A 230,686-nucleotide genomic window follows, 5' to 3' on the forward strand; every position below is an offset into this window, starting at 1 on the left:
GCCCGAAATCCACGGTTTCCTTGTCCAAATCAGCCAATAACTCATGGGCAATCTTACGAAGGCGGATCTCGGTATACCGCATTGCAGCAGCGTTATCACCGTCTACAGAGCCAAAGTTACCCTGTCCGTCAACCAGCATATAGCGCAGAGAGAAGTCCTGAGCCATACGAACAATCGTGTCATACACCGCAGAATCGCCATGTGGATGGTATTTACCGATCACATCGCCAACTATACGGGCAGATTTTTTGTAAGCACGGTTCCAATCGTTGTTTAATTCATACATCGCGAATAAAACACGTCTGTGCACCGGTTTGAGTCCGTCACGCACGTCTGGCAGGGCTCTGCCGACAATGACGCTCATTGCGTAGTCCAAATAGGACCGCCGCATTTCGTCTTCGAGGGATATTGGTAGTGTTTCTTTAGCGGCTTGTTCCATTTAGAAATAATATCATTTTGATGACTGATAGCCCCTATGCTAATATTCTGTCAGTTTGTACGAAATTGAGATGTGTCGCTTTGCGGTTTTTGCTTCAAAGTAGGGCGAATTACATTTAAGTTTGACTTTAATTAAAAAAGAGATTTTTGAGGACTAAAAATGAACAAAACCCTAAAAGTGTTGTTAGCTTCTGTTGTTACTGTTTCTGCTTCTGCAGCAATGGCTTCTGATAACTGGGAAAACAGCGCTGGTTTGAGCTGGAAAAACGGCGACGGCGCATTGTGCTGGCGTGATAGCAACTGGACACCTGCTACTGCAGCTCCTGGTTGCGATGGCTACTTGACAAAGAAAGCTGCTCCTAAGTCAGGCGTTAGCCAAAGCAAAATCACTTTGCAAGCTGACACACTCTATGACTTCAACAAGTCTGACTTGAAGCCAGAAGGCAAAGCAACTTTAGACAAAATCGCTAAAGACTTAAGCAAGATCAAATTAGAAGTAATTATTGCTGTTGGTAACACTGATAGCGTTGGTACTGATGCTTACAACATGGCTCTCGGCCAGCGTCGTGCTCAGTCAGTTAAAGCTTACTTAGTAAGCAAAGGTGTTGACGGTAGCCGTATTTACACAGAATCAAAAGGCAAGAGCAATCCAGTTGCATCAAATGCAACTGCTGAAGGCCGCGCTAAGAACCGCCGCACCGACATCGAAGTTGTTGGTACAGCTGCAGTTAAGTAATCCTTTTTACTTGTAAAAAAGCCCGGTTCTGCCGGGCTTTTTTATTTCCGCTATATTCGTAATTCCTTTATCTCCGGCATATTTTGTGCCCCTCACCCTATGAACGTCGATCAATCCGAAATCGCTAAATTCAGCGCCCTAGCCCATCGCTGGTGGGACCCTGAGAGTGAATTTAAGCCCCTGCATGCAATTAACCCATTGCGCCTGAACTGGATTAAGACCTTTGTTGACCTTAAGGGTAAGAAGGTGCTGGACGTGGGATGTGGCGGCGGCATTCTTGCTGAGTCAATTGCACAGTCTGGGGCCGATACTTGCGGGATTGATTTGTCTGAAAAAGCCCTGAAAGTCGCTGAATTGCATGCGCTCGAGGTAGGCGCCACCCTCCAATACCGCTCCATTTCTGCGGAAGCACTAGCTGAAGAAGAGCCAGAGCAGTATGACGTTGTGACCTGCATGGAGATGCTAGAACATGTGCCAAATCCTGCCTCAGTGGTTCGAGCTTGTGCGAAACTCTGCAAACCTGGCGGCGCCCTCTTTTTTAGCACCTTGAATCGCAGCCCTAAGTCCTACCTATTTGCCATTATTGGCGCGGAATACATCCTCCGACTTCTGCCAAAGGGTACCCACGAATACGCTAAATTCATCAAACCATCTGAATTAGTCGCATTTACTCGCCAAACAGGTTTAGAAATGATCGCAATGAAGGGGATGAGCTATAACCCTCTCACTCAGGTCTACAGCCTTGGTGATGACGTTGATGTGAACTATATGATTGCGGTGCGTAAATGAGTGGCGGGTTAGCAAGTCCTTACAAAGGTGTATTTTTTGATCTGGATGGCACCCTTGCGGACACAGCACCAGACCTCGTTGCGGCAGCCAACCAGCTTCTCATCGCCCGAAACCTTCCTCCTAAGCCATACGAAGTTTTACGCCCCTGCGCCTCTGCTGGAGCCCGCGGCTTGATTGGGGGCGCATTTGGAATTGAGCCAGAGCATCCAGACTTTATTCCGCTGCGAGATGAATTTTTCAGCAATTATGAAAAAGCGCTCTTGGTCAATAGCGTCATTTTTGAAGGTGTTGACCACCTCTTAGACCAATTGGATGAAGCAAAGCTCCCTTGGGGCATTGTGACCAACAAAAGTGAACGCTTTACTCACCCCCTGACAGACCTCATGGGGCTTCGTCAACGAGCAGTCTCTACGGTTTGTGGTGACACTACCCCTCACTCAAAACCCCACCCAGAACCCATTCTTCATGCAGCCAGAATCGCCAATATCGACCCCAGCAAGTCAGTCTATGTTGGCGATGACATCCGGGACATCATTGCGGGTAAAGCTGCAGGCATGATGACCATCGCAGCAGCCTACGGCTATTGCGGCTGTGAAGAACCTCCAGAAGCTTGGGGCGCAGATTATCTTGTACGCCACCCAAAAGAATTACTCCAAATCATCTTCCCGCAGTAGGGCTAAATTAACAATCTGCAAGATATCCAACAATTTAAGACTAAGAGCCTTAAAATAGACATACCAATGCATGAACTCCGGGGTCGACATGGTTTCGACGTGGATTACAAAGCATCAAGGGCATACCGAGGACCCGTTATCTCGTAAATCAATGGGAATGTAATAACTGCAAACGACGAACGTTTCGCACTAGCCGCTTAATTGCGGTTGCCCCTGAACTGATTCTCTCTTGGGTCAGCTAGCGCAAGCTAGGTCAGGGTCATTTACAAGAGATAAGATCATTTCATGTCACGGGGAATGGTTCGAAAACTTAGTGAATCGCCAGCGTGGAACATGTCAGTCTGTGACTAGCTAGCTAAATTAAATGATATGACTAAGTATGTAGAACTTGTTGTAGAGGATTTGCGGACGCGGGTTCGATTCCCGCCGACTCCACCAATTAGCAGTAAATTGATTTACTCAACAGTCAAACGCCACCTTCACAGGTGGCGTTTTTCTTTTAACGCTTTGGTGTTTTACCCACCATCTTTGCTGCTCTCAAGAAATCAAAGTCCACACCTTTGTCTGCTTGCGTGACTGTATCTAAGAATAGTTTTAGATAGCCACGCTCTGCAGTGGGCTCGACTACTGGATTGTCTTTTGCGCGCTGAGCTAATTCTTCTTCTGAGACTAACAAACTGATCTCGCGATTTTTCACACTCAAACGAATGCGGTCACCATTCTCTACATACGCTAGTGGCCCACCAACTGCTGCTTCTGGAGTCGCGTGCAAGACGATCGTTCCAAATGCAGTGCCACTCATACGGCCATCAGAAATACGCACAATATCTTTTACACCAGCACGCGCAAGCTTCATCGGAATCGGTATGTATCCCGCTTCAGGCATACCTGGTGCACCTTTAGGGCCAATATTCTTCAGCACCAAAATATCATCTGCAGTGACATCTAAATCAGGGCTATCAATTCGGTTGGCAAGATCCTCAGAATTCTCAAAGACAACTGCTCTACCCTCATGCTCCATCAATTTTTCGTGAGCAGCCGACTGTTTGATGATGGCGCCACCAGGCGCTAAATTGCCGTGTAATACAGCAATACTGCCGCGTGGATAAATTGGATTACTAAATGGGCGCACTACATCTTGCTTAAAACTCGGTGGGGCGGCATCAATTTCTTCGCCCAATGTTCGACCCGTTACCGTCATAGCATTCAGCTTCAGTAAAGGCTTTAGCTCGCGCAGCAAAGTAGCCATACCACCAGCATCATGGAAGTTTTCCATGTAGTGGTCACCTGATGGTTTGAGATCTACCAGCACTGGCGTCTCATCACCCATCTTATCGAGCGCATCTAGATCAATCTCTAGCCCCATACGGCCAGCGATAGCTGCTAAGTGAACGATGCCATTTGTTGATCCACCAATTGCTAACAACACACGCATCGCGTTTTCAAATGCATCGGCGGTTAATATCTTGTCAATCGTTAAACCATCTTTCGCCATCTGAACAGCACGTGTACCAGTCTCTTCTGCAATCCGAATGCGATCAGCTGTGACGGCTGGGGGTGAAGCACCACCTGGCACGGTCATCCCTAAGGCCTCAGATATACAAGCCATGGTGCTAGCGGTACCCATTACAGAGCAAGTCCCCACACTAGCCACCAATTGGTCATTCACCTCATCTTTTTCAACTTCATCAATTTCACCGGCACGGAATTTCCCCCAATAGCGACGACAGTCCGTACAGGCACCCACACGCTCACTACGATGTGAACCCGTTAACATTGAACCGGTAATCAACTGAATTGCTGGCAAGCCTGCAGAGGCTGCACCCATCATTTGAGCGGGCACAGTCTTATCGCAACCTCCAATCATGACCACGGCATCCATCGGTTGAGCCCGGAGCATCTCTTCCGTATCCATCGACATGAGGTTACGCAAATACATACTGGTTGGTGCGGCAAAACTTTCATGAATGGAGATGGTTGGGAAGTCCATTGGCAATCCACCAGCGAGCATAACGCCCCGCTTCACAGCCTCAATCAATTGCGGCATGTTTCCATGACAAGGGTTGTATGCACTTCCAGTATTGATAATGCCGATGACGGGCCGATCTAAAGCGCTATTGGTATACCCGGCACCTTTAATAAATGCCTTACGTAGGAATAAAGAGAAGCCTTTATCGCCATAACTTGTTAAACCCTTACGCAAACCACTTTCGGGAGCTTGATTTTTGTCTTTATTGTTATTGTTTGTCATGGGTAAATGTCTCTTATTCGGCACAATATTTTTATATCGCAAATATACTAAACTTTGTCTTAATTAATCTTTTAAGTTTAAAAAACTACAGTCAAAGCAAATATAAGGGTATCCATGTCAACCATCCAGCCATTCCATCTTGCCTTTCCAGTTAATGACTTAGCGGCAGCTCGCAGTTTTTACGGTAATACCTTAGGCTGCCCGGAAGGGCGCAGTTCAGATGAGTGGATTGATTTTGATTTCTTTGGACATCAACTCGTTGCTCATCTTGCCCCTGAAGAATGCGGCCATGCAAGCTCAAATGAGGTTGACGGACATCAAGTTCCAGTAAAACATTTTGGGGTTGTTCTCACAATGCCAGATTGGCATGCATTGGCTGACAAATTAACTCATAGCGGCATCAAGTTCATCATTGAACCGCAGATTCGCTTTAAGGGAATGGTAGGCGAACAGGCCACCATGTTCTTTTTAGATCCTGCTGGCAATGCCCTTGAATTCAAAGCATTTGAAGATCCAAGCCAGCTATTTGCTAAATAATTGACTTGGATGATTGGGCTATCAATTTTTAAAAGAATTGGTAGCTCATTCCCGCCTGAAAGTTTAAGGGCGCACCAACAAATATCCCATCTGGGCTTCTACTGGAAATATAACGTCGATTCAATAGATTGTTGACCACCCCAAAGATTTTCAAAGATTTATTTACCTGATAGTTTGCACTCCAATTCACAGTGGTGATTGAGGGAATCTCACCCAATGTGCCAATCGTATTTTGAGCTACAGTATTGGCGGAATCTGCGTATTGGGATGATAGGTAATTTAGACTCAGCAATGTTTTGAAATCATTTTTCTGATAATTAACCCCTAGGTTTGAAACCAGTTTGGCAGTATATGGAATGCGATTTCCATCGGCGCCCATAGAAGAATTTCCGACAAACTTTGCGACAGGAATATAAGTCAGATTTCCATTGAGACCCCATCCTGAAGCTAGCTGATATCCCAAAGCCAACTCTGTACCTTGATGCAAACTCTTGCCACCATTTGCTTTCGAAATGCCTGATGCAAGACTTTGATTCACAATTTGATTACTAAAATTCATACTAAAGACAGCTGCGTCATATGTGAAGCCGCCATTCTTACCACGCAATCCGAATTCAATATTGGTAGAGCGCTCTGGATCTAATTGCTGATCTACACCCTTTTCACTAATGGCAGTTGCAAGCTGTGCTGGAGCAAATCCCTTGTAAATACTGGAATAAATCTGCAGCTCAGGTGCAATCTGCCAAGTTGCTCCAATTTGAGGAACGGATTCAAGGTTTTTGGTACTTCCAGATGCATTTGTGATGATGTTATTTCTGCTTTGTCGATAACTCTCTAGTCGCAGTCCAGGAATAATTGCGAAATTTTTGCTCAACAGAAAACGATTCTGAAGATACATCGCCGTTGAGTTAGCCTTATTGTCCTCGTGACCCAGAACGGTGCCTGACTTATCGAAACTAGTAGAGCCCACCATTTGATTGATTTGTGACTCAGTATGAAGGCGTATTCCAAACTCAAGCTCATTATCAATCCCCATGGCATTAAAGGATTGGTTTAAACGAGAGTCTACCCCCAACATTTGAAACTCACGGTTACGCCCGAACATACAGTTGCTTAAGCCATTGCAATTGTTGAAGACAGTTTGATCAGCATTTCGGGTGCTAATACTTTGCCGCCAATAATCACGATCCAATCTACTCCAATAGACTAATGTATTTAGCTTGGTGTCGGGACCAATCTCCCAAGAGTGGTTTAGATCAACTGCATTACGCTGAGTAATAAAATAATCGTTCGGCGCTGGATTTCCTGAATGCTTCCCAAGGTATTGATTCGGTCTTAAGCCCACGTATGAAGTATTGATATTGTTGTCGTAGTGGGTGTACTTCAGACTAAGCCACTGATCTTGATTAATCGCTATCCCACCCTTAAACAAGATGTCGTACATCTTGTAGCCGTTTGCCTGATAGCCATCAGATTCTGATTTGATGATGTTGATCCCCGCAACCGCGCCATTCGATTCAGACTTACCACCCGCCTCTATCTGAGCCAATCGATAGCCATAATTTCCAGCCTTGCCAGATAACTTAAAGCCGTGTTCAGGGGTCTTAGTGAGATAGTTAATGACACCACCAATATTTGAAGGGCCATATTGAAGTCCTGATGCACCTTTGAGCACCTCTATTCCGCTCATGCGGTCTACGGGTGGGCTGTAATAAGATGCACTTGAAATAAATAGACTTGGATGAATTGGTGCCCCATCCTCCAAGAGCAATACTTTTTGGCTGCGACTGGGATTTAAACCCCGAATTCCAATATTTGGTATGGAGCCAAGCCCGCCCTCGTCCCCACGAATATTGACAGCTGGAACGGTCTTGAGGGCATCTTGTAGTGATAAGGGCTGAAGTATCTCTAATTGTTGTTGATTGATTACATCAACCGTGCCCGGAATCTTTGAGCGTGCACCTTCTTCTCGCCCCACAATATCCATTCGCGGTAACTCCACATCTTGAGCATAAGCACTCATCATCAATGTTCCTCCACACGCCAATAGGGCGCTTGAGGCCAATGCCATTCCTTGTTGCTTCATATGCAATCTCCAGAGATATAAACAAAAAATCGCTGGCTACTTGCATATTAAAAATACGTTTGCTGGCTAAAAAGATGTACTTCTTTACTTAGTCAAAATTAATTTTCCAAGTTTAGTAATGCTTAAAACATATCGTTGACCATCATGCACAATGACAACCGATTTATCTTTCCCAAGTAAGCTTCCACTTGATATCACTTTGCCCCAATGAGAGTCGTAACTAGAAACTAATTTAGCAATATCACCCATGTGTGAGCTCATCTCATGACTCCAATTGAAAGTGGATCGGTAGTTGATAACACTTAGATCCATTTTCTGATGCCTCACTCAGAGCCGAAAATCTCCAAGCTTTAACTGCTTCGATAGCTGACCGATCTAAGTTTTGATATCCCGAGCTTTGAGTAAGTCGCACACTCTCGACAAAGCCACGAGATCCAACACATAGCTGGAGATGAACAGCCCCCTGCTCACCCATCCGTCGACTCGCAAGCGGGTAATGCGGCTTTGGGTTAAAAAATTGACTTCTTCCTGCAAGCCCATGATCACCATGCTTTAAGGCTGACCCATTAGCAGCATCTTCTTGCATATCACTCTTGCCTGTATTTGAGCTAGGGACAGCAGCGATGTGATGATGGGATTGAAGTGGGTTGGTAGTTAATTGAGTTTTCGCTTGAGACCTATGCTCGCCACTTCTTAGACTAATCACAATAGTCTCTTCGTTGTGAGAATTCACAGCCCCTAATGAGTTATTCAAAACCCAGATCGCTAAACCTGCATGTACTGCAATAACGAAAAAGACAAATGGGAAATATATTTCAACGCTGGATTTCTGAGTCTTCAAAACAATACCTTTACTCACATCGATACATTTGTATTAGATGATAATTATTCTCATTTATTTTATGTAATAGCGATAGCATTAACAACCCTTGTGAGCAAGGGGATGAATACTGTAGGGGTATTAGAAGTTTATGAAAGTAATAAAAATTACTTAACTGCTAGGCGCCAAAGAGAAGTAGTTTCGGCAGATCTTGCAAAGTACAGAAGATCAGATTGATCAAAAGGCTTATGGTGCTTTGGCTTAGTATCAATACGACTAATTACCTTAAGCCCTCCTGCCTCAATCCACTCCAGTAATTCTGTTCTAGTCCTTAATCCGAGATGTTCGGCTAAGTCAGACAAAATTAACCAGCCCTCTCCATCAGGTAGCAAATGGTTTTTTAGTTCGCCCAAAAACCCTTTCAGCATTTGGCTCTCAGGATCATAAACAGCATGTTCCAAGGTGGAGCTCGGTCTTGCAGGTATCCATGGAGGATTGCAAACTATCAAAGATGCTTTCTCTTGCGGAAATAAATTAGCCTTGATGATTTGGATGCTGGAATCCAAACTCAATCGCTTAATGTTTTCTTTAGCACAAGCAAGCGCTCGCGCATCTTGATCGGTGGCAATAATCTTTTGTACACCTCGCATCGCTAAGATGACTGACAACACGCCAGTCCCTACGCCGACATCAAAAGCGATAGACTCTTTATCGAGTAATTTAGGCAACGGAGCGCTACAAACTAACTCGAGATACTCCCCGCGTATCGGTGAGAAAACCCCATAATGGGGATATATAAAAATAGGTTCACCTTCCTCATCAGCGAGAACAGGTACACCATTTTTACGCCACTCATGTGCACTGATTACCCCCAAGAGTTCCCGCAAGGAAATCACATAGGATTCAGTAGTTGGGCCATAGGCCTCAAGGCAAGCTAGCGAAACATCGGGCGCTCTTCGTAATGGAATGGCGTGATCAGAGTTGCATTGAATTAGCAACATGCCGAGGATTCGAGCTCTTTGTGACTGAATCAAACGATGCTTGTTAAATAGATCAATTGCGGTTGAAGATTGATCTACTCTCTTGCCAGCGCGTTTGGATTTCTTGGAAGGTTTATCAATGCGCCTTACCAAGGCTTGTAACAACTGACGGGCGTTTTGGAAGTCGCCACGCCAAAGGAGGGCTGTACCCTCACAAGCTAGACCATAGGCGTGATCCGCAGTGAGGGTGTCATCGGCAATGACCACTCGTTTATGCGCAGAAATACCATTCTCAGAATGCCAGGTCGCTGAACATGTCTGACCATTCTCTTCCCAATGAATGGAGTTGCTCTGGCTCATGACTTACTCAGGAGGATGCTCCTCAGGATTGACATCCAAGGCAATTAAAAATCGAGACACCATATTGTAGGCCGCCACTACAGTCACAAGCTCAACAGTATCGGTATTACCAAGAGTAGCTTGCAAACGCTTCATCAGATCGCTATCAACCTGAATATTGCGAGTCATCTGAAACGTCAGCTCTACCGCATCGTTTTCAAGAGCAGAGAACAAGGCTGTTGGGAAGTTGGGTTGACCAATTAAACGCAGCGCCTTTACTTGCTCCTCAGTACCGCCTGCTTTGATAAATGGAGGGGCATGATGAAAGAACTCGTACTCAGCACCATTGAGAACAGCTACCCCACACATTGCAAGCTCACGTAGCTTTGGATCCAAGGAGAGGTTATTGCGTATCTCGCCAACAAAATGATTCCAACCCTCAGCAATAGGAGTGCTGTGTAACAGCATGCGGTCTAAATTAATGAACTGGCCACCTCGACGCTGGCGAATCGCGGCAACTAGCTCGGCTGGCTCTGCCAAATCCATAGGCTGGTAAGGAATTAAACGTTCAGACATGGGTGCTTTTCAGATTTTTATAGGATTGGGTATGTAGGATCGTAGATTATCACTCGAATACCATCTTCCTCGATAATGTCGATATCAACACAAAATATTTGCCATGAAACCGATTCTGAACATAGCCGCCTACTTATTTGTCAGTCTAGACAATCTGGTTGAATTGCGCGCCAAAATTCTTGAGGAGTGCAACGCCCGGCAACTGAAAGGAACCATCCTCTTAACAGCGGAAGGTATCAATATGTTTTTGGCTGGTAGCGAACCAGAGTTACGGGGCTTTTTGGATTGGCTTAGATTGGATCCACGTTTCAAATTACTAGAATCAAAAGATAGCTGGTCAGAAACACAGCCATTCAAAAAAATGTTGGTCAAAATCAAGAATGAAATCATTCGGATGAATCACCCAGCGATTCGTCCAGAAGAGGGTCGCGCAAATTTCATTACACCGAAAAAATTACAAGAATGGCTCGATCGCGGAACGGATGACTTAGGTCGCCCTGTAGTCATGGTGGACACGCGCAATGCATTCGAAGTTGAGTATGGGACTTTTGAAAACGCGCTGCATTTCAATATCGAGAAATTTACAGAATTTCCAGCGGCAATTACCGCACATAAAGATGCGCTAGCTGATAAAACATTGGTGAGCTTTTGTACTGGCGGAATTCGCTGTGAAAAATCCGGCCTCTACATGCGCGAGATTGGTATGGAGCATAGCTATCAGCTAGAGGGCGGCATCCTGAAGTATTTCGAAGAAGTTGGCTCAGCCCACTACACCGGGAGCTGCTTTGTATTTGATGAGAGAGAGGCTCTAGAGCCCAACCTGGACTCCATCCCACTAGAGCGCTCTATTCGGAAAAAACAAACTAGCTAAATATTAAAAACTTAGTCGGATTTACCCACCAAAGTCATGTGCTCAACAAAGGGAGGTTTTGCAAAGAATGGGCCGACAATCGCTCGCCAATCAGCAAATGCATCTGAGCCACGAAAATCTACCGTATGGTTTTCTAGGGTATCCCAGTAAATCAACAATAAGTAACGCGCTGGATTCTCAATAGTGCGGTTTACCTTAAATCCTCGAAATCCTTTGGCTTTGGAAATCACGGTATTGACGCCACGCAAAATGGCCTCTTCAAACTCGGCAGCCTTACTAGGATCAATTTGTATATCGCAGTGCTCCAAAATCATGGGTATTCCTTTATCAAAATCAATAAAGATAGATAGTAAACTCAAACAGCACAATTAATAACGATTCTAGAGACATGGCCAATTTACCCAATGTTGTCATTCTTGGTGACTATGAGCGCGCCCTACGTCGCTTCTCCAATTGGAGCAAAGTGGACCGGGACTGCCATATCGCCATTCACCATGAACCACTTCATGATGAAGCCCTATATGAAGCAGTTAAAGATGCGGATGTGATTGTGTTGGTGAGGGATCGCATCCCTTTTAACGAAGCGTTAATTGCGCGCCTTCCAAAGCTGAAGTTATTCCTCTTTACGGGCAAGCGTAACGGCACTTTAGATACGTCTGCCTTGATATCACGCAATATTCCGATTGCTTGCACACCAGGAGGGCCATCCAAAGAAACTACCACCGAGCTAACTTGGGCTTTAATTCTGGGTGCTTCAAAACACTTAGTGCGCCAAAATAGCTTATTGCACTCTGGTGGCTGGCGCGATGAACTCTCTGTTCTCCCAATATTGTCTGGCGAGCGTCTTGGAATGATCGGTTTAGGCTCAATCGGCAGTGCTGTTGCGAAAGTGGGACGAGCTTTTGGGATGGAGATTGTCACTTGGAGTCCCAATATGACAACTGAACGCGCTGCAGCCCAAAATGCCAAGTCCGTCAGTCTAGAGGAGCTTCTGAAAACATCCAAGGTTGTTAGCCTGCATCTCGTAGCCGGACCAAAAACGAAGGGCTTACTTGGCGCCGAAGAATTGGCGATGATGCGGTCCGATGCGCTGCTCGTGAATACCTCACGTTCTGCCCTCATTCAGACACAGGCCCTGCAAGATGCGCTAGCCGCTGGTCGGCCTGGTCAAGCAGCGATTGATGTCTTTGACATGGAACCACTGCCCACAAATGATGCCCTGAGAAACACACCCAATTTACTCACTACGCCCCACCTAGGATTTGTGGCTGAGCCTGTTTTTACAATGTTCTCCAAGGGGATTATCGATACCTTGGAGGCATGGCTCGAGCAAAGGCCACTACCGCATCTATTTGAACCTTAATCATTCTTTGAAGACACTGACTCCGACAGAATTATTTATCAGCTTCAGCAAAATCGGCATGTCTGGTTTTGGTGGTGTCCTGCCATGGGCACGACGTACATTGGTTGAGCAAGACAAAATTCTGACGTCTGAAGAGTTCAGCTCCATCCTAGGTATCTGCCAAATTGTTCCCGGCCCCAATATTGTTAACCTAGCAGTGTGCATTGGCTCACGCTTTGGTGGAGCCAAGGGTGCTTTTGCAGCGGTTGCAGGCCTGACATTGGGGCCAATTTGTATCGTTATGCTGCTGGCGCTCTTGTATACACACTATAGCTATTTGGAATCAGCTCAAGGAGCTCTCCGAGGAATATCTGCCGTTGGGGTTGGGTTAATCGCTTCTACAGGCATCAAGATGTTGCGTGATGAGCTACGCTTTCCGGCAATGCTCTTGGTAGTGCTTGTGACTGTCATTGCTGCCAGCTATTACCAACTGGGTCTTGGCTGGGTAGTGCTGATTGCATCACCGCTTGCTTGGATTTTGGCGCAAAAGAAAGCTCGCAAACTATGAGTATTTTGCTAAGCCTGTTTCTCAAACTGTCTGCTTTTTCACTGATAGCCTTTGGTGGAGTAAATGCGCTGCTACCTAGCTTACTCAATTTATCGGTTTACCAAGAGCATTGGATTGACCTTCAAACTTTTGCTGATTATTTCGCAATTGCTCAAGCTGCTCCAGGGCCGAACTTCATGACAGTCACACTAATTGGATGGCATGTCTATGGAGTTTTAGGCGCCTTGATCGCAACTATTGCCATTTCGTGGCCATCCTCTATCTTGGTTTATCACTTGCAGCGCCTTATCTTGGGTATGAAGGATGTGCACAAAAAGAAATCTATTCAATATGCTGCGGCAGCGCTTGCTATTGGTTTAGTTCTTTCTTCGGCATGGCAAATTGCGCTACAAATTAATCACAGCTACGCGGCATATGCACTCACACTCATCACCATTGGGGTTACTGTTTTTACTCGCTGGCACCCTTTATATCTCATCGGGCTCGGTGCAATCTTAGGCATCCTGGGACTTGTTTAACAGCTCCCTACCAATTAGTCCGGGTTTATTCGAGAAGATTACTTCAGTGCCTGGTAGGTCAAGATACCTAGTAAGGTTAAGGCGAGCGAGCCAAACAAATTTAAAAGTGCAGTACCCAAAGCCCATGTCATTTCACCGCGCTGCATAAAGCCAACAACTTCAGCAGAAAAACTGGAGAAGGTGGTGAGGCCACCCAAGAAACCGGTGATGATGAATAACTTCCATTCAGGGGATAGGCTGGGGTTATTACCAAAAAAAGCTACCGCAATACCAATCAAATAGCCGCCAACCATATTGGAGATAAAAGTTCCCAAAGGAAGTGTCGCTGCAAGACTCACTGTTGCAAGATTAAATCCCGCTCTTAGCAAAGCTCCAAGACCCGCACCACAGAAGATTGCAAGAATAGATGGCCACATATTAGATATTTATTGAATTGAAAAAGTCAGCATGCCAATGGAACCCATTTCAACGCCATCCACCAATACTTTAGGCGTCTCATCGTGTTCTTGCAAGGCAAGGATGTACAAGGCGGGCCAGTAATGTTCCGGAGTCGGAATAGACAAATGAGCAGAGTCGCCAAATTGCTCCCAATCAATCAAAGTCGCATGGTGACTAGCTCTCATCTCTGAAACGAAGAAATCATTGAACTCTCTAGCCCATGGATAGGGTGTTACGTCCTCCCCCCAATCAATGGTGCGCAAGTTATGCACAACATTGCCACTCGCCAAAATCAGAATATTCTCATCACGCAAAGGGCGTAACTTCTTAGCGAGTTCGTAGTGCTGACTCGCAGACATTGAACCATCTAGACTGAGCTGAACTACAGGAACATCAGCATCGGGATAAAGGTATTTGAGAACAGACCATGCACCGTGATCAATGCCCCACTCATTCTCTTCAAGAACAACAGGAACATCTAGTAATTCTTTAACGCGATCAGCCAATGCGGGACTGCCTGGTGCTGGATATTGAATATCAAACAAGGCTTGCGGAAATCCATCAAAGTCGTGAATCGTTTTAGGCTTAGGCATTGCAGTAACCCAGACTCCCCGGGTTAGCCAATGAGCCGAGATGACTAAGATCGCATCTGGGCGTTTAAGCGATTTACCAAGACTGGCCCAAACTGCTGTGTAGCGATTAGGCTCAATAGCGTACATCGGACTGCCATGGCCAGCAAATACTGCAGGTTGGCGATGGCTAGTCATTAATGCAGATTAGCCGAATACGTAACCAGTATGAGCTGCAACTAAAGCAAACAAAATAGCCAAGCTAGTAGCGGCTGCCAACATCACGATCAAAGTGATGATTTTTTTATTGACTTCGTCTTTCGACTCTTTATGCCATTCGTTCATGCTAAATCCCCATTAAACACATTAATCAGTGCTGCAATTATCCACTATCGGCCGCGGCCAGCCTTACGCATCATGCCTTTTCCGCCGCCAAAGCCTGCTTGAGGCCTTCCGCCAGGACCAGATGGGCCTTTTGGGGCTGGTGGACGGGCTACCGGCTTTGCTACCACAGGCTTAGCTGGGGTCTTTGATTCTGGTTTTTTATCTTCAGTCACTTTTCACTCCTATCGATATCATATTGCCATGATTACTGACTATTCTATCCAAGCTATCGCCATTAATGCGATTCCTTTGATTTTCGCCATCACCATCCATGAGGCGGCGCATGGCTATGCAGCCCGCTATTTTGGTGACAATACTGCGTATATGCTGGGCAGAGTCAGCCTAAACCCCATTAAGCATATTGATCCAGTGGGTACCATCCTAATCCCCTTAATGTTAATTTTGGCAAGTTCACCATTATTGATTGGCTACGCCAAGCCAGTGCCAGTCAACTTTGGGCGCTTACGGAACCCCCGAATTGACTCCATATGGGTGGCTTTAGCAGGACCGGGCTCAAACTTCGCTCAAGCCCTAATTTGGGCTATTTTATGGATTTCTCTCATTGGATTCGGGGTTGATGAACGGTTCTTGTTGGGAATGTCACAAGCCGGTATTACCTGGAATCTGGTTCTCCTAGTATTCAACTTATTCCCCCTGCCACCTTTGGATGGGGGCCGTATCCTATCTAGCCTTTTGCCGGCACGCCAATCTATTGCCTTGGGCAAGCTGGAGCCCTGGGGCTTCTTCATTGTTCTCGGGCTTGTATTCACTGGCATCATTGGTAGTTTTTGGATGGAACCATTGATCGCCTTCTTCAAGTCCATCCTCTACTTTGTGACACTGCCCGTGCAGATGCTTTTCTAGAATTTCTGTCGGCAAAACCCAGCATTCCGGAGTATTCTGGATATACGTATTTTCAGCGCCACTTTTAAAGAAATGATTGGAGTCTCTAATGAAACTGAAACACATTGTCTTTGCTACCCTTGTACCAACACTATTGGTTAGCGGAATTGCCTATGCGCAGTTCAAAAAACCAGAAGATGCCATTAAATATCGCCAGAGCGCGTTTACCGTGATGGCCAATTCTTTTGGAAAAATTGGCGCAGTAGTGAAAGGTGAAGCACCATTTAATAAAGATGAAGTGGTCAAGAATGCAGCGGTTGTTGCCATGCTCTCCACTTTGCCATGGCAAGCATTTAGTCCAGGCACTGAGGGTGGCAATGCGCTTCCAGGGGTTTGGTCAGACAACGCTAAATTCAAAGCTGCTGGAGAAAAAATGCAGCTTGCCGTAGCCAACCTGAACACTGCAGCACAGTCAGGCGATCAAGAAGCCATCAAGAAGGCCTTTGGTGCAGCTGGTGCCACCTGCAAAGGTTGCCATGATGACTTTAAGAAAAAGTAATCAGCTCTTAATGAAGTAAACCAGAATTACCGCAATCAGGCTCAGCAGCAATAAAGCCAAGCCGCGTTGCAGACCTCCATCCTTGGAGGCTTGACCCAAGTCAGATGGCAGATAGTTTGCCTGATCGCTTGGGTCAATTTCTTTATCGCCCACCAACATGGGTTTGATTAAATTCTCGCCTTTGAATTTTTGGTAATACACAATCGCACAAAGATGGAGTGCGATCAATATGATGAGGATGTTTTCATTTAAGTAATGAATTGAGGTGAGCAACTGAACCGTTTCATTCGAAACATATTTTGCAAACGGTCCCTCAAAGGCAATATCGTCATTTGCAAATAGACCCGTCACAGCCTGAAGACCAACTGAAAAAAGTAATCCCAGAACTGATAGGGCGCCCAGAGGATTATGACCAAGACCAGCCTTGGTTTTACCTAATAGATAATTAATTAGCCCTTTAGGACTTGGAACAAAATGAATGAAGCGGGCATGGTATGAACCAATCAAGCCCCAGCAGATTCGAAAAATAATTAAGCTTAGAACACAGTAGCCGACTAAGGCATGGAAGTCCATAGCATTACCGCCAATCTTCACGGTAATAAAGCTCAGAACAATACAAATGACTAAGAGCCAGTGAAACAGGCGAATCGGCAAATCCCAAACACGGATGATCTTTTTCATCCTTGCAGAATAAATCAATGCAAGAGCTTGTCCTGGAATTTATTTAATCTCGGGCAAATCCTTTTGGATAATCTTTAATCCTTCCCGCAAGGCTTCTTGGTAACGCTCTCGCTCTGCTTTCATGGTTTCTGCAGTCCAGGAATAGAAACCCTCGCCGGTCTTCATACCCAACTTACCGCTGGCGATGCGATCACTTAAGCATTTCGCAATATCAGGGGAATTGTTCAGGGTTGGATAGATCGTTGCTCCACCTGCACCGTGGACATCAAGCCCCGCATGGTCTCTCTGCATTGCAGGGCCTGCCGCGATGTAACGAAAGCCAAAGCCAAAGCGGACAGCCTTATCGATGTCTTCCAAGCTGGCGATGCCGGCATCGACCATAGCAAAAGCTTCGCGCGATAACGCATGCTGCAAGCGGTTAGCCAGAAAACCTGGCAAATCTTTTTTGACGGTAACGGGAACCATGCCACAAGCCGTCATCAAACGAGAAAGGCTCTCGCCAACCATGGGAGAAGTCTTTTCCCCATAAACCACCTCCACGCAAGGCACTAAATGGGCTGGCATGAAGAAATGCAAACCAATCATCCTTGCAGCCGTCTTCAATCCTCTTGAGATGTCACTGATTGGAAAGCTAGTGCTATTGCTTGCTAAGACTGCTTCTGGTTTTGCGTATTGCTCCAGCTTAGCAAATAACTCTTGCTTAATATCCAAGCGCTCAGGAACGCACTCAATCACCAAATCAATCTCGGACCAATCTATTTCCTCCAATGAGCCAGCAGTCGTTAGCAAATGGAGACGATGCTCATAACCCAGATCTATCATGGTGTTGGCAAAGTAGTCTGGCAAAAGTGCTCGACGCTCTGTAGTAGGCTCCAGCACCTGAACAGCACAACCCCCGCGTGCGCATACGGCTGCTACATCAGCGCCCATAGTGCCGCCACCAACGATGACGACCTTTGTTTCAGACGGGGCAAACAACATCTTTAATTCTCCTTTGGGGGGCAAGATAAGGATTACAAATCCTCTTACAATGCTTTCATTATTCCAATAAAAAAGTAAGTGAGACATGATCCCAGTCAATTCAGTACTGCAGGTCGGACAATTTCCTGAGGTAATGCAAACGGCAATTGACCAGCGCATTACCCCGGTGCGCTATCCGGACCTCAGCTCCAATATTCCACCAGGCTCTTACGAGAGCATTTTGATTCGCTCAAACACTCAACTACCTGTGGAATTACTCGAAAAACTCCCCCTATTGAAGATGGTGGCTACTTGTGGAGTGGGCTACGACAATCTCCCCCTAGACTACCTCAAGGCCAAGGGAATCAAAGCCAGCAATACCCCTGGCGTTTTAAATGATGCCGTTTGTGAGCTAGCCGTGGGCATGCTGTTTGGTCTATTGCGACGCATACCCCAAGCACATGAATTTGTTAAAAGTGCAGCCTGGTCCAAAGGTTTATTTACGGTTACCACTACTCTTGCCGGTAAGTGTGTCGGCATTGCGGGAATGGGTCGCATCGGACAAGACCTGGCTAAACGCCTAGAGGCATTCAAAGTCAAGATTGCCTACACTGGCCCAAGCCGCAAAGAAGTTCCTTATGAGTACTTTCCCGATATCCGATCTTTAGCAAAGGCATCCGATGTTCTTTTCTTGGCCTGCCCTGCTACCCCAGAAACAGAAAAAATGGTGAACGCTGAAGTCTTATCAGCCTTAGACTCTAAAGGCTATCTCATCAATATCGCACGTGGAAGCGTGGTGGATGAGGCCGCACTTTTAGTTGCACTGCAGCAAAATATCATTGCTGGTGCAGCGCTCGATGTATTTGAAAATGAACCAAATCCAAACATCGGGTTTCTAAATCTTGATAATGTCTTATTAACACCGCATATTGGAAGCGCCACTTCTGAAACGCGACAATTGATGACAAATTTAGCAATAGATAATTTAGAAGCTTTCTATAATAAAAAATCACTTCTGACAGAAGTAAAAAATTAAAACGGAGCAAGTATGACAATTTCCCTACACCCTTCCACACTACCTGCAGTGCTTTCGCCTGTATTAACTCCATTTAAGGAAGACGGTAGTCCCGATGCACAAAAATTACTGAAGCAATGCCAATGGCTTGAGGCTAATGGCGTTGGTCAAGCGATCTTCGGCACAAACTCTGAAGCCAACTCCATGTCTGCTCGCCAAAAGATGGCGACCTTGACAACACTGGTAGAGGGCGGCTTAAACCCAGCACACATGATGCCTGGTACGGGCGCCACATCTATTGATGCCACGGTCAATATGACTCGTCATGCCCTTGACCACAAGTGTGCCGGCGTATTGATGCTGCCACCGTTCTACTACAAAGATATTACTGATGATGGTCTCTTTGCTTACTTCTCAGAAGTGATTCAAAAGGTGGGTAATGCAGCATTGCAAATTTACATTTACAACATCCCACCAGTCACCAAAATCAATTTAAGCCTTTCCTTGTTGGAGCGCTTGACAAAAGAGTATCCAAAAACTGTTGTGGGTATGAAAGATAGCTCTGGTGATTGGGCCTACACAGAATCTGTTATTAAGCTGTTAGCGCCATCAGGCTTCCGTGTTTACGCCGGTAGTGAAATCTTCCTCATGCGCGCCCTTCGTGCTGGCGGAGTAGGCTGTATCTCAGCAACTGCTAACGTAAACCCTAGGGCTATTGCTGAATTAGCAGCCCATTGGAGAGAATCTGACGCAGATCAACGTCAAGCCACCTTAGATCAAGTACGCTCGGTATTTGCTCAGTATCAAATGATTGCCGGTATGAAAACTGCAGTTGCCCATTTCAGCAAAGACCCAGAGTGGTTACGCGTACGCCCACCACTTATGCAACTCAGCGCGGACCAGCAAGCAAAGCTACTAAGCGAACTACAAAAAATTAATTTCAGCATGCCAGGCCTTTAATTACATAGATGTAAAACAGGAGACAAAAATGAAGCTTATTAAAGTAATTGCAGTATCTTTTACCATGCTGTTCGGTGCCGCACAAGCACAGAACCTATCAATTGCAACCGGTGGTACTGGTGGCGTTTACTACCCTATGGGCGGTGGCTTAGCCTCAGTCTTATCCAAGCATGTACCAGGAATGTCAGCAACTGCTGAAGTGACAGGTGGCTCGGTTGATAATTTAAAACTCGTTGGCACTGGCAAACCTTATATTGGCTTCTCAATGGCTGATGCTGCTAAAGATGCTAAAGATGGTGAGGATAAATTCAAGGGCAAGCCAGTAGATTTGCGCAACTTGCTGATACTGTATCCAAACCTTATGCACGTTGTGACAGTAGAATCCACTGGCATCAAATCTATGAAGGACCTCAAAGGTAAGCGCGTAAGCACAGGCTCACCAGGTAGCGCAACCGAAGTGATGGCTTTCCGCCTTCTCGAAGCTGCTGGCTTAGATAAAGACAAAGATGTCAAGCGTGAGCGTTTGAGCGTTGCAGAATCTGTCAATGCTGTAAAAGACCGCAAGATTGATGCCTTCTTTTGGGTAGGTGGCTTACCAACTGCTGCTGTTACCGATTTAGCAAACAGCCCTGGCATGAAAATTGTCATGGTGGACACTGCTGCTGAAGTCCCTGCTATGAATAAAAAATATGGCAATCTGTATTTCCCATCCGACATTACAAAGCAAACTTATAGCGGCATGGAAAAAGACAATAAGGTTGCAGCGGTTGCCAATCTCTTAGTTGTGAATGCCTCTATGTCTGATGCAGAGGCCTACAAAATTGTTAAAGCTATTTTTGATAACCAGCTTGAACTTGTCCGCTCACATGCTGAGTACAGAAATATCAAGTTAGAGAACCAAAAAGCAAATGCCTCACCGATTGCTTATCATCCAGGCGCTTTAAAGTACTTCAAAGAAAAAAATATCAAAGTAAATTAAACCTAATTTATTTTGAGAACAGGAGTGCCCATCGGCACTCCTGAGTTTTTTGATAGATTCGTAGTTAGCAAAAATTAAAAAAGCTGTATAGAAAAAATAGGTAGAGACATGACACAAGCCGCAATCGATAATGAAACCCAAGAAAAATTAGATGCCTTCATTAAGCAGGAAGAGGGCGACTCTAATGACTACAAAGGTCTATTAGCTAAATTCATCACACTAGTGGCAGTTGGCATGTCTTTGTTTCATCTGTACGCAGCCTATTCGATTGTTCCAACGCATCAACTCAGGGTCATTCACGTTGCCCTAGTCCTGTTTTTGTTGTTCTTAAGCTTTCCTATCGCAGCACGTTTTAAAAATAAACTGATGTTGTGGGATGTTTTATTTGCCATAGGCTCAGTTGCTATCGCTTATTACATTCTGGCTGGCGGCGACGAACTGATGGACAGAAACACTGACCCAAACTCCACCGATGTCATGATTGGTATTGCCCTTATCCTACTCATCCTTGAGGGTGTGAGAAGGACTAATGGGATGGTACTCGTTACAGTTACGGTGCTTTTCTTGCTTTACGCCTTCTATGGCAACTATCTTCCTGCCCCATGGACCCATAAAGGTTATGACTTAGATCGACTAGTGGGTTATATGTTTATGAGCCTGGAAGGCATCTACGGCACAGCAGTCGACGTTTCTGCAACCTTGATTATTCTTTTCACCATCTTTGGTGCATTTTTGCAATTTACTGGCGCAGGAAAATTCTTCATTGATTTCTCTTTTGCTGCGATGGGTGGAAAATCATCTGGCGTAGGTAGAACAATCGTCTTATCCTCGTTCCTAATGGGTGGCCCATCAGGCTCTGGCGTTGCAACTACCGTCACTGTCGGCTCGGTAGCTGCCCCCATGCTGGAAAAAGTTGGTTACGAGAAGAATGCAGCTGGCGGTCTTTTGGCTGCTGGAGGTTTGGGAGCAATTATTTCCCCTCCTGTACTTGGTGCTGCAGCATTCTTGATTGCGGATTTTCTAAAGATTTCCTATTTAGACGTGTTGCTCATGGCAACCATTCCCACAATTTTGTTCTACCTTGGCTTATTTGTCATGGTTGAAATTGACGTACGTAAGTACGGCATGAAAAATATTCATTTTGCCTCCGCAGAAAGCGCTTGGCAGTTAACCAAAAAATATTGGTTTCATTTTTTCTCTTTAATTTCTATTGTTGTTTTTATGATGTTTGGCTTCTCGCCAGTGATGTCAGTCTTTTGGGCTACCATTGTTTCCGCTTTTTCTAGCATGCTACGAGAAGATACGGCAATCATTCCCTGGGCCTGGTTTAAAGGTAAAGAACCTATACTTTCCGGTCTTTATGAATCTAATTTAGTTAAAGCACTCTCATCCGGCTCTACAGGCGTAATAGCGATTGCAGCTACGTGTGCTGGTGCAGGCCTGATTGTTGGCACCGTAACGCTGACTGGCCTTGGTCTCAAATTTAGCTCTATCGTCATTCAATACGCCGGCGGATCATTGCTACTAACAGCTATCTTTACAGCATTAATTGTCTGGATCGTTGGTCTCGCAGTGCCGGTAACCGCTTCTTATATTATTTGCGCCGTGATCGCTGCACCCGCACTCATTAACTTAGGTGTACCCGCATTTGCTGCACATATGTTTATCTTTTATTACGCCGTGCTCTCTGAGGTGTCACCCCCAACAGCCTTATCTCCATTTGCGGCAGCTGCAATTTGTAAAGGTAATCCGTATAAAACTACATTACAAACCTGGAAATACGTTGCACCAGCAATCTTGGTGCCGTTCATGTTTGTCCTTGATAAATCAGGCATAAGTTTGCTTCTAATGGGATCCACCAGTGCTTTAGAGCAGGCTGACTGGATGCAAATTGCATGGATTTCATTTACTGCCGTAGTTGGCATTATTTGTTTAGCCGGCGGCTTGCAAGGTTGGTTTATTGAGAAAACTAAAGTATTTGAACGCGTCATCATGGTGATCTCCGGGGTGGCTTTAGCCTATCCTTCAACGGAGGCAGATCTTATTGGTTTTATTGGGTTCGCCTTGGTACTGATCACCCAACTCTTTACTCACTACAAACTCAATCCCAAATCTACCTGAATATATTTAAGTAGTTCAAGATCATAAAAAATCCCGCATCATGTGCGGGATTTTTTATTTCTTAACGAGCTACTGATTACGTTAAGCAATCTTGGTCCAGGCAACTTTACCGGCATATTTTTTAATCGCGGCTTCATCAAACTCAAAACCTAATCCTGGGGTTTTATGCAGAATCAAATCGCCATTCTTAAAGGTCAGCTGTTTGTTAATCAATCTACGGAAGTTTAAGACCTGATCATCTAAGAAGAACTCCACAAAACGCGCATTTGGGGTTGCGGCTACTAATGGTGCATGCAAATCATGCATCCAGTGTGGGCAAACAATTACACCTTTTAAATCAGCATAAGCTGAAATACGTCGCCACTCGGTAATGCCGCCACACACTGCTGCATCTGATTGCAGAATAGCTGCACCACCAGCGTCAATCAACTCCCTAAAACGCCAGCGTCCAGCCTCCATCTCGCCGGTAGCAACGTTGATCTTGGTTTGGCGTGCGAGCGCCGCATGTAAGTCAATCGCATCCGGTGAAAATGGCTCCTCAATCCAATATGGGTTGTAAGCCTCAAAGCGGCGAATGTATTCCAAGGCAGTTGGCAGATCACGCCAAGCATTATTAGCATCCAAGGTCAGCAAAACATCGTCTCCTACAGCCTTACGAGCAGCCTTAACACGCGCCTCTTCTTCTCTTGGGGATAGACGTCCCACCTTCATTTTGACGGCCTTAAAACCCTGTTTAACGTAAGACTCCATCTCCTTACCCAGCTTGGCAGGTGTTTTACCGTCTAAATAATAGCCACCACTGGCATAGGCTGGTACACGGTCATCTACAACTGAGCCTAAGTAATGGTGAAGAGGTAGTTTCGCGGCACGGGCGTTTAAGTCCCAAAGTGCGGTATCCAAGATAGAAATGCCGCGCATGACTGCGCCAGCGCGCCCTTGCAAAATAGACTCGTTATACATATCCATCCACAGCCCTTCGCTGCGATGACTATTTTGACCAATCAATTTTGGGGCCAGCAATTGCTCTACTGCAATCTTGGCAATATCTCCGCCCGCACTACCAACGTAGCAAAAGCCAATACCCTCATTACCATCCTTGCCACGTACCTTGACTAAGCAATAGTGGCGCTCTGAAACTGTGCGCGTAGAAAAAGAGGTGACCTTATCTAGAGGCACCGCTACTGCGGCTACTGATACTGACTCAATAATTGGCATGAGGGCTCCTGTATTCAAAAAATTATTGTAGCCATAATTAGAGATGTATGACGGCCCATAAATGAGGAATAATGAGTCGCTAATTAACAGGCATCATTTACAAATTTGGGAAAGTTATGAGTAAAGTCATTGTGATAGGCACAGGTACCATGGGCGTGGGTATTGCTGCTGGCTTTCTGGCATTTGGTGCCAACACGATTTTGCTGGGCAGGGATCTTGAGAAAGCAAAGCTGAGTCTCTCCAAGGTGGAGGAATGCACCGACTCCATTAATCCGGCATGGCGAGAAAGCGGCGCGCAACTCATTGCTGGCACTATCGCAGACTGGTCGGGTTGGGAGAACACCGATCTCATTATCGAAACCATCTCTGAGCGCCTAGAGCTGAAAAAGGCAATGTTTAGCGAGCTTGATCAGCGTGTACCGCCTAGCATTCCAATTGGTAGTAATAGCTCAGGCTTTCCTATAAGCGATATTGCGCAAGGCCTTCCAACAAGCTACCGCATGTTCAATACCCATTACTTCATGCCCGCCCATATCGTTCCTTTGGTGGAGGTGGTGTTGGGTGCAACATCAGATCCTCAAATGGCAGAGCAGATTTGCAGCCTCTATCGCGCCCATGGCAAAAAACCGGTATTGGTCAAGCGTGATATCCCAGGATTTCTAGCTAACCGAATTCAGCATGCCTTAATGCGCGAAGCACTCTCTCTGGTGCAAGAGGGAATCGCCTCGCCAGATGATGTTGATACTGCGGTGCGCTACAGTTTTGGCTTTCGTTACGCAGCAGTTGGACCAATGACTCAAAAAGAAATCTCTGGATGGGAAGGTATGGCACTAGCTGCAGAGGTAATCTACCCCTCCCTCTCTAACATTAATGCGCCCCCTGCTTGCGTCATGGATCTAGTGAGCAGTGGAAAAACTGGCATGGCTAAGGGCGCAGGCTTCAGAGAATGGTCACCAGAAGAAGCGAGAGAAATGAAGCAAGTCTATGAAATGCGCCTCAAAGCAGCATTTGAAGTATTAAAAATAGCCCCAGAAGTTAATTAAACTCATATTGTTGCAGCACAGCATGCTTCAAGTACGCTGATCTACCGCAACAATATTGGATAATTGGTAAGTGAAGAAAAAAGTCTGTGAATGGACCCTGCTTTTAAAAAGGGTAATTAAAGTAACTGGATTTGCCCTAGTTGGGTTTATTCAACTGCCAGGGGTGGAGCTCGTCTCTAGCGCTCTAGCGCAAACTACGACTCAAAATAGTAAAGCTAACAAAGCACCTCAAGTAAAGCAAAAGCCTGTAGTGCAAAAGAGTAAGCAGGCTGGGCTTCAAGTGAAGAATGGCTCTATAACTCAGTCCTCAAACAGCATGAGTTTAAATCCTGAGTTATTCAAACGAATTGAGGGGACAACTAATAATCAAGATGTAGCGAACCTAGATTACCGAATCCAACGTGGTTGCTTGCGGCGCAGCTATAACGAAGAAAATCTCCCGGCTAATTTAGGTATAGACGATCGTAACTTGAATGATTTTTTTAAATCGCAAACTCAAGGTTTTTTTGATCGAATGCGCGGCAATTGCATTCCGTATGCTCTCGCCCTTGGTAGTCGCAACCGCTTTGAATCACTCAGCATCATGAATGGCCCTGTACAAGATGCCAAGACAGAGATTTGGACTTTTACACCCTCGGCGGCTGGTAGCTTTTTGATTCAACAAGACTACCTCAGAGATGAGTCCAAACGTTTTACAGAGATTCAATTACCACTCAGCGATGTTTTGTATGATCCTAAAAAGGTGGGTGATAAATTGCCAGTTGAACTGGTTTGGGAATTGAACTCGGTCATCAAGCAAATTTATCCAGAAGAAAATAATGCGCTTGAAAATACCAACAGCGTTGTTCGCCTGATTGTGGACTTTGGCGATAAAGAGCGCTGGGCGCAAATTTGGGCCGCAGAAATTATTGACCCCGCAAGCGGCGAAGTCTTCTCAAGCGCATTTTGGGTTGAGAGAAATGATATCCCGGGTGGTTTTTATACCGCCAGCGGGGAATCTATTGAGCGCACGTTTTGGACTAATCCCTTAAGCTATCGACGTATCTCCAGAGGAGTCGGTAGCGTGCGAGCATCCAGCAAGAAAGCCCCACCGTCCAAGAGTGGTGCTCCTGCAGCAGCACCTAAACAGCGCTATCGAACGCATATGGGTATTGATTATTCAGCGCCGACTGGCACACCAGTTTTTAGTGTAGCTACAGGCAAGGTAGTTCATCTAGGCTATAGCGGTGCGTTTGGCAACCTCATCATCATCGAGCATCCTGGAAACTATCGCACCTACTATGCGCATTTAAGTGGATACAACGTTGAGTTAGAAGTGGGCAATGATGTCCGACGTGGTTTAGAGATTGGCTATGTTGGATCAACTGGCCGCTCTACTGGACCTCACCTACATTTTGAATTAAGAAAAGATGGGGTCTATGTAGACCCCTATGCTACGAAAACACAATTAGATTTATGGAACATGCGCGATAGCGATAGCGGCTTACTCACTAGAGAAATTCTCTTGCTTGGAACGCCCGTAGTAAATTAATTTATTGAATTTATTTGATGCTATTGATATCAGCCAATAACTAACACTGGCAACTTGGAGTGCACAATCACCTCATGTGTTTCGCTACCCAATAGAACACTCTTAATACCAGTGCGTTTATGGGATGCCATAACGATGACATCGGCCTTGGCTTTCTTAGCCCCATCCAAAATACCTTCGGATAGATTGCTATTAGCAATATGCAGGGTATTAACCTTCATACCAGCGCCCAACGCAACTGCGGACTTTTTCAGAATATCTGCAGCAAATGCATCACATACCTTTTTATGATCCTTGAGAGAGATGCCATACCCCATAGTGCTATCGGAATACACCATCGGCGGCATTGGATCGGATACATAAATCAATGTCACAGCAGCCTTATCCGCCTTAGCAAGCTCAGCCACTCTTTTTAATGCCTTTTTGCTGACATCCGAACCATCAACTGGTACTAATAAGTGCTTGAACATATTAACTCCTGTTAAATTAAGCCTCGATAGCCTTCATTCCATCATAATCCTGAATACTCTCGTATAAAAGCATAAAAAGGAAACTGAATTGCTCAAGTATTTAGCGGTGTACTTTTCATTTCTACTGTCATTCGTCATCATTGATTTCATTTGGCTTCTTGGCATCGCCAAAAATCTCTACCGCGATGACATGGGCTCACTCATGGCCAGCGAACCGAAGTTATTAGCTGGGCTTGGCTTCTACATACTTTATGCACTTGGTGCATCGATTTTTGTCATCCTGCCAGCAATTTCAAAACAGTCGTGGTTATATGCAGTGCAATATGGCGCCCTATTTGGTTTCTTTTGCTATATGACTTACGATCTCACCAACCTTGCGGTCATCCGTGACTTCCCTATGCGACTGGCATTTGTGGATATCGCTTGGGGTTCTGCGGTGACCGCGGTATCTGCAGGCCTAGCCTACTGGCTTGGTAGTAAGATAGCCTAAAGATCTTTTTCCCATGAATCTCTTTCACCCCAAACTACTCGATTCCTTTAAGGGCTATAACGCTGCCCTTTTTAGCAAAGACATATTGGCGGGCATCACAGTCGGTGTAGTTGCATTACCTTTAGCAATGGCCTTTGCAATCGCCAGTGGACTCAAACCAGAAGCGGGCATTTTTACAGCAATTATTGCCGGTGGACTGATTTCTTTATTGGGTGGTAGCCGCGTGCAAATTGGTGGGCCAGCGGGCGCCTTTATCGTCATTGTTTACGGCATTGTGGAGCATTACGGTCTGGCTAATTTACTCTTGGCAACTGCCATGTCTGGAGTGTTCTTATTTTTGATGGGGCTCTTTCGACTTGGAACTTTAATTCGCTTTATTCCAGTTGCCGTCATTATTGGATTCACTAATGGCATTGCTGTCTTGATTGGCCTTTCTCAAGTTAAAGAGTTTTTTGGACTACAAATTGCGAAGATGCCTGCGGAATTTTTTCAAGCAGTCCAAGCTTTGTATGCTGCCGCCGATACAGTAAATCCCGTTGCTCTCATGCTATCTATGGGCAGTCTGGCTCTTTTAATTGCCTGGAGAACTTTTCAGAAACGCCTTGGCTATCTTAGCCATATCCCGGCAACAGTCATTGCGATGGCCGTTGCTACTATTATCACGAGCTTATTTAATCTGCCGGTCGATACTATTGGCAGTCGTTTTGGCGGCATTCCATCGGGGCTGCCCAGCTTTGAATGGATCCCAGTTAGCTGGAGTACTGCACAGTTTGTCATTGCGCCTGCTATCACGCTGGCCGTACTTGGAGCCATTGAATCACTCCTGTGCGCACGTATTGCCGATGGGCTCATTCATGATCGCCATGAATCCAACCAGGAACTAATGGCGCAGGGCGTAGCAAATCTAGTTACCCCATTCTTTGGCGGAATGCCTGCAACAGGAACTATTGCAAGAACAGTTACCAATATACAGAGTGGCGCCAGCACACCAATTGCTGGCATAGTTCATGCCCTTACATTGCTGGTGATCGTGTTATTCGGAGCTCCACTTGCAACCAATATTCCCTTAGCCAGTCTAGCTGCCATTCTTATGTTTGTTGCTTGGAACATGGGTGAGTGGAGAAAGTTTGCTGATCTCAAGCAATTCCGCATGCCCTACCGCTTAACAATGTTGAGCGTCTTTTTCCTAACAATCATCTTGGATCTCACCGTTGCAATCCAGGTAGGCCTCTTATTGGCATTCATTACTTTCATTTATAGAATTTCAAGTCTCTCTCGTTATGAAGCTGCAAGTGCAATTGATTTTCCAGAGCTTCAAACACATCACGGGAAAATTGCTGTTTTCAGAATCTATGGCGCCATCTTTTTTGGAGCGGTCAAGCTTCTAGAAAATATCGAGAAGGAATTGCCTTCAAAAGCTTTGGTGCTTGATATGAAGAACGTGATCTATATCGACGTTTCTGGAATGGATGCTCTGCTTGAGCTTGAGAGTGTGTGCAAATCCAAAGGTATCAAGCTTGTGATTTGTGGTCTAGCACATCAACCATATGATATGGCAGTACGCGGAGGTCTATGTGATAGAGTGCCTCAGGATTGCATCCAACCAGATCTGCAGCAGGGCATCAGCACCGCAATAAGTCAGTCAAATTAGCTGATACAAAAACCGCCTTTTAGTAAATCGTCAGACAAATACCAGGCACGATAAAGACCAAAGATTCCCGCAGACAATAGCAGTCCTGCAGCAATATATCTCACCCAAACATATTGACCAAACTGAGTCAAAGTAGCCGAGAATTTAGAAATCAATAAGAGATTAGGTAAGGTACCCAATCCAAATGCCAGCATGAGTGCGGCACCCGTTAGGACATCTCCCGACAAAAAAGCTAGAGGCAAAACACTATAGACCAAGCCGCAGGGAACTAAACCCCACACCATTCCACTAAACCAGCGGGATGAACGTCCCGTGAAACCCCCTAAATATTTGGCCCAATAACTAGCCATCCGTGCACCAAGCCACTTGCCGACCAATAGAGGGCTATTCGATCTCTGACGCAAAAGACGCAAGCCCATCACTAGCAAAATCATGGAAGTCAAAGCAAACAATGGTCTCTGAATAGGCACTACGTTTTGCTGCCACAGTACTGCGCCTACCCACCCCGCGACAGCACCTAGCAAAACATAAGTCGTCAAACGCCCAAGATGCATGATGAGTTGAAGATGAAAGAGTTCAGACTTGCTTTGCAATGGGATACATACCCCCTGAGTGCCACCCTGGCGCTCAATTGCCGCAGCTATACCGCCGCACATTAAGGCGCAATGCCATCCACTGACTAAAGCCCCCAAAAATACTGCCAGCAACAAGCTAGTAGTCAGCATTTAAGCATCCAGTGCTGTAGAGAAATATTGAAATTACACATTATCCGAGTAGAATAAACTGAACTGGTAACTTGATCCAATATGAATTACACCAACTCAGATGTCCCTAGTAGCAAATGCTCAGTCTGTGTACTGGGTCAGTTTTGTCTGCCAGTCGGAATCAGTCCGAGCGATATTGCCAAGATTGATACGCTCGTCAAAGAACGCGTCCACCTGCAAAAGGGTGAAAGCCTCTACCGTCACGGAGACCCACTCTCTGCGGTATACAGTGTCCGCTTTGGAACCCTCAAAACTGAATATGGCCTCGAAGATGGACGTCAACAAGTAATCGGCTTTCATCTTCCAGGCGAAATCTTGGGGCTTGATGGTATTGGTGAAGGTAGCTATCAATCTGAGGCCATTGCCCTAGAAGAGAGCGAAGTCTGCATCATTCGCTATGAAGCATTTGAGGACTTAGCACGCCAAATTCCAGTACTGCAAAAGCAGTTCCACCGCATTCTGAGCCGTGAACTCACGCAAGATCAACGTCACCTACTCTCGCTCGGCAGCTTGCGCGCTGAAGAGCGCTTAGCGGCATTCCTATTGAATCTTTCTCAACGCCTTGCCGCTCGCGGTTATCAAAACAATGAATTTGATTTACGCATGAGTCGCGTAGAAATTGGTAGTTACTTGGGAATTCAGATTGAAACTGTTAGCCGCATGCTCTCACGCTTTGCTGAATCCGGTTTGATTCAAATTAAGCAACGTCATATCAAGCTGATCGATATGGATGGGCTTTACGAATTGGCTGGCATCCCTAACCCTGAACGCGTACTTCAACTCAAGCCAATTAGCGCTTAAGTGATGGGTTTAAATCAAGCCTTGATCTGACTCTTTACTAGTGTCCTCGCTGATGCCCGGCAGAATATAGGCAGTTAAAGCGCTGGAGAATGAGCAAAATATCCAGATAATAAAAAATCCAATGGTGTAAATGCCCTCATCTGAAATATTGGGATGATGACCAAAGAATAAAAGTTCAGAGGGATGAACAATACTGAAGAGCAAGCCTTCAGCCAGGATTGAGACCAAAAATGATGGCCACATAATCCAAATGAATAGGCGGTACTTCATTTGCGATCCTGATCTACTTTAAGCTGCTCAACCTTGAGTCCACGCTTGACTACGCCATCACGAACCGGCTTATCTGAGTAAAGGTTTATCGCCAAATAAATAGTAATCACACAACCAATAGCCGCGACAGCAGGACCGCTAATGAGTAGCCATGGCCAGAGCTGTTTAAACCAAGGCTTATTTTTTTCGTGTTCTGACATATTCATCCTCTCCATCTTTCGCTATCTAGCTTAACGGGGAACAATAAAGCTTGATTTTTCATCACGCTTCCTGGCAATCAATTCACCACCTGACATCTCGTGACCAATTACATCAAAATGAATTGGGTAATTACCAGGCTCATGCGCACCAACCGTAGTGCTTACTTTAACCGGAATCAGCATATTGCTGGCAGGACCCACCTCAATTTCAGTAATAACTTGCCCTTGGGAATTGAGGATTTTTAAATCATCTAGACCCGTCGCCCTCACCTGAACATTCATATTATTTTCTGAGGCGTTCATGATTTGGATGCGGTAGATATTCTCAATTCGAACCCCATCAACCTCCCGAGCCAGTGCACCACGGTCCCGCATCACGTCAACCCGCAATGGATTTCGGGTAAGCAAAGAAATCAAGAAAGCACTAGTAAGCACTGTAATGAAGGCGGTATAAATCAACACGCGGGGACGCAAGATGTGACGTATCGCACTTTGATTGGTCTCTTTATCCTCAATGGCTCGCTCTGTTGTATACCGGATTAAGCCTTTTGGATAATCCACCTTCTCCATCACTTGATCACAAGCATCAATACAAGCCCCGCAACCAATGCACATGTACTGCAGGCCATCACGGATATCAATACCAGTTGGGCAGACTTGTACGCAAATACTGCAATCCACACAATCACCTAAGCCCAAGGTCGCATGATCAGCTGACTTACTCCGGCTACCTCTTGGCTCGCCACGCACTTTATCGTAGGTCACCAGGAAAGTGTCTTTATCCACCATCACACTTTGAAAGCGTGCATACGGGCACATATATTTACAGACTTGCTCGCGCATGAAGCCGGCATTACCCCAAGTTGCAAAGCTATAAAAACATAGCCAGAAGGTTTGCCATGGGCCAAGCGAAAAATGCAGAATAGCAGTACCTAAGGTTTCAATTGGGGTGAAGTAGCCAATAAAGGTAAAGCCAGTCCAGAAGGCGATTAGGAGCCATAAGAAATGCTTCGTGATCTTGAGGCGCCACTTGCGAATACTCCAAGGCCACTCCTCTCCATCCAAACGAATACGCGCGAATCGGTCGCCTTCGACCTTGCGCTCGATCCACATAAAGATTTCGGTATAGACGGTTTGTGGACAAGCGTAACCACAAAACAATCGACCCGCAATCGCCGTAAATAAAAAGAGAGCTAAAGCAGAAAGAATTAATAGGAGTGTGAGATAGATCACATCCTGTGGCCATAACACGAGGCCAAAGATATAGAATTTACGCTGAATTAAATCAAAGAGTACTGCTTGGCGATCATTCCAACTAATCCATGGAAGGCCATAAAACAGGAGTTGAGTGGCAACAACCAGAATGATGCGCCAGCGGGCGAATAGCCCAGTAACAGATCGTGGGTAAATCTTTCGCCGGACCTCATAAAGAGATTCCTCAATTACATCTATAGGAATAGGCTTCCCAACCGGCGAATTATTTGTCACTGATTACTTAGCTGCTGCAGTCTTATTATTAGATAAACCCCAAACATAAGCCGTCAAGAGATGGATCTTTTCCGGGCTCAACACCTTATCTTGCGAAGGCATCATCGCCATACGGCCCTTAGTGATAGTCTCAACTATCGCTGCCTCTGAACCACCATATAACCAGGTTTTATCAGTCAAGTTAGGGGCACCTAAAACAATATTACCTTTGCCATCCGCACCGTGACAGGCTACGCAATTCGCTTTAAATACTTCTGCGCCGCGAGCAGCTTTCAAATCGTCTGATGGCAAACCTGAAAGGCTACGCACATAGTTAGCTACATCCACGATTTGCTTACTATCAAGCTGTGGAAATGGAGGCATTACACCAGCGCGACCATTAATCAATGTAGTTTTGATATTTTCTGGAGATCCACCATAGAGCCAGTCGCCGTCAGTTAAATTCGGGAAGCCTTTTGCACCGCCTGCATCCGAACCATGGCACTGAGCGCAAGAATTCAAGAACAAACGTTGACCCATCTCTCGCGCTTTTGGATCGGCAGCAACTTGCTCAATATCCATCTTCACGTATTTGGCGTAGACCGGCTTTAATTCATCATTGGCTTCTGTCATAGAGCTCATCAGAGCACCATCAGTTGTGTAACCAACAACACCTGGAAATGAGCCTAAACCTGGGAATAGAACCAAGTAACCCAGCGCAAAGAAGCAAGATAACAAGAACATCCAAGCCCACCAGCGTGGCAGTGGATTATTGAGCTCGCGTAAGTTGCCATCCCAAACATGGCCAGTATCCGCTACTGCGCCATCTTCCGTATGGATTACTTTAGCTTTGCGCTGCGAAGCTAGCAGCCAGATACACCAAACAATACCGACTAATGAAACAAGCGCGATGTAATTACTCCAACCGCTATTAAAAAAGTCACTCATGATTTGTCCTTACTAAATTCATCTGGAAGATCAAATGGAAGTTCTGCCGACTCTTCATTGGCAGACTTTCTGCCAGGCGACCACGCCCACCAAACAATCCCAACGAAGAAGACAAGTCCAATTACTGTTGAAAATGCGGAGAGATAGGCTGTGATCTGTTCCATTTGATTTATATAGTTTTAAATTAATAACCTTGGTGATTACTTCGCCACCACTTCATCAACCATGATGTAGCGACGATTGACACCCAAACCTTGTAGGTAAGCAATCAAAGCATCTTCTTCGGTCTTGCCTTCCAACTCTTTAGGAGCTTCTGCAATCATTTCATCGGTGTAAGGAACACCCAAACGACGCATTGCAACCATATGAGATTGAATTGAGGAGGCATCAGCAGCATTTTTCTGCAACCAAGGATATCCAGGCATGTTGGACTCAGGAACCACATCACGCGGATTGCGCAGGTGAATACGATGCCAATCATCAGAATAGCGAGCACCAACACGAGCTAAATCAGGACCGGTACGCTTACTACCCCACAAGAATGGATGATCAAATACTGACTCACCAGCTAAAGAATAAGGACCGTAACGCTCGACTTCAGAACGCAGTGTACGAATCTGTTGTGAGTGGCAACCAACACAACCTTCACGTTGATATACGTCACGGCCAGCTAAACGCAATGCTGTATATGGTGCTACGCCAGGACTTGGTTCAGTTGTGGTGTGCTGAAAGAACAATGGGACAATTTGTACCAAGCCAGCAATCGAAACCACAATAATCGTGGCAACAATTAACCAACCAACATTTTTCTCAAGTGTTCCGTGGGAAAAGAATTTATTTTCGTTAGACATTTTTCTTCCCCTTAGTGAGCAGTTGCAGATGTTTGTGGAATTGGGGCATTCACGAATGTTTTACCAATCACTGTCTTGTACACGTTGTATGCCATCAAGAACATGCCACTCAAGTAACAGAGACCGCCCAATAAACGAATCACGTAGAAAGGATAGGTTGCTTTGACAGACTCAACGAAGCTATATGTCAATGTTCCATCTGGCTCAAACGCTCTCCACATTAAACCTTGCATTACCCCCGCAATCCACATCGCAGCGATGTACAGAACAACACCGATCGTAGCGATCCAGAAATGCACTTCAATTAAGCGCGTGCTGTACATATCCTTTTGACCAACTAAACGTGGAATCAGATAGTACAGAGAGCCGATCGTAATCATGGCAACCCAACCGAGAGCGCCTGAGTGAACGTGGCCAATAGTCCAGTCGGTGTAATGGGACAAGCTATTCACAGTCTTGATCGACATCATTGAGCCTTCAAACGTAGACATACCGTAGAAAGACAATGCCACTACCAAGAATTTTAAGATTGGATCAGTGCGCAATTTAAACCAAGCACCAGACAAAGTCATGATGCCGTTAATCATGCCGCCCCATGATGGAGCCAACAAAATAATGGAGAACACGGTTCCCAGTGACTGAGTCCAGTCTGGCAAGGAAGTATGTTGCAAGTGATGAGGACCCGCCCACATGTATGTAAAGTTCAAAGCCCAGAAGTGAACGATGGATAAACGATATGAGTAGATTGGACGCTCAGCTTGCTTAGGGATGAAGTAGTACATCATGCCTAAGAAGCTGGTGGTAAGGAAGAAGCCAACCGCATTGTGGCCATACCACCACTGAACCATGGCATCTTGTACACCAGCATATGCTGAATAGGATTTCCATAAACTTGCTGGCATTTCTAAGTTATTAAAAATATGCAGAATCGCAATGGTCAGAATGTAAGCACCAAAGAACCAATTGGAAACATAAATATGTTTTGTTTTGCGCTTCATGATGGTGCCAAAGAACACCACTGCATAAGCAACCCAAACTAATGTAATGAGTACGTCGATTGGCCACTCTAATTCAGCGTATTCCTTTGAGGTTGAATAGCCCAAAGGCAATGTAATGGCAGCTAAAACAATAACCAGTTGCCAACCCCAGAAAGTGAATGCAGCTAGCTTGTCACAAAAAAGTCGCGCCTGACAGGTGCGCTGCACAATGTAATAAGACGTTGCAAATAGAGCTGATCCACCGAATGCGAAAATTACCGCATTGGTATGCAAAGGACGTAAACGACCATAGCTTAACCAAGGGATATTGAGTGTGATATCAGGCCAAATGAGCTGCGCAGCGAGGATAACCCCCACGAGCATGCCCACAATTCCCCAAAGTACCGTAACGATGGCAAATTGGCTGACAACCTTGTAATTGAAGGTATCTTGATTGCTCCCCACGGTAATTCCCATGGTCTCTCCTTTTTTTGTGACCAAACAGCGACATAATTCAAATAGACTGTGGTCATTATCAAAGTAAGGGCGAGGGGGTGTTTTGATCTATGTCAAAAAGGATGCCTGCATTTACGATGCGTAGAAACTTCTGTATCGGGGCGTAATTGCTAACTAGCTAATAAATATGGATTTTTTAGCTAGTGATCACTAACATTTTTGGATTTAGGTGTATCGTCATCCATCAAAATCGCCTCACCTGGCCCCTCTAGGTCATCAAACTGACCTGCTTTCACAGACCAGAAGAAAATCCAGGCCAAAAGACCAATTAAGAGCAACGAAATGGGGATTAAGAGAAAAAGACTTTCCATCCCTCTAGTCTAGGCCTTTCTGAGCCGCCAGGCATTTAATGTAACTGCCAAAGAGGATAGAGACATGCCGATGCCTGCAATCCAAGGATTGACCCAACCCATCATGGCGGCTGGAATAGCCAAGAGGTTGTAAACCAAGGCCCAAATCAAGTTTTCTTTAATGATCATCTGGGTTTTATCTGCCAGCAATAGAGACTTGGCTAAGGGAGCTAGGGAACTTGCCGTCAAAATCGCATCCGCTCCCGCACTAACGAGCGGCGCCCCCGCCCCAACCGCAATCGAGACATCTGCTTTTGCTAATAGAGGTGCATCGTTAATGCCATCGCCAATCGCCCAAACAAAATGGCCTTCTTTTTGCAAACGCTCAATGTAGTGATATTTATCTTCTGGTGAGCAAGCGCCTTGGAAGCGATCAATCCCAACGTGATGAGCCCACCATGACACTGTTGAAGGATCATCTCCAGAAACCAAATGCACAGTGATCTTGCGAGATTTTGCAGCGACCAATAATTTCTCGAGCCCCGCTCTCGGTGTATCTAAGAATAAAAAGCTTGCTATCAATCCTTTGTCATCAGCCAGATGCACTTGTCCATATTGCCCTTCTTGCGCAATCTGTTGAGCACCTACCCATGCTGCACTTCCCAATCGATATAAACCTGAGCTCAAGCCTTTACCCAATTGATTGGTAACGGGCTCAGGCAAGTTTTTCAGTGGGCAATTTTCAGATTCAGCTGCACGCAATAAAGAAAGTGCTAAAGGATGTTTTTGACCAGCTTCCAATGCTGCAGCAATACCAAGTACATCTGCTCTAGAAAATTCTGAGCGAGCAATAAGCACCTCTTTTAATTCTGGCTGCCCCATGGTGAGGGTGCCAGTCTTGTCCAATACCAAGTCAGTAGCCTTGACTAAGCCTTCTAGGACATGGCCGCGCACAATTAATAAACCCAACTTGGTTACGGCACCTTGGGCTGCAGCCATGGCTGTTGGGACAGCAAGAGATAAAGCACATGGACAACTAGCAACGAGAACTGAAACTAAAACTGTCCAAGCTCTGCTGGGATCGACATACCACCAAATGGCTGAAGACAGAAATGCCACAATCAATAAGAAACCAACAAAATATCCAGCCCACTTTTCTGCCAGACTCACCATGAGGGGCTTAGCTTGTAGCGCTTGATCCAGTAATGAAGCAATGCCAGCAATACGAGTAGATTGACCAACTGCATCAATTCTCATAAGCATAGGATTCAGAATGTTATGCGTACCAGCATATACACGATCACCAATCTTTTTATCAATTGGCTTTGATTCGCCAGTCAGCAGTGACTCATCTAAAGCGCTCTCACACTCAATCAAAATACCATCTGCTGGGACCACATCACCAGGTGGAACACGAAGAACCTCACCAGGGTTGCAATTAATAACCGGAACAATCTCTACTTGCTGAGATGCGGGATAGTTCGGCACCCTCTCACAAGTTGCGGGCAACTGTTTTGCTAAAGCCTCCGCCCCACCCTGCGCATCTTGACGAGCCAACAACTCCACATAACGTGCCGCCAAGATAAAGGCAACAAACATGGTGATGGAGTCAAAGTAGCCTTGGCCTGAGCCAGTAGCAAGGTTCACGGTACCAGCAGAAAATGCTAGAGCTAAAGCTAGGGCAATAGGAACATCCATACCCAACATATGCGTCTGACGAAATGAGGCAACACTTCGCCATGCAGCCTGAAAAATCGGACCAGCTGAATACACCATCACTGGAACAGTGAGAGCCCAACTAGTCCAACCCAGTAAGAGGTCATACTCAGCGGTAATATCACTATCACCAACGTATGTTGGCCAGGCATACATCATGACTTGCATCATGCCCAATAAAGCAACTCCAAGTCTCGTCAGCAGTTGACGACGTTCTTTCTTGGATTTTTCAATTGACAGTGAAGGCTCGAATGGCCACGCCTCGTAACCAATACGCTCCACTTCAAATAGCAAACGCGCTAGGCTAGTTTGCCCAGGAGAAAACTCTGCCTTGACCTTTTGACTTACGTAATTAATCTGCACATCTTTCACACCAGGAATACGCCTGAGATGTTGCTCACATAACCACACACAAGCAGCACAGCGAATCTTCTCAAGTCGTAAAGTGGTTTCTAGATTACCCTCCTCACCACTTGGCCGAGTATATCTGCCAAGCAAAGAAGGATCATCGTAAGGAGCTAGGTTGTCAGGAATTTCATTTGAAGCAAGGTAAGCAGCAGGCTTATCACTTGACTGTGCACGACGTGCATAGAACACCTCCAAACCTTCACCATGAATAGTTTGCGCAATTGCCATGCAACCAGCGCAACAAAATTTTCTATTGACGCCACCTAAGTCAAGTTCATAAGAGTCACTTGGAAGAATAAAACTTCCACAGTGATAGCAGCTATTGCTTGGCATGCTAGCGCTCATGAATGCATCATTAATTGCGAGCGGGAGACTTGCTTACCCAGCCATTACGGCGTTCATATAGAACAAATAGAACACCCCAGATCACTATGGCGAAATATGCCCAGACCCAAGCAATTTGTGAGCTACGAGAGCCTGTTAAATCAAGTACAAATCCAAAAATCGCCGGGCCTAATAGACCGCCGCCAAAACCCATTAAAGAATGGAGACCCATTGCAGCGCCTTTAATATTTTCTTGCGCGCTCACCACCAAACCCGCAGTTAAAGTGGCGGAGTCAGCCATAATAAAAATTGCGTGTCCCGTTGCCAATGCAATAATTAACCACCAAGATTGTCCGGTTGATAAAGCCAGCGCCATGCCAAATGCTGCACTAGTCAGCATGACAATGAAAATCCATTTTTGACGCCCTATTCTTAAGGCAATCTCATTTCCAGTAATGGATGCCGGAACACCAAAAAAATTAATGACACCAGCAAGGGTGGTAGCGGTTAAGAGAAAAGAGTCGCCAGTCGTGATTGCACAGAAAGCAAAAAAGGCAACCAACCAACTACGAGAAGCAAATAGTTCGATCGAATGCACTGTGTAACCAAAAATAAATCCTGAAGCTGTTTTATCTTGCAAAACTAAGCGCCATTTGTCCACTGGAAAAATGTCGTGCAATCGAATATGAATAGGGCCATGCCATTTTTCATGAGTCAGCGCAGGAATAAATATCAGCACAATCAATAATGCGGTAAATGGGCCTAAGGCGATGATTCCGAAAACATAGCGCCAGCCCAAACCATCCAAGATCCAGCCTGAGCAAAGATATGAAAAGCCAGTACCAATGCCAAAGAAAGCCGTATAGAAAGCAATATGACGACTCAATTCTCCGGTCTTAATGCGATCAGAAAGAATCTTTAAGCCAGGCATATAGGTACCCGCTAAACCAGCCCCATTAATCGCCATAAAGATCAGGGCAGTCAAAAAGTTATCAGCAAGGATGCCCATGCCAAGCAATCCACTTGTAGCCAAAAGACCACCTACAAGATAGACTTTTTTTGCATCGACACGATCTGTCAGGGCTGTTGCCAACGGCACCATCAGCATATAGCCAAAGAAAAAAGCGCTCGCAATTAAACCCGACTGCAAATTACTGAGATGCCATTCGTCTTGCAATGTTGTTAACACGACAGCGTAGCAAGCAAAACCAAGCAGCGCGCAGGTTTGCGCCATGAGCATGAAAGGGGTGTAACCGGTAGGTTTAAAGCGCATAGGACTTACTGCTGACTACGACCTGGTGAATCCTGAAAACCATTCGAGCGAAAGGTGAGCACCAAAGTATCTCTGTAGCCGTGAGGCCCTAAGGGCTGAATCGGGGTGGACTCATGAATCATACGTTCATCATTCATCAACAATAAAGACCAAGGTTCAGAAAGTGTAAATCTCAAACCGGCAGAACCATTTGCATCAAAAATGCGAGTCTCACCACCCTTAATACCAACTCGATTGAGCAAAAAGACAGCTACAAAATCCACGCCATCACGATGCGCACCTTCGGGAGTTGGGCGACCAATTCCATCAGTCGTATCAATCCGAAATTGATGCGCCTCAACAAACCAAGTATTCACCTGCTTTACGCCGCTTAATACGTTGGCCAGCCCCAGCAAAAGAGATTGCCAGGCAGGATTGTTAGTAAGCTGAGCCTGCGAGGGTTCAAACCAGCGCTCGATGCCGCCATGCAAGGCGTTGTAGTCAACTGACTGCCAATGGGCACGATGCGGCACTATGGTCAGACTTTCACCCCTCATCTCGAAACTTGAATGGCGTCGAAAGCGGTAGCGCCCCCCATCCTTTAGATACGGATCGCGTGGCAAACCTTCCCAAAACTGGTTCAGGCCTAAGAGCTGTTCTAGATCCACATGCGCTATTTTGGCCACATCCTGTGCGGATAGCACTGCATAACCCTGATCTCGCAAAGATTGAGGTAATTCCTTAACGGGAGTCAGCGGGGGTAAAAGGCTTGAGAGAGTCATGGGCTTATTTTAGGCTTTTAGCAAACAACTTAGGAATGCAAATTCAAACGACCACGTACCTCTCCTACATGCCCCTTTAAGTCATATAACTCTTTTGCGTCCAGCATAGAAACCTTGATATTGCCCACCCTTCTCTCAATATCCTCCAATTCCTTAAAGTTCTTTTCTTTCAAGTCTGGATTAGCAGCGTTTTTCTCTATCAACTTCAGCTCTTCATAAACTCTAGATAGCTTGAGTCGTAATAACAAATTCTTGGCCGCAGGAATATAGGTAAACAAGGGAATAAAAATCACCAACAGCGGGATGACGATTTTTGCGAACCTCCCAATCCATACCGCAGTCCAGAAAGGTAAATGGCGATGTAATAAAGACGGTCCGTCTTTTAGATAGATTTCTGCATCCACATGCAAAGGAAAATCAAGACCGGTGCCCGATGGAAACTCTCCCGGCTTTTGTAGATAGGCATAGGATTTCAGAATATCGTAAGTATCGCCAAGTAATAATGTCACCAAAGCAGGGCTAATACCTTCCTTGCCTACCAAGGTAGCTGTTGCCGCCAACACCTGAATATCTTGACGAGGCAAGTCATACGCAATACTGACCATCCCACGTGGCACCGTTACCTTAGAAAGAAATGGAAATAAATGAACATAAGCTTCGGCCTGTTCAAAACTCATTAAGCGAATGCCGGGCGTTTCATAAAAACTTTTAAGTAAAGGTGCTTCGGCAGCGCTCACTAAAAAAATAGCGTCTAACTCCCCTTTTTTAAATTTTTCCAACGCTTCCAACGGCTTGAGCTTTTCCGTGTGAATATCTTTCATACTTAATCCGCTTGCCTCGAGCAATTGCGAGGCTAAACTTAAAGTACCACTTCCCTCATTGCCGATGGAAACGCGCTTACCTTTCAGCTGACTCAATAAGCCCAAGCGCCCAGATTCATTCGGAAAGCTAGCCTCTCGATACCAAACCCATACAGGCTCATAAAACACTCCTGCAATCGAGACCAGTTTGGGATGCTTGGATAAGTCTGCGACTCCACCTTGAACCATTGCAAAATCGACACCTGAATGCGGATCATTCAATAAGGCCAAGTTATCACTTGTGCCGCCAGTCGTTCTCAAGCGCAGAGAAATTCCTTCCTCCGTAAGCTCTTTCTGAAGTCTTTCACCAAATTGCTGATACAGACCAGTAGGCAAGCCCGTTGCCAACTGGATGGACCTGGGCGGTGGGGGCACCAAAACCCATAAGGTAGCAAAAAGTATCGCCACCAGAACTAAAAAGGCTATGCCAAATGCGATAGGGTTGTAGATATTTTTGCGTATGAAGTCCATAAGAATTCTTCTTGTTTTTGCCATTATGCCCCTAGCCCATAGATCAAGAGCGGAATGAATTCATCCCGAATCATTTAGGATAAGATGAATGTTTTCAAAGAACCCTTAGGATCGAAATGAACTCAAACCTCAATAAGGTAGCCCTGGTTACGGGAGCTGGAACGGGTATCGGCAAGGCAGCTGCAAAAGCACTGCTTAATGGCGGCTTTCAAGTTGTCTTAACCGGTAGAAACCTTGAGAAACTGAATAAAGCCATTCAAGATATTGGCGGAAATAGCCAAAACTGCTTAGCTCTTGCCTGCGACGTGGGTAGACCAGAACAAGTAAAGCAGTTATTTTCAGAGATCCAAAAACATTTTGGCCGCATTGATGTGCTCTTTAATAATGCGGGTATGGGTGCTCCAGCAATCCCGATGGAAGAGATCAGCTACGAACAATGGATGAACGTGGTCAATGCCAATCTTTGCGGGGCTTTTCTTTGCTCACAAGAAGCAATTCGCATGATGAAGGCGCAGTCACCTCAAGGTGGACGCATTATTAACAATGGCTCCATCTCAGCACATGCACCCCGCCCGATGTCTGCTCCTTATTCATCTACTAAGCATGCCATCACTGGATTAACCAAGTCCATTGCATTAGATGGTCGTCCTTTCAACATCACCTGTGGTCAAATCGATATTGGTAATGCCGGTACTGAAATGACCATCCCTATGGCCGCCGGAATTTTGCAAGCCGATGGCTCAAAGAAGGCTGAGCCATTAATGGATGTGGATCATGTTGGGCAAGCAGTACTACATATGGCTCAACTACCTCCAGAGAGCAATATTCTGACGATGACCATCATGGCAAGCAATATGCCATTTGTTGGTCGAGGTTAATTAAGGTCTAACTTGATCGACCATCAAGCGGGCATCTGTCGTGCCCACTTTGATGGTTTGCGCAGAAGAAATCAAATCGCCAGATTCTGGCATTGCCATACCCGTTTTGGAAATACGCACCTCAACTGATACCTCAGGTAATTGAGAGATCAAGGCATTTGGGCTCATTGCCAAAGCATCATTTAAAACAAAACTCACCGGGAATGTAGTCACCGGGGTTTTGAGAACTGCGACTGGCATACGCTCACCAGGCTTACGAGCAATCACCATCAAAGTATCACCCGCTTTAACTTTAGATTGAAGCGCGGAAGATATTCCTACTCGCCCACTCACACCACGATTATTAATCGCTGGTGTAGTAGCTGGTGATAACCCACCTTTGCTACGTGCCTCCGCAATAGAGCCTGCAATCGCTCTCGCCTCATCTGTTTCAGGGGGTAATTGCTTTTCTAGCTTTTCCCAAGATTGCACAGCGGCTTTGTAGTTTTGCGCATTAAAGGCTGCAGTTCCAGAAAGCCACAAGGCCAATAGATTGTTTGGATCTAGCGCCAAAGCTTTGTTAATCAATTGCTGTGGTTTACCAGCAAAATTACCATTTGCATTTGCCGCCAATACATCAGCATAGTCAGCCAACAACTGTGGATCAGCATCCACAAAAGAGCCTGCACGAGCATAAGCTTTTGCGGCCTCAGCATTCTGACCCAAAATTCGGTAGGAGCGTGCCAGCATAGCCCAGCCCTTTAAATTATCAGGCTCCTTCTCCATCTTGGCAGCAAACTCAGTAACCATCTTTTCAACAGCTTCTTGAGTCATTGGCTGCTCAGCACTCTTTTCGGCAATTCGAGCAGCATCACCAAGATAGAAATAAAAACCTGCTGAAAGCAATACTACAAAAAGACAAATTCCAACAATAGTTTTCTTTGGGGAACCCAATACAGCGAGATCATCCGCCTCGTCCGTATCTTGAAAAAGGCGCTGACGCATTTCTGCATGAGCTTGCTCGTAACTATCAGCATCAACCGTGCCCGCCAAACGATCAGCCTCGAGCTTATCGAGCTCCTCGCGATAAATAGCAGCATTCATCTGACGACGAGAGGTCTCAGATTCTTTAGCTGGGAAAAATAATGGGCGAAGCAATAACACCAAGACCAAGATCAACAAAAGGAGGGCGGGTATTAAAAAACTAGTCATGTGCATTTTCTGTTGAACTGGATTTTGCATCCCGAAGTAGTGCATCAATACGACGATTGTCCTCTGCGGATAACGTAGTACTTGGCACTCTTTGATTTCTGCGGCGTAAATACACTGCTAGGCCAATAATCCCAACAAGCAAAATCACAAAAGGGCCTATCCATAAAATCCAAGTGATTGGCTTTACGGGTGGGCGATATAAGACAAAGTCGCCATAGCGCTCCACCATAAACTCCCGAATTTGTTTATCGGTTTTACCTTCACCAATCAAAATCCGAATTTCTTTACGCAAATCATTTGCCAAATCAGATCGTGATCCCGCAAGGGATTCATTCTGGCAAACCAGACAACGCATTTCTTCTGAAATTGCAATCAAGCGCTGCTCAGTGACCGGATCATCTGCGAGCGGAGTGGCGTCTTTAGCTAAAGCAACATTCATCGCACAAGCAATCGCAATACTTGTAAGACTAGCTAGGATCAGCTTACGCAACATCACTTAAGCTCACCCAATAGAGGAATAATCTTCTTATTCAATAGTTCCATTGTGATTGGGCCGATATGTTTGAACCGAATCACCCCAGCTTTATCAATGACATATGTCTCTGGAACACCGTATACACCATAGTCAATACCAACGCGACCGTTCGCATCAAAGGCAGATAAAACATAAGGATTGCCTTGGCGAGCAAGCATCGCCATCGCATCCTCACGCTTGTCTTTGTAATCCAAGCCAACAATCGGCGCGACACCCAACTTACCTAGCTCAACCAAAACGGGATGCTCTTCACGACAAGCAACACACCAAGAAGCCCATACGTTCAAAATCCAGGGCTGACCTTTCATGCTGTCTGGTGAAAAGGTTTTTTGAGGATCAGCTAATTGAGGGAGTTCAAAAGCGGGAGCTTGCTTGCCAATTAGTGGCGAAGGTATTTCATGTGGATCGCGATTCAAGCCTATCGCTAAAAATCCAACCAAAATTACAAACAAGAAAAGTGGAATTAAAAACTTGGCTTTCATACTGCTGCCTTACGTAATTTCATACGATAGCGCTTATCTGACATTGCCAAAACGCCACCCAGAGCCATCAATAGACAGCCGCCCCAAATCCAATCAACAAATGGCTTGTAATAGACGCGAACAGCCCATGCCTTATCTTCCAACTCTTCACCCAATGAGACATAAATATCTCGAGTCAGGCCAACATCAATTGCAGCCTCAGTCATTGGCATAGTGGAAGAGAAGTAGCTACGTTTTTCTGGGTACATCGTAGCTTCCAACTTCCCATTACGAGAAAGCAAGAAGGTACCTTGCATTGCGTTGTAGTTTGGGCCAGGCACAGCAGAGACGCTTTGAAGTTGAATTTGGTAACCACCAACGCTAACACTTTCACCGGGAAGCATACGTACGTCCTTTTCTTCTTGGTAAGTACCCACCATGGTGACGCCAATGACGAACACTGCTATACCTAAATGCGCTAACTGCATGCCAATAAAGGAGCGGGTAGGCTTACCTGCTTTAGCTTGACGAATGATCTGCAAAACACCTGAGGCAATGACCCAGAATGCCAGTAAGAAACCAAGGCTACTGAGCCAGGTAAATTCACCCATGATGAAGGGAATCAAAGCGGCAGCAATCACTGCCACTAGAGTTGCAATCCATAAGCGCTTAATGACATCCACGAGATTGGAGTTCTTCCAATTGGTCCAGGGCCCAATTCCCATTAAGACCAACAAAGGAATCATGATGGGTACAAATACACTATTAAAGTATGGAGGGCCTACTGAGATCTTTCCCAGGTGGAGAGCATCAATCAGCAAGGGATAGAGCGTACCCAAGAGCACCGATGCGGCCGATACCACCAAGAAAACATTGCCGAGCAAAATAAAGGTTTCGCGTGAGGTGAAACTGAACTTACCACCAAGCGTACTCTTGGGAGCACGCCAAGCGTAGAGGGTTAAAGAAGACCCCACTACCAACACCAAGAAAATCAAAATAAAGATGCCGCGCTTAGGATCAGTCGCAAATGCATGCACTGAAGTCAGCACTCCAGAACGCACTAAGAATGTTCCGAGAAGTGAAAGTGAGAAAGCCGTAATTGCCAAGAGCACTGTCCAACTCTTAAATCCACCACGCTTCTCAGTAACCGCAAGCGAATGTAACAAAGCAGTACCAACTAACCAGGGAATGAATGAGGCATTTTCAACAGGATCCCAGAACCACCAACCACCCCAACCCAATTCGTAATAAGCCCACCAAGAGCCTAGCGCAATACCCAGAGTTAAAAATACCCAGGCAGCGGTTGTCCAAGGACGTGACCAGCGCGCCCAAGCAGCATCAAGGCGACCAGATAATAAAGAAGCAATTGCAAATGCAAATGCTACTGAAAAGCCAACATAACCCATATACAACATGGGCGGATGAAATACTAATCCCGGATCCTGTAAGAGTGGATTGAGAGATCGTCCATCCTGAGCAGCTGGCAATAATCGCTCAAAGGGGTTAGAAGTTAAGAGCACAAATAAGAGCAGTCCTGTGATGACTAAGCCCAAGACACCAATGACACGGGCCACCATAAACTCATCCAAGGCTTTGGAAAGTTGGGCCACCAAGAATGTCCAAGTCGATAGCAAGAAAACCCACAACAATAGAGAGCCTTCGTGACCACCCCAGACCGCACCCAAACGGTAGATGACTGGCATTTGTGAGTTGGAATGATCTGCAACATAGAGCACAGAAAAATCATTCGTATAAAAGCTCCACGCTAAGATGACGAAGGCAATAGCGAGCAATAAGAAAACAGTTTGCGCAGCTGGCCTGGCCAACAAAATCCATTCACGGCGACTTTGATGCGCGCCGACCAATGGAAGAATTCCCTGAAGAATGGCAACACATAAAGCCAGGATTAACGCGTAATGCCCAAACTCAGGAATCATTGTTTATTTCCATTTTTTTGAGCCTGATCCAAGGCATGCTTGGCCTCTGGTGGCATGTAGTTCTCATCATGCTTAGCCAGCACTTCGCTAGCAACAAATTGTCCATCCGGATTTAAGCGACCTTGGATAACTGCACCCTTACCTTCTTTAAACAAATCCGGAAGAATGCCTGTATAGGCAACAGGAATATCTTTCGCCATATCGGTAATTACAAAGTGGACAGTCAAACCATCTCGCTTCACTGATCCATCTTTGACCATGCCGCCAATCCGAAAGACTTGACCAGCCGGTGACTTACCAGCAGCAACTTCGCTGGGGGTAACATACAAAGCGATATTGCTATTGAGCGCATTCAAAATCAATGTTGCTGCGATGCCAATAGCAATGAGTGCGCCAACAATAATGGCGGCCCGTTTATGTCTTGGTTTCACTTACCACCCTTTTGATCAAACTGCTCTGCCATCACTTCACGCTGAAGTCTTCGCACAATCACTCTGTGTCGCGCCCGAACAGCCAGGGGCTCAAGCAAGAGTACCAAGGCACAAACGCCAAAGCTACTCCATACATAGAGCGCATAACCACCCATTGCAAAGAATTCCGCCGGACTATTCCACATCAATGCTTTACCTCGTTTAATTGCTTAACCCAGTCAGTATGGGCCTCGCGCTCCAAAATGATGGCACGCACACGCATTAACCCTACTGCGATTGAGTACATCCAGAAGCATAAAGCCATTAATAACATTCCCCACAACATGGTCTGGGCCATGGCCGGAGCCTTAGTTAAGGAAACAGAGGCACCTTGATGCAAGGTATTCCACCATTTCACTGAAAAATAAATGATGGGGACGTTTACTACGCCAACTAAAGCCAAAATTGCCCCTGCTTTATCGGCACGGCGAACATTATCAATCGATGCTTGTAGGGCAATAAATCCAAGATATAAAAAGAGCAGAATTAACTCAGAAGTTAAGCGTGCATCCCATACCCACCATGCGCCCCACATAGGCCTACCCCAGAAGGCTCCAGTCCATAGAGATAAAAAAGCCATCCAAGCACCAATTGGTGCAAGCGCCTGAGCCATCATGGCCGACAGACGCGCATTAAATATCAAACCTAATCCAGCCCAGGCAGCCATCACTAAGTAGATAAACATCGACATCCAAGAGGCAGGTACGTGAACAAAAATAATGCGATAACCCTGACCTTGAACAGCGTCTACCGGCGCCACAAAAAAACTGACCCACAATCCAGCAAGACCAAAAATGACTGTTAACACCCAAAACCAAGGGATCATTTTTCCAGCAAGCGGATAAAAGGTACTCGGGCTCGAGAATTTGAACCAGTTAATAATGCGACTAGAGGATGGATTATTTACATTACTCATTCGATAGCAATCTTTACTGCAATAGCACTGACCCAAGGTGTAAATGCTAATGCCAAAATCAATAAGGCGCCCAATAGGGAGAAATGCCCCGTAATATCGAGCCCTACGCTGCTGGCGTACACAGCACCAGCACCAAAAATCAATACGGGAATATACAGCGGCAAAATCAGCAGGCTCATTAAAACACTGCCACCCCTTACCCCTAGAGTTAAAGCCGCCCCAATCGAACCCACTAAAGATAAAACCGGCGTTCCCAACAATAAAGATGCCATTAAGACCTGCAAAGACTGAGCATCTAAATCAAACTGAATGCCAATCACCGGCGCCAGCAAGACTAAAGGCAGTCCGCATACCAACCAATGGGCAAGCACTTTGCCAAACACCGCTACTGTAAAGGAATTCGGGGATAAGACCAATTGCTCTAGAGTGCCATCCGCGTAGTCAGCTGCGAACATCCGCTGCAAGCCAAGCAATGTGGAAAGCAAGGCAGCAACCCAAATAACGCCGGGTGCAATTTTTCTTAGTAAAGCAGTATCGGCACCGATTCCTAATGGGAAGAGGCTAGTCACTATGACAAAGAAAAATAACGCCGTTAAGACCTCGCTCTTGCGACGCATCACCAGCAATAGATCACGATGAACGATGGCTACAAAGGCATTCATAGATCCAACACTCGCAGATTCGGAATAGATAAGGGTTGATGACTTGTCAGGACTACCAAACCGTTACCCTCAAGATGCTCTGCTATCAAGCCTAGCAACTCTTGGGTCGCATGAGTATCTAGAGCATTAAAAGGTTCGTCCAAAATCCAGACTTGTGCCCGTCGCGTCACCATGCGAGCCATCAAGACACGCTTTTTTTGACCTGCAGACAAGCAATTGACAGGCAGATCTTCGCGCCCTTTCAGGCCAAATCGCCATAGGGAGGTAAAAGCATCTTGATCAGAAAGCAAGATGTCATCAATCGCTGCAAACAAGCGCAAATTTTCAAGGGCGCTGAGATCTTCTTTCAAGGCATCGCGATGGCCTAAAAATAAGAGCTTGCCGTGATACTCCGATGCCGCTTCTTTGATGGAATTGCCATTCCATAAGATGTCACCAGACTCAGGGGAAGCTAATCCCGTCAGTAAACGCAAAAGGCTCGTCTTCCCAACCCCATTCTCACCCCGAATATGGAGACACTGACCGGCAAGGACCTGTAAATTCAATTGTGAAAACAGCGTCCGCTCGCCTCGCACGCAAGTAATCCCCCTAGCCTCAAGAGCTGCATTTGGAGATGCTGGGAAGGAAGAATAAGTGGCTGTCATCGGAAGAAATGGCTTGAATCAAACCACCCTAGGCATTGTCCAAGAGCCACTAGGGGCTGTCAAACAACCTAAAACAGTCATCAGAGAATAAATCTCTTTCAATTCAATCGCTTAGCCAATTATAGAGGCTATTCCAGCAGAATGATCTGAGCCAAACACCTGGGTTTGTCTATGGCAAGCGCCTTATTTCCAAAAAATAGGCAGTTTTTGGAGTCCAGAACCCTGAATCAGCATAGACTTTTTCTGAATGCTTCCTTGGTAGGAGGCCTCAATCTGATACTGACCTGCAGTCAAATTAATCAAGATATAGGGTCCATCGGCCTGCGCATCAAAAATCACTTGATTCATAGCATTCAAAATTTTGATCTTTGCACCAAAAATCCAAACGCCACGACCATTCTCTAATTGCGATAACTCTAACAATAAAGGCCACTGCTTTGACTCCGTCAAAATCGCCTGAGATTCTTCCTCACCAACCCCGCCAGAGATATAAGAGATTCCTTGGGAATATTGAGTATCTGGTACCTGCGCAAATACCATTGAAGAAAACGTGAGACATGCTGCAGAAAGAATCAGTCGGGCATTGAATTTCATGTGAGCCTTATTTGATTAGCGTAAGTGTGTACTTCATTCTACAGTCAAGTACATCACTCAAGTAAGTTGAAGTGTAAGTAAAAAAGCCCCGCACAAGCGGGGCTTTTCAGCAAACTACTTTAATACAACTCATGTTCGGTAACCCACATTAAGGGATCATGATGATTGCACCTGAAACTTTTCTTCCTTCGGCTGCTTTATGTGCTTCAGCAGCTTGTTCAAGTGTGAACTTAGCACCAATTTGCACCTTCACTCGACCTTGTGCAATCGCATCAAACACTGCACGAGCATTTTCTTGAAGCAGCTCTGGAGTAGCGTTATGTGGAAATACAGAAGGTCTAGTTAAAAAGAGGCAACCTTTCTTATTCAGAATCTCCGGCTGAATCTCTGGGGCTGGGCCTGAGGCAGCACCAAATAAAGCAACCATGCCAAATGGTGCAGCACAATCGAGCGATCCCAGGAATGTCGTTTTAGCAACGGAGTCATAAACCACATTGGCTTTACGCCCACCTGTTGCCTTGAGTACTTCTTCCACCCAATTAGGGTTTGAATAATCCACCACAGCATCGCATCCCGCTTCCTTAGCTGCTGAAAACTTGGCTTGAGATCCAACAGTTCCAACCACAAAAGCACCTAATGATTTTGCCCAGCCAGCCAAGATTTGACCAACACCACCGGCAGCAGCGTGCACTAGCACGACATCGCCAGATTTCACCTGATATGTTTTCTGAATTAAGTACTGTGCAGTCATTGCCTTAAAGAACACGGCTGCAGCGACTTCATCGGATACATTGTCTGGCACTGAGACCAACTTATCTGCGGCGACATTACGTGCACTCGCATAAGCGCCAATACCAGCATTGATATACATGACACGATCACCGATTTTAAATCGAGTGACGCCTTCACCAAGCGCCTCAACTACACCAACTGCTTCATGCCCCAAACCTGTTGGCAGCTCGAGTGGGTAATAACCAGAGCGCTGATAGACATCAATAAAGTTAAAACCAATCGCAGTTTGACGAAGCTGAACTTCCCCTTTTCCTGGAGCTGGAAGCTCTTTATCAATTAACTGAATCACATCAGCATTGCCGAGTTCTGAAAGATTAACAATTCGAGCAGTTGTCACAAGTCACCTTATTATTTTTATAGAAAAATTTATCTTACTGCAACAGCAGAAGAGACAAGCTCTTCATCCTCAACAACAGCCCAAGTGCTATCACCGAGCTTTTTGACGGCCATAGAATAAGTCCAAGAATCAGGAATACCGCAACTCCATTGATCTGGACCATTCTGAATCAATACATTGGCACCAATGCGACTATCAAAATACAAATGATATGTTTTGCCATGCAGGGGATTGAAACTGAATTTGGCACTATGAACCATCTCAGTAGCATCCAATCGTGCTTGCAGCGAGCGCGCTTGCTTCATTAATACTTCAGCCTGCTCCATAATGCGATCGTATTCAAGCTTGGCATTTTGACGAGCCACATTGACTGCCCTGTCTTTTTCTTCCAAGACTTTAATCGGCGCAAATACGGGCGCGCCCACCTCCATGGGATATTCAATGCCAGCATGCCGTGCTGGATCGGTGTCTTCTATTCTCATGGCTTTTTAACCTACTGATTTATATGGCGAAAGTGTGACACAAATTCACAAAACGCGTTGTAGCAGCCGACAAGCAGGACAAACACCTAGAGGGAGTTCAAATCCCCCAAAAGTGCTTTGGCATGTATCTGGATGGCCTGCTGATCAGCTTCGCTAATGCGGGATAAGTTGGCGGTCATCAATCGGGTACGCGGACTTGCCTCAAACTGTTGACGATGCTTTATCAAGAAATTCCAATAGAGATTGGTCATCGGGCAAGCACCTTCCCCAAATCGGACATCGGGCTTGTACTGGCAAGATCCGCAATAGTTACTCATTCTCTTAATGTAGGCACCGCTGGCAATATAAGGCTTGCTAGTGAAACGACCACCACTCGCGAATAAGGCCATGCCCGCCGTATTGGGGAGTTCTACCCATTCAATCGCATCAATATAAATAGCCAGATACCAATCACACACCTCTTTTGGCAGAATTTCTGCAAGCAAGGCAAAGTTACCAGTCACCATGAGTCGCTGAATATGATGGGCATAGCCATACTGCAAGGTCTGCCCAATCGCCTCTTGCATACACTTCATATTCGTTTTGCCAGTCCAATACCAGGCAGGCAATGCATTCTGGTGATCATAAAAGTTATCAAGTGCCATTTGCGGCATATCAAGGTAGTACATGCCGCGCACAAATTCTCGCCAACCTAGAATCTGGCGAATGAAACCCTCTACTGTTGCAAGCTCTAAGTTGTGCTTTTTCCAAGCAAGCAAAACGGCATCAATGACCTCTCTCGGATTGAGCAACTTTAAATTCAGTGAACTCGACAACAGCGAGTGCCAACCAAAAGGCGTATCTGTCCACATCGCATCTTCATAGATACCGAAGGTCGCTAAGCGGTGCTCTACAAACCCCTCGAGTGCTTGAAGCGCTTGTTGGCGCGTAACCGGCCATTGAAAGTTGGCCAACGACCCAGGGTGATCTGAGTAGCGCTCCTCTACCTCAATCAATACAGCTTTAGTAATTGCATCCGGCTCAAATAATTCTGGAGGCGGAATAAGGCCCGGGCCCTTCTTGGGAAAGGGTTTGCGATTATCTCGATCGAAGTTCCACTGCCCACCTTCTGGATTACCTTCTTTATCAACCAGGATGTTGTGGGTCTTGCGCATGAGTCGATAGAAATACTCCAAACGCAATTCTTTTTTGCCTGCAACCCAGTTAGAAAATTCATGACGTGAGCAATAGAAATGGGGGTCTTCCTGCATTTCTAATTCAATACCTAATTCAGAGGCTAATGTTTCAATCTCACACTTAAGTCGATATTCCCCAGGCTCAAGACAAACTAAATGAGTGCAGTTATCTTTTTTCAGAATTTCCCGCAATGTGTCAGCAATCGATTTAGGAGATTGCTTGATATATTGAAGCGGTATATCAAGCCCTTCTAGATGCTGAGCAAAGTGGCGCATTGCCGATAAAAATAATGCAATTTTTGCCTTATGAGACCAAACATATTGAGCCTCATCCGCAGACTCAATCATGACTACCTGATCAGCCTGAGGATTGAGATTTTTTAATACTGAGCTATTGATGTCTAGCTGATCACCCAGAATAAGAACGAGCTTTTTCAAATCTCCATCCTTACCAATTGCTCAGCTTAGCGCTTGTAAAAGCTCAGGGTAACCTCACCAAGATCAATTCCAAACTTACTCATCTTGGCTTTATTCAGCATGACCTTTGGCGTTACAAGATACATCCAATCGTTAAATTGCACGTGATAAATCGTGCCGTCTACTGGCAATGCCAATGTGTAAGCCCAGTTAAGGGCATTACCCGCTGATTCACCCAGCGCCTCACCCACCACATCATCTGCCCTGCCAATATATTTACCTGGGGAAGTTTCAGTCAAAGTCCAGATACGCTTTTGCTTCGTGCCATCGGAATATTCAAAGCTTTCATCGAGAGTGCCCACTTTTTTACCATCAACGACTTTCCACTGCGCTACCAAGAGGACAGTAAACCGTTTTTTCACTTCACCACTACGATCGGTAAAGATTCCATAGGCATCTATCGTGCCGTTGAAGTATTCACTCAGATCTAAGTTGGGCTTCTCGTTAGCGTACTGCGTTACTGAAGGCGAAGAACAGCCAAATAGACCGAATGCAATCAAGCAAACACCCAAACACTTTGAAACGAAATGGATCTTGCGCATTAACATGCTCCTGAAATGAGTGGTGGCGGGCAGCCCTGCCCTAAGAGCTCAGCCCTGAGTTTTGGGACGCTTGTTTTTGAATCTAACCAAATACCAAAAAAGGCTTTTGCAAAATCGGCACCCTGAATTTGCGATATCTTCCTGCCCTCATAAAAGAAGCTGGTTCCCTGCTTAGGAATATAGACAGCAGCAATAGTCTGGCCAGGCTCCACGTTGGGGAGGATGCCTGCTAGCTCTTTACCCCAAGATGTTGCTTGGGCATCGGCAACACCCAAGCTTTTCATTTCATCAGCTGTACGGTTGGCGATCGCCTCACCCGAGAATGCCCTCTGATACTTCAGCTCGAGTGCGAACTCCTGAGAATCCTTAGCGGTACCACGATATAGATTGGCATCATAAACATGAAAGCCCCAAAAGTTCAGTCTGCCTAGCCCCTGCAATTGGGCTTGACCCATCATACTTTTAATGTGCGGTGGCTCTTTAGCAAAACTCATTGGGGCGGCCATAGCCAGGGTTAAGGTGATGACTAATACGCGAGAGAGTTTCATATCCTTATGCCTTTCTATTCACCAGTCGTAAAGCAAGTGGTCCCAGTAGTGCTGAGATGGCATGGCGATGCCTTGCGAAGAATCGATAGCCCAAATTCCAAATCGGTTTGAGTGTTGGCCTAGAAAATAGCCATGCCAATTTAGGAAGATTGGCCCGGCTATAGGCCGCTGAAAATACTTCAACCCCTTGGATCAGCTCACCATCATCATATTGAGCGCACATAGAAGCCAAAGCTTGGTCGCAAGAAACACCTACATGATCAGGGGCATATTTGTCAGAATTAATATCCACGAAGCTGAGCAAACCTGCTTGATTACGTCCAGAAAGAAACTGGATTTCTGCCTGACATAAGGGACAAAGGCCATCATAGAACATGGTCAGCTTTTTCATGATGCCGATTTTTGCTTGTACTGGGTTGCGCAGTAAGCGCGGTTAACCAATTTACTGCGTAGAGCAACATGCTTAGTTGCCCTGCCAGTTACCCGCTTACGCCACAATTCAAAGGAGTTGCGTTTCAGCTGTTTTCTCATCAAGGCGATCACTTGGGGCTCGGAATACCCGAAAGTAGATTTAATAGCATCAAAAGGCGTGCGATCCTCCCAGGCCATCTCAATCAACCTTGAGAGGTCTGCTTCTGAAAGCGTTTGGGGCAGTCGAGTCGTCATCGAGCAAGTTTAAGACTTATTCAATAAACTGGCTGAGACCCCATTCATTTACCCTATTCATGTCATTAATTCCCAATTCCTTCCGTGCACTCGTGATTGGCTCCTCTGGAACCATCGGCTCTGCCTTCATGGAATTGCTGGAACAGCATCCCGCATGCACGAAAGTAATAGGCATACATCGAAACTCTGTCAATCCAATTGATTATCAAGATCTCAACACCGTTGAAGACGCAGCAAAAGCCCTTTCAGGAGAGGCGCCCTTTCAGCTGATCATCAATACCATCGGCATATTGCACTCAGCTGATTGGATGCCAGAAAAGAAACTAGATGATCTCAATGCCGAGCAATTGCAGCTATTGATGCAAATGAATGCTATCGGGCCTGGATTGACAATCAAATACTTTTCAAAGTTACTGGATCCAGCCAACTCGGTCATGGCAACACTCTCTGCCAAAGTGGGCAGCATTGAAGACAATCGTCTCGGTGGCTGGTATAGCTACCGCGCCTCTAAGGCAGCACTCAATATGCTGATCAAGACAGCATCGATTGAATTTGCTAGAACCAAACCCAACACTGCACTTGTGGCACTGCATCCAGGGACCGTGAATTCTCGCTTATCAAAACCCTTTAAGGGAGAGCAAATTGGTAGACCTCCTTTAGATGCTGCCAACGATATGCTCAATGTTCTTTTCTCGCTCAGCAAAGAAGATTCAGGCAGTTTTATTACTTACTCTGGCGAGAGACTACCCTGGTAACTCAGAACACCTAATGAGCTATTTCTCCCACATTTTTCTCGCAATACTCATGCTTGTCGGGGTGCAAACATCTCTCTTCGCGCAAACTGAGTTCGCTAAGGCTATGCAAGATGGTCAACATGTCTTACTTATGCGTCATGCTGATGCGCCGGGGTTTGGTGATCCCCAGGGTTACCAGCTAAGCCAATGTTCTACGCAACGCAATCTGGGTGAGCGTGGCAAGAAGCAGGCTAAAGCTACTGGGGATTGGTTGACCAAACAGGGCATCACTAAAGCACAGGTCTACAGCAGTCCCTGGTGCCGCTGCTTTGATACTGCAAGCCTACTCAATAAGGGTGAGGTTAAAAAGGAGGCGGCACTCGGGTCCTTCTTTGATGATATGAGCCAAGCTCAAAAGCAGACTGAGGCTTTAATGAAGCTCATTCAGCTGGAGCGCATTCAACATCCAAAAGCACCAATCATCATGGTCACCCATCATGTCAATATTGAATCCTTCACGGGCCAAGTTCTTAATTCGGGTGACATGATCTTGGTCAAAGTAGATTCTTCAGGCAGAGCACTATCGCATACGCGATATCCAAGCCCATAACCTCTTTTTGTTAACAAACTTCACGCAATCGAAAGCATCCATCATGACTGACTTACCTCTGAATGTTTTAGGGCAACCACTAGTTGCCTGCTCTTTTGATCCTTTGACAGGGTTTTTTAGAGATGGTTGCTGCAAAACAAATGAACAAGATCTCGGCAGTCATTTGGTCTGTGCAATTGTCAGCAATGACTTTTTGCAATTTAGTCTTAAGCGCGGTAATGATTTGATCACCCCAAGACCGGAATACCAGTTTCCAGGCTTAATTGCGGGCGATCAGTGGTGTCTTTGCCTGAACCGCTGGATCGAAGCTCTAGAAGCCAACTGTGCGCCGATGATTAAACTGGAAAGTACCCACATCAAAGCTTTGGAGAAAGTCTCTCTAGAAGTGCTAGAGCAATACGCAGCGGTGGAACAGCTATAACACTCTACTAGGACGATAGCCAAAGCTTGCGGTAGATTTCTTTTGGATCGTGGTCTTGAGTTTGCTTAGCCACATTGAAGGGTCTACCTCCTCTAGGATCAGTGCCGCGCCCAGCTATATAGAGCCAATTACCTTGATTGCTATAGACGTCATAGTCGATTAGTTGAGACTCAAACCAAGCAGCACCTGCGCGCCAATCACCCTGCATGTCGTATATCCAGTAGCCAGCCACAATCTGGCGCATCCGATTGGATAGGTAACCACTCTGATAAAGCTCACGCATGCCAGCATCCACCAACTCAGAACCAGTATTGCCAAAGCGCCATTGCTCAAAACTAGCCTGGGGCGATGGCTTTACAGCGAGCCCCGTTAAGCCGCTGGCGCGATACAGGTTTTGACCATACTTGAAGTGAATAAAGCGAAAATAATCTCGCCAGAGTAATTCAAACCAAAGCCAATAAGTGCCATCATTAGCACCATAGCGATTTTCATAATCACTTAATTGCGCCGCTATCTCACGTGCCGAAATGCAACCCAGGGCAAGCCATGCTGAAAACTTACTGGAGTAATCCATACCAATCAGTTGATTGCGGGTCTCTTTATAACTATCTGGCAAACGCCGCTCTAAGTATTGCTTCAGATGGGTCTGTGCATGACTAGCTCCTCCCACAAAATATGGGTGTGCAACTGCTTGAGTTCTAGAGGGTGATATTGGGTGCTGAGGTAAAAGCCTTGGTAGTAAAGGAATCTTCTTGGGCGCATTGATGGGCTGTGCAAACTTGAGCTGTGCTCGCTCGACCTCGCGTCTAAATATCGTAAATACATCGGGCATGTTTTCTAATGCAAATGGCAAGGCTTGCGGCTCCAACATACTTGATTGCCAGAACTCCTTAACCTCAACTGCCTGCTCTTGCAAAATTCGTACTTGCTCTATTTCCTCGGGCGCTGCAATTTGCTCGCAATAAATTGCTGTTGCAGCAGTATCCTGAACTAGCTGCAACAATACCTCTGTCGACTTGCCAGCCAACTCGAATAGATCTGATCCCTGAGCTTGTAGCTGCGCCCTTAAGTCATCCAATGAGGCTCGCAAGAAGGCTTTTCGATGCAGTCCTTGCCTCTCAAAACCATAAACCATGTCTTGCTCTTTTGAATCATGGATGTACACCGGCAAAAGATAATCTGCATTTGAGCAAGCTTGCGCAAATGCTGGGTTATCCGCCAATCGCAAGTCATTTCGAAACCAGTAAATCAAGGTGCGCATCGATTACACCTCCGCCTTACTGCTGGACTTTTTGGAGCGACAGGCATCAGAGCAATATTTGACCTCATCCCAATTTTTAGCCCACGACTTACGCCACGTCATCTCCTTACCGCAGACCAGACAGGTCTTACTGGGCAAAAATGATTTATTCCCCTTAAATCCTGCTTTTTCAGATCGAGCCATACCTACCTATAGAAAAACGAATAGACTATTCGACACACGTAAAAGTCAAATGAAAACAAGATTGCTTTGAAAGCTTTTTATACCGACCACTATGTTTTACCACTTCCACCGGGACACCGCTTTCCGATGGAAAAGTACAGCCAGTTGCGCGACCTCGTTACACAACTAGAGGGCATAGAGCTCGTAGAGGCACCCGCCGTTACCGATACACAAATTCTGTATGCGCACGACCCTAGCTATCTCATGAAAGTCATTGCGGGGGATTTAAGCACAAAGGAGCAACAGGAGATTGGCTTTCCTTGGAGCGAAAAAATGGTGGAGCGATCACGCCGTTCTGCTGGTGCTACTGTGGCAGCCGCAAAGGCGGCACTAGATGAAGGTTTAGCAGTAAATCTAGCGGGTGGAACGCACCACGCCTATCGGAATATGGGCAGTGGATTTTGCGTTTTTAATGACTCCGCGATTGCAGCGAGAGCCTTACAAAAAGAAGTGAACTCAACACTTAAAGTAGCCATCGTAGATTTAGACGTTCACCAAGGAAACGGCACGGCATCCATTCTTCAACATGACAAATCCATTTTTACGCTATCAATTCATGGTGAAAATAATTTCCCATTCACTAAAGAGCAGAGTGATTTAGATATTGGCCTGCCCAATGGATGTAAAGATGAGGATTACCTCAAAGCTTTGGATCAGGGATTAGAGATGCTAGATACATTTATACCTGACTTCATTATTTATCTAGCTGGTGCAGATCCCCACGAAGGCGATAGACTGGGAAAGTTAGACATCAGTAAAGTGGGCATGCGCCAAAGAGATGAGCGTGTCTTTAAATATGGTGCAGACCGCCAGATCCCAATTGCCTTCTCAATGGCAGGTGGCTATGGAAAAGAGATTTGCACTACCGTAGACATTCATTTCCAGACCATTCAAACCGCACTTCAATTTACTACTGCTTCTTAGGTAAATTATTAATAGTCTTGACATCATTAAGCTGTTGATCAACAAGATACAGTGTTCCGCCATAGTTGGCTTGCAAGTCGTAGCCTTTAAGTCCAACCGTATAAATTGTGATGTAAGGATTAAATGAGCGGATAGTACCGCCAGATCCAGCAGAAAAGTTTGCATCCACATCCATGCCGCCACGCTGTCCATCAATTGAGGTCAACAAAAACTGATTGATTGCATCCGTATTCTTAAAAAGAATAATCTGGTACTGATCTTGATATCCTGCGCCAATCCCTTCGCCGGTTTTCATGGCTTGCATAAAGATAGGCTCTGAACGACGCTTATCAAATAAAACGCCCTCACCCCTAGCGACCACCAATAACACCACATTGACATTGGTAGTGTTAAAGACTGCGTATCCCGGAGAGGTCTCTATATCCTTCCTGATTGCGGGATTTTGCTTAATGAGAGCAGCCAAACCCACCTTAGACATTGCAAGCGTCGCCTCTCTTTTCTGCACAATCTCTTGAGCAGTTAAAGGCTTTCCATCCGCACCTGTCGACTGACAGCCAGATAGCATCACTAAGCTAAACACCATGCATAAGACTGGGAATATTGATGAAGGTTGGGTCATAGCAGCCTAAGAAAGGTTCGGTATTGAAAAATAAGGTCTGAAAGACACATCTTATAGGTTTAGATCAGTTTTATAAAAGATCTAGAAATGCACATTAGAATCCTCGAATTATGTTTAGGATTAAAAATCTCTTCCTGCTAATGGCTTTTGGGCCAGGCTTAGTATGGGCGATTGATTTACAGCCTAACGATATTGTTGCCCCTCTCCCTAATAAGAACTACATCACGGTCAGTTATCTTAATACCGAGAACAATACGCTTTATAAAAATGGTGCCGCGGAAGCGGGTAGTCCAGTCATTGATACCCAAAGCGCGATTTTTCGTGGCACTAGAACCTATGACATGGGTAACCTTCCCGCAGCAAGTTTTATTCAACTTCCATATGGAAGCATTAACCCAAAGGGTTCACTAGCCAACCAAGCAAGCGATACGGGTGTTGGTGATCTCACGTTTGCCACTGCTATTTGGCCGTACTCCAATAGGTCAACTCGAACGTATTTTGGATTGGCAGCCTATCTCATTAGCCCGACTGGGAGTTACTCTAGTCAAAGGTCTTTTAATGTAGGCGAGAATCGATTTAGGACTGATTTACAGATGGGCTTTCAGACACCGATCACCTCCAATGTAGATGGCATGATTGCAGTCGACACAATGTGGTTCGGTGGCAATAGTCAGTGCGGCTTAGCATGCACGAGAAGCCTAACTACCACTGCTTCATTAAACCAAAAGCCACTCACCACTACTCAGCTGGGGCCCATTTATCGCATTAACCAAATCTTTACCGTAGCAGCCTCTTACTTTTATGTTGCTGGTGGTGCAACCTCAATTAATAACAGCTATCAAAATAATGTGGTGAATACCCAAAGATTTTTGCTAAGCGGTCAGGCGCACACGCCTATTGGCAGATTCTCCCTGCAATACGGCAGAGATATGGAAATCAAAAATGGGTTTGTACAAACTCGAGTGCTTGCAGTAAGACTTGCGAAAGAGTTTTAACGCTATCTTGCTGGCGGTAATGGGGAGCCACAAGAAGAGCAATAATGATCCTCACGGCCATATCCATCGCGCATACAAACCAAACAGGCGCGATCTCTATTTCCTCGATGCGGCCTTTTTGTATAAGACATTTCTGCTGTAACAATTCCGGTTGGCACTGCTAGGGTTCCCCAGCCCATTAGCATCATGAGCGAGGCAATCAACTTGCCTAAATCCGTTTGCGGGGTGATATCTCCAAAACCTACCGTGGTCATTGTTGTGATCGCCCAATAGATCGAAACTGGGATGCTCGTAAAGCCGTGGACTGGCCCCTCAACCACATACATCAATGTGCCCATGACCATCACCACCATGAGAACAACAGACAGAAAGACCAAAATTTTTCTTCTGCTAGCTGCCATTGCATCAGCTAGATGCTGATATTCAGACATGTATTGAGTCAGCTTAAAGATTCGGAAGACCCTAATGAGGCGCAAAATTCTGACATCAATTAAGGCATGCAACTCTGGGAAGATTAAAGCCAAATAGGTTGGCACAACGGCAAGAAGATCGATGATGCCAAAAAAACTGGTGATGTATTTAATACGATTCGGGGCGCAGTAGATTCTGACAAGATATTCCACTGTAAAAAGACCAGTAAACACCCACTCAAAAAAGGAGAGTTCGGTATGGAAGTTTTTCGATACCGACTCAATGCTATCCAATACAACCACTAGCAGGGAAAGTAATATGGCGAAAATTAATACCTGATCAAATCGAAGCCCCAAAGGAGTATTCGACTCAAAGACAATCTTTCTCAGCTTTTCTTTGAAGGATATCTGTCTAGGCATTTTTGTCTATTCCACCCTATTTGTTTTATATACAGTCCAATACTTTTGCATCTCAATAAAGAGAAATGAAGCGGACCAGGTAATCAGGGTGAAGCCTGTTAGCGCCTCTACTCCGGTCAAATAACGTAAGTAGCCTTGTGCCACGATCTCACCATAGCCCAATGTCGTAAAGGTAACAAAGGACAGGTAGGCACAATCTAACAAGATCCCATGGCCGGAAAGCTCGCCAACAAGTCCACCCATGACGGGGAACTGCAAGGTAAAGAAATAGCCAAAAGCAAACAGCCAAATCTCCACTATATGTGCCATGAAGATAGCGCCAACGCCTATTAAGACCCGAAAACGCGGCGCAATATGGGCAATCTTGGGAAGCAGCTTATCAAGCTGAAAAAGGGCCTCGTAATGCAAGAGGATCGCAATAAGTGCCAGAGATCCATTAATGATGAAGGCAGTGATGAGCAACATCGTTAAATTATCCCCCATTTTCAGGGGGATAAAAACATCAACCAGTAATAACGGTATCGCCTTTTAGAGCATCTACTTTAGCAAAGTACTTTTTAGCGTAAGCCAATAATTGCCCATCAGTAGGATGGTCTACGGTTTCAATGCCAACTACCTTTTCGGCAATGGTGTGATCGTGCTTAGTAGCATGCTTCATCAAATCCAATTTTGCAGAGCCAGGGCCCACAATCAAAATCTCTTTAGATTCCATGACCGCTTGGATTACTTCATGTAAGTAATGCTGATCCGGTTCAGCACGTGCGCCACTGACAGAGCCACTTTTGTGATGAACGTTCTTATGAGTAGATCTAGTTTTAATGACCTCACTCTCACTCGCAGTGGGGTTGAAATAAATAACGTGCGCTTCTTGATGATCGATCCAAATTACTGAGTGATTAAATGACATACTTTCTCTTTCTAATTAAAACAACAAAATATTAAATGCAGTAGATCAGGAATACTTAATCTAGAATTAAGTCATGACTAAACACATGTACTGCACCATCTACAGCGTGACCAGCTAGAATTTTATTTTCCGCAATCGATAAGAGCTTTAGCTGATGATTCTGGAATAAACGCAAAGAATCCTTTTCTACTCCATCTACATCCAAATCTTGCAGCGCTTCAAAGCTAAAAACACATTGCATTGGCTTAGCGTCAAGCAATGCTGGAAATGCCACATTGCCATTCTCTAATAGGCTGGCAGGGCCAATAAACTCAAGCTTCATTATAAGACTCACTTTATTTAGATATATACAAATCGCTTTCTTATTGTGGTCTTATTTAGTGCGGAAGTGTTGATATATATCAAAGATCTATCTATTGCACTCAGAAAGGGTCAAATTTTTTTGTAATAGAAAATTCTGCGCCGTTCTAGGAAGATGAATTTCATGGGATTTACTGAGCTGGGCAGATTGGCGCAATAAATCCTCGGACGATTTCTGTAATGAATCCCCTTTACAGACAAAGAGAATTTGATTCATTCGATCATCCTCCATAACTGCGATCACCACATAAATCCGTGAAGTAAATTGCCTGCTATATCTTTAGCGTAAATTTGCTTTAATCAAGCTGATAATGTCGTCATAGTAATGACGAAGCTTTTGCCAAAGCATTTGGACTAATCTCAATAGACTCATGCCCTCATACTAATCGGCATTGGCAAAGTCGCTCAGTCTGCGGCTAAACCCCCTCACTTTAAAGCCCAGCAAAAATAGATAACTTAAGCTACATTGCCTAGAGAATCCATCCAGAAAGCCCTGTATGCCATCAAAAGCATTTGTAGAAATAAAGGATCTAGTGCTAAATACCCAGATAGGGACTTATGCTACTGGAGCGGTAGTTCCAGATCGGCACCTATTGGATCTCATCCTGGCAATTGATCCTCAGCTTGTCATGATAGCTAATGATGTCATGACAAGCGTCTTTGACTATGATCCACTTGTTTTACAAATAGACCAGCTTGCACAGGACGGTCATTACGAAACCCAAGAACGCTTAATGACTAGAATTGTCGAGGCTTGTGCAAAATATCCGCAAATTCAGTCCGTGACGATGACTCTACGCAAGACTCCTGTTAGGCAAGGCTCAGGCGTCCTTGGGATACGCCTAGAAGTTGATACTCAAACCCTTGATCAAATGAGATCAAAAATCTAGGAAGCCTCTTCAACTTCCTCAATAAGATGGTCATACTTTAAGAAGTTTTCACGATGTCTTCTGTAATAGAGCAGACCTTCTTTGAGGCTAGAAACACTAGCACCCTGCTCTAACATTTTTTCCCATAGATTCCAGTCTTCTTGGGCATGCACTCCATCAGCGTATCTACGCTTGTATCCAATTTTTTGAGCTAACTCAGTGCGATACATCATGGAGCCATGATGCTTGCCTTCTCGATCCCAATACAAGTCACCTTGATAGGGAATGGTTTCACCAGGCACTCGATCATGAATCTCTTCCTTGAGCTCACCGGTGACCACGATGTCATAGGTCACAATATCAGAGCTCGCCTGGGACAATAGCTCGATTGCATCTGAACGTAGCCAATTATCAGCACCAACAAACAAAGCATATTCCGTATCAATTCGAGATAACAGATCATGAAAATTATCGACCGTACCTAAGTTTTGTGGCCTGAAGATATATTCAACCCCAGGATAGAAATTTGGCAAGTGCGTGCAATCATGAGCACCATCATCAGCAAAAATAATGCGGCTAGGTGCCACTGTTTGTGAGAGTAAAGACTCAATGCAGTGGGCTGCAAGGTGGCCATACTGATAGGAGCGATAACGACTGTAATCATAGTGCTGGCATTAGAGCACGGATAGAAGTCATTTGCATTTTGAGAGCAAAAAAATGCCAATCCTAGGATTGGCACTCTTAACCTTAAATGCTTTTGAAATTAATTCATCGGCCTTGGTTTTTTAGTCTCTGAAACTGGAATAACCTTACCACCCAATACAGTGGCATGTACGGCAACGTCTTTAATCTTGATTGCGGGAATTGTCTGTGGATCGGAATCTAAGATGGCAAAGTCAGCAAACTTACCTGCTTCTATTGAACCCACCTTACTCTCCACTCCAAGAGTGTAAGCAGCATTGATGGTGATCATCTTCATTGCATCTGAAGCCGTTACCGCATCAGCTGGCGCCCAGACCTTGCCATCGCTATAAACGTCCCTACGGGTAACCGCGGTCCATGCTTCTTTTAATGGTGCAGGTGCTGATACAGGCGCATCAGAGTGGATAGATGTCACAATGCCACTACGCACTAAAGCACCAAGACGCGTTGCGTAGGATGCGCGATCAACACCTAACATTGGATACTCTAATTGGGCACGCTCTGAGATATAGGACATATTGGCACTTACAACTGCGCCTAATGTCTTAATCTTCATCACCATGGCAGTCGATGGAATGCCAAAATGATTAATGGTGTACCGGTGATCAAAGCGTGGCTTTGAATCTAACAGCAATTGCAATGAATTAATTGAATGGGCATTACCGACATCCCCGTTGCTATGAATGTGAATATGAAAGCCCGCATCCCACCATGGTTTCATTGCACCAGCAAACTCTTTGGCCGACTGATAGTTAGTTGAACCTATTGTGCCGTTTGTATAACCGGGGCTTTCCATCCGCATAGTCTCAGGCAAATAACCCCCATCGCTATAAAACTTCACACCTTGGAAAATGAGGCGATCATTATCTTGCTGAGAGAGATTCTGAGCCTCAGTAATTGCCTTATCACCATACTTTTGAATGAATGGCTCTGCATAAACAACTGGGACAAGGCGTAATGCGGTATTAGGTGATTGGGTATATGCCTTGGAAATCTTGGTTTCCATGTCAATATTCATGGTTCCAAACGCCAAATCTCCCGATGTCGTAATACCAGCCTGCTGCATCAAGTCATTGATGTACATAAAGTCGTTTGGAATCTCATGCGGCTTCAAGATATCCTTGCCTGCAATCTTCAGAATAAATTGCATGGCTGGAATCTCTAAAAATTGACCGTTTAATTGACCATCTTTATCCAAGCCGACGCCTTTAACATTCTTCACCATGTCTGGCGTAATTCCGTAATGTTTGATCATGGCTGTATTGACGTACATGTCATGGCCAGAGATGTCCCACACGATGATAGGCCTTGAAGTGGAAGCTTGGTCTAAAAGCTGGCGATCAGGCAGCTTACCCATTGCCACTACGTCATAACCCCAAGTCAGCAAAATCTCCTTGGGATCCTTAATAGCATCCGAATACTTCTTTAACTGCGCCATTGCAGCCGGCAGGGTTGGCACACCAGCAAATGGAGTGCCCCATGGATTAGGCATGGGTGACGGAGTTAACAGCGGCCTATTAAACAGAAGACCCGCAAGCAAAGGATGTGCGTGCGGCTCAACAAATCCTGGATACATGACCTTATTAGCAAATTGACGATCAATCCTTGTTGGGTACTTATCAGTCCAAGGCTTCATATCTTCTAATGAACCCACTGACAGAATGCGTCCATCAGATACAGCAACTGCAGTGGCATTTGGAATCGAGGGATCCATCGTCACAATTTTCTTTGCCACGAAAACAGTGATCTCACTCACCTTAGGTGTTGATGGTGGGTCAATTAATTGAACAGCTGAAGCAAGGCCTGAAACAAGCCCTAGTGCACATAAATAAATAATTTTTGATTTTAGATTCATAAAAACTCCATCAGATTCTTCATCTCAAATGAGATAAATTACCGCTCATTTAAACAAAAAGAAACACCCGCATCAGCGAGTGTCCCCCTTTACAAACTGTCTTGATTAAGACTTACTTAAGGCTTACCTGCTTACCATCAACCCAAGTTTCCTTGACCTTGATATTACGAATTTCTGCAGGCGGTGTCTTACGTGGATTCTTCTCCAATATCACTAAGTCAGCCTGCTTGCCGACTTCTAAACTACCTACAATATTGTCAGCAAAGATTTGATATGCGGCATCGATCGTAATTGCTCGCATCGCATCGTCAACAGTAACAGCTTGAGTTGGTCCAAGCACTTTCTGCGGAGGCAGTTGCCATAAGCGCGTTACCTCTTCGCTCACATAGTTCAAAGGGCCGACATTGGAAACCGGTGAGTCGCTATGAAGCGTAAATTTACCACCCGCACGCTTAAAGTCTCCTGCTGGGTCAATTCGCTCGGCACGCTCTGAGCCAATGATGTGATCATTAAATGCCGCACCCCAATAATTGACATGACCAATAGTAAAGCTTGGTATCACGCCTAATTTCACTGACTTTGTAACGTGATCTAGACGATTAACCGTGAAATGCTCAATACGCAAACGACGCTCTTGCGGCTTAGGATTACCCGCCAATAATTTAGCGTAGCTATTTAAAGCCTGATCAATCGCCTTATCACCATTTGAGTGGGAAGAAATTTGCCAACCTTGATCAAAGTATGACTTCATAGATGCCTGTATATCAGCATCCTTATAGTTGAGTGAGCCACTCCACTTGCTATCTTTGGGATAACTATAGGGCTGATTGAGTGCAGCAGTTAAACCCTGGGTAGAGCCATCGGTAATATATTTAATACCAATGAAGCGTAGCTTATCGTCACCCTCATTTGGCTTAATAGCCTTATATCCAGGAGGCAAAGTTTCACTAAATAAGTATCCACGGACTCGAATTGGCGATGCGTTCTTTGCAAAAATTGCTTTATAGATTGCGATCTCTTTATCAACACCAAAATTACCACCAACACTCATCTCGGAGGCAGTAGTCACCCCTGTTGATGCCATCTTCTTCATGGTGCCTTGGATAGCAGCAAACAATTGCTCTTCTGTTGGGTTTGGCATTTTGGCCATAAACGGTAAATAGGTTGGTGGCTCTACTAACTTACCAGTGAGCTGACCCTTTGCATCTTTTACATAAATACCGCCGCCAGCAGGATTTGGAGTTTTATTGGTAACGCCAGCAAGCTCTAAAGCCTTGTGATTCACGTAGCCGATATGTCCAGATTGATTGACGATAAAAATAGGAACAGTAGTTGATACCTTATCCAAATCATCAGCAGTGAGTTCCGCCATAAATGGGCTTGTACGTGATGGATCAACACCAAAACCAAATAACCAACCACCAGCAGGAACATTCTTTAATCCTGCCTTCATTTTTTGAATTAGGGTTTCTTTAGTGTCATAAGGCAAAGTGAAGTTACTTAAATTTAATCCTAAGCCTTCAAATACTGCAGTCACCATGATGTGCACATGAGGCTCTACAAATCCTGGCATCAGAGTTTGGCCTTGCAGATCAATGACCTTAGTATTGCTGGCCTGCCACTCCTTGGTAACTGCATCCTTAGTCCCAACAGCAACAATCTTGCCATTCTGGACAGCTAATGCTTGAACTTCTTCGTTCTTCGCATTAACAGTGACGATTGGACCACCATAAAAGATGGTGTCAGCATTGCCTTTGGCAAAGGCAAGAGCGCACTGAGCCATCAATAATGTGGCCAGTAATTTTGGTGCAAATTTCATATTAAATTCCTAATTTAAGTGGAAATTACTTCAGAATAACCACAGTAGCTGTTGCTCTTGCACCCCAGCCTGATGGGCCGCCTGGAGTATTGCTAACGTAGTACATCGGGCCCGCTCCAAAGGAGAAAGGTACACCGTCAATTACAAACAGTTTAGAAACGCCAGCGTAGAGCGGATTGGATGTACGGCGCACATCATAGTTATATTGCGCCTCCATATTAGCGGTATAGGTCCAAGCTGTTTTAGTCGTATACGCAACAAAAGGTTGCCCATACAGATTATTTTGCGTACCAAAAGCAGGATTACCACCGACGCTCCATGATTGATAACCCAGCAAGCCGTAAGTCCAAGGACCATCGCGATTGAGCACGACACCAGTCACACCAGCAGCAGTTTGTTGCGAACCAAATCTACCGCTATTACCTGATGGTGACTGAGCGTACGGACCAATACCCCAAATCCAAGAGGAGTTGGTATTGGGCGCATAAAATGATTCGAGCGTCACACTGGCAATACCGTATCCAGAATAGGACTGTCCTGGAGCATATTGAACACTAGTCTCTCTCACGCCCGCTACGATCGGTCGAACAATAAAAATATCGCCACCACCTAAATTAAATGGCATTACTGGTTGAAACAGCAAAGTTTGCTCTGAACCACCTTGATTGAGGCCAACACCACGGTTGAACTCGTACTGCAATGGCACGGAGATCATATTCGCAATAGGGTTAGCTAACTTCTTCGCAATATCAACAGTATCGATATCTTTTTTAGGTGCAGCTAACACTCCCGATTTCTCTGCTGCTGCAGTCCCAGCACGCGCTGGAATTTCCTGGGCAAATACTGGAGTCGCAAAAGCAACTGCCAATAATGCAGTGATGATAGTTTTTGAATAGTGGTTCATAGAATGGTTTTATAAAATTAGAATTTAAAGGTCACAGCAATTTGTGGTCCCAACATGGTAGTTTTTTGCAAAACACCACCAGCCTTCATGTCGTAATAAAGCGCGCGATAAGTTAAGGAAGCGTCAATCAGGCTGTTGAAGGTTTTTCCCACGCCAGCCATCGCCTGCCACGTAAGGTTAGTAGTGCCGCCGCCGCTTCCAATATCACCATAAAACGGCACATACCAAGTAGAGTCGGCAATTCGATAACGGCCTTTAGCTCCGATAATAGGATCTACTGTCGACGTCGTCTTGGAGACGGTCTCCTTATATGGAGTGTTGTCGAGATTTGCATTCAAAGTAGCCGTGGCGTAGATGGCACGAACACCGAGCAAAGCATCAACATAAGCATCTTTAGTATTTGCTACTGTGTAGGTAGCTGCCCCCGTCAGCAATGTCTGCTGCAGAGTAACCTTGCCCGCAACTGTATCCGAGCCATCAGGTGTAACTACGGGAACATTGCCCGATTTTTGCAAAGTGGCAGAAACCAAATCTCCCATGACGCCCCATTTACCCTGATGCGCTTCAGCTGCAATCATGCCACCTGATTTTAGGTTGCCGAGGACATTACTGGTTGTAAAGTCCGCTGACTTAGCAAGCCCGTTATCTAAGCCCATAGTTCCCTTGATGCCAGAGCCCCATAGATAAGGCGTTATTTCAAAACGCCATGCATCAGCTACCTTAGGAATTGGACTGAGATCATCAGCCGCGTAAGATGAGCCAATAGACGCAAACAATCCACATGCTGCAATCAATGTTGAAAGGATTTTCTTATTCATAAAAATTATTAATTAGGTTAAAAATGAAGTTGGTATAGGGACTAGGTTGAGGCTCAAATGACTGCCCTATATTCTAAAGGATGGATTCAAATCAAATACGCATAAAGATTATGGTAAATCCCTAGGAGTTCCTACAAAGTAGTATGCATATGAATAATAGCCAGCAACCATCACCTCGGAGCCCCAGAATGACTTTCTTGGCACCTATCCCTGCTTGGATGAATTATGATCAATCGAGGAATTCTGACCTTTAGAATCACCTTGGTTAGTTTGTTGAAGATTCAATGCAAATCTCTAAAAGGCTTAAGTGAAGCAAATATAAGGGAAGTGGCTCAAAATCCCTCATCCGCAACAAAGGTTTGCTGAAGAATGCAATTTTCATGCGCCAAGAAAAGGCTACAAAAGCGAAACGTAACCAGCAATAAGATTGACGTGTGCGCTCTCAATATTAGAAATTAAAAGACACTTTTGCATAGCTTGACCAATCATATTGCCTATAAGTTTCAACCACCTGCTTGCTTGCTCCAATAGCCACAACCCAGTGCTTTGTAAGTCTATGGGTCACCATGGCATCGATAGGTACAAACCAACCTCCGCCAGCAGAGTTATAAACCATGCCATTCTCATCCCAAAAACGCAACATTGTGTTGGGGCCTAACTGAAAACCGATAGTTGGGAACATTTGAAGACTTCTCTGAAGTGCAGGCTGACTGGGATTGGTAATGATGCTGTTATTTTTACTATCAAATCCATACATATAACGAATCAGCGGTGAAAAATCTGTCACATGCAATTTACTATCTACTTCTGGTATAAATGACCAACCCAATTGAGGTCCAACCGCCCATTGACCATTATTTCCAAAAGGAAAGATAACGCGGCCACCAACTAAGGCGCCTAGTGGTTTTAGAAAGCGTCTATCTTGCCCCCAGATCGTTACCATCGTATTGCCGGAACTATATTGGCCGGAGTTATTTTCAGAGCTAATTGAGTTGAAATTGGCTACATAAGCAGTATCCAGACGAATGCGGCCTCGCCAGTCACCGACTTCAAGCGGATTGTAGTAACGCAACTTCAAAGTATTCTGATAGTTATCGCTACCTTGATAATTATGGTACCCCCAAAATTCCAATACCCTGCTATTCGTTAACTGCTGGGAATCATTATCGAATTTAGATATGGGAACGAGTAAGGTTTCAGCGTGAGCAACTGAAACAAACAAACTAAAGAGAAGTGATAGAAAAAATTTCATTACAAAAAAGTGGTACTAAATCTAACTTACTGACTGGTCTTGAATTTCCATCGTTCGGAGTTCTTTTAAATTCTAGAGGCTAAGATAATTTTTTACTGCAATCAACTGGCTATGAAGCATACTTGCTGGAAGTGAAAGTTAGGCTTGCAAACCATTAAGGCATTTGAATTCTTGTTTACCCTCGAAATGATTGAGTCATGTGGGATCCTGTTCCAGAACCATCTTTATATCACTCAAAGTTATCTTAGGTAATGCATGTTAGGAAAATTCTGCATTCTTAACATGGCTTGACTAAAAATATACAAGAGCTAATTTACCCCTAAGAGATGTCCTGTTTTCACAAAAATTGTGCAGCCTTCTTTACTAAAAGGTTGATGCAAGCTCATATGGGGGCTGCGAATCCATGAGCCAGCTGGATAGCGTCCATGCTCATCCTCAAATACGCCATCCACTACAAAAATCTCTTCGCCGCCATAATGCTTGTGTGGGTTGAAGTAAGTTTGAGGCGCCCACCTAACCAATGTAGAGCCCGCACCCTGTCTCATCAGCGGCATTACGGTTAAACCAGGCACCATCCCTTGAAACCATGGTGCAGAATGGGTATCGACAATCTCACGCTCGATCTGCTCAGGCCCCAAGTGTCGTAACTTGACAAAAAGAGTGCAGCCTTTCTCGCTAAAAGGCGCATGAGACGAGCCAGGAGGATTCATGATATAGGTGCCGGCTGGATAGTTGCCAGTCTCATCACTAAGCACCCCATCTAACACCAAGATCTCTTCTCCAAATTCATGGGTATGGGTTGGGAACTTCGCACCAGCTTCGTATCTAACGATCGAAGTAGCTCTCGCCACTTCATCACCCTGACGATCAAGCATGCGCCTCTCAATGCCTACGGAAGGACTTGAAATCCACGGTAGGTCCTGGTGATTCAGCACTACACGCTTACTGTAGTCAGAATGAATGTCCATATAAATCTTTTCAGTAATAAATTGTTAGATACAAGAATAACAATGGATTGAAATTGTTGCTCAAAAGAAAAACCACCCGAAGGTGGTTTTCTTACTGTAGATAATGACTAAACCTACTTTTGAGGGCAACCATTTGCCAATGGTTTTCCAGCAATACGATCCTTGACCCAGTCAAGATACATCGGGGCTGAAACCCCAGGAGTCGTAAAGTGTGTTTGCTCTCCTGGCAGCTGAATTCTTCCTACATTTGCCCCCATACCGCACATTTGCTTCTGATAAAGCTCATGCATGATTGGAGGGACTGCAGTATCTTTTGTACCCCAATAAATCACAACAGGTGCAGTAGGTTTTACCGGCTTGACACTGCCATCAACAAATGCCTTGACCCATGCCAAGGAGTTGCTGGGTTCTGGCTTCAAGAGAGTTTTATAGTTATCTCCATAAGCATAGCTAAAGGTATCTGCCAGTACATGCATACATTTGTTTCGAGATAATTTATCTACAACTTTTACACCCTCATCTGTCAGTACATCGGATAGCTTTAGATCAGGAAAAGCTGCCTGCGTACCCCAAAGTCCCATCATATAGTGGGCGAATAGAAATACATTTGGGACATTAGCTTGAGTAAAGCCATTCATGAGCTTTTTCGCACCTGCCTCATCAGCTGGCACATTTGGAAGCATGGCTGCTACATCTTCTGGTGCCAACGCAACAAATCCTAGATATTGCAGGTTATCTGCTGCAGTACCTTGAAGTGCCTGGTAATCTGGCAAGCTTGCGGCAGCAATAGTAGCGCCACCACCCTGCGACCATCCATAAACTACGGTCTTCTTACCTGCGCCAACTTCTTTCATGGAGCTGGCAGCTCTTGCAGAGTTAATAACATCTCTACCATTTGTTTGTGCCACAGCATATTGATGCTTACCTCCACCACCCAAACCTTGATAGTCGGTAGCAACGACAACATATCCTTGATTGATGAACTCTTGACCATTTGGAATTCCGTAATCAGTCCAAGAGTTCCCACCCATTAGAAAATATTCATTTAAAGCGGCTGTTGGATCAATGATTTGGGATGGTCCGCAATTTTGCGCTGAACCTGTTGTGCCATGTGCCCAAGCCAATATAGGTCTTCCTTCTTTTGGGCTTGGTCCAACAGGTGCGATGATGGTCCCTGTAGCAATCGTTTTACGGCCCGCCACATCAGATGAGATATAAGCAATCTTCCAAGCCTGCGCACCTTTTAAAGATGTTGCAATTTTCTCTTTAGAGATGACTTGACCCAACTTACCTTCAGGCGCCATTTTCATGACAGAGGCATAAAAAGGCGGCATTGGTGGATCAGCATAAACAGCAGTGGAGAAGATGCCAAGAGCAGCGCTAATTGCTATAACTGAAAGACGTGAAATTTTTTTCATGATCTAGAGAAATAAAAAGGGTATAAGTTCAATATTAAACGACAACTTTACATACTAAATTAGGGGCGAACATACAGATCTTTACCATGCTTAATCGTCTTCACAATCTGAATATCTTTAATCTCCATTGGATCTACTTTCAAGGGATTACGATCAAGCAGCACCATGTCAGCAAGCTTTCCAGCGGTGATGCTACCCTTTGATCCCTCTTCCTTGTATTGATAGGCAGGTACAGAGGTAAATGCACGGAGAGCAAGGTAAGGGTCGATACGCTGATCAGGGCCCAAAACTCCTCCGCCATAGATATTGCGGTTCACAGCGGTCCCAATCGTAAATAAGGCGCTTGGGCCAGATGATGGGGTGTCATTATGAATACCAAATTGCATCCCTTTTGTATGAGCCAAATTGAGTGGCACCATATTACTAGCCCTCTCATCGCCTAGAATTTTTCTATACACATCCCCATACATCCAAATGTGATTAGGCATAAATTGAGGAAGAATTTTCTTAGTTTTGTATTGATCTAATTGATCATCACGGATAAAAAATGAGTGTGAAATTACTGTTCTGCGATCTTCAGTAATTCCCGCCTCTTGAATTGCTTTGGAAATCCCGGCAAGAGTCATATCAATTCCAGCATCGCCATTGGAATAGCCGTAATACTGAATATTCTTTTCGTAGGCTAGCTTTGCATAACGATCAACTAAAGCTTGGGTAGCAACAGCCATACCACGCCAATCTTTTGGGAACCCGGTAGTGTCTGCATAGGGTTTTGTGAAATACGCCAAACGTAATTGAGGTGCTCCATCAGTAGACACCAAGATTCCAGCAACCTTAAAGCCGCCATCGCCTCTTGTGTAAACACCAAATGGGTATTTTTGGTTTGTTGCTAGTAACTGATCAACCACATCGTAAGTTGGTAGCGCAATCAGATCCAGGCTAATCACATTACGATCAACTGCTTGACGCATATTGCGAATATCCTCAAGTGTAGTTTCATAGCTCTGTGCAGTGGTAAATCCATTTGAGGCGTAAATCTTTTCAGCCCTGCGATATGTTTCCATCATCAAGTCTTGGGAATACTTACCAAATACCTTCGCAGTTGCACTTATATTAGGACTGCCAATCAATTCGCCAGTTAGTTTTCCTGTTTTTGGATCAACAGGAATCATCCCTTGCACAACTTTGGTGGATTTAGTAATGCCTAATTTTTTCAAGCCTGCCGAATTCACAATCCCCGTCAAGGTGGAAATGTTATTAACAAATACTGGTTGATTAGGAAATGCTGTGTCTAATTGCGCAATAGTCAAAGGGCCATCAGTTAAAAAAGCATCCGCATACTCGGCCCCAATGATCCAACCATTAAATGGGCGAGCCTCAGCCTTCAATCGACCTATTAACTCTTGGGTTGTATGAGGAGGCTTCTTAGAAAAATAACCCAGATTTACACCCAGAGTATTTTGAGCAATTAAAGTAAAGTGACCCCAAGCATCTATAAAACCAGGAATTAAGGTTTGACCTTTTAAATCCTGAATATCTGGATTTGCACCAGCTTCATTTAAAGCATCTTTCATACTGCCTGTGTAGGTAATCTTCTTACCCTTCACCACCACCGCCTCAACATACTGCGGCTTATCACCCTCCATAGTCAGGATGTCACCATTGAAATACACGCTTGCACCACCAGCAAATACTTGAGCAGTCATTAATAGCAAGAAAGCGGATAGGGATATATTCAGGGTTTTCATGATTGAATCACTTATTAATGGATAGGGAGTTCAGTGGGGCAAGATTGCGAAAGGCAAAGCTAACTAAAAAATGGATAACTTCATTATTACAAAAAAGATAGGTCCAACCCAATAAAAAACCACCCGAAGGTGGTTTAGTGCAGAAGTTTATTTTAAGAACTCTGCCGTCAAGTCATTTTGAGGGTATGGCAGCTTATCAACCAGCCAAGTCTTCGTCTTTCCGGACTTAAATACTTCATTCAGATTAATCTCAATAAAGTTTGTACGATTTGCATAGTTTGCAATTTTCATACGATTATTCTTTAAGTCTTTGATATTGACCCACTGAGTGTAATCAGAGGCAACCTGTTTACCATCTGTTGACCGAGCAACACCAATAGGAATATCGACGTTATTCAAGACGTGATCGGCAGCTTGCATTGCATCAACGCTATTGCTTGGCTGATACATAAATTGCTTCAAATAAGTTGCCCTCACAAAGCGAGATGGTGGAGTGTAATCTGCTGGCAAACCTAATAAGCCGCCCCCCTGACCCAGTTCAGTAACGTTGGTATTGCCCACTGTTACAGATGCTGTTGCAGTAGATGTAAGTGATAGGTAGTTACGGACATTGTTCAGGTGCCAGTCATAGGTAGGTGCATTGGTAAGCACTCCAGCAACATTATTGTGGATCATCATTTGACCCTTCACAAATTCAACAACAATACTGTCACCGCCACGGTCTGTTAACACCAGGTGCAACCAAGGTGGAGTTGGCAAGCCTTTGACTTCACTTGGGTCAAACCACACTTTGTATTTAGGAAGTTCGTTTCGTAACTCTTTAACTGAGCCAAACATTCCTAAAATAAAGCCCCCCAAGTTCAATATAGAAACATAATTCTTATCTTGCGGAGTAACGGTTTGATATTCAGTAAAGCCAGGTAAAAAATTGCCGCTAATGGCAAGACCTGCTTCATTTTGACCCTCAAGATATGCTGGGGGACCTGCTAAGACTCCAGGGGCAATTGCAGCAAATGCATATTTACTAGATAGGTTTGTTGCGGGCAACTTTAGTGATGATGGTGCACTTAGATTGATGGTGGTGCCTTTTGGATTTGCCGTGAGCTGCCACTTCATATCAAAAGCCCACTCCATCGTTCTACCCGCAACAACAGAGCCATCTTTTGCAACGATATTGACAGCAGTACATGCATTACTCGCGAATGGGGCGAGCGCCAAAGTTGCTGAAACTGAAGCAGCCACTATTTTTGTAATCATTTTTTGCTTCACTGAATCTCCTTGGAACAGATTAAATTGAATATGAAAAGCATAACATCTATAAAAGGCTTGATCTAGCCAATCCTAAAAAAGCTCTGCTTTGGGACCGAATGGGCTAAAGGCGCCTCAAAGTAACTCTTGAGGAATGCTGGACACCAAGTCATTTTTAGCTTTTATTACAATGTAATATGTTTTTTTGAGCAAACCACCATAAACTGGAGCTGATAATGCCCTCTAATAATTACTTACGCTTTTTAAATGCTAAATTGATGCGGGGCATTTTTTTAACGATAGCTACTGCTTTCATTTCTCTGAGCCTCAGTCTTACAGTACATGCCCAAGAAAAGCCAGAAATTAAATATGCTCCAGTAAATGGTGTGAAATTAGCCTATTACCTCAAAGGCAAGGGTGATCCCATGATTTTGATTATGGGTTATGCCGGCACTTTGAGCGCATGGGACCCCGCGCTTCTTGATGAACTAGCAAAGAATAACCAGTTAATCATTTTTGATAATCGTGGTGCCGGACTATCTACCGATACCAAAGAAAATAACACCACTATTCCGCAAATGGCCGATGATGCCGCTGGTTTAGTCAAAGCTCTAGGCTTTAAAAAGGTCAACGTCTTTTCATGGTCAATGGGCGCTCGCATTGGACAGCAATTTGTCATCAGACACCCAGAGCTAGTTAATAAGGTTATTCTGTTGGCGCCAAATCCGGGTGGAAAATATCAGATTGCCATTAATAAAAAAGTGGGTGAGGAGTTGAATAACCCAAGTCTTTCTCCGATGGAGAATTTCGAGTTGCTATTCCCAATGACGCCAGAAGGTAAAGCAGCTGCTAAGGCTGTGTATGAGAGATGGGCAGCAGCGAGAGCCGCAGGTACCATCCCTGATGATTTTGTAGTATCCAAAGAAACTAAGGCGCGCCAAGTTCGCGCTCGCATAACCCTTTGGAATGCAGACAATCAGAACTACAAAGATCTCAAAAATATTAAAGTTCCGGTGCTAGTTGCAGATGGCCGCGAGGACATCATCGATAACCCTCAAAATTCAGTTGTGATCGCCAATCAAATCCCTTTTGCTTGGCTAGCTTTTTATGAAGGCGGACATGCATTTTTATTCCAAAGCTACAAGAAACTATCCGAAACAGTAAATGTATTTCTGCAAAAAGACTAACTAGTAAAGCCTTTATCAGCAAACTTAAAAGCCACTCATTGAGTGGCTTTTTTATACTTTTGCAAATTCTAAGCTGCCATCCAAAAGCGCTTCATTTCCGGAAGATCTTGCATGCCTCGCTCATACCCATACTTGATAGCAGGCTCCATAATTTCTGGGTCTACAACGCTCATGGTTTTTCTACCTGGCAACATACCAACAACCACCAACTTTGTCTTTGTGCCTCCCGCCTCTAGATCTTTTACTTCTTGCAAAATCGTATTAGGTAAGTGATTTAAACGCAGACCTTCTTTTTCTTGTTGAATCGTATCTGCTAAAGCTACAACGAGGGCTCTTCTTGACCCAGCCACAATATCGCAATGCGTTTCTGTTGAACCAATACTTCCGTCCATGCAAACACGATCTTTAACCCAAGTTGGGCCAGTAACTCCAGGTGCAGAGGCACTGGCAGCACATGCATCAATCACAGATACCCCCGAATCTGGAGCAACAACTAAACGCTCAGCGGTGTAGCAATCAATAGTAGTGATATACATTTTTTTCGGGATAGTTTTCATATCCCCTAGAAACACTTTAATGTTTGTTTGAAACTTATCAGATGGAATGGATCTTGCGGCCATCGCAGCATGACCAATTGCCTGGATGGTATCGGGATTACCATCCTTTGCGCTAAGACCCATCTTCATTACCCGCTCCTGGCTGGGTGAGAATTTTTTGGTTGGCACTAACTTAGCCATGATCTTTGGGTAGTCAGCTAATAAATTAAATTCTGCAGAAAATAGATCTAGACGGCTACCCAATAAAGCGCTACCTAACACTGCACCTGCCGAGGTGCCCACAACGATATCAGCCAAGCGAAGATCAATGCCATTTGCTAGCATGGCATGAAAATAGCCAACTAGAAATGAACTCATATATTCAGAGCCACCGCCTAAAACGATTGCCCTATCCTTACCTTTTCCTGGAGGATTTTTATAGGGTATGGGATGCGCTAGACCATCATTCCAACTAGAGGTCGTTTTCTGAATTTCTTTAGCCTCTAATGCCCTCACCTCGGCTATTGCTTTCTTAGATAAGTTTGAGGATTTTGAAAATGCCTGTGTGCTTGTGACAGCTGCAACCCCTGCGGCAGAGGATTTTAAGAAATTGCGTCGAGAAGGTTGATTCATAGTAGCCCAGTTAATGGTTATCCCAGTGACTATCTTTATATCAAAACTTTCTAATGCCTAGCAATCCTAAGCTTTGGAGAACATCCACATCTTGATTTGATACTTTGCAGCATAAATAGAAAAACGACTTAGGAACTTCTCCCTAAGTCGTTAATGTTGTTGGCGGGCCCACCTGGACTTGAACCTATGACCAAAGTTTTTTGAAACAACCATCTAACAATTCATTGCTCCAAAGTAATTTTTAGAGGAGTAAGTGTTACTTTAAGTAACGCCAAGAATAAAACCCTAGAATTGGCACTCATTAGCAATTCCAAATAGAAGGTTACTGCTGCTCAATTTGAGCCGTAGCGGCAATCTTTTGATATCGAGAAATCTCTTCCTTGACATACTTATTAAATTCTTCAGCAGAAATTACCTTGGGGTCAATGCCCACTTTAGAGTATGCCTCTCGTACTTCAGGGTCCTGCAAGGCTTTGGCAATATCACCATTAATTTTATTCACCACAACAGCTGGAGTTCCGTTCGGAGCCCACAATCCAAACCATAAACTCATATCAAAATTAGGAAACCCTTGCTCAGCAATTGTGGGGATCTCAGGCGCAGCAGAAGATCGAGATTTGCTCGCAATACCAAGAGCCAGTAATCTTCCACCTTTAATTTGACCCAAAGCAGTACTTAACGAAGCCATGCAAAATGCAATCCTTCCTGACATTACCTCTTGTATAGCTTCAGGACCGCCTTTTAATGGGATATGGTTCATTTTTATCCCAGCAGCTTGAATAAAATATTCAGCAGCAAAGTGGGTGGAACTTCCCACCCCCACGGAGGCAAAGGGAATCTCACCAGGCTTTGCCCTGGCTGCGGACACAATATCTTTAATAGATTTATATGGGCCATCTGGCGATGTCACTAAAACATATGGCGTATCGCCTAAATAGCTAACATTCACAGGGGGCTTACTATATTCGTAAGGTAACTTCTTATAAGTTGCAGGGTTGGTTGCAAAAGTTACAGATTGAAAGAGTAGTGTTTGACCATTTGCTTCTGCATTAACAACTGCTGCCGTACCTATTAAGCCGCCAGCACCAGGTTTATTTTCAACTACTACTGGTTGCTGCCAGACTTTAGTCAAATACTTAGCAATGATTCTAGCTGCTGTATCAGCTCCCGATCCGGGAGTTAAAGGAACTACCAACTTAACCGGTCCAGAAGGAAAAGTTTGAGCATTTACTTGAGTCAAACTCATCACCATGCAGATAATGAAAGTAATTAACTTATTCACCGTTTTCACTCCTGATCTTGTATTGAATTTCTTAGGATGCCAATATTTTCTATTTCAATTTCACAGATATCACCGGGTTTCATAAAAACAGGTGGTGTTCTTGCGTAGCCCACTCCTGCAGGTGTTCCGGTAATAACTACATCACCAGGTTCTAGTGTCATACATTCAGTAATGAGCACAATGGTTTCAGCAACATCCCACAGAAAGTCTTTAGTGTTTGCATTTTGCATTACCGATCCGTTTAACCGGGATTGAATCTGAAGGCCGTGTGCGCCCTTAGGCAACTCATCTGGCGTTACTAACCATGGGCCAAATCCACCGGTCTGATCAAAGTTTTTGCCAATAGTCCATTGGGTGGTTTTACGCTGATAGTCGCGCATACTGCCGTCATTAAAAATGCTATAGCCAGCTATGCAGTCAAGGGCATTTTCTCTATTTAAATTACGCGCTCTTTTACCCACCACAAATGCTAGCTCTGCCTCGTAATCCAATTTATCAGAAACCCTGGGTCGGATTAGAGGGGCCTCATGAGAGGCAAGCGAGCTAGGGCCACGCAGGAAAAAGCTTGGGTATTCTGGACGAGCGTTACCGCCCTCCTTTGCATGATCAGCATAGTTCAGCCCCATGCAAATAATCTTCCCTGGTCGATCAATCAAAATATCAAACTGGATATCAGAGAGATTTCTAATGACAGCATTGGGATTTAAAAGCGCCCCTTTAGCCAACCCTAGATCCGGGTCTATTGCAATCAAACTACCTAAGTCCGCTGGGATACTGGCATCGGTTGCGCATAAATCTATAAATTCATTTGAGTCTTTTTTGCGGAGGACTCCAACGCTTTTTTTATTGCTCTGATCGCGGTAACTAAATAATCTCATAGCTTCTTTCTAAATTACTCTTTCTTAAGCCCTGCAGATTGAACAACCGGCCTTAAGCTAACAAGCTCTTTAGCAATAAATGAAGTTGCTGCAACGCCAGTGATATTACTAATTGGTTGAATCGATATTGAATTTAATTTATCGAGTAATTCAGGATTTTTTAAGGCCTTAGTTGTCGCCAAAATTAAAGTGTTAGTAATATCAGGCGATAAACCCTGGGGTGCAGAGACAATATTCCATAAAGCAGCTTGGAAATCTTTTAAACCAGTCACTTCGTTAACAGTTGGTATATCAGGAATCAAAGGAGATCTTTTAGAGGCAGCTATTGCAACGATCTTTAGCTTTCCAGCTCTATGTTGATTGATTAATGACCCCAATGTGTCAACCGTCATATTTACTTGGTTACCTATCAAGGCGGGAATAGATTGGGCGCTACCTCTAAATGGTATGTGCTGAATATCTAAACCCCCTAATTCATATTTCAATCTTTCACCAACAATATGCAAATAAGTTCCCTCTCCTGCTGATCCATATTGCAACTTGCCTGGGTTGATGCGCGCATATTCAACCAACTCTTTAAAACCCCCTTTAGTCGCCGGGCTAACCGCAAATACAATCGGCGCATCACCCACTACTGCAATTTGTGTAAAGTCCTTAATGGAGTCATACTGAGGCTTAGCATTAATGAGGTTATATAGAACATGGGTTGAAGCTGTACCAAATAGCAATGTATATCCATCTGGTGCACTATTTTTTACTTCTAAACTTCCAATGGCGCCACTTGCCCCACTTTTGTTGTCAACAACTACAGGCTTTCCTAATTGCGTTGATAAGGCCTGCGCATACTGCCGAGCAAATTGATCTGTTGGGCCACCTGCAGGAAAAGGTACAACCAATCGAATTGGCTTAACGGGGTAGTTATTTGACTGTTGAGCATGAGCTGAGATAAAACCAGCGCACAAAGTCAAAATAAATAAGATAAATTTAAACAGTTTCATGATTAAACCTCACAGTTGATTTTCATTCCAGTTATCGGCAGCTGCCGGCGGCTCAGGCACAAAGCCTGCTAATTTAATTGCCTCAATAGCGCAATACTCATCTTTATCTGAGGCATCTCCACTAATACCAACGGCGCCAATTGCAATTCCTTGTTTATTCACTATCAATACACCCCCAGGCGTTGGAATAAATCTTCCGTCTGATGCCGCTGAGAGCGCCGATTGAAAGGTCGGTCGATTTGCCAATCTATCTCGAATTTGCCGAGTAGCCATACCCATGCCCAACGAACCCCAAGCCTTGCCAATAGCAATGTCATGTCTCAATATGCCGCAACCATCTTCTCGCTTGAAGGCAACAACATTCCCACCAGAGTCAAGAACGGCAACTGCTAAAGGTAGCAATCCATTAGTTGCCCTCAACTTTAGGGCATGAGTAATTATTTGATCTGCATCACTCAACGCTAAGCTTGAATGTACTGAAATAAGCTTTTCAGCCACGATTGCCACCCCCTATTAATATCGATATTTTTATATTATCATAATAATATCGATATTTTTAAGATTGCAAACTTCGTGATAACCCCAACAAAAAAGGCTTCCTATATCAACGCCATGCAAGGAATAACTCGCGCCAGCGCGGTCTATGACCGACTGAAGGCTGATATCTTGCAGGGTCGCTTCGCTGCCGATCAAAAGCTCAAAATTGAAGAGTTATCAAGCCTTTACGAAACAGGAGCAAGTCCGCTACGTGAGGCATTGAATAGACTTTCAGCAGAAGGTCTCGTTTCAAGAAGCGATCAACGAGGTTTTAATGTTGCACCCCTGCGATGGGAAGAGCTTGATACGCTAACAGAAACGAGGTGCTTTATTGAAGGGAGAGCACTAGAAGAATCAATTGCTCATCGCACCGAAGAGTGGGAAGACAAGTTAGTTCTATTAATTCATAAGCTCTCAAAGAAACCAAGATCATCTGAAACTGATCAACATAGCGCCAATCCAGAATGGGAGCTACTTCATAAGGAGTTTCACAAAACATTACTAGAAAACGCACCTTCCAGATGGATTAAGGAATTTAGTGAAACGCTTGGAACTGAAAGTTATCGCTATAGACAGGTTGCGGCCAGTAAAAACTTTGGAGAACGCGACCACCATGCAGAACATGTAGGAATATTTAAAGCGGCTATTAGTGGTGATATTGATTTAGCAAAGAAATTACTCTTTGAGCACTACAGAAAAACTTCAACCTTAACTGGACGTGGCGCAAGAAGCCTCAAACTCATCAAGTAATAACTACCTTCTATGCACACCATAATCTACAAATAGTTTATTGCTACAACGGCAGACCACAATCTATTGAGATTACATTGAAAGTGTGCAGTAATTGCCCACACACTCTTTAGCAAGTCTAGCGTTACTTAAAGTAACGCTCAAATGACCAAACACCACCTTTAGCCTCAAAAGCTAGCTTTTTGTGACGTTTAGGTTAACTTTAGGTTCTCTGGTTATGAGAGCAGAAGCCCATGATAGAGCCACATAAACAGGGGGTCTGCGGGTGATCAGTGTCGGTGTGTAAGCAAATGTGTAAGCAAATTCGTGGATTTAAAAGAAGCGGTCCCTCACTCTTTGGTTTTGAAAACCAAAGAATTTTGGAGCAACCATCTAACACTTCGTTGCTCCATAGTTCTTTTTTGGAATTTGATAAGCGTTACTTAAAGTAACGATTACTTTTCTGGAGGACAGCTAACGACCCCAAGTAGGCTCTCGTAGATAGCGGTCTTTGTCATGGAAGTAGTCACTCAACGCTAATCTGACTAATTTATAGGCTGCAGAGCGATATTCGATTTCTTGTATTTTTCAATCAAATGGCGAGCGCCAATTAAGAGCAAGTGGATAACTACGATACCCAAATAAAGTTCGCCTAAGGCTTCATGTGAATTTTCCATAACTTTTCTTGTTAACTTGCCTCCAATTTCTTCGTAAGCAGCAATCCCAGCAAGAATCATTGGTGGAACGAGGGCATACATTGAGAGGATGATTAAGCCCATCAGCGCCCCATACCATCGTTGCCACTTTAGTAGCCTTTTTATTTCTAAATTTTTGATATCAAAATAAATTGATTTTCCTAGAGTAGCCCTTCTCCAAATGGCTACAAGGGATATGCTATTGGGAAATAGTCCGAGAACAATTCTGATGAGAAAAATAATCCCGAAGCCATAACCGCAATAGACATGAACAATTCGATAGGTTTCACTGTCTGAAGTAAGGTATGCAATCAGAAATGTTAAGGCGCCTGATGTATGGAGTAATTGCTTTAATGTTTTCATCATATTTTTACTTTGGTATTCGAACTTCGTCATCGTCAAAATTGCCCTGTTCGGCATTTTTGTGGCAGGCATTGCAATTTGAAGGGCTCTTAATGGCTGGCGATAAAAACTCCCTAGAACTAATTTTTCTATGCTTCTTTTCAAACCAGCCTGACTTTGTAATTCTGTTATCAGGCGGCGCCTCTTTGACTCGCTTATAGGTGCCAGCATTACTGTTAAGCCAAGAAGCAATTTGCATCATTTCCTGCTGACTTATTGAAGCATCTGTGCCATAGTGCTTTTGCAGCCCATTCATGATTTCTGTCCAAGATTCTTTGGGCAGTAATGCAGGGGCGTAGGACATATGACAACTGGCGCATTCTTGCTTATAGATTAGCGGGACATTGACTGGCATCAAATTCTTGCTACCAGCATTGACAGTTTGAGCAACCATTCCAATTATTAGGTAAATCAGTGCGGTAAATAGAGGCACCGTAATTAAGTGTTTCATTGGTAGTCCTTTATTTTTTTAAACTTATTAGGTAAGCCAAAACATCTGCTTTTTCTTGGGGCTGGCACTCACGACCTAAAACATCGTTGCAATTTCTCCGAAACCATTTATCACTTTTGGCTTGGTCTATGAATGCATCGGGATTGGACGAGGGAGCAAGAGGGTCAATTGGCTTATTGGTAGAGGCATGCTTACCCTGATTGATTGGCGGGTTTCCGTGGCATGATGAGCATGACCATTCTTTACCATGCGTAGAAGTAAAGAAAACCCTTCCTTTTTCACTATTGCCTGAGGAGCCAGCCTTATCTGACCAATACTGCATTTGTTTGACTGCAGTAGTGTCGCCTGCATTGGCTATGCCAAATATAGCCATCAAAATTAAGGCAATAAGTAGGTTGTTATTAGTCTTCATCCCAATCCTTTTAATGTTCATGGGGTGAGTATGAAATAACCCTGCTTTATGGAATCTGAAAGGCTTATTCATCTGCCATTCAGAATTGCCACCCTACAATATCAATATGAGTTCCATTTCTCGGTCATTAGTTCTAGCCCTATGTTTTTTGTTTGCCATCCCTGCCATGGCAGGGGATGACCACGATAAGGCTAGGAAGGCATTAGAAAGTGGGCAAGTTCTACCACTTCAACAAATTCTTCAAAAAATATCAAAAGACTACCCCGCTCAAGTTATCGAAGTTGAATTAGAGCGAAAGAGTAATGGCTGGATATATGAAATCAAGCAACTTAGTGCAGATGGCTCTATTTCCAAGTTGGAAGTGGACGCTAAAACTGGAATTGTTCTCAAGCAGAAATCAAAAAAATAATACTTATGCGGATATTAGTAGTCGAGGATGAGCCAACACTTTGCAAGCAGTTATCTACTGCGCTTCGTGAGCAGGGGTATGCCGTTGATGTTGCAAGCAATGGTGAAGATGCTTTGCATTTGGGTTTAGAAGAGTCTTTTGATGCCGCAATCTTAGATTTGGGTTTACCAAAGTTGGATGGCGCTTCTGTATTGAAAGGTTGGCGAACTGCTGGCAAGAAGCTGCCTGTGATTATTTTGACTGCTAGGGATAACTGGAGCGATAAGGTATCTGGAATTGATGCTGGTGCTGACGACTACCTAACAAAGCCGTTTCATATGGAGGAATTGCTTGCAAGGCTGCGAAGTGTTATCAGGCGGTCTACTGGGCACTCAACTTCGGTCTTGTCTGTTAATGGTTTATCACTGGATACCCGAAGCGGAAAAGTAACCATTGAGGGTAAGCAAATCAGCCTAACGAGTCATGAATTTCGATTGCTTTCTTATTTGATGCATCACCCAAATGAGGTTGTTGATAAGGCGACCTTGGGGGAGCATATATATCCATATAACGAAGACCCCGACTCCAACACCATTGAAGTCTTTATTGGGCGACTAAGAAAAAAAATACCCGATGGGGTTATTGAGACAGTTAGAGGTCTTGGGTATCGACTAAATCATGATTCTTAATTCTATTCGCTTAAGAATTACAGTTGCTTCGCTGGCGGCTATAGCCATTGCCATCTTTGCGGCAAATATTCTGATTGCCAATTTATTCAAAGAACATGCAGTAAAACAATTTGAATCCACGATGCGGGTTCAGTTGAATCAGATTGCAAGCCTAGTTGCGGTTGACCAAAAGTCTGGACGGATTGCATTGACTTCCCAGCCTAGCGAGCCAAGATGGTCTGCACCGCTATCAGGGTATTACTGGCAAATCAATCTTCCTGATGGTCAACTTCTCAGGTCTCGTTCGCTGTGGGACTCAACACTGAATGTAAGTCAGAAAGAAACTGCGGGCGCAAGTAACTTTTATTACATTAATGACTTAAGTAATCAGCATTTACTGGCGTTGACAAAAAGTCTGTCAATCGATGGTGCTTCAATAAAATTTTTACTTACTGTTGCATCCGATACCAAGGAATTAGATGATGCAATTCTAGCCTTTCAATCAAGCATTCAAGGGTATTTGTTAATTTTGGCAATTGTGCTTTTGGCAATTTTATTTTTACAAATTACCTTTGGGCTTTCACCCTTGGGGGCGCTGAAAAAGGCATTACATAAATTTCATATTGGTGAAGCCGATAAGGTCAATGGAGTTTTTCCAGTGGAATTTAACCCATTGGTTGCTGAACTAAATGCTGTAATCGAGAAGAATTCGAGCATAGTAACAAGAGCCAAAACACAGGCTGGTAACTTGGCTCATGCGATGAAAACACCAATTGCCGTAATTTCAAATGCGCTCGAAGATAAAAATATCAGCGATGAATCTTTCAAGACATTGGTAAAAGAGCAAATTAGTAATGCAAAAGAGCAGATTGATTGGAATCTTGCAAAGGCAAGGGCGGCAACTGCTTCAAAGAACCCAAGGTTAAAAACCCAAGTTGTGCCGGTAATTGAATCAATTGTGGCTGTGATGCATAAGGTCTATGCCGAAAAAGACTTAAGGATAGAAGTTCAAAATCCTACCGCCTCTTCATCAATATTTAATGGAGAAGAGCATGACCTTCAGGAAATTGTAGGAAATCTTTTAGACAATGCTTGTAAGTGGGCAAAAACTAGGGTGGATATTTCCACAGCCTCATATAGGGATGGACTGCAGATTGTTGTTGAGGATGATGGCTTCGGAGTGAATCCCGCAGATTACGGCAAAGTGCTAAGAAGAGGGTTTAGGGTCGATGAATTGACTCAAGGGTCTGGGCTTGGATTGGCGATAGTTGACGATTTGGTATCGATATATGACGGTAGCATCGAATTGGGTCAGTCTAGCCTTGGCGGTCTGAGGGTGCAGGTTCGACTCGGGTAGCCGCACTATTTGGCATAGTCGTTCACTATCTTGCCAATTGACTTACTAAAACCTAAGGTCTATACGACCGCTATTGGCTGATAGCAGCCCCTAAGAGCACAATCATTCAATATCCCCAAAAAGTGTGTAGTAATCGCCTATACACTTTCGAGCATGCCCAGCGTTACTTTAAGTAACGCTCAAATGACCGAACCTAACCTTTAGCCTCAAAAGCTGGCTTTTTTTGATGTTTAGGTCCTGCTTAGGTTCTCTGGTTATGAGAGCAGACATCCAAAGAAAACCATTAGGATTTCAAGAGCTTACGTCTCCTGTTTATCGGTGTGTGAGTATTTGTGTGACTAGATTAAACAGATCACAAGAAATATTAATTCAGTCATTGGCATTCAAAACCAAAGGATTTTTGGAGCAACCATCTAACACCTCGTTTCTCCAAAGTTCTTTTTTTGAAGATTGATAAGCGTTTCTTTAAGCAACACTTAAGAGGCATGACTCTTGGAGAGAAATCAAAATCCGTTAGCCAATTTCTAAAAAAATTACTGTCACATTGTGTTGAAGAGGTAGCCATGATGACTCTTCGAATTATTCACCCTAACAACTTCGGCACATCGCATGTTTATTAACTACGCTTTGAAAGTCGATTCAGAAAAATGAGTCCCAACACAGGACCTGGCAGCAATAGCCAGGTGATGTATTGATTCATAAATGGCAAGACTACGGTACTGATTTGAATTGAGATCATCGTTATCGTAAAGCCAACTGCATTTTGAATAGTAAGTGCAGTACCGACAATCTCGGGCGGGCATGCTTGTGCTGATAGCGCTGAAAATTGTGGCGAATCAGCGACGACACTCATTCCCCAAATAGCCCAAAAGAGAATTTGTGCCCATAACGGTAATCCAGAAATCCACGGATACAGTAGACAACAAATGCCCGATAGCGCCAAAGCTGTTGAGGCAACTTTCACCCCCCCAATAGATTTGCTAAGTTGCCCTCCAAGAAAGCAGCCAATTGCACCAATCCCGATTACAGAGAATGCTAGCCCCGATAAATGAATGGGATTTTGAATTGAATAGGTGCTAGCAATCAGAAATGGTACAAGTGCCCAGAATGCATAGAGCTCCCACATGTGACCGAAATATCCCAAAGCAGATCGACGATATTCTGAAATTGCAAAGAGTTCACGAAAGCCGCTTAGCTTGACTCGTGAAGCACCACCTAATTTAAGGTGGGGGCCATCTCCGAGCCAGAAAATCATCACCATTGCAACCAGAGCAAAGAAGGAAGATAAAAGAATAACCTCTTGCCAAGGCCAATCGACACCGAAGTAACGAGTAGCATGCGGAATTGCTGTTCCCAGCGTTAGCATTCCGACCAATTGCGCAATGCGCGAGCTCGCTTTTTGGGGGTCCCAGGTCATTATGAGCTTCATACCAATTGGATAGATTCCGGCCAAACAAATTCCAACTAAAAAGCGTAAGCAAGAACCTACAAAAATACTGTCAGCCCAGACAGCAAATGCAGCGTTAAACAATGCCCCAAGTAGAGCGCATGCAGCAAAAAGATGGCTAGGCTTGTACCGATCTGCCATCCCACTTAAGGCAAAGACCAAAGTACCTGACACAAAACCGAGTTGCACAGCATTGGTAAGGATGCCTATGCCTGCAAGATTGGTGTTCCACGAATCTATTAAATTGTCAGCCACTCCATTGATGGAAAACCACAAAGAGGTACCCATCAACTCCGCAATCACTATCAATAGTGAGGCTAAATTAGGACTTATGGGTCGAGAAGTTGTCGTATTAGTCAAATGAGGATAAAAAAATTAGGGGTAGTCGAAGCACCTTCATTATGTTACGGCCTAATTCCCAATACTAAAAATCATTTGAGGCCTAAATCTCTCCTCGACCCGACGAATATTGAGAACATGAGCATCAAGCATCGCTTGTAGCTGTGAGCGAATATGCAGCTCTTGAATTCTTGGAATTAATTTTTCTAGACGTCGTGCTACCCATCCCTGCCCTCGATTCAAAAAAAGCAAGCGTTCCTTGAGATCTTCAATGGAGATCGCTTTTTCATAAAATTCACCCGTGGCAGTTGATGGCGAAAAACCGAGTGATCCAATAATTCCGAGCAACATCTTGCACCAGCGCACTTCATCGTGTTGAATATCGGTGACTAACGGAGCTAATTCGTGACTCTTTATTTGATTGGCTGTTTCCAAGGTTACTCGAGCGCCAGCCCTTTCCGCCTCAAGCAATTCATTTAGGGCAGCAATCAGTTCATCGCCGCTAATTGGATTTAATGCTGATAAATCATGCATATGTTGACCTCTTGTGAATGGGGTGCTTATTTACTGGCGATATCTCATGTATTTGTGACCATTCTAGGGCGATTTGCTCATACTGCATATGAAAACAGCCAAACTTACCAAAATTGGGGGAGTGTCATGGCCCGGGGCGGAATCGACCAGGGAAAAGGGTTCTTGACTCTAGCTCTGGACTGTCGTTTAAAACGACACGAATTGATAATGATTTAATTCTCTTTTCTATCTGATTGCTTTTTCAATTAACCGATTAAGGCGAATTAATTGCTTAAAGTCCTCAACCACTGATGGCGCCAAGTTTGAAGATGTGAATTTTGTGTTACTGAGTGTCTTTACAACTAAGAAGTTTTTGAGCATAAGCCAATCCATATCCGGATGGTTTGGATCGAAACCGCGTGGAGGTCGAGAGGCTACGTTCTCACGAGAAAAATTTGTTTTAAAGCGTGACTTGAAAGCTAGATCGGCAAATAAGGCATGGAAAGGCCGAGCGTCTTTTGCTATTGCTTCCCTCATCTTTTTCAATTGGGGGCCAGATGGCATAAAGAGCCCACCGGCGACAACTACCCCCATGTATGGCGGGATATTGTGAAGAATGCCAAAGAATAAGTGTGGGTTTCTTTCAAAGCGAGACTCAGAAGGTTTCGCAATCGAAATAGATAACCAGCTTTTATAGCAGGTACTGCCACGCACAATCTTATTGGCATTCTTTTTAATCCTACCAATTCCTTTTGTAGGAAAGTGATAGTCTGGCACGCTACTTTGCAGCGCAGTCTTAAGTCGCTCGGCTAAATCAATAAAAGGCTGCCTTACGAGTGTTTCGTAGCTTTCTTGATTTTTATCGAGCCAAGTTGGATCTGTTTGTTTACCAGCCTCAGTCATGAAAGGAAGAGTCTGCTTTGAAAATTTAATGCTCATAGCTTTTCCAATCTTGTATTGAATTAATCTAAATAAAACATGTTTCTCTTATTAGCTTCATTCTACTTAAAGGGGGCAGGTAATACGTGGAAGACACCAACCAACACAGAAACAAAAAAACCACCCGAAGGTGGTTTATAGAATCTTGGTGGCCTGGGGCGGAATCGAACCACCGACACAAGGATTTTCGACCCTCTGCTCTACCGTCCGCTATTGGCCGCTTTAAGCGTGGCTTGTTACAGCTGCGCTGTCGGTTTCAGGAAGAAATCAATTGCCAACGCAACCACTGGCGGCTCGATGCGGTGTGGGCCTTTGAATTCCAAGGAGGTTACGTCATAACCTGCGGCCTTAAGTTTGGCTACGTGAGGACGGGCACTAGTTTCAATTGGCAGCTGCTCATCTTCCAAACCGTGGGCGATGAAGATGCGGGGTGTACCATTTTGCTGAAAGACTGACATAAATCCTGCGGAAAATGCGATCACGTGGCTAACGACGTCGCCGTTGGTCACGCCTACTGAAAGCGCATAGCTGCCTCCGTCTGAAAACCCAGCAAACCCCAGGCGGCATGGATCGATAGAAAAACGTGACGCCACTTCGTGTAATGCTTTGTCTAGCCGCTCTAGGTCTGGGCCGTTACCACCCACGACCAAGTCCCAAGTCGGGAACTGAGACTGCGGCAGCAGAAGCAAAAAGTCATGCTGACACGCATGGTCGATCACGAATGGCAGCACCTTGTCGGCGCTGCCACCGGCGCCATGAAACATCACCAGCAGAGGAGCTGGAACTCCAGGCTGCAGGCCGTCCGGCACGATCAATACGGCATCGCGCTCGCTAGCAATACCCAGGTCGTGACGACCAGCGGGCAAGGCTTGCTTATCGGGTACAGTGCCGGATCGAAAACTAAGCCGGCCCAGCAGCGAATCTCCCAGGAAAGATGTGTCAAACATTGCCATCCTCGACGGTTTTACCGATGCTGCGGAAAGCCGCGCACTGAGCAAAGGCTTCCTCACTAAGCAATAAATTCCTACCCTTGCAAAACTTGAGTGTCAGTTTGAGTAACTCCTTAATATCGCGGCCACTGGCAGCTGCGTAGGTTATTACCAAGCGCTCAACTAGGTCGTCGGGCAGTTCGGTGTTGAACTGCTGCGCTAGCGATTTCCATAGTTGTTTCGCCTGCTCTTGTGTCGGTGTCTCAAACTGAATGATGGCGATGCAGCGCGACAAGACAGCGTCATCAATGTCGGCTACGCGGTTGGTAGTCATGAACAGTAAACCATTGAAGTACTCAAGGGTACGCAAAAACTCAGCGACGATGGCGTTGTGCTGCAGATCGTTATCGCGGCGGCGAATGTAGACGTCGGCCTCGTCGAGCAACAGCACCGAGTCCCAGCGCGCAGCGCGCCGCAGGATTTTCGACAGGTTGGCTTCTACTGAGCTTGCCGTCACGCCGAGTTGACCAGAATGTACGCGGTATAGTGGTTTCTGGACAACCTCGGCATAGACCTCTGCTGTCAGCGTCTTGCCTAAGCCAGGCGCGCCTTTGCACAGAATGGTTGTGCCGCCCGACTTACCCTCGACGATGTCCTCCATTAGGAAGTTACGATCAGCGGTCAAGATATCAATCAGCTCGCGATGAGCATGCGGCAGAACCAGCTTGTCACGCAATTCTGGCTTGTAACGATACGACTCAACATTTTGCACATGTACCCATACGCTGCGGTGGTAATCTAAGTGAAATAGGTGTAGATAGCAATGCTGGGGAATTCGTTCAAAACCCTCGCTGATACCGCTGCTGCGCCAGAAGCTTGCATCGGCCGTGGTATCAAAGTGGCGTTCCAGCAGCTCTTCGTCATTAACGCAGCGAGCCGTTGTGCCTACCTGCAGCCGCATACATTCGAGTTGTGGACGAGGCCCTTCGCTGGACATCCAGACGGCGCCAGAAACAGTAAACTGCGCACCAAACTTCGGCTGCATCTGCATGAAACGCTTTAAGTGCGTCTCGTATTCGTTTTTGAATTCCGCACATTCTTTGAAGTAACCATAACCTGTCATCAATTCGGGAATCGTGCAATCCAGAATATCTTCAGCATAAAAGGTGATGCTGTTGGTCATGCCAGTACGCCTTAGCCTCGGATCGGTAACCGGCCCCCGTTCTGCAGCCTGCAAGGTATTAGCCAGAAGGCCGATGATGACATAAGCCGCACTATCGACAGGCTGCACAAAGCGCATGGAATGGACCAGCCAGGGCAGCAACACACCATCCTTGCCGAGCTTATAGAGCCAGCCATCTATCATGTCACGCGACAGCCAAGCGATCAGACCAGGGATCAGATGCTCCAAGCTAGGAATTTTTCGGGCAGCTGGCGCGGCGTGGATATTGTCCAGCGCCAACATTTGGAACATTAACCCACGCTCGTTGGCCGTTCGGCACAGGCTGTAGAGTGTGTTAAGTGAGGCGGCATCGAAAAGGTGGCTGGGCACCACACGTTTGCCTCGGGAAAGGCCGTACTCGCTCAGCCGCTTAGCAAGCAGTGAATCTTCATTGATCGTTCCAAGTAGCTCATTGGCCAGGGTTTCTGGTATTTCGAATTCCATGCGCTCTTTTTACTCCATTTACTAAATCATAAAAAGCTAGGTCTGAAACATGCTTGACTGCAGTCAATGCGAGCCAAAATAGGGTTCATTTTGGGTGCGGTGTGTGCCCGAAGATGACTTACCCCCACCCTACTCAGCTTAAGAGGTCACAGAAAAGGATATAAGGAATTCTATCTGTCGAAATGAAACTTAACCGTTACTTAAAGTAACGCTCAAAAAAATACCGACCCGAAGGTTGGTATTTTCATTTCTGGTGGGCCCACCAGGACTTGAACCTGGGACCAAAGGATTATGAGTCCTCTGCTCTAACCAACTGAGCTATGGGCCCGTTAATCTTTACATGCTGTTTTGCACTACTTAACTACTTCAAAACCACACTAAAACCGCATTTACTACACACCATGAAAAATGCCTTGGTGTGTAAGCGGTGTGTAGTGAATTTACACCGCCTAATTCACCACTAACCTCTTGAATCTATTGAGGTCTTTGTTACAAGACCCCTAGGGCTTCTTTCTTATGAGTCCTCTGCTCTAACCAACTGAGCTATGGGCCCTATACCTTCATTGTAATTGAAGGGTCAGTCTAACCTCATATCTAAGGGGTGGAATTGCGTTTACATCACGGTTAGATATACATTATTATATGTATATCTAAAGGAGCCATTGATCATGATCGTTTCCAAATGGGGCAATAGCCTAGCTATTCGACTGCCTTCCCAAGTGGTGGATTATTTGAAACTTAAAGAAGGTGATGACATTGAGGTTCATGTCACCGATAAAAAGCATTTTCAAATTAAGAAGAAACCATCTCTGCAAGAGAGGATTGAGGGTCTGAGAAAATTCCGTGGGCGTATGCCTGCTGATTTTCACTTTGATAGATCCGAACTGAATGAACGCTAAGAAAATATTTTTTGATACAAATACCCTGCTTTACCTGCTGTCATCGGATAACAAAAAAGCGGATTGGGTAAGCAAAAATCTACAACAGCACAATGTGATTAGCGTTCAAGTGCTAAATGAATTTACTTCGGCCAGCCTCAGAAAAATTAAAATATCCAACACTGAGCTAGATGAGTTTTTAGATTTATTTACATCGACATTTCAGGTGAGATCTCTAGATATGGATACCTTCGAGACCGGACTAATGGTTTCTAGACGATATGGGTATCAACACTATGATTCAATGATTATTGCTGCAGCATTGCAAGCTGGTTGCGAAAGGCTCTACTCAGAGGATATGCAGCACCGACAGGTAATCGATAAAAGACTACAAATCGTGAACCCTTTTGTGTAAAGGATTCACGATATTAGGCGTTGCAAAATCAATCTTCTTCGAGGAAGGTCTTGAGTTTGTCGCTGCGGCTTGGATGACGCATCTTTCTCAAGGCCTTGGCTTCAATCTGGCGAATACGCTCACGCGTCACGTCAAACTGTTTACCAACTTCTTCAAGAGTATGGTCTGTGCTCATCTCAACACCAAAGCGCATACGCAATACTTTTGCTTCACGTGGTGTTAATGAATCCAATACATCCTTAACCACATCACGCATAGAGTCATGCAATGCTGCTTCAGCCGGAGCTAATGTATTGCCATCCTCAATAAAGTCACCCAAATGAGAATCTTCATCGTCACCAATTGGTGTTTCCATGGAGATTGGCTCTTTGGCAATCTTCATAATCTTGCGAATCTTGTCCTCAGGAATTTCCATCTTGAGAGCCAAGGTTGCAGCATCTGGCTCATGACCAGTTTCTTGTAAGATCTGACGGCTAATACGGTTCATCTTGTTGATTGTCTCAATCATATGAACTGGGATACGGATCGTACGAGCTTGGTCAGCGATCGAACGAGTAATCGCCTGACGGATCCACCAAGTTGCATAAGTAGAGAACTTATAACCACGACGGTATTCAAACTTATCTACCGCCTTCATCAAACCGATATTGCCTTCCTGAATCAAATCCAAGAACTGCAAACCACGGTTGGTGTATTTCTTAGCAATCGAGATAACCAAGCGTAAGTTGGCTACAGTCATTTCACGCTTCGCTTCACGTGCACGCTTTTCGCCGGCGATCATTTGCTTGTTCACTTCTTTTAATTCTGGAAGTGGCAATACAACACGAGTCTGAATATCAATTAACTTCTGTTGAAGCTCCTGAATCGCTGGAACGTTTCGCTGCAGCAATGCTGTGTATGGTTTGTTTTCTTTGAGTAGCTTATTAACCCACTCTAAGTTCATTGACATCTTCGGGAAGTCTTTTAATACATCACCACGATTGACGCCAACCTTATCTACTAACAAACTCACAATACCGCGCTCGAGTTTCCAAACTTGGTCTACTTGTGAACGCATGGTGTCGCACAACTTCTCAACACTCTTGGCAGTTAAACGGAAACCAAGCAACTCACCGCGAATAGCTTCTTGCGCCTTGATGTAGGCCGGGCAGTTATAACCCTCTTTATCAAAAGCACGACGCATCTTGTCGGCTTGGGTGCGAACAATTGCAAACTTCTCTAACGAAATTTGTTTCAATTCTTCCAATTGCTTAGCGTTAGCTGTAGCTGCACCGCCGCCACCGCCACCACCTTCATCATCGCCACCATCCTCATCACCTTCTTCAGCATCTGGGTCAACTTCTGGCTCTTCTGGTCCAAGCTTGATATCTTCAGCATTAGGATCAACCAATCCATCAACGAACTGATCAATCTCCATCTCGCCACTAGCAATCTTGTCTACGTTCACCAAGATCTCGCCGATTGTGACTGGACAAGCAGCCAATGCCATCACCATGTCTTTTAGACCGGCCTCAATCTTTTTCGCGATGACGATCTCGCCTTCACGGGTCAAGAGGTCAACGGTACCCATTTCGCGCATATACATGCGCACTGGATCGGTTGTACGCCCGAACTCTGAATCAACAGTAGCTAAAGCAGCTTCCGCCTCTTCCTCCGCTTCTTCCTCAGAAGTGGTTGCTGAAGCGTTCTCATTTAAGAGCAGTGTCTCAGCATCTGGAGCCTGCTCATAAACAGTAATGTTGATATCGTTTAATAAGCTGATCAGAGTTTCTAATGCATCAGCATCAGACAATTCATCTGACATTACGTCATTCATTTCGCCATGAGTTAAATAACCCTTGGACTTACCCATCTTGATCAATGTCTTCAGGCGGGTACGACGAAGTTCTTGTTGCTCTTCAGAGCCCAGTTGTTGTGCTGCGAATTCTTTTAAGAGAGCCTTCTCTTTTGCTTTTCGCTCACGCGCCTTTTGGCGATCAGTCAGTACTGGCTCAGCACCTTCTGCAGGCGCATCCGCTTTTGGCTTGCGCCCTTTTTTAACTTCCTCAGTTACTACTACCTCAACTTCAATGTCCTTGGCTTTTTTACCCTTAGCTTCTTTAACTTCTTTTGCTGGCTTCACTGCCTTTACCGCCTCAACTTTAGGGGCAGCAGCTTTACCTTTTTTTGGCGCCTCAACTTTTGCTGGAGCTTTTACAGGTGTCTTAGCAACAGGTTTTGCTGGCGCCTTGCTTGGCTTAGCTGCGGCTTTTGCAGGAGCCTTTACTGGTTTCGCAGGTGCTTTGGCCACTGGCTTAACTGGAGCCTTGGCTTTCGGTGCTGGCTTGACAGCCTTAGCGGGAGCTTTCACGGGTTTAGCAGGTGCTTTTGCTACCGGCTTAGCTGGAGCCTTCGCTTTCGGTGCTGGTTTTGCTGGTGCTTTAACTGGCTTAGCTACCACTTTGACTGGCTTGGCAGGTGCCTTTGCTTTGGCAACTGGTTTAGCCGGAGTCTTAGCTTTTGCTGCTGGCTTAGCTGCTACCTTCGCTGGCTTGGCAGCTGGTTTAGCTGGTTTTTTCTTAATGTTTGGCATTTATTAGCACTTACTCACGTTACTGATGATTGATCTCGACTGCTTAAAAACAGTCTCGCTGTCCACTTGCCCCAAATTTCTTCAAAATAAAGCGCAAGTGGCTGAATTAAATCGGTTTTTTTCTGGGAATAGAGGATTATAGTCGATTGTGACTTTTTTACCCTCAATAAGAGTAAAAATTTGGGGGTAATTTCGGGTTTTCTGAGCTTAAATCAGAAAATTCTTAGGAGAACTTCAATCTTTCGCCCAACTCGCGATATCGAGCCCGATCTTGCTCAGTAGCAGTGCTGCCAGCAATCTTTTGAGCGATTTCCGTCATTTCTGATTTGAGGTGGGTAAGCTCAAGCTTTTTGAACGCTCCTTCGAGATCCGCAACCGCTCCTTCGAGATCCAAATCTGAGCCCATTACCCGCTTTCTCAATACCTCGTAGAGCGGGGCTAACTCACTTCGGGATAATTGCTCCTGAAATAAAGCGAATGCGCCAGCACCTACTACGGGTGGCTTGCCATTCTCGCCAGGAATCAACTCAATCTGGTCGCATTGAGCCAATAAATCCTTCATAAGCTCCAATGCTTTTGCTGAACGCAATTCTGAGGCCTGCAAAGCCAGAGCCCTCTTGTTGGCATCTAAGGCTTTTCCCAAATGTGGGAACTGAATCAAAACGCGCAACATCTGCTCTGCTAAATCCGTAGGGGCTTGAGGAGGTGGAATATTTTGTATTGGGGCTCTTTTTGCTGAACCTTTAGATGCTTGCCAAGGTGCGCCTTGTGTCCTGTTGCCACTATTGGATTGCACAAAGTTTGGTGCGCGTTGATTCGTTGTTGCATAAGTACCTTGCTGCACTGGTGCAGGCGCAACCGTCAATCCACAGAAAGACTCCAACTCAGCGGCTGTTGAATTTGTTCGAATGGCTAACTCGCGCAAAATTTGTGTACGTAGCGCAATTGGAGGCATCGATAGCAACAAAGGCTTTGCAGCATGGTGGGTTTGCGCCCTACCCTCAGGCGTTGTCAACTCATGGTCTTGACTTGCAATTTTGAAGAAGAAGCTCGAAATCGACATGGCTTCTTTAATGATCTTTTCAAAGGCAGGCGCACCATAGGCGCGGACATAACTGTCAGGATCATGCTCCGTCGGTAAAAATAAGAAACGAATCTCTTTGTCATCAGACATCAATGGCAGACATGCTTCCAATGCGCGCTGTGCAGCACGCTGACCAGCAGAGTCGCCATCAAATGAAAACACAACGCGATCAGTTTGACGTAACAACATGCGCACGTGATTAGCAGTACAGGCCGTGCCTAATGTCGCCACTGCATTAGGGAAGCCCAACTGCGCCAGCGCCACGACATCCATGTAGCCCTCGCATACAAGAACATATTCTTGAGAGCGGATGGCTTGCCTTGCTTCAAATAATCCATAGAGCGTATTACCTTTAGAGAACAAAGGCGTCTCTGGAGAATTTAAATACTTCGGCTCACCTTGATCCAAGATTCGCCCACCAAAGCCAATGGTCTGACCTTTGGGATTACGAATCGGGAACATGATGCGATCACGGAAGCGATCATAGCGTTTAGCTGTTTGCTTATTTTCCGTCTGCTCACTCTGAATAAGCAAGCCACCCTCAAGTAAAGTCTTCGCCACTTCATCATTGGCATAGGTACCAAAGACTGCCTCAAGCCCTTGCCAACCATCTGGCGCATAACCCAAGGCATAACGTTTAGCAATCTCACCAGTAAGACCGCGCCCCTTGAGATACTCGACTGCACGTGGTGCCACTTTGAGTTGTTGGCGATACCAATCAGCAGCTGCGCTCATAACCTCACTTAATGCCATGGTCTGCTGTTGGCGTGCAACATCATTCGCTGTGCGCTCCTCACGCGGGACATCTAATCCTGCAGAACGCGCTAAGTCTTCAATGGCATCTACATAGCCAAGACCGGAATACTCCATGAGAAAACTAATGGCAGAGCCATGAGCTCCACAACCAAAGCAGTGATAGAACTGCTTGGTAGGTGATACAGAAAAAGAAGGAGATTTCTCAGAATGAAAGGGACACAAACCTTGATAGTTCGCGCCCGCTTTTTTTAACTTCACGTGCTGCCCAACCACATCCACGATGTCGACCCGATTCAATAAATCGGCAATGAAGGATTGGGGTATCAGAGCCATCAGTAGTGGGTGAGGCTTTTAAAGTATTTAGTCTTAACTTATCTTCAACTTACTTAGCCAGCGCAGCTTTAACTAAACCAGAAACTTTACCCATATCGGCTTTACCTGCCAATTGGCCTTTGAGAACGCCAATCACTTTGCCCATATCTTGTGGACCAGCAGCGCCTGTCGAAGCAACTGCCGCAGCTACCGCTGCCTCTACTTCCGCATCAGATAATTGTGCTGGCAAGTAGTCTTGGAGAATAGTCATCTCTGCTGCCTCAATAGCGACCAAATCATCACGATTGGCTTTTTCAAATTGAGAGATAGAGTCTTTGCGCTGCTTAATCATTTTCTCAACAGTAGCAATCACGCTCGCGTCATCCATCATAATGCGATCATCTACTTCACGCTGTTTGATGGCCGCCAATAAAAGACGAATTGTTCCAAGGCGCGCCACTTCTTTTGCACGCATTGCATTTTTCATATCTTCAGTGATTTGATCTTTCAGACTCATGGCATTTTTCCCGGTATTGAATATCTAATAAATTGCTGCTGATTCAAAAGCAAAAACCCGCTGCGTTTCACCGTCAGCGGGTTTCAAAGCCTCTCGGTGAGGAGAGCTTTTAAATTCGATTAGTAAAGCTTTTTAGGCAACATCTGGCTGCGAATACGCTTGTAATGGCGTTTAGCAGCAGCGGCCTTTTTACGCTTACGTTCAGCCGTTGGCTTCTCGTAGAACTCGCGGGCACGCAAGTCTGTCAAAAGACCATTTTTTTCAATGGTGCGCTTGAAACGGCGCAATGCCACTTCAAAAGGTTCGTTCTCACGGAGGCGGACTGTAGTCATACTTGTTTAACTCGTATATGCTCGAAAAATATCGAAAAAATTAACTGAAACGCGATTCTAGCACGACCAAGCAAAAAAATGATTGTTTTAGGCATAGAAACTTCTTGCGATGAGACCGGGGTAGCCATATACGACACCGCCCCCTGGGAAAATCATGCTCCAGCCCATCAGGGCATCCTAGGGCAGGCTTTGCACTCCCAAATTGCCATGCACCGTGACTATGGGGGCGTTGTCCCAGAATTGGCCTCCAGGGACCATATCAGGCGGGTTTTACCCCTCTTAGATGATGCTTTGCATGAATCTGGCCTCAAATTAAAGGATATCGACGCCGTCGCCTATACCCAAGGCCCGGGCTTGGCTGGAGCCCTACTCGTAGGCAGCGCCTTTGCCAAATCCTTAGCCCAAGGCCTTAATTTGCCATCGATTGGGGTGCATCACTTAGAAGGGCACCTACTTTCCCCACTTTTAGGGGTTTCTGTGCCGAAATTTCCCTTTATTGCCCTCCTAGTCTCTGGTGGACATACCCAGCTAATGCTGGTGAGTGGGGTTGGTAAGTACCAACTTCTGGGTGAAACCTTGGATGATGCAGCCGGCGAAGCCTTTGATAAAACTGCCAAATTGCTCGGCTTAGATTACCCAGGCGGAGCCGCCATCTCGAAGTTGGCAGAAAAAGGGCAATCTGGGCGATTTGATCTGCCCAAACCAATGTTGCACTCAGGGGATTTAGATTTTTCCTTCTCGGGACTCAAAACAGCGGTTTTGAACCAGGTGAAAAAATTTGAGGCATTAGGCATTTCTGATTCAGATGAAATTGCGACATTCCATGCGGATCTTGCACGAAGCTTTGTCGATTCTTTGGTGGCGGTGCTGGTCAGCAAATCCGAGAAAGCACTTAAGCAATGTGGCTGCAAGCATTTGGTGCTGGCCGGTGGAGTGGGTGCCAATTTGCAGTTGCGCGCAGCGCTCAATGCTAGCGCCAAGAAGAATCGATTTGAAGTGCACTACCCACCAGTTGATCTCTGTACTGATAACGGTGTGATGATTGCATTTGCTGGAGCACTCCGCATGTTGGCAGAAAATAATGGTTCAACTACTTCAGGCGCATTTGATATCAAACCCCGCTGGGATTTGGCGAGCAATAATCTCGCTTAAGTAAATCTCGTTTTAGTGCTGCTTACTTAGTCAGGCTAATTTTGGCGTAAGCGCTGTGATTGTGAATCGACTCAAAATTCTCAGCCTCAACCACTAAAGACAAAATACGCTCGTCATCTTTGAGTTGGCCAGCTACATCACGCACCAAGTCTTCTACAAACTTTGGATTGTCATAAGCGCGCTCAGTAACCCACTTCTCGTCAGGACGCTTGAGCAAGCCCCATAACTCGCTTGAAGCCTGGCTCTCAGCGGCTGCAACCAAATCTTCGACCGTCATCCTGGTCTGCGGATCAAGCTCTACTGACATGGTTACGTGTGAGCGCTGATTGTGCGCCCCATATTCAGAAATCTCTTTTGAGCAAGGGCACAAACTCATCACTGGAACTAAGGCGCGAAGGTTTAACTCAACGTCAATTGCACCAGAAGTATTTTGCTTAGCCTTAGCAGTCCAAGTCACTTCGTAATCCATCAAGCTTTCTACACCAGATACGGGTGCAGCTTTTTTAACGAAGTGCGTGTAGGTAAATTGAATACGGCCTTCTGTTGCATTTAGCAGGGGCAACATCTCACGCACCATAGCTACTACAGATGCACTATCAATTGGTTCATTGTGTTTTTGTAAGAGCGCAATGAAGCGGGACATGTGGGTGCCCTTCACGTGCGCAGGCAAAGCCACATCCATCTCAAAATTACCAACAGCTGGCATCACACCTGTCTGAGTACGGATGCTTAATGGATGACGCAATCCCCGAATACCCACCTGCTCAATTGGTAAAGCACGCTCATCATGCGAGGACTGAATATCCGGCATGGTTTGCGGTTTGAGAAAGGCGGTGTTGATGTCGTTCATGACTCTATTTTCAGGCAAAAATGACTTATTTGCCTGCAGCAACAGGATTTGCAATAGTTTTAACTGGAAAACGTAAGGAAATAGCCTTTGCAATCCCCTCGGAGTCCAGGCCACATTTACTCATCAGGAGTTTGTAATCGCCATGTTCCACGAATTCATCTGGAAGACCTAGTTGCAATAGGGGCTTGTTAATACCCATAGCTGAAAGAGCCTCTAAACATGCACTGCCAGCACCGCCCTGAATCACACCATCCTCAATCGTCACAAAGTAATCATGGTCTTGAGCCAAAGATTTGAGGAGCTCAAGATCTAATGGTTTTACAAAACGCATATTGGCAACCGAGGCATCGATTTTTTCAGCAACTTCGAGCGCTGGATAAAGCAAAGTACCAAAAGCCAAAATCGCAATGCGCTGACCAGCAGGTGCATTGGACTTACGGCGTAACTCACCTTTGCCTAATGGCACGGTACGCAATTCTTTTGAAGGAATCGTTCCTACACCAGCACCACGTGGGTAACGCACTGCGCTTGGGTGCGACTGATGAAATGCGGTAGTCAATAAATCACGGCACTCCGCTTCATCTGCCGGCGTCAAAACCAACATATTCGGAATACAGCGCAAGAATGGAATGTCATACGCACCAGCATGCGTTGCGCCATCTGCACCAACTAAACCTGCACGATCTAATGCAAACAATACTGGCAAATCCTGAATAGCAACATCATGAATGAGTTGGTCGTATGCGCGCTGCAAGAATGTTGAATAGATTGCAACAACTGGCTTCATACCTTCGCATGCCATACCAGCAGCAAAAGTCACTGCATGCTGTTCGGCAATACCAACATCGTAGTAGCGCTTGGGGAAATTTTGTTCAAATTCAACGAGTCCGGAGCCTTCACGCATTGCAGGTGTGATGCCAATTAACAATGGATCAGCATGCGCCATATCGCAAAGCCATTCACCAAAGATTTGAGTAAAGGTTTTTTGAGATGAGGTAGCAGACTTCTTAACACCCTCTTCTGGATTGAATTTACTAGGTCCGTGATACAGAACTGGGTCTGCTTCAGCCAATTCGTAACCTTGACCCTTGCGCGTTACGACATGCAAGAACTGTGGGCCACGGCCTTCAAGCGCCAAACGGCGTACGTTTTGCAGCATCGGAATAAGCGCATCTAAATCGTGACCATCAATTGGCCCAAAGTAGTTAAAGCCAAATTCTTGAAAAATGGTTGATGGCGAGACCATACCCTTGGCATGATCTTCTAAACGTTTTGCAAACTCACGCAAAGGAGGAGCAATCGATAAAACGCTATCAATACCTTTTTTGGTTGCAGAGTAAATATTGCCACTCAGCAATCTTGCGAGGTGTCGATTGAGCGCGCCCACTGCTGGCGAGATCGACATATCGTTGTCATTCAGAATCACCACCAATGGCAAGTCGTCATACACACCCGCATTATTCATAGCCTCAAATGCCATACCGCCTGTCATCGCGCTATCACCAATCACTGCAACGGCAACTTGTTTCTCACCCTTGGTCTGGAAAGCACGCGCCATACCCATCGCTGCAGAAATACTTGTAGAGGAGTGGCCAGTGCCAAAGGCATCGTATTCACTTTCAGCGCGACGTGGAAAACCAGATAAGCCATCAAACTGACGCAAGGTATTCATGCGTTCCCGACGACCAGTCAAGATTTTGTGTGGATAACTTTGATGACCTACATCCCACACCACGCGATCGGCGGGCGTATCAAACACATAGTGCAGCGCGATTGATAACTCGACTGTTCCCAAATTCGAGGAAAGGTGTCCCCCTGTTTTAGAAACGGAATCCAAAACAAACTGACGCAACTCATCTGCGAGTGCAGGAAGCTGCTCTCGGGGAAGTTTTTTTAAATCTGCAGGGGAGTGAATGGAATTTAAAGTCATCAAATCTCAGTAATCTTATTTGCCTCTATTAACCACTAATAGAGCCAAATCTTTTAGGGCTTGGGCTTTAGGGCCAAAACTCTCTAAGCTAGCAATTGCTGTTTCTTGCAAATCTTTTGCTGCTTTCTGTGCATAGTCTAAACCCATCAAGGTCACATAGGTTGGCTTGTCATTAGCGGCGTCTTTTCCAGCGGTTTTACCCAAGGTTTGACTATCTGCAGTGGCATCGAGCACATCATCCACGATTTGAAAGGCTAAACCTAAAGCTTGGGCGTAATTTTGCAGATGCTGCATTTGGGCTGAATTAAGTTTGGCAGCAATACCACCCATCTGCACCGAACAAGAAAGCAGCGCTCCTGTTTTCATCGCATGCATTTGCTTTAAGCCTGCGAGATCCAATTTCTTTCCCACACTGTCCAGGTCGATTGCTTGCCCGCCTGCCATACCGCGCGAACCAGAGGCGCTTGCTAATGCGCTAATCATGGCTAAGCGAATGTCGGCGTCGCACTGTGCGTTTGCTAGCACCTCAAATGCGCGAGTCTGCAATGCATCGCCAACTAACAAAGCAGTCGCCTCATCATAGGCCTTATGTACTGTAGGTCGGCCACGACGCAAATCATCATCGTCCATACAAGGCAAGTCGTCGTGCACCAAGGAATAAGCATGAATGCATTCAATTGCTACTGCAGCAGCATCCAATGCATTTGGATTTGCTTCATCACTCAAGGCACCAGCGGCATAAACCAATAAAGGACGAATACGTTTACCGCCACCTTGAGCGGCATAACGCATGGCTTCATGCAAACGCACGGGATTGGTATTGGCGGCATCAAGCAAGTTCTCTAAAGCCGATTCAGTTCGTTGCCCGTGAGCACGAACCCAATCCTCGAATGAAAGCACCTTGTTCATAGAGCTCAAATCTCAGCCTAACTTACGCTTCGAATACCCGAACTTGCTGCTCAACTTGAGCGAGCATGGCCTGGCAGTGTTTTAGGAGTGCTGCACCACGTTGGTAGGCCAAAAGCGTCTCCTCCAGGGAGAATTTGCCAGATTCCATGTCAGAAATGAGCTTTTCCAGCTCCTTTACAGCCTGCTCGTAACGCAAGTTAGGGTCGATTTGAACCTCAAGACCGGGTTTCTGACCCTCAGATTTCTTTGCTGGCATTGGCTTATTTCCTTCAAATTTCTTGCAGATATAGCCCTACATATTAAAGCGAGACAGGGGTCAGATGGGTATAATCCCCTCCTTCCTTTCCAATATCGATCCGTCGATGGTTGGATTGGTTATTCCGCTTAGCTTCGGCTGACGTTTTCGGGGGTGGGGAGAATGACTAATCTGGCTACCGCGCAGCAGCTTGCGCCGTCCAATTTACAACTGCCGGTTTCGGCTTATTTTGACGTTGAGCTCTATCAACGTGAAATTGAACTGCTTTTTAAGCAGGGGCCAGGCTATGTTGGTCACGAACTCATGGTTCCTGAAGTTGGTTCCTACCAAACCTTGACCTCAGAAAATGAAGGTCGACTCTTGGTTCGCAATCAAGAAGGTATTGAACTCCTATCAAATGTCTGCCGTCATCGCCAAGCACTCATGCTCAATGGCAAAGGCAAGGCGGACAATATTGTTTGCCCATTGCATCGCTGGACCTACGATTTAAATGGTCAACTCATGGGCGCACCCCATTTTGAAGATAAGCCTTGTCTTAATCTAGGCAAATCCCCTCTGCAAAATTGGCAAGGGCTCTTATTTGAAGGTCCACGCGATGTTCGTGCCGATCTTGCCAAACTCGGTGTTGCCGATGATCTCAAGTTTGAGGGTTACGTTCTGGATCATGTTGAAGTCCATGAATGTAATTACAACTGGAAGACTTTTATAGAGGTCTATCTCGAGGACTATCACGTTGTTCCATTTCACCCAGGCTTGGGTAAGTTTGTTTCTTGCGAAGATCTGCGTTGGGAATTCGGTGACTGGCACAGCGTACAAACTGTTGGTATTCACAAGAACCTTGAGAAACCTGGATCACCGGTTTATCAAAAGTGGCATGAAGCAGTTCTACGCCACCACGAGGGCAAAACACCTCGCCATGGCGCTATCTGGCTGACCTACTATCCCAATGTGATGGTCGAGTGGTACCCAGGTGTTCTCTGCGTTTCCACCTTGCACCCTATGGGTCCAAATAAAACTCGGAACGTGGTTGAGTTCTATTACCCGGAAGAGATCGCCCTCTTTGAGCGCGAGTTTGTAGAGGCGGAGCGTGCAGCCTATATGGAAACCTGCATTGAAGATGATGAAATTGCAGAACGTATGGATGCCGGTCGCGCCGCCCTACTAGCCCGCGGTCAAAATGAAGTAGGTCCATACCAAAGCCCCATGGAAGACGGCATGCAACATTTCCACGAATGGTACCGTCGCGCCATGAGTTACGAAGGCGCATAATTCAGTAACACCCATCCCGCTCTCAATAGGAAGCCATCATGACGCCTCTCATTACTGCAAATCAGTTAGAAGAAATCATTAACAGCGGTGAAAATGTATTGCTCTGTGATTGCCGCTTTGATTTAGTGGATCCCTTAGCAGGCCGCAAATCCTATCTTGAGGGTCATATTCCTGGCGCGCTCTATGTCGATCTAGACCACGATCTATCCGGTGAAAAAACGGGCAAGAATGGTCGTCATCCGCTACCTAGCCCTGAGGCTTGGGCGCAAACTAAATCACGCTTGGGTATTGACTCAAACACTCTAGTAGTTGCATACGATAATCAAGGCTCTGTATATGCCAGTCGCTTATGGTGGATGCTCAAAGCCACTGGCCATGCCAACGTGCAAGTATTAGATGGTGGCCTAGATGCTTGGAATGGCCCGATTGGCACAATGCCTCGCGAAGCAAAATCAACATCAACGCCAGTGCCTGCAATGCCTTATGTTGGCCTAGTAACAGTAGAGGAAGTTGTTCACAATCTCAAAGCCAAAAATAATATAGTTGTGGACGCTCGCGCAAATGATCGCTTCCATGGTCAAAATGAAACCTTAGATCCTGTTGGCGGGCACATCCCCAACGCGATTAATTATTGCTTCAGAGAAAATCTTTCCAAAAAAAGCTTCAAGGCACCAGAACAACTATTCAAAGACTTTCATGATCTCTTGGGCTCAACTAAAGCATCTGAAGTCATTCATCAATGCGGCTCTGGAGTAACCGCCTGTCATAACCTGTTGGCTATGGAAGTCGCCGGCCTCAAAGGCTCACGTCTGTATGCAGGTAGTTGGAGCGAGTGGTGCGCCGACCCAAGCAGGCCAGTCGCACTCTAATGCAGTAGCGAGAGCAAGATTACAAAGCCAACGCCGCAAGCAATCAAAATCGTTTGACGTAAAGACTCCGCCCAGTGTGGGCGGCGATGCATTTGTGGAATGAGATCACTCACTGCAATGTAAATAAAACTACTTGCGGCAATCACGAGCAAGTAAGGCATTGCCGCATTTACTCTTTCCAAAAAGAAATACGCTAATACCCCACCCACCACTGCAGATAAACCACAAATCAGGTTGTATATGAGTGCGCGCGTGCGTGTGAATCCTGCATTGAGCAATACGATGAAATCCCCAATTTCCTGCGGGATCTCGTGAGCAATAATGGCAATCGCAGTAAAGATGCCGACTTGGTAATCGGCCATAAATGCAGCAGCAATCAAAACACCGTCAACAAAATTATGTAATCCATCGCCCACCAAAATCATCCAACCGCTGCGACCCGCAACCTCTGCATCGTGTCCATGGTGGTGACCATGACCATCTCCTTCGTGATGATGGCTATGACGCAGTAAAGCGATTTTCTCAAGCAAGAAAAAGCCCAAGAGACCTGCAAGCAAAGTAGCAAATAGCAACTTGGCATCCACGCCCGGCATCGTAAATGCCTCAGGTAATGAATGCAGCAAGGCAGTAGCCAGCAAAATACCTACCGACACACTGACCATGCTGTGAACCATCTTTGACAGAAATGACAAAGAAAAGCTTGCCGCAACAAGAACGCTAGCGGCTCCCGCTAGCGCTGTTACCAGCACAATGCTTTGCAGTACTGACATGAAAATTAAGCAACCCCGTTTTGTTTAAACCAGGCAATACATTTTTCCCAGCCATCCTTCGCTGGACCTTCGCGATATAAAGCGCGATAGTCCGCATGGAAGCCATGAGGTGCATCTGGATAGACTTCAAAACGGGAGGCTTTAGCAGCTGGATTTTTCGGGGCTGCTGCTGCAAGCGCTTGACGCATCTGCTCAACAGTTTCGAGTGAGATGCCCGCATCAGCTCCGCCATATAAACCTAAGACTGGAGCCTTCAAGTCAGCAGCAATATCAACTGGGTGGCGAGGATTGCCTTCAGTTTTTTCACCAACTAAACGGCCATACCAAGCTACACCAGCCTTGACCTGAGGCAACGTAGCTGAGAGCCAAGTAATACGACCACCCCAACAAAAACCTGTGACGCCAACTTTTTTCACATCACCACCGTTTTTGCCAGCCCATTGAATGGCTGCCTGTAAATCATTTAAGACTTGAGAATCTGGAGTCTTGGCAACAATATTGCTCATGATCTCGGCAGTAGTTCCATAGGTATTAGGATCGCCTGCTCGGATAAAGAATTCTGGGGCAATCGCCATATAACCTAATTTAGCAAAACGTCTAGTAACGTCAGCAATGTATTCATGTACACCAAAGATTTCACTTGCAACGATCACAATCGGCAAATTACCTTTAGCTTTTTCTGGACGAGAAACATAAGCTGGCATCTGAAAGCTTCCGACTGGAATCATTTGCTCACCCGCTTTAATGCCCTTGAAATCCGTTTCGATTGCTTGTGCCATCACAGGCTCTGAGGCGGCTACAAAACCAATTCCCATCGTGGTTGCTGTAATGGCAGAGGCTTTCATGAAACCTCTTCTGTCGCTAGCAATTACTTTTGAATCTAAATCTTTTTTTGCAGTCATTTTTTGTCTCCTCACCTGTAATTAATGTGCTTCTTCCCAATTATCGCCAATCCCAATACCCACCACCAAAGGAACCTTCAGTTCAGCCACCTTACACATCAAATCAGGTAGCTTTGCCTGCAAGAGCTCGAGCTCATCTAAGGGTACGTCAAATACTAATTCATCGTGCACCTGAAGCAACATACGGGTCTTGAGACCCTCTTTTTCTAGCCAATTCTCAACCGCCACCATGGCCAATTTAATCAGATCAGCCGCAGTGCCTTGCATGGGGGCATTAATTGCAGCCCGCTCCGCACCCTGACGACGAGGACCATTCGAACCCTTAATCTCCGGCAGCCATAGGCGTCTGCCAAAGACTGTCTCGACATAGCCATTCTCTCTAGCCTCCAAACGAGTGCGTTCCATATATTGAGCCACCCCTGGATAGCGATCAAAGTATTTGGCAATGTAATTCTGAGCTGCCGAGCGCTCAATACCCAAGTTACCCGCTAAACCAAAAGCACTCATACCGTAGATCAGGCCAAAGTTAATGACCTTGGCATAGCGACGCTGCTCTGAATTGACGCTTTCCAGTGGCACACCAAAAATCTCAGCGGCAGTTGCTTGGTGCACGTCTTTACCGGCAGCAAATGCAGCTAACAGATTTTCATCTTCAGCAATATGCGCCATGATGCGCAATTCAATTTGAGAGTAGTCGGCAGAGAGAAGTTTGCAACCTTCAGCCGGAATAAATGCCTCACGAATACGGCGCCCCTCCTCTGTGCGAACAGGGATATTTTGCAAGTTTGGATCGCTTGAAGCCAAGCGTCCTGTTACTGCGGTCGCTTGAGAAAAACTCGTGTGCACGCGACCGGTTTTAGGATCAGCCATGCGTGGCAGTTTCTCAATATAGGTCGACATTAACTTAGCAAGACTGCGGTAGTCCAAAATACGCGCAGGCAAAGGATAGTCTTCAGCCAACTTTTGTAAAACCTCTTCATCAGTTGATGGTGCGCCCGATGGTGTCTTCTTAATTACAGGAAGCTCTAGCTGTCCAAACAAAATTTCTGCGATCTGTTTGGGGGACTGAATATTGAATGGTTGCCCAGCCAGCTTATGAATCTCTCCCTCCAAGGCAAGCAAACGCTTGCCGACCTCTTGGCCTTGCTGAGATAACAGCGCCGAATCAATCCGAATGCCATTGCGCTCCATGATGCCAAGCACACGCATGGCTGGCATCTCAATGTTTTCATAAACGTAAAGAAGGCCTGGGCTTGCCTGGATTTGAGGCCACAGTGCGTGGTGTAAACGCAAGGTAATGTCCGCATCTTCTGCCGCATAGTCTGTAGCGATCTTCAGATCCACTTGATCAAAACCAATCTGATGCACGCCCTTACCGCATACCTCTTCATACTTAATGGTCTTCATGCCGAGGTGTCGCTCGGCTAAGTTATCCATGTTGTGCGGCATATGTGATTCAAGCACATAAGACTCCAGCATGGTGTCAAATGCAATGCCCTGCAAAGTAATCTTGTAGTTCGCAAATATATGGCTGTCGTACTTGAGGTTTTGACCTACCTTCAAATGCAAAGCGCTTTCCAACCATGGCTTCAGGCGCGCTAAGACTAATTCACGGCTGAGTTGAGCCTCCCCATTACTGTGCGCAACTGGGATATAGCAGGCCTCTCCAGAGGTGACACAAAGCGAGATACCGACAATCTCAGCTGCTAGTGCATCCAAGCTAGTAGTTTCTGTGTCGACAGCTGTTAGCTCTGCGTCTTCAATTTTTTTAATCCAGCGGTCTAGTGCAACCTCATCCACCACACACTCATAGTGTTTGGCAATAGCGCCTTGCAGATCCATTGTTTCTTGCGATAAGGCAGTTGTTGCCTCTGTAGCAGTAGGGCCAAACTTCTTGGTGTCAGCTTTTACATTTTCCTCTGAAGAATTTTTGATGGGGCTGCCAGCTAAATCAAAACCACCGCCAGCTTCAGGGGCTACTCCACCCAACTGCTTCTCCACATCACGCAACCAAGTTTTAAATGCGTAACGCTCAAATAACTCTCGCAAAAGCGGTGCATCCTCTGATTTTGCGTGCAAGTCATCCAAGCCTGGAAGATGGGGGGATAAATCGCAATCCGTTTTCACGGTAATTAACTGTCGTGCTTGTGGAAGCCACTCCAAACTATTGCGCAAGTTCTCGCCTACAACACCCTTCACTTGATCGGCATTTGCCATCAAGTTGTCCAGGTCACCAAACTCGGCTAACCATTTGTTGGCTGTTTTAGGTCCCGCCTTCGGAACACCAGGTACGTTGTCAACGGTATCCCCAATAATCGACAGGTAATCCACGATGCGCTCTGGAGGTACGCCGAATTTTTCAATAACCCCATCGATATCCAACTTCTCATTGGTCATCGTATTAATCAAGGTAACCGAGGAATTCACTAACTGAGCCAAATCTTTGTCGCCGGTAGAAATAATGGTTTCCCAGCCAGCTTGGGTGGCTTGGCAAGCTAAGGTACCAATCACATCATCAGCCTCAACCCCAGAAACCATCAGTACTGGCCAGCCCAAAGCCTTCACCATCGCATGGATCGGCTCAATTTGTTTAACTAAATCTTCAGGCATGGGGGAGCGGTGCGCCTTGTACTCAGAGTACATTTCATCCCGGAAAGTCTTACCTTTGGCGTCAAAAACACAGGCAATATGGTCAGCCTTGAGTTCCGAGCGCGCTCGGCGCATCATATTGACCATCCCATAGATTGCCCCTGTTGGGTCACCCGCCCCATTTCTGAGGTCTGGCATGGCATGAAAGGCGCGATAGAGGTAGCTAGAACCGTCTACCAACAAGAGTCTATGTTTAGTCATACCGCAATCGTACAATCTAGTTGCTAACTGCCTACAGATCAGGTTCAAATCCTCCTGAAAAGAGGCCAATAAAGGTGAAAAATGATGCAAGCTCTAACTAACTTACTCCACTCTTCTGTGAGCCAACCCCTTGTTCTAACAAGCTTTTTAGTGGCTCTTGCCTCTTTCGGCTTAAATTCAGCGCATGCTCAAAATAATTCTCAGGCACTGAGCCCATCAGAGCTTCAACGCATCAATAACCAGCCATTAGCTCCAGCCGTCAGCGCATCTGAAGTAACGAATGCACCTGAAGGTCGCAAACCGAGCTTTCAGCATAAAGAGGCTACTGGCACTGAAATTACGGAATATAAAGACACAAACGCACCTACTCAGGTGGATGTAAAGACACGCTATACCAGCTATGAAATGGCGCCTCCAGCAACCGTTATGCCAGGCGTACCAAAAGAAACTGATCTCATTAGCGTTCCGAGCGTCAAAATTCCTTTTTAGTCATTGACGCTCTGCACCTCACCATTCGCATCTTTCACTTTTAGTCATGGCTGTTTTCACACCTGTTGAATTAAGCGATATCTCACATTGGATCGCAAGCGATTTTGATATTGGCCGAGCAGTCGATATTCGCGGCATTCATGGTGGCATCGAGAACTCCAATTTTTTTCTCGACACTGAAAAGAACGGCAAGAAACAGGAGTACGTTCTCACTATTTTTGAAAGACTGTCAGCAGCCCAGTTGCCGTATTACTTAGAGTTGATGCGTCACTTGGCAAACAAAGGCATTCCCGTGCCCAAGCCACTCGAGAATAAACAAGGACAGATTCTATTTACCCTTAAAGATAAGCCTGCAGCGATTGTGAGTAAGCTTCCAGGGATCTCTAGACTCGCTCCTGAAGTAAGGCATTGCGCTCTGGTTGGTGAAAATTTAGCCAAGATGCATTTAGCAGGTAGTGACTTCAAGCACACCCAAGAAAATCTTCGCAGCCTGTCTTGGTGGAAAAAAACGGTTCCTCTGGTACTCACCCACTTGAGCGATTCTCAAAAAGAATCACTCACAACCGAACTCGCTACTCAAGAAAAATTCTTTGCCTCTGAGGCATATACTTCGCTGCCGCAGGGGGCAAGCCACTGCGATCTGTTTAGAGATAACGTACTATTCGACCCCCAAGGTGCTGGCGATAGCTCTCAAGATCAGCTAGGCGGTTTCTTCGACTTTTATTTCGCTGGAACAGATAAGTGGTTATTTGATTTAGCGGTTACAGTAAACGATTGGTGCCTCGCCGAAAATAAACAGGATTTAGATTCTGCTCGCTTCATGGCGCTAATGGATGCCTATCAATCTGTTCGACCACTTACCGACAGCGAGAAAGCAAGTTGGCCACTAATGGTGCGTGCTGCAGCTCTGCGGTTTTGGATTTCTCGCTTGTGGGATTTTTACTTGCCGCGTGATGCGCAAATGCTGACCCCACATGACCCTCGTCATTTTGAAAATATTCTCTTAAGTCGCAAAGCAATATGAAACTAAATTCTGTCTCTCCAAAAGAAGGCTATACCTGGATCCGTCAAGGTATTTGGCTTTTTAAACAAAATCCATTGGGCTTTTTAACTTTGATTTTTCTGTATGTCTTTGTAGCGCAATTAGCTGTTCTCGTGCCAGTGATTGGTGTTTTTGCCGTTTTATTACTCACACCCACCTTATCTGTTGGCTTTATGACCGCCTGTCGCTTAGCCATTCAAAAAGAACGCATTCGTCCAACAGTCTATGTGACTGCCCTGCAATCCACCCCCTTAATTCGAAAACGTATTCTTCAGTTAGGCTTGGTGTACGCAGCGCTCATTCTGATGTTGAGCTTTATCTTAGGGATGCTGGTGGATTTTGACGTACTGATCCCACTCATGACAAATGAAAAACCCATTACACCCGAAGCGCTCAACCAGATTTATTTGATTCTCTTTTTTGGCAGCCTACTCTATGTACCAGTTGCAATGCTCATGTGGTTCTCTCCCGTGCTTGTTGCTTGGGCTGACATGCCAGTAGCTCAGGCACTCTTTTCTAGTGCCATTGCATGCTGGACAAATCGCGGTGCATTCTTTTTATATATCGCAATTTGGGGTGCGATCCTGGTTGCCATTCCATTGACCATTGGCTCTATTCTGGATGCACTAGATTTTGGTCAAGCCGCATCATTCATCATCGCCCCCATTTCCATGGCGGGACTAACTGTAATGCATTGCTCTTTCTTTGCAACCTGGAAAGCCTGCTTTGCTGAAAAAGAATCGGCAAGCTTGATTGCGTAACTACTGACTTAGCTACTGATTTAGTCTATTGCAGCAAGCTTAGCAATACTGAGCTGTAGCCATTTCACACCATGGCGCTTGAAGTTCACTTGAGCACGCGCATCAGCATCATTACCCTCCAAGCCCGTCACCCTACCCTCGCCAAATTTGGTATGGAAAACATTCTGACCAATCGTAAATGGGTAATTGCCACGTGGTGGTGAGGCCATTCTGGTCACTGAGGTTGAAGCAGAGCCTACTCGCCCAATTTGTCTTGCAGGTCTCTCACGCTCATTACTACTGTCAAAGAAATCATTCGATCCAAACTCACGTTGACGCGTGTAGCCATCTTGCCAAGTAGACCCTGAACGACCACCATTACCACTGGTGGCTCCGCCCCAGCGAGCATCTTTTACTTTTGGAGTGAGCCACTTCAAGGAATCGGATGGCAATTCTTCCAAGAAGCGGGAAGGCATGTTGTAGCGCACCTGACCATGCAACATTCGTGACTGTGTATGCGAAAGATAGAGACGCTCTTTTGCTCGAGTAATTGCGACATACATCAAGCGACGCTCTTCCTCTAAACCATTCTGCTCATTAATACTGTTCTCGTGCGGGAATAAACCTTCTTCTAAGCCCGTAATAAATACGGAGGTGAACTCCAAACCTTTAGCCGAGTGGACTGTCATGAGCTGAACGGCGTCTTGACCAGCCTGAGCCTGGTTGTCACCAGCCTCGAGAGAGGCGTGTGAGAGGAATGCTGCCAATGGAGATATCTCCACCGTACCAGGCGCGTTTTCACCTGGCAGCGTAGCAGCAGTAGCATCCTGCCCATAACCCTCTTCCGCAATAAATGCGGTTGCAGCGTTAATGAGTTCTTGTAAGTTTTCTACGCGGTCTTGGCCTTCACGCTCAGAGAGATAGTGCTGAATCAATCCGCTGTTCTGAATCACAAACTCCACTGTCTCTGGCAAAGTGTTGTGACGAGTAGCTTCACGCATATGATCAACCAATCGCACAAAACCACCCAATGAGGCGCCCGCCTTACCATCCAATGTTGATGCTGCTAAATATAAAGAACTATTTTGTGCGCGAGCTGCATCTTGCACGGCCTCAATCGATCTTGCCCCAATGCCACGTGTTGGGAAATTCACTACACGCGAGAAAGAGGTATCGTCATTTGGATTTTCTAGTAGGCGTAAATACGCTAAAGCATGTTTAATTTCAGCGCGCTCAAAGAAGCGTAGCCCACCGTACACGCGGTACGGAATTGCTGCGGAGAATAGAGCATGCTCGATGATGCGTGACTGAGCATTGCTGCGATAGAGCAAAGCAATTTCAGTACGCTTGATACCGCTATTTACTAGCGCTTTGATTTCGTCTACGAGCCAAGCAGCTTCTGCATGATCACTTGGAGCATCATAGATGCGGACTGGCTCACCATGACCAGCATCGGTGCGCAGATTTTTACCCAGACGATCCGTATTGTTGGAAATAAGATAGTTGGCCGTATCTAAGATATGGCCATGCGAGCGATAGTTTTGCTCAAGCTTCACCATCATTGGGTGGTATTGCTTTTCATACAAACGCATATTCTCGACGTCTGCACCCCGGAAGGCATAAATACTTTGATCGTCATCACCCACCGCGAAGACTGCACTACTTCCCATGCCGCTCACATTTACACGGCTAGCGTCGTGACCAGAGAGCAATTTAAGCCAAGCGTATTGCAGTGCGTTGGTATCTTGAAACTCATCAATCAAGATATGACGGAAACGCTCTTGATAGTGGGTGCGAATGGCTTCGTTATGTTTTAGTAATTCATAGCTACGCAATAAGAGTTCAGCAAAGTCGACCACACCCTCACGCTGACACTGCTCATCGTAAGCTGCATACAACTGAGCCATCTTAGCCTGGAAGTCATCACCTACAGATAACTCTTTAGCGCGCTGACCACGCTCTTTTGCGTGCGCAATGAAATACTGCAACTGCTTAGGGGGGTATTTCTCATCATCGACCTTTAAACCCTTCAAAAGGCGCTTAATTGCGGAAAGCTGATCTTGAGTGTCCAAAATCTGAAAAGTGGACGGCAAACCCGCTTCTTTGTGATGGGCGCGCAATAAACGGTTGCAAAGACCGTGGAAAGTGCCAATCCACATACCCCGGGTATTGATGGGCAGCATGGCACTTAAGCGCAACATCATCTCTTTAGCAGCCTTATTGGTGAAGGTCACTGCGAGCACACCAATGGGTGATACCTGCCCGGTTTGGATCAACCAAGCTATACGGGTCGTGAGGACGCGGGTTTTTCCACTACCGGCACCAGCCAAAATCAGGGCCGACTGGGCTTGGCCATTTGAATTGACAGGCGGGAGGGTCACTGCCTCGCGTTGTTCTGGATTAAGGTTTGCGAGCAAGTCTGAGTACATCGCCCCAATTATAATTTGCCTCTTATGCCAAATGCTTCGAATACCCCCAATTCACCCGCGGCCAGTTCCTTAGATGAGCTAGCCAAATCCTACGAACCTGCCCCAATTGAAGCTTATTGGGGTCCGGAATGGGAACGCCGAGGCATTGCCGACGCCACCCTAGATGAGGGCAAGGGAGATTTCTCGATTCAATTGCCGCCACCGAATGTGACAGGCACCCTGCATATGGGTCATGCTTTTAATCAAACCATCATGGATGGCTTGGTGCGTCACGCCCGCATGTCCGGCAAAAATACCTTATGGGTTCCCGGTACAGATCACGCAGGCATCGCCACACAAATCGTCGTTGAACGCCAACTCGATGCACAGAAAGTTTCTCGCCACGATTTAGGTCGTGAGAAATTCTTAGAAAAAGTCTGGGAGTGGAAAGAAACTTCCGGTAACACCATCACTCGCCAAATTCGTCGCCTAGGCGCTTCGATTGATTGGGGTAAAGAATATTTCACAATGGACAGCAAGATGTCCAAAGCAGTTGTTGAAGTATTTGTTCGTTTGCATGAGCAAGGATTAATTTATCGTGGCAAACGTTTAGTGAACTGGGATCCGGTTTTAGGGACAGCAGTTTCGGATTTAGAAGTGGTGAGCGAAGAAGAAGATGGCTCGATGTGGCACATCCGCTATCCATTAGCAGATGGCTCCGGACACCTGACCGTTGCCACTACTCGCCCAGAGACCTTATTGGGTGACGTTGCCGTCATGATCAACCCAGAGGACGAGCGCTACAAACACCTCATTGGCAAGTCAGTAAAACTGCCACTATGCAATCGCGAGATCCCGATCATTGCGGATGACTATGTAGATTTAGCTTTTGGTACTGGTGTAGTGAAAGTAACTCCCGCTCACGATTTCAATGACTATGCAGTTGGACAACGCCACCAGTTACCACTCATTAATATTTTGACACTTGATGCCAAGATTAATGAGAATGCACCAGCGGTGTATCAAGGTCTTGAGCGTTTTGCTGCACGCAAACAAATTGTTGCTGATTTGGATGCGGCTGGTTTATTAGAAAAAGTACAGCCGCATAAATTGATGGTGCCACGTGGTGATCGCACTCAAACCATTATTGAGCCTATGCTCACTGACCAATGGTTTGTGGCAATGTCTAAACCAAGTCCAGACAATCAATATCAACCAGGCTCATCCATCGCTGGCGCAGCATTAGATGCAGTCACTAAAGGTGACATCAAGCTCGTTCCTGAAAACTGGATTAATACCTACACCCAATGGCTAGAGAACATTCAAGACTGGTGCATCTCACGCCAACTCTGGTGGGGCCATCAAATCCCCGCCTGGTATGGCGATGATGGCCAGATCTTTGTTGCTCGTTCTGAAGAAGAAGCCAAAGCCAAAGCTGTTGCGGTGGGCTATACAGGTCAACTGAATCGCGACCCTGATGTCCTAGATACCTGGTTTAGCTCCGCACTTGTACCCTTTAGCTCATTAGGCTGGCCAGAGGAAACGCCTGCTCTCAAGCATTTCTTACCTTCATCTGTTTTGGTCACCGGCTTTGACATCATCTTCTTCTGGGTGGCCAGAATGGTCATGATGACTTGTCATTTCACTGGCATGGTCCCATTTAATACCGTCTATGTTCATGGCTTGGTACGTGATGCCGAAGGTCAGAAAATGAGTAAGTCCAAAGGAAACACTTTGGACCCAATCGACCTCATTGACGGCATCAAGATTGAAGAATTGGTTGCTAAGCGCACCACCGGCTTAATGAATCCCAAGCAAGCAGAAAGTATTGGCAAGAAAACTAAAAAAGAATTTCCGGAAGGGATTCCTGCGTTTGGTACGGATGCCTTACGCTTTACATTCGCTTCGCTCGCTTCACTTGGTCGCAACATTAACTTCGACCAAAAGCGCTGTGAAGGCTATCGCAACTTCTGCAACAAGCTTTGGAATGCTACTCGCTTTGTGCTCATGAATTGCCCTGGCGATGAACAAGAAAATGGTTTTGCTCCTTGTGACAACCAATGCGGCCCAGAAGGACGATTAGACTTCTCTCCCGCAGATCGCTGGATTGTTTCTTTACTACAAAGAACGGAAGCTGATGTTGCTAAAGGCTTCCAGAACTATCGCTTTGACAATATTGCTAGCAGCATTTATCAGTTTGTTTGGGATGAGTATTGCGATTGGTACTTAGAGCTAGCCAAGGTTCAATTGCAGACTGGGACACCGGCACAGCAACGCGCTACTCGTCGCACTTTGCTACGCGTTTTAGAAACCATCTTGCGCATGGCACATCCACTCATTCCATTCATTACTGAAACCCTCTGGCAAACCGTTGGGCCTAAGGTTGGCAAGGAACTGACCAAGCAAGATAAGCAAACGATTGCACTGCAGCCATATCCTGTTGCTCAGCTCGATAAGATTGATGAGCAAAGCGAAGCTTGGGTAGCTCAGATTAAATCGATTGTGGATGCTTGCCGTAATTTACGTGGTGAGATGCAAGTCTCTCCTGCGCTCAAGGTGCCTCTCTGGATTAGTGGACCGCAAGACTTCCTGAAAAAGGCCAGCCCATACTTAACCGCGCTGGCTAAGTTATCTGAAGTCAAAATCTATGATGACGAGTCTGCACTCGAGAAGGATGCACCGGGCGCACCAATGGCCTTAGTAGGTAATCTCAAGCTATTACTCAAAATTGAAGTGGATGTTGCAGCTGAGAGAATTCGCCTGAGTAAAGAAATTGAGCGCCTAGCAAATGAGATTACCAAAGCACGTAGCAAGCTTGGTAACGAAAGTTTTGTAGCGCGAGCACCGGAAGAGGTCGTTGCCCAAGAAAAGCAACGTCTTGCTGGATTTGAGCAAAACCATGAGAAGCTTGTTGCACAATTAGAGCGACTGAAATAAAGCAGCAATACAACTGATCGGAATTTCTATGCCATTAAGCACTAAAGCTGTTACCAAAGCCGTCTTCCCTGTTGCGGGACTTGGCACGCGCTTCTTGCCAGCCACCAAAGCCAGTCCGAAAGAGATGCTGAATGTCGTGGATAAACCCCTGATTCAGTATGCGGTTGAAGAAGCCATTGCTGCCGGCATTACGGAAATGATTTTTGTTACTGGCCGCAGTAAGCGCGCCATCGAAGACCACTTTGATAAGGCCTATGAATTAGAAGCTGAACTCGAGGCAAAAAATAAGCTGGCTCTATTAGAGATTGTTCGTAGCGTTAAACCAAGTCATGTGGATTGCGTGTATGTCCGTCAACCAGAAGCGCTAGGTTTGGGTCATGCCGTTCTGTGTGCAGAAAAGTTAGTTCGCGATGAGCCATTTGCCATCATCCTTGCAGACGACTTACTCGATGGTCAACCACCAGTTCTAAAGCAGATGCTTAAAGTGTTTGATGAGCAAAATGGCTCCGTCTTAGCGGTAGAAAAAATCGACCCTTCCAAAAGTAGCTCTTACGGCATTATTTCTGGGGCGGAAGTATCCAAAGGGATCTACCGTTTAAATGGAATTGTGGAGAAGCCACAACCCAAAGATGCGCCATCCAACTTGGCGGTGGTGGGTCGCTATGTTCTGTCTTCAGACATCTTTAATCACATTCGCAATCTCAAGCCAGGCGCTGGTGGCGAAATTCAACTCACAGATGCTATTGCCTCCTTGCTCAAAGAAGAGCCAGTCTTCGCTTATGAATACGATGGCGTGCGTTATGACTGCGGCAGTAAGTTGGGCTACCTCAAAGCCTCCGTTGAATTCGCACTACGCCATCCAGAAGTGAGCACAGAGTTTGCAGCGTACTTAAAAAGTCGATCTTTAACTTAGACTAAATCCTCATCTTCGGCAGATTTAAATTCTGTGGGATAAAAGCAAAAAGGCAGAAATCACTTTCTGCCTTTTTCTTTGATGCTGAGAGTTTCAGACGTTTAAAGTACCCTATCTTCTTTTGAGGAAGAAGACCAATACATCGCCCTCGGTAGTGCTGGAAAGTAGTTCATTGCCAGTCTGTTTTGCAAAGGCAGGAAAGTCATTTGCTGCACCTGAGTCGGTAGCCTTAACCTTCAGGACTTGGCCGGACTCCATGGTGGCTAAAGCTTTCTTGGTGCGCAAGATCGGCAATGGGCAATTCATGCCAATGGCATCGACTTCGAGATTAAATTCAATGGGATTAGTCACTTAGAGGCCATCCAATCTTTCACACCAGCTAATGCCGCGCCCAACTTGCTTGGGTCAGTACCGCCAGCCATCGCCATCTCTGGTTTGCCGCCACCCTTGCCGCCAACTTGCTGTGCAACAAAGTTCACCAAGTCACCCGCTTTCACTTTAGCAATTGAGTCTGCAGTCACACCAGCAATTAAACTCACCTTATCACCCTGGACAGAAGCTAAAACAATGGCGGCTGTTTTCAATTTGGCCTTTAAGGCATCCATGGTTTCGCGAAGTACTTGAGCGTCTGCACCATCTAAGCGAGCTGCTAAGACTTTGATGCCGTTAACATCAATTGCTTGTGTCGCTAATTCGTCACCTTGGCTTGCGGCAAGCTTAGAGTTCACCTTATCCAACTCACGCTCAGCTTGACGCAGGCTTTCTTGGAGTTGAGCAACACGATTTACCAAATCACCTGGATGGGTTTTTAAGATTGTTGCAGCTTCGTTGATCTTATCTTCCATGCCTTGCAAGAAATTCAAAGCATTTCTGCCGGTGACCGCCTCAACACGGCGAATACCGGCAGCAACACCGCCCTCAGAAACAATCTTCAAACTACCGATATCTCCAGTGCGACCCACGTGGGTGCCTCCACAGAGCTCTTTAGAGCTACCAATTTCTAGAACGCGAACTTCGTCGCCATACTTCTCACCAAAGAGCATCATGGCACCAGTTTTTTGCGCATCATCCAAAGACATCACTTTTCCGGAAGTTGCGGTATTGGCCAAGATCTCAGCATTCACAATATCTTCTACCCGACGAATTTCTGCTGCGGTAATGGGTGCGTTATGAGTAAAGTCGAAACGAGTTTTACTAGCATCAACCAAAGAACCTTTTTGCTGCACATGATCACCCAAGACTTCACGCAATGCTTTATGCAAAATATGCGTAGCACTATGGTTGCGCATCGTTTCAGTTCTTTGCTGGGTATCCACTAAAGCGTTGATGACATCACCCACCTTAAGTTCGCCCTCTTGCACTTCACCTTGATGGCCAAAAACATCAGCCTGAATCTTGAAGGTATCTTCCACTGCGAAACGCACTGCCTCATTACGCAACTCACCCTTGTCACCAACCTGTCCACCAGATTCGGCATAGAAAGGGGTGTTATCTAATACGATCACGGCGGCATCACCAGCCTTGACATACTGGGCAGCAGAGCCATCAACGTAGAGTGCTGTTACTTTAGCGCCCTCATGTTTCAGAGTGTCATAGCCATGAAACTGCGTTGGTTTGCCGGAGTATTCCAAGCCTTGAGCCACCTTGAACTTGCCAGCCGCTCTTGCTTGATCGCGCTGCTTTTGCATCGCTAACTCAAAGCCTTCCGCATCAACCGAAACACCGCGCTCACGACACACATCGGCAGTCAAATCTAATGGGAAGCCAAATGTATCGTGCAAACGGAAAGCTGTTTCGCCATCAACGGTCTTAGCACCACCAGCAAGCGCACTCTCCAGGATCTCCATACCGTTAGCGATTGTCTGAAAGAAGCGCTCTTCTTCCTGCTTAATCACATCACTGACTTTATCTTTTGCAGCTTGTAACTCTGGATATGAAAGGCCCATCTCTTTTACGAGGGCGGGAACAAGTTGATAGAAAAACGGTTTGCGTGCACCCAACTTGTAACCATGACGAATTGCACGGCGCGTAATACGACGCAGGACATAGCCGCGCCCAGCATTACCCGGAATCACACCATCCACCACAATAAAGCTACAGGCACGAATATGGTCTGCAATCACCTTCAGCGAAGGGCTGTCAATATCGCAATTTCCGCCACCAGCTGCATCAACCGCTTCTTTAGCAGCCTTGAGCAAATTCACAAAGAGATCAATCTCATAGTTGGAATGCACATGCTGCAATACTGCAGCGATACGCTCCAAGCCCATGCCAGTATCAACGCTAGGCTTAGGTAAAGGATGCATATTGCCCGCTTCATCGCGGTTGAACTGCATGAATACGTTATTCCAGATCTCAATATAGCGATCGCCATCCTCATCAGGACTTCCTGGAGGCCCGCCAGCAATGTGTGGACCATGGTCATAGAAGATCTCGGTGCAAGGACCACAGGGACCGGTGTCACCCATCATCCAGAAATTATCTGAAGCGTAACGTGCCCCCTTGTTATCGCCGATGCGAATAATGCGCTCAGCTGGCACACCAATTTGCTTATTCCAAATCTCATAAGCCTCATCATCTTCCGCGTAAACAGTCACGAGGAGCTTTTCTTCTGGAAGCTTGAAAACCTCGGTGAGCAATTCCCAGGCAAACTGGATTGCATCCTTCTTAAAGTAATCCCCAAAAGAGAAGTTACCCAGCATTTCAAAGAAGGTGTGATGACGGGCTGTGTAGCCAACGTTATCCAGGTCATTGTGCTTGCCACCCGCACGAATGCATTTTTGAGCAGTGGTTGCGCGGTTATAGGAGCGCTTATCAAAACCTAAAAAGACGTCCTTAAACTGATTCATTCCCGCATTTGTAAATAGCAGGGTTGGGTCATCACCCGGCACCACCGGGCTAGAGGCGACAATTTGATGGCCTTTTTGGGCGAAGTAGTCCAGGTATGCCTGGCGAATTTGGGAGACTTTCATGCTAATAATTATCGCATTGGCACTAGTCGGGGGCAAACCCTAGGTAAAGCTCCCTAATCCTGCCTTACAATCCCCCTACATTAATAAATAGATCGACATTTGAGTCGATATAAGGAGCTCAACTTGAAAATTCGCAATCAACGGGATTTTGGCGCTGGAATCATGTACATGGTTATCGGCCTTTTCTTTGCGGGCATTGCCACCACCTATTCTCTGGGCACTGCGGCCAAGATGGGGCCTGGATACTTCCCGCTAGCCCTTGGAATACTCATGTTTTTACTGGGCTTACTTGTACTCGTTACCTCATTGAGAGCTAGCGCGACCATAGATCAAATCCCCAAATTTAATTGGAGGGTGATTGGTATTGTTACTGGATCAATTTGTCTTTTTGGCATTTTGTTGCCCACCATGGGCGTTTTGGTCGCGATTTTTGCCCTTGTTTTTGCATCTTCCACCGCCAGCAAGGAATTTAGCTGGAAAGCAGCAACTCTGAATTCCATTGTGCTCATGGCGTTTACTTATCTGGTGTTTATCGTTGGTCTCAAGCTCACGTTCCCAGTTTTACCGTTCTTTTTCGAATAATTACCGGGAACTAGAAAAATGGAATTATTTAACAACCTCGCTCTCGGATTCGACACCGCGTTCACCCTTCAAAATTTGATGTATTGCTTTATTGGTTGCCTATTGGGCACCCTCATTGGCGTACTCCCTGGCCTAGGCCCTGTCGCCACTATTGCTATGTTGCTCCCAGCAACCTACGCACTACCCCCAATTGCAGCCTTGATTATGTTGGCTGGTATCTATTACGGCTCACAGTACGGAGGATCTACTACTGCGATTTTGCTCAACATCCCAGGGGAAACGTCCTCGGTGGTAACGGCGATTGATGGCTACCAAATGGCCAAAAATGGTCGTGGTGGTGTTGCCTTATTTACTGCCGGTATGGGTTCATTCTTTGCTGGTTGCGTAGCTACTTTAGTTTTGGCCGCTTTTGCCGCACCGCTCTCTGAATTAGCATTTAAGTTTGGTCCAGCCGAATACTTCTCCCTAATGGTTTTAGGATTAATTGGTGCAGTTGTGCTGGCTTCGGGATCTTTGATCAAAGCGATCGGCATGATCATCCTGGGTCTCTTGATGGGCTTGATCGGTACCGACGTGAACTCTGGCGTTGCTCGTTACTCCTTTGATATTCCGCAACTCAGCGATGGTATTGGCTTTGTCAGTGTGGCTATGGGCGTATTTGGCTTTGCTGAAATCATGGGCAATTTGGAGAAAAAAGACGATGAAGAGGGCTTCCTCAACAAAGTCACCTCCATGATTCCAACCAAAAATGATATCAAGCGCATGGTTCCATCCATCCTGCGCGGCACAACCATTGGATCAGTTTTAGGAATTTTGCCGGGCGGTGGCGCAGCTCTTGCTGCCTTTGGTGCTTACTCAGTTGAGAAGAAATCCTCAAAATACACCCACGAATTCGGTAAGGGCGCTATTGAGGGTGTAGCTGGTCCAGAAGCAGCCAATAATGCTGCAGCTCAAACTTCTTTCATTCCATTGCTCACTTTGGGTATTCCACCAAATGCAGTGATGGCTCTGATGGTTGGTGCGATGACTATTCATAACATTCAACCTGGTCCACAAGTGATGACTAGCAACCCAGCCTTGTTCTGGGGTCTGATTGCATCCATGTGGATTGGTAACGTGATGTTGATTCTCTTGAACTTGCCTCTCATTGGTATTTGGGTAAAGCTCTTGAAAATTCCATACCGCTTGATGTATCCAGCCATCTTGGTCTTCTGCTGTATCGGCGTTTACACCGTCAACAATTCTGTTTTTGACGTTTATGTAACGGCTGGTTTCGGCTTAATTGGCTACCTCTTCTTCAAGCTCGGCTGCGAACCCGCTCCATTACTCCTTGGTTTCGTACTCGGACCAATGATGGAAGAGAACTTCCGTCGTGCACTGCTGTTGTCACGCGGCGATTTCTCCACATTCTTTACACGCCCACTATCTCTCAGCCTGCTCATCGCAGCTGCTCTCTTGGTGGTGATCGTAGCCCTCCCGGCGGTTAAGAAAACCCGTGAAGAGGCTTTTGTAGAGGAATAATTCTCGAAAGCTTCCCAGAAACGAGCCCGCAGTAGTTTGCGGGCTTTTTTCTTTAGGGGCGAGGGTTTTCTCTACAATGGGTGCATGTCCCAAGATAGCAAATCACCCAAAGTTCCTGCCAGCACAATTGCTGAGCCTTCCAACTTTTTGCGCCAGATCATTGACCATGATTTGGCAAGTGGCGCCTATCAGAACCGCAGTAGCCGTGATGGCCAAGCTATCCCCTCCATCATTACGCGCTTTCCACCAGAACCTAATGGCTATCTCCACATCGGTCACGCCAAAAGCATCTGCCTCAACTTTGGCTTAGCTGCTGATTACAACCAGCTAGCTGGTGGTGCGCGTTGCAATATGCGGCTGGATGACACCAATCCAGTCAAAGAGGATGTTGAGTATGCGGACAGCATTTTGGATGCAGTCAAATGGCTTGGCTTTGATTGGGGCACACACCTGTATCACGCCAGTGATTACTTTGACCAGCTCTATGAGTTTGCAGAAATTCTGATTCAGAATGGCAAAGCCTATGTGGATAGTCAAAGTGCCGATGACATTCATGCCAATCGCGGTAACTTTGGGCAAGCTGGAAAAAATAGCCCCTACCGTGATCGCACTCCAGATGAGAATCTGGCTTTATTTCGCGAGATGCGTGATGGCAAATACAAAGATGGCGAACATGTTCTACGTCTAAAAATTGATATGGCGCATCCTAATATTGTGATGCGTGATCCTGTGGTCTATCGTATTCGTCATACCCATCACCACCGGACTGGCAGTAAGTGGTGCATCTACCCTTTATATGATTTCACGCACTGTATTTCTGATGCATTAGAAAATGTCTCACACTCCATCTGTACTTTGGAGTTTGAAAATAATCGTCCACTCTACGATTGGATTGTTGCCTCACTAGCAGAATTAGGGATCTTCAAAAATCCAGTGCCGCATCAATATGAATTCGCCCGCCTCAACTTAACTTACACCATCACCAGCAAACGTAAGCTGCTGCAATTGGTCGAAGAAAAACATGTTGATGGCTGGGATGATCCACGCATGCCAACCATCGTCGGTATTCGTCGCAGAGGCTATACACCGGAGAGCATTCGCTTGTTCTGCGAGCGCATCGGGGTTTCTAAAGCGGATAGCTGGATTGACATGAGTACGCTGGATCAAGCCCTGCGGGATGATCTAGAAGGCAAAGCTCCACGGGCTACAGCGGTTCTAAAGCCACTCAAACTCGTCATTGAAAATTTTGATGCCTCTGCAAGTGAACCTTGCTCAGCACCGCGCCATCCTCAGCATCCTGAATGGGGTAATCGCGAGTTTCATTTCACAAAAGAATTGTGGATTGAGGAAGATGACTTTATGAAGGAGCCTATTAAAGGATTCTTCAGGCTCTACCCACCAATCGGTGATCAGCCCGGTGGACGCGTGCGTTTGCGCCATGGATTTGTGATTGAGTGCACTGGCTTTGAAGTAGATGCTAATGGCAATGTGATTCAAGTGAACGCGACTCACTTCCCTGATAGTAAGAGTGGCACTCCTGGCTCAAACAATTACAAAGTCAAGGGCAACATTCATTGGGTCAGCGCAGCTGAGGCTGTGCCTGCGCAAGTGCGTCTCTATGATCATCTGTTTAATGATCCACATCCAGATAGTGGAGATAAGAATTTCCTTGATGCGATTAACCCAAGCTCTAAGCAAACGATTACTGCCTACTTAGAACCTTGCATGAAAGATGCCAAAGCAGAAGATCGTTTCCAGTTTGAACGCCATGGTTACTTTGTGGCAGACCAAACCGATTCCAAGCCAGGTCAGCCTGTATTCAATCGTACGGTCGGACTTAAGGATTCTTGGAAATAGTTTTCAGAAACTCTGCCACGCTGGGATAGCGTAGCGGGGTTTTTAATTCCGCTAGTCGCGTATTGGTTACACGTCGTGACTCCCGCATAAAGGACCACAGCATTGGAGATACGATTTTTTCCAATTGCTCAGCAGGCATTCTTGGTGGTCGCTCCAAACCAAAGGTATCAGCCACTTCATCAAAGTAATCACCCATCTTGGTTTCACCACCGTCACAGGCATTAATGACGCGCTGTGGTTTACCGTGATAAACGGCAGCACACACTAATCTCGCCAAATCATCGCTCTGTATATGGTTCGAATAAGCATCCTCAGCCGGATTTAATGCGGGTGTTCCTGCCTGTATACGCTCAACCGGCAATCGGTCAGCAGCATAAATACCGGGTACACGCAAAATCGTCAGGGCTACACCGTGAGCTGGAGCCCATAGGCGGAGGCAATTTTCTGCGTCCACCCTGCGCTTGGCTCGCTCACTTTGAGGATTGACAGGCGTCACTTCACTCACTTTGCCACCAGCATGATCCCCGTAAACACCAGTAGTGCTCACATAAATCAAGCGCCCAACAATATCAGAGCCTTGGGCTAAAATTCGGAGGAGGTTGCGAGTTCGGCAATCACGATGACCAGTATTTTGGGGTGGTGCCAAGTGGATCACAGTTTGCGCTAATCCACTCAAACGCCACAAGCTATCGGGCTTATCCAGATCCCCCAAAATCGGAATCGCGCCAACTGCTCTCAACTCCTGAAAACGGGCTATCTGGGATGTTAAGGCGTACACGCGATGACTTCGAGCAAGCTGTTTGGCAACACGTAGGCCAATATCGCCGCAACCGACGATCAGGATTCGAGATTTACCAAAAGATTGCATAAGTCACATCGTAACGATTTATTGAAAGGAATGAGAGTGTCTTACCAAGTCACGCTCAAGGCGAGCGGCAAACAATTTACCGTCCAGAAGGATGAAACCCTTCTCGAGGCAGCATTACAGCAGGGCATTACCCTTCCTTATGGCTGCAAAAACGGTGCCTGCGGATCCTGTAAAGGCAAGGTTCTAGAGGGTCAGGTGGAGCACGGCCAACATAGTGCAGCCGCCTTAAGCCCATCTGATGAGGCCGCTGGCGGTACCTTGTTTTGCTGTGCTCACCCAAAATCTGATCTCCTGATTGAAGCACGTGAAGTTGAGGGTGCCGGCGATATCGCCATCAGAAAGGTACCTTGTCGTGTGAATGCCATTTCCAAACCCAGTACAGATGTGGCAATTCTGAAGTTGCAACTACCAGCAGCTGAGCGTTTTCAATTTCTGGCGGGTCAGTATTTAGAATTCCTTCTCAAAGATGGACAGCGCCGCGCCTACTCCATTGCCAATGCGCCTGATCAAGAGGGTCCCCTAGAGTTACACATTCGCCACTTGCCAGGCGGACTCTTTACCGACTTTGTCTTTGGCGCAAAAGATCCCGCATTAAAAGAAAAAGATATCCTGCGCTTTGAGGGTCCACTGGGTAGCTTCTTCCTGAGAGAAGACTCCAAGAAACCCATCATTTTTGTTGCGGCAGGCACTGGCTTTGCACCCATTAAATCCATTGTCGAGCAAATGCAGCTCAAAAAGATCCAACGCCCGATTCATCTGTATTGGGGCGGACGTCGCCCTAGCGACCTTTACCTCGATGCGCTTTGCAAATCATGGGTAAGAGAAATTCCAGACTTCAAATATATCCCCGTTATTTCCGATGCCCTTCCAGACGATCAATGGACTGGGCGCACTGGCTTTGTGCATCAGGCTGTGATCGTTGACCATGCTGACCTAAGCCCGTACCAGGTCTATACCTGCGGCGCCCCCGTCATGGTCAACGCAGCCCGCCAAGACTTTTCTTCTCAGTGCAGACTGCCTGAGGAGGAGTTCTTTGCAGACTCCTTTACCAGCGCAGCCGATCTTGCAACAAGCTAGCCTACTAAGCGTGATAATAGAAACCTCATTTGATCTCACTTCGTACACGATATGAATAAGCCAGCCCAATCCGTAGATGCCCACTCAGTGATGTTTATTACTCAGCGACCAGAAGTGATGATGGTTGAGGGTAAGGGCTCATGGCTCACCGATAACAATGGCAAGCGTTACTTAGACTTCTTGCAAGGCTGGGCAGTGAACTGCCTAGGTCATAGCAACCCGGGAATGATTGAAGCGCTCAATGCTCAAGCCAAGAAACTGATTAACCCTAGCCCAGCGTTCTATAACGAACCAATGATTCGCTTATCGAATCTTCTGACAGAGAACAGCTGCTTTAACAAAGTATTTTTTGCTAATAGTGGCGCTGAAGCAAATGAGGGCGCCATCAAGTTGGCTCGTAAATGGGGTCAACTGAATAAATCAGGCGCCTTTGAAATCATCACCTTTGATCACAGCTTTCATGGTCGCACTTTAGCTACCATGAGCGCGTCTGGTAAGCCAGGTTGGGACACCATGTTTGCCCCGCAAGTTCCCGGCTTTCCAAAAGCAGATTTGAATGACTTGGACTCTGTCAAAAAACTAGTTACTGACAAAACTGTTGCAGTCATGCTCGAGCCAGTTCAAGGCGAAGGTGGCGTGATCCCAACCACGAAAGAATTTATGCAAAGCCTGCGTAAATTCACTAAAGAAAACAATATCTTGTTGATCGTGGATGAAGTGCAAGCTGGCTGTGGGCGTACTGGAAAACTCTTTGCCTATCAACATTACGACATCGAACCTGACATCATGACTTTAGGTAAAGGAATTGGTGGTGGCGTTCCATTGGCTGCACTCATGGCAACCGATGCAGTTGCTTGCTTTGTTCCAGGTGATCAAGGCGGTACCTATAACGGCAACCCACTCATGACCGCAGTTGGCATTAGTGTGATCGAGCAACTATTAGCGCCAGGCTTCCTGGACTCTGTTCGCACCAAAGGCGAGTTACTTAGCAAAGAACTGCGTGCTATTTCAGCAGAATTTAATCTGGATGGTGAACGTGGTGAAGGCTTATTGCGCGCCCTTATGTTGAGCAGTGATATTGGCGCCAAGTTAGTTGAACTTGCTCGCGATAGAGGTCCAGAAGGATTATTGATCAACTCACCAAGACCCAATCTCTTGCGCTTTATGCCTGCACTCAATGTTTCTGATGATGAAATCCGTCAGATGTGCAATATTTTGAGAGAGCTGCTCAAACAAGTTGCTTAAGCAATATTAAGATTCAATTTAATAAAGGAGCCTTAAGGCTCCTTTATTGTTTTTGGCTAGCCAACTAAATTTTTTGGTAGCGAGAAAGTAATGTCCTCCACTACACCCTCGAGATTACGAATACTACGCGGGCCAAACTCTTGAATCTTCTCCACAATCGAAAGCGCTAGGCTCTCTGGCGCTGATGCGCCCGCAGTAAGGCCAACACGCTTCTTGCCCACAAACCATTCAGCCTGAAGTTGTTCTGGTGCATCCACCATGTAAGCCGGTACGCCGAGTTTTTCAGCTAATTCACGCAAGCGATTCGAGTTCGAACTTGCCTTGCTTCCCACCACAATAACTACCTCAACCTGAGGTGCCATAAATTTCACAGCATCTTGACGGTTCTGAGTGGCATAACAAATATCTTGTTTACGCGGCTGAACAATATTTGGAAATTTTTGAGTTAAGACGTCAACAATTTCTTTGGTCTCATCTACGGAGAGTGTGGTTTGCGTTACAAAAGCAATTTTTTCATTCTCAGTAAAGGGCAGCTCAGCAACATCCGCCACTTTTTCAATCAGATGAATGCCTTTTTCTACCTGCCCCATCGTGCCTTCAACTTCAGGATGCCCAGCGTGACCAATCATCAAGACCGTGAAACCATCTTTACACATCTTAACGACCTCAAGATGCACCTTGGTAACCAATGGGCAGGTAGCGTCATATACCTGCAGTCCGCGCGCCTCAGCATCTTGGCGAACTTCTTGAGAAACACCATGGGCACTGAATACGACGATGCCGCCTTTGGGAACTTCATGCAACTCATCGACAAACACAGCACCTTTATCACGCAGTCCGTTGACGACATAGGCGTTGTGAACAATTTCATGACGCACATAAATTGGCGCACCAAAACGTGTCAGCGCTTCATTGACAATATTGATGGCACGATCCACACCCGCGCAAAAACCGCGAGGCTGTGCCATCAAAATTTCAGCGGTGTCTTGCGTGCTAGATGGATTAGTCATGAATCAGAGGATGGCAACGATTTCAGCTTCGAAGGTAATAGACCTCCCAGCAAGCGGGTGATTGAAATCAAACCATGCACCCTCTTCATTAATCGATTGCAATACACCAGCATATTGAGCGCCACCAGGCGCATTAAATTCAATTACGTCGCCAGGATTAAATTCCACATCATCATCGCGACCCTCTTTAAGCGCACCCAAAGAAACCCATTGCATTAATTCTTCCTTGCGCTCCCCAAAGCTTTCCTCAGGGGGCAGCAAGGCACTTTTCTTTTCACCCACAGCCAACCCGATCAACACTTTTTCAAAACAAGGCGCAAATTGTCCAGAACCCATCAACACCGTCGCAGGGCGATCAATAAAAGTATTGATGTAATCATCCCCACTGGGCAAAGTCAGCCGATAGTTGAGGGTCAGGAAGGAATTGGGCAAAACCGTAAGCTTAGTCATAAGGTAATTGTATCTAGGCCCGACACGAGCGTGCACTCACCCATTACAGACTGGCCCAAAATAGAGCAGCCCCGCGAAAAACTGCGTGCCCTAGGAGCGGCAGCTCTAAGTGATGCCGAATTACTTGCGATCTTTCTGCGTGTTGGCGTCAAAGGCAAAACTGCCGTGGCATTAGCAGAAGATCTCATCCACCATTTTGGCAATTTGCCACGCCTCCTATCTTGCGCTCCGGAGGAATTAACCCAGATTCATGGCATGGGTATTTCTAAATGGTCACAAATTCAGGCGGCGTATGAGCTTGTCAAGCGCAGTCTTGAGGAAACCCTCTCCCAAGCATCGGTCTTCTCTTCGCCCAGTTATGTCAGAGAGTTCTTGCAAGCCCGATTTGGACGCCTCCCACACGAAGTCTTCCTTTGCCTATACCTCGACTCGCGTCTGCATCTGATTGAGTGCCAAGAGCTCTTTAGGGGCTCCCTAACTCAAACTGCCGTCTACCCCCGAGAAATCCTCAAGGAAGCGCTTGCAAGGAACGCCAGCGCCCTTATCGTCGCCCATAACCACCCCAGCGGAAACCCACTACCAAGCATTGCCGACCAGGAATTAACAAAGACACTTTCCAAAGCCTTGCAGTTGGTAGATATTCCACTCCTCGATCACTGCATAGTCAGTGATAGCGGATTTTTCTCATTTTCAGACTCAGGTCTTATGAAAAATAGCTTTAATCAGAAGTAATTACTAACTTATTGACTATTTTTGACCCATATTAGCGACTAAACGGCCAAATCCTCAAAACTAAAGCCAATTAAGGGTAGATCAAAGTGCCTGGAGACTGATACAATCTTCTTTTTTCGCAATTAATGGAGTTATGTCATGGCAAAAGTTTGCCAAGTCACTGGGAAGAAGCCGATGGTTGGCAACAATGTATCCCATGCAAACAATAAAACGAAGCGTCGCTTTTTGCCGAATTTGCAAAACCGTCGTTTCTGGGTTGAATCTGAAAACCGTTGGATTAGCTTGCGCTTAACCAATGCTGGTTTGCGCGTTATCGACAAGAACGGCATTGATGCTGTGTTGTCTGATCTCCGTGCACGTGGCGAAATTTAAGGAGCGCACAAATGGCTAAAGGCGGCAGAGAAAAAATCAAATTAGAGTCATCAGCTGGTACTGGTCACTTCTATACAACTTCAAAAAACAAGCGTACAAAGCCTGAAAAAATGGAGATCATGAAATTCGATCCAACCATTCGCAAGCACGTCGCTTACAAAGAAACTAAGCTCAAGTAATTTATCGATTCGATAGTTATTTGCAGCAAATAAAAAACCCGCTAGATCAGCGGGTTTTTTATTGTCTTGATTTTCACCAAGATCAAAGCCAGGCATCGCTTAAGCGTAGCGACGCAACCTTAAGGAGAAGTCACGCAGACTCGATAAACCACTATCTTCTGCGCGCTGACACCACGTATGCAATTGAGAAACCAATTGATCACCTGTAGCATTGGAGCGACTCCAGATGGCCTGCAAATCACGACGCATTTCAATCATCTTACGTAATTGAGCATTGCTCGCCATCAACTCTTCCAACTTCACTTTTTCTTCTGCAGTCAAACGAGATTCATCTTTACCTAACCAGGTACGCGCATCTTTTAAATGTGCTGCCAAGACTTGCATATGTTGGACTTCGTTACTGAAGAAAGAGCTCAAGGTCTTGCTATAGCGAGCCATGATTTCATAACGGTTGGCGATGATGGCTTCGAGTGTGCCTTGATCTGCAGGACGCAAGTCGCTCAGTACCGGCTTTGGAGAAGTCTTCTTCACTTTGGCCAAGCCAACAGCACTCATCATCTGGATGTACATCCAGCCGATATCAAACTCATACCACTTGCTAGAGAGCTTAGCGCTCGTTGCAAATGTGTGATGGTTGTTATGCAACTCTTCGCCGCCAATCAAAATACCCAAAGGGAAAATATTTCTGGAGGCATCCTCACAGTCGTAGTTGCGATAGCCCCAGTAGTGACCAATGCCATTAATAATTCCAGCAGCGGTAATTGGAATCCACAGCATCTGCACTGCCCACACAGTTAAGCCAATAGCACCAAACAAAAACACATCGATGATCAACATCAAGGCCACACCTTGCCAAGAGAACTTGGAGTAGACATTGTGCTCAAGCCAGTCATCTGGCGTGCCATGCCCAAACTTCTCTAAAGTCTCTTGATTGCGTGACTCTTGTTTATACAGCTCAGCGCCACGAGAGAGAACGGTATTGATACCGAGAACTTGGGGGCTATGTGGATCATCGACAGTCTCGCACTTGGCATGGTGTTTGCGATGAATAGCAGCCCATTCTTTAGTCACCATCCCGGTGGTTAGCCAGAGCCAAAACCGGAAGAAGTGGGACATGATTGGATGTAAATCTAAGGCACGGTGCGCTTGGCAACGATGCAAGAAAATAGTCACGCTAGCAATTGTGATGTGAGTAGCCACCAAAGTAAAAACAAGGATCTGCCACCACGCCCAATTTAAATAGCCATGAGATAGCCAATTAAGGAATAAATCAAAACCAGAAGCTGTGTTCAAAAGGGTATCCCTAACGAGGTCTAAACCCTTATTTTAGTTCTTTAGCGACTTTCTTGGTTTTGATCTTAGTCTCTTTTTTCCCGCCTTTTTCATCGCCCTGATCAATCTTCTCAACTGGAGCAGCAGCTTTCTTTTGGAAAACAGCCCCAAAGAAGCCATCTGTACCGTGAATATGGGGCCAAAGCTGCCACCAAGGGTTATCAGGACTGCACCCTAAAGGAATTTTATCCTTTGGAAACAATGGCTTAAGAACCTCGGCTGCCGGAACAAGCTCAAAATTGGGGTGCTTTGCCAAGAAATCCTCTGCAATTTGCTGGTTTTCTTGAGGTAAAAGGCTGCAGGTTGCATAAACCAAGCGGCCTCCTGGCTTGAGCAAGCGACTTGCCGAAGCCAATATATTCATTTGCTTTTGATTGAGCTCCAGCACCCCCTCTGGGGTCTGACGCCATTTGAGGTCTGGGTTACGACGCAAAGTACCCATGCCACTGCAAGGGGCGTCGACTAAAACGCGATCAATCTTGCCGGCTAAGCGCTTGATCTTAGTGTCATTCTCGCTATCAATCCAGACAGGATGCACGTTCGAGAGGCCGCTACGGGCTTGCCGCGGCTTTAAATTAGCCAAGCGGCGCTCAGATGTATCCAGGGCGTACAAACGGCCTGTGGATCGCATGATTGCCCCAATCGCTAGAGTCTTACCGCCAGCACCTGCACAGAAGTCCACTACCATCTCACCGCGTTTGGGGGCGAGCAAGTAAGCCAGCAACTGACTGCCTTCATCTTGAACCTCAAACATCCCTGCTTTAAAGCCAACAGTATTTTGCAGAGCGGGCTTACCCATAATTCGCACGCCATCAGGAGCATACGGAGTTGGGATTGCTTGATAGCGACCGCCAAGGGCATTCATCTCAGCAAGCAATTGCTCACGAGTTGTTTTCATGGTGTTTGCACGCAAATCCAAAAGGGCTGGATGCATGAGTGATTTAGCCAACTCTTCGCGAGATTCTTCGCCGGGATATTTTCCAAACGCATCCCACAACCATTCTGGCAAGTTATTACGAACCAATGGATTGAGTGCTGATGGATCGACTGTCGCAAAGCGCTGCAACCACTCGTACTCGCCCGTCTTGAGCACGTGGGCTAAGTCTGCAATCGCACTCTCAGCGCGATTAGCAGAACCAAGACCACCTTCAGACAGAGCTGACAGCAAACCCAATAGGGCTAAGCGTCTGGCCTGTGATCCCTCACCACTTGAAGCAAATTGTGAGAACTCATTTTTACGACGCAAGATGGCAAAAGCACTCTCAGCAATTAAGGCGCGATCACGATTACCCAGCTGCGGTTCAGAGCGGAAATAGCGACTCACTACACGATCAGCTGGTTGCTCAAAATTGAGTAACTCAGGAAGCAGACGCTCTAAATGAATGGCATGCTGAGGCAAAGCCTTCGCATTAGAAAAGTTTTTTTGACCTTCGGGCGCAATGATGTTTCCGCTCGCATTACGACGCTCTGGACGACGCAATGGATCCTTAGATTTAGCGGCATAACTCTTTTGTGGGCCTAAGCGCGATCCAGATCTGGATCCAGACTTTGAGCCAGTACCGGCTCCGCGGGATGAACGTTCTTTACTCATAATTTTATTAATTGCGACTCCGGTGGTTGAACCTGAACTTGATTACCTTCTATTCGCAATCGTCCATCAAGGAACCATTTTACGGCCCGCGGATAAATCTGATGCTCAGCAGCCAAAACGCGCGCCGCCAAACTATCTACATCGTCGCCAGGAAGCACTGGAACTGAAGCTTGGCAGATGATGGGGCCTTCATCCACACCCTCGGTTACAAAGTGCACGCTGGCTCCATGTTCGGCTACGCCAGCCTCCAAAGCCCGCTCGTGGGTATGCAAACCTGGGAAGGCTGGCAACAAGGCAGGGTGGATATTGATCAGGCGACCCTCAAAATGACGAATAAAGCCCGGGGTCAGAATGCGCATAAAACCCGCTAGAACGACCAAATCCGCACCTAATTCATCGATTTTCTTGATCAGGGCGGCATCAAAGGACTCGCGCGTGGCATGCTCTTTGTGCTCAATAGCATAGGCAGGAATGCCTTGGGAGCGAGCAAAATCAAGGCCCTTAGCTGCAGAGTGATTAGCGATCACCCCTGCAAAAGTGACGGGCCACTGCTCTTTTTGAGCTGTTTTGACGATGGCCTCGAAATTGGATCCGCGGCCTGAGATTAAGGTGACGATAGATGGCATGCCCACAATATAATTGATGGTTACCCCGAAAGCGACCCTGAAAGCGATTTAGTGAACGTATTCCGTGGCCCTACCCAGTTTTCTGCAGGACCGGCTTGTGCCTTAACCATCGGTAATTTCGATGGCGTGCACAGGGGTCATCGCGCCCTACTAAAACAACTGAAGGATGGCGCCCAGGAACGTGGTCTGGTTAGCTGCGTGATGACTTTCGAGCCGCACCCTAAAGAATTCTTTTCTCCAGAGCAGGCGCCTCCTCGCATCCTAAATTTACGCGACAAGCTTGCCGCTTTTGCTGAAATCGGCATTGACCGTGTAGTTGTAGAGCATTTCAATTCAGCTTTTGCTCGACTAACTCCAGAAGAGTTCGTTTCTGAAATCATCATCAAACAACTCAACGCCAAATGGATTTTGATTGGGGATGATTTTTGCTATGGCGCAAAACGCGCGGGCAACTTTGCAAGTCTCAAAGCTGCTGGCAAAAAATATGGCTTCGAAGTTTCGAGCATCCACACCGTTCTTGAGAACGGTGAGCGCATATCCAGCTCAGCGCTTCGCAATGCCTTAGCCAATGGTGACATGGATCAAGCGACAAAATTATTAGGGCGGCCTTACGGCATCTCCGGTCACGTCATTCATGGACAAAAGCTGGGGCGTACCTTAGGTTTTCCTACGCTCAATCTTGCTGTTGCTAACCATCTTCATCATCGCAAGCCTGCCTGCTCAGGCATCTTTACCGCACAAGTACTAGGTCTTGAAGATAAGCCGCTTCCCGCTGTAGCCAGCCTCGGTGTAAGACCAACAGTCGAAGATGAAGGTCGCGTTCTCTTAGAGACGCACATCTTTGATTACAACGCAGATGTTTACGGAAAAATCATTACTGTTGAACTCTTAGAAAAAATCCGTGATGAGGCGAAGTACTCTGACCTCGACACCCTTACCAAAGCGATTGCATCTGATGCAGCGCATGCCAGAAATTATTTCCAGAAAAAATCTTATGTCTGAAAAAGAAAACTCTTACCCCGTCAATCTTCTAGAGACCTCATTCCCAATGCGGGGAGACCTGCCGAAGCGTGAGCCTCAATGGGTTGCTCAGTGGCAGAAAAATAAACTCTACGAAAAGATTCGTGCAGCACACGCCAATCAACCAAAATTTATTTTGCATGATGGTCCTCCCTATGCAAACGGTGATATTCATATTGGTCATGCAGTAAATAAGATCCTCAAGGACATGATCGTGAAGTCTCGCTGGTTAATGGGCTTCGACTCTGCATACGTCCCAGGCTGGGATTGCCATGGCATGCCGATTGAGATTCAGATTGAAAAAGAGTTTGGTAAAAATTTACCTACGGCTGAAGTCCAGTCAAAAGCCCGTGCTTACGCCAAGATACAAGTGGATAAGCAGAAAAAAGATTTTGAACGTTTGGGTGTTCTGGGCGATTGGAACAACCCCTACCTCACCATGAACCACCGTAATGAAGCCGATGAAATTCGTGCACTTGGGAAGATCTGGGAAAAGGGTTATGTCTTCCGTGGTCTCAAGCCAGTGAACTGGTGCTTTGACTGCGGCTCTGCACTAGCTGAAGCTGAAGTGGAATACCAAGATAAGACTGATCCAACGGTAGATGTTGGCTTTGCTTTTGATGATGCACAGCGTCCACAGCTTGCAAAAGTGTTTGGCCTACCTGAGATTCCAGCTAAGCCTGGAATGATTGTGATTTGGACCACAACACCTTGGACCATCCCATCTAACCAAGCCTTGAATGTTCACCCAGAACTTACTTACGCCTTAGTCGATACAGGCGATAAGCTGCTCATCTTGGCAAAGGATCGCGTACAAACTTGCCTCGAAGATTTTGGCCTTGAAGGTAAAGTCATTGCAACTTGTTTAGGTAGCCAATTAGCCAACATCTCGTTTTGGCATCCACTCACTCCATTGCATGAGGGATACAAGCGCCTCTCACCAATCTACCCAGCTGAATACGTCACACTCGATACCGGTACTGGTGTTGTGCACTCTGCACCGGCTTATGGTGAGGAAGACTTTAAATCATGCAAAGCAAATAAATTAGCGGATAAAGATATCTTGAACCCAGTCATGGGTAACGGTGTGTATGCCTCTTGGTTGCCACTCTTTGCTAATGAATACATTTGGAAAGCCAATCCCAAGATTGTCGAAGCCATGCGTGAAGCAGGCAGCCTCTTGCGAGATAAAACCTATACCCACTCTTACATGCACTGCTGGCGTCACAAGTCGCCGATTATTTATCGTGCAACCTCACAGTGGTTTGCAAGTATGGATAAGAAACCATCTGACGGCAAAGCAAGTCTGCGCGAGGCAGCATTAACTGGCATTGAAAATACTGAGTTCTTCCCGGCTTGGGGTAAGCAGCGCCTCAAGAGCATGATTGCCAACCGTCCAGACTGGACCTTGTCACGTCAGCGTCAATGGGGCGTACCTATGGCTTTCTTTGTTCATAAAGAAAGTGGTGAGCCACATCCACGTACGGTTGAATTGCTCGAAGAGATTGCAAAGCGAGTTGAAAAAGAAGGTATTGAAGCTTGGCAAAAGCTTGAGGTGGCCGAACTGCTTGGTGAAGAAGCAGCTCAATATGAGAAGAATCGTGACACTCTAGATGTGTGGTTTGATTCCGGCACTACGCACTGGCATGTTATTCGCGGCTCACACCGTGATGAACTCTATCGCCCTGAAGCCGAAAGTACCGATGGTCGTTTAGCCGACTTATATCTTGAGGGTTCAGACCAACACCGTGGTTGGTTCCACTCATCCCTGCTTACTGGCGCCATGCTCGATGGCAAGCCGCCATACAAAGCACTTCTAACCCATGGCTTTACCGTAGATGGCCAAGGTCGCAAGATGAGTAAGTCTGTGGGTAATGTGATTGCCCCGCAGCAAGTTGCCGATAAGTTGGGTGCAGAGATTATTCGTTTGTGGGTAGCGTCTACCGATTACTCCGGCGAGATGACGATCTCGGATGAGATTCTGAAACGTGTGGTGGAAAGCTATCGTCGTATCCGCAATACATTGCGATTCTTACTGGCCAACCTATCTGACTTTGACCCATCAAAGCACAGCATGCCTGAAAGTGAGTGGCTTGAGATTGACCGCTATGCCGTTGCACTTGCCAATCAATTACAAAATGAAGTACAGGCTCACTACAAAGCTTATGAGTTCCAGCCCGCTGTAGCTCGCATGCTGACTTTCTGCTCAGAAGATTTAGGTGGCTTCTACTTAGATATTCTTAAAGATCGCTTATATACCAGCGCTCCAGACTCTAAAGAGCGTCGTGCTGCACAAAACGCACTGTTTCACATCACTCGCAATCTTTTAAAGTGGTTGGCTCCATTCCTATCCTTTACCGCCGAGGAAGCGTGGTCATCATTTCCGCATGGTGCAAATGAGAAACTCAGCGAATCCATCTTCATGGAAGAGTTCGGCACCTTCCCAGAAATCGACCACGCAACTGAGCTACTTGCAAAGTGGGAACGCATTCGCGAAATTCGCTCTGAGGTAACGAAGGCTATTGAGATTGAACGTGAGGCTGGCAATGTAGGCTCATCTCTGCAAGCAGAGCTCACCATTAAAGTGGGTGATATCGATTTTGCAATTTTGCATTCTCTTGAAGATGACTTGCGCTTTGTCACCATTACCTCTAGTGCCAATATTGAATTGAGTAATGGCGGTCTCGAAGTCCTGGTGAGAGGCAGTCAATATAAAAAGTGTGGGCGCTGCTGGCATCACACTGCCGATGTTGGCGCCAATGCAGAGCATCCAGAATTGTGCGGTAGATGCATCAGCAATCTTTTTGGGGATGGTGAAGCACGCTTGTTTGCATAAACAATCGGCATTCATAACACCACGCCATGAGCGCAAACCTATCCTTTCTTCGTTATCTAGCGATTGCAAGTATTACGCTATTGCTAGACCAACTGAGTAAATGGTCTGCCTTAAGCAATCTTCAATTAGGTGTACCTGAACCCGTCCTGCCATTTATGAACTGGTTGTTGCTATTCAATCCGGGAGCAGCGTTTTCTTTTTTGGCTCAGAGCTCAGGATGGCAGCGCTGGTTCTTTACGGTCCTTGGCTTAGCAGCTTCGGCTTACATCCTTTGGCTGCTACGCAAGAGTCTGAGTGACAAGATGCTCTGCTGGGCTCTCAGCCTCATTCTGGGGGGTGCACTTGGCAATGTCTTGGATCGCATCTTGTATGGCGCTGTAGTCGACTTTATAGATTTACATTACGCCAATTGGCATTGGCCTGCTTTCAATATTGCCGATAGTGCCATTTGCATTGGTGCTGGCCTCATTATTTGGGGCGAGCTTAGCAAGTCATTTGGCAAAAAGCCTCAATCCCATTAAGCTGGTCCCATGCAATCACTTTTAAATAAGAAAATCGTACTCGGCATTTCTGGTGGTATTGCAGCCTATAAGTCTGCAGAGCTGGCACGTCAGTTGATGCAAGAAGGTGCCAGCGTCCAAGTGGTAATGACCCAAGCTGCCCAACAATTTGTGACGCCAGTCACTATGCAAGCACTCACAGGCAATCCGGTTTACACCAGCCAATGGGATAGCAGCATTGCCAACAATATGGCCCACATTGAACTTTCTAGAGCTGCAGATGCGATTTTGATTGCGCCGGCAAGTGCAGATCTGATGGCCAAACTATCCCTTGGTCTGGCTGATGATTTACTCACCACTCTTTGCCTAGCAAGAGATTGCCCACTGTTGCTGGCTCCTGCCATGAACAAACAAATGTGGGAACATGCCGCAACCCAAAGAAGCGCTGAACGACTGGTTAAAGACAGTGTCACATTACTCGGCCCTGCAAGTGGCTTTCAGGCATGTGGCGAAGTTGGCTTTGGTCGCATGCTCGAACCTGCAGAAATTACTGAGCAATTAATTGCCTTCTTCCAAAAGAAACCCTTGTTAGGCAAGAGAGTTTTAATTACTGCTGGACCGACCTTTGAAGCAATCGATCCCGTACGCGGCATTACCAATCGTAGCTCTGGCAAGATGGGGTTTGCAATCGCTCGCGCTGCTGTAGAGGCTGGTGCGGAAGTTCACCTGATAGCCGGTCCTTGCGAGCTAGATACACCACTGGCTGCGACTGGAAAAATTACGCGCACGAATGTAGTTAGCGCTAAAGAAATGCACGCAGCCACCATGCAATCTGCAGGCTGCGATATTTTCTTTGCTGTTTCTGCCGTTGCTGATTGGGGTATTGCAAAGCCCGCCAAAGAGAAAATAAAGCGCCAAGGCAAACAAGCACCAAACCTAGAATTTATTGCCAATCCAGATATTCTGGCGGATGTTGCAAAGACAGTGAAAACTAAAGGTGGCAAGTCATGCCCTTACTGTGTTGGCTTTGCCGCTGAATCTACAGACCTCTTAAAGCATGCACAAGAAAAACTGCAGCGCAAAGGTATTCCGATGATCGTGGGCAATATTGGCCCAGATACTTTTGGTAGCGATCTCAATGAATTACTCATTGTTGAAAAAAATACCAACAAAAAAATTGCTAAAGCTGAAAAGCTTCAGCTAGCACGCCAACTCATTGCACTAGTTGCTAAGAAAATTTAATTCCCCAAACCAATACCCTGCTTTAGGAAATTGTATGCAAGAACTTCAAGTCAAAATTCTCGATGAACGTATGCGCGACCAGTTGCCAAGCTATGGCACGCCAGGTAGCGCAGGCCTGGATCTGCGCGCCTGCATTGATGAAACCATTGAAATCGCTCCAGGACAAACCGTTCTCATCCCAACAGGTTTAGCTATTTATGTAGAAGATCCACGCTATGCGGCATTCATCCTCCCGCGCTCTGGTCTAGGCCATAAACATGGCATCGTACTGGGGAACCTCGTGGGACTAATTGATTCAGACTACCAAGGCCAACTGATGGTCAGCACCTGGAATCGCGGATCTACAACATTCAAGCTCGAGCCTATGGAGCGTCTTGCTCAGTTAGTGGTGATGCCAGTACAACAAGTTCAACTCAAAGTAGTAGAAGAATTTACCGAGAGTAGTCGCGGTGCAGGTGGTTTTGGGAGTACTGGTAGATCATAGTAGTGCAAGGTATTTTTACCGCCTGAAATCATCGACTGATAACGGGACGCCTAAGCGATCTGCGAGTATCAATAATAGTTTTATACCCAGTAACCGGATCGATCGTTTCTGTATAGGCACCCAATATATTGGATGCCGGAATTTCCTCATGCGGTTTTTCATGCTGAAGGACTTGAGTTTTCTTCAATCCCGCTTCTTGCTCCTCATGCAAACGAATACAACTTGGGGCAGCCGCAGAATATTTGCTAGTGCATTTAATCGCTAAGGCATCTTCATGCATCCCAACCTGATCAAATGATCTCGCTGCCTCAAATGTCATGCACTCTGTTGACTCCCAAGACGAGCCCCCACTAAACCCAAATAAAACTGCAGAACCCCCAATTGATGTAGATCCCATGCAAGGTGCAGTAGGATGATTCGCTGGAGAAAATGCAGTAGCAACCGGAATCTTGGGAGTTGCATAGGTAGATGAAATAGTGGTGTTTCCTGAAATATTTCCCTGAGAACTAGAGTCTCCTGTAGAGGTGTTGCCCACTGATCCGCCAAGAGATGTTGAGCTTGATGAACCAGTAGTAAGGTCTCCAACGCTTGAGCTCGATGGGCCAGTTATAACGTCTCCGACAGTGGAAACAGAATTACTAAGAGGACTGCTAGTGATGGCACCACCTGTAGTCGTGGCTGATGTATCGATATTTATCTGAGCATGAGGTTTGCTACATACAAGCGCAATTAAACTTGCCATTGCAAGTTTTTTAAACATATAAAATTTTTTCTGAGAGGAGTGAAGCCTACTCTAATTCGCTAGAGAGGACGACTGTTACGTGAGGTTGAAAGACCCGAGGCTGTAACAGTTATCAACCTCGAGGTAACCCTAAGATACTCGCAAAAATCAGTAATAGATATAGCGTGCGGATAATAAGTCTCCATTCGTCTGAATGATGGCTATTTAGATAGTCATGTAAATTATTAAGGTATTTATATAAAAGTAAAGGCCACCCTTTAGGTAGCCTTTACTCGATTGCAAAATATGTCAGCAAATTTAAATTGAATTAAATCTCCTCAACTGGAGCTACATCTGCCTTAGGTCGCTTACCTGGAATCACGGGGGCATCAAACTGAAGTTGGACTTTGCCATCAGTATCAATGTCGACGTCCACATGACCGCCCTGCGCCAATTTTCCAAACAGCAATTCATCAGCCAAGGCTTTGCGAACAGTATCTTGAATAATGCGCTGCATAGGTCTTGCGCCCATAAGCGGGTCAAAACCATGCTTAGCCAGATGCGCACGCAATGCTGGACTAAAGCTTGCATCCACTTTCTTCTCATGCAATTGCTCTTCAAGCTGCATTAAGAACTTATCAACAACTCGCATGATGATGGTCTCATCGAGCGCCTTGAAGGAAACAATCGCATCTAGACGGTTACGGAACTCAGGCGTGAAGAACTTCTTGATATCCGCCATCTCATCACCAGACTCACGGGCATTGGTAAAGCCGATAGTAGACTTCTGCATCGCTTCCGCACCAGCATTGGTGGTCATGATAATGATGACATTACGGAAGTCGGTCTTGCGGCCGTTGTTATCCGTAAGGGTGCCGTGATCCATGACCTGCAAAAGGATATTGAAAATATCTGGGTGAGCTTTTTCAATTTCATCAAGCAAGAGTACGCAATGTGGCTTTTTATTTACGGCCTCAGTCAGCAAGCCGCCTTGATCAAAGCCAACATATCCAGGAGGCGCACCGATTAAGCGGCTAACTGCATGACGCTCCATATACTCTGACATATCAAAACGCAAAAGCTCAATCCCGAGTATGTAGGCAAGCTGCTTAGCAACCTCAGTCTTACCAACACCAGTTGGACCAGAGAACAAGAATGAGCCAATCGGTCTATCAATCTTGCCAAGGCCTGCACGAGTCATCTTAATAGCGCTAGCCAATGCCTCAATTGCAGGATCCTGACCAAACACCACACTCTTAATATCGCGATCCAGTGTTTGTAACTTGCTACGATCATCTACCGTCACAGACTGTGGCGGTATACGTGCGATCTTTGCAACAATCTCTTCAATCTCTGGGCGACCAATCGTTTTCTTCTGCTTAGACTTAGGCAAAATGCGCTGCGCTGCACCTGCTTCATCAATTACATCAATTGCCTTATCTGGCAAATGCCGATCATTGATATAACGTGAAGATAGCTCAGCAGCAGCCACTAAAGCAGCGGAAGCGTATTTAACGCCATGGTGCTCTTCAAAACGAGATTTGAGACCGCGCAAGATTTGTACAGTCTGATCCACGGTTGGCTCAACTACATCCACCTTCTGAAAACGACGTGACAGCGCGGCATCTTTTTCGAAAATGCCACGATATTCAGTAAAGGTAGTTGCGCCGATACACTTCAGCTGGCCATTTGATAAAGCAGGCTTTAATAAATTACTCGCATCTAATGTACCGCCTGAGGCTGCACCAGCACCAATCAGAGTATGAATCTCATCGATAAATAAAACACCATGTGCACTGTCTTTTAAAGACTTCAAGACACTCTTCAAGCGTTGCTCAAAATCACCACGGTATTTAGTGCCAGCCAAAAGTGCACCCATGTCTAATGAATAGACTGTGGCATCAGCCAAGATTTCAGGCACATCGCCTTTCACAATTCTCCAGGCCAGGCCTTCAGCAATCGCAGTCTTACCTACGCCAGCCTCACCTACTAAGAGCGGATTATTTTTACGACGACGGCACAGCACCTGAATCACGCGCTCAACTTCACTCTCTCGACCAATAAGCGGATCAATCTTGCCCTGCTTGGCCATTAGATTAAGGTTCTGAGTGTATTGCTCCAGCGGACTCTCTTTACCGCCAGAGGATGCATCTTCGGTCTCCTGAGTAGATTCAGCAGGCTTCACCTGCTCAGTTTGATCCTTGCGTACACCGTGGCTAATAAAGTTCACTACATCCAAGCGAGTCACGCCTTGTTGCTGCAAGAAATAGACCGCATGCGAATCTTTTTCGCCAAAGATAGCAACCAATACGTTTGCGCCAGTCACTTCTTTTTTGCCGCTTGATGTGGATTGCACATGCATGATGGCGCGCTGAATCACGCGCTGAAAACCTAAGGTTGGCTGTGTATCAACTTCATCGTTACCAGGGACAACTGGTGTGTTGTCATTAATAAAGTTTTTGAGTTGCGCACGCAGCTCAGCAATATTGACAGCGCAGGCTTTTAAAACCTCGACTGCCGTAGCATTGTCTAACAAAGCGGCAAGCAAATGCTCGACCGTAATAAATTCATGTCTTGAAGCTCGCGCATCAACAAATGCCATGTGCAAACTGACTTCTAGTTCCTGGGCAATCATGCTTCCTCCATAGTGCACTGTAGTGGGTGACCCGCTTCGCGGGATAGCTCGATAACTTGATGCACTTTTGTTGCTGCAACATCGCGTGTGAATACACCGCAAATGCCTTTACCAACTAAATGAACCTGCAACATGATCCGTGTAGCTGTCTCATGATCTTTATTAAAATACTCCTGAATGACCATCACCACAAATTCCATTGGCGTGTAATCGTCATTCAATAGTAGAACTTTATACATCGAAGGCGCCTTTAATTTCTCGGCCTGCTTTTCGAGAAGAATAGTGTCTTCAATGTAAGGGTTGTTTGGATTGCCAACCGTGGGATTTTTCGTTGTGCGACTCATGTGAAACATTCTAAACACAGATATAAAAACTTGGATTTGAGGGCTTTGTTGCAAAAAAACCATCAAGAATGGCCTCTTAACCCCATATTGGGGCATTTTTCGATAAAAAAAGGGGTCTTTAGCAGTAACTATCTTGACCCAACCCCTTGACACCCCACCATAAAGGGCAAACAATCAGGGGGTAGGCTTTATTTGAAGTCCTATTTAGGCGTGTTGTAGAGCGAGACTGATTAAAAAGTATTCACCCTCATCACGGTTGTTTTAAGTTTATGTAATGGAGTTCGCATGGCGACCGGAATTGTTAAGTGGTTCAATGATGCAAAAGGTTTTGGCTTTATCAAACCTGATGATGGTGAAGAAGAGTTGTTTGCGCATTTCAGCGCAATCACAATGCCTGGGTTCAAAACCCTCAAGGAAAACCAAAAGGTAACGTTTGACATTACCCAAGGTCCTAAAGGCAAACAAGCTACTAATATCCAAGCAGCTTAATCTGCTTTAGATCATTATTAAAAACCCAGGACGTGTTCCTGGGTTTTTTTTCGCCTGAATTTTCATGCCCAGCCTACACCCTGACTTAGAATTAAGCTCACACCAACGGATCACTCAGAACGCCATGCTCCAATCCACAATCAAAAAATTTCTTACTCTACTGGTCACAGCGTCTAGCATCTTTGCTGCAGCTGCGTTCGCGCAAGTTAATAGCGGCCTGCCAACCGTTGAGCTGAAGGTCGGCATCTATCGTATTCAGGCAGAGCTGGCAGATACCTCTAAAGCACGTGAAATTGGACTCATGAATCGCACCAGCATGCCTACTAATTCTGGAATGCTGTTTATATTTGAGCAAAAAGCAGGGCATTGCTTCTGGATGAGTAACACCAAGATCCCACTATCCATCGCCTTTATTGCTGATGATGGCAAGATTGTGAACATCGAAGAGATGCAAGCTGAGACTACCAACAACCACTGCCCTAAATCAGCCGTTCGTTATGCATTAGAGATGAATAAACAATGGTTCTCTGAGAGAGTCATCGTGCCGGGCACTGTTATTCAAGGCTTACCCAAGAGATAGGGACATTCAGTCGGGGGTCAATAAAAAACGCAGACCTCAGTCTGCGTTTTTTATTGTTTGCAAGAGGAGCGCCTCCCGCTTACTCGCTTACTCGCTTACTTATTCAAAGTGGCAAACATAGTGCACTGGGGACTCGGCGCGGATAATGAAATATCCACCCTTCTCCACTTCCCAGCTTTGTCCGGCCTTGAATTCGACTTCAGGAGCGCCGTTGATGCTGACAAAGGCATTTCCATCAACCACTTCCATGACTTCTTTAGTACTCAGGTCAAAACGCAAAGTGCTTGGCAACACTACGCCCACAGACTTACGAACGCCATTAGGCAAAGTCACAGTATGAGATACGCACTTACCATCAAAAAATACATTGGCTTTCTTACCTACGGAAACTTGATCAAATTGCATCTTTATTCTTTCTAATCTGAATTTACTAGTTAGTTATTTATCGGAATTATTTAGCACGCTTACGTCTTGCCGTTTCAGCAATTCGCATACGCAAAGCATTGAGCTTGATGAATCCACCAGCATCGGCTTGGTTGTATGCACCACCGTCATCATCAAAAGTGGCGATAGTTTGATCGAACAAGGTATTTACCGAATCACGCGAGATCACAGAGACGGATCCCTTATACAACTTCAAACGCACAACGCCATTAACCATCTGCTGTGTATGATCGATCAATGTTTGCAGAGCCAGACGTTCAGGCGCCCACCATAAACCGTTGTAAATCAAACTGGCGTAACGTGGCATCAAATCATCTTTGAGGTGAGCCACTTCACGATCCAAAGTAATACTCTCAATACCGCGGTGTGCTTTTAACAAAATAGTGCCACCAGGAGTTTCATAGCAGCCGCGGCTCTTCATACCTACAAAGCGGTTCTCAACTAAGTCAAGGCGGCCAATGCCATGCATGCCACCAATGCGATTGAGCTCAGCTAACAACTCATGTGGCTTATATGCCTTGCCATTGATTGCCACTGGATCACCAGCGCGGAATTCAATTTCAATGATTTCTGGGGTATCTGGAGCCTTCTCAGGAGAGACCGTCCAGCGCCACATGGATTCTTCTGCCTCAGCATTGGGGTTCTCGAGATGACGACCTTCGTAACTAATATGCAATAAGTTGGCATCCATAGAGTATGGGGAACCACCTTGCTTGTGCTTCATCTCAACTGGAATGCCATGCTTTTCTGCATAAGCCATCAATTTTTCACGAGAGAGCAGATCCCACTCACGCCAAGGAGCAATGACTTTAATTCCTGGTTCAAGCGCGTAGTAACCCAACTCAAAACGAACTTGGTCATTACCTTTTCCGGTAGCACCATGCGATACAGAATCAGCGCCAGTTTGGCGAGCAATTTCAATTTGACGCTTAGCGATTAATGGACGCGCGATGGAAGTACCCAAAAGATATTCGCCTTCGTAAATCGTATTGGCACGAAACATCGGGAATACAAAGTCACGCACAAACTCTTCGCGCAAGTCATCGATAAAAATATTTTCTGGCTTGATACCAAACTGCAGAGCTTTAGCGCGCGCTGGCTCAAGCTCCTCACCCTGACCTAAATCGGCCGTGAAAGTAACGATCTCGCATTGATAAGTATCTTGAAGCCATTTCAAGATCACGCTAGTGTCAAGACCGCCGGAATACGCTAGAACTACTTTTTTAATATCAGACATGATTTCTTTTCAATTAAAAATGAACTAATAACCAACCAAAACAAATTGCTTCCAAAAATTAATCCAAACGACCGCAGAGTAAATACTCCATCAAGGCCTTTTGAACATGCAGACGATTTTCAGCCTCTTCCCAAACAATACTTTGCGGGCCATCAATCACTTCGGCTGAAACCTCTTCACCACGATGGGCTGGCAAGCAATGCATGAACAAGGCATCTGGCTTAGCCAAAGACATTAACTCTTCATCCACCATCCAGTCCTTGAAAGCGCTCATGCGTGAGGTGTTCTCATCCTCATAACCCATGCTGGTCCATACATCGGTAGTCACCAAGTCAGCATCCTTGCAGGCATCTTTTGGATCAGCGCAAATAGTCAAGTGTTGCTTCGCTTTAGCTGTCAATCTAGACTCATCAAGCTGATAGCCGCCTGGTGCAGAGAAGCGAATTTGGAAATCTAAACACTCGGCTGCCTGTATCCAGGTATAGGCCATATTGTTGGCATCACCTACCCAAGCTACAGTTTTGCCTTGGATTGGGCCGCGAGCCTCAACGAAAGTAAAGATATCTGCCAACACTTGGCAGGGATGGTATTCATTAGTGAGGCCATTGATCACTGGCACGCGAGAATTGGCAGCAAAGCGCTCAATAATCTCTTGGCCAAAGGTGCGAATCATGATGATGTCGGTCATCCTCGAAATCACCTGTGCAGCATCCTCTACAGGCTCGCCACGACCCAACTGCGTATCTCGGGTATTGAGGTATACCGCATGCCCGCCAAGCTGGTGTATGCCAGCCTCAAAAGAAAGGCGAGTGCGGGTCGAGTGCTTCTCAAAGATCATCGCAAGAGTACGATCGTGCAGAGGATGCCAAGTCTCATAACTTTTGAACTTGGTCTTAAGCCAAGCAGAGCGCTTGAGGAGATAGTCATATTCTTCGCGTGTCAGGTCAGCAAACTGCAAGTAATGCTTAACCTGGCCAGGCACTTGAGGCTTTGCCAAAGATGTCATTGTTGAGCTTTCCACTAAAGTTTTAGCTTGCATTTTTTGTTTGGAGCACCGAACTGCACGAAAATAGTTCCTAAAGTCATCTTAAGGCCTTCACAGACTGTTAAGCTAGAGGGCTGAGTAACACTGATTCCTTACAACGATTTCTACGCCAACTTGAACCACAAAAAGCTTTTCATTCAAGGCATTACAACTTCTGGCAAACCTTTTCGTCCCAGCGACTGGGCCGAACGTCTTTGCGGGGTGATGGCTACTTTTCGCCCGCCAGGCGATTCTGGCGACCCCCGCTTCACTTACTCGCCCTATGTCAGACCAGTAGTTATTGCAAAAGTGAAATGCGTTGTTATCGATACCAGACTGAGAGACCTTGATCCAAGAGCGCTCGACTTTGTCATGAACTTTGCCAAAGACAACAGCCTGCCAATCGAAGAGGCCTGTGAATTCGAACCGAACTCACAATCCCAGTCCTAAAAACAAAAACCCGCTCTGATAAGGAGCGGGCTTAGACCCCGATTACTCTAGAGCCTGCCTAAAACTATAAAAGTCTTACGCTGCCATTGCCTTAATAGCTGCAGACAAACGTGACTTCTGACGAGATGCAGTATTTTTGTGAGCAATCTTTTTATCAGCAATCTTGTCAATTGTTGATTGAGTTGCTGCGAACACTTTAGCTGCGGCAGCCTTGTCGCCAGTTTCAATTGCTTTACGAACTGCCTTGATGGAAGTGCGAAGCTTTGAACGCAAACTGGAGTTGTGCTCATTCTGTTTTACTGCCTGCCGTGCGCGTTTACGCGCTTGTGCGGTATTGGCCATCTTTAAACCTTGCTATATAAAAATTACAAAATACGATTAACTGAAAATCTGCGTGGGTTCGCCAAATTTGTAAGCTGACTCACCAAAACCCAAGATTTTACATTAAAGGACTAAAAAAGCCCAGTCGCTTGATAAATAGGGGAAAATTAGCCCATGAATCTGCTTTCTGCTGCCGCCAAGGTTAGCTCCCTCACCATGCTCTCCAGGATCACCGGACTCCTCCGTGAGACCCTGATTGCCCGTAGTTTTGGGGCCTCGGAGTGGACAGATGCCTTTAATGTGGCCTTCAGACTACCTAATTTGCTACGCCGACTGTTTGCCGAGGGAGCCTTTTCTCAGGCATTTGTACCCATTTTGGGAGAAATTTCCACTAAAGGGGACGTAAAACAGTCCCAAATCCTTGTAAATGCCGTTGCCACGCTCTTATTTTGGGCTTTGTTGCTAACGGTACTCCTTGGGGTGATCGGTGCCCCTCTGTTGATTCTGGTGATTGCTACGGGCTTTGAGGGTGGTCCAGCATATGAGGCAAGCGTAGTCATGACCCGAATCATGTTCCCCTACATTGGCCTCATTTCCATGGTTTCCCTGTCGGCCGGGATCCTCAATACTTTTGGCCGCTTTGCTATTCCGGCGTTTACCCCCGTTTTACTCAATTTAGCCCTGATCGGCAGCGCCATCTTCTTGGCACCTTATCTGGATCAACCGATTTATGCCTTGAGCATTGGCGTGCTCGTGGGTGGCTTCTTACAGCTTGCGATTCAGGTTCCAGCGCTATACCGCCTAGGCTTATTGCCTAAAGTGGGTCTCTTACCAGGCGCCATCAAAGCAGCCATAAAAAATCCGGATGCACGGCGCGTCATGAAACTCATGGGGCCCGCGGTGTTTGCAGTCTCCGTCGCCCAGATTTCCCTCATCATCAATACCAATATTGCATCTCGCTTACAAACTGGTAGCGTGTCCTGGCTCTCTTATGCCGATCGTCTGATGGAGTTTCCGACCGCCCTCTTAGGCGTTGCGCTAGGCACAGTCTTGCTACCGAGCTTGAGCAAGGCAAATGCAAAAAATGATTTAGTGCATGCTGGTGAGCTCTTGATTTGGGGATTGCAGCTCACCTTTTTGCTGGCCGCCCCTTGCGCAATTGCTCTCTTTATTTTTGGTGAGCCACTAGCAGCGGTGCTGTATCACTACGGCAAGTTCAGCGCCCTGGATGTCCTCATGACACAGCGTGCACTGGCAGCTTATGGCGTTGGACTCATTGGTCTTGTTTTGGTAAAGATTTTGGCTCCCGGATTTTATTCACGACAAGATATCCGCACACCAGTAAAAATTGGCTTGTTGGTCTTGGTAGCAACCCAATTGGCTAATTTAGCTTTTGTTCCTTGGCTAGGCCATGCTGGCCTTGCCCTCTCCGTGGGCGCTGGCGCCTGTCTAAATGCAACGCTACTGTGGGTTGGCTTACATCGTCGTGGCGCTCTACCTAGCGCTGCATGGTTAAAGTACTTAGGGCAGCTCTTACTTGCCTTAATTCCTTTTGCATTTCTCTTGTATTACGCCGCTACTGCACACGATTGGATCGCTCTGCAATCTAGCCCCTGGATCCGCATTGGATTGCTGGCTGCCTGGCTAGCTGCTGCTGCAGTAGTTTATTTTTCAGCCCTATGGCTTGTTGGCATTCGCTGGCAAAAATTCCTGCGTCATGCAAAATAGCTTTTATGCCAACACAACAACTTGACTATTTCACATCCCTCGTTGCTGAGGACGAGCACTTTCCCTTAACTGAAGCGACGGTTGCAGTTGCTCAGCATGCCTATCCTGATCTCAACGTTCAGGGAGTGCTAGATCAAATTGATCAGTGGGGCAATAAGTTGAAGCAACGCATTACCTCTGATACACCACCGATTCAGCGCCTGCAATTGCTCAAGCATTTCTTTTACAACGAATTGGGCTTTGGCCCCAATCCGAATGATTTTTACGCGCCCGAGAATTCTTATCTTCATCAAATCATTGAGAATCGCCGTGGCATTCCGATCTCCCTAGCAATCTTGATGATGGAGCTTGGTCAGCAAATTGGTTTAAATATTCGCGGAGTATCTTTTCCAAATCACTTCATGATGCGCATCTCCTTACAACAAGGTGAAATCATCATGGACCCATTGAATGGCGAGTCCCTCTCCAAAAATCAATTACAGGAAATGCTCGACCCCTACCTCGATGCTAAAGGCTATCGTGGCGAACTGAGTCTGCCACTCAATATTTTCTTGCGAGCCTCTAGCTCTCGAGAAATTCTCTCGCGCTTTATGAGAAATCTCAAAATGATTTACTCCGAAGATGAACGTTGGGAACGTCTACTAGGCATTCAAGAGCGCCTCGTCATTTTGCTGCCAGAGTCAAGCGAAGAGATTCGAGATCGCGGCTTAATCTTTGCGCAACTAGAGTATGTTCGTCCTGCAATAGCTGACCTTCATCGCTACTTAAGCGAAATGCCTGGCGCAGAAGATGCAGCGGATATTCGTGAGCATATTGCTACGCTCGAGAGCCAAACAAAACTGCATTAATCAGCAGGCTCGTCAATCTCAATAGAGATTGCAGCATTTCATTCCTATAATGTCTTATGCAAACTGAACCTCACATTCAGCCTACGCATTCACCTCATCAGCCACCCATACTCTGTATTGTTGGCCCTACAGGCGCAGGCAAAACTCATCTCGCCATGGCTTTGGCAGAGCATGCCAAGCTCTTAGGTAAAACAGTTGAAATCATCAGCATGGACTCTGCCCTGGTTTATCGCGGACTAGATATTGGGAGCGCCAAACCAAGCAAAGCAGAACAGGCTGCGGTTCAGCACCACCTGATTGATATCTTAGAACCCACCGAATCTTATTCAGCAGCGCGCTTTGCAAATGATGCTAAGCGACTATGCGAAGAAATTCGTGATCGTGGGAATATTCCCGTCGTGGTTGGTGGCACGATGTTGTATTGGCGGGCCTGGGCCTATGGCCTCTCTTCTTTACCACCAGCTGATCCAGAAATTCGCGCCCGTCTCGATGAGCAAGGTAAATTAATTGGCTGGCCTGCGATGCATGCCGAACTCGCCAAAGTAGACCCCATCACTGCGGCGCGCTTACAACCCAATGACTCTCAACGGGTACAACGTGCTTTAGAAGTTTATGAAATCACGGGCAAACCAATGTCGGAACTGCTGGCAGATGCGCCAAGCGAAGATGGCAGAGAAGGTTCAACCATTCCGGAGTGGATTGACCTCGTTTCGCTAGAGCCCAGCGATCGCTCACGCTTACACCAGAACCTAGAAAAAAGGTTTGATGAAATGCTCATCGGAGGATTGTTAGAAGAGGTTCAGCTACTTAGAAAAAATCCAGACCTGCATGGTGACTTACCTGCGATTCGCTCTGTTGGCTATCGACAAGTCTGGGAGTTCTTATCCGGGGAAGTTGATCAGACTGAAATGCGCTACAAAGCACTAGCAGCGACTAGGCAGCTCGGTAAGCGGCAATTAACTTGGTTGCGTGCAATCGCTGGAAGAAAAACATTTGACCCATTCAACCCAGGTGAGTTGAATGCGGCCCTAGAGCACTGCAAGCAAAGCCTAAGCAAATAAGCTTTAGACGTATTAAATAACGATGGTTTGTGGTGCACCAGCTGGGCGCTCTACAACCTCACCAACCGTCCAAGCATGCAAACCCTCGTTCTTGAGAGATTGAATTGCAGCATCTGCCTGATCGGCAGACACAATCACCACCATGCCAATACCGCAGTTAAATACACGCACCATTTCTGCATCAGCCACACCACCCTTCATCTGCAACCAGCGGAAGAGCTCTGGCATTTGCCAGCTATCGCGATGTAATACAGCTTGCGTATTTTCTGGGAGCACACGTGGCACGTTATCCACTAAGCCGCCCCCAGTAATGTGAGCCATTCCCTTTACATTGATCTCATTGATCAACTTCAACAGCTGCTTCACGTAAATTTGCGTAGGGGCCATCACCACATCACCCAATGAACGGCCACCCAAATCATCAGTTGGCTTTGCGCCAGCACGCTCAATAATTTTGCGAACTAAAGAGTAGCCATTGGAATGGGCGCCACTCGAAGCAATTGCCAACACCACATCACCCGGGGCAATCGTTGCACCAGTAATGATTTTGGATTTTTCAACAGCGCCGACAGCAAAGCCAGCTAAGTCATATTCACCTGGAGGATACATACCAGGCATCTCAGCAGTCTCACCACCAATCAATGCGCATCCTGACAATTCACAACCCTTAGCAATGCCACCAACTACGGTGGCAGCTGTGTCGACGGTGAGCTTGCCGCAAGCGAAGTAATCTAGAAAAAAGAGTGGTTCAGCGCCTTGAACCAAAATGTCATTCACGCTCATTGCCACCAAATCCTGGCCGATCGTGTCATGACGATTCCACTCAAAGGCCAATCTGAGCTTTGTACCAACGCCGTCAGTACCCGATACCAATACTGGCTCTTTGTAGCGTTTTGGCACTTCAAACAGGGCGCCAAAGCCGCCAATACCCGCCAATACACCTTCGCGCATGGTTTTCTTAGCCAAAGGCTTAATGCGATCTACCAAGTCGTCTCCAGCATCAATATCGACACCAGCGTCACGGTAGGAAAGGCCTTTTGAGGAAGAATTGGTAGTTGAGTTCATGGCAGAGATAGAAGATTAGTAAAAAACGCTACTTGGTCGGTAGAATCATTGAATTCTAGAGGATTCGAGCACGATGGCTGAAATTTTTACCCCTTTTTTAACCGCATTTATTTTGGCTTACGCCTTACGCCCAGTTTGCTTGTGGCTTGAGGGTCGTAAGCTGCCCCGCGCAGCCGCGGCTGCAATTGCCATGATTCTTGGTCTGGGAGTGGTTTTTTTGATTTTGAGTCTGTTTATAACCCTCCTTAAAACCGAAATTCCCCTCATTAGAGCCCAATTCCCAGACTGGATCCAAAACACGCAAGCCTGGCTTGGACCCAAGCTGAGTGAATTAAATATCAATGTGGATTGGGGCTCCCTGAAATCCAGTGCGACCCAAAAAATTACGACTCACCTGAATGACAATTCCGATGCGCTAATGACATCCACCTTAGAGACCGTGTTGATGTCTGGCAGCTCAGTAATTACTGGGTTCGTTAATGCAGTTCTCATCCTGTTTGTAATGTTTTATCTCCTAATCGACTGGGATCATTTTTTTAAGCTAGTTAAAAAAATCGTACCTCTTCGCGCACAAGATACGGTTCATCACTTGATCATGCATGCTGATGGTCTGTTATCTCAATATCTTAGAGGCATGCTGATCGTTATCTCTATCATGTCTGTTTTTTATAGCGTTGGGTTAAGTCTAGTGGGGATTAAAGGCGCTGTAGCATTTGGTGTCTTCACTGCACTCATGATTGTGATCCCCTATATCGGCATCACCTTAGGCTTTAGCTTAGCCATCCTCGCAGCCCTTTTACAATTTGGTCCTGGTGGTGCAATCATTGGCGTCTTGGTGATATACGGACTTGGGCAATTTATTGAAGGCTTCTTTCTTACACCGCGCCTGGTAGGCGAGCGAATTGGTTTGCATCCAGTTGCCGTTCTCTTTGCATTGTTGCTATTCGGCAAATTATTCGGCTTCTTTGGCGTGCTTTTAGCATTACCAACGAGCGCAGTCGGCTTAGTTCTACTCCAATACGGCTGGTCACGCTATACCCAAAGCTCTTGGTATCAAAAGTAAATTTCTGCAGTAATGAATAAGCCTTCACTACCAAAGCAGTTTGCGCTCGACATCAGTCATACGCCCAAACCTAGTTTAAATAATTTTTTAGCTGGAGAAAATCTAGCGCTGCACTCTGCTTTAGTAGCCTTAGCTAAATCCTGGGAGGCGAATGCTCCAAGATTGGCTAGCGAGAATCCCTTGAATCAACGCTGGATCTATTGGTGGGGATCCGAGGGTTCTGGTCGCACCCATTTACTCAGTGCCGTCGGCAACGCAGCTCAGTACTTAGGCTTGGAATACTTCCCCCTTACGCCTAAGGAACCGATTTCCTGGGTTCGCCTAGAGGAAAATCTACCCTCCCTCTGCGCTAGTGATGCACCCTCTGTCATTACTGTTGATGATGTGGATCGACTTGATGAGCGCTTGGTAGCCTCTTTATTTCGTATTCTGAATGCCATTCAAAGCAGCAAAGCGGTGCATATTTTCATGGCTGGCAATGCTGCTCCAGGGGCGCTAAAGCTTAGAGAAGACCTTCGCACCCGCCTGGGATGGGGTTTGATCTTTCAAACTCACCTTTTGGGGGATGATGAGAAAATGGAGGCCTTACAACAAGCGGCGCAAGCGCGCGGCTTAGTTTTATCGCCAGATGTTTTGCCTTGGTTATTAAATCGCTTTTATCGCGATATGCCTAACCTCATGGCCTTGATTGATGCTTTGGATGCTTATTCACTAGAAACAAAACGTGCTGTTACCTTGCCTCTCGTAAGAGAGCTGTTGCAACAAAAATAAATTAATTCATATTCAATTCGTGACCCAATTAGCCCTGTTCGACCTAGATCACACATTACTCCCCTGCGATAGCGATTATGAATGGGGCCAGTTCTTGGCGCGTATCGGCGTAGTAGATAGTAAATACTACGCACAGCAAAACGAACGCTTCTATCAAGATTACAAGGATGGAAAGCTCAATATCCAAGAATTCCTTCGCTTTGCATTAAAGCCGCTATCAGAACATTCTCGCGCGCAACTCAAAGAATGGCATGACACTTTTATGCGCGAAGTAATTACTGGTCAACTTCGTCAAGAGGCGATTGATCTTGTGAAGCGTCACCAAGATGCCGGTGATCTTTGCTGCGTTGTCACTGCAACCAATAGCTTTGTTACCAGACCCATTGTTGAGAGTTTTGGCATAGAACATCTTGTGGCCACTGAACCTGCCACCGTGGATGACAACCCCTTCGCTGATTTCACTGGTGAAGTCAAAGGTATTCCGAGCTTCCGAGAGGGCAAAATTCAACGAGTGCACGATTGGCTTGCCACTCAAAATCACGCATTGGATCAGTTGCCACAAAGTTTTTTTTATTCGGACTCAATGAATGATTTACCTCTCCTGGAAAAAGTCAGCAATCCTGTTGCCACCAATCCAGATACCCGCCTGCGTGAAGAAGCCACAAAACGCCACTGGCCCATACTTGAACTGTTTGCATGATTACCAAATTTATTAAACGTATTTTGCGTCGTGACCCTATGGTCAGACACACTGCCGCCCATACCTCCGGTGCTCCCAAGAGAATTCCAAAAAAATCTCACCGCATTAATCCAGATTTACTCTCCAAAAATGCAGTGAAAGTAACTCAGACATTGCAACAAGCCGGCTATGAGGCTTTTATCGTCGGTGGCGCAGTGAGGGACTTAGCGCTAGGCATTGGGCCTAAAGATTTTGATGTAGCAACCAATGCCACTCCAGATCAAGTACAAAAGCTATTTCGTAAAGCACGTCTCATTGGTCGTCGATTCCAAATTGTTCACGTCACTTTCTTTGGTAAAGGTCAACCGGAAATTATTGAGGTATCGACCTTCAGAGCCTTATTGGAGAACGCTGGCGAGCATGTAGCGGAAAATGGCCGCATTCTACGTGACAACGTTTGGGGTAGCCAACATGAGGATGCTGCTCGGAGAGATTTCAGCATCAACGCAATGTACTATGACCCCGCTACCGAGACTGTCCTCGACTATCACGGCGGCATGGCCGACATGCAGAAGAAAACTTTACGCATGATTGGTGATCCCGCCAAACGCTATCGCGAAGATCCGATTCGAATGCTGCGTGCAATTCGTTTTGCCGCCAAAACAGGCTTTACTTTGGATGCAGCTACAAGCGCACCTATCGCCAAATTGGGTAAGTTAATTCATGATGTTCCATCAGCCCGCCTATTCGACGAAATCCTCAAACTACTGATGTCGGGTTATTCATGGGCTGCAATTCAAGGCTTGAAGGATGCAGGACTACACCATGGCCTCCTACCTTTACTTGATCACATCCTGGATCAGAGTGCAGACTCTAAAGAGGCAAATGATTTTGTACGTATTGCGCTTGCCAATACCGACCAACGCATTCAATCTGGCAAAAGTGTTTCAGCAGGCTTCTTATTTGCCACCTTACTTTGGCCAGACTTGCTGAACAATTGGAAAAAGAATATCGCTAAGGGGATTTCTAACATCCCCGCATTGCATGATGCAATGGATGGGACGATTGCGAGCCAAAGTAGCGGCATGGTGATCCAGCGTCGCTTCGAAAGCGATATGAGAGAAATCTGGTCTATGCAGCCTCGTTTTGAAAAGCGTGTTGGACGCTACCCTTATCGCCTCATTGAATCCCCACGCTTTAGAGCAGGTTATGACTTTATGTTGCTGCGTTGCGCTACCGGTGAGAAAAATCCATCCTTAGGTCAATGGTGGACCGACTTCATCGCTACCGACCCAGCAGGGCAGGAAGCCTTGATGGCCAGCGTCAAGAATGAGGCAAGCAATAGCGCCTCCCCTGCAAAACGGCGCCGCCGCAGAAAACCTAAAGCCACTATCCAAACTGAAGCTTCACCAGACTAAGCAGACTTAAGAAAAATTCAGTAAAGTAGGCTCGGTAATCTCCTATAGTTTTTCTCTTGTTTGGGATGAGCATGGCTCGAGCTTTTATCGGATTTGGTGGCAATATCGGTGACACACGTCAACTCATTACTGACGCGATTGTTTGCCTCGCGCAGCGTTGCGAACTCCAAATTGTTGCCAAAAGCTGCTTCTATCAAAGTGCACCATTTCAAGCGACTGGCGGAGACTACATCAATGCAGTCATTGAAATAGAAACGCAATTAAGCCCTTACGGCTTATTACACGTCTGCCAAGCGGTTGAACAAGAATTTGGCCGTGAGCGCCCTTACACCAATGCACCTCGCACAATTGATCTGGATATTCTGGCATTTGAGGGCGTCTCCCAAACGGATACCGAGCTCACTATTCCGCACCCCAAAATCATTGAGCGCTCTTTTGTTCTCCTGCCTTTACTGGAAATTGCTCCGGATTTCTTTTTACCCAACTGGGGTGAACTTAAGGCCTATCTACCCAATGTAGCCGATCAACGGATCGAAAAACTCCCTTGCCGCAACTGTAATTGCGCTGAAAAAGACGTTTATAGCCAATCAGCACATTAATTCATTAAACTCACGCCATGGGTTACTTACAAGGCGAAAAGCCAATCACGATCTCTAAACTCCTCTCCATGCGTGTTGAGGGTGAAAAAATTTCTATGCTGACAGCATACGATTCCACCATGTCAGCCTTATTAAATCGCTGCGGGGTGGATACCATCCTGATTGGGGATTCTCTAGGTAATGTGATTCAAGGTCACTCAAGCACTACCCCGGTAACGGTCGAGCAAGTGGCGTATCACACTGAATGTGTAGCTCGCGCCAACACCCATGCATTCGTGATTGCAGATCTTCCTTTTGCTAGTTATGGTGATTCGGTTCAAGCCTTAGATTCAGCTGCAGAACTCATGCGGGCTGGTGCAGATATGGTGAAGCTTGAGGGTGGTGATTGGCAAATCGACATCATTCAATATTTAGTGGAACGTAGCGTTCCTGTTTGCGCTCACTTGGGACTTCTGCCTCAGTCTGTTCATATCTTGGGTGGCTATAAGGTTCAAGGTAAGTCAAAGGATGCTGCAAGCTTAATGCTCGAACAAGCGATTGCTTGCGAGCAAGCGGGTGCGCAAATGATTGTGCTCGAAGCAATCCCCTCCTCATTAGGAAAGCTGATTACTGAATCGCTTTCCATTCCTACAATTGGAATTGGCGCAGGTGCAGATTGCTCCGGCCAAGTGTTGGTATTGCAAGATATGTTGGGCATCAGCCCTGGAAAACCACCAAAGTTTGTAAAAAACTTTTTGGATGGTCATGCCTCAATTGAGGCCGCAGTCAAAGCCTATGTTCGAGAAGTGAAATCCGGAAAATTTCCTGGACCCGAACACGGCTTTGCTGGATAAGCTTTAATAACTAGCTAACTAAAAAAACTCTTTACGCCATCAAACCAACCCTTTTGATGAGGGTTATGTTTGTCACCACCTGATTTCAGGCTGTCATCAAAGTTCTGCAGTAATTTTTTCTGCTCTTCAGTTAACTTCACCGGCGTCTCAACGGCAACGTGAACAAAAAGATCGCCCACCATCGTAGAACGCAAACCTTTAATTCCTTTGTTACGCAAACGGAATGTTTTTCCAGTTTGCGTTCCTTCAGGAATCGGAAACTCGACGCGGCCCGAAAGCGTTGGCACTTCAATATCGCCACCAATCGTTGCAGTAGCAAAAGAGATTGGCATCTGAACATGCAAATCACTACCATCACGCTCAAATACCTTATGGGGCTTTACTCTGACTTCAACATAGAGATCGCCAGATGGTCCACCATTCACACCTGGCTCGCCGTTACCAACTGAGCGCACGCGCATACCATCATCAATACCCGCAGGAATTTTGATTTCGAGTGTTTTTTGCTCTTTATGTTTACCGCTACCATGACAAGTCTTACATGGCTTCGGAATGTACTCGCCTGTACCGCGGCACTTGGGGCAAGTTTGTTGCATTGAGAAGAAGCCTTGCTGAACCCGAACTTGGCCATGGCCATCGCAAGTAGTGCATCTCTCAGCCTTACTTCCAGGCTCAGCGCCTGTACCGTGACATGGCTTGCAGTCACTCCAGCTTGGCACCCGAATTTGCGTGGTGTAACCCTCAGCAGCTTGCTCGAGAGTGATCTCCATGTTGTAACGCAAATCAGCGCCCTTATAAACCTGGGGTCCTGACTGACGTCCGCCACCCTGGCCGAAGATATCACCGAAGATATCACCGAAGGCATCTGCAAAACCACCGCCACCGAAACCACCACCGCCAAAGCCACTGGACTGATCAACGCCTGCATGACCATATTGATCATAAGCAGCACGCTTGTTCGGATCTGTCAGCGTTTCGTACGCCTCTTTGACTTCTTTAAATTGCGCTTCCGCTGTTTTGCTATCGGGATTGCGATCAGGGTGGTGCTTCATCGCCATTTTCCGATAAGCCTTTTTTAGCTCCTCATCGCTGGCACCTTTCGCAACACCAAGCACTTCGTAATAATCGCGTTTACTTTTAGGCACAAAATTCCTCTCAACAACCTGAATGACACAAGTCGGCTCGAGGCCGACTTGTTATTGAAGTACTTCTAAACTACGTTAAATGGCTCTCAATGAAGGGATTACTTCTTATCATCCACTTCTTTGAAATCCGCATCTACTACGTCAGCATCCGGTGCAGCAGCTTGCGCGCCACCAGGAGCTGCGCCAGGTGCAGCGCCACCAGCTTTAGCTTGTTCAGCAGCCATGGCCTTTTCGCCCAACTTCTGACTTGCTTTACCCAAAGCTTCAGTCTTAGCTTCAATAGCAGCTTTATCGCTACCCTTGATGGCCTCATCCAATTCTTTTAAGGCAACTTCGATTGCTTCTTTCTCAGAAGCCTCTAGAGCAGAACCATGCTCTTCCAAAGCTTTCTTAGTTGAGTGCGCCAAAGCATCTGCAGTGTTACGCGCTGTAACTAATTCCAATGCTTTTTTATCTTCATCGGCATTCGCTTCAGCATCTTTCACCATGCGTTGAATTTCTTCTTCAGTCAAACCAGAGTTTGCCTTGATAGTGATTTTATTCTCTTTACCAGTTGTTTTATCTTTTGCAGCTACGTGCAAAATACCGTTGGCATCGATATCAAATGTCACTTCAATTTGTGGCATACCGCGTTGCGCTGGAGCAATACCTTCCAAATTAAACTCACCGAGCAATTTGTTAGCAGCAGCCATCTCACGCTCACCCTGGAAACACTTAATCGTTACCGCAGGTTGGTTGTCTTCCGCTGTGGAGTAAACCTGTGAATGCTTAGTAGGAATAGTCGTGTTCTTCGGAATCATCTTGGTCATTACGCCGCCCAAGGTTTCGATACCTAATGACAATGGCGTTACATCCAAGAGCAATACGTCTTTACGATCGCCAGACAATACGGAGCCCTGAATCGCAGCACCAACAGCAACAGCTTCGTCTGGGTTCACGTCTTTACGTGGCTCTTTACCAAAAATCTCTTTTACCTTGTCTTGCACAGCAGGCATACGAGTCTGACCACCAACCAAAATCACGTCGTCGATATCGCCAACGCTTACGCCAGCATCTTTGATTGCTGTTAAGCAAGGACCAGCAGTACGGTTGATCAACTCTTCTACCAAAGATTCCAACTTAGCGCGAGTCAGTTTCAAGTTCAAATGCTTAGGACCGCCTGCATCAGCAGTTACATATGGCAAATTGATTTCTGTTTGTTGTGCAGATGACAATTCGATCTTGGCTTTTTCAGCAGCGTCTTTCAAACGTTGCAATGCCAATACGTCTTTACTCAAATCTACGCCTTGCTCTTTCTTGAACTCAGCAATGATCCAATCAATAATGCGCTGGTCAAAGTCTTCACCACCCAAGAAAGTGTCGCCGTTAGTGGAGAGCACTTCAAACTGCTTCTCGCCATCCACGTTGGCAATTTCAATGATGGATACGTCGAATGTACCGCCACCCAAGTCATACACGGCGATCTTACGATCCACTTTGTCTTGCTTGTCCAAGCCGAAAGCCAATGCAGCAGCGGTTGGCTCATTGATGATGCGCTTCACATCTAAACCAGCAATACGGCCTGCATCTTTAGTAGCTTGACGTTGGCTATCGTTGAAGTAAGCAGGAACAGTAATCACTGCCTCAGTCACTTCTTCGCCGAGATAATCTTCGGCAGTCTTTTTCATCTTGCGCAGAATTTCTGCTGATACTTGTTGTGGCGCCATTTTTTTATCACGCGCTTCAACCCAAGCATCACCATTGTCTGCTTGAACAATTTTGTAAGGCATCAAACCGATGTCTTTTTGCACTTCGGCATCAGTAAACTTACGACCCATCAAACGCTTCACTGCGTAGATGGTGTTTTTAGGATTGGTGACTGACTGGCGTTTTGCAGGTGCGCCAACCAATACTTCGCCATCTTCAACGTAAGCAATGATGGATGGGGTTGTGCGGGCGCCTTCGGCGTTCTCGACAACTTTAGGTGCATTGTTTTCTACAACTGAAACGCACGAGTTCGTGGTTCCCAAGTCAATTCCGATAATCTTTCCCATAATGGCTCCAAAAAATTAAGTTGTGTGTAATTTCGTAATGTTGCGAATAATTCGATATTCAATAAATGGGGTTGAAAAGAGGGAATTCAAGGGCTCAAAATGCAAAAAAGGCAGAAATCTGCCTTTTTTATGTCCTTTTTCATCATAAACCCCCAATTTAGGGGTTTTAAAGGCTTATTTGGGTGCGCTCACGGTTACCAGAGCTGGGCGCAGAATACGATCAGCAATGGAATACCCCCTCTGGAGTACTGAAACCACAGTATTGGCCTCTTGATCAGATGGCACTGAAGCAATTGCCTGGTGATGGTGCGGATCAAACTTGTCACCTACAGCAGGATTAATCTCCGTCATGCGACCTTTTTCAAAGGCGGAAAGTAGCTGTTTTAGGGTGATTTCCAAGCCCTCTTTAAAGGCTTTGGCATCTACTGCCTCTGCATTCAAGGCGGCATACAGGCTATCGGTAACCGGCACGAGATGCTCGGCAAAACTCTCAATCGCAAACTTATGTGCCTTAGAGACATCTTCAGCAGCCCGACGACGAATATTCTCACCTTCAGCCTTGGCTCGAAGATAGTTATCCTGCATCTCCGTTAGCTTTTGATTTAACTCGGCAATCTCTTGCTCTAGAGTCTTCACTTCATCAGATGCAGGCGCCGTATCAGCGCCACCCTCCGCTTGAGCAAGCGGCTCAATATTTTCTTGCTCAGGGGATGGATTTTGATTTTCTTGGGTCATGGGTACAAATTCACTTTTCTATCAGAATGGCTACTTCTCAATGATATGGGGCTGATTAAGGTAATTTCAAGTGTGACGGCATTTAAGCAATTCTGGCTTTAGCCAACTCAGCCAGTCGATCACGTTCCTGCAACACCGCATCAGATTCAACACCCAGACTCCAGCCAGATAAATGCTGCTGGGCAATGTCGTACATCGCATCAATCCATTTTGGATTGCTATTGAGACAAGGAATATAGCGGTAATCTTTACCGCCATGCTCCAAGAAGATCTCGCGCGCCTCCATGGCAATCTCCTCTAGAGTTTCCAAGCAATCCGCCGGAAAACCGGGGCAAAAAATATCCACTCGCTTGCAACCCTTTTTGCCAAGCTCCTCAATCATCGGAGCAGTGTACGGCTTGAGCCACTCAGCTTTACCAAAGCGAGATTGGAAAGTAACTAGATATTGACCAGGCTCTAGACCTAGAGATTCCCCAAGAAGGCGACCAGTTTTTAAACACTCGCAATGATAGGGGTCACCCTTCATTAAATTGCGCTTAGGCAATCCGTGAAAAGACATGACAAGACGGTCACCAGCAGCAAAATCTGGTCGTCCATCTTTATCCCATGCGCTTAATACTTGGTCGCGCAGCGCGCTAATGTAAGCAGGATTATCGTGATAATGCTTTATCAAGCGCAGCTCAGGTTGGTTGCGCCAAGTTCCGAGTACACGAAACACTTCATCAAAACTGGAAGCAGTAGTAGTGGCTGAATACTGTGGATATAGGGGTAACAACAAGAGGCGCTCCATACCCTGTGCCTGCATGGCTTCTAAGGCTTGCTGTGTAGAAGGCTCACCATAGCGCATAGCTAAATCTACTAATACCACTTCACCATGATTCGCAAATTTCTCGCCCAACTCTTTTGCTTGTAGGCGCGAGTAATGCATCAAAGGGGAGCCTAATTTTGGCAACCAAATGGAGGCGTATTTCTTGGCTGAGGCACCACTACGAATCGGCAAAATAATGCCATTCAAAATGCACCACCAAATAATGCGAGGAATTTCTACAACGCGTGGATCGGATAGAAATTCCTTGAGATAAGCCCTCACCGCTTTAGCAGTTGGCGCAGAAGGAGTGCCCAAGTTCAGCAATAGCACTGCTGTCTTAGAAGGACGTAAGTGGGGATTTTGATTCAAGGAAGATCCGTTTAGTTAAGAAGAAAACAAAAAAATACTGTCACGATCCTATCGGGGAGCTCAATGCACCCGATAACAACTTAGAGGTGATGTCGACGATCGGAATCACCCGATCGTATGCCATGCGAGTAGGGCCAATTACTCCAAGTGTTCCAACAATCTGCCCATCCACACTGTACGGCGCACTGATGACAGCCAAATCTTCATAAGGTAGCAAATCACTTTCGCCACCAATAAAGATCTGAATACCATCAGCATGACTAGATACATCCAGCAACTGCATCAGTACTGACTTTTGCTCCAGCATGTCAAACATCTTACGCAACTTGTCTAAATTGGTGCTGAGATCGCCAACATTGAGCAGGCGACGCTCGCCTGACAGCAACATGTCCCCTTGACCCATGCCGTAGTCGCTAACCCCACTATGCAGCGCCAAGGCCATCAAGCCAGAGATATCGCTGCGCAGGTTATCTAGATCGGAGGCCAGATGCGCACGCACCTCAGCAAAACTCTTGCCTGCGAACTGCGTATTGATGTAATTGCCCGCCTCTACCAACTGACTAGGGGTGTAGTCCTGGGTGGTTGGAAGGATACGGTTTTGCACGTCACCCTCAGGGGTCACCATAATGAGCAGGATCTTGCCTTCACCCAGCCGCAAGAACTCGATGTGTTTAAAGACTTGAGCCCGCTTCGGCGTCATCACCACCCCAGCAAAATGGGTCAAATTAGACAAAATTTGAGCAGCGGAGTTCAGGACCCTCTGTGGAGAATCTGGCAAAAGCCCTTTCTCCATCTCCCGAGTGGCGATTTCCTCTAGGGGCCGAACTGTCACCATCGTATCTACAAAGAGGCGATAACCTCTTGGGGTGGGTATGCGACCAGCCGAGGTATGCGGGCTAGTCACCAAGCCCATCTCCTCTAAATCCGCCATCACATTGCGAATCGTGGCCGCAGAAAGATCCAGTCCCGAGAATCGAGATAGGGTGCGTGAGCCAATAGGCTGCCCCTCTTCGATATAGCGCTCGATGAGGGTTTTCAGTAAGGCGCGGGAGCGATCATCCATAGTGGAAGGGATTTTATGCGTATGGTTTAATCGTTATATGTTAAGCCCATCCCCAAATTCCAGCAAAAAGGCATTTAGCCGGGTTGCGCTCGTCGGTAAATATCAGGCTGACGGCATGCAAGAACGCCTCAAGGACCTAGCTAGCCTGCTGGGCGAACAAGGTTGTGAGGTCTATGTTGAAAGCGCTACTGCAAGCCATCTGGGGCTAACTACCTACCCAGTCAAAAAGGCCGAGGAGTTTTCTGATGCCATTGATCTAGCAGTTGTTTTGGGTGGCGATGGCACGATGCTTGGCATTGGCCGTCAATTGGCGGGCAGCAAAGTTCCGCTGGTTGGCATCAATATGGGTCGCCTGGGTTATATGACTGATATCCCAATCCAAAACGTTCAAACAGTCTTGCCGCAAATTATTGCCGGTGAATATGAAGCTGACACGAGGACCCTGCTCGATGCAGTTGTCATGCGCAATGGCAAACAGATTAATCAGGCTCTCGCCTTAAATGATGTTGTTGTGAATCGTTCCGGAATTTCTGGAATGGTTGAACTTGCAGTCCGCGTCAATGGCTCGTTTATGTACAACCAGCGCTCTGATGGATTGATCGTATCGACCCCTACTGGCTCAACTGCCTACGCACTTTCTGCTGGCGGGCCTATTTTGCATCCACGCGTAGCCGGGATTCTGCTAGCCCCAATTGCCCCACACTCATTATCTAATCGCCCTATCGTATTGCCACAAGATATTGTGGTGAGCATCGAGGTAGTTGATGGTAGGGAAGTGATTGTGAACTTCGATATGCAATCACAGACTAATTTGCAATCAGGTGACATCATTGAAGTCAGTCAATCTAAAAAAACCATCACCCTACTTCATCCTCGCAGTCACAGTGACTACAAAACCTTGCGAGAGAAGTTACATTGGAATGAGTATCCATCGACATTCTGATGTCGAACTTTTAGGTACGCTAGGTCATGCTTCAAACACTATCGCTTCGTGACTTTGTCATTGTTGACCAGTTAGAACTAGATCTTTCCTCAGGTTTTACAGTCCTCACCGGTGAAACGGGTGCCGGTAAATCCATTCTCTTGGATGCGCTCAGCCTGGTATTGGGTGAGCGTGCAGATAGTAGCCAGATACGTGAGGGCTGCAATCGTGCAGAAATTAGCGCTCTCTTTAGAGTAGATTCACAGCAAATTCAACACTTTAATCAATGGCTTGATGAGCAAGGCTTTCCACTTGAAGATGATGGGCAAAGCCTGCTCCTCAAAAGAACTGTAGAGGTAAATGGTCGTAGCCGCGCTTTTATTAACGGCAGCGTAGCAACCTTGGCACAACTGCGTGAAGCAGGCGATCAGTTGGTTGATATTCATGGGCAGCATGCACATCAACTACTACTTAAAGGTGGCGCGCAACGTGAACTACTAGATCGCCATGCGAATCACATGGATCTTGTGGTCGAGGTTTCTCAATTATTTAAAGCTCTAAATGAATCGCGTCGCAAACTAGAGCAAGCTGAAAATGCTGGGCAAGATATTGAACGTGAGCGTGAGCGCCTCGAATGGCAGCTAGAAGAGCTAAGCGAGCTCTCTCCACAAGAAGGTGAGTGGACATCCATTCAAAGTGAGCATGCTCGCCTAGCAAATGGCGCAAAAATTATCAGTGGCTGCCAAGAAGCAATTGATGTTCTCAGCGATGCTGATAACTCTGTAGAGTCCACCCTCTCTAAAGCTAGCGCCAATATGAGTGCATTGGCAGAGCATGACTCATCATTAAGCGAAATCAGCCAAGCGCTGGAGTCTGCACAAATTCAGATTGATGAAGCAGTACACAGCCTCAATCGCTACTTACAAAAACTGGATTTAGATCCTGCCCGCCTTGGTGAAGTGGAGGAGCGTATGCAAGCACTCCATGGGGCAGCTAGAAAATATCGTACCGAGGCAGATGACCTGCCAAAACTACTACTTGATACCACTGAACGTTTAGAAGCATTGACAGCATCTCAAAATATAGAGGCTCTGCGCGAGAAGGTGAAACAAGAAGAATTAGCCTATCTCAAGCAAGCAAAACAACTCTCACAAAAACGTAGTAAAGCAGCGCTAGATTTAGGCAAGCAGGTTACCGCTGCCATGCAGGACCTATCAATGGCGGGTGGTCAGCTGGAGATTGCTTTGCTACCCCTTTCAGAAGGAAGTGCCCAGGGTCTTGAGCAAATTGAGTTTTTGGTTGCAGGTCATGCTGGGAGCACCCCACGCTCGTTAGCAAAAGTGGCTTCCGGCGGGGAGTTGGCCCGCATCAGTCTGGCCATTAGCGTCATCACCAGCAAGGCGTCATTTACCCCAACCCTGATATTTGATGAGGTTGATGCCGGCATTGGTGGCGCTGTTGCAGAGACAGTTGGAAAGTTGCTACGTCAACTAGGCGAATCACATCAAATTCTGTGCGTGACCCATTTGCCGCAAGTGGCTGCGCAAGGAAATCACCATCTAAAAGTCAGCAAATCACAGGCGGGCGATAAAACCCTATCCCAAGTTATGCCGCTAGGAAGATCCGAAAGAGTTGAGGAGGTGGCTCGGATGCTGGGAGGAACAACGATCACCGACACAACTCGTCGACATGCTCGAGAACTACTAGAGCAAAGTTAAGCTTTTCAAGCATTCGATGGCGCAAGGAATATTTCCTGCCATAGAGCCAACACCACTTCTCTTGCTTCAACCAATTGCGGTTCAAGTCCCAAATCTACCCGCGTCTTTTCTGCACCATCTAAACGCAAGCGATGTTGACGCGCTCGCAGTAGACGATAAGCATCGCCTACATCTTGGGCCATCGAAGCTTGAATTAAACCCGCCTCTCCAGCAATGCGCAGCAAGGCGATATTTCCTAAATTACCAATCAGTTGTGGGTGGGTATTTGAAAATGCTAAGACCAAAAATTGCACAATAAACTCAATATCTACCATGCCGCCGGCATCATGCTTTAAATCAAAGTCGGGAGTCGGATTTGGATGCCCAGCATGGACTTTGCGACGCATTTCTAAAATCTCATGGCGTAACTGATCAACATCACGCTTTTGACTTAAAACCTCAAAACGCACATCATCAAAGAATGCTCCAAGCGCTTTACTTCCCGCCGAGAACCTTGCGCGCGTCAGAGCTTGATGCTCCCAAACCCAAGCAGCATTATCACCTTCACGTAGTTGGTATTTCTTAAACGCATCGGCATTGGTTACCAGGAATCCTGCGGAGCCATTTGGACGAAGACGTGTGTCGATTTCAAACAGACTACCAGTTGATGTGTAAGCGGTTAACCAATTGATCATGCGCTTGGCTAGTAAGGCGTAAATTTCTTGAGCAGCAAAATCGGTTTCCTCGGCTTGATATAAAAAAACCAAGTCCAAATCGGAGGCATATCCCAATTCTTTACCGCCTAACTTTCCATAGGAGATCACCGCAAATGGTGCGGTCGCATCAAGAGGTAATTCGAACTTCTTAGCAACGCTAGGCCATACGCGCTCAAAAGTAGTCTGCAAGATTAAGTCCGCTAATGCAGATAAATGATCGCTGACCTTCTCGACTGAAAGCTCACGATCAACGCCAATTCCCAAATCCGCCAAAAGCGTAATAAAGGTCTCGGTGTGGTGGGTAATGCGCAAAATATCCATGGCCTGCTCTGAGCCATCGCCATCAGCCATCACGTCATCCAGACGCATTTCTAATGTGGCTTTTACTTCCTGCCAATATTGCTCCGGCTGTTCAATAAGGGCTTTTTCAGTACGTGAGTTAAGTAAGTAATCTAAAAGGTGGGGATGCCTAGTTAAATACTCCGCACCCCATTGAGAGGCCTTGAGCAAAGCGAGCACATTAGATAGCGCCTGCGGATACTCTGACAAAATCGATAAATAAGCACTGCGTCGAGCAACCGCCTCTAATAAATCAAAAAAGCGAAGCAAAGTTTGGTCTGCACTAATTCCTGTAGGCTGATCTGCCTGCAAACTATCTGCAGCCTTACGAATGAGATTGTTGAAAATGATCCTGCTTTTCTCTGGCAACTGTCTTTGCTTTGAGCTATCAATCCAAGACAGCCAGCGAGTTGCAGACTCTGGAAACAGCATGCCGTTCGGCTCCCACCCTGCCGGCAAGGAGGCATTGTCTAGACGCGCTGCATCATCAAGCACAAATGCTTTTTCAAAATACTGGGCTACTGCCGCTTGATGTTTATCGAGCTCGGACATGAATGCATCTCGGTCTTGAGATTGATTAGGGCCAACCATGCTCGCTGCTAAGCGAGTGCGTGCACCCTCATCCTCGGGCAAATAGTGTGTCTGCTGATCCTCCCACACCTGAATGCGATGCTCTAAGCGGCGCAAGTATATATAAGCCGCCTTCAGATCCTCTACTTCGCTAGCAGGCAGAATTTCTTTTTGCTTCACCAAGTCCAAAACTTCTAGAGTGGGACGAATGCGAAAACGAGGATCTGTACCTCCGCGCATTAACTGAAACATTTGCGCTAAGAATTCAATCTCACGGATGCCGCCACGGCCTAACTTAATATCCCTGGATCGACCATAATGATTGGAGGAACGCTTCTCAGCTTCATGCTGTATCTGCGCATGCAATTCACGGATGGATGCAATCACACCATAATCTAAGTGCCGGCGATAGACAAAAGGACGAATGAGTTGATCAAGCTCCCGCTCACAATGAGCAAAATCAGGTGATTCCGGTAAAGGCGCAATCAACCTCCCCTTAATCCAAGCGTAGCGCTCCCACTCCCTGCCCTGTACTAGGAGGTACTCCTCGAGCATATCGAGACTACAGACCAAAGGGCCAGAATCTCCATTGGGTCTCAGGCGCATATCTACCCGAAACACAAATCCATTTGCATCATGCTCTGCTAATAGTTTTATCAAACGCTTACCCATTCGAGTAAACCACTCGTGATAGGAGAGGCTCTTAGGCCCACCTTGCGTATCCCCTTCGTGCTCATACAAAAAGATTAGGTCGATATCAGAAGAAAGGTTAAGCTCTAAGCCGCCCAACTTACCCATGCCCACCACCATCAAAGGCATCTCTGAATCAGTGACCGTGCTCCAAGGCAAACCAAAGCGACGCTGCAGGTCTTCGCGAATATAGGCAATCGATAGTGCAACCACCTCCTCAGCAAAGTGACTGAGTGCATGCGTCACCTCACCAAGGCTGGCCATACCATTGAGATCTCGGAAGGCAATCCAGAGCATGAGGCGCTGCCTAGCCAACCTCAGATCAGCCATAAATTGAGCCTCATCCTGATCTGGAGAAGCTAAAGCATCCTGACAAGGGGTTAATAGATCCTTAATCCCGGCAACATCTACCTTGCGAGCACCCTGTAAGCGAAGCCACTCTACCCACTCAGGGCGAGAATGAAGCCAACGTTGAGCGTAGCTGGAGTGCTGCTTAAGAAATTCAATTTGGACAGGAAAGCTAGTCATTTCTCTATATTAATCCGACTCTATATTCAAACCGCAGAAGCTTGGCGAGCAAGCAAGGGCTGACGGATAATAGAGTCTATGCTTCAAAATATCATCCGGACTCGCCTGCAGAGCGTGCTTCAAAAACGTCCACCAGGCTCTAGCGGCGGTTGGCGCAAGCGCGCCCTCATACTTGCTGGTATTACCGTGGCTTTTTTTGTACTTGGCCATCTTGGGGTGCGCTTTATTCTCTGGCCTCAGATCGAAAAATCTAAGCCGACCCTAGAGCATTTGATGAGTGCGCGCTTAGGCGCCAACATCACGATGGATGACGTACAAGTATCTTGGACCGGAATTCGTCCGAGTTTTGTGATTCAGGGATTGAGGTTTAACAGCTCAAAAACGTCGACCCCTCCCCTACTTATTCAAAACATCAATGGGCAACTTAGCTGGCTAACTTTTTATCACTTAGCCCCGTATTTTCATGAGATCACATTTGATCAGATTGAGCTTTACGCACAACGAGATGCAAAAGGTGCGATCTCAATTGCCGGAATTCCCATTCACAGCAAAGAGAATGACTTTTCTGCCGAGAATTGGTTGTTTGCTCAAAACGACATACAAATCAACAACGCCAAAATATTTTGGGAAGATCAGCAAAGTCGAAAGTTAAAGACCTCAATTGACATTCAAAGCATCCACCTAAAAAATGGCATTCGCAGTCATCAAGGTCAGTTGCTTGTGCAAACACCTTGGAGTGCTAGCCCAATCAAACTCCAGGCTGACTTTGTTCATCACCTTGGGGGACAAGAAGGTAATTGGCGAGATTGGATCGGAAGCTTTTCATGGGAGTTTACTGAACTCAAGCTCAGCCATATTTCTAAGGATATTAGCCTGCCACTCCATGATCTCGGTGGCAATGTCAACTCTCAGGGCAGCATAAAACTCGATAGCGGAAAAGCCAATGGTGGGCAAATCTCGTTGGCGGCCGATAATCTCCGAGTCCAATTAAATCAAGGCGAAGATCCTCTTGAGTTCGGTAGGTTGGAAACCAATCTAGTGCAGGGTGCAGATGGTGGCCTCAATTCCATCACAACAAAAACTTTGGCATGGCGCAATATTGACAGCCCCAGCACCGCTCCTCTTGAAAAATTAAGCCCCATTACTTTCCGCTGGCGCTCCCCTAAGGATGGTGGTGAAATCACAGAGTTCGGCTTCTCCTCACCTAAAATACAAGTAGAGGATGTTGCACTTTTCGCACTCAATCTTCCTCTCCCGAAAAAAATACATCAGTGGATTAAGATTTCTGAAGCAGATGGTGAGCTGCAGAACTTAGAGATCAATTGGTCTGAAAAAAAATCTGCTCTATCCACCTTACCAATTCCGGGCAATTGGTTTTCGGCTAATAAACTTGATTACACCATCAGCGCAAAGCTCAATGACATTAGCTTTACTGGAGTAAACAAATCGATGCCATCAGCCTTGAATTTGTCCGGCAGCTTAGTCAGCGATCAGAAGCAAGGCAGCTTCACACTCGACTCTACAAATCTTGAATTGGAGATGCATGATTTTTTATCCGACCCTGAGATTCAATTAGACCGCGCAAAAGGTTCCATTAGTTGGTCCAAGCAAAAAGGTGGTTGGCTCATTAATGCCAAGAAAATGCAGTTGAGTAACTCTGAAATCACCACCAATTTTGATCTGAGCTACCTTATTGGTGCCCCCAAGCAACCCGATCAAATGACGCTAGATATGGATTTCGTTAAGGCTAAATTAGCGACAGCGCATCGCTATCTACCTGTTGGAATGGATAAGGATAGTCGCTCCTATCTGAGTAAGGCATTTGAGGCTGGAGAGATTCAAAATGGCTCTTTACATATTAAGGGCGACCCAAATCAAGTGCCTTACCCTAGCGGAACTGCGGGGGAACTCAGCTTGCATCTACCTTTCTCCGCCGCAATATTCAAGCCAGCACCCTTGCTGCCAAAAAGCCAAGGGGTTTGGCAAGCATTTAGTAATGTCAGCGGCAACATTGACATGAAACAAGCAATCTTGAATGTAGATGTTAATAAAGCTAACTATAAAAAAGTGGCGCTTTCGAATGTCAAATCACAAATACCTAATCTCAGCGCTAAAAACCTAAACTTACTCATCAATGGCTCAATCGAAGGTGAAGGCTCGGAAATTCTGGAGTACTTATTTGCATCGCCTGTGGGCGTCAAACAAGTCAACATAGCTAAAAACCTCACCCTCAAGGGTCCAGTTAATTTAGGTCTTGACTTAAAAGTTCCACTGTCTGGAAGCGATGATGTTCACTTCGATGCAAAAATTAACCTCCCCGGTAATCAAGCCCAATGGGGACAAGCTCCTCCATTAAACAATCTGATGGGTAAAGTGCGAATTACTGAGGTCAATCCAGAGTTTGAAAATATCACTGCAAACTTTTTGGGTGGAGACTTGAAAATTGTAAGCGCTCCCTCCGCAGCAGGAAATACTAGCTTCAGCATTAGGGGTGACATCAATGCTAGCTTCATCAAAGATTACATCTCAGGAAATTTAAAATCCTCAGCTCATCCAGCGCTACTGACTGCAATGAGCGGATCAGCCAAATATGAAGGCTTGATTAACTTTAATAAAGCGGGAAGTCAAACCAATCTGAAATTTGATTTACGCAATTGGGCAAGCTCTGCTCCTGCACCTGCCAACAAATTAGCGGGAACCCCCATGCTAGGTGAGCTCAGCCTAAAAACTTACCCGGCAGGCAAGATCAGTTCAGTACATTCAGATTGGTCTGGAAAATTAGGGGATCAATATTTCCTCCAAGGAAATCTCAATTTCGCGAATGAAATAAAAAATGCTTTAGGAGTGGGATTGCCGGCACCATTACCACAACAAGGTAGTTCGTTTCACTTAGTAAGCAATGAACTCAATCTTGATCAATGGGTAGATTTTTTGGGAGCAAAAAAGCCAAGCAATAAAGCTGGCGATGTTAAACCGTCTGAAACTCCTGAAGAGGATGTCCAAATTTCTGCTCAAGTAAAGAAATTAATTGCTCTAGATCGCGAATGGACTGATATCAGTATGCAGTCCCAGAAGAAAAATAGGATCTGGCAACTCCAATTAAATGCACCTCAAATTGCTGGTCAAGTGCAATGGCACCCCAGCAGTGGCGATCATCCGAGCGGGCTAATTGCTGGAAGACTTGCGCGCCTGAAAGTGCCAGATCAACGCATAGCTCCTGATCCACTCAACAAGGAAGATAGCCCACAAAAACCATCTTCAGTTAAGACCCCCGTCAACCCCAACGCAATTCCTAGTTTAGATTTAGCAATTGATGACTTCAGCTGGAAAAAAGCAAAGTTGGGTACGGTAAAGATCCAATCGAGAACCAGCCAGGATCTCGTGAAAATCGATTCTATTCAGATTAATAATCCTCAAGGCAACTCCATCGTCAAAGGTCAATGGAGTGCCAGAACTCCAAACGTTGCAGAGCAGAGCTCTTTCACTGCCAATGTGAACATCCAAGATGCCGGACAAATTATTTCTCATTGGAGTAACTCTAAGTCTGTAGAGGGTGGGGAAGGAAAACTCAATGCTTCACTCTCATGGTCTGGATCACCCTTTTCACCAAACTATGATTCTTTAGCTGGCGCCGTTAGCCTCGACCTTGCTAAAGGTCGCCTACTTGAAGTCAATTCTGATGGCGCAAAATTACTAGATGTGTTGAGTCTACAAAGCTTGTTTAGATTTGCCACCTTGGACTTAAAAGGCAGCCTTGGCAGTATAGCTACCAAGGGCACCCCATTTAACTCAATTAATAGCAATTTTGAGGTCGCGCAGGGCATTGCACAAACTAAGCAATTCACGATGGTTCTGGATCAGGCTCGTGTTGCAATGACTGGGCAAATTAACGTGCCCAAAGAAACTCAAGATTTACGCATCACTATTTTCCCAACAATTGATGCCACAGCCGGCTCACTGGCAGCATTTGCGATTAACCCAATTATTGGTCTGGGGGCGGTCGTAGGCCAATATCTCATTACCAATCAAATTAATCGCAGCATGCAAACGGATTATTTAATTCAGGGTTCTTGGGATAATCCAGAGGTGATCCCTCTCGATCAGAAGGGTCAACCGCTTGATGCAAAAACATTAGAAACAATTCGCACTAAGAATCTTTTAAAAGAGCAAACTAAACCTAGTACACCAAATTCTGCGCCCGCAAATCCACCTGCAAATCAAAATACCCCCACCTAAACGCTAGGCTAAACAGATGAACTCGCTAAGAAATACTTCTGAACTCAATATGGCTTCGATACAAATGGTATCGACCCCTAGCCTCAGCGAGAACCTTGAGGTTGCTGAAGGCTTGATTAAAGCTGCCGCTGACTGCGGTGCTCAGATTGCCGTACTGCCAGAATATTTTTGCCTAATGGGCTTGAAAGATACAGATAAGGTAAACGCACGAGAAGCTGCCGGATCAGGTCCAATTCAAGAGCGCCTTGCAGCTATAGCCCAAGAAAATAATATTTATCTCGTGGCTGGCACTATTCCTCTTGAGGCGAAAGAGTCCAACAAAGTTCTCAACACCTCTCTAGTATTTGATCCCACGGGAATGCAAATCGCTCGCTACGACAAAATCCACTTGTTTGGTTTTCAAACTGAAACGGAGCGTTACGAAGAATCAGAAACGATTGCAGCAGGTAGTCAGCCAGGTCAATTTGCCATCAGGATCAATGAAGTTGACTGGCACTTTGGATTAAGTATTTGTTATGACCTTCGTTTTCCAGAGCTGTACCGCGCCCTCGGACAAGTCGATTGTCACATCATTCCAGCTGCATTCACCTACACAACTGGTAAGGATCATTGGGAGATCCTCTTGCGCGCACGTGCTATTGAAAACCAGTGCTATGTACTATCGTCAGCTCAAGGCGGTGTACACCTAAATCAACGTCGAACCTGGGGTGAGAGCATGCTCATTGACCCTTGGGGCGAGATTCTGAGAAATCTTCCTGAAGGGGAGGGTTTTATTCAGGGCAAACTCAGCAAAGATAAATTAAAAGAGGTACGCTCTAAGCTACCGGCACTAAAACACCGCAAGCTTTAATACAGAAAGTTCAACAAAATCAAGATGAGAGCACCAGAAGCATTATTTCCAAGTGATTGGACCAAGCCCAAGAAGCAGGCCGACCTTCTTAAATTAGCGAAGTCTATTCTGCTGGAACCAACTGGTCTCTCTGAGCAAGATTTACATCGCACCTTTGGCGACATGTTTACACATCAACTCGATGATGCTGACCTTTACTTCCAGCACACTCGTAACGAGAGTTGGAGTCTTGAAGAAGGTATCGTGAAATCCGGTAGCTTCAGTATTGATCAAGGTGTGGGAGTGCGTGCAATTTACGGAGATAAAACTGCCTTTGCTTACTCTGATGAAATAAATTTAGAAGCTCTCAATAAGGCGGCTAAATCCACTCGTGTAATTGGGCCCCAAGGCGGCACTCGCGCCGTTGCAAGCAAAATATTTACACCGGTCTCTAACGAGCTCTACTCAGACTTAAATCCCCTAGACTCACTCGCGCCACAAGAAAAGATTGCTTTACTTGAAGGTATTGAGCGTCGTGCAAAAGCGCGAGACCCACGCATCATTCAGGTCATGGCCAGTCTAGCTGGTGAGTTCGATGTGGTGCTCGTAGTTCGGGCTGATGGCTTATTAGCTGCTGACGTACGTCCATTAGTAAGGCTATCAGTACATGTGATTGCCGAACAAAATGGTCGTCGCGAGTCTGGGTCTTCTGGTGGCGGTGCTCGTCATGATTATCACTACTTCAATGCAGAGCTGATTAATCAATATGTTGATGAAGCTGTGGATGGCGCCCTGATTAATTTAGACTCTCGCCCAGCCCCCGCCGGTCCAATGACAGTAGTCATGGGGCCAGGATGGCCTGGAGTGTTATTACATGAAGCGGTAGGTCATGGACTAGAAGGTGACTTTAATCGAAAAGGCTCTTCTGCTTTTGCTGGCTGCATTGGACAGCGCGTTGCCGCTAAAGGGGTCACTGTAGTAGACGATGGGACACTTTCTGGTCGTCGTGGCTCACTCAATATCGATGATGAAGGCACACCGACCCAGTGCACCACGCTGATTGAAGACGGTATCTTGAAGGGCTACATTCAGGATAGTTTGAATGCCCGACTCATGAATATGCCCCTCACCGGAAATGGACGACGGGAGAGTTTTGCCTCCCTACCCATGCCTCGGATGACCAATACCTACATGATGGCTGGCAAAGACGATCCTCAAGAAATCGTAGCAAGTATTAAACGTGGTCTTTACGCGGTCAATTTCGGGGGCGGCCAAGTCGACATTACAAGCGGTAAATTCGTGTTTTCAGCCTCAGAAGCCTATTGGGTAGAAAACGGCAAAATTCAATATCCAGTCAAAGGTGCAACCATTATTGGAAGCGGCCCAGAGTCCCTAAAACAGGTCTCTATGATCGGAAATGACCTGAAATTAGATGGCGGTATCGGGGTTTGCGGCAAAGAAGGCCAGAGCGTCCCCGTAGGCGTTGGACAGCCAACTTTACGTATCGACAGCCTGACTGTCGGAGGAACTGCTTAATACGGCTTAAAATAGCCGTATGAGCCAACAAAACACTAATCCCGCAAACTGGTACGCTGCCGTCGACAAAACGTCAGACACAGATGATCAACGCATTCATAACATTACTGTTCTGCCACCGCCAGAGCATTTGATTCGCTTCTTCCCGATCTCGGGAACACCAACTGAGGCATTGATTAGCAAAACGCGTAAAAAGATTCGCGACATCATTCATGGGAAAGATGATCGCCTACTCGTCATCATCGGACCTTGCTCAATCCACGATCCTCGCGCTGCTGTTGAGTACTGCCAACGATTGCTCGCAGAGCGCGATCGTTTTGCCGGTGAACTCGAAATTGTGATGCGCGTCTATTTTGAAAAGCCACGCACGACTGTGGGTTGGAAAGGTTTGATTAATGATCCGTACTTAGACGAGAGCTATCGCATTGAAGAAGGTTTGCGTATTGCCCGTCAAGTGTTGATGGAAATTAATCGTCTTGGTATGCCGGCTGGAAGCGAATTCTTGGATGTGATTTCTCCGCAATATATTGCTGACTTGATTTCTTGGGGCGCTATCGGAGCACGTACCACTGAAAGTCAAGTTCACCGCGAACTCGCCTCAGGCCTCTCTGCACCAATCGGATTCAAGAATGGTACCGACGGAAACATTAAGATTGCTACCGATGCGATTCAAGCGGCTAGCCGTCCACATCACTTCTTATCAGTGCATAAGAATGGTCAGGTTTCTATTGTGGAGACTAAAGGCAATAAAGACTGTCACGTTATTTTGCGTGGTGGTAAAGAGCCAAACTATGAAGCGCAGTATGTACAAGCGGCTTGCTCAGAGCTTGCAGCAGCAAAGCTTCCAGCTAGTTTGATGGTTGACTTGTCGCATGCGAACTCCAGCAAAAAACATGAGCGTCAAATTGTGGTGGCAGAAAATATTGCCGAGCAAATTGAATCTGGCTCAAATCAAATTTTTGGCGTAATGATTGAGAGTCACCTAAATGATGGTGCACAAAAATTCACGCCAGGTAAAGATGATCCAAATAAGTTGGAATATGGCAAGAGTATTACTGATGCCTGCATTAACTGGGAAGATTCAGTCAATGTATTGCAACGCTTAGCTTTAGCTGTGAAAAATCGCAGAAAAGCAAAAAAATAAACTACTTCGTTTTATCACGTCAAAAGAGACTAATTTATTTAGTCTCTTTTTTTTCGTGCTTCCAAAGAACGTCTTGGCCACCCGCTGCACGATTGAGTACACGCGCCAGCACAAACAAGAGATCAGACAAGCGATTGACGTATTGACGCGGAGCATCGTACAGAGGCTCCTCCCAACCCAAACGCACAATCGAGCGCTCGGCACGCCTGCAAACTGTTCGACATACGTGCGCCTGAGCTGCCGCACGCGTCCCACCCGGGAGAATGAACTCAGTTAAAGGGGGCAAAGTTGCATTGTATTTTTCCAGCCAAACATCTAACTGGGCTACATGCTCAGGCTTGAGCAAGGTGTAATTAGGAATACAAAGCTCACCACCCAAATCAAATAAGTCATGCTGCACTTGCAAAAATAAGACCCTTAACTCCTCTACAAGACTCTCAGGGATCAATTCAGTCATCAAAACACCGATTTCGGAGTTCAATTCGTCTACATCGCCCATAGCGCAGATGCGCAAATGATCCTTTTCTACTCGGCTACCATCGCCAAGCCCGGTCATACCCGCATCACCAGTTCTGGTGGCTATTTTTGAAAGTCGATTTCCCATGAACTAATTATAGGTAAATGGCTAAAATGATTCTTATGAATATGGTGACCCCACCCCCCGAGCTCGCGGCCATTACCGCCCTTCAATCCAAATTGGTATCGGCCTTGCGCCCCATCCTCCCGGAGCACGCTTTGCTGTGGGAGCCTGAGGACACGATTCCCTATGAATGTGATGGTCTAGCAGCCTATCGACGCATGCCCCTAGCTGTAGCCTTACCGGAGACTGAGCAGCAGGTTGCCCAGATCCTAAAGACTTGCTTTGAGATGCAAGTGCCTATCGTCCCACGTGGATCTGGCACCGGCCTATCCGGTGGCGCTATGCCCATTTCCCAAGGTTTAGTGCTCTCGCTAGCCAAACTCAAAAAGATCGTCAGTATTGATCCCTTCACCCGAACTGCGGTTGTACAACCCGGTGTTCGCAATTTAGCCATCTCAGAAGCTGTTGCCCATCTTGGTCTGTATTACGCTCCAGACCCCTCTTCACAGATTGCCTGCTCCATTGGCGGCAACGTGAATGAAAACTCTGGTGGTGTCCACTGCCTCAAATATGGACTGACCCTTCATAACGTCCTCAAAGTTCGCGGCATTTTGATGAATGGTGAAATCGTAGAATTTGGCAGCCTTGCGCCGGACTCTCCAGGACTCGATTTATTGGCAATTGTGATGGGTAGCGAAGGCATGCTTGCAGTGGTGACTGAAGTCACTGTCAAGCTCATTGCTAAGCCAAAATTGGCTCGCGTCATCATGGCTAGTTTTGACGATATTGAAAAAGGTGCCGATGCAGTTGCTGCGATCATCGCTGCCGGCATCATTCCTGCCGGCTTAGAGATGATGGATAAAGCCACTACTCGTGCAGTAGAAGAATTTGTTCATGCGGGGTATGACCTTGAAGCTGAGACCATTCTCCTGTGTGAGTCTGATGGCACACCTGAAGAGGTTGCAGAAGAAATTGAGCGCATGACTAAGGTCCTCGAACTAGCAGGTGCTAGTGGTATTCAGATTTCTCAAAATGAAGCGGAGCGCTTGAAGTTTTGGAGTGGTCGTAAGAATGCCTTCCCCGCAGCAGGACGCTTAGCGCCTGATTACTACTGTATGGATGGAACAATCCCCCGCAGAAATATTGGCACTCTACTCAGACGCATTCAGGTTATGGAAAAGAAATATGGTCTTGTTTGCTTGAATGTATTTCATGCGGGCGATGGCAATATGCATCCACTCATTTTATTTAACGGTGCCGATCAAGATGAGTGGCATCGAGCTGAAGAATTCGGTACTGAAATTTTAGAAGCCTGTGTCGAGCTCGATGGCACGATTACTGGTGAGCATGGCGTTGGAATTGAAAAGATTAATTCCATGTGCGTTCAATTTGGTGAAGGTGAACGCGAGTCTTTCTGGGGAGTTAAGGCAGCATTTGACCCTGAACGATTATTAAACCCTGATAAGGCGATCCCCACATTAAATCGTTGCGCTGAATACGGTCGTATGCGCATTAGCGGCGGCAATTTACCGCATCCCGAGTTGGAGCGCTTCTAATGTCCACATCCAACAATATGGCTATTGATTTATTTCGCGAACAAATTCTGGCAGCAGCCAAAAGTAAAACACCACTATCAATTGAAGGCGGCGGCACCAAGTCTTGGTATGGAAATGCCAATTCCTATGCCAAGTTAGATACCCGCCCCTACTCTGGCATCCTGGAATACCAGCCTGAAGAATTAGTGATTACGGCATGTACTGGTACGCCATTAAAGGAAATTGAAGCAGCTCTGGCTGAAAAGAATCAAGCACTCGCTTTTGAGCCACCCCATTTTGGTCATAACGCAACTTTTGGTGGCGCCATAGCTGCAGGCTTGGCAGGACCTGGCCGTATTAGTGCTGGTAACTTACGCGACTTTGTTCTTGGTGCACGCATCATGGATGGCAAAGGCCAGGACTTATCTTTTGGCGGCAAGGTGATGAAAAACGTGGCGGGATATGACGTTTCACGTTTGATGCCCGGATCTATGGGAACCCTCTCACTATTACTCGAGGCTTCTGTAAAAGTACTGCCTAAGCCAGCAGCGACAGCTACCTTACGCTGCCAGCTCAGCCAAGAAAAAACTTTGCGCCTCTTAAATGAATGGGCTGGGCAACCCTTACCACTCTCAGCTAGCTGCTGGATTGGAAGCCCAACAGGTGGCGATGGTGAACTTACCATTCGCCTGGCCGGTGCTGCTGCCGCTGTTAAGGCTGCAATTCCGCTAATGAATGCAGCTATCGATGCTGTTGAAGTGGACCCAGTGCTTGCACAAATATTTTGGAGTGAGCTACGTGAGCAGCACTTAACTGTTTTTACAAACCTAGATAGTGCTGACACACTCTATCGCCTAGCTCTTCCAGCCGCATGTGGTCCACTTGCAATTAAAAATGCCGTTGGCGATATTGCTTTGGAATGGCATGGACAGCAACGCTGGGTTAAAGCGCCTGGCGATGATGCCACTTTTGCATCCATCAAAGCATTAGCCAATGCTAATGGTGGGCATGCAACGCGCTTTAAGCAAGGAAGCAGTGTTGATCCAAGCAAGCAACGCTTTACCCTTTTGAGTGAGCAAGCGCACTCAACCGCTTTAGAGGCGGTACAAGTACGCCTAAGAGCCGCCTTTGATCCAGCAGGCGTATTTGCTACTTCACGCCTTCCTTAAGTCTTTATATGCAAACTCAATTAGCTCCCCAATTCGCCAATACCCCTGAAGGAATAGAGGCCGCCAGAATTCTTGGAAAATGTGTGCACTGTGGCTTCTGCACTGCTACTTGCCCCACCTATCAAATTCTGGGTGATGAACTCGATGGCCCACGTGGTCGCATCTACCTCATCAAGCAAATGGCTGAAGGGCAAGCGCCGACTGAAAAAACACGCATGCATTTAGATCGCTGCTTAACTTGCCGCAATTGCGAAAGCACTTGCCCAAGCGGTGTGCAATACGGCAACTTAGTGGATATTGGTCGCAAGTGGGCAGAAGAAAACACCCCTGAGCGCCCTCTTGGTCAGCGCCTCACCCGCTGGGCTTTAAAAGAAGGTTTAACCAGTCCTACATTATTTAATTCAGCAATGACAATTGGTCGCTTAGTTCGCCCACTGATGCCGGCTGGCATCCAACGCAAGATTCCAGAAGTTAAAAGTAAAGCTTTGGGTAGTAACGTTGATCCCCATGCAAGGCCGCAGGCAAGCCACTCTCGCAAGATGCTATTGCTCGAGGGTTGCGTCCAACCAGGCATGCTTCCCAATATTAATTCTGCTACTGCACGTGTTTTAGATGCACTCAAGATTCAATTGATTAGCGCGCCTAATGCCACATGTTGTGGCGCACTGCGTTACCACCTTAACGATCAAGCCGGTGGCCTTGATAACGCCAAACAAAATATCGATGCCTGGTGGTCACAAGTGGAACAAGGTGTAGAAGCCATCGTCATGACTGCATCTGGTTGTGGCGTTATGGTCAAAGACTATGGCCATCTATTTGCAAATGATCCGCAATATGCAAGTAAAGCAAAAAAGATCTCTGATCTCACGAAAGATATTTCAGAAATCTTGCCGGCACTTGAGGGTGAGTTGATTTCTCTGGTGGGTGCAGATCCCAAGCCTGGCGTGGTGTATCACCCACCTTGCACACTTCAACATGGTCAACAAATTCGCGGGAAGGTAGAAGGCCTGCTAGCTAGTATTGGTATTGGTGTGCGCTTATGCGCTGATAGCCACCTCTGCTGCGGTTCTGCAGGCACCTTCTCGGTAACCCAGCCAGAGCTCTCAGAGCAGTTACGCCATAACAAGCTTGCCCACCTCAATGCCGCCTGCGAAGAGTCTGGCGCGAAAGTCATTGTGTCCGGAAATATTGGTTGCATCACCCATCTGCAGCAAGATGACACCCCAGTACTACATTGGATCGAGATTGTTGATCAACTCATCAGTCAACAAGGCCAAACCAGATAATGAGTCAAATTACTACCAACCTGATGTTGGTAAGGCGAAGGTTAGAACTGGCAGCGCTAGCAGCTAAACGTGAGCCAGAAGACATTCAACTGCTTGCGGTAAGTAAAACTTTTCCAGCAATAGCGGTTGAAGAAGCTATGCATGCTGGTCAGACTGCCTTTGGTGAGAACTATGTTCAAGAAGCTGTTGAAAAAATTCAGCAACTTGTGAAGTTGCGTCCTTGGTTAGAGTGGCATTTCATTGGGCCACTTCAAAGCAATAAAACGCGCGATGTCGCGGAACATTTTGATTGGGTGCACAGCATTGATCGCCTCAAAATTGCAGAGCGTCTTTCCGCTCAACGCGGAGAATTTCCTGATTTGGGTGAACTGCAAGTCTGCGTTCAAATTAATGTGAGTGAAGAAGAATCTAAAAGTGGGATAGCGCTTGAGGAAGTTGAAACGCTTTGTGATGCCGTTGCCAAACTTCCCAATCTGGTACTTCGTGGACTGATGGCCATCCCCGCACCCAGCGATGATGTGAGCCAACAGCGCAGAGCCTTTGCTGCTGTCAGGGAGTGTTTTGTCGGACTTAAAGCAAAACATAGCAATGATCTTGGGTATGACTTCTTCGATACCCTCTCCATGGGAATGTCGGACGATATGGAGGCAGCAATTGCTGAAGGCAGCACCATGTTACGTGTAGGAAGCGCTATTTTTGGGAAGCGCGATAAGATAAAAATATGAGCACACAACAAATAAACCAAAATGCCCACATCACCTTTATTGGCGGTGGCAATATGGGTCGCGCATTAATTAGCGGATTACTCGCCAATGGTTTTGAAGCCAAACAACTTTCTGTAGTGGAAGCCAATGCGAGCACGGGCCTGCAATTGCATCAAGATTTTGGCGTACAGATCATTGGTGCTTTGGATCAAATTGCTTTTGACTTCTCTAAGAACAATGTTGTAGTTATGGCGATTAAGCCTCAGGACTTCAATGTAGTAGCAAAGTCTTTAAGTGCAAAACTCAAACATGCAACAGCACCAGGTCCGTTGATCCTCAGCATTGCTGCTGGCATCCGCCTCAAAGATATGAGTCGCTGGCTTGACCACGTACGTTGTGTTCGCGCTATGCCAAATACTCCCGCCCTCATTGGTAAAGGCATTACAGGTCTATTTGCAGATGCTGGCGTCAGCGCATCTGATCGCGCTCTAGCGGAAACGATTTGTAATGCAGTTGGCCAGGCGGTATGGGTCAATGAAGAAAAACTTATGGATGCTGTTACTGCAGTTTCCGGAAGTGGGCCTGCTTATGTTTTTGCTTTCTTGGAGGCTATGCAATCGAGTGGTGAAAAGCTCGGGCTTGATGCAGCCACTGCTCGCAAACTAGCTTACGCCACTCTTGAGGGTGCTACACAGCTTGCCCACAACTCCGATGAGCATGCGGGTGTTCTGCGCGAACGGGTCACCTCTAAGGGTGGTACAACTGCTGCTGCACTCGATACACTTAAGCAACTTGATTGGCATGGTGCACTTGAAAAAGCAATTGATGCTGCCAGTCAACGTGGCAAAGCCATGGGCGATGAACTAGGAAAGTCCTAAAAGGATTCCAAGAAAAAGGAATCCGCCTAACCAGTTGTTGTGGCGAAATGCCTTGAAGCAATCCTCACGCCTGCGGGTCGATACCAGCTTCAGATGATAGATCGCGCAAGTTAAAGCCAGACACCAACCCACCCAAAAGTAATTATTGAGATTTGCTAACTGGGCAACCCAAACTTGGCTGAGAAATAGTACACCGTAACTCAGCGCAATTGCGAGCACGTCAAAGCGACCAAAAGTAATGGCTGAAGTGCGCAAGCCCAAACGCAAATCATCATCACGATCAACCATGGCGTAAGCCGTGTCATAAGCAATAGCCCAGAAAATATTGCCGACAAACAAAATCCAAGCCTCAAGAGGAATAAAGCCGAGAACTGCGGCATAGGCCATCGGAATGCCGAAACCAAAAGCAATACCAAGAACGGCTTGCGGAATCGCAAAGAAACGCTTTGTAAAGGGATAGAGAATCGCAACTGCCAAGGCAAAGAAAGAGAGTTCTTTAGTCAGGGCATTGAGGGGTTGAATAAGTAAGTAGGCCATCAAGGCTAACGTGGCCGCTACAACCAGAGCCTCTTTTCCAGAAATCTTGCCACTGGTAATCGGTCGATCCTTAGTTCTCAAAACATGGCGATCAAAATCTTGATCCGCATAATCATTGATGGCACAACCGGCACTACGCATTAAAAATGTACCCAAGGCAAAAATAATCAGTAGATGCAACTCAGGAAAGCCGCCACTCGCCAACCAAAGTGCCCACAAAGTTGGCCACAAGAGAAGTAGCGTACCGATCGGCTTATCTAAACGGATTAAGTAGGCGTAAGCAACAATGCGATTGCGCATCGGATTAATCATCTTTCTTTCAAACAATCATGCTCATGATCGCATTATCAAGCTTTTAGAAATTCAGTACGAGATCCAAGCCAACGCTCCAGATGTCTTTCCACCAACTCTCCATGCTCAGCCAGCAAACGCTCGGCAGCCGTCTGCGCTAATTCAATCAACCAGGCATCCCGCTGAAGATCAACGAAACGTAACATAGCATCACCAGATTGCTTGGCTCCCAATAACTCGCCAGGACCGCGTAGCGATAAGTCGCGCTCAGCAATCACAAAGCCATCCGAAGTCTCTCGTAAGGTCTGTAAGCGCTCTTTAGCGGCTAAAGATAGAGGCTCTGCATACATCAAGATGCAAACCGAATCTGCTGAACCCCGTCCTACACGCCCACGTAACTGATGAATTTGCGCATAACCAAAGCGTTCAGCATGCTCGATTACCATGAGAGCTGCATTGGGAACATCAACACCGACCTCAATTACGGTAGTTGCAACTAAGAGCTGGATTTCATTGGCTTTAAAGGCTGCCATCACTGCAGCTTTTTCTTCGCTCTTCAAGCGGCCATGCACTAAACCCACTTTGAAATTTGGCAAAGCTTGTGTGAGCTGCTCAAAACTTTCAACCGCAGTTTGTAATTGCAATACCTCTGACTCCTCAATCAAAGGACAAACCCAATACGCTTGCAGTCCCTTTGATAGCCAATCATGCAAACCGCTAATCACCTCATCTCTTCGCGCCGCCTTGACTACTTTGGTGGCAATCGGTTTTCTGCCAGGAGGTAATTCATCAATCACAGAAACATCTAAGTCAGCGTAATAGGTCATCGCCAAAGTCCGTGGAATCGGAGTAGCCGACATCATTAATTGGTGACAATAGAACAGTTCCGAGCCAACGCGTTGCTGAATCTCTAGACGCTGTCTCACACCAAAACGATGTTGCTCATCAATCACCGCTAAACCTAACTTAGCAAAGCTCACCTTATCCTGAATAAGAGCATGCGTACCAATAATCAGCTGAGCCTCACCACCCTCAATCATTTCTTGGGCAAGTCTTTTCTCTTTAGCCTTCAAGCTGCCAGAGAGCCAAGCAATCTTGATGCCTAGAGGTCCAAACCACTCCTGCATTTTGAGGTAGTGTTGCTCCGCCAGAATTTCTGTTGGCGCCATGATGGCAGCTTGATATCCATGATCCATAGCGCGCGCAGCAGCCAACGCAGCAATCACCGTTTTTCCGCTGCCTACATCACCTTGCAGTAAGCGATTCATTGGAAAGGTATTGGATAGATCGGATCCAATCTCGGACCAGACTCTGGCTTGAGCACCAGTCAATTTAAAGGGCAAAACTTTCAGTAAGCCATCTTCAATACTGGTAGTTTTTTTGCTTACCTTACTTGCTGACTGATCCTTTGCAAAACTAGGAGCGCGTCTTTCTCTACGAATGGCATGAGCCCTCTTTAAAGAAATCTGCTGCGCGAGCAATTCTTCAAACTGAACACGACGCCAAGCAGAATGGGTCCGATCTAGAAGAGATTGAGTATTGGCATCTGCAGGTGGCTGATGTAAATAGGTAATCGCATCTTGCAGTGGTGGCCAATCATTGCTTGGCAATATTTCTGCCATGAGTTTGGTAGGCAAAAATTCCGCCAAACTTTCTTTCAAACTTGAATCACGTAAAGCTTGTAAAACTGCCTTACGAATAACTGTTTGCGAGACACCTGCACTTGCGGGATAGACCGGGGTCAAACTTGCTGGCAATGGCGCATCTGGAGTCAAGGCCCGAACTATAGGGTGAACCATTTCCGAGCCTTGATAGCCTTCTCGAACCTCGCCTCGAACTCGGACATGGGCACCGACTGCCATTTGCTTTTGCTGGCTCGGGTAAAAATTGAGGAAACGGAGCTGTAGCGAAGCGGTGTCATCTTCAATCGTGACCAAGAGCTGCCTTCTAGGGCGGAACATGACCTGATTGCGAATAACAACACCCTGGGTTTGGATGGAATGAAATCTTCCAAGGGCTAAGGCTTCCTCGATAGTGAAAAGCTCAGTCTCATCCTCGTAACGGGATGGCAGGTGCAAAGCAAGTGCCATAGGGGTGTTTAAACCCATCTTTTCGAGTGCAGTTGGCGGTCGCTTAGTCGTCATCGTTAAAATCCAATACCTGATGGTAATGCTATGCAACTTTCCGACTTCAATTACGACCTCCCGCCCGAACTAATTGCCCAGCATCCCCTGGCTAATAGAACGGATAGTCGCCTCTTAGAACTGAATATAGAGGGGGGTAATGTCGCTCAATTGATCGATCGGAAATTCCCAGAGATTCTTAACCTTATCAAACCTGGGGATTTACTCGTTTTTAATGACACGAAGGTGATCCCTGCGCGCCTGCATGGCAAAAAGGAGACGGGGGGCAATGTAGAGCTCCTTATTGAACGCATTAGCGGCGATCAACAAGCCTGGGTACAAATGAGAGCTTCCAAAGTTCCCAAGACCGGGAGCATTGTCCATGTCCACAACAAAGCGGGCGAAACCTTCCCTGTGGAAATGCTTGGCTATGACGGCAGATTCTATGAAGTGCGCTTTCCAGAGAATGTGTTTGATTTGCTAGAGCGTTTCGGTGAATTGCCACTACCGCCTTACATAGAGCATCAACCAAATCAGGAAGATGCCAATCGCTATCAAACTGTGCTTGCCAAAAACCCTGGTGCTGTCGCTGCCCCTACGGCAGGATTACACTTTGATGAAGCTATTTTGAAGAAGCTAAATGAGCTTGGAGTTAAGCAAGCCTCCGTCACCCTACATGTAGGCGCAGGTACTTTTACACCAGTTCGCGAAGAAGACCTTAGCAAACACAAAATGCACTACGAGTGGTTCTCAGTCCCCGCAGAAACCATTGCAGCAATAGAGTCTACCCACCAAGCTGGCGGCAGAGTCATTGCCGTCGGCACAACCAGCCTACGGGCCCTAGAGAGTCAGGCTCAAAACCAACAAGCCAGCGGCGAAACCAATTTATTTATTACTCCCGGCTACACCTTCAAGGCCGTAGATTGTTTGCTGACAAACTTTCATCTACCAAAATCGACCTTACTCATGTTGGTAAGCGCCTTTGCTGGTGTAGACAATATCCGCCATGCCTATCAACATGCCATTCAAAATGAATATCGCTTTTTTAGCTATGGCGATGCGATGTTCTTAACTAGACAAACTCATGACTAAACCTGTTCACTTCAATATCTTGGCGCGTGACTCTGCAAGCCCTGCACGTCTTGGCCAACTTGATCTTCCTCATGGCAGCGTTCAAACGCCGATCTTTATGCCTGTCGGAACATATGGCACGGTGAAGGCCATGACACCTCGGGATTTAAATGAGGCCAAGGCACAAATTATTTTAGGCAATACCTTTCATCTGTGGCTGCGACCTGGTTTGGATGTGATTAAGAAGCATGGTGGCTTACATCGCTTCATGGGCTGGGATAAACCCATCCTCACTGACTCAGGCGGCTTTCAGGTCTTTAGCTTGGGTGCTTTGAGAAAAATTTCTGAAGAAGGTGTGACATTTGCCTCCCCTATTAATGGAGATAAGTTATTTATGTCTCCAGAAGTGTCGATGGAAATTCAGGCGGTACTCAATAGTGACATTGCTATGCAATTTGATGAATGCACCCCTTACGAAGTCAAAGGACAAGCGACCTCAGAAAAAACTGCGCGCGCCTCACTGGAAATGTCCCTGCGCTGGGGTGATCGCTCTTTAAAACGCTTTCGCGAGCTCGAAACAGGCAATGGCCTCTTTGGCATTGTTCAAGGAGGCATGTTCGAGAATTTACGAGAATTCTCCTTAGATGCCGTCAGCCAACAAGGCTTTGATGGTATTGCTATTGGCGGCCTCTCTGTTGGAGAGCCCAAGCCCGAGTTTGAGCGCATTTTGAATTTCACAGCTCCTAAGTTGCCAGAACATATGCCTCATTACTTGATGGGAGTTGGGACACCAGAAGATCTCATGCTTGGTGTCAGCTTGGGCATCGACATGTTTGACTGCGTAATGCCAACTCGCAATGCTCGAAATGGCTGGCTTTTTACCCGCTTTGGTGACCTGAAGCTGCGTAATTCAGGGTATAAGGACGATGACCGCCCTGTGGACCCTACCTGCGCCTGCTATACCTGTAAAAACTTCACGAGATCCTACCTAAATCATCTGCAGAAGGCGAATGAAATCCTGGGCTCCCAGCTCAACACGATTCACAATCTCTCCTACTACCTCCAGCTCATGGAAGAAGTGAGAGACTCCCTTGCCAAGGATCGATTTAGTGCCTATCGCGAGGAATTCCATCGGAATCGTCAGCGCGGCGTAGAGCCTGGACAGGATTAATAGCCCTAGAGCATCAATGGGCACCCCCTATTGATCTGAAATCAGCCCTCCAAGCCCCATACAGTTTAGAATTGCGGGTTTACGGCTTTGCTTAAAAGCCTAAAACTGAAGCATTTTCCAATTGGTAACTAATGGAGGTTTTGTATGTGGATTAGTAACGCTTTTGCCCAGGCTCCAGCCGCGGGTGCAGATTCTGGCGGCTTGATGAGCTTCCTTCCCCTGATTTTGATGTTTGTAGTTTTGTACTTCATCATGATTCGCCCACAAATGAAGCGTCAAAAAGAAACTAAAGCAATGCTTGAGTCCCTCTCTGTCGGCGATGAAGTGGTGACTGTTGGCGGCATCATGGGAAAAGTGACTGCATTGAAAGATCAAGTAGTAACTGTTGAAATTTCTGCCGGCACTGAAGTGCAAATGCAAAAAGGCGCCATTACAACAGTATTGCCAAAAGGCTCAATGAAGTCTGCTTAATAAGCTTGTTTAAAAGTATCTCGATATGAATCGCTATCCCCTCTGGAAATACATAGTCATCCTATTTGCTTTGCTGATTGGAGGGCTATATTCATTACCCAATTTCTACGGGGAGGCTCCAGCGGTTCAAGTCTCGTCCGCCAAACCAACCACTAAGGTTGATTTGGCGACACAGTCTCGAGTCGAAAAGATTCTGACTGAAGACAACATTAGCAATACCGGCATCTTCTTTGAATCCACAGGCAATGTTGGTTCAATCAAAATTCGCTTCAACAATACCGATATTCAATTGCGTGCGCGTGACTTACTGCAACAGAAATTGAATATTGATCAAAATGATCCCAATTTCACAGTTGCATTAAATCTACTTTCCAACACTCCGAGTTGGCTCAATGCACTTAATGCATTACCGATGCCTTTAGGCCTTGACTTACGTGGTGGCGTTTACTTCTTGCTACAAGTCGATATGAAGGGCGCAGTTCAAAAGAAAGTAACTTCTTTAGCCACTGATATTCGTAGTCAGTTGCGCGACAAATCGATTCGTCAACAGGGTATTGAACGCGGTCAAGGCAGTATTACCTTAACTTTTGGCAGCACTGAAGATGCTGAAAGAGCACGTTCAGTTTTGATGGCTAGTCAGCCTGATCTGACCTGGCAAATCAAGCCTACTGGGCTATCACCAAAACTCGTAGGCGAATTTAAGCCAACTGCCTTGAAAGAAATCCAAGACAGCGCAGTAAAGCAGAATATCGTGACGCTCAATAAGCGTGTCAATGAATTGGCTGTAAAAGAGCCAGTCATTCAGCAGCAGGGCGCAGAGCGCATTGTGGTTCAGCTACCAGGCGTTCAAGATACAGCGCGTGCCAAAGACATCATTGGTCGCACAGCAACACTGGAGTCCAGATTAGCCGATCCCATCGTCTCTACGATTGCGATTGGTGAGACCCCTCCCCCAGGCATGGATGTTTTCCGCTTTGGTGAAAATCGTCAAGGCGTATTCAAAAAATCTGTGATCTTTAGTGGCGATCGCATTACGGATGCAAGCGCAGGCTTTGATCAAAATCAACGTCCTGCAGTGAACATTTCTTTAGATGCTGCCGGCGGTCGCGTAATGCAAGAAGTAACTCGTGAAAACATTGGCAAGCCGATGGGCATGATCTTATTTGAAAAAGGTAAAGGTGAGGTTCTCACAATCGCCACCATTCAAAGTGAGTTTGGCTCCAAGTTTCAGATTACCGGTCAACCAACTACTGAGAGTGCGAATGATTTGGCACTCTTGCTGCGTGCGGGTTCCTTGGCAGCCCCAATGGAAATCATTGAGGAGCGGACGATTGGACCTAGTCTCGGCGCTGAAAATATTGAGAAAGGGTTTAAATCTCTCATCATTGGTTTTGCAGCAATCGCTATTTTCATGATTGCCTACTACCTCTTGTTTGGCACTTTCTCAGTTGTGGCACTAGCAGTGAACTTATTGCTCTTAATCTCTGTTTTATCCATGTTGCAAGCCACCTTAACCTTGCCAGGAATTGCTGCGATGGCATTGGCGCTAGGTATGGCGATTGACTCCAACGTGTTAATCAACGAGCGTATTCGTGAGGAGCTTCGCAATGGCGCAGCCCCGCAAACAGCTATTGCTATCGGCTTTGATAAAGCCTGGGCAACTATTTTGGATTCAAACATCACCACCTTAATTGCTGGTCTAGCATTGCTGACATTTGGCTCTGGCCCAATCAAAGGCTTCGCAGTAGTGCATTGCCTTGGTATTTTGACTTCCATGTTTTCAGCGGTCTTTTTCTCACGTGGCCTGGTTAACCTCTGGTACGGCAGAGGTAAAAAAGTTCAGAAACTCGCTATCGGCCAAGTTTGGCGTCCTCAGGAGAAATAAGACATGGAATTTTTCCGGATCAAAAAAGATATTCCCTTTATGCGCCATGCATTGGCGCTCAATGCGGTCTCTCTCATCACCTTCTTAGCCGCTGTTTTCTTCCTCTGGCATAACGGTCTCCACCTATCAATTGAATTCACTGGCGGTACGGTTATGGAGGTTACTTATCCACAAACCGCTCCTTTGGATTCAATTAGATCGAACGTGGAAAAGTTAGGCTATTCAGATACCCAGATTCAAAACTTTGGTAGCTCACGTGATGTGATGATTCGCCTACCACTCCAAAAAGATGCTGAAGGAAAAATGATTTCCTCTGCAGATCAAAGTGCAGCTGTCATGCAAGCACTGGAGCCAGCAACAACTGGAGCAAAGCTACAGCGTGTGGAGTTCGTAGGTCCCCAAGTAGGTCGTGAACTCGCGATTGATGGATTAATGGCTTTGTTGTTTGTAGTAATTGGCATCATGGTTTACCTCTCTTTCCGCTTCGAGTGGAAATTTGCTGTTGCCGGCATCATCGCGAACCTACATGACATCATCATCATTCTGGGTTTCTTTGCTTTCTTCCAATGGGAATTCTCACTCTCCGTATTGGCTGCAGTACTCGCCGTACTGGGTTACTCAGTCAATGAGTCAGTAGTGATCTTTGACCGTATTCGCGAAAACTTCCGCAAGTACCGCAAGATGAATACCCGCGAAATCATTGATAACGCCATTACCAGCACCATTAGCCGTACCGTGATTACTCACGGCAGTACTGAGATGATGGTCTTAGCAATGTTGATTTTTGGTGGCCCTACCCTCTTCTACTTTGCCTTAGCGCTGACCATCGGTATTTTGTTTGGTATTTACTCTTCTGTATTCGTTGCTGCAGCTTTAGCAATGTGGCTTGGTGTTACTCGTGAAGATTTAGTGAAGGGTGACAAGAAGCCGGATGATGCTGCTCGCAATGATGATCCTAACTTTGGGGCTCAGGTCTAAGTTTCTACCAAGAAATTAAAAACGTAGTTAATTTAGCGTGAAATTCTGATGTTCAAGGGCAGCTAATATTTTCTTAGTCGCACCTTGATGCTCAATCGAGTAGGCTGTTGCAGCGCTCGACATCATTGCCAGTTCGGCAGTATTTAAAAGCAATTCTTTTAAAGATTCCATGAGAGCCACTGGCTCACTCAAGATAAGCTCGCCCTGGATACGCTTTGCGGCACCAATCGCAATAGCATCCAAAGCCGCTTGTTGGAAGTTATAGGTATGCTCACCAAGCAGCACTGGACAACCAGCAGCACAAGCCTCAATCAGATTCTGTCCACCAAAGGGAAGTAGGCTACCGCCCATGAGCACTAAGTCAGCGGCGCTGTAATACATCGGCATCTCACCCATGGAGTCGCCGAGAATCACATCCACATTAGCATCGCCTTTAGGCGCCTCAATCCATTCCGTACGGTGTAGAAACTTCAAACCAGCATCCCGAATCTGATCCGCTACCTCGGAGAATCTTTCAGGATGACGCGGCACTAAACAAAGCAATGGAGCAACATCAAAAGTATTGCTGAGGAGCAAATCTTTCCACGCTTGCAGAATAATCGCTTCTTCACCATCTCGAGTGCTCGCAGCGCAAACCATCAGACGCTGATTTGCATGCAACTCTTGCTTCCAAGCTTTACCTTGCTGGACTAAGCTTGGATCTAGTGGTACATCAAACTTGAGGTTACCAACAATCTCCACTTTTTTGACGCCAAGGCTTCGATAGCGGTCGGCATCGAATTGGGTTTGGGCCAAAATACCTGCAAACGCTTGAAACAAAGATCTTCCCGCTTTACCAAATCGGTTTACGCGACGAGCACTGCGCTCAGATAAGCGTGCGTTCACCAAAAATAATGGCAAGCGAATTTCAGCACAATAAAACACAATAGTTGGCCAAGCTTCAGTCTCCATAAACAGCCCGAACTTCGGTTTAAATGCGCGAATGAAATTGGCGACGGACCAACAAAGGTCGTAAGGCAAATAGACCTGGCGCAACTGACCCGCGGCAATCGCTTTTGCAAATAAGGCAGTGCCAGTGCGACGGCCATTGAGTGTCATATGGGTCAGCAGGACTGTTTCACCACGCTCTAGATAAGCCTCAACTAAAGGTTGGGCAGCCCTAGTCTCACCAACTGATACTGCATGAATCCATACTGATCCCTGAATAATCGTTTTGCCATAGGCAAAACCCAGACGTTCAGTGAAGTGATTTAGATAATCAGATGAGTGACGCGTGCGCCATGCAAGCCGAAGGAATGCTAAGGGCAGCAAGAGATGCCAAAGCAGTTGATAAACAGCAAACCAGATCTTGGGGCGAACACCGTATTGCGAATCCTGCGGTACCTGCCCAAGGTTTGGAGTGAGACTCACTTTTTCAGACGTTCGGTCAACTCGACCGCCTTACCTAAATAAGAAGATGGTGTCATCTCGAGCAATAGGGCTTTTGCATCTTCAGGAATTTGCAAGCCACGAATAAAGGTTTGTAAATCAGCTTGATTAATTCCCTTGCCGCGAGTGAGTTCCTTGAGTTGTTCATACGGGTTCTCGATGCCATAACGGCGCATGACGGTTTGCACTGGCTCTGCCAATACTTCCCAGCACTCGTCTAAGTCTGCAGCAATTGCAGCATGGTTCACTTCTAATTTACCTAAACCACGCAAGGCGCTGTCATAAGCTAAAACGCTGTGCCCAAATGCCGGGCCAAGATTACGCAACACAGTAGAGTCAGTCAGGTCTCGCTGCCAACGAGAAATTGGCAACTTCTCTGCCAAGTGACGCAATAAGGCATTGGCTACACCCAAGTTACCTTCAGAATTTTCAAAGTCGATTGGGTTCACTTTATGCGGCATTGTTGATGAACCAATCTCACCAGCTTTAGTGCGTTGCTTAAAGTAACCGATCGAAATATAAGCCCAGAAATCACGGTCCATATCCAACAAGATTGTGTTGGCGCGAGCAATCGCATCAAACAGCTCAGCCATACCGTCGTGCGGCTCAATCTGGATGGTGTAGGGATTGAATGTGAGGCCCAAACGCTTTTCGACTACATTCTTGGAAAAATTTTCCCAATCAAAATTCGGGTAAGCCGATAAATGGGCGTTGTAATTACCAACTGCGCCATTCATCTTTCCTAAAAGTGGAACTGCGGCAATCGTTGTAATTGCACGCTCTAAACGTTTGGCAATATTGGCCAACTCTTTACCCAATGTACTTGGGGAGGCTGGCTGGCCATGCGTACGAGACAACAAAGGCACTTTGGCATTCTCAATTGCTAAATCCGTTAATACAGAATGAACTTTTCTGAGTTGTGGCAACAAGACTTGATCACGCGCCCCACGCAACATTAAGCCATGCGAAGTATTGTTGATGTCTTCTGAGGTGCAGGCGAAATGAATAAATTCACTAGCTTTCAATAGATCTGGGCGACCCGCTACTTTTTCTTTTAAGAAATACTCAACCGCTTTCACATCATGATTGGTCACTGCCTCAATGTCCTTAATGCGCTGCGCATCGGCATCAGAGAAGTTTTCAGGCAAAGATAACAAAAATGCCTCATCTGCTGCACTAATTTTTGGTACATCGGGTAGACCTGCGGAGGCCAAAGCCAATAGCCAGTGAATCTCCACAAATACACGCTGACGCATAAATGCGGCCTCGGACAACCAAGGCCTTAAGGCATCAAGTTTGCCGGCATAGCGACCATCTAAAGGGGAAAGTGCATTAAGGGTAGAAATCGGCTGACTCACGAATATTGCCTTTACATTGAATATGTCAATAAACCCAGATTTTAATCGTTCTTAGGGGCAACCCAATTTGGCTGAGATAGCTATACTTAGCTTTATGAAACTCATCGGATCCCTCACTAGCCCCTACGTACGCAAGGTACGCATTGTTCTCCTGGAAAAAAAGGTTGATGTAGACCTAGAGTTGGAAAATGTCTGGGCGGCAGATACCAAAATTGCCCTCAACAATCCCTTAGGAAAGATCCCCTGCTTGATTTTGGATGATGGCGAAGCCATCTATGACTCCCGGGTGATTGCGGAGTATGCCGATACCCTTAGCCCTGTTAGTAAGCTTATTCCAGCAGGTAGCCGTGAACGGGCAGCAGTTAAAACCTGGGAAGCTCTGGCTGATGGGATTAAGGATGCTGGCATTTTGGCTCGTTTAGAGCATACATTTCATACGCCTGAGCAGCAAAGTAATGCCTGGCTTGAGCGCCAAATGGGCAAAATCAATGCTGCATTAGCCCAAATGTCCCGTGCCTTAGGTGAAAACGCCTGGTGTCACGGCAACCAGATGACTTTGGCTGATATTGCGGTGGGATGTGCACTGGGTTACATGCTCTTTCGCTTCCCAGATGTCACTTGGCAAGCCCAATACCCCAATCTAGACGCTCTGTATCAAAAGTTAATGCAGAGACCTTCATTTGCAGAAACAGCGCCTCCAGCGGCCTAATTAAGCAATTACTACTGAAGTATGTGAGGGGTGCTTAGGCGGAAATAATGCCACCACCCAAGCAAATCTCACCGTCATACAGAACGGCAGACTGGCCAGGCGTTACTGCCCACTGAGCCTCCGGGAAAGCCAACTCAAAGCTCAAGAGCCCCATGGAGCCAGCGGCAAGAGAGCATGCTGAGTCCGTCTGACGATAACGGGTTTTTGCGGAGTACTGTCCCGGCGTAGGCGCAACTCCGGCAACCCAGCTGGCATCTATTGCTGAGAGCTGATTCGCTAAAAGCCATGGGTGCTCGTGCCCTTGTGCCACGTATAGAGTGTTATTCACCACATCTTTGCGAGCGACATACCAGGCATCGCCATTGCCATCTTGACTGCCACCCAAGCCAATACCTTTGCGCTGTCCTAGGGTGAAAAAAGCAAGCCCCATATGCTCTCCCACCGTTTTACCTTCAGGGGTTTTGATGAGGCCTGGTGTACGGGGCAAGTAGCGGTTTAAGAACTCACGGAAGGGGCGTTCACCAATAAAGCAAATCCCAGTGGAATCTTTTTTGCGCGCATTGTGTAAACCAATTTGCTCAGCAATCTTGCGCACTTCCGTCTTTGGGATCTCCCCAAGCGGGAAAAGAACGTTTGCTAATTGGGCTTGGGTTAAGCGATGCAAGAAGTAACTTTGATCCTTACTGGCATCAAGCGCCTTCAATAATTGCACTCGACCACCTTCATGTCGAACCCGTGCATAGTGGCCAGTAGCAATAGCATCTGCACCCAAACCGATGGCATGGTCTAAAAAGGCTTTGAACTTAATTTCCGCATTGCACAACACATCGGGGTTAGGTGTTCTGCCGGCTGCATATTCCCGTAAAAACTCCGCGAAAACGCGCTCCCGGTACTCGGCGGCAAAATTGACTGCCTCAACATCAATTCCGATCAGGTCTGCTACGGACACCACATCCAACCAATCCTGGCGGGCAGAGCAATACTCATCATTGTCATCATCTTCCCAGTTTTTCATGAAAAGGCCAATCACTTCATAGCCTTGCTGTTTGAGCATCCAGGCTGCAACAGACGAATCTACCCCTCCAGACATTCCGATAACGACTTTGGATGGCTTTGAGGCTGGTATTGCGGAAGAATTGAGCGGGATCATCAAAAAATGCGAGAATTCAATATAAGCTGAAAACCCCATTGTAGAAGCCTTAATTCAAGTTAGCTCCAGAGCTAAAGTGAAATAACTCAAAACATAAGGGTATCCATATATATGTGTATTCGCGTATATATACCTAAAATAGATTTTTTTGAATCATTAGCATTTGGAGACATGCCATGCGCATAGGAGTACCGCTGGAAATCAGGCCTGGGGAAACTCGGGTAGCCGCCACACCGGAAACCGTTAAGAAGCTGATTGGCCAAGGCCATACGGTTGTTATTCAAAAGGATGCAGGTGTTACAGCCAGCCAACCCGATTCTGCGTATGAAGCAGTGGGCGCAAGTATTGGTAGCGCGGCTGATGCTTTTGGCGCAGAGATCGTACTGAAAGTGCGCGCACCTGAAGCTGCCGAGCTTAAGCAAATTAAATCTGGCAGCGTGCTCCTGGGCATGCTCGATCCATTTGATAACGACAATATTGCCGCCATGGCTGCACAAGGTGTCACAGCATTCTCATTAGAGGCTGCTCCACGCACCACTCGCGCTCAAAGCATGGACGTTCTTTCTTCGCAAGCTAACATTGCTGGTTACAAAGCGGTGATGGTTGCCGCTAATGAGTATCAGCGCTTTATGCCAATGCTCATGACTGCAGCAGGAACCGTTAAAGCTGCACGTGTACTGATCTTGGGTGCGGGTGTTGCCGGCCTCCAAGCAATTGCAACTGCAAAGCGCCTAGGCGCAGTTATCGAAGCATCTGATGTGCGTCCAGCGGCTAAAGAGCAAATTGAATCTCTCGGCGCTAAGTTTGTTGATGTCCCTTATGAAACTGACGAAGAACGTGAAATCGCTCAAGGTGTTGGTGGTTATGCTCGCCCAATGCCAGAAGCTTGGATGAAGCGTCAGGCAGCACTCGTTGCTGAACGCGCTCAACAAGCTGACATCGTGATTACTACTGCATTGATTCCGGGTCGTAAGCCACCAGTCTTGTTGCACAGCGATACTGTTGCCAATATGAAACCCGGCTCTATCGTGATCGACCTAGCTGCTGGTCGCGGCGATAACGGTTCAGGTAATTGCCCTTTGACAGAAGCTGACAAGATCGTTGAAAAAAACGGTGTGAAGATTATTGGTTACACCAATCTCGCTAGCATGGTAGCTGCGGATGCTTCTGCCTTGTATGCACGCAACTTGCTCGACTTCATGAAGCTAATTGTTGACGCAGAAGCTAAGCTAGTTATCCCAAGCGATGACGATATCGTTACCGCCTGTCTCATGTGTCGTGATGGCCAAGCCATCCGTAAAAACTAATAGAAATTATTCAAAGGAAACATCATGGATCTCGCTGCTTTTCAAAGCATCCTCACAGTCCAAAACATCACCGTGTTTGTATTAGCCATTTTTGTTGGCTACCACGTGGTTTGGAACGTTACCCCTGCACTCCACACCCCACTCATGGCGGTTACTAACGCTATTTCTGGAATCATTATTGTTGGTGCCCTCCTGCAAACCGAAGTGATTGGTGGCGATGAAATTACTCTCACCAGCATCATTGGTGCGGTAGCAGTTTTCTTGGCCTCAATCAATATTTTTGGTGGCTTTATGGTCACCCGTCGCATGCTGGAGATGTTCAAGAAAAAAGCTCCTAAGGCTGATGCGGCCGGAACTAAATAAAACTAGAACAAGATCTTATAGAGACCAAAATAATGTCAAACATAACCGCGATTTCCTATCTCATTTCATCGGTATTATTCATCCTCGCTCTGCGTGGATTGTCTTCACCAACCACCTCCCGCCAAGGTAATACCTTCGGCATGATCGGCATGCTGCTTGCAGTGATCACCACCTTCATGATTCCTGACTTTAAGCCAGTGTTCTCATTGATTATTGGTGCGATTGTTGCCGGCGCCATCATTGGAATCATTGCCGCTAAGCGCGTGCAAATGACCAAGATGCCTGAGCTCGTAGCACTCATGCACTCCTTTGTTGGCTTGTCAGCCGTACTGATTGCGATTGCAGCGGTATACAACCCCGCTCAAACTCATTCTGGCGTACAAAAGATCGAACTCTTTATTGGTGCATTTATTGGTGCGATTACCTTCACAGCTTCCGTTATTGCTTTCGGCAAATTATCAGGAAAAGTGAGTGGTAAACCGGTGACTTTTGCTGGTCAACATTTACTCAATTTGATTCTTGCTATCGGTATGGTTTCTGGTGGCGTTATGTATTTCATGACAGGTAGCCACGAAGCATTCTTGGTGATGTGTGCCATTGCCTTGGTATTGGGCGTGACATTGATCATTCCTATCGGTGGTGCTGATATGCCAGTGGTTGTGTCCATGCTCAACAGCTACTCTGGTTGGGCAGCGGCTGGAATCGGTTTCACATTAAATAATCCTGTTTTGATCATCGCTGGTGCTTGCGTAGGCTCATCTGGTGCGATTCTGTCTTACATCATGTGTAAGGCAATGAACCGATCCATCTTGGCGGTATTGCTTGGTGGTTTTGGCGCTGAAGCCTCTGCCGGTGGCGCCGATGATGGGGGCCCAAAGAACTACAAAACTGGCTCCCCAGAAGATGCCGCCTTCCTTATGGAAAATGCTGACACTGTGGTGATTGTTCCTGGTTACGGCTTAGCAGTTGCCCGCGCTCAACATGCTCTCAAAGAATTGACAGAGAAGTTAACTCACCATGGCGTGACCGTGAAGTATGCGATTCACCCAGTGGCAGGCCGTATGCCTGGTCACATGAACGTTCTCTTAGCCGAAGCAGAAGTTCCATACGATCAAGTATTCGAAATGGAAGACATTAACAGCGACTTTGGTCAGGCTGATGTGGTCTTAGTTCTTGGTGCAAACGATGTGGTGAATCCTGCTGCTCGTACACCAGGTAGCCCAATCTTCGGCATGCCGATCTTGGAAGCATTCAAAGCTAAAACGATCATCGTAAACAAGCGCTCCATGGCTGCAGGTTATGCAGGTCTCGATAATGAACTCTTCTACATGGACAAAACCATGATGGTCTTCGGTGATGCGAAGAAGGTGGTTGAAGATATGGTGAAATCAGTTTCTTAAAGACCAGACCAAACAGCATTGCATAATAAATGACCGCCTTCGGGCGGTTTTTTATTAGCTCAGAATCCCGCTTTTCCAATACCAATAAAAAACGCCCGGTCTTTTGAACCAGGCGTTTTAGTTTCTACAGCTTGATAGCTGAGGAAATTACGGCTATTACATCATGCCGCCCATTCCACCCATACCACCCATGCCGCTCATATCAGGCATGCCACCACCAGCAGAATCATCCTTTGGAGCTTCGCAGATTGCGCAATCAGTAGTCAACAATAAAGCCGCAACAGAAGCTGCATTAACCAATGCAGTTTTTGTTACCTTAGTTGGATCGATCACGCCTTGAGCTACGAGGTCGCCATATTCACCAGTTGCTGCGTTGTAACCGTTATTGCCCTTGCTAGCCAATACTGCATTAACAACTACGCTGGCTTCATCACCTGCGTTAGAAACGATGATGCGGATTGGCTCTTCCATTGCACGCAATACGATGTTGATACCAGCGTCTTGGTCAGCGTTATCGCCTTTCAAACCTTTGATACCTTGCATCGCACGTAACAATGCTACGCCACCGCCAGGAACAATACCCTCTTCAACCGCTGCACGAGTTGCGTGCAATGCATCATCAACGCGGTCTTTCTTTTCTTTCATTTCAACTTCAGTAGCAGCGCCAACACGAATCACTGCAACACCACCTGCCAATTTGGCAACGCGCTCTTGCAATTTCTCTTTGTCGTAGTCACTAGTTGCTTCATCGATCTGAACACGAATGTTCTTCACGCGCGCTTCGATTGCTTTAGCATCGCCAGCACCGTCAATGATGATGGTGTTTTCTTTGCCAACTTCGATACGCTTAGCCTGACCTAAATGCTCGAGAGTTGTTTTCTCAAGTGTGAGGCCGATTTCTTCAGCGATGACTGTACCGCCAGTTAAGATTGCGATGTCTTCCAACATGGCTTTACGACGATCGCCAAAGCCAGGAGCCTTAACAGCACAAGTCTTGATGATGCCGCGGATGTTATTCACAACTAAAGTTGCCAATGCTTCGCCTTCAACATCTTCTGCAATGATCAACAATGGACGACCAGACTTCGCTACTTGCTCGAGTACTGGGAGCAAATCACGGATGTTGCTAACTTTCTTGTCAAACAAGAGAACGTATGGAGTTTCCAATACGGCAACTTGCTTTTCAGGTTGGTTGATGAAGTATGGGGAGAGGTAGCCGCGGTCAAACTGCATACCTTCAACTACTTCAAGCTCATCTTCCAAAGACTTACCATCTTCAACAGTGATAACACCTTCTTTACCTACTTTTTCCATTGCTTCAGCAATTCGCTGACCAATGCTGTGATCGCTGTTAGCTGAGATTGAACCAACTTGAGCGATTTCTTTAGTAGTTGTACAAGGCTTACTGATCTTCTTGAGCTCTTCGATTGCAGCTGTAACTGCTTTATCAATACCGCGCTTCAAGTCCATTGGGTTGTGACCTGAAACTACGTATTTCATGCCTTCGCGTACGATAGACTGAGCCAATACAGTAGCGGTAGTTGTACCGTCACCAGCGATGTCATTGGTTTTGGAAGCAACTTCCTTCACCATCTGCGCACCCATGTTCTGGAGCTTGTCTTTGAGTTCGATTTCTTTTGCTACGGATACGCCATCTTTAGTGATGGTTGGGCCGCCAAATGAACGCTCGATAACTACGTTGCGACCTTTTGGTCCCAAAGTAGTTTTTACTGCGTTCGCCAGAATGTTTACGCCTTCTACCATCTTGGTACGGGCGTTATCTCCAAATACGACGTCTTTTGCTGCCATGATTGAGTTCCTTTCTTAGGTACCGATTACTTCTGTACAACAGCCATGATGTCTTCTTCGCGCATTACGAGAAGCTCGTCGCTGCCGACCTTAACTGTTTGACCTGCATATTTGCCAAATAACACGCGATCGCCAACTTTGACGTCTGGTGCATTCAGCTTGCCGCTGTCATCACGTTTGCCTGGGCCAACTGCTAATACTTCACCTTGGTCCGGCTTTTCAGCAGCAGCATCCGGAATGATGATTCCAGAGGCGGTTTTTGATTCTTGATCTAAACGTTTAATGATTACGCGATCATGTAAAGGACGCAGATTCATTCCTTCTCCTATGTTAGTAAGTGTTAACTAATTAAAAAACCAATATAAATCAATGTGTTGCTATCTCTTAACACGAAGGCAACAAGCTTTTCAGCTGAATAAGCCTGTTTTAGCACTCGCGTGTAGGGAGTGCTGATTATATAGGTCTGATTCTGAGGATTTCAAGTGCAAATTCACCTTAAATTTCAAATGTAGGAGATCACTGATTTTTAAAACTCGCTCACTGATTTTTAAATCTCATAAAAGACTAAAGCCTTAAGCGTGACCCAATAAGATGAGCGATCAGTCTTGAAGCTAGTGCGGACGTTCGGAGTTCAATAGATTGGATTTCCAAATGTCCCAAATCGGCCAGAACTAGTCACTGCAATTCTAGTAACTGAACTCATTTAATTACAATTTCAGAATTAAAGAAGATAGAGATTTAAATTGCGTCTTAAACCGTATCAATCTTAGTAAATGCTATAAAGAGGCGAGAAGCCGCCCCCCAAGGTTCTTAAATTTGTAGTTTGTCCTTGGTATATGCGTGTTACTGAAATGAGTGAGTTACCTTCAAAGACATAATCCCTAATATCGACTTTAAGATCAGCCTCATTGCCATCAATCTTGATGGTTCGTTTGCTTGGTGGAATTACTTTTTGTGCAATATAGCTTTTATCCTTAATTTGACCCCATACGCCTTTAGTTAATTTATCTCCGCGATATACAGCGCGACTCCCATAGCCTTGACTGGGCTTGAAAAAGTACTCTTTACGATTGGTCCAAAGAGATTCTTCGTTTTTAGGGGAAACTTTTACAGTCTCCGGAATGTGACTCAGGAGTATTTCTTGTATAGACAAGTCAACCCCTAGGGAGTCAAGATATTCCCGATTGCTTAAGATGCAAAGGTTATCTTTATTGGCAAATACTGCATGATTAAAGGGGTTTGGGGTGATAGCCACATAATCTTGAAGATAAGCGTCTCTAAGCACTTCGTATGACGAATCTTGAAAATAAAAGTCAGTCGTTCGGTTGTAGATTAAGTCAATATGAATTTTACCGAAGTAAACCTTTTTGTCTTTAATGGTGAGGCCGTCTGGAGAGGTGATGATTGTCGTGATTCCATGCTTTTGAAACAGGGCTTGGAAGAGTTGAAATTCAGGATATAAGAATTGTTCAGTTGGATTCTCATCAACGATTGCAATTGTCTTTAATTGGGCAGAAGGATCCTTATTGAAGGACCTCCACTCCTGGGTAAACATATCCAGAAAAGTCTCATAAATTTCATTGGGCATATTTCTTGCTTCCAAGCGTCTCTCTACTGGCTCACAGCAATTTTTCGATGCCCCAATTTCAAGGGCAGAAATCATAGCGCCGCCTGCATTGGTATTGATTTCAATTAATTGCGGGCCATTTACCCCTAGGTGAAAATCAAATCCATAAAAAACACCACTTGTACTTTGTTGATGCCTAGCAATCAATGGAGCTTGCTCAAGAACTAATTTTTGAAATAAAGGCATTTCGCAAACTTTATAGACCGCCTTTACTAATGCTTTCATCTGATCTAAGGCGGCTTGGTCAATAAATACTCCGCTACTTGAGAGCATCGAGCCTATCGTTGTAGCGGTTGAATCAGCAAGGTCCAGATCACTAATAAGGCGATGAACCTCAATATCTAGTTTCTGTTTGTCAACGCTGATGCAGTTGCACTGGGCATTGAGTTTGGTGGCTTTATCTGACATGGATTTCGTATCTACTATCTCTTCGGTGGGGATGGTGGGGTTTCTTGTAGCACTTTACGATAAACGCACCTTCCCAAACCCAATGGATTATTCACATCTTCTTGAATTTGCTTGGGTTTATAGCCTCAATAGCTCAATAAGTTAATGCCTAGACTCAAAATGTGAAGGGTAAGGCCGACAAAACGCTAAATTCAGTGTAATATTAAGCAATGCGGAAAGTATGCGTTTTCTTATGTTTAAGTTTTTTTATTAGCCTGATTCATGCGGCTAGCATGCCCGTATTCGTTTCCGATCAACACCATGCGCACCAGTCCCAAGCTGCGACTCATGCTGATAATGCTGACTCTCATATGCAGCATAAGCAATGTAACGATTGCACTTCATCGATAGAAAAGTCGGCAAAGAAAGTGGCTACAAAGTGCCATACCGCTTCTCAGTGCTGCGTTGGTATTGCTGATTTAACAGTTTCATCCTCCGTAGTTGCTCCTTTGCAGTATGCGGACAATCTACTGCCTTACGCTCCTACTTTGGCACTCGGCCAATCGCTAGGTAGCATTTACAAACCCCCTCGGATTTAAATTTCCTCAGTAGTAAGTAGATTTTGGCGACAAGTCTTGTCGCTACGTTTGTCTATTGGAGAAATTATGAGCATATTTAAATGCATGTGGGGCAATGGAATGTTTCTATTGGCGCTCACATTACTAGGTAGTCCAGTTGCATCGGCGCAAGATGCGGCGGTAAATGGTTCTTCGGCAAAGTTTATTGCCGAGTCGCTGCAGTACACGTCAGTATTTAAAAATTATCAGCCTTATTCGGAAGAGGAGATCATTCCTTGGAAGCAGGCTAACGCTACCGTCCAAAAGATCGGTGGATGGAAAGTGTATGCCAAAGAAGCTGCTCAGGCTGATACGGCGCCAACAAGCGAAGGGCATTCAAGAAATCATCACGAGGGGGTTAAATGATGATGACCATTCCTTTCGCTAAGCGATACAAACTCGTATCAATCTTATTCGTGAGTGCTCTTACTGGATGCGCTAGCGTCAATATTGATGAGGCCTTACAAAAAACGAATCTGGATTCGAGTAAATTTACTAATGGCCAGGTTGTTTTAGCAAAATCGTCAGATGAGCGTGATGTTCTTCAGGGTAGAGCTCAGGAACTGCTGGCTAAGAATTTAAATCAAAGCGATGCTGTTCAGCTTGCCTTGATTAATAGTCCAGCCGTTCAAGCACTTATTGCCCAGAATTGGTCTGAAGCAGCGTCTGCTGCCCAAGCAGGCAGAATGTCTAATCCTTATTTTGCTTTTGAGCGAATGGTTACTAGTCCAGAGATCGAATTTAATCGCTGGTTTGTATTTGGATTATTAGATCTGATTACTTTGCCTCAACGCAAAGGAATAGCTGATAAGCGAATTGAACAAGCTCAATTGCGTTTAACTACCGAAATCATTGATCAAGTTACTTTGGTTCGCCAGGCTTGGGTTCGTGCAGTTGCAGCAGAGCAATCCCTAAAATATGCCGATCAAGTTTTTCGAGGTGCAGAAGCAAGTGCTGAGCTAGCAAGGCGCATGGAAGCAGTAGGTAATCTTAATAAGATTACTCGTGCAAGGCAGCAGGCTTTTTATGCAGACTCGGCTACGCAGTTTGCTAATGCAAAACAGACTTCAGTAAGTCGTAGGGAGGAGCTTGTTCGTGCCCTTGGCTTAAGTGAAGCTCAGGCAAAAGAACTCAAATTGCCCAATCGTTTACCTGATCTGCCTAAGCAACCACCAAACACCGAATTTATTGCGCAGCAAGCTGGCGTGGAGCGGCTAGACATTCGCTTGGCTACAGTGACTTTAGAGGCAGCAGCAAAGGCCCAGGGGCTTAACAACATCACCAGTTTTACCGATATTGAATTGGGCTTTAATCGCGGCACTAAATTTGATTCAGCATCTGGTGAGAGCACTCCAAAGCAGGGTTATGAAATCTCGATTCGACTACCAATTTTCGATTGGGGAAATATGAGTAGGGATGCTATGAATGCCCAAACTTTAGCCGCATTTAATCGGCTAGAGGGCGTTACTCGAAACGCTAGTTCCAATTTGAGGGAGACTTACTCGGCCTATCGAACTGCATACGACATATCCCAACACTATCGAAAAGAAGTAATACCTGTACGCAAAGCCATCGCTGAAGAAAGTCAGCTTCGCTATAACGGCATGATTATTGGTGTCTTTGAGTTGATTGCCGACTCAAGAGATCAGGTCTCTGCAGTAATTGCAGCAATTAATGCTCAGCAACAATTTTGGTTAACAGATGCTGCTTTGCAGTCCTCCTTAATTGGCAGACCAACAATACTCCAGGTGCCTAGCGTTACTGGGGCGGGGATGTTAGCAAACCCTGCCGGACATTGATAAGGAAAAATAATGAGTTCAAGAAGAGATTTTTTTAAATATGCCGGTATTGCTGGCGGTGCTGTCGCGGTTGCAGCAGTTGGCCGCTATGCCTTATCTGGTGCCCCAGAATTAGTGACGCAGGTAAACGCTAATACGATGCCACCATTAACACCTAGTACAGGTCGCCCATACAATCCAGTTGTTACCTTAAATGGCTGGACATTGCCCTGGAGAATGAATGAAGGCGTTAAAGAGTTTCATTTAGTCGCTGAGCCAGTAGTGCGAGAAATGACTCCTGGATTTAAGGCGCACCTATGGGGTTACAACGGTCAAAGCCCTGGGCCAACAATCGAAGTGGTGGAAGGTGATCGAGTTCGGATATTTGTTACTAACCGGTTACCAGAGCAGACTTCAGTGCATTGGCATGGCCAAAGATTACCAAATGGTATGGATGGTGTAACAGGTTTAACTCAAAAAGGTATTCCGCCGGGAAAAACCTTTATGTACGAGTTTGTTGCTCGCCGCCCGGGGACTTTCATGTACCACCCCCATGCCGATGAAATGACGCAGATGGCAATGGGAATGATGGGTATGTGGATTACGCATCCTAAAGATCAAAATCCACTTATTGATGATGTTAATAGGGACTTTTGTTTTTTATTGAGCTCATATGACATTGATCCTGGTAGTTACACACCAAAAGTAGCCACGATGGTTGACTTCAATATATGGAGCTGGAATAGCCGCGTTTTTCCTGGCATAGATTCTTTGAATGTCGCCCTAAATGACAAGGTCCGAATCAGAGTAGGAAACTTAACAATGACCAATCATCCAATTCATCTTCATGGGCATGAGTTTTCGGTCACAGGCACTGATGGAGGCCCTGTTCCAAAAACTGCTCGTTGGCCTGAGGTAACCACTGACGTGGCTGTTGGGCAGATGCGGCAAATTGAATTTCTTGCAGATGAAGAGGGTGACTGGGCGATCCATTGCCATAAGAGCCACCACACCATGAATGCAATGGGGCATAACCTCCCCACCATGATTGGCGTTGATCATCGGGGGGTTGGCAAGAAGATCAACAGTCTGATACCTGACTATATGGTGATGGGTGAAAGGGGTATGGGTGATATGTCTGAAATGGAAATGCCTATTCCCGATAACACGGCTCGCATGATGACGGGTATGGGTCCTTTTGGGTCGGTAGAGATGGGCGGTATGTTTAGCGTATTAAAAGTACGTAAGGATCAAAAGCCTGGCGATTATGCAGATCCGGGTTGGTATAAGCATCCGGCTGGTACGGTGGCAGAGGCTTACAAAGGCGCATTACCTGCAGCTCCAACGCAACTAAATGCTGCAAAACCTATGCAATCAACAAGACCAAGCTCTACAAAAGAAATCGAAGTGCAAGTAAGAAAGCCCAATGGGCATTCTGGACATTAATAATTAAGGAAAACAAAATGAAAAATATTCAATTTACATTGGCAGCAATTGCGATGGCAGCATCTAGTTTGGTGTTTGCGCAAGGTGCAACACAACCTGGCGGTATGGGGATGATGAATCAAGGGGCCATGAACCAAGATCCAATGGCAGCGATGTGTCAAAAAATGCATCCTGAAATGAGTCCTGATCAATGTAAGGCGATGCACGAGAATATGGCAAAAATGACTCCTGAACAAAGGGTGGCAATGTGCCAACAAATGCATCCTGAGATGAGTGCTAGTCAATGTAAGGCGATGCATGACAAGATGCAGGGATCAGGCGCAGGCATGGGGGCTATGGGTGGCATGGGCGCAATGTCTCATGACCATGGCGCTAGTGGTGGTCATGATCATGCCAGCGAAAATTCTAGTGTTGGACAGCCGGGTATTGCAGCCAAAGTAAATCGAACAATTAGAGTTCGCATGACAGACAACATGAGATTTAATCCTAGCAGTATTCAAGTCAAGCAAGGCGAAACTATCCACTTTGTAGTCAAGAATCTGGGTAAAACAAAACATGAAATGGTGCTTGGTACAGATCAAGAGCTACAAGAGCACTACAAGCAGATGATGAAGTTTCCAGAAATGGAGCATGCCGAGCCAAACATGGTTACCTTAGGCGCTGGTCAAACAGGTGAAATTATTTGGCAATTTACGAAATCTGGAAAAGTGCAATTTGCATGCCTACAACCAGGCCATTACGATGCAGGAATGAAAGGATCAATTTCGGTAGCTGGACCTAAATCTGCTTCACCAGAACAGAAAGGGGACGGCCATGGCTCCCATCAACATTAATTTAACAAGAAGGGCTATAGCAATGGGATTGGTGCTAGTGCCGTTTGCATCCCGTGCTGTCAGTGAAAAACCATTGATCACAGTATGGAAGAGTCCAACTTGTGGCTGTTGCAAGGATTGGATTTCGTATGTTGAGAAAAATGGCTTTGCTACTAAAGTGATCAGCGATGGCAATGACCAGATTAGAAAGAAGATGGGTATGCCCATTCAGTTTGGGTCTTGCCATACCGCAGTCATTGATGGTTATGCAATCGAAGGTCATGTCCCAGCGAGAGAAATTAAGCGTTTATTAGCTGAGAAGCCCAATGCTGTAGGGATTGCTGTACCAGCGATGCCCATAGGCTCTCCAGGAATGGATGGTCCTGAGTATGGATCTAGAAAAGATCCTTATGACGTTTTATTGATCTCCAAAAATGGTCAATCCCAAATTTATCAATCTTATCGATAGGAATTCAATTATGAACAATCTAAAAAAATATTTGAGTGTTATTTTTCTACTATCAGGAGTAATCTTGACTCATGTAGCAAGCGCCCAATCTACTGGTGCATATACGGCTGGTCAGGTACGCAAAGTTGATTTGGAGCAAGGCAAAGTCACCATTCGTCACGAGGAAATCAAGAATTTAGATATGCCCCCAATGACCATGATTTTTAACGTGAAAAACAAAACTCTTTTAAATGGTCTTAAGTCTGGGGACCAAGTGGAATTCGTAGCATCAAGCGAAGGTGGAAAGCTGTATGTCATCGAATTAAAAAAAGGAGACTGAATATGAGTCAAATTCATTTAAATGTGGCCGGCATGACCTGTGGCTCTTGTGTCAAACACGTTACCAAGGCGCTTGAATCTTTAGATGGCGTTTCTAATATCCATGTTGACTTGCAAAACGGCAAAGTTCATTTAGATAGGACGAGCCGGAAGAGTGATGATTTGATTTATGCGCTTAATGAGGATGGTTATCCATCTTCATTGTATCTTGACGGAAGCGTTCAAGTGCCACAGAAAAAATCTAGTGGTTGCTGTTGTGGTTAACACTCTCTTTAATTCCCAATTTTTTAGACATCTAAAAAGGTGACTGTTCTTAAAGACTCAAACTTCAATTAAGTAAAGGAGTAACAAATGCGTAAATATCTTATCGGTCTGTTGGCAATAGCAGCGGTATTGTTATCAGGTTGTGGGTATAACCAAATTCAGTCCCAAGATGAGCAGGTAACTTCTAGCTGGTCTGAGGTATTGAATCAATATCAGCGTAGAGCCGACCTGATTCCTAATCTAGTAAGCACGGTCAAAGGCGAAGCTAAGTTTGAGCAAGATACTCTAACTAAGGTTGTAGAGGCTAGATCTAAAGCGACCTCAATTCAAGCTACTCCTGATTTGGTAAACAACCCAGAAGCTTTTCAGAAATTCCAGCAAGCGCAAGGACAGCTCACTTCGGCTTTATCCAGACTATTAGTCGTTTCAGAAAATTACCCGAGCTTACGAGCAAATCAAGGGTTTAGAGATTTGCAAGCGCAACTAGAGGGCACTGAAAATCGCATTACAGTTGCTCGTAATCGTTACATTAAATCTGTACAGGATTACAACGTCACGATTCGCTCATTCCCATCTAACTTAACAGCAATGATGTTTGGCTATAAGGCTAAGGCTAACTTTACTGTTGAGAATGAGAAAGAGCTGGCTTCTCCTCCTAGTGTTTCATTTGATACGCCAGCAGCGAAATAATTGGAGTATCTTCCGTGACCCGTTTTTTCCAGTTCCCCAAACGTCTCTTAGCTTTACTATCGGTTTTGGCGCTGCTTTGCTTGCCTCAGTTTTCTGTGGCGCAGCAGGCGGTACCGGCTTTATCGGGGCGAGTAATTGATCAAACGGGCACTCTTACACCGGCTCAGGTCAGCTCTCTAGATCAAACCTTAAGTAACTTTGAGGCTCAAAAGGGTAGTCAGATTGTCGTCTTGATGCTGCAATCTACCGCTCCTGAGTCAATTGAGCAATATGCAATTCGCGTAGCGGAGCAATGGAAGATTGGGCGCAAAAAAGTCGATGATGGTGCGATTCTGATTATTGCTAAGGCTGATAGAGCACTTCGGATTGAGGTGGGTTACGGCCTTGAAGGTGTATTAACTGATGCAACTAGCAAGCGAATCATCGACCAAATCATTGTGCCCCGTTTCAAACAGCAGGATTTTTATGGCGGCATTACGGATGGCCTAAACGCTGTGATTAGCGTGGTTGATGGTGAGGCGTTACCAGCGCCAAACCCAACTAATACAGAAATGCGTGACCCCGGGGATATTCGTTCGTTTTTACCAATCATTTTTATTGTGGCTTTAGTGCTTGGTGGAATCTTACGATCGATGCTCGGCAGGTTACCTGGATCCCTAGTTACTGGAGGATTTGTAGCTCTTATCGCCTGGTTTATGTTCGGTGCGTTTTCTATGGCCTTAATTGCCGGTGTTGTGGCATTGGTCGTTGCTCTATCCGGAATGGGGTTGGGTAGACATGGCTTTGGTGGCTATAGCAGTGGAGGCCATGGTGGAGGTGGTGGATTTAGTGGTGGCGGTGGCGGCTTTGGTGGCGGTGGCTCCTCGGGGAGATGGTAAGCATGAATATGAATCGATTAATAAAACATCTCTGGTCTCATAGTCGCAAGGTAGAGAAATGCTTTTCCAAGGAAGATCTTGCCGCAATAACAAATGCGATTCGAGATAGTGAGGCTCAACATTCGGGTCAAATCTGTTTTGCCGTGGAAGGTGCCCTGGATACGCTTGCCTTGTTAAAAGACTTAAGCCCTAGAGATCGTGCAATTGAAGTCTTTACCAATCTCAGAGTTTGGGATACCGAGCACAATAATGGGGTGCTCATTTATATTTTATTAGCCGATCATGCTGTAGAGATAATTGCCGATAGAGGCATTCATTCAAATGCGGATGCCAGTGCGTGGGATGTTATTTGTCATGAGATCGAATCCAAATTTGCGCTCAATGAATATCAGGCTGGCATTTTGTCTGGAATTGAAATGGTGAGTCAACTATTGCAAAGTCAATTCCCAGGTAAATCATCTTCAGATAATGAAATCCCAGATACGCCAGTTTTAATGAATTAGGTAAACAAGGATTTGCAATGAGTAAGCACAATGAGAACAATCATCATGAGCATGGACACGATCACTCCCATCACGAACATTCTTCAGATGAAAATTCCTTGAAGGATCCTGTTTGTGGGATGACGGTCACTTCTCAGTCTAAGCATAGTTACTCGCTTAAGAATATTGCGTATTATTTTTGCAGCAATGGTTGTAAAGAAAAATTTATTGGAGCGCCCAGCAAGTATCTAGATGGGGGACTAAAGGACTCAGAGTCGCCTGCTTCGGTGGCCGGCACAATTTATACCTGCCCCATGCATCCGCAAATTCGGCAGAATCAACCAGGTAATTGCCCAATTTGTGGAATGAGTTTAGAGCCTCTGTTGCCTGAATTAGAGGAAGAAGAAAATCCAGAATTAGTTGATTTTCAAAGACGATTTTGGTGGACGCTGCCTTTGACGACAGTGGTGACTGTCCTTGCGATGTTTGGCCATAAACTTAATCTACTAGAGTCTCAAACCCAAACCTGGGTTGAATTATTCCTATCCTTACCAATTGTTATATGGGCAGGATGGCCATTCTTTCATCGAGGCTGGCAATCCATAGCCAATCGCAGTCCAAATATGTGGACTTTGATTGGATTGGGAACAGGTGCTGCATTTTTGTATAGCGTTGTTGCTACGGTAGCTCCACAAGTATTTCCTGCTTCCTTTATGTCTATGGGCAGGATTGGTGTGTATTTTGAGGCAGCCGCCGTCATTATTTCATTGACTCTGCTTGGTCAGGTGTTGGAACTAAAGGCACGTTCACAAACTTCTGCGGCAATTAAATCCTTGCTGGGCTTAGCGCCTAAAACAGCTAGAAGAATTAAGGGCGATGGATCTGAGGAAGATATTCCTTTATCAAATGTTCATATTGAAGACTTATTGAGGGTGCGCCCAGGTGAAAAAGTGCCTGTTGATGGCGTCATTGTTGAAGGCTCTAGTGCGCTTGATGAATCCATGCTTACCGGGGAGCCATTGCCAGTTACTAAGCGTATCGGTGATCGTGTGATTGGAGCAACGATGAATACCAATGGCGCATTGATTATTAAAGCCGAGCGTGTTGGTTCATCAACCATGCTGGCTCAAATTGTGCAAATGGTAGCTCAAGCCCAACGCTCCAGAGCACCAATGCAGCGAATGGCAGATATTGTTGCGGGATATTTTGTCGTAACGGTTGTAGCGATAGCTTTACTGACTTTTTTCATTTGGGGGATCTTTGGCCCCGAACCAAGTTGGGTCTTTGGTTTAATCAATGCGGTTTCGGTATTAATCATTGCTTGCCCTTGTGCACTAGGTCTTGCCACGCCAATGTCGATTATGGTTGCTACTGGTAAAGGGGCGACAAAGGGAATTTTGTTCCGCGACGCTGCGGCCATTGAAAATCTTCGTAAGGTGAACACCCTCATTATTGATAAAACAGGCACCTTAACAGAGGGTAAGCCAATTTTTGATAGAGTTATTCCTGCGCCCAGCTTTGATGGTAATGAGGTCTTAAAGCTTGCAGCAAGTCTTGATCAGGGCAGTGAGCATCCCCTTGCCGATGCAATTGTTCGCGCCGCAAGAGACCGCAATTTGCCATTAGAGAAACCCGAAAACTTTGAATCAAGTTCAGGAATTGGAGTTCAAGGTAGCGTTGGCTTGTTTCATTTGGCGTTGGGTAATACTGCATTGATGGATAAGCTGGGAGTTTCTGTTGATATTTTGAAAGCCCAAGCAGAGGAGCTCCGCTCTGAAGGCGCTAGCGTGATGCATTTAGCTATCAACGGAAAGCTTGCTGGACTTTTAGCTGTCTCTGATCCTATTAAGGCTACTACGCCAGAGGCTTTGCAAACCTTAAGAGAGGCGGGATTGCGAATTGTGATGGCAACTGGAGATGGATTAACAACTGCTCAATCTGTTGGCAAGCGCCTTGGGATTGAAGAGGTCTATGGAGAGGTTAAGCCAGCAGATAAGCTCGAATTGGTAACTCGACTACAAAATGAAGGTCGGCTTGTTGCAATGGCAGGTGATGGCATCAATGATGCTCCAGCTTTAGCAAAAGCCAATGTTGGTATTGCTATGGGCACCGGTACTGACGTTGCTATGAATAGCGCCCAAATTACTTTAGTTAAAGGTGATCTCAGAGGTATTGCGATTGCTAAGTCGCTTTCAGACGATACGGTAGGCAATATGAAGCAAAACCTAGTGTTTGCGTTTCTTTATAACGCACTGGGCATTCCTATTGCTGCTGGTCTCTTATATCCTTTCACTGGATGGTTACTCTCACCATTAATTGCTGCACTTGCCATGAGCTTGAGCTCAGCCTCGGTCATTACAAATGCGTTACGTTTAAGGAGAAATTAATCATGGAAAAGTCATTTCATCCGTTCTCTGAGCTATTCCTTCAATTAGGACTACCTTCTGATGGTAATAGTATTAAGGCGTTCATTGATCGGCATGCGCCTTTAGATGAAGCGATTGAATTAGCTGATGCACCATTCTGGACACCATCTCAAGCAAGGCTTCTTCGTGATGAGTTGCTTTTAGATGCTGATTGGGCCGAGATTGTGGATCAGTTAAATAAAGACTTACGTTAAGCAGGTCGCTCAGTTTTGGGTGAGAGTTAGCGTACTCGGATTATTGAATTGATGGGTTGAGATCACCGTCGAGAAGAGACTAGTTGCAGGAATCAACTTCAAAGTCTCAAATCGGCCAATAAATGCCATTGCCTATAGCAGATTAATTCCAAAGCCCTTCATCATCAAGGCAAATAGGCCAAAGCAGATGACTGTTGCCACTACGCAAGCCCCCATCGTTAGCCAAAATCCTAACTTTGGAAGTAGCAGTGGAAACAATAGAAACATTGGCAATGTTGGAATCACATACCAAAAGGTGTAATAGGCATGATTGGCTATCTTTTCCTCGGGCTGGTTTTCAACATACAACCACACCAGAGTTAAAAGCGTCATCAAGGGCAATGCCGCAATAAAGCCACCCAGTCGATCGCTTCGCTTTGCAACTTCAGAAATGAATACAACCATCCCTGCTGTTAGGAGATACTTAGTAATAATCCAAGCCATAGACGCCTTAAGTGTTTTTGCTTGCCCCATTATAGGAATATCGTTTAAAACGACATTACAAATATATGCGCATAGACGTATGTACGTGAACTACTTTCTTTGATTTAGATTGCTTGACCCCCATTGATCTAGCTGTCGCTGATTATGAGCGGCCACACCTTCAATAGAATCCTGAGGTAATTGTTTGAGGCACTCTGCTAATGCTTCAGGACTGAGTTTTTCGGCAGGCTTATTTTGTTTTATCTCTTGTGGCGATTTGCCATCCCAAGCAAAGGGATTATTAAATGATGGAGGATCAGGTAAACAGTCATCGCTATAAATTGGCGTGTCATCAGTGGCAAATGGCGTAAACGAAATTGTCTTTTCAAAGATGAGGGGTTTACCAGTTGGCGTGGGTGGTGGCGGTGGCATTGAATAAATTGCTTTACGAGCAAGGGCTTCAGCCTTATCAGATGTCTTCCAGAGTGTTTCAACTTTAGTGATGCTTCCATTTGGAGCAATCTCGATTCTGAATCTCACCTGCCCTTGATCGGCACCTTCAACAGCTGTTCCCATCATGCTACGCACTTGCTTGCCCCAGGTGTGTCTGTAGCCTTTACTATTTTTTAATGTGTAGGTTGAGGCAAAAGCCCATTCCTCTGCTGTTGGGGCATTTGGAGCTGCTTGTGTTGCTGGGGCCTTCTTTGTGAGCGTCTGATTCTTCTGGATGTTGACGGGCTCTTGCTTTTCTTGCGGCTCGTTCAGTTTGATAACAACGACATCTTCTTTAACTGTTTTTAGCGGCTTTACTGTTGATGGAGCCCATAAAAGTAGAAAGCAGACATGTAAAGCTAAAGAGACGACAAGCGCCGACTTAAAAGCAGACTGTGGCGTTTGAATAAGGCGATTAAGACGGAACAATCACTACTCGTCTTGTTTAGCTAGCTTCAAATTCATATTGAGCCAATTGGGTATGCCATCTTCTGCTCGTACTGCCTTAAATCCTTTTTCTCTGAGGCGCTTTACAGCTTCATAAGATAGTACGCAGTACGTGCCCCTACAGTAAGCGACAATCGTTTTAGATTTTGGAAAATCCCCCAATCTCTCTTCTAATTCCTCAAGGGTGATATTGAGTGCCCCTTCAAGATGGGAGTGAGCGTACTCTTCACTAGGCCGCACATCTAAAAGCGTGATTTCTCCACGCTTGGCTAATTTAAGTACTTGATTAACTGGCATGCCTTCTAAGCTATCTCGCGAGGTGAGGTACTTATTGACGAGGCTATCGACTTCTTCAATGTGGCGCTGTCCAACACCTTGTAGCTTTAAGAACAAATCAATGACATCTGAGTCCGCTATCTCATAAACAATGGATTTACCTTGTCTGATCGTATTCACAATGCCTACTTGTTTAAGTACTTGTAGATGTTGCGATACATTGGCAATTGGCAGCTTAACCTTTTTAGCTAGGTCTTCAACAGCTGTAGGGCACTGAATAATCAGTTCAATCAGCTCTAAGCGCACTTCTGAGCCAAGGGCTTTCCCGAGTTTGGCGAATTGCTCGAAAAGTTTTTGCTTGAAAGTAGATTTTTGTTTAGGCATAATCATTCAATGATTTTATTGAATATAAGTGAGGATGTAAATGCTTAAAAAGCTCGTGGGGGTCATTATCTCTTTGTTCTCATTAAGCGTTCTTGCTAACAGCCCTGTCCCGCTAGAGATTAACGGGCAAAAAGCCTTGGTATTCATTAATCAAGATCCTCCTGGGACCAGATGTAACACCAATGTTCAAATTGCCGCAGAAATTGCTAATGCGTATCGACTACCAATTTTGGTTCTGCCCCAAACAGCCGTTCCGCCATTAACGCCAGCTCCTTCAGTTTGGTACAACGGACAAAACATAGCGGCAAGTGGTGGCGCTCACAATGGCATGGTGAGCTATCAAATCATTGCGGACATTCTGGAGTTAGAGGGAACCACCAAGCAGAAGAAGCAAGGTAAGTTATTTAACGATAGCGTCAGACCTGAATTCGATAAGTTCAAATCAACTATTAAGACTGGGAAATAAATGAGAAAACTATTCATTGCGCTTGCGCTCACATCATTCATAGCAAGCCCTACATTTGCTGATAACAAAGCTATTGCTGTTGATGAGATGGCGGGTTATCTTGAGTTTGTGGACTATGGCGGTGCTACGATATTTCCTGAGCAGATACCCGCAGAAGAATATAAGAAGATGATGGTGATTGATGCTAGAGATAAGGCTCAGTTTGATAAGAGCCATATTCCTGGAGCAGTCAACATTGAGTGGCGCCAAGTCTTGGCACAAAAGGATAAGATTCCTAAGAACAAGCCTGTCTTAATCTACTGTAATACCGGCAGTCTCTCAGCTCAGGCAGGCTTTGCTTTGCGTGTTGCTGGCTATGAGAATTTGCGCATTCTTCAAGGTGGCTATGAAGAGTGGAAAACTAAAGGTGGCATGGATGCTTACAAGAAGGCTGTTAACAAACAACCTAAGCACTAGCAAATGAACAAAAAAGAACACTGGGAGAAGGTCTACGGCGACAAGGCACCGGATGCGGTGAGTTGGTATGCGCCACACCTTGATACATCCCTCAGTCTTATTCATCAAGCAGCACACAGTAAAGATGCCGTCATTATTGATATTGGTGGTGGCGAATCTACGCTAGTTGACGACCTTTTGTCTGAGGGTTATGAGGACATCAGCGTTTTAGATATTTCTCAAAAAGCAATTGATGTAGCTAGAGATCGTATTGGCAAGCGGGCTGTTCAGGTTCACTGGTACTGCGCTGATATTACGCAAGCAACATTACCTCAAGGCTATTTTGATGTTTGGCACGATAGAGCCGTCTTTCATTTTCTAACTGAAGAAGCACAACGAGCAAGATATGTAGAACAAGTGATGCGTTCAGTGAAGCATGGTGGCTATGTGATTATGTCCACCTTTGGACCCGAGGGCCCTGAGAAATGTAGCGGATTAGATGTTGTTCGCTATGACTCAGAAAATCTTCATGGGCAGTTTGGCAAGACATTCAAGCTAATTGATAGCTCAACAGAGCTACATCAAACTCCAATGGGCACTACGCAACAGTTCTTGTATTGCTTTTGTAGGATGGAATAGGCTGCACTTAGCTTAGATATTTTTTTTACCCAAGTAGGGATCGTTCGATGTAACAAGTTTGTTGTTTAGGCTATCATACACTATATAAAAATATATAGTGTATGATAGCTCTAAGTAGTACAAAAAGATCAATATTAGAGATTAATAACGATTGCGTTGATTTCCATCGTAATAGGTAATTAAATCACCCCTTAAACAACTAAAGGGAGCATGATCAAAAGGTAGGCATCTTTTATTCAAGTACATTAATGGCTCAAAAAAATGAATACCACCATTAAATTAAAAGAACTTTTTAGTTCACTGCTGCTCCGAATGCGTGAATTGGACATTACCCGTCGTCAATTACTGATGGGTCTCACACTCACATTTTTATTAGTCGTATTTGGATTTGTTGTTCTAAATTCTGGTCCCTTAGCCTCTACTAAAGTGACGACCATTAAAGTCAGCGACCAATCGCTTGCACCTACGCTATTCGGGGTAGGAACAGTTGAAGCCAGGCGGGCGTATTTGATGGGGCCGGTAGTTGCTGGACGCGTTTTAAATGTGTATGTGGATGTGGGTAATTTGGTTAAAGAGGGGCAATTACTTGCCGAGATGGATTCTATTGATTTGAGCCAGAAAATGGTTGCTGCTCAGGCACAAGTGACTGATGCAAAGGCACGTTTACTACTAGCTTCAGAAACGCATAAGCGTTATGTTGAATTGGGTAATAAGAATTTTATTAGTCCAATTGTTGTTGAAGGAAAGTCACAAGAGCTCAATTCAGCAAAAGCGATTGTTCAAAAAACGACCGCTGATTTGGCTGGGCTTAAACAACAAGAGCTTAATATTAAATTAAGGGCTCCAGTAGATGGGATCATTACATCTAGGGATGCCGAGCCAGGCTCAACCGTTATTGCTGGTCAGGCAGTTTTAAAGTTAATCGACCCAACGAGCCTATGGATTAAGACGCGTTTTGACCAAGGTAAGTCAATGGGATTAGCCGTTGGCTTAGATGCAAATGTGATATTGCGCTCTAATCCACATCACCCAATCTCGGGCAAGGTAGTTCGCGTTGAGATGCTCAGTGATAGCGTTGCAGAAGAACGCATCGCCCAAATTGAAATGATAGATATGCCTAAGACTGTTTCAATTGGAGAGATGGCAGAAGTAACATTGCAATTAGCCCCCAGTGAATATGGCCTTAGCTTGCCCAACGCAAGCATTAAAAAGAGGGGTGATGAAACTGGGGTATGGGTACTCAAAGATGGCAAGCCCCACTTTGCTCGGGTACAAATTGGACAAAACGGCTTAAATGGTCAAGTGGTTATTCTGAGTGGACTTAAGAGTGGTGATGAAGTTGTTCTCTATAGCGATGCTGAAATTAAAGAAGGGCAGCGCATTAAGGTAGTTGATTCTTTATTGAAGAAATCACCGTGATTAGCCTAGCGGGTCGTGACATTGCGCATTCTTGGGGTAAGTTTGCTCTAACGGGATTGGGTCTTGGACTGCTAATCGGTGTCACTCTAACAATGGCAGGGGTATATCGAGGCATGGTGGATGATGCCATGGCCCTACTAAACAATAGTGGTGCAGATCTTTGGGTGGTACAAAAAGATACCCAAGGCCCTTATGCTGAAGCATCCAGCATTCGAGATGACTATGTAAGAGGTGTGCTGGGAATGCCAGGCGTTGCACGCGCAGCTAACATTACCTATCTCACAATGCAGGTTCGTAAAGGACAAAGTGATACTCGAGTCATGGTGGTTGGGGTAGAAAGTGGGCAGCTTGGTGAGCCGGCCTATTTGATTTCCGGTCGACATATTGTTCAGTCACACTATGAAGCATTGGCGGATGTTAAAACGGGGTTTGAGCTAAACGACCTCATTCAAATTAAGCGCCATCAGTATCGGGTGGTGGGTTTAACTCGCCGTATGGTCTCATCGGGTGGCGATCCCATGGTATTCATTCCCATTAAAGACGCACAAGAGGCGCAATTTTTAAAGGACAACGATGCGATTCTGAATGATCGTGCCAGAAACGTAGCCAATCCCAGTTTGAATCGCCCTATTCCTGGCTTATTAGATGCCATTACAGCATCGCAATCTACCAATCACAGCGTTAATGCCATCCTTGTTCAAATCCAATCCGGCAGTAGTCCAGAGGAAGTAGCCAAACCAATCCGTCGCTGGAAACATCTTGAGGTGTATACAAGGGCGCAGATGGAAGAAATCCTTGTTGCCAAGTTGATCGCAAATTCCGCAAAACAAATTGGTATGTTTCTAGTGATCTTGGCGGTAGTAAGCGCTGCCATTGTGGCTTTCATTATCTACACCATGACCCTAGGAAAGATTAGGGAGATTGCCGTGTTGAAATTGATTGGCACTCAAAATAGTACTATTGGCAGCATGATTCTGCAGCAAGCCCTTGGCTTGGGGTTAATTGGTTTTGTTGTGGGAAAAACTTCTGCTACTTTTTGGGCGCCGCTGTTTCCAAAGTATGTTTTATTAGAGCCTGTAGACGCAATCATCGGATTCATTTTAGTGATGGTCATATGCGCTTTAGCTAGTACCTTGGCGATTAGAGCTGCTTTGCTGGTAGATCCCGCCCAAGCAATTGGAGGCTGATATGAGTACTTACAGCATTCAATTAGAAGGGCTTAGAAAAACTTACGGACATGGTGACGCTGCTGTAGATGCCCTCAAAAATGTCAATATGCAAATTGCTCCAGGTGAAGTGGTGGGGCTTATTGGCCCATCTGGATCCGGAAAAAGTACGCTACTGAAATGTCTAGGGGCAGTCATTGAGCCCACAGCAGGTCGCATGACTTTGGGTGGTGAAGTGATCTACGAGAATGGTTGGAAGATTAAGGACTTAAGGGCTCTGAGAAGAGACAAAATTGGCTTTATTTTCCAGGCCCCTTATTTAATTCCGTTTCTAAACGTTACCGATAACGTCGCACTATTGCCTATGCTTGCAGGCGTGCCTAATGCTCAGGCTAGAGCGCGCGCTAGAGAGTTGCTAGAGGCTCTAGATGTTGCACATAGGGCTAATGCAAGCCCATCTGAATTATCTGGGGGTGAGCAACAACGAGTTTCCATTGCAAGAGCTTTGGCAAATAGACCCCCAGTGATTTTGGCTGACGAACCTACTGCGCCTCTAGATAGCGAGAGGGCTCTAGGGGTAATGGGGATCTTAAATCAAATGGCCAGTCAATATCAGACTGCGATTATTGTGGTTACCCATGATGAAAAAATTATCCCACTATTTAAGCGCATTTATGCAATTCGAGATGGACAAACCATTGAGGAATCTAGGCAGGGTCAATGAGTAACCTGAGAATTGCTTAAGTGGCGGCTAAGGGTCGATATTTGCCTCCAGTAGCTAACTAGCTTGAATGACTGCTTTTGAGATTTCTAGAGTCCTTGCTGATGCCATTAATTCAGCGCAAAGTGGTACTCCCTTTCACATAAGGAGAATGTCATGGAACAGCTTATTGCAACTACGCATAAAGAACCCTGGAACAAAGGCAAACTGACAGGGCAGAAAGCACCACTTAAGTTAAAAGATATTTGGGCCATTCGGGTCCGACTACAGCTAAATGGCAACAAGCGGGATTTAGCTTTATTTAATTTGGCTATCGACAGCAAATTAAGAGCTTGTGACCTAGTTAAGTTAAAAGTTCGAGATATCGCGACTGGAGACCATGTTTCATCTAGAGCCAACATATTGCAACAAAAGACCCATCGACCAGTTCAGTTTGAAATTACTGAATTAACAAGGACTGCAGTTGAGCAATGGATTCAGGCGGATGGTTTGCACCTGGAGGATTATCTATTCCCCAGTCGGATTAAAGAATCCCCACATTTATCGACTAGGCAGTACGCTAGGATTGTGCATAGTTGGGTTAGCTCTATTGGCTTGGAATCAGCAAACTATGGAACGCACACCATGCGCCGCACTAAGGTTTCTTTAATCTATCGCCGGACTAAAAACCTACGAGCAATTCAGTTGCTGCTGGGTCATACCAAGCTGGAAAGTACAGTTCGTTACCTAGGCATTGAAGTGGATGATGCTTTAGAGATGGCAGAACAAACTGAGGTTTGAAATTGGGGAGGCTGCGTTAATGCCATCGCCGCAGTCTACCCCTCCCTCATAACCAGACAGTCAGATGGACTTTGGGCGATAGGCTCAATTCGACCCAAGGGAGACCTTGGAGGACAAGTCCAGTAACTCATCCCCCTAGTGTGTTACTACCTTGACCGATCCATCCACATATAGTTCTGCTGCATCATTTGGTTCATCATGTTCTGCTGCATACCCATGTATTGATCCATCATGTATTGGCGTTGCTTTAACTGCTCAGGTGTTAATTTAGAGTAATAGGGGCCCATACCATTCCAACCCATCATGTGTCCACCCATCATGCCGCCGTTACCACCACAACAACCCATCATTCCCGAACCCCACATGCCTTGCATCATATTCATGTTGCCCTGCATTGTGCTCCAGTGAGCCTGCATCAGCTTTTGCCTTTCTTGCGGATCTTGAGTTGCACGGATCTGATCCATCTGCTGTTGCATCTTTTTAAAGTTCTCTTGAATTTGAGCGGCTTGCTTATCAAACTCCGCTACATCAACATTTTTTTGTTGTGTCTGTGAGGCTTTAGTGCCCGCCCCTGCTGTTTGCGCCAAAACGGGCGCACTTAGTAAAACACCTAAACTTAAAATCGCAACCCATCCTAGCTTTTTCATTTTAGTACTCCTTGAGTTAACTGCTTGATATGAACTAACACCTAGCTTCTTAATAACCGCAATCCATTTGCCACTACTAGCAAGCTCGCACCCATATCCGCAAATACCGCCATCCACATCGTGGCTTGCCCTGTAAAGGTAAGCACAAGGTAAATAGCTTTAATGCCAAGAGCAAGAACAATGTTTTGAGTCAGAATTAGAGCGGTTGATTTGGATAGCCGAATAAAGGTAGTAATCTTGCGTAAATCATCATCCATTAGCGCAACATCAGCAGTCTCTATCGCAGTATCGGTTCCAGCCGCCCCCATCGCAAATCCAATACTTGCTCTTGCTAAAGCGGGGGCATCATTAATGCCATCTCCAACCATGCCTACCTTTACATTGGGATCCTTTTTTAGGCGACTGTCAATTATTTTGAGCTTATCTTCAGGCAATAAATTACCCATAATCTCATCGACACCCACCTGTTTACCTATTGCCTTAGCGGTGTGCTGATTGTCACCAGTGAGCATGATGGTAATCACGCCTAATTGGTGAAGCTCATCAATAGCCTGCTTGCTTGTTTCTCTAACAGTATCGGCCACCGCAATAATGGCTAAAACCTCTGTTTGGTTGGTAAGCAATACGGCCGTTTTGCCTTGCTGCTCTAGTGGTAATAAACGATTCTCAATATCATCAGAGCACAAACCCAATTCTTCAATCAGTCGATGATTGCCAAGGTAATACAAATTACCCTCAATAACGCCTTTGACACCGCGACCCAGAATCGCCTCAAAGCTATCTACATTCTTTAAATCATTCTTTTGCTCTTGATTAGCATGGGCAATTGCTAGAGATACGGGATGATCAGATCGCGCTGCAAGACTGATGGCAATTTCGTGAATATGCTTGTCATTGCTACTTAATGCAAAAAAGTCCGTTTGTGCAGGCTTCCCGTAGGTTAGTGTCCCTGTCTTATCTACTGCTAAGACCTTCATGCTCCGTCCTGCTTCTAAAAAAGCGCCTCCTTTAATTAAGATGCCTTTTCTTGCAGCGGCTGCTAAGCCACTCACAATCGTTACTGGTGTTGAGATCACCAAAGCACAAGGGCAGGCAATCACTAACATGACTAATGCTTTATAGATCCACTCTTGCCATGACTGCGCCATTAACAATGGAGGCAAAACAGCGACTAACACCGCAAGCAAAAAAACAGCTGGCGTATAGATCTTGGCGAATTGATCAACAAAACGCTGGGTGGGCGCACGACTTCCTTGCGCTGCTTCAACTGCATGAATAATTCGAGCTAGCGTTGAATGAGTCGCTTCTGCAGTAACTTTGTATTCGAACGATCCTGCCTGATTGATCGTTCCTGCAAATACCTCATCGCCAACTATCTTATCGACGGGTAGGCTCTCACCCGTGATTGGCGCTTGATTTACTGCCGAGTTACCACTTATTAATATGCCGTCTAAAGCTATTCGCTCTCCAGGACGCACTCGAACTAAAGCACCTAAAGCGATAGCCTTTACATCCGTTAGCACCCAAGAGCCATCGGCTTGCTGAACGGTTGCGGTTTCAGGGGTGAGGTCTAATAAGCCACGAATCGCATTACGAGCACGATCTAATGACTTGGCTTCAATTACTTCAGCTAGAGTAAATAAGAACATCACCATGGCGGCTTCTGGCCAACTTCCAATCGCCATCGCGCCTGTTACTGCAATTGACATTAAGGCATTGATATTGAGATTGCCATTCTTTAATGCAATCCAGCCCTTTTTATAGGTGGTCAGGCCACCTGAAGCAATTGAGGCGATTACTAGAGCAATGACAATCCACTGATTACCAAGTTCCAGCAATTCCATGATTTCAGCCAAGGTTGCAGTGATACCTGCAACAGCCAATGGCCACCAATTTGTTTTAGGTATAGGCTCAATCGAGCTGTCCTTTGTAGAAGTCTCACCACTTTGTAGCACCGCCTGCATTCCAATTGAACCCAAAGCGGACTCGATAGCGTCAAGTGAGTTGAGATTGTGACCAACCGTGAGTATCCTTTGCATTAAGTTAAAGTCCAGCGACTCAATGCCGCTTACACTAACTAGCTTTTTGCGAATAAGCGCCTCTTCAGTTGGGCAGTCCATATTTTCAATGCGATAGATGGCCTTATTCTTGCTCCGTATCTCAGAAGCCTTTGTCACAGGGGTTGATGTAGAACAACTACAGGAGGTATTGCATTCGCTCATAGCGGAAACCTAAATGATGAAGACATAGAACATTTAACACCCTATAGTAACTATAGAGTCAAGGGATTAGAATAAAAATGTAAAAACTTGGAGGTCAAATGAGAATTGGTGAACTAGCAACAGCCACAGGCACTCAAGTGGAAACTATTCGGTTTTATGAGCAAGAGGGTTTGTTAGCAAAACCGGCTCGATCTGAGGGTAACTTCCGAATCTACGGGGATCAGCACCTGCAACGCCTTACATTTATTCGCCACTGCCGCTCGCTGGACATGACCTTAAGTGAAATTCGTCAATTACTTCGCTTAAAAGATTTGCCCGATGAAAACTGTGATGCAGTAAATGAATTGCTTGATGCCCATATTGAAGGTGTAAGCAATCGAATTAATGAGCTACGCCAACTTGAGCGACAATTAAAGCTGCTCAGAAAACAATGTCATGCGAATCAGGACTCAGCACACTGCGGGATCTTAAATAAATTATCGCTACCCGTGAAGTAAAAAAGAGGTGACACTACCGCCTCTTATTGGCCGCTTCAAGACACCTGAGTTAATTGGATCAATTGGGCACTATTCGACCCAAAGCCGACCTTGGCGGAACATGGCTCCACTAATCAACGATAGCAATCTGATCACTTCACTACGGCCCAGTCTATAGGCTAAATTGAGGGAATTTAACTTATAAATTAAATCTTGCTGTAGTCACTTTCGTCCCTATCTTGATAACTGCTATGGCCTTAGCCCCTTTGGGAATAGCGAAGCTTCCTTTCAGTTCGAATTTGCCTCCATTAGGCAGTAGCTCATAATCTTTTTTATCTGATCCAATTAAGACTGTCAGCTTTGCGGTCCCACCATCTATAGGTATCGGTTTACCGTGGTCCGTCAAATACAGCGATAGGCTATCAGGCTTTGTAACCAATTCAACATCAATGTCCTTAGCCTCTACTATGATACCGCCATGCATTGGTTTTAATTCATGGCCAGCTCCAGCTTGAACTAAGCCAGTAAAACTGATGAGCAAGGTTGCAATCACCATCATTGATTTCATATAAACCCCTTTAAATTAAAATACTTCGTTAGTTTTCATATTGCTCAAGGCTATTTCAGATGCTTTTTTCCCGTAAAGCCAAAACATGGCTGGCGTTAAAAAAGTATCCAATAAGGTAGAACTGAGGAGCCCGGAGAAAATAACAACTGCTACTGGATGCAATATCTCTGTACCAGGACGCTCTGCTTCAAATAACAATGGTGCCAAGGCAAAAGCTGTGACCAAAGCTGTCATTAGTACAGGACTTAAGCGCTCAATTGATCCGCGAATAATCATTGATAGACTGAACGATTCACCTTCTGACTGCATCAAATTGAGGTAATGGCTAATTTTTAAGATTCCGTTACGCACAGATATTCCTGCTAGCGTGATAAATCCTATTAATGCAGCAATCGAGAGTGGCTGGCCTGAAATCCACAAACCAATCACTGCTCCGACCATAGCTAAGGGAATGTTAGACATAATCATTAAAGATAGGCGCATGGACTTATAGCGATTATTTAAAACCGCAAACATCAAAAGAAATGATCCAATTGATAGCAAACCAATTACTTTAGATGCCTCTTCTTGCGCTTTAAATTGACCATCTAAAGTAATAAAGTAACCCTCTGGAAGAGTCTGATTAGAAATAACAGCTCTAATGTCAGCTACGATATCCGACAGGGCACGCTTGGAGGCGTTAGCCGATAAGACAATTCTTCGCTTACCGCCGTCTCTGCTAATTTGATTTGGGCCATCCCCATCCTCAATGCTGGCAATTTTGGAGAGTGGAATTTTTCCATTTGGCGTATCAATCAAGATATCAGCAAGCCCTTCTAAATTTCTTGCTGAGTCTGGTAACTTGATCACTAAGGCAAACCGTCGATTACCCTCAATAATTTGCGAGAGCCTCTCCCCTTCAACCATGCCCTGCAAGGTGGCCATAATCTGAGATGTTGAAACTCCGTATTGCGCTGCTTTATCGTAATCAATTCGGACCTTAATTTGTGGTGCTAAAACCTGCTTTTCAATTTCCAAATCAACTAAGCCTTCAATGCCTGCTAATTTGGATCTCAAAAGATCGGCTTGG

At 46.0% G+C, this 230,686-nt stretch carries 232 protein-coding genes, 1 tRNA gene, 1 other RNA gene and 1 pseudogene (2 of these 235 only partly in view); 108 read left to right on the top strand and 127 right to left on the bottom strand.

Features of this window, described 5'->3' with window-relative positions:
• A protein-coding gene (gene gyrA, locus GQ359_RS07510) for a DNA gyrase subunit A (protein ID WP_215386367.1) crosses the window boundary here: on the bottom strand, window positions 1-439 show its 5' portion. Its footprint begins 2,279 nt before the window's first position; 439 of the gene's 2,718 nt are visible here — the first part of the coding sequence; the start codon lies at window positions 437-439; the stop codon falls past the left edge of the window.
• Between the two features lie 159 nt (window positions 440-598).
• Between gyrA and ompA the strand changes: the two genes are divergently transcribed.
• The 4 genes from ompA to ssrA all read left to right on the top strand — a co-directional run bounded on the left by ompA (window position 599) and on the right by ssrA (window position 3,075).
• Window positions 599-1,174: an outer membrane protein OmpA gene (gene ompA, locus GQ359_RS07515; RefSeq protein ID WP_215386369.1), complete on the top strand. Its 576-nt coding sequence runs from the start codon at window positions 599-601 to the stop codon at window positions 1,172-1,174.
• A gap of 99 nt (window positions 1,175-1,273) precedes the next feature.
• A complete protein-coding gene (gene ubiG, locus GQ359_RS07520; RefSeq protein WP_215386371.1) occupies window positions 1,274-1,963 on the top strand; it encodes a bifunctional 2-polyprenyl-6-hydroxyphenol methylase/3-demethylubiquinol 3-O-methyltransferase UbiG in 690 nt (229 codons plus the stop codon).
• Window positions 1,960-2,637, top strand: a complete 678-nt coding sequence (locus tag GQ359_RS07525) for an HAD family hydrolase (RefSeq protein WP_215386373.1) — start codon at window positions 1,960-1,962, stop codon at window positions 2,635-2,637. The genes ubiG and GQ359_RS07525 overlap by 4 nt, the downstream gene beginning before the upstream one ends.
• Window positions 2,638-2,716: 79 nt before the next feature.
• Window positions 2,717-3,075: a transfer-messenger RNA gene (gene ssrA, locus GQ359_RS07530) on the top strand.
• Between the two features lie 61 nt (window positions 3,076-3,136).
• Here ssrA and GQ359_RS07535 read toward each other — a convergent pair.
• The gene (locus GQ359_RS07535) at window positions 3,137-4,888 is read right to left on the bottom strand and encodes an IlvD/Edd family dehydratase (protein WP_215386375.1); all 1,752 of its coding nucleotides are present in this window, start codon (window positions 4,886-4,888) and stop codon (window positions 3,137-3,139) included.
• Between the two features lie 114 nt (window positions 4,889-5,002).
• Between GQ359_RS07535 and GQ359_RS07540 the strand changes: the two genes are divergently transcribed.
• Window positions 5,003-5,425, top strand: a complete 423-nt coding sequence (locus GQ359_RS07540; RefSeq protein ID WP_215386377.1) for a VOC family protein — start codon at window positions 5,003-5,005, stop codon at window positions 5,423-5,425.
• A 28-nt stretch (window positions 5,426-5,453) separates the two neighbouring features.
• On the opposite strand, the gene GQ359_RS07545 is transcribed toward GQ359_RS07540, so the two are convergent.
• From GQ359_RS07545 to GQ359_RS07565, 5 genes are all read right to left on the bottom strand, one after another.
• The gene (locus GQ359_RS07545; protein ID WP_215386379.1) at window positions 5,454-7,511 is read right to left on the bottom strand and encodes a TonB-dependent receptor domain-containing protein; all 2,058 of its coding nucleotides are present in this window, start codon (window positions 7,509-7,511) and stop codon (window positions 5,454-5,456) included.
• An 84-nt stretch (window positions 7,512-7,595) separates the two neighbouring features.
• The gene (gene hemP / locus GQ359_RS07550; protein ID WP_251367853.1) at window positions 7,596-7,772 is read right to left on the bottom strand and encodes a hemin uptake protein HemP; all 177 of its coding nucleotides are present in this window, start codon (window positions 7,770-7,772) and stop codon (window positions 7,596-7,598) included.
• Between the two features lies 1 nt (window position 7,773).
• A complete protein-coding gene (locus GQ359_RS07555; protein WP_215386381.1) occupies window positions 7,774-8,352 on the bottom strand; it encodes an energy transducer TonB in 579 nt (192 codons plus the stop codon).
• Between the two features lie 146 nt (window positions 8,353-8,498).
• Window positions 8,499-9,671: a class I SAM-dependent methyltransferase gene (locus tag GQ359_RS07560; RefSeq protein ID WP_215386383.1), complete on the bottom strand. Its 1,173-nt coding sequence runs from the start codon at window positions 9,669-9,671 to the stop codon at window positions 8,499-8,501.
• 3 nt (window positions 9,672-9,674) lie between these two features.
• Window positions 9,675-10,226, bottom strand: coding sequence for a carboxymuconolactone decarboxylase family protein (locus GQ359_RS07565; RefSeq protein ID WP_215386385.1), 552 nt, complete (start codon window positions 10,224-10,226; stop codon window positions 9,675-9,677).
• 103 nt (window positions 10,227-10,329) lie between these two features.
• Here GQ359_RS07565 and GQ359_RS07570 point away from each other — a divergent pair, with 103 nt between their 5' ends.
• Window positions 10,330-11,097 (top strand): sulfurtransferase, encoded by a 768-nt coding sequence (locus GQ359_RS07570; protein ID WP_215386387.1) that lies wholly within the window; start codon window positions 10,330-10,332, stop codon window positions 11,095-11,097.
• A gap of 11 nt (window positions 11,098-11,108) precedes the next feature.
• On the opposite strand, the gene GQ359_RS07575 is transcribed toward GQ359_RS07570, so the two are convergent.
• Entirely contained in the window at window positions 11,109-11,411 is a 303-nt protein-coding gene (locus tag GQ359_RS07575; RefSeq protein ID WP_215386388.1) for an antibiotic biosynthesis monooxygenase, read from the bottom strand.
• A gap of 74 nt (window positions 11,412-11,485) precedes the next feature.
• Here GQ359_RS07575 and GQ359_RS07580 point away from each other — a divergent pair, with 74 nt between their 5' ends.
• Genes GQ359_RS07580 through GQ359_RS07590 form a run of 3 tightly spaced genes read left to right on the top strand, consistent with a single transcriptional unit; the run spans window position 11,486 to window position 13,525 of the window.
• Window positions 11,486-12,460 carry a D-2-hydroxyacid dehydrogenase family protein gene (locus GQ359_RS07580; RefSeq protein WP_215386390.1) on the top strand — a complete coding sequence of 325 codons (975 nt, stop codon included), beginning with the start codon at window positions 11,486-11,488 and terminating at the stop codon, window positions 12,458-12,460.
• Between the two features lie 7 nt (window positions 12,461-12,467).
• Window positions 12,468-13,007 (top strand): chromate transporter, encoded by a 540-nt coding sequence (locus tag GQ359_RS07585; RefSeq protein WP_215386392.1) that lies wholly within the window; start codon window positions 12,468-12,470, stop codon window positions 13,005-13,007.
• Window positions 13,004-13,525: a chromate transporter gene (locus tag GQ359_RS07590; protein ID WP_215386394.1), complete on the top strand. Its 522-nt coding sequence runs from the start codon at window positions 13,004-13,006 to the stop codon at window positions 13,523-13,525. The genes GQ359_RS07585 and GQ359_RS07590 overlap by 4 nt, the downstream gene beginning before the upstream one ends.
• Window positions 13,526-13,563: 38 nt before the next feature.
• On the opposite strand, the gene crcB is transcribed toward GQ359_RS07590, so the two are convergent.
• Genes crcB through GQ359_RS07610 form a run of 4 tightly spaced genes read right to left on the bottom strand, consistent with a single transcriptional unit; the run spans window position 13,564 to window position 15,089 of the window.
• Entirely contained in the window at window positions 13,564-13,941 is a 378-nt protein-coding gene (gene crcB / locus GQ359_RS07595) for a fluoride efflux transporter CrcB (protein WP_215386395.1), read from the bottom strand.
• A gap of 9 nt (window positions 13,942-13,950) precedes the next feature.
• On the bottom strand, window positions 13,951-14,730 hold the full coding sequence (gene ygiD / locus GQ359_RS07600) for a 4,5-DOPA dioxygenase extradiol (RefSeq protein WP_215386397.1): 780 nt from the start codon (window positions 14,728-14,730) through the stop codon (window positions 13,951-13,953).
• A gap of 9 nt (window positions 14,731-14,739) precedes the next feature.
• On the bottom strand, window positions 14,740-14,877 hold the full coding sequence (locus GQ359_RS07605; protein WP_174221123.1) for a hypothetical protein: 138 nt from the start codon (window positions 14,875-14,877) through the stop codon (window positions 14,740-14,742).
• A 44-nt stretch (window positions 14,878-14,921) separates the two neighbouring features.
• On the bottom strand, window positions 14,922-15,089 hold the full coding sequence (locus GQ359_RS07610; protein ID WP_215386399.1) for a hypothetical protein: 168 nt from the start codon (window positions 15,087-15,089) through the stop codon (window positions 14,922-14,924).
• A 28-nt stretch (window positions 15,090-15,117) separates the two neighbouring features.
• On the opposite strand from GQ359_RS07610, the gene GQ359_RS07615 reads away from it, so the two are divergent.
• Both GQ359_RS07615 and GQ359_RS07620 read left to right on the top strand, forming a co-directional pair.
• A complete protein-coding gene (locus GQ359_RS07615) occupies window positions 15,118-15,780 on the top strand; it encodes a site-2 protease family protein (protein ID WP_215386401.1) in 663 nt (220 codons plus the stop codon).
• An 88-nt stretch (window positions 15,781-15,868) separates the two neighbouring features.
• Window positions 15,869-16,318 carry a cytochrome c gene (locus GQ359_RS07620; RefSeq protein ID WP_215386402.1) on the top strand — a complete coding sequence of 150 codons (450 nt, stop codon included), beginning with the start codon at window positions 15,869-15,871 and terminating at the stop codon, window positions 16,316-16,318.
• Here the strand turns inward: GQ359_RS07620 and GQ359_RS07625 are convergent, their stop codons facing one another.
• Complete coding sequence (locus tag GQ359_RS07625) at window positions 16,319-16,999, bottom strand: cytochrome b/b6 domain-containing protein (RefSeq protein ID WP_215386404.1); 681 nt, start codon at window positions 16,997-16,999, stop codon at window positions 16,319-16,321.
• Window positions 17,000-17,038: 39 nt separating this feature from the next.
• Window positions 17,039-17,980 (bottom strand): 3-hydroxyacyl-CoA dehydrogenase family protein, encoded by a 942-nt coding sequence (locus GQ359_RS07630; RefSeq protein WP_215386406.1) that lies wholly within the window; start codon window positions 17,978-17,980, stop codon window positions 17,039-17,041.
• Between the two features lie 85 nt (window positions 17,981-18,065).
• Here GQ359_RS07630 and GQ359_RS07635 point away from each other — a divergent pair, with 85 nt between their 5' ends.
• From GQ359_RS07635 to GQ359_RS07650, 4 genes are all read left to right on the top strand, one after another.
• Window positions 18,066-18,995: a 2-hydroxyacid dehydrogenase gene (locus tag GQ359_RS07635; RefSeq protein ID WP_215386408.1), complete on the top strand. Its 930-nt coding sequence runs from the start codon at window positions 18,066-18,068 to the stop codon at window positions 18,993-18,995.
• Between the two features lie 12 nt (window positions 18,996-19,007).
• Window positions 19,008-19,934, top strand: coding sequence for a dihydrodipicolinate synthase family protein (locus tag GQ359_RS07640; protein ID WP_215386410.1), 927 nt, complete (start codon window positions 19,008-19,010; stop codon window positions 19,932-19,934).
• Window positions 19,935-19,962: 28 nt separating this feature from the next.
• Window positions 19,963-20,913: a TAXI family TRAP transporter solute-binding subunit gene (locus GQ359_RS07645; RefSeq protein WP_215386412.1), complete on the top strand. Its 951-nt coding sequence runs from the start codon at window positions 19,963-19,965 to the stop codon at window positions 20,911-20,913.
• A gap of 108 nt (window positions 20,914-21,021) precedes the next feature.
• Complete coding sequence (locus GQ359_RS07650) at window positions 21,022-23,034, top strand: TRAP transporter fused permease subunit (protein WP_215386413.1); 2,013 nt, start codon at window positions 21,022-21,024, stop codon at window positions 23,032-23,034.
• 81 nt (window positions 23,035-23,115) lie between these two features.
• Here GQ359_RS07650 and GQ359_RS07655 read toward each other — a convergent pair whose 3' ends face one another.
• Window positions 23,116-24,249 (bottom strand): mandelate racemase/muconate lactonizing enzyme family protein, encoded by a 1,134-nt coding sequence (locus GQ359_RS07655; RefSeq protein ID WP_215386415.1) that lies wholly within the window; start codon window positions 24,247-24,249, stop codon window positions 23,116-23,118.
• A gap of 116 nt (window positions 24,250-24,365) precedes the next feature.
• Here GQ359_RS07655 and GQ359_RS07660 point away from each other — a divergent pair, with 116 nt between their 5' ends.
• Together GQ359_RS07660 and GQ359_RS07665 are read left to right on the top strand one after the other, a co-directional pair.
• On the top strand, window positions 24,366-25,292 hold the full coding sequence (locus GQ359_RS07660; protein WP_215386416.1) for a 3-hydroxyacyl-CoA dehydrogenase NAD-binding domain-containing protein: 927 nt from the start codon (window positions 24,366-24,368) through the stop codon (window positions 25,290-25,292).
• A 70-nt stretch (window positions 25,293-25,362) separates the two neighbouring features.
• A complete protein-coding gene (locus tag GQ359_RS07665; protein WP_251367854.1) occupies window positions 25,363-26,823 on the top strand; it encodes a M23 family metallopeptidase in 1,461 nt (486 codons plus the stop codon).
• A 29-nt stretch (window positions 26,824-26,852) separates the two neighbouring features.
• Here the strand turns inward: GQ359_RS07665 and GQ359_RS07670 are convergent, their stop codons facing one another.
• Window positions 26,853-27,293 (bottom strand): universal stress protein, encoded by a 441-nt coding sequence (locus GQ359_RS07670; RefSeq protein ID WP_215386418.1) that lies wholly within the window; start codon window positions 27,291-27,293, stop codon window positions 26,853-26,855.
• Between the two features lie 88 nt (window positions 27,294-27,381).
• Between GQ359_RS07670 and GQ359_RS07675 the strand changes: the two genes are divergently transcribed.
• Both GQ359_RS07675 and GQ359_RS07680 read left to right on the top strand, forming a co-directional pair.
• Window positions 27,382-27,783 carry a DUF2177 family protein gene (locus GQ359_RS07675; RefSeq protein WP_215386420.1) on the top strand — a complete coding sequence of 134 codons (402 nt, stop codon included), beginning with the start codon at window positions 27,382-27,384 and terminating at the stop codon, window positions 27,781-27,783.
• 13 nt (window positions 27,784-27,796) lie between these two features.
• Window positions 27,797-29,434 (top strand): SulP family inorganic anion transporter, encoded by a 1,638-nt coding sequence (locus GQ359_RS07680; protein ID WP_215386422.1) that lies wholly within the window; start codon window positions 27,797-27,799, stop codon window positions 29,432-29,434.
• Here GQ359_RS07680 and GQ359_RS07685 read toward each other — a convergent pair.
• Window positions 29,431-30,159, bottom strand: coding sequence for a sulfite exporter TauE/SafE family protein (locus GQ359_RS07685; protein WP_215386423.1), 729 nt, complete (start codon window positions 30,157-30,159; stop codon window positions 29,431-29,433). The genes GQ359_RS07680 and GQ359_RS07685 overlap by 4 nt on opposite strands.
• 81 nt (window positions 30,160-30,240) lie before the next feature.
• Here GQ359_RS07685 and GQ359_RS07690 point away from each other — a divergent pair, with 81 nt between their 5' ends.
• Window positions 30,241-30,999 (top strand): helix-turn-helix domain-containing protein, encoded by a 759-nt coding sequence (locus GQ359_RS07690; RefSeq protein ID WP_215386425.1) that lies wholly within the window; start codon window positions 30,241-30,243, stop codon window positions 30,997-30,999.
• 9 nt (window positions 31,000-31,008) lie between these two features.
• Here GQ359_RS07690 and GQ359_RS07695 read toward each other — a convergent pair whose 3' ends face one another.
• The 12 genes from GQ359_RS07695 to GQ359_RS07750 all read right to left on the bottom strand — a co-directional run bounded on the left by GQ359_RS07695 (window position 31,009) and on the right by GQ359_RS07750 (window position 42,331).
• Window positions 31,009-31,269, bottom strand: a complete 261-nt coding sequence (locus tag GQ359_RS07695; protein ID WP_215386427.1) for a hypothetical protein — start codon at window positions 31,267-31,269, stop codon at window positions 31,009-31,011.
• On the bottom strand, window positions 31,266-31,469 hold the full coding sequence (locus tag GQ359_RS07700) for a FixH family protein (RefSeq protein WP_215386429.1): 204 nt from the start codon (window positions 31,467-31,469) through the stop codon (window positions 31,266-31,268). Before GQ359_RS07700 ends, GQ359_RS07695 begins: the two co-directional genes overlap by 4 nt.
• Window positions 31,470-31,499: 30 nt before the next feature.
• Window positions 31,500-32,957 (bottom strand): cytochrome c oxidase accessory protein CcoG, encoded by a 1,458-nt coding sequence (ccoG, locus tag GQ359_RS07705; protein ID WP_215386431.1) that lies wholly within the window; start codon window positions 32,955-32,957, stop codon window positions 31,500-31,502.
• A 3-nt stretch (window positions 32,958-32,960) separates the two neighbouring features.
• On the bottom strand, window positions 32,961-33,884 hold the full coding sequence (gene ccoP, locus GQ359_RS07710; protein WP_215386433.1) for a cytochrome-c oxidase, cbb3-type subunit III: 924 nt from the start codon (window positions 33,882-33,884) through the stop codon (window positions 32,961-32,963).
• Complete coding sequence (locus tag GQ359_RS07715; RefSeq protein WP_114653815.1) at window positions 33,881-34,048, bottom strand: cbb3-type cytochrome c oxidase subunit 3; 168 nt, start codon at window positions 34,046-34,048, stop codon at window positions 33,881-33,883. Before GQ359_RS07715 ends, ccoP begins: the two co-directional genes overlap by 4 nt.
• A 36-nt stretch (window positions 34,049-34,084) precedes the next feature.
• Window positions 34,085-34,735, bottom strand: a complete 651-nt coding sequence (ccoO, locus tag GQ359_RS07720; protein WP_215386435.1) for a cytochrome-c oxidase, cbb3-type subunit II — start codon at window positions 34,733-34,735, stop codon at window positions 34,085-34,087.
• An 11-nt stretch (window positions 34,736-34,746) separates the two neighbouring features.
• Window positions 34,747-36,189 (bottom strand): cytochrome-c oxidase, cbb3-type subunit I, encoded by a 1,443-nt coding sequence (ccoN, locus tag GQ359_RS07725; RefSeq protein WP_215386437.1) that lies wholly within the window; start codon window positions 36,187-36,189, stop codon window positions 34,747-34,749.
• A gap of 179 nt (window positions 36,190-36,368) precedes the next feature.
• Entirely contained in the window at window positions 36,369-36,539 is a 171-nt protein-coding gene (ccoS, locus tag GQ359_RS07730; RefSeq protein WP_215386439.1) for a cbb3-type cytochrome oxidase assembly protein CcoS, read from the bottom strand.
• 9 nt (window positions 36,540-36,548) lie between these two features.
• Complete coding sequence (locus GQ359_RS07735) at window positions 36,549-38,987, bottom strand: heavy metal translocating P-type ATPase (RefSeq protein WP_251367855.1); 2,439 nt, start codon at window positions 38,985-38,987, stop codon at window positions 36,549-36,551.
• A 10-nt stretch (window positions 38,988-38,997) separates the two neighbouring features.
• Entirely contained in the window at window positions 38,998-40,239 is a 1,242-nt protein-coding gene (locus GQ359_RS07740; protein ID WP_215386441.1) for a nitrate/nitrite transporter, read from the bottom strand.
• Window positions 40,240-40,244: 5 nt separating this feature from the next.
• Window positions 40,245-41,000 (bottom strand): 2OG-Fe dioxygenase family protein, encoded by a 756-nt coding sequence (locus tag GQ359_RS07745; protein WP_215386443.1) that lies wholly within the window; start codon window positions 40,998-41,000, stop codon window positions 40,245-40,247.
• 29 nt (window positions 41,001-41,029) lie between these two features.
• Complete coding sequence (locus GQ359_RS07750) at window positions 41,030-42,331, bottom strand: TAXI family TRAP transporter solute-binding subunit (RefSeq protein WP_215386444.1); 1,302 nt, start codon at window positions 42,329-42,331, stop codon at window positions 41,030-41,032.
• A 116-nt stretch (window positions 42,332-42,447) separates the two neighbouring features.
• On the opposite strand from GQ359_RS07750, the gene GQ359_RS07755 reads away from it, so the two are divergent.
• Entirely contained in the window at window positions 42,448-43,209 is a 762-nt protein-coding gene (locus GQ359_RS07755; RefSeq protein WP_215386447.1) for an SDR family oxidoreductase, read from the top strand.
• Here the strand turns inward: GQ359_RS07755 and ccmI are convergent, their stop codons facing one another.
• The 17 genes from ccmI to GQ359_RS07840 all read right to left on the bottom strand — a co-directional run bounded on the left by ccmI (window position 43,210) and on the right by GQ359_RS07840 (window position 55,638).
• Complete coding sequence (ccmI, locus tag GQ359_RS07760) at window positions 43,210-44,400, bottom strand: c-type cytochrome biogenesis protein CcmI (protein WP_215386449.1); 1,191 nt, start codon at window positions 44,398-44,400, stop codon at window positions 43,210-43,212.
• Window positions 44,393-44,893: a cytochrome c-type biogenesis protein gene (locus tag GQ359_RS07765; protein ID WP_215301697.1), complete on the bottom strand. Its 501-nt coding sequence runs from the start codon at window positions 44,891-44,893 to the stop codon at window positions 44,393-44,395. Before GQ359_RS07765 ends, ccmI begins: the two co-directional genes overlap by 8 nt.
• Window positions 44,893-45,417, bottom strand: coding sequence for a DsbE family thiol:disulfide interchange protein (locus GQ359_RS07770; RefSeq protein WP_215386451.1), 525 nt, complete (start codon window positions 45,415-45,417; stop codon window positions 44,893-44,895). The genes GQ359_RS07765 and GQ359_RS07770 overlap by 1 nt, the downstream gene beginning before the upstream one ends.
• Entirely contained in the window at window positions 45,414-47,333 is a 1,920-nt protein-coding gene (locus GQ359_RS07775; protein WP_215386453.1) for a heme lyase CcmF/NrfE family subunit, read from the bottom strand. Before GQ359_RS07775 ends, GQ359_RS07770 begins: the two co-directional genes overlap by 4 nt.
• On the bottom strand, window positions 47,330-47,764 hold the full coding sequence (gene ccmE, locus GQ359_RS07780) for a cytochrome c maturation protein CcmE (RefSeq protein ID WP_215386455.1): 435 nt from the start codon (window positions 47,762-47,764) through the stop codon (window positions 47,330-47,332). Before ccmE ends, GQ359_RS07775 begins: the two co-directional genes overlap by 4 nt.
• The gene (gene ccmD / locus GQ359_RS07785) at window positions 47,761-47,949 is read right to left on the bottom strand and encodes a heme exporter protein CcmD (RefSeq protein ID WP_215301703.1); all 189 of its coding nucleotides are present in this window, start codon (window positions 47,947-47,949) and stop codon (window positions 47,761-47,763) included. The genes ccmE and ccmD overlap by 4 nt, the downstream gene beginning before the upstream one ends.
• Entirely contained in the window at window positions 47,949-48,719 is a 771-nt protein-coding gene (gene ccmC, locus GQ359_RS07790; RefSeq protein ID WP_215386456.1) for a heme ABC transporter permease CcmC, read from the bottom strand. The genes ccmD and ccmC overlap by 1 nt, the downstream gene beginning before the upstream one ends.
• Window positions 48,716-49,381, bottom strand: coding sequence for a heme exporter protein CcmB (gene ccmB, locus GQ359_RS07795; protein ID WP_215386457.1), 666 nt, complete (start codon window positions 49,379-49,381; stop codon window positions 48,716-48,718). The genes ccmC and ccmB overlap by 4 nt, the downstream gene beginning before the upstream one ends.
• Window positions 49,378-50,025: a cytochrome c biogenesis heme-transporting ATPase CcmA gene (gene ccmA, locus GQ359_RS07800; RefSeq protein WP_215386458.1), complete on the bottom strand. Its 648-nt coding sequence runs from the start codon at window positions 50,023-50,025 to the stop codon at window positions 49,378-49,380. The genes ccmB and ccmA overlap by 4 nt, the downstream gene beginning before the upstream one ends.
• Window positions 50,026-50,208: 183 nt before the next feature.
• A complete protein-coding gene (locus tag GQ359_RS07805; RefSeq protein ID WP_215386459.1) occupies window positions 50,209-50,619 on the bottom strand; it encodes a carboxypeptidase-like regulatory domain-containing protein in 411 nt (136 codons plus the stop codon).
• A 148-nt stretch (window positions 50,620-50,767) separates the two neighbouring features.
• Window positions 50,768-51,748, bottom strand: a complete 981-nt coding sequence (locus tag GQ359_RS07810) for a quinone oxidoreductase (protein ID WP_215301709.1) — start codon at window positions 51,746-51,748, stop codon at window positions 50,768-50,770.
• Between the two features lie 29 nt (window positions 51,749-51,777).
• Entirely contained in the window at window positions 51,778-52,230 is a 453-nt protein-coding gene (locus tag GQ359_RS07815; protein WP_215386460.1) for a DUF2452 domain-containing protein, read from the bottom strand.
• A gap of 86 nt (window positions 52,231-52,316) precedes the next feature.
• Window positions 52,317-53,843, bottom strand: coding sequence for a cryptochrome/photolyase family protein (locus tag GQ359_RS07820; protein ID WP_251367856.1), 1,527 nt, complete (start codon window positions 53,841-53,843; stop codon window positions 52,317-52,319).
• Window positions 53,844-53,869: 26 nt separating this feature from the next.
• Window positions 53,870-54,424 carry a DUF3833 domain-containing protein gene (locus tag GQ359_RS07825; protein ID WP_215386461.1) on the bottom strand — a complete coding sequence of 185 codons (555 nt, stop codon included), beginning with the start codon at window positions 54,422-54,424 and terminating at the stop codon, window positions 53,870-53,872.
• On the bottom strand, window positions 54,424-54,972 hold the full coding sequence (locus GQ359_RS07830) for a chalcone isomerase family protein (RefSeq protein ID WP_215386462.1): 549 nt from the start codon (window positions 54,970-54,972) through the stop codon (window positions 54,424-54,426). The genes GQ359_RS07825 and GQ359_RS07830 overlap by 1 nt, the downstream gene beginning before the upstream one ends.
• 4 nt (window positions 54,973-54,976) lie before the next feature.
• On the bottom strand, window positions 54,977-55,363 hold the full coding sequence (locus GQ359_RS07835; protein ID WP_215386463.1) for a thiol-disulfide oxidoreductase DCC family protein: 387 nt from the start codon (window positions 55,361-55,363) through the stop codon (window positions 54,977-54,979).
• Window positions 55,360-55,638, bottom strand: a complete 279-nt coding sequence (locus GQ359_RS07840) for a TIGR03643 family protein (RefSeq protein ID WP_215301718.1) — start codon at window positions 55,636-55,638, stop codon at window positions 55,360-55,362. The genes GQ359_RS07835 and GQ359_RS07840 overlap by 4 nt, the downstream gene beginning before the upstream one ends.
• A 59-nt stretch (window positions 55,639-55,697) precedes the next feature.
• Here GQ359_RS07840 and GQ359_RS07845 point away from each other — a divergent pair, with 59 nt between their 5' ends.
• The 3 genes from GQ359_RS07845 to GQ359_RS07855 all read left to right on the top strand — a co-directional run bounded on the left by GQ359_RS07845 (window position 55,698) and on the right by GQ359_RS07855 (window position 57,403).
• Entirely contained in the window at window positions 55,698-56,393 is a 696-nt protein-coding gene (locus GQ359_RS07845; RefSeq protein WP_215386464.1) for an SDR family NAD(P)-dependent oxidoreductase, read from the top strand.
• A gap of 61 nt (window positions 56,394-56,454) precedes the next feature.
• Window positions 56,455-56,982 (top strand): histidine phosphatase family protein, encoded by a 528-nt coding sequence (locus GQ359_RS07850; RefSeq protein ID WP_251367857.1) that lies wholly within the window; start codon window positions 56,455-56,457, stop codon window positions 56,980-56,982.
• 43 nt (window positions 56,983-57,025) lie between these two features.
• A complete protein-coding gene (locus GQ359_RS07855; RefSeq protein WP_215386466.1) occupies window positions 57,026-57,403 on the top strand; it encodes a DUF2237 family protein in 378 nt (125 codons plus the stop codon).
• 7 nt (window positions 57,404-57,410) lie between these two features.
• Here GQ359_RS07855 and GQ359_RS07860 read toward each other — a convergent pair whose 3' ends face one another.
• Together GQ359_RS07860 and GQ359_RS07865 are read right to left on the bottom strand one after the other, a co-directional pair.
• Entirely contained in the window at window positions 57,411-58,664 is a 1,254-nt protein-coding gene (locus GQ359_RS07860) for a DASH family cryptochrome (protein WP_215386467.1), read from the bottom strand.
• 3 nt (window positions 58,665-58,667) lie between these two features.
• Window positions 58,668-58,847 carry a DUF2256 domain-containing protein gene (locus tag GQ359_RS07865; RefSeq protein ID WP_215386468.1) on the bottom strand — a complete coding sequence of 60 codons (180 nt, stop codon included), beginning with the start codon at window positions 58,845-58,847 and terminating at the stop codon, window positions 58,668-58,670.
• A 66-nt stretch (window positions 58,848-58,913) separates the two neighbouring features.
• Here GQ359_RS07865 and GQ359_RS07870 point away from each other — a divergent pair, with 66 nt between their 5' ends.
• Window positions 58,914-59,810 carry a histone deacetylase gene (locus tag GQ359_RS07870; protein ID WP_215386469.1) on the top strand — a complete coding sequence of 299 codons (897 nt, stop codon included), beginning with the start codon at window positions 58,914-58,916 and terminating at the stop codon, window positions 59,808-59,810.
• On the opposite strand, the gene GQ359_RS07875 is transcribed toward GQ359_RS07870, so the two are convergent.
• On the bottom strand, window positions 59,797-60,429 hold the full coding sequence (locus GQ359_RS07875; RefSeq protein WP_215386470.1) for a hypothetical protein: 633 nt from the start codon (window positions 60,427-60,429) through the stop codon (window positions 59,797-59,799). The genes GQ359_RS07870 and GQ359_RS07875 overlap by 14 nt on opposite strands.
• Before the next feature lie 110 nt (window positions 60,430-60,539).
• On the opposite strand from GQ359_RS07875, the gene GQ359_RS07880 reads away from it, so the two are divergent.
• Window positions 60,540-61,424, top strand: a complete 885-nt coding sequence (locus GQ359_RS07880; RefSeq protein WP_215386472.1) for a transporter — start codon at window positions 60,540-60,542, stop codon at window positions 61,422-61,424.
• Window positions 61,425-61,426: 2 nt separating this feature from the next.
• Here GQ359_RS07880 and GQ359_RS07885 read toward each other — a convergent pair whose 3' ends face one another.
• Genes GQ359_RS07885 through GQ359_RS07900 form a run of 4 tightly spaced genes read right to left on the bottom strand, consistent with a single transcriptional unit; the run spans window position 61,427 to window position 63,483 of the window.
• On the bottom strand, window positions 61,427-62,254 hold the full coding sequence (locus GQ359_RS07885; protein WP_215386474.1) for an ion transporter: 828 nt from the start codon (window positions 62,252-62,254) through the stop codon (window positions 61,427-61,429).
• A 6-nt stretch (window positions 62,255-62,260) separates the two neighbouring features.
• Window positions 62,261-62,719 carry an ion channel gene (locus tag GQ359_RS07890; RefSeq protein WP_215386476.1) on the bottom strand — a complete coding sequence of 153 codons (459 nt, stop codon included), beginning with the start codon at window positions 62,717-62,719 and terminating at the stop codon, window positions 62,261-62,263.
• Between the two features lie 37 nt (window positions 62,720-62,756).
• Window positions 62,757-63,161: a translational machinery protein gene (locus GQ359_RS07895; protein ID WP_215301736.1), complete on the bottom strand. Its 405-nt coding sequence runs from the start codon at window positions 63,159-63,161 to the stop codon at window positions 62,757-62,759.
• A 55-nt stretch (window positions 63,162-63,216) separates the two neighbouring features.
• The gene (locus GQ359_RS07900; protein WP_215386478.1) at window positions 63,217-63,483 is read right to left on the bottom strand and encodes a DUF1488 family protein; all 267 of its coding nucleotides are present in this window, start codon (window positions 63,481-63,483) and stop codon (window positions 63,217-63,219) included.
• A gap of 535 nt (window positions 63,484-64,018) precedes the next feature.
• Here GQ359_RS07900 and GQ359_RS07905 point away from each other — a divergent pair.
• The gene (locus tag GQ359_RS07905) at window positions 64,019-64,411 is read left to right on the top strand and encodes a dihydroneopterin aldolase (protein WP_215386480.1); all 393 of its coding nucleotides are present in this window, start codon (window positions 64,019-64,021) and stop codon (window positions 64,409-64,411) included.
• Here GQ359_RS07905 and GQ359_RS07910 read toward each other — a convergent pair.
• The 10 genes and pseudogenes from GQ359_RS07910 to GQ359_RS07955 form a co-directional block, all read right to left on the bottom strand.
• Window positions 64,408-65,007, bottom strand: a pseudogene (locus GQ359_RS07910) (glycosyltransferase family 2 protein); the annotation flags it as partial. The gene GQ359_RS07905 and the pseudogene GQ359_RS07910 sit on opposite strands and share 4 nt — an antisense overlap.
• Window positions 65,008-65,153: 146 nt before the next feature.
• A complete protein-coding gene (locus GQ359_RS07915; protein WP_215386481.1) occupies window positions 65,154-66,947 on the bottom strand; it encodes an amidohydrolase in 1,794 nt (597 codons plus the stop codon).
• Between the two features lie 112 nt (window positions 66,948-67,059).
• Window positions 67,060-68,766: an amidohydrolase gene (locus GQ359_RS07920; RefSeq protein ID WP_215386483.1), complete on the bottom strand. Its 1,707-nt coding sequence runs from the start codon at window positions 68,764-68,766 to the stop codon at window positions 67,060-67,062.
• 25 nt (window positions 68,767-68,791) lie between these two features.
• Window positions 68,792-69,670, bottom strand: coding sequence for a hypothetical protein (locus GQ359_RS07925; protein ID WP_215386485.1), 879 nt, complete (start codon window positions 69,668-69,670; stop codon window positions 68,792-68,794).
• A gap of 17 nt (window positions 69,671-69,687) precedes the next feature.
• Window positions 69,688-70,488: a hypothetical protein gene (locus GQ359_RS07930; protein ID WP_215386487.1), complete on the bottom strand. Its 801-nt coding sequence runs from the start codon at window positions 70,486-70,488 to the stop codon at window positions 69,688-69,690.
• Between the two features lie 448 nt (window positions 70,489-70,936).
• A complete protein-coding gene (locus GQ359_RS07935; RefSeq protein WP_215386489.1) occupies window positions 70,937-71,566 on the bottom strand; it encodes a hypothetical protein in 630 nt (209 codons plus the stop codon).
• A gap of 482 nt (window positions 71,567-72,048) precedes the next feature.
• Window positions 72,049-72,708, bottom strand: coding sequence for a cupin domain-containing protein (locus GQ359_RS07940; protein WP_215386491.1), 660 nt, complete (start codon window positions 72,706-72,708; stop codon window positions 72,049-72,051).
• 113 nt (window positions 72,709-72,821) lie between these two features.
• Complete coding sequence (locus GQ359_RS07945; protein ID WP_215386492.1) at window positions 72,822-74,126, bottom strand: lipase family protein; 1,305 nt, start codon at window positions 74,124-74,126, stop codon at window positions 72,822-72,824.
• A gap of 59 nt (window positions 74,127-74,185) precedes the next feature.
• Window positions 74,186-75,874, bottom strand: a complete 1,689-nt coding sequence (locus GQ359_RS07950) for an amidohydrolase (protein WP_215386494.1) — start codon at window positions 75,872-75,874, stop codon at window positions 74,186-74,188.
• A 147-nt stretch (window positions 75,875-76,021) separates the two neighbouring features.
• Complete coding sequence (locus GQ359_RS07955) at window positions 76,022-77,131, bottom strand: linear amide C-N hydrolase (protein ID WP_215386496.1); 1,110 nt, start codon at window positions 77,129-77,131, stop codon at window positions 76,022-76,024.
• A 227-nt stretch (window positions 77,132-77,358) separates the two neighbouring features.
• Here GQ359_RS07955 and GQ359_RS07960 point away from each other — a divergent pair, with 227 nt between their 5' ends.
• Window positions 77,359-78,309 (top strand): alpha/beta fold hydrolase, encoded by a 951-nt coding sequence (locus GQ359_RS07960; protein WP_215386498.1) that lies wholly within the window; start codon window positions 77,359-77,361, stop codon window positions 78,307-78,309.
• Window positions 78,310-78,377: 68 nt separating this feature from the next.
• On the opposite strand, the gene GQ359_RS07965 is transcribed toward GQ359_RS07960, so the two are convergent.
• The 5 genes from GQ359_RS07965 to GQ359_RS07985 form a co-directional block, all read right to left on the bottom strand.
• Complete coding sequence (locus GQ359_RS07965) at window positions 78,378-79,478, bottom strand: patatin-like phospholipase family protein (protein ID WP_215386500.1); 1,101 nt, start codon at window positions 79,476-79,478, stop codon at window positions 78,378-78,380.
• Window positions 79,479-79,800: 322 nt separating this feature from the next.
• A complete protein-coding gene (locus tag GQ359_RS07970) occupies window positions 79,801-80,760 on the bottom strand; it encodes a tripartite tricarboxylate transporter substrate binding protein (RefSeq protein WP_215386501.1) in 960 nt (319 codons plus the stop codon).
• Window positions 80,761-80,765: 5 nt separating this feature from the next.
• Window positions 80,766-81,638 (bottom strand): fumarylacetoacetate hydrolase family protein, encoded by an 873-nt coding sequence (locus GQ359_RS07975; protein WP_215386503.1) that lies wholly within the window; start codon window positions 81,636-81,638, stop codon window positions 80,766-80,768.
• A 14-nt stretch (window positions 81,639-81,652) separates the two neighbouring features.
• Window positions 81,653-82,636 (bottom strand): tripartite tricarboxylate transporter substrate binding protein, encoded by a 984-nt coding sequence (locus GQ359_RS07980; RefSeq protein WP_215386505.1) that lies wholly within the window; start codon window positions 82,634-82,636, stop codon window positions 81,653-81,655.
• 9 nt (window positions 82,637-82,645) lie between these two features.
• Window positions 82,646-83,134, bottom strand: a complete 489-nt coding sequence (locus GQ359_RS07985; RefSeq protein ID WP_215386506.1) for a heme-binding protein — start codon at window positions 83,132-83,134, stop codon at window positions 82,646-82,648.
• A gap of 114 nt (window positions 83,135-83,248) precedes the next feature.
• Between GQ359_RS07985 and GQ359_RS07990 the strand changes: the two genes are divergently transcribed.
• Window positions 83,249-83,923 (top strand): GntR family transcriptional regulator, encoded by a 675-nt coding sequence (locus tag GQ359_RS07990; RefSeq protein WP_215386508.1) that lies wholly within the window; start codon window positions 83,249-83,251, stop codon window positions 83,921-83,923.
• A gap of 524 nt (window positions 83,924-84,447) precedes the next feature.
• On the opposite strand, the gene GQ359_RS07995 is transcribed toward GQ359_RS07990, so the two are convergent.
• From GQ359_RS07995 to GQ359_RS08005, 3 genes are read right to left on the bottom strand one after another with little or no spacing between them, the layout of a single operon-like run.
• Window positions 84,448-84,993 (bottom strand): cytochrome b/b6 domain-containing protein, encoded by a 546-nt coding sequence (locus GQ359_RS07995; RefSeq protein WP_215386510.1) that lies wholly within the window; start codon window positions 84,991-84,993, stop codon window positions 84,448-84,450.
• Entirely contained in the window at window positions 84,968-85,450 is a 483-nt protein-coding gene (locus GQ359_RS08000) for a diheme cytochrome c (RefSeq protein ID WP_215386512.1), read from the bottom strand. The genes GQ359_RS07995 and GQ359_RS08000 overlap by 26 nt, the downstream gene beginning before the upstream one ends.
• Window positions 85,451-85,460: 10 nt before the next feature.
• On the bottom strand, window positions 85,461-85,862 hold the full coding sequence (locus tag GQ359_RS08005; protein WP_215386514.1) for a DUF1924 domain-containing protein: 402 nt from the start codon (window positions 85,860-85,862) through the stop codon (window positions 85,461-85,463).
• A 106-nt stretch (window positions 85,863-85,968) separates the two neighbouring features.
• On the opposite strand from GQ359_RS08005, the gene GQ359_RS08010 reads away from it, so the two are divergent.
• Genes GQ359_RS08010 through GQ359_RS08020 form a run of 3 tightly spaced genes read left to right on the top strand, consistent with a single transcriptional unit; the run spans window position 85,969 to window position 88,275 of the window.
• The gene (locus GQ359_RS08010; RefSeq protein ID WP_215386516.1) at window positions 85,969-86,271 is read left to right on the top strand and encodes a PepSY domain-containing protein; all 303 of its coding nucleotides are present in this window, start codon (window positions 85,969-85,971) and stop codon (window positions 86,269-86,271) included.
• A 5-nt stretch (window positions 86,272-86,276) separates the two neighbouring features.
• Complete coding sequence (locus GQ359_RS08015) at window positions 86,277-86,939, top strand: response regulator transcription factor (protein WP_215386518.1); 663 nt, start codon at window positions 86,277-86,279, stop codon at window positions 86,937-86,939.
• Entirely contained in the window at window positions 86,929-88,275 is a 1,347-nt protein-coding gene (locus tag GQ359_RS08020) for an ATP-binding protein (protein WP_215386519.1), read from the top strand. Before GQ359_RS08015 ends, GQ359_RS08020 begins: the two co-directional genes overlap by 11 nt.
• Before the next feature lie 616 nt (window positions 88,276-88,891).
• On the opposite strand, the gene GQ359_RS08025 is transcribed toward GQ359_RS08020, so the two are convergent.
• The 6 genes from GQ359_RS08025 to GQ359_RS08050 all read right to left on the bottom strand — a co-directional run bounded on the left by GQ359_RS08025 (window position 88,892) and on the right by GQ359_RS08050 (window position 94,436).
• The gene (locus tag GQ359_RS08025) at window positions 88,892-90,010 is read right to left on the bottom strand and encodes an MFS transporter (RefSeq protein ID WP_215387940.1); all 1,119 of its coding nucleotides are present in this window, start codon (window positions 90,008-90,010) and stop codon (window positions 88,892-88,894) included.
• A gap of 123 nt (window positions 90,011-90,133) precedes the next feature.
• On the bottom strand, window positions 90,134-90,595 hold the full coding sequence (locus tag GQ359_RS08030; protein ID WP_215386521.1) for a DUF6306 domain-containing protein: 462 nt from the start codon (window positions 90,593-90,595) through the stop codon (window positions 90,134-90,136).
• A gap of 225 nt (window positions 90,596-90,820) precedes the next feature.
• Complete coding sequence (locus GQ359_RS08035) at window positions 90,821-91,513, bottom strand: DUF2461 family protein (protein ID WP_215386523.1); 693 nt, start codon at window positions 91,511-91,513, stop codon at window positions 90,821-90,823.
• A gap of 236 nt (window positions 91,514-91,749) precedes the next feature.
• A complete protein-coding gene (locus tag GQ359_RS08040; protein WP_215386525.1) occupies window positions 91,750-92,460 on the bottom strand; it encodes an alpha/beta hydrolase in 711 nt (236 codons plus the stop codon).
• Window positions 92,453-94,108 carry an AAA family ATPase gene (locus tag GQ359_RS08045; protein WP_215386527.1) on the bottom strand — a complete coding sequence of 552 codons (1,656 nt, stop codon included), beginning with the start codon at window positions 94,106-94,108 and terminating at the stop codon, window positions 92,453-92,455. The genes GQ359_RS08040 and GQ359_RS08045 overlap by 8 nt, the downstream gene beginning before the upstream one ends.
• Before the next feature lie 251 nt (window positions 94,109-94,359).
• Window positions 94,360-94,436, bottom strand: a tRNA-Ile gene (locus GQ359_RS08050).
• A 340-nt stretch (window positions 94,437-94,776) separates the two neighbouring features.
• On the opposite strand from GQ359_RS08050, the gene GQ359_RS08055 reads away from it, so the two are divergent.
• Window positions 94,777-95,007 carry an AbrB/MazE/SpoVT family DNA-binding domain-containing protein gene (locus tag GQ359_RS08055; protein ID WP_215386529.1) on the top strand — a complete coding sequence of 77 codons (231 nt, stop codon included), beginning with the start codon at window positions 94,777-94,779 and terminating at the stop codon, window positions 95,005-95,007.
• A complete protein-coding gene (locus GQ359_RS08060; RefSeq protein WP_215386531.1) occupies window positions 94,997-95,401 on the top strand; it encodes a PIN domain-containing protein in 405 nt (134 codons plus the stop codon). Before GQ359_RS08055 ends, GQ359_RS08060 begins: the two co-directional genes overlap by 11 nt.
• A 28-nt stretch (window positions 95,402-95,429) precedes the next feature.
• Here the strand turns inward: GQ359_RS08060 and rpoD are convergent, their stop codons facing one another.
• The 4 genes from rpoD to rpsU all read right to left on the bottom strand — a co-directional run bounded on the left by rpoD (window position 95,430) and on the right by rpsU (window position 100,974).
• A complete protein-coding gene (gene rpoD, locus GQ359_RS08065) occupies window positions 95,430-97,973 on the bottom strand; it encodes an RNA polymerase sigma factor RpoD (RefSeq protein ID WP_215386533.1) in 2,544 nt (847 codons plus the stop codon).
• Between the two features lie 223 nt (window positions 97,974-98,196).
• Window positions 98,197-100,140, bottom strand: coding sequence for a DNA primase (gene dnaG / locus GQ359_RS08070; protein ID WP_215387941.1), 1,944 nt, complete (start codon window positions 100,138-100,140; stop codon window positions 98,197-98,199).
• Between the two features lie 55 nt (window positions 100,141-100,195).
• The gene (locus GQ359_RS08075) at window positions 100,196-100,642 is read right to left on the bottom strand and encodes a GatB/YqeY domain-containing protein (RefSeq protein ID WP_215386535.1); all 447 of its coding nucleotides are present in this window, start codon (window positions 100,640-100,642) and stop codon (window positions 100,196-100,198) included.
• Between the two features lie 119 nt (window positions 100,643-100,761).
• Window positions 100,762-100,974: a 30S ribosomal protein S21 gene (rpsU, locus tag GQ359_RS08080; RefSeq protein WP_011903537.1), complete on the bottom strand. Its 213-nt coding sequence runs from the start codon at window positions 100,972-100,974 to the stop codon at window positions 100,762-100,764.
• A gap of 78 nt (window positions 100,975-101,052) precedes the next feature.
• Between rpsU and tsaD the strand changes: the two genes are divergently transcribed.
• Window positions 101,053-102,126, top strand: a complete 1,074-nt coding sequence (gene tsaD / locus GQ359_RS08085; protein ID WP_215386537.1) for a tRNA (adenosine(37)-N6)-threonylcarbamoyltransferase complex transferase subunit TsaD — start codon at window positions 101,053-101,055, stop codon at window positions 102,124-102,126.
• A gap of 22 nt (window positions 102,127-102,148) precedes the next feature.
• On the opposite strand, the gene folE2 is transcribed toward tsaD, so the two are convergent.
• The 4 genes from folE2 to xseB are packed head-to-tail and all read right to left on the bottom strand — an operon-like array spanning window position 102,149 to window position 106,071.
• On the bottom strand, window positions 102,149-102,976 hold the full coding sequence (folE2, locus tag GQ359_RS08090) for a GTP cyclohydrolase FolE2 (RefSeq protein ID WP_215386539.1): 828 nt from the start codon (window positions 102,974-102,976) through the stop codon (window positions 102,149-102,151).
• 25 nt (window positions 102,977-103,001) lie between these two features.
• Entirely contained in the window at window positions 103,002-104,906 is a 1,905-nt protein-coding gene (dxs, locus tag GQ359_RS08095) for a 1-deoxy-D-xylulose-5-phosphate synthase (protein WP_215386541.1), read from the bottom strand.
• Window positions 104,907-104,921: 15 nt separating this feature from the next.
• Window positions 104,922-105,815, bottom strand: a complete 894-nt coding sequence (locus tag GQ359_RS08100; protein WP_215387942.1) for a polyprenyl synthetase family protein — start codon at window positions 105,813-105,815, stop codon at window positions 104,922-104,924.
• A gap of 22 nt (window positions 105,816-105,837) precedes the next feature.
• On the bottom strand, window positions 105,838-106,071 hold the full coding sequence (gene xseB / locus GQ359_RS08105; protein WP_015421852.1) for an exodeoxyribonuclease VII small subunit: 234 nt from the start codon (window positions 106,069-106,071) through the stop codon (window positions 105,838-105,840).
• Window positions 106,072-106,233: 162 nt separating this feature from the next.
• Between xseB and GQ359_RS08110 the strand changes: the two genes are divergently transcribed.
• Window positions 106,234-107,340 (top strand): aromatic ring-hydroxylating dioxygenase subunit alpha, encoded by a 1,107-nt coding sequence (locus GQ359_RS08110; RefSeq protein ID WP_215386543.1) that lies wholly within the window; start codon window positions 106,234-106,236, stop codon window positions 107,338-107,340.
• Window positions 107,341-107,378: 38 nt separating this feature from the next.
• Window positions 107,379-108,209: a sulfurtransferase gene (locus GQ359_RS08115; protein ID WP_215386545.1), complete on the top strand. Its 831-nt coding sequence runs from the start codon at window positions 107,379-107,381 to the stop codon at window positions 108,207-108,209.
• Here GQ359_RS08115 and GQ359_RS08120 read toward each other — a convergent pair.
• Genes GQ359_RS08120 through polA form a run of 3 tightly spaced genes read right to left on the bottom strand, consistent with a single transcriptional unit; the run spans window position 108,206 to window position 112,731 of the window.
• Entirely contained in the window at window positions 108,206-108,979 is a 774-nt protein-coding gene (locus tag GQ359_RS08120; protein WP_215386547.1) for a ZIP family metal transporter, read from the bottom strand. The two genes, GQ359_RS08115 and GQ359_RS08120, sit on opposite strands and share 4 nt — an antisense overlap.
• Window positions 108,980-108,984: 5 nt before the next feature.
• Complete coding sequence (locus tag GQ359_RS08125) at window positions 108,985-109,881, bottom strand: dienelactone hydrolase family protein (RefSeq protein ID WP_215386549.1); 897 nt, start codon at window positions 109,879-109,881, stop codon at window positions 108,985-108,987.
• A 21-nt stretch (window positions 109,882-109,902) separates the two neighbouring features.
• On the bottom strand, window positions 109,903-112,731 hold the full coding sequence (polA, locus tag GQ359_RS08130; RefSeq protein WP_215386551.1) for a DNA polymerase I: 2,829 nt from the start codon (window positions 112,729-112,731) through the stop codon (window positions 109,903-109,905).
• 81 nt (window positions 112,732-112,812) lie between these two features.
• Here polA and GQ359_RS08135 point away from each other — a divergent pair, with 81 nt between their 5' ends.
• From GQ359_RS08135 to GQ359_RS08145, 3 genes are read left to right on the top strand one after another with little or no spacing between them, the layout of a single operon-like run.
• On the top strand, window positions 112,813-113,220 hold the full coding sequence (locus GQ359_RS08135; RefSeq protein WP_251367859.1) for a hypothetical protein: 408 nt from the start codon (window positions 112,813-112,815) through the stop codon (window positions 113,218-113,220).
• Between the two features lie 46 nt (window positions 113,221-113,266).
• Window positions 113,267-114,244: a homoserine kinase gene (locus GQ359_RS08140; protein ID WP_215386553.1), complete on the top strand. Its 978-nt coding sequence runs from the start codon at window positions 113,267-113,269 to the stop codon at window positions 114,242-114,244.
• Window positions 114,241-115,023: a BPSS1780 family membrane protein gene (locus GQ359_RS08145; RefSeq protein ID WP_215386555.1), complete on the top strand. Its 783-nt coding sequence runs from the start codon at window positions 114,241-114,243 to the stop codon at window positions 115,021-115,023. The genes GQ359_RS08140 and GQ359_RS08145 overlap by 4 nt, the downstream gene beginning before the upstream one ends.
• 20 nt (window positions 115,024-115,043) lie before the next feature.
• On the opposite strand, the gene GQ359_RS08150 is transcribed toward GQ359_RS08145, so the two are convergent.
• On the bottom strand, window positions 115,044-117,431 hold the full coding sequence (locus GQ359_RS08150) for a UvrD-helicase domain-containing protein (protein WP_215386557.1): 2,388 nt from the start codon (window positions 117,429-117,431) through the stop codon (window positions 115,044-115,046).
• A gap of 24 nt (window positions 117,432-117,455) precedes the next feature.
• Between GQ359_RS08150 and GQ359_RS08155 the strand changes: the two genes are divergently transcribed.
• Both GQ359_RS08155 and galU read left to right on the top strand, forming a co-directional pair.
• Window positions 117,456-120,347, top strand: coding sequence for a valine--tRNA ligase (locus GQ359_RS08155; protein ID WP_215386567.1), 2,892 nt, complete (start codon window positions 117,456-117,458; stop codon window positions 120,345-120,347).
• Between the two features lie 28 nt (window positions 120,348-120,375).
• Window positions 120,376-121,260, top strand: a complete 885-nt coding sequence (gene galU, locus GQ359_RS08160; RefSeq protein WP_215386569.1) for a UTP--glucose-1-phosphate uridylyltransferase GalU — start codon at window positions 120,376-120,378, stop codon at window positions 121,258-121,260.
• A 111-nt stretch (window positions 121,261-121,371) separates the two neighbouring features.
• On the opposite strand, the gene GQ359_RS08165 is transcribed toward galU, so the two are convergent.
• The gene (locus GQ359_RS08165) at window positions 121,372-121,599 is read right to left on the bottom strand and encodes a sulfurtransferase TusA family protein (RefSeq protein ID WP_215387944.1); all 228 of its coding nucleotides are present in this window, start codon (window positions 121,597-121,599) and stop codon (window positions 121,372-121,374) included.
• An 8-nt stretch (window positions 121,600-121,607) separates the two neighbouring features.
• A complete protein-coding gene (alaS, locus tag GQ359_RS08170; RefSeq protein WP_215386572.1) occupies window positions 121,608-124,232 on the bottom strand; it encodes an alanine--tRNA ligase in 2,625 nt (874 codons plus the stop codon).
• A 123-nt stretch (window positions 124,233-124,355) separates the two neighbouring features.
• On the opposite strand from alaS, the gene GQ359_RS08175 reads away from it, so the two are divergent.
• From GQ359_RS08175 to GQ359_RS08185, 3 genes are all read left to right on the top strand, one after another.
• Window positions 124,356-124,814 carry a tripartite tricarboxylate transporter TctB family protein gene (locus GQ359_RS08175; protein WP_215386575.1) on the top strand — a complete coding sequence of 153 codons (459 nt, stop codon included), beginning with the start codon at window positions 124,356-124,358 and terminating at the stop codon, window positions 124,812-124,814.
• Window positions 124,815-124,832: 18 nt separating this feature from the next.
• Window positions 124,833-126,335, top strand: coding sequence for a tripartite tricarboxylate transporter permease (locus tag GQ359_RS08180; RefSeq protein WP_215386577.1), 1,503 nt, complete (start codon window positions 124,833-124,835; stop codon window positions 126,333-126,335).
• Between the two features lie 84 nt (window positions 126,336-126,419).
• Window positions 126,420-128,192: a glutamine--tRNA ligase/YqeY domain fusion protein gene (locus GQ359_RS08185; RefSeq protein WP_215386580.1), complete on the top strand. Its 1,773-nt coding sequence runs from the start codon at window positions 126,420-126,422 to the stop codon at window positions 128,190-128,192.
• Here the strand turns inward: GQ359_RS08185 and GQ359_RS08190 are convergent.
• Window positions 128,173-129,060 carry an SDR family oxidoreductase gene (locus GQ359_RS08190; protein ID WP_215386582.1) on the bottom strand — a complete coding sequence of 296 codons (888 nt, stop codon included), beginning with the start codon at window positions 129,058-129,060 and terminating at the stop codon, window positions 128,173-128,175. The genes GQ359_RS08185 and GQ359_RS08190 overlap by 20 nt on opposite strands.
• A 36-nt stretch (window positions 129,061-129,096) precedes the next feature.
• On the opposite strand from GQ359_RS08190, the gene GQ359_RS08195 reads away from it, so the two are divergent.
• Window positions 129,097-130,137 (top strand): CDP-6-deoxy-delta-3,4-glucoseen reductase, encoded by a 1,041-nt coding sequence (locus GQ359_RS08195; RefSeq protein ID WP_215386584.1) that lies wholly within the window; start codon window positions 129,097-129,099, stop codon window positions 130,135-130,137.
• A 51-nt stretch (window positions 130,138-130,188) separates the two neighbouring features.
• Complete coding sequence (locus tag GQ359_RS08200) at window positions 130,189-131,382, top strand: acetylornithine transaminase (protein ID WP_215386592.1); 1,194 nt, start codon at window positions 130,189-130,191, stop codon at window positions 131,380-131,382.
• Between the two features lie 56 nt (window positions 131,383-131,438).
• On the opposite strand, the gene ispH is transcribed toward GQ359_RS08200, so the two are convergent.
• Both ispH and GQ359_RS08210 read right to left on the bottom strand, forming a co-directional pair.
• The gene (ispH, locus tag GQ359_RS08205; RefSeq protein WP_215386594.1) at window positions 131,439-132,392 is read right to left on the bottom strand and encodes a 4-hydroxy-3-methylbut-2-enyl diphosphate reductase; all 954 of its coding nucleotides are present in this window, start codon (window positions 132,390-132,392) and stop codon (window positions 131,439-131,441) included.
• Between the two features lie 3 nt (window positions 132,393-132,395).
• On the bottom strand, window positions 132,396-132,842 hold the full coding sequence (locus tag GQ359_RS08210) for a peptidylprolyl isomerase (protein ID WP_215301886.1): 447 nt from the start codon (window positions 132,840-132,842) through the stop codon (window positions 132,396-132,398).
• 30 nt (window positions 132,843-132,872) lie between these two features.
• Between GQ359_RS08210 and radC the strand changes: the two genes are divergently transcribed.
• The 3 genes from radC (at window position 132,873) to rpmG (ending at window position 134,125) form a co-directional block, all read left to right on the top strand.
• Entirely contained in the window at window positions 132,873-133,574 is a 702-nt protein-coding gene (gene radC, locus GQ359_RS08215) for a DNA repair protein RadC (RefSeq protein WP_251367860.1), read from the top strand.
• A gap of 138 nt (window positions 133,575-133,712) precedes the next feature.
• Window positions 133,713-133,946 (top strand): 50S ribosomal protein L28, encoded by a 234-nt coding sequence (gene rpmB / locus GQ359_RS08220; protein ID WP_011903570.1) that lies wholly within the window; start codon window positions 133,713-133,715, stop codon window positions 133,944-133,946.
• Between the two features lie 11 nt (window positions 133,947-133,957).
• Window positions 133,958-134,125 (top strand): 50S ribosomal protein L33, encoded by a 168-nt coding sequence (gene rpmG, locus GQ359_RS08225; protein WP_015421876.1) that lies wholly within the window; start codon window positions 133,958-133,960, stop codon window positions 134,123-134,125.
• A gap of 99 nt (window positions 134,126-134,224) precedes the next feature.
• On the opposite strand, the gene GQ359_RS08230 is transcribed toward rpmG, so the two are convergent.
• The 3 genes from GQ359_RS08230 to purN are packed head-to-tail and all read right to left on the bottom strand — an operon-like array spanning window position 134,225 to window position 137,674.
• Complete coding sequence (locus GQ359_RS08230; RefSeq protein ID WP_215386595.1) at window positions 134,225-135,418, bottom strand: acyl-CoA desaturase; 1,194 nt, start codon at window positions 135,416-135,418, stop codon at window positions 134,225-134,227.
• 28 nt (window positions 135,419-135,446) lie between these two features.
• Window positions 135,447-137,048 (bottom strand): RsmB/NOP family class I SAM-dependent RNA methyltransferase, encoded by a 1,602-nt coding sequence (locus GQ359_RS08235; protein WP_215386596.1) that lies wholly within the window; start codon window positions 137,046-137,048, stop codon window positions 135,447-135,449.
• The gene (purN, locus tag GQ359_RS08240; RefSeq protein WP_215386597.1) at window positions 137,045-137,674 is read right to left on the bottom strand and encodes a phosphoribosylglycinamide formyltransferase; all 630 of its coding nucleotides are present in this window, start codon (window positions 137,672-137,674) and stop codon (window positions 137,045-137,047) included. Before purN ends, GQ359_RS08235 begins: the two co-directional genes overlap by 4 nt.
• A gap of 51 nt (window positions 137,675-137,725) precedes the next feature.
• On the opposite strand from purN, the gene GQ359_RS08245 reads away from it, so the two are divergent.
• The 5 genes from GQ359_RS08245 to dut are packed head-to-tail and all read left to right on the top strand — an operon-like array spanning window position 137,726 to window position 143,756.
• Entirely contained in the window at window positions 137,726-138,676 is a 951-nt protein-coding gene (locus GQ359_RS08245) for a bifunctional riboflavin kinase/FAD synthetase (RefSeq protein WP_215386599.1), read from the top strand.
• On the top strand, window positions 138,651-141,530 hold the full coding sequence (gene ileS, locus GQ359_RS08250; protein ID WP_371822471.1) for an isoleucine--tRNA ligase: 2,880 nt from the start codon (window positions 138,651-138,653) through the stop codon (window positions 141,528-141,530). The genes GQ359_RS08245 and ileS overlap by 26 nt, the downstream gene beginning before the upstream one ends.
• A 26-nt stretch (window positions 141,531-141,556) precedes the next feature.
• Window positions 141,557-142,051, top strand: coding sequence for a signal peptidase II (lspA, locus tag GQ359_RS08255; protein WP_215386602.1), 495 nt, complete (start codon window positions 141,557-141,559; stop codon window positions 142,049-142,051).
• Between the two features lie 9 nt (window positions 142,052-142,060).
• Window positions 142,061-143,272: a bifunctional phosphopantothenoylcysteine decarboxylase/phosphopantothenate--cysteine ligase CoaBC gene (gene coaBC / locus GQ359_RS08260; RefSeq protein ID WP_215386603.1), complete on the top strand. Its 1,212-nt coding sequence runs from the start codon at window positions 142,061-142,063 to the stop codon at window positions 143,270-143,272.
• Between the two features lie 34 nt (window positions 143,273-143,306).
• Entirely contained in the window at window positions 143,307-143,756 is a 450-nt protein-coding gene (dut, locus tag GQ359_RS08265) for a dUTP diphosphatase (RefSeq protein ID WP_215386605.1), read from the top strand.
• Between the two features lie 28 nt (window positions 143,757-143,784).
• Here dut and GQ359_RS08270 read toward each other — a convergent pair whose 3' ends face one another.
• The 3 genes from GQ359_RS08270 to clpS form a co-directional block, all read right to left on the bottom strand.
• Window positions 143,785-144,516: a hypothetical protein gene (locus tag GQ359_RS08270; protein ID WP_215386607.1), complete on the bottom strand. Its 732-nt coding sequence runs from the start codon at window positions 144,514-144,516 to the stop codon at window positions 143,785-143,787.
• Between the two features lie 289 nt (window positions 144,517-144,805).
• Window positions 144,806-147,112, bottom strand: a complete 2,307-nt coding sequence (clpA, locus tag GQ359_RS08275) for an ATP-dependent Clp protease ATP-binding subunit ClpA (protein ID WP_215386609.1) — start codon at window positions 147,110-147,112, stop codon at window positions 144,806-144,808.
• Window positions 147,109-147,465 carry an ATP-dependent Clp protease adapter ClpS gene (gene clpS / locus GQ359_RS08280; protein WP_251367963.1) on the bottom strand — a complete coding sequence of 119 codons (357 nt, stop codon included), beginning with the start codon at window positions 147,463-147,465 and terminating at the stop codon, window positions 147,109-147,111. Before clpS ends, clpA begins: the two co-directional genes overlap by 4 nt.
• Before the next feature lie 276 nt (window positions 147,466-147,741).
• Here clpS and GQ359_RS08285 point away from each other — a divergent pair, with 276 nt between their 5' ends.
• On the top strand, window positions 147,742-147,945 hold the full coding sequence (locus tag GQ359_RS08285) for a cold-shock protein (protein ID WP_011903586.1): 204 nt from the start codon (window positions 147,742-147,744) through the stop codon (window positions 147,943-147,945).
• A gap of 124 nt (window positions 147,946-148,069) precedes the next feature.
• Window positions 148,070-148,525: a DUF192 domain-containing protein gene (locus GQ359_RS08290; protein ID WP_215386611.1), complete on the top strand. Its 456-nt coding sequence runs from the start codon at window positions 148,070-148,072 to the stop codon at window positions 148,523-148,525.
• 99 nt (window positions 148,526-148,624) lie between these two features.
• On the opposite strand, the gene GQ359_RS08295 is transcribed toward GQ359_RS08290, so the two are convergent.
• Genes GQ359_RS08295 through argF form a run of 3 tightly spaced genes read right to left on the bottom strand, consistent with a single transcriptional unit; the run spans window position 148,625 to window position 151,212 of the window.
• Entirely contained in the window at window positions 148,625-148,930 is a 306-nt protein-coding gene (locus tag GQ359_RS08295) for a pyrimidine/purine nucleoside phosphorylase (RefSeq protein ID WP_215308360.1), read from the bottom strand.
• A gap of 46 nt (window positions 148,931-148,976) precedes the next feature.
• Window positions 148,977-150,206 carry an argininosuccinate synthase gene (locus tag GQ359_RS08300; protein WP_215386614.1) on the bottom strand — a complete coding sequence of 410 codons (1,230 nt, stop codon included), beginning with the start codon at window positions 150,204-150,206 and terminating at the stop codon, window positions 148,977-148,979.
• A gap of 58 nt (window positions 150,207-150,264) precedes the next feature.
• Window positions 150,265-151,212 (bottom strand): ornithine carbamoyltransferase, encoded by a 948-nt coding sequence (argF, locus tag GQ359_RS08305; protein WP_215387946.1) that lies wholly within the window; start codon window positions 151,210-151,212, stop codon window positions 150,265-150,267.
• Window positions 151,213-151,365: 153 nt separating this feature from the next.
• Between argF and GQ359_RS08310 the strand changes: the two genes are divergently transcribed.
• Window positions 151,366-151,680 (top strand): DUF3579 domain-containing protein, encoded by a 315-nt coding sequence (locus GQ359_RS08310; RefSeq protein ID WP_215386616.1) that lies wholly within the window; start codon window positions 151,366-151,368, stop codon window positions 151,678-151,680.
• 75 nt (window positions 151,681-151,755) lie between these two features.
• Here GQ359_RS08310 and rpsT read toward each other — a convergent pair whose 3' ends face one another.
• Window positions 151,756-152,022, bottom strand: a complete 267-nt coding sequence (gene rpsT, locus GQ359_RS08315; RefSeq protein ID WP_015421893.1) for a 30S ribosomal protein S20 — start codon at window positions 152,020-152,022, stop codon at window positions 151,756-151,758.
• Window positions 152,023-152,175: 153 nt separating this feature from the next.
• Here rpsT and murJ point away from each other — a divergent pair, with 153 nt between their 5' ends.
• Genes murJ through miaA form a run of 3 tightly spaced genes read left to right on the top strand, consistent with a single transcriptional unit; the run spans window position 152,176 to window position 155,638 of the window.
• Window positions 152,176-153,729 carry a murein biosynthesis integral membrane protein MurJ gene (gene murJ, locus GQ359_RS08320; protein WP_215386617.1) on the top strand — a complete coding sequence of 518 codons (1,554 nt, stop codon included), beginning with the start codon at window positions 152,176-152,178 and terminating at the stop codon, window positions 153,727-153,729.
• 5 nt (window positions 153,730-153,734) lie between these two features.
• Window positions 153,735-154,577, top strand: a complete 843-nt coding sequence (locus GQ359_RS08325; RefSeq protein WP_215386619.1) for a SirB1 family protein — start codon at window positions 153,735-153,737, stop codon at window positions 154,575-154,577.
• Between the two features lie 56 nt (window positions 154,578-154,633).
• Entirely contained in the window at window positions 154,634-155,638 is a 1,005-nt protein-coding gene (gene miaA / locus GQ359_RS08330; protein WP_215386621.1) for a tRNA (adenosine(37)-N6)-dimethylallyltransferase MiaA, read from the top strand.
• Window positions 155,639-155,650: 12 nt separating this feature from the next.
• Here miaA and purM read toward each other — a convergent pair whose 3' ends face one another.
• Window positions 155,651-156,703, bottom strand: coding sequence for a phosphoribosylformylglycinamidine cyclo-ligase (gene purM / locus GQ359_RS08335; protein ID WP_215386623.1), 1,053 nt, complete (start codon window positions 156,701-156,703; stop codon window positions 155,651-155,653).
• Window positions 156,704-156,776: 73 nt separating this feature from the next.
• On the opposite strand from purM, the gene GQ359_RS08340 reads away from it, so the two are divergent.
• From GQ359_RS08340 to panB, 6 genes are all read left to right on the top strand, one after another.
• Window positions 156,777-157,766 (top strand): AI-2E family transporter, encoded by a 990-nt coding sequence (locus GQ359_RS08340; RefSeq protein WP_215386625.1) that lies wholly within the window; start codon window positions 156,777-156,779, stop codon window positions 157,764-157,766.
• A gap of 12 nt (window positions 157,767-157,778) precedes the next feature.
• Window positions 157,779-158,537 (top strand): DnaA regulatory inactivator Hda, encoded by a 759-nt coding sequence (hda, locus tag GQ359_RS08345; RefSeq protein ID WP_215386628.1) that lies wholly within the window; start codon window positions 157,779-157,781, stop codon window positions 158,535-158,537.
• Window positions 158,538-158,556: 19 nt separating this feature from the next.
• Window positions 158,557-159,237 carry an HAD family phosphatase gene (locus tag GQ359_RS08350; RefSeq protein ID WP_215386630.1) on the top strand — a complete coding sequence of 227 codons (681 nt, stop codon included), beginning with the start codon at window positions 158,557-158,559 and terminating at the stop codon, window positions 159,235-159,237.
• Complete coding sequence (gene pcnB / locus GQ359_RS08355; RefSeq protein WP_215386632.1) at window positions 159,234-160,634, top strand: polynucleotide adenylyltransferase PcnB; 1,401 nt, start codon at window positions 159,234-159,236, stop codon at window positions 160,632-160,634. The genes GQ359_RS08350 and pcnB overlap by 4 nt, the downstream gene beginning before the upstream one ends.
• Window positions 160,635-160,705: 71 nt before the next feature.
• On the top strand, window positions 160,706-161,233 hold the full coding sequence (gene folK / locus GQ359_RS08360; RefSeq protein WP_215386634.1) for a 2-amino-4-hydroxy-6-hydroxymethyldihydropteridine diphosphokinase: 528 nt from the start codon (window positions 160,706-160,708) through the stop codon (window positions 161,231-161,233).
• 17 nt (window positions 161,234-161,250) lie between these two features.
• Window positions 161,251-162,066: a 3-methyl-2-oxobutanoate hydroxymethyltransferase gene (gene panB, locus GQ359_RS08365; RefSeq protein WP_215386636.1), complete on the top strand. Its 816-nt coding sequence runs from the start codon at window positions 161,251-161,253 to the stop codon at window positions 162,064-162,066.
• A gap of 14 nt (window positions 162,067-162,080) precedes the next feature.
• Here panB and dnaJ read toward each other — a convergent pair whose 3' ends face one another.
• The 5 genes from dnaJ to hrcA form a co-directional block, all read right to left on the bottom strand.
• Entirely contained in the window at window positions 162,081-163,211 is a 1,131-nt protein-coding gene (gene dnaJ, locus GQ359_RS08370) for a molecular chaperone DnaJ (RefSeq protein WP_215301927.1), read from the bottom strand.
• Between the two features lie 98 nt (window positions 163,212-163,309).
• Complete coding sequence (gene dnaK / locus GQ359_RS08375) at window positions 163,310-165,244, bottom strand: molecular chaperone DnaK (RefSeq protein WP_215386637.1); 1,935 nt, start codon at window positions 165,242-165,244, stop codon at window positions 163,310-163,312.
• 174 nt (window positions 165,245-165,418) lie between these two features.
• The gene (grpE, locus tag GQ359_RS08380; RefSeq protein ID WP_215386639.1) at window positions 165,419-165,979 is read right to left on the bottom strand and encodes a nucleotide exchange factor GrpE; all 561 of its coding nucleotides are present in this window, start codon (window positions 165,977-165,979) and stop codon (window positions 165,419-165,421) included.
• 82 nt (window positions 165,980-166,061) lie between these two features.
• Window positions 166,062-167,156 carry a ferrochelatase gene (hemH, locus tag GQ359_RS08385; RefSeq protein ID WP_215386642.1) on the bottom strand — a complete coding sequence of 365 codons (1,095 nt, stop codon included), beginning with the start codon at window positions 167,154-167,156 and terminating at the stop codon, window positions 166,062-166,064.
• 40 nt (window positions 167,157-167,196) lie between these two features.
• Window positions 167,197-168,219, bottom strand: coding sequence for a heat-inducible transcriptional repressor HrcA (gene hrcA, locus GQ359_RS08390; protein ID WP_215301936.1), 1,023 nt, complete (start codon window positions 168,217-168,219; stop codon window positions 167,197-167,199).
• A 37-nt stretch (window positions 168,220-168,256) separates the two neighbouring features.
• Here hrcA and GQ359_RS08395 point away from each other — a divergent pair, with 37 nt between their 5' ends.
• Both GQ359_RS08395 and recN read left to right on the top strand, forming a co-directional pair.
• On the top strand, window positions 168,257-169,162 hold the full coding sequence (locus tag GQ359_RS08395; protein WP_215386644.1) for an NAD kinase: 906 nt from the start codon (window positions 168,257-168,259) through the stop codon (window positions 169,160-169,162).
• 26 nt (window positions 169,163-169,188) lie between these two features.
• Window positions 169,189-170,859 (top strand): DNA repair protein RecN, encoded by a 1,671-nt coding sequence (gene recN, locus GQ359_RS08400; RefSeq protein WP_215386646.1) that lies wholly within the window; start codon window positions 169,189-169,191, stop codon window positions 170,857-170,859.
• 5 nt (window positions 170,860-170,864) lie between these two features.
• On the opposite strand, the gene glnE is transcribed toward recN, so the two are convergent.
• Window positions 170,865-173,681 carry a bifunctional [glutamate--ammonia ligase]-adenylyl-L-tyrosine phosphorylase/[glutamate--ammonia-ligase] adenylyltransferase gene (gene glnE, locus GQ359_RS08405; protein ID WP_215386649.1) on the bottom strand — a complete coding sequence of 939 codons (2,817 nt, stop codon included), beginning with the start codon at window positions 173,679-173,681 and terminating at the stop codon, window positions 170,865-170,867.
• Between the two features lie 78 nt (window positions 173,682-173,759).
• Here glnE and GQ359_RS08410 point away from each other — a divergent pair, with 78 nt between their 5' ends.
• The 4 genes from GQ359_RS08410 to GQ359_RS08425 are packed head-to-tail and all read left to right on the top strand — an operon-like array spanning window position 173,760 to window position 181,426.
• Entirely contained in the window at window positions 173,760-177,917 is a 4,158-nt protein-coding gene (locus tag GQ359_RS08410) for a YhdP family protein (RefSeq protein ID WP_215386653.1), read from the top strand.
• 16 nt (window positions 177,918-177,933) lie between these two features.
• On the top strand, window positions 177,934-178,767 hold the full coding sequence (locus tag GQ359_RS08415) for a carbon-nitrogen hydrolase family protein (RefSeq protein WP_215386655.1): 834 nt from the start codon (window positions 177,934-177,936) through the stop codon (window positions 178,765-178,767).
• A 24-nt stretch (window positions 178,768-178,791) separates the two neighbouring features.
• Entirely contained in the window at window positions 178,792-180,282 is a 1,491-nt protein-coding gene (gene tldD / locus GQ359_RS08420; RefSeq protein WP_251367861.1) for a metalloprotease TldD, read from the top strand.
• A gap of 19 nt (window positions 180,283-180,301) precedes the next feature.
• Window positions 180,302-181,426, top strand: coding sequence for a 3-deoxy-7-phosphoheptulonate synthase (locus GQ359_RS08425; RefSeq protein ID WP_215301948.1), 1,125 nt, complete (start codon window positions 180,302-180,304; stop codon window positions 181,424-181,426).
• A gap of 34 nt (window positions 181,427-181,460) precedes the next feature.
• On the opposite strand, the gene GQ359_RS08430 is transcribed toward GQ359_RS08425, so the two are convergent.
• A complete protein-coding gene (locus GQ359_RS08430) occupies window positions 181,461-182,030 on the bottom strand; it encodes a cob(I)yrinic acid a,c-diamide adenosyltransferase (protein ID WP_215386657.1) in 570 nt (189 codons plus the stop codon).
• A gap of 26 nt (window positions 182,031-182,056) precedes the next feature.
• Here GQ359_RS08430 and GQ359_RS08435 point away from each other — a divergent pair, with 26 nt between their 5' ends.
• The 5 genes from GQ359_RS08435 to proC are packed head-to-tail and all read left to right on the top strand — an operon-like array spanning window position 182,057 to window position 187,578.
• Entirely contained in the window at window positions 182,057-183,562 is a 1,506-nt protein-coding gene (locus GQ359_RS08435; protein WP_251367964.1) for an FAD-linked oxidase C-terminal domain-containing protein, read from the top strand.
• Window positions 183,562-184,710 (top strand): glycolate oxidase subunit GlcE, encoded by a 1,149-nt coding sequence (gene glcE / locus GQ359_RS08440; RefSeq protein WP_215386660.1) that lies wholly within the window; start codon window positions 183,562-183,564, stop codon window positions 184,708-184,710. Before GQ359_RS08435 ends, glcE begins: the two co-directional genes overlap by 1 nt.
• A gap of 8 nt (window positions 184,711-184,718) precedes the next feature.
• A complete protein-coding gene (gene glcF, locus GQ359_RS08445; RefSeq protein WP_215386662.1) occupies window positions 184,719-185,996 on the top strand; it encodes a glycolate oxidase subunit GlcF in 1,278 nt (425 codons plus the stop codon).
• Window positions 185,996-186,721, top strand: a complete 726-nt coding sequence (locus GQ359_RS08450; protein ID WP_215386663.1) for a YggS family pyridoxal phosphate-dependent enzyme — start codon at window positions 185,996-185,998, stop codon at window positions 186,719-186,721. The genes glcF and GQ359_RS08450 overlap by 1 nt, the downstream gene beginning before the upstream one ends.
• Complete coding sequence (gene proC / locus GQ359_RS08455) at window positions 186,718-187,578, top strand: pyrroline-5-carboxylate reductase (RefSeq protein WP_215386666.1); 861 nt, start codon at window positions 186,718-186,720, stop codon at window positions 187,576-187,578. The genes GQ359_RS08450 and proC overlap by 4 nt, the downstream gene beginning before the upstream one ends.
• Here the strand turns inward: proC and ubiA are convergent.
• Window positions 187,564-188,415, bottom strand: a complete 852-nt coding sequence (gene ubiA, locus GQ359_RS08460; protein ID WP_215386668.1) for a 4-hydroxybenzoate octaprenyltransferase — start codon at window positions 188,413-188,415, stop codon at window positions 187,564-187,566. The two genes, proC and ubiA, sit on opposite strands and share 15 nt — an antisense overlap.
• A 47-nt stretch (window positions 188,416-188,462) precedes the next feature.
• Window positions 188,463-190,550 (bottom strand): ATP-dependent DNA helicase RecG, encoded by a 2,088-nt coding sequence (gene recG, locus GQ359_RS08465; RefSeq protein WP_215386670.1) that lies wholly within the window; start codon window positions 190,548-190,550, stop codon window positions 188,463-188,465.
• A gap of 30 nt (window positions 190,551-190,580) precedes the next feature.
• Between recG and queA the strand changes: the two genes are divergently transcribed.
• The 5 genes from queA to secF all read left to right on the top strand — a co-directional run bounded on the left by queA (window position 190,581) and on the right by secF (window position 196,105).
• The gene (gene queA / locus GQ359_RS08470; RefSeq protein ID WP_215386672.1) at window positions 190,581-191,621 is read left to right on the top strand and encodes a tRNA preQ1(34) S-adenosylmethionine ribosyltransferase-isomerase QueA; all 1,041 of its coding nucleotides are present in this window, start codon (window positions 190,581-190,583) and stop codon (window positions 191,619-191,621) included.
• Window positions 191,614-192,771, top strand: coding sequence for a tRNA guanosine(34) transglycosylase Tgt (gene tgt / locus GQ359_RS08475; RefSeq protein WP_215386674.1), 1,158 nt, complete (start codon window positions 191,614-191,616; stop codon window positions 192,769-192,771). Before queA ends, tgt begins: the two co-directional genes overlap by 8 nt.
• Window positions 192,772-192,915: 144 nt before the next feature.
• Window positions 192,916-193,242, top strand: a complete 327-nt coding sequence (yajC, locus tag GQ359_RS08480; RefSeq protein WP_215386676.1) for a preprotein translocase subunit YajC — start codon at window positions 192,916-192,918, stop codon at window positions 193,240-193,242.
• 25 nt (window positions 193,243-193,267) lie between these two features.
• A complete protein-coding gene (secD, locus tag GQ359_RS08485; protein ID WP_215386678.1) occupies window positions 193,268-195,127 on the top strand; it encodes a protein translocase subunit SecD in 1,860 nt (619 codons plus the stop codon).
• Between the two features lie 3 nt (window positions 195,128-195,130).
• Complete coding sequence (secF, locus tag GQ359_RS08490) at window positions 195,131-196,105, top strand: protein translocase subunit SecF (protein ID WP_215386680.1); 975 nt, start codon at window positions 195,131-195,133, stop codon at window positions 196,103-196,105.
• 27 nt (window positions 196,106-196,132) lie between these two features.
• Here secF and GQ359_RS08495 read toward each other — a convergent pair whose 3' ends face one another.
• On the bottom strand, window positions 196,133-197,515 hold the full coding sequence (locus GQ359_RS08495; RefSeq protein ID WP_251367862.1) for a 3-deoxy-D-manno-octulosonic acid transferase: 1,383 nt from the start codon (window positions 197,513-197,515) through the stop codon (window positions 196,133-196,135).
• On the bottom strand, window positions 197,512-198,891 hold the full coding sequence (gene purB / locus GQ359_RS08500) for an adenylosuccinate lyase (protein WP_215386682.1): 1,380 nt from the start codon (window positions 198,889-198,891) through the stop codon (window positions 197,512-197,514). The genes GQ359_RS08495 and purB overlap by 4 nt, the downstream gene beginning before the upstream one ends.
• A 94-nt stretch (window positions 198,892-198,985) precedes the next feature.
• On the opposite strand from purB, the gene GQ359_RS08505 reads away from it, so the two are divergent.
• Window positions 198,986-199,600: a glutathione S-transferase N-terminal domain-containing protein gene (locus GQ359_RS08505; RefSeq protein WP_215386684.1), complete on the top strand. Its 615-nt coding sequence runs from the start codon at window positions 198,986-198,988 to the stop codon at window positions 199,598-199,600.
• Window positions 199,601-199,634: 34 nt separating this feature from the next.
• Here the strand turns inward: GQ359_RS08505 and mnmA are convergent, their stop codons facing one another.
• The gene (mnmA, locus tag GQ359_RS08510) at window positions 199,635-200,750 is read right to left on the bottom strand and encodes a tRNA 2-thiouridine(34) synthase MnmA (RefSeq protein WP_215387950.1); all 1,116 of its coding nucleotides are present in this window, start codon (window positions 200,748-200,750) and stop codon (window positions 199,635-199,637) included.
• Window positions 200,751-200,926: 176 nt separating this feature from the next.
• Here mnmA and GQ359_RS08515 point away from each other — a divergent pair, with 176 nt between their 5' ends.
• The 3 genes from GQ359_RS08515 to GQ359_RS08525 are packed head-to-tail and all read left to right on the top strand — an operon-like array spanning window position 200,927 to window position 203,820.
• Entirely contained in the window at window positions 200,927-202,057 is a 1,131-nt protein-coding gene (locus tag GQ359_RS08515; protein ID WP_215301976.1) for a Re/Si-specific NAD(P)(+) transhydrogenase subunit alpha, read from the top strand.
• Window positions 202,058-202,081: 24 nt separating this feature from the next.
• A complete protein-coding gene (locus tag GQ359_RS08520; protein ID WP_011903634.1) occupies window positions 202,082-202,420 on the top strand; it encodes a proton-translocating transhydrogenase family protein in 339 nt (112 codons plus the stop codon).
• A 32-nt stretch (window positions 202,421-202,452) separates the two neighbouring features.
• Window positions 202,453-203,820, top strand: a complete 1,368-nt coding sequence (locus GQ359_RS08525) for an NAD(P)(+) transhydrogenase (Re/Si-specific) subunit beta (protein ID WP_215386686.1) — start codon at window positions 202,453-202,455, stop codon at window positions 203,818-203,820.
• A 156-nt stretch (window positions 203,821-203,976) separates the two neighbouring features.
• Here GQ359_RS08525 and groL read toward each other — a convergent pair whose 3' ends face one another.
• The 3 genes from groL to GQ359_RS08540 form a co-directional block, all read right to left on the bottom strand.
• Complete coding sequence (groL, locus tag GQ359_RS08530) at window positions 203,977-205,629, bottom strand: chaperonin GroEL (protein WP_215301980.1); 1,653 nt, start codon at window positions 205,627-205,629, stop codon at window positions 203,977-203,979.
• Between the two features lie 26 nt (window positions 205,630-205,655).
• The gene (locus GQ359_RS08535) at window positions 205,656-205,946 is read right to left on the bottom strand and encodes a co-chaperone GroES (protein ID WP_015421939.1); all 291 of its coding nucleotides are present in this window, start codon (window positions 205,944-205,946) and stop codon (window positions 205,656-205,658) included.
• 449 nt (window positions 205,947-206,395) lie between these two features.
• Window positions 206,396-207,664 (bottom strand): hypothetical protein, encoded by a 1,269-nt coding sequence (locus tag GQ359_RS08540; protein ID WP_215386688.1) that lies wholly within the window; start codon window positions 207,662-207,664, stop codon window positions 206,396-206,398.
• Window positions 207,665-207,936: 272 nt separating this feature from the next.
• Here GQ359_RS08540 and GQ359_RS08545 point away from each other — a divergent pair, with 272 nt between their 5' ends.
• The 13 genes from GQ359_RS08545 to GQ359_RS08605 all read left to right on the top strand — a co-directional run bounded on the left by GQ359_RS08545 (window position 207,937) and on the right by GQ359_RS08605 (window position 218,017).
• A complete protein-coding gene (locus GQ359_RS08545; RefSeq protein WP_215346984.1) occupies window positions 207,937-208,242 on the top strand; it encodes a hypothetical protein in 306 nt (101 codons plus the stop codon).
• A 66-nt stretch (window positions 208,243-208,308) separates the two neighbouring features.
• The gene (locus GQ359_RS08550) at window positions 208,309-208,626 is read left to right on the top strand and encodes a hypothetical protein (protein WP_215386689.1); all 318 of its coding nucleotides are present in this window, start codon (window positions 208,309-208,311) and stop codon (window positions 208,624-208,626) included.
• The gene (locus tag GQ359_RS08555; RefSeq protein WP_215387951.1) at window positions 208,626-210,059 is read left to right on the top strand and encodes a TolC family protein; all 1,434 of its coding nucleotides are present in this window, start codon (window positions 208,626-208,628) and stop codon (window positions 210,057-210,059) included. Before GQ359_RS08550 ends, GQ359_RS08555 begins: the two co-directional genes overlap by 1 nt.
• Window positions 210,060-210,071: 12 nt before the next feature.
• On the top strand, window positions 210,072-211,484 hold the full coding sequence (locus GQ359_RS08560) for a multicopper oxidase family protein (RefSeq protein ID WP_215386691.1): 1,413 nt from the start codon (window positions 210,072-210,074) through the stop codon (window positions 211,482-211,484).
• Between the two features lie 326 nt (window positions 211,485-211,810).
• Window positions 211,811-212,317, top strand: a complete 507-nt coding sequence (locus GQ359_RS08565) for a plastocyanin/azurin family copper-binding protein (RefSeq protein ID WP_215387952.1) — start codon at window positions 211,811-211,813, stop codon at window positions 212,315-212,317.
• Window positions 212,298-212,765 (top strand): DUF411 domain-containing protein, encoded by a 468-nt coding sequence (locus GQ359_RS08570; RefSeq protein WP_215386693.1) that lies wholly within the window; start codon window positions 212,298-212,300, stop codon window positions 212,763-212,765. The genes GQ359_RS08565 and GQ359_RS08570 overlap by 20 nt, the downstream gene beginning before the upstream one ends.
• 64 nt (window positions 212,766-212,829) lie before the next feature.
• The gene (locus tag GQ359_RS08575) at window positions 212,830-213,084 is read left to right on the top strand and encodes a copper-binding protein (protein WP_251367863.1); all 255 of its coding nucleotides are present in this window, start codon (window positions 212,830-212,832) and stop codon (window positions 213,082-213,084) included.
• A gap of 2 nt (window positions 213,085-213,086) precedes the next feature.
• Window positions 213,087-213,347: a heavy-metal-associated domain-containing protein gene (locus GQ359_RS08580; RefSeq protein ID WP_215386695.1), complete on the top strand. Its 261-nt coding sequence runs from the start codon at window positions 213,087-213,089 to the stop codon at window positions 213,345-213,347.
• Window positions 213,348-213,434: 87 nt separating this feature from the next.
• On the top strand, window positions 213,435-214,037 hold the full coding sequence (locus GQ359_RS08585) for a LemA family protein (RefSeq protein WP_215386697.1): 603 nt from the start codon (window positions 213,435-213,437) through the stop codon (window positions 214,035-214,037).
• Window positions 214,038-214,051: 14 nt separating this feature from the next.
• The gene (locus GQ359_RS08590) at window positions 214,052-214,915 is read left to right on the top strand and encodes a YgcG family protein (RefSeq protein ID WP_370624743.1); all 864 of its coding nucleotides are present in this window, start codon (window positions 214,052-214,054) and stop codon (window positions 214,913-214,915) included.
• Window positions 214,916-214,917: 2 nt separating this feature from the next.
• Entirely contained in the window at window positions 214,918-215,418 is a 501-nt protein-coding gene (locus GQ359_RS08595; RefSeq protein WP_015421812.1) for a TPM domain-containing protein, read from the top strand.
• 17 nt (window positions 215,419-215,435) lie between these two features.
• Entirely contained in the window at window positions 215,436-217,784 is a 2,349-nt protein-coding gene (locus GQ359_RS08600) for a heavy metal translocating P-type ATPase (RefSeq protein WP_215386701.1), read from the top strand.
• A 2-nt stretch (window positions 217,785-217,786) separates the two neighbouring features.
• Window positions 217,787-218,017, top strand: coding sequence for a DUF2789 family protein (locus GQ359_RS08605; protein WP_062310083.1), 231 nt, complete (start codon window positions 217,787-217,789; stop codon window positions 218,015-218,017).
• A 132-nt stretch (window positions 218,018-218,149) separates the two neighbouring features.
• Here GQ359_RS08605 and GQ359_RS08610 read toward each other — a convergent pair whose 3' ends face one another.
• From GQ359_RS08610 to GQ359_RS08620, 3 genes are all read right to left on the bottom strand, one after another.
• Complete coding sequence (locus tag GQ359_RS08610) at window positions 218,150-218,500, bottom strand: DUF3147 family protein (RefSeq protein ID WP_215387954.1); 351 nt, start codon at window positions 218,498-218,500, stop codon at window positions 218,150-218,152.
• 90 nt (window positions 218,501-218,590) lie between these two features.
• Window positions 218,591-219,400 carry an energy transducer TonB gene (locus GQ359_RS08615; RefSeq protein ID WP_215386703.1) on the bottom strand — a complete coding sequence of 270 codons (810 nt, stop codon included), beginning with the start codon at window positions 219,398-219,400 and terminating at the stop codon, window positions 218,591-218,593.
• A 3-nt stretch (window positions 219,401-219,403) separates the two neighbouring features.
• Entirely contained in the window at window positions 219,404-220,084 is a 681-nt protein-coding gene (locus GQ359_RS08620; protein WP_215386705.1) for a metalloregulator ArsR/SmtB family transcription factor, read from the bottom strand.
• Window positions 220,085-220,118: 34 nt separating this feature from the next.
• On the opposite strand from GQ359_RS08620, the gene GQ359_RS08625 reads away from it, so the two are divergent.
• The 7 genes from GQ359_RS08625 to GQ359_RS08655 all read left to right on the top strand — a co-directional run bounded on the left by GQ359_RS08625 (window position 220,119) and on the right by GQ359_RS08655 (window position 225,704).
• Entirely contained in the window at window positions 220,119-220,544 is a 426-nt protein-coding gene (locus tag GQ359_RS08625) for a hypothetical protein (RefSeq protein ID WP_062309686.1), read from the top strand.
• Entirely contained in the window at window positions 220,545-221,000 is a 456-nt protein-coding gene (locus GQ359_RS08630) for a rhodanese-like domain-containing protein (protein ID WP_062309688.1), read from the top strand.
• 3 nt (window positions 221,001-221,003) lie between these two features.
• The gene (locus GQ359_RS08635; protein WP_215386708.1) at window positions 221,004-221,618 is read left to right on the top strand and encodes a class I SAM-dependent methyltransferase; all 615 of its coding nucleotides are present in this window, start codon (window positions 221,004-221,006) and stop codon (window positions 221,616-221,618) included.
• A 261-nt stretch (window positions 221,619-221,879) separates the two neighbouring features.
• A complete protein-coding gene (locus tag GQ359_RS08640; protein ID WP_251367864.1) occupies window positions 221,880-223,037 on the top strand; it encodes an efflux RND transporter periplasmic adaptor subunit in 1,158 nt (385 codons plus the stop codon).
• Complete coding sequence (locus GQ359_RS08645) at window positions 223,034-224,224, top strand: ABC transporter permease (RefSeq protein ID WP_215386710.1); 1,191 nt, start codon at window positions 223,034-223,036, stop codon at window positions 224,222-224,224. Before GQ359_RS08640 ends, GQ359_RS08645 begins: the two co-directional genes overlap by 4 nt.
• Window position 224,225: 1 nt before the next feature.
• Window positions 224,226-224,927, top strand: a complete 702-nt coding sequence (locus GQ359_RS08650; RefSeq protein WP_062310079.1) for an ABC transporter ATP-binding protein — start codon at window positions 224,226-224,228, stop codon at window positions 224,925-224,927.
• 153 nt (window positions 224,928-225,080) lie between these two features.
• Window positions 225,081-225,704, top strand: coding sequence for a tyrosine-type recombinase/integrase (locus GQ359_RS08655; protein WP_062310081.1), 624 nt, complete (start codon window positions 225,081-225,083; stop codon window positions 225,702-225,704).
• A gap of 146 nt (window positions 225,705-225,850) precedes the next feature.
• Here the strand turns inward: GQ359_RS08655 and GQ359_RS08660 are convergent, their stop codons facing one another.
• Window positions 225,851-226,351, bottom strand: a complete 501-nt coding sequence (locus GQ359_RS08660; RefSeq protein ID WP_068949419.1) for a hypothetical protein — start codon at window positions 226,349-226,351, stop codon at window positions 225,851-225,853.
• A 41-nt stretch (window positions 226,352-226,392) separates the two neighbouring features.
• Complete coding sequence (locus GQ359_RS08665; protein ID WP_215386712.1) at window positions 226,393-228,573, bottom strand: heavy metal translocating P-type ATPase; 2,181 nt, start codon at window positions 228,571-228,573, stop codon at window positions 226,393-226,395.
• Window positions 228,574-228,671: 98 nt separating this feature from the next.
• Between GQ359_RS08665 and cadR the strand changes: the two genes are divergently transcribed.
• A complete protein-coding gene (gene cadR / locus GQ359_RS08670) occupies window positions 228,672-229,070 on the top strand; it encodes a Cd(II)/Pb(II)-responsive transcriptional regulator (RefSeq protein WP_068949421.1) in 399 nt (132 codons plus the stop codon).
• Between the two features lie 178 nt (window positions 229,071-229,248).
• Here the strand turns inward: cadR and GQ359_RS08675 are convergent, their stop codons facing one another.
• Together GQ359_RS08675 and GQ359_RS08680 are read right to left on the bottom strand one after the other, a co-directional pair.
• Window positions 229,249-229,617: a hypothetical protein gene (locus tag GQ359_RS08675; protein ID WP_215386714.1), complete on the bottom strand. Its 369-nt coding sequence runs from the start codon at window positions 229,615-229,617 to the stop codon at window positions 229,249-229,251.
• Window positions 229,618-229,632: 15 nt separating this feature from the next.
• Window positions 229,633-230,686, bottom strand: partial view of an efflux RND transporter permease subunit gene (locus tag GQ359_RS08680; protein WP_215386716.1) — the end only. It continues 2,069 nt past the right edge of the window; 1,054 of the gene's 3,123 nt are visible here — the last part of the coding sequence; its start codon lies beyond the right edge, outside the window; it ends in the stop codon at window positions 229,633-229,635.

The sequence above is a fragment of the Polynucleobacter sp. AM-7D1 genome (assembly GCF_018688455.1).
Classification (GTDB): Bacteria; Pseudomonadota; Gammaproteobacteria; order Burkholderiales; family Burkholderiaceae; genus Polynucleobacter.

Coding starts and splice junctions, on each gene's coding strand:
- GQ359_RS07625 (WP_215386404.1), bottom strand. CDS start 16,999: ATGAAAAAGATCATCCGTGTTTGGGATTTGCCGATTCGCCTGTTTCAC.
- GQ359_RS08625 (WP_062309686.1), top strand. CDS start 220,119: ATGCTTAAAAAGCTCGTGGGGGTCATTATCTCTTTGTTCTCATTAAGC.
- GQ359_RS08560 (WP_215386691.1), top strand. CDS start 210,072: ATGAGTTCAAGAAGAGATTTTTTTAAATATGCCGGTATTGCTGGCGGT.
- GQ359_RS07825 (WP_215386461.1), bottom strand. CDS start 54,424: ATGCGCAAGATCCATTTCGTTTCAAAGTGTTTGGGTGTTTGCTTGATT.
- GQ359_RS07615 (WP_215386401.1), top strand. CDS start 15,118: ATGATTACTGACTATTCTATCCAAGCTATCGCCATTAATGCGATTCCT.
- GQ359_RS08155 (WP_215386567.1), top strand. CDS start 117,456: ATGCCAAATGCTTCGAATACCCCCAATTCACCCGCGGCCAGTTCCTTA.
- GQ359_RS08030 (WP_215386521.1), bottom strand. CDS start 90,595: ATGCATGATTTATCAGCATTAAATCCAATTAGCGGCGATGAACTGATT.
- GQ359_RS08600 (WP_215386701.1), top strand. CDS start 215,436: ATGAGTAAGCACAATGAGAACAATCATCATGAGCATGGACACGATCAC.
- GQ359_RS08435 (WP_251367964.1), top strand. CDS start 182,057: ATGATTCTTATGAATATGGTGACCCCACCCCCCGAGCTCGCGGCCATT.
- GQ359_RS07900 (WP_215386478.1), bottom strand. CDS start 63,483: ATGAAGCTTGAGTTTATTGGCCCTGCCAGCCTATTAGAGAATGGCAAT.
- ccmC (WP_215386456.1), bottom strand. CDS start 48,719: ATGAGTAATGTAAATAATCCATCCTCTAGTCGCATTATTAACTGGTTC.
- clpA (WP_215386609.1), bottom strand. CDS start 147,112: ATGATTGCCCAGGAACTAGAAGTCAGTTTGCACATGGCATTTGTTGAT.
- GQ359_RS08515 (WP_215301976.1), top strand. CDS start 200,927: ATGCGCATAGGAGTACCGCTGGAAATCAGGCCTGGGGAAACTCGGGTA.
- GQ359_RS07575 (WP_215386388.1), bottom strand. CDS start 11,411: ATGATTTTGGAGCACTGCGATATACAAATTGATCCTAGTAAGGCTGCC.
- GQ359_RS07540 (WP_215386377.1), top strand. CDS start 5,003: ATGTCAACCATCCAGCCATTCCATCTTGCCTTTCCAGTTAATGACTTA.
- clpS (WP_251367963.1), bottom strand. CDS start 147,465: ATGTTTCACATGAGTCGCACAACGAAAAATCCCACGGTTGGCAATCCA.
- GQ359_RS08675 (WP_215386714.1), bottom strand. CDS start 229,617: ATGAAATCAATGATGGTGATTGCAACCTTGCTCATCAGTTTTACTGGC.
- GQ359_RS07950 (WP_215386494.1), bottom strand. CDS start 75,874: ATGAAAACCCTGAATATATCCCTATCCGCTTTCTTGCTATTAATGACT.
- GQ359_RS07975 (WP_215386503.1), bottom strand. CDS start 81,638: ATGAGATTATTTAGTTACCGCGATCAGAGCAATAAAAAAAGCGTTGGA.
- GQ359_RS07880 (WP_215386472.1), top strand. CDS start 60,540: ATGTTTAGGATTAAAAATCTCTTCCTGCTAATGGCTTTTGGGCCAGGC.
- hda (WP_215386628.1), top strand. CDS start 157,779: ATGAATAAGCCTTCACTACCAAAGCAGTTTGCGCTCGACATCAGTCAT.
- GQ359_RS08300 (WP_215386614.1), bottom strand. CDS start 150,206: ATGTCTGATATTAAAAAAGTAGTTCTAGCGTATTCCGGCGGTCTTGAC.
- GQ359_RS07545 (WP_215386379.1), bottom strand. CDS start 7,511: ATGAAGCAACAAGGAATGGCATTGGCCTCAAGCGCCCTATTGGCGTGT.
- GQ359_RS08005 (WP_215386514.1), bottom strand. CDS start 85,862: ATGAAGACTAATAACAACCTACTTATTGCCTTAATTTTGATGGCTATA.
- GQ359_RS07715 (WP_114653815.1), bottom strand. CDS start 34,048: ATGGAACAGATCACAGCCTATCTCTCCGCATTTTCAACAGTAATTGGA.
- ompA (WP_215386369.1), top strand. CDS start 599: ATGAACAAAACCCTAAAAGTGTTGTTAGCTTCTGTTGTTACTGTTTCT.
- ccoP (WP_215386433.1), bottom strand. CDS start 33,884: ATGAGTGACTTTTTTAATAGCGGTTGGAGTAATTACATCGCGCTTGTT.
- GQ359_RS07570 (WP_215386387.1), top strand. CDS start 10,330: ATGAAACCGATTCTGAACATAGCCGCCTACTTATTTGTCAGTCTAGAC.
- GQ359_RS08235 (WP_215386596.1), bottom strand. CDS start 137,048: ATGAGTAAAGAACGTTCATCCCGCGGAGCCGGTACTGGCTCAAAGTCT.
- dxs (WP_215386541.1), bottom strand. CDS start 104,906: ATGACTTTAAATTCCATTCACTCCCCTGCAGATTTAAAAAAACTTCCC.
- GQ359_RS08425 (WP_215301948.1), top strand. CDS start 180,302: ATGAGCCAACAAAACACTAATCCCGCAAACTGGTACGCTGCCGTCGAC.
- GQ359_RS07560 (WP_215386383.1), bottom strand. CDS start 9,671: ATGAGCCAGAGCAACTCCATTCATTGGGAAGAGAATGGTCAGACATGT.
- GQ359_RS08430 (WP_215386657.1), bottom strand. CDS start 182,030: ATGGGAAATCGACTTTCAAAAATAGCCACCAGAACTGGTGATGCGGGT.
- ccmB (WP_215386457.1), bottom strand. CDS start 49,381: ATGAATGCCTTTGTAGCCATCGTTCATCGTGATCTATTGCTGGTGATG.
- GQ359_RS08545 (WP_215346984.1), top strand. CDS start 207,937: ATGCCCGTATTCGTTTCCGATCAACACCATGCGCACCAGTCCCAAGCT.
- GQ359_RS08550 (WP_215386689.1), top strand. CDS start 208,309: ATGAGCATATTTAAATGCATGTGGGGCAATGGAATGTTTCTATTGGCG.
- GQ359_RS08580 (WP_215386695.1), top strand. CDS start 213,087: ATGAGTCAAATTCATTTAAATGTGGCCGGCATGACCTGTGGCTCTTGT.
- GQ359_RS08190 (WP_215386582.1), bottom strand. CDS start 129,060: ATGCAATCTTTTGGTAAATCTCGAATCCTGATCGTCGGTTGCGGCGAT.
- GQ359_RS08045 (WP_215386527.1), bottom strand. CDS start 94,108: ATGGAATTCGAAATACCAGAAACCCTGGCCAATGAGCTACTTGGAACG.
- argF (WP_215387946.1), bottom strand. CDS start 151,212: ATGACATCTTTGGCAAAGCCTCAAGTGCCTGGCCAGGTTAAGCATTAC.
- GQ359_RS08135 (WP_251367859.1), top strand. CDS start 112,813: ATGATGCAAGCTCTAACTAACTTACTCCACTCTTCTGTGAGCCAACCC.
- GQ359_RS07640 (WP_215386410.1), top strand. CDS start 19,008: ATGACAATTTCCCTACACCCTTCCACACTACCTGCAGTGCTTTCGCCT.
- GQ359_RS07955 (WP_215386496.1), bottom strand. CDS start 77,131: ATGATTACAAAAATAGTGGCTGCTTCAGTTTCAGCAACTTTGGCGCTC.
- GQ359_RS07620 (WP_215386402.1), top strand. CDS start 15,869: ATGAAACTGAAACACATTGTCTTTGCTACCCTTGTACCAACACTATTG.
- dut (WP_215386605.1), top strand. CDS start 143,307: ATGCAAGAACTTCAAGTCAAAATTCTCGATGAACGTATGCGCGACCAG.
- GQ359_RS07740 (WP_215386441.1), bottom strand. CDS start 40,239: ATGCGCTTTAAACCTACCGGTTACACCCCTTTCATGCTCATGGCGCAA.
- GQ359_RS08060 (WP_215386531.1), top strand. CDS start 94,997: ATGAACGCTAAGAAAATATTTTTTGATACAAATACCCTGCTTTACCTG.
- GQ359_RS08100 (WP_215387942.1), bottom strand. CDS start 105,815: ATGAACAAGGTGCTTTCATTCGAGGATTGGGTTCGTGCTCACGGGCAA.
- GQ359_RS08285 (WP_011903586.1), top strand. CDS start 147,742: ATGGCGACCGGAATTGTTAAGTGGTTCAATGATGCAAAAGGTTTTGGC.
- GQ359_RS07685 (WP_215386423.1), bottom strand. CDS start 30,159: ATGCTGACTACTAGCTTGTTGCTGGCAGTATTTTTGGGGGCTTTAGTC.
- GQ359_RS08555 (WP_215387951.1), top strand. CDS start 208,626: ATGATGACCATTCCTTTCGCTAAGCGATACAAACTCGTATCAATCTTA.
- GQ359_RS08140 (WP_215386553.1), top strand. CDS start 113,267: ATGGCTGTTTTCACACCTGTTGAATTAAGCGATATCTCACATTGGATC.
- GQ359_RS07865 (WP_215386468.1), bottom strand. CDS start 58,847: ATGGCTCGATCTGAAAAAGCAGGATTTAAGGGGAATAAATCATTTTTG.
- yajC (WP_215386676.1), top strand. CDS start 192,916: ATGTGGATTAGTAACGCTTTTGCCCAGGCTCCAGCCGCGGGTGCAGAT.
- GQ359_RS07945 (WP_215386492.1), bottom strand. CDS start 74,126: ATGAAAAAAATTTCACGTCTTTCAGTTATAGCAATTAGCGCTGCTCTT.
- GQ359_RS08115 (WP_215386545.1), top strand. CDS start 107,379: ATGACGCCTCTCATTACTGCAAATCAGTTAGAAGAAATCATTAACAGC.
- GQ359_RS07915 (WP_215386481.1), bottom strand. CDS start 66,947: ATGAATCTAAAATCAAAAATTATTTATTTATGTGCACTAGGGCTTGTT.
- proC (WP_215386666.1), top strand. CDS start 186,718: ATGAGCACACAACAAATAAACCAAAATGCCCACATCACCTTTATTGGC.
- ccoO (WP_215386435.1), bottom strand. CDS start 34,735: ATGTCTAACGAAAATAAATTCTTTTCCCACGGAACACTTGAGAAAAAT.
- polA (WP_215386551.1), bottom strand. CDS start 112,731: ATGACTAAACATAGACTCTTGTTGGTAGACGGTTCTAGCTACCTCTAT.
- GQ359_RS07840 (WP_215301718.1), bottom strand. CDS start 55,638: ATGACGACTCGACTGCCCCAAACGCTTTCAGAAGCAGACCTCTCAAGG.
- GQ359_RS08520 (WP_011903634.1), top strand. CDS start 202,082: ATGGATCTCGCTGCTTTTCAAAGCATCCTCACAGTCCAAAACATCACC.
- glnE (WP_215386649.1), bottom strand. CDS start 173,681: ATGACTAGCTTTCCTGTCCAAATTGAATTTCTTAAGCAGCACTCCAGC.
- GQ359_RS07695 (WP_215386427.1), bottom strand. CDS start 31,269: ATGAAGTACCGCCTATTCATTTGGATTATGTGGCCATCATTTTTGGTC.
- rpmB (WP_011903570.1), top strand. CDS start 133,713: ATGGCAAAAGTTTGCCAAGTCACTGGGAAGAAGCCGATGGTTGGCAAC.
- tsaD (WP_215386537.1), top strand. CDS start 101,053: ATGATTGTTTTAGGCATAGAAACTTCTTGCGATGAGACCGGGGTAGCC.
- rpsU (WP_011903537.1), bottom strand. CDS start 100,974: ATGACTACAGTCCGCCTCCGTGAGAACGAACCTTTTGAAGTGGCATTG.
- GQ359_RS07605 (WP_174221123.1), bottom strand. CDS start 14,877: ATGAACGAATGGCATAAAGAGTCGAAAGACGAAGTCAATAAAAAAATC.
- GQ359_RS08055 (WP_215386529.1), top strand. CDS start 94,777: ATGATCGTTTCCAAATGGGGCAATAGCCTAGCTATTCGACTGCCTTCC.
- GQ359_RS08595 (WP_015421812.1), top strand. CDS start 214,918: ATGAATATGAATCGATTAATAAAACATCTCTGGTCTCATAGTCGCAAG.
- tldD (WP_251367861.1), top strand. CDS start 178,792: ATGAGAGCACCAGAAGCATTATTTCCAAGTGATTGGACCAAGCCCAAG.
- GQ359_RS07940 (WP_215386491.1), bottom strand. CDS start 72,708: ATGGACATTCATTCTGACTACAGTAAGCGTGTAGTGCTGAATCACCAG.
- GQ359_RS08075 (WP_215386535.1), bottom strand. CDS start 100,642: ATGAGTCTGAAAGATCAAATCACTGAAGATATGAAAAATGCAATGCGT.
- GQ359_RS07645 (WP_215386412.1), top strand. CDS start 19,963: ATGAAGCTTATTAAAGTAATTGCAGTATCTTTTACCATGCTGTTCGGT.
- GQ359_RS07750 (WP_215386444.1), bottom strand. CDS start 42,331: ATGGACTTCATACGCAAAAATATCTACAACCCTATCGCATTTGGCATA.
- GQ359_RS08340 (WP_215386625.1), top strand. CDS start 156,777: ATGGCTGAAATTTTTACCCCTTTTTTAACCGCATTTATTTTGGCTTAC.
- hrcA (WP_215301936.1), bottom strand. CDS start 168,219: ATGGATGATCGCTCCCGCGCCTTACTGAAAACCCTCATCGAGCGCTAT.
- secF (WP_215386680.1), top strand. CDS start 195,131: ATGGAATTTTTCCGGATCAAAAAAGATATTCCCTTTATGCGCCATGCA.
- miaA (WP_215386621.1), top strand. CDS start 154,634: ATGCAAACTGAACCTCACATTCAGCCTACGCATTCACCTCATCAGCCA.
- GQ359_RS07765 (WP_215301697.1), bottom strand. CDS start 44,893: ATGTTGCGTAAGCTGATCCTAGCTAGTCTTACAAGTATTGCGATTGCT.
- GQ359_RS07830 (WP_215386462.1), bottom strand. CDS start 54,972: ATGAAACTCTCTCGCGTATTAGTCATCACCTTAACCCTGGCTATGGCC.
- hemP (WP_251367853.1), bottom strand. CDS start 7,772: ATGAGCTCACACATGGGTGATATTGCTAAATTAGTTTCTAGTTACGAC.
- ccoS (WP_215386439.1), bottom strand. CDS start 36,539: ATGGAAAGTCTTTTTCTCTTAATCCCCATTTCGTTGCTCTTAATTGGT.
- folK (WP_215386634.1), top strand. CDS start 160,706: ATGGCTCGAGCTTTTATCGGATTTGGTGGCAATATCGGTGACACACGT.
- GQ359_RS07635 (WP_215386408.1), top strand. CDS start 18,066: ATGATCCCAGTCAATTCAGTACTGCAGGTCGGACAATTTCCTGAGGTA.
- GQ359_RS08150 (WP_215386557.1), bottom strand. CDS start 117,431: ATGTACTCAGACTTGCTCGCAAACCTTAATCCAGAACAACGCGAGGCA.
- GQ359_RS07815 (WP_215386460.1), bottom strand. CDS start 52,230: ATGAGAATAGAAGACACCGATCCAGCACGGCATGCTGGCATTGAATAT.
- GQ359_RS07650 (WP_215386413.1), top strand. CDS start 21,022: ATGACACAAGCCGCAATCGATAATGAAACCCAAGAAAAATTAGATGCC.
- recG (WP_215386670.1), bottom strand. CDS start 190,550: ATGACGACTAAGCGACCGCCAACTGCACTCGAAAAGATGGGTTTAAAC.
- GQ359_RS07990 (WP_215386508.1), top strand. CDS start 83,249: ATGCAAGGAATAACTCGCGCCAGCGCGGTCTATGACCGACTGAAGGCT.
- GQ359_RS07690 (WP_215386425.1), top strand. CDS start 30,241: ATGAATTACACCAACTCAGATGTCCCTAGTAGCAAATGCTCAGTCTGT.
- GQ359_RS08415 (WP_215386655.1), top strand. CDS start 177,934: ATGAACTCGCTAAGAAATACTTCTGAACTCAATATGGCTTCGATACAA.
- secD (WP_215386678.1), top strand. CDS start 193,268: ATGAATCGCTATCCCCTCTGGAAATACATAGTCATCCTATTTGCTTTG.
- GQ359_RS08035 (WP_215386523.1), bottom strand. CDS start 91,513: ATGAGCATTAAATTTTCAAAGCAGACTCTTCCTTTCATGACTGAGGCT.
- GQ359_RS08665 (WP_215386712.1), bottom strand. CDS start 228,573: ATGAGCGAATGCAATACCTCCTGTAGTTGTTCTACATCAACCCCTGTG.
- GQ359_RS08180 (WP_215386577.1), top strand. CDS start 124,833: ATGGAATTATTTAACAACCTCGCTCTCGGATTCGACACCGCGTTCACC.
- GQ359_RS08570 (WP_215386693.1), top strand. CDS start 212,298: ATGGCTCCCATCAACATTAATTTAACAAGAAGGGCTATAGCAATGGGA.
- ccmA (WP_215386458.1), bottom strand. CDS start 50,025: ATGACAGCCACTTATTCTTCCTTCCCAGCATCTCCAAATGCAGCTCTT.
- GQ359_RS07660 (WP_215386416.1), top strand. CDS start 24,366: ATGAGTAAAGTCATTGTGATAGGCACAGGTACCATGGGCGTGGGTATT.
- GQ359_RS08660 (WP_068949419.1), bottom strand. CDS start 226,351: ATGAAAAAGCTAGGATGGGTTGCGATTTTAAGTTTAGGTGTTTTACTA.
- ccmD (WP_215301703.1), bottom strand. CDS start 47,949: ATGTGGAATAGTCCGGCGGAATTCTTTGCAATGGGTGGTTATGCGCTC.
- GQ359_RS07920 (WP_215386483.1), bottom strand. CDS start 68,766: ATGAAATTTGCACCAAAATTACTGGCCACATTATTGATGGCTCAGTGC.
- GQ359_RS07930 (WP_215386487.1), bottom strand. CDS start 70,488: ATGAATAAGAAAATCCTTTCAACATTGATTGCAGCATGTGGATTGTTT.
- GQ359_RS07905 (WP_215386480.1), top strand. CDS start 64,019: ATGCCATCAAAAGCATTTGTAGAAATAAAGGATCTAGTGCTAAATACC.
- GQ359_RS08200 (WP_215386592.1), top strand. CDS start 130,189: ATGAATAAGCCAGCCCAATCCGTAGATGCCCACTCAGTGATGTTTATT.
- GQ359_RS07680 (WP_215386422.1), top strand. CDS start 27,797: ATGAATCTCTTTCACCCCAAACTACTCGATTCCTTTAAGGGCTATAAC.
- GQ359_RS08395 (WP_215386644.1), top strand. CDS start 168,257: ATGTTAAGCCCATCCCCAAATTCCAGCAAAAAGGCATTTAGCCGGGTT.
- GQ359_RS07860 (WP_215386467.1), bottom strand. CDS start 58,664: ATGCGCACCTTGATTTACTGGTTTCGAAATGACTTGCGATTGGCGGAT.
- purN (WP_215386597.1), bottom strand. CDS start 137,674: ATGCCATCTATCGTCACCTTAATCTCAGGCCGCGGATCCAATTTCGAG.
- ispH (WP_215386594.1), bottom strand. CDS start 132,392: ATGACTAATCCATCTAGCACGCAAGACACCGCTGAAATTTTGATGGCA.
- xseB (WP_015421852.1), bottom strand. CDS start 106,071: ATGCCAGCAAAGAAATCTGAGGGTCAGAAACCCGGTCTTGAGGTTCAA.
- GQ359_RS08620 (WP_215386705.1), bottom strand. CDS start 220,084: ATGATTATGCCTAAACAAAAATCTACTTTCAAGCAAAAACTTTTCGAG.
- GQ359_RS07745 (WP_215386443.1), bottom strand. CDS start 41,000: ATGACTCTCTCAAGCCTTTTACCCCCGCTGACTCCCGTTAAGGAATTA.
- GQ359_RS07855 (WP_215386466.1), top strand. CDS start 57,026: ATGACTGACTTACCTCTGAATGTTTTAGGGCAACCACTAGTTGCCTGC.
- GQ359_RS08000 (WP_215386512.1), bottom strand. CDS start 85,450: ATGAAACACTTAATTACGGTGCCTCTATTTACCGCACTGATTTACCTA.
- GQ359_RS08185 (WP_215386580.1), top strand. CDS start 126,420: ATGTCCCAAGATAGCAAATCACCCAAAGTTCCTGCCAGCACAATTGCT.
- GQ359_RS08015 (WP_215386518.1), top strand. CDS start 86,277: ATGCGGATATTAGTAGTCGAGGATGAGCCAACACTTTGCAAGCAGTTA.
- GQ359_RS08650 (WP_062310079.1), top strand. CDS start 224,226: ATGAGTACTTACAGCATTCAATTAGAAGGGCTTAGAAAAACTTACGGA.
- GQ359_RS08410 (WP_215386653.1), top strand. CDS start 173,760: ATGCTTCAAAATATCATCCGGACTCGCCTGCAGAGCGTGCTTCAAAAA.
- lspA (WP_215386602.1), top strand. CDS start 141,557: ATGAGCGCAAACCTATCCTTTCTTCGTTATCTAGCGATTGCAAGTATT.
- grpE (WP_215386639.1), bottom strand. CDS start 165,979: ATGACCCAAGAAAATCAAAATCCATCCCCTGAGCAAGAAAATATTGAG.
- folE2 (WP_215386539.1), bottom strand. CDS start 102,976: ATGAACGACATCAACACCGCCTTTCTCAAACCGCAAACCATGCCGGAT.
- galU (WP_215386569.1), top strand. CDS start 120,376: ATGCCATTAAGCACTAAAGCTGTTACCAAAGCCGTCTTCCCTGTTGCG.
- cadR (WP_068949421.1), top strand. CDS start 228,672: ATGAGAATTGGTGAACTAGCAACAGCCACAGGCACTCAAGTGGAAACT.
- GQ359_RS08110 (WP_215386543.1), top strand. CDS start 106,234: ATGACTAATCTGGCTACCGCGCAGCAGCTTGCGCCGTCCAATTTACAA.
- GQ359_RS07960 (WP_215386498.1), top strand. CDS start 77,359: ATGCCCTCTAATAATTACTTACGCTTTTTAAATGCTAAATTGATGCGG.
- GQ359_RS08525 (WP_215386686.1), top strand. CDS start 202,453: ATGTCAAACATAACCGCGATTTCCTATCTCATTTCATCGGTATTATTC.
- panB (WP_215386636.1), top strand. CDS start 161,251: ATGGGTTACTTACAAGGCGAAAAGCCAATCACGATCTCTAAACTCCTC.
- GQ359_RS07805 (WP_215386459.1), bottom strand. CDS start 50,619: ATGAAATTCAATGCCCGACTGATTCTTTCTGCAGCATGTCTCACGTTT.
- GQ359_RS08450 (WP_215386663.1), top strand. CDS start 185,996: ATGAGTCAAATTACTACCAACCTGATGTTGGTAAGGCGAAGGTTAGAA.
- GQ359_RS08585 (WP_215386697.1), top strand. CDS start 213,435: ATGCGTAAATATCTTATCGGTCTGTTGGCAATAGCAGCGGTATTGTTA.
- mnmA (WP_215387950.1), bottom strand. CDS start 200,750: ATGATCCCGCTCAATTCTTCCGCAATACCAGCCTCAAAGCCATCCAAA.
- GQ359_RS08125 (WP_215386549.1), bottom strand. CDS start 109,881: ATGACTGCAAAAAAAGATTTAGATTCAAAAGTAATTGCTAGCGACAGA.
- alaS (WP_215386572.1), bottom strand. CDS start 124,232: ATGAAAGTCTCCCAAATTCGCCAGGCATACCTGGACTACTTCGCCCAA.
- GQ359_RS08630 (WP_062309688.1), top strand. CDS start 220,545: ATGAGAAAACTATTCATTGCGCTTGCGCTCACATCATTCATAGCAAGC.
- GQ359_RS08120 (WP_215386547.1), bottom strand. CDS start 108,979: ATGTCAGTACTGCAAAGCATTGTGCTGGTAACAGCGCTAGCGGGAGCC.
- GQ359_RS07630 (WP_215386406.1), bottom strand. CDS start 17,980: ATGTTGTTTGCCCCGTCTGAAACAAAGGTCGTCATCGTTGGTGGCGGC.
- glcE (WP_215386660.1), top strand. CDS start 183,562: ATGTCCACATCCAACAATATGGCTATTGATTTATTTCGCGAACAAATT.
- GQ359_RS08565 (WP_215387952.1), top strand. CDS start 211,811: ATGGGGGCTATGGGTGGCATGGGCGCAATGTCTCATGACCATGGCGCT.
- GQ359_RS08270 (WP_215386607.1), bottom strand. CDS start 144,516: ATGTTTAAAAAACTTGCAATGGCAAGTTTAATTGCGCTTGTATGTAGC.
- glcF (WP_215386662.1), top strand. CDS start 184,719: ATGCAAACTCAATTAGCTCCCCAATTCGCCAATACCCCTGAAGGAATA.
- pcnB (WP_215386632.1), top strand. CDS start 159,234: ATGATTACCAAATTTATTAAACGTATTTTGCGTCGTGACCCTATGGTC.
- GQ359_RS08145 (WP_215386555.1), top strand. CDS start 114,241: ATGAAACTAAATTCTGTCTCTCCAAAAGAAGGCTATACCTGGATCCGT.
- recN (WP_215386646.1), top strand. CDS start 169,189: ATGCTTCAAACACTATCGCTTCGTGACTTTGTCATTGTTGACCAGTTA.
- GQ359_RS07655 (WP_215386415.1), bottom strand. CDS start 24,249: ATGCCAATTATTGAGTCAGTATCAGTAGCCGCAGTAGCGGTGCCTCTA.
- coaBC (WP_215386603.1), top strand. CDS start 142,061: ATGCAATCACTTTTAAATAAGAAAATCGTACTCGGCATTTCTGGTGGT.
- ubiA (WP_215386668.1), bottom strand. CDS start 188,415: ATGCGCAATCGCATTGTTGCTTACGCCTACTTAATCCGTTTAGATAAG.
- GQ359_RS07580 (WP_215386390.1), top strand. CDS start 11,486: ATGGCCAATTTACCCAATGTTGTCATTCTTGGTGACTATGAGCGCGCC.
- GQ359_RS08210 (WP_215301886.1), bottom strand. CDS start 132,842: ATGACTAAGCTTACGGTTTTGCCCAATTCCTTCCTGACCCTCAACTAT.
- ygiD (WP_215386397.1), bottom strand. CDS start 14,730: ATGACTAGCCATCGCCAACCTGCAGTATTTGCTGGCCATGGCAGTCCG.
- GQ359_RS08535 (WP_015421939.1), bottom strand. CDS start 205,946: ATGAATCTGCGTCCTTTACATGATCGCGTAATCATTAAACGTTTAGAT.
- crcB (WP_215386395.1), bottom strand. CDS start 13,941: ATGTGGCCATCTATTCTTGCAATCTTCTGTGGTGCGGGTCTTGGAGCT.
- GQ359_RS08640 (WP_251367864.1), top strand. CDS start 221,880: ATGAATACCACCATTAAATTAAAAGAACTTTTTAGTTCACTGCTGCTC.
- GQ359_RS07845 (WP_215386464.1), top strand. CDS start 55,698: ATGTCATTAATTCCCAATTCCTTCCGTGCACTCGTGATTGGCTCCTCT.
- GQ359_RS08635 (WP_215386708.1), top strand. CDS start 221,004: ATGAACAAAAAAGAACACTGGGAGAAGGTCTACGGCGACAAGGCACCG.
- GQ359_RS07925 (WP_215386485.1), bottom strand. CDS start 69,670: ATGAACCACTATTCAAAAACTATCATCACTGCATTATTGGCAGTTGCT.
- GQ359_RS07895 (WP_215301736.1), bottom strand. CDS start 63,161: ATGTCATTTAATCACTCAGTAATTTGGATCGATCATCAAGAAGCGCAC.
- GQ359_RS07700 (WP_215386429.1), bottom strand. CDS start 31,469: ATGTCAGAACACGAAAAAAATAAGCCTTGGTTTAAACAGCTCTGGCCA.
- GQ359_RS08290 (WP_215386611.1), top strand. CDS start 148,070: ATGCTCCAATCCACAATCAAAAAATTTCTTACTCTACTGGTCACAGCG.
- GQ359_RS07775 (WP_215386453.1), bottom strand. CDS start 47,333: ATGATTCCTGAGTTTGGGCATTACGCGTTAATCCTGGCTTTATGTGTT.
- GQ359_RS07735 (WP_251367855.1), bottom strand. CDS start 38,987: ATGAGCGCTAGCATGCCAAGCAATAGCTGCTATCACTGTGGAAGTTTT.
- GQ359_RS07590 (WP_215386394.1), top strand. CDS start 13,004: ATGAGTATTTTGCTAAGCCTGTTTCTCAAACTGTCTGCTTTTTCACTG.
- queA (WP_215386672.1), top strand. CDS start 190,581: ATGCAACTTTCCGACTTCAATTACGACCTCCCGCCCGAACTAATTGCC.
- dnaK (WP_215386637.1), bottom strand. CDS start 165,244: ATGGGAAAGATTATCGGAATTGACTTGGGAACCACGAACTCGTGCGTT.
- ccmI (WP_215386449.1), bottom strand. CDS start 44,400: ATGACTAGTTTTTTAATACCCGCCCTCCTTTTGTTGATCTTGGTCTTG.
- GQ359_RS08010 (WP_215386516.1), top strand. CDS start 85,969: ATGAGTTCCATTTCTCGGTCATTAGTTCTAGCCCTATGTTTTTTGTTT.
- GQ359_RS07525 (WP_215386373.1), top strand. CDS start 1,960: ATGAGTGGCGGGTTAGCAAGTCCTTACAAAGGTGTATTTTTTGATCTG.
- GQ359_RS07890 (WP_215386476.1), bottom strand. CDS start 62,719: ATGTTGCTCATCACTGCCTTCATCATTAATGGATCTCTGGCACTTATT.
- rpsT (WP_015421893.1), bottom strand. CDS start 152,022: ATGGCCAATACCGCACAAGCGCGTAAACGCGCACGGCAGGCAGTAAAA.
- GQ359_RS08610 (WP_215387954.1), bottom strand. CDS start 218,500: ATGGCTTGGATTATTACTAAGTATCTCCTAACAGCAGGGATGGTTGTA.
- tgt (WP_215386674.1), top strand. CDS start 191,614: ATGACTAAACCTGTTCACTTCAATATCTTGGCGCGTGACTCTGCAAGC.
- GQ359_RS07980 (WP_215386505.1), bottom strand. CDS start 82,636: ATGAAACTGTTTAAATTTATCTTATTTATTTTGACTTTGTGCGCTGGT.
- GQ359_RS07885 (WP_215386474.1), bottom strand. CDS start 62,254: ATGCCTAGACAGATATCCTTCAAAGAAAAGCTGAGAAAGATTGTCTTT.
- GQ359_RS07995 (WP_215386510.1), bottom strand. CDS start 84,993: ATGACGAAGTTCGAATACCAAAGTAAAAATATGATGAAAACATTAAAG.
- GQ359_RS07535 (WP_215386375.1), bottom strand. CDS start 4,888: ATGACAAACAATAACAATAAAGACAAAAATCAAGCTCCCGAAAGTGGT.
- GQ359_RS07670 (WP_215386418.1), bottom strand. CDS start 27,293: ATGTTCAAGCACTTATTAGTACCAGTTGATGGTTCGGATGTCAGCAAA.
- ccoN (WP_215386437.1), bottom strand. CDS start 36,189: ATGGGAATTACCGTGGGGAGCAATCAAGATACCTTCAATTACAAGGTT.
- GQ359_RS08325 (WP_215386619.1), top strand. CDS start 153,735: ATGCCAACACAACAACTTGACTATTTCACATCCCTCGTTGCTGAGGAC.
- GQ359_RS08655 (WP_062310081.1), top strand. CDS start 225,081: ATGGAACAGCTTATTGCAACTACGCATAAAGAACCCTGGAACAAAGGC.
- GQ359_RS07770 (WP_215386451.1), bottom strand. CDS start 45,417: ATGAAAGCCAAGTTTTTAATTCCACTTTTCTTGTTTGTAATTTTGGTT.
- GQ359_RS08040 (WP_215386525.1), bottom strand. CDS start 92,460: ATGTTTGACACATCTTTCCTGGGAGATTCGCTGCTGGGCCGGCTTAGT.
- GQ359_RS07835 (WP_215386463.1), bottom strand. CDS start 55,363: ATGAAAAAGCTGACCATGTTCTATGATGGCCTTTGTCCCTTATGTCAG.
- GQ359_RS08020 (WP_215386519.1), top strand. CDS start 86,929: ATGATTCTTAATTCTATTCGCTTAAGAATTACAGTTGCTTCGCTGGCG.
- GQ359_RS08505 (WP_215386684.1), top strand. CDS start 198,986: ATGAAACTCATCGGATCCCTCACTAGCCCCTACGTACGCAAGGTACGC.
- GQ359_RS08295 (WP_215308360.1), bottom strand. CDS start 148,930: ATGCAATTTGATCAAGTTTCCGTAGGTAAGAAAGCCAATGTATTTTTT.
- groL (WP_215301980.1), bottom strand. CDS start 205,629: ATGGCAGCAAAAGACGTCGTATTTGGAGATAACGCCCGTACCAAGATG.
- rpoD (WP_215386533.1), bottom strand. CDS start 97,973: ATGCCAAACATTAAGAAAAAACCAGCTAAACCAGCTGCCAAGCCAGCG.
- GQ359_RS07965 (WP_215386500.1), bottom strand. CDS start 79,478: ATGAATCAACCTTCTCGACGCAATTTCTTAAAATCCTCTGCCGCAGGG.
- rpmG (WP_015421876.1), top strand. CDS start 133,958: ATGGCTAAAGGCGGCAGAGAAAAAATCAAATTAGAGTCATCAGCTGGT.
- murJ (WP_215386617.1), top strand. CDS start 152,176: ATGAATCTGCTTTCTGCTGCCGCCAAGGTTAGCTCCCTCACCATGCTC.
- GQ359_RS07565 (WP_215386385.1), bottom strand. CDS start 10,226: ATGTCTGAACGTTTAATTCCTTACCAGCCTATGGATTTGGCAGAGCCA.
- purM (WP_215386623.1), bottom strand. CDS start 156,703: ATGAACTCAACTACCAATTCTTCCTCAAAAGGCCTTTCCTACCGTGAC.
- GQ359_RS08605 (WP_062310083.1), top strand. CDS start 217,787: ATGGAAAAGTCATTTCATCCGTTCTCTGAGCTATTCCTTCAATTAGGA.
- ubiG (WP_215386371.1), top strand. CDS start 1,274: ATGAACGTCGATCAATCCGAAATCGCTAAATTCAGCGCCCTAGCCCAT.
- GQ359_RS07755 (WP_215386447.1), top strand. CDS start 42,448: ATGAACTCAAACCTCAATAAGGTAGCCCTGGTTACGGGAGCTGGAACG.
- GQ359_RS08025 (WP_215387940.1), bottom strand. CDS start 90,010: ATGGGTACCTCTTTGTGGTTTTCCATCAATGGAGTGGCTGACAATTTA.
- GQ359_RS08540 (WP_215386688.1), bottom strand. CDS start 207,664: ATGTCAGATAAAGCCACCAAACTCAATGCCCAGTGCAACTGCATCAGC.
- GQ359_RS07875 (WP_215386470.1), bottom strand. CDS start 60,429: ATGACCCAACCTTCATCAATATTCCCAGTCTTATGCATGGTGTTTAGC.